At 61.0% G+C, this 228169-nt stretch carries 215 protein-coding genes, 3 tRNA genes, 1 pseudogene and 1 riboswitch (2 of these 220 running past the window's edge); of the genes and pseudogenes, 115 read left to right on the plus strand and 104 right to left on the minus strand.

What is annotated here, in order from left to right:
* From IFT66_RS15105 to IFT66_RS15155, 11 genes are all read right to left on the minus strand, one after another.
* A protein-coding gene (locus IFT66_RS15105; RefSeq protein ID WP_092663828.1) for a PaaI family thioesterase crosses the window boundary here: on the minus strand, window positions 1-316 show its 5' portion. Its footprint begins 134 nt before the window's first position; only the first 316 of its 450 coding nucleotides appear in the window; the start codon lies at window positions 314-316; the stop codon falls past the left edge of the window.
* Window positions 317-386: 70 nt separating this feature from the next.
* On the minus strand, window positions 387-839 hold the full coding sequence (locus tag IFT66_RS15110) for a TspO/MBR family protein (protein WP_192078117.1): 453 nt from the start codon (window positions 837-839) through the stop codon (window positions 387-389).
* A gap of 37 nt (window positions 840-876) precedes the next feature.
* Entirely contained in the window at window positions 877-1962 is a 1086-nt protein-coding gene (locus tag IFT66_RS15115; protein WP_192078118.1) for a DUF1513 domain-containing protein, read from the minus strand.
* Window positions 1963-1965: 3 nt separating this feature from the next.
* Window positions 1966-3072, minus strand: a complete 1107-nt coding sequence (locus IFT66_RS15120) for an imelysin family protein (RefSeq protein WP_192078119.1) — start codon at window positions 3070-3072, stop codon at window positions 1966-1968.
* Window positions 3072-4739 carry a di-heme oxidoreductase family protein gene (locus IFT66_RS15125; RefSeq protein ID WP_192078120.1) on the minus strand — a complete coding sequence of 556 codons (1668 nt, stop codon included), beginning with the start codon at window positions 4737-4739 and terminating at the stop codon, window positions 3072-3074. Before IFT66_RS15125 ends, IFT66_RS15120 begins: the two co-directional genes overlap by 1 nt.
* Window positions 4740-4768: 29 nt before the next feature.
* Window positions 4769-6040 (minus strand): imelysin family protein, encoded by a 1272-nt coding sequence (locus tag IFT66_RS15130; protein WP_192078121.1) that lies wholly within the window; start codon window positions 6038-6040, stop codon window positions 4769-4771.
* A gap of 126 nt (window positions 6041-6166) precedes the next feature.
* Window positions 6167-7456 (minus strand): RsmB/NOP family class I SAM-dependent RNA methyltransferase, encoded by a 1290-nt coding sequence (locus IFT66_RS15135; protein ID WP_192078122.1) that lies wholly within the window; start codon window positions 7454-7456, stop codon window positions 6167-6169.
* A gap of 99 nt (window positions 7457-7555) precedes the next feature.
* Window positions 7556-7972, minus strand: coding sequence for a septal ring lytic transglycosylase RlpA family protein (locus IFT66_RS15140; RefSeq protein ID WP_062454067.1), 417 nt, complete (start codon window positions 7970-7972; stop codon window positions 7556-7558).
* Window positions 7973-8353: 381 nt separating this feature from the next.
* On the minus strand, window positions 8354-9226 hold the full coding sequence (locus tag IFT66_RS15145) for an SDR family oxidoreductase (RefSeq protein ID WP_192078123.1): 873 nt from the start codon (window positions 9224-9226) through the stop codon (window positions 8354-8356).
* Complete coding sequence (queG, locus tag IFT66_RS15150; RefSeq protein WP_192078282.1) at window positions 9226-10404, minus strand: tRNA epoxyqueuosine(34) reductase QueG; 1179 nt, start codon at window positions 10402-10404, stop codon at window positions 9226-9228. Before queG ends, IFT66_RS15145 begins: the two co-directional genes overlap by 1 nt.
* A complete protein-coding gene (locus tag IFT66_RS15155; RefSeq protein WP_192078124.1) occupies window positions 10397-11089 on the minus strand; it encodes a glutathione S-transferase family protein in 693 nt (230 codons plus the stop codon). Before IFT66_RS15155 ends, queG begins: the two co-directional genes overlap by 8 nt.
* 162 nt (window positions 11090-11251) lie before the next feature.
* On the opposite strand from IFT66_RS15155, the gene IFT66_RS15160 reads away from it, so the two are divergent.
* Window positions 11252-12058: an undecaprenyl-diphosphate phosphatase gene (locus IFT66_RS15160; protein WP_192078125.1), complete on the plus strand. Its 807-nt coding sequence runs from the start codon at window positions 11252-11254 to the stop codon at window positions 12056-12058.
* Between the two features lie 73 nt (window positions 12059-12131).
* Here IFT66_RS15160 and IFT66_RS15165 read toward each other — a convergent pair whose 3' ends face one another.
* The 3 genes from IFT66_RS15165 to IFT66_RS15175 all read right to left on the minus strand — a co-directional run bounded on the left by IFT66_RS15165 (window position 12132) and on the right by IFT66_RS15175 (window position 13882).
* Complete coding sequence (locus IFT66_RS15165) at window positions 12132-12284, minus strand: hypothetical protein (RefSeq protein ID WP_092663810.1); 153 nt, start codon at window positions 12282-12284, stop codon at window positions 12132-12134.
* A 216-nt stretch (window positions 12285-12500) separates the two neighbouring features.
* On the minus strand, window positions 12501-13481 hold the full coding sequence (locus tag IFT66_RS15170) for a complex I NDUFA9 subunit family protein (RefSeq protein WP_192078126.1): 981 nt from the start codon (window positions 13479-13481) through the stop codon (window positions 12501-12503).
* A gap of 113 nt (window positions 13482-13594) precedes the next feature.
* Window positions 13595-13882, minus strand: coding sequence for a DUF1330 domain-containing protein (locus IFT66_RS15175; protein ID WP_192078127.1), 288 nt, complete (start codon window positions 13880-13882; stop codon window positions 13595-13597).
* Between the two features lie 57 nt (window positions 13883-13939).
* On the opposite strand from IFT66_RS15175, the gene IFT66_RS15180 reads away from it, so the two are divergent.
* Window positions 13940-15016, plus strand: coding sequence for a right-handed parallel beta-helix repeat-containing protein (locus IFT66_RS15180; protein ID WP_192078128.1), 1077 nt, complete (start codon window positions 13940-13942; stop codon window positions 15014-15016).
* A gap of 24 nt (window positions 15017-15040) precedes the next feature.
* On the opposite strand, the gene pyrF is transcribed toward IFT66_RS15180, so the two are convergent.
* The 4 genes from pyrF to dnaN form a co-directional block, all read right to left on the minus strand.
* Complete coding sequence (gene pyrF, locus IFT66_RS15185) at window positions 15041-15733, minus strand: orotidine-5'-phosphate decarboxylase (protein ID WP_192078129.1); 693 nt, start codon at window positions 15731-15733, stop codon at window positions 15041-15043.
* Between the two features lie 5 nt (window positions 15734-15738).
* Complete coding sequence (locus IFT66_RS15190) at window positions 15739-16326, minus strand: histidine phosphatase family protein (RefSeq protein WP_192078130.1); 588 nt, start codon at window positions 16324-16326, stop codon at window positions 15739-15741.
* A 19-nt stretch (window positions 16327-16345) separates the two neighbouring features.
* Window positions 16346-16939, minus strand: a complete 594-nt coding sequence (gene pmtA, locus IFT66_RS15195; protein ID WP_192078131.1) for a phospholipid N-methyltransferase PmtA — start codon at window positions 16937-16939, stop codon at window positions 16346-16348.
* A 123-nt stretch (window positions 16940-17062) separates the two neighbouring features.
* The gene (dnaN, locus tag IFT66_RS15200; RefSeq protein ID WP_062454057.1) at window positions 17063-18181 is read right to left on the minus strand and encodes a DNA polymerase III subunit beta; all 1119 of its coding nucleotides are present in this window, start codon (window positions 18179-18181) and stop codon (window positions 17063-17065) included.
* Window positions 18182-18443: 262 nt separating this feature from the next.
* Here dnaN and rsmI point away from each other — a divergent pair, with 262 nt between their 5' ends.
* The 4 genes from rsmI to IFT66_RS15220 all read left to right on the plus strand — a co-directional run bounded on the left by rsmI (window position 18444) and on the right by IFT66_RS15220 (window position 22532).
* A complete protein-coding gene (gene rsmI, locus IFT66_RS15205; RefSeq protein WP_092663802.1) occupies window positions 18444-19385 on the plus strand; it encodes a 16S rRNA (cytidine(1402)-2'-O)-methyltransferase in 942 nt (313 codons plus the stop codon).
* A 9-nt stretch (window positions 19386-19394) separates the two neighbouring features.
* Window positions 19395-19766 (plus strand): YraN family protein, encoded by a 372-nt coding sequence (locus IFT66_RS15210; RefSeq protein ID WP_062454055.1) that lies wholly within the window; start codon window positions 19395-19397, stop codon window positions 19764-19766.
* 111 nt (window positions 19767-19877) lie between these two features.
* Window positions 19878-20828, plus strand: coding sequence for a glutathione synthase (gene gshB / locus IFT66_RS15215; protein WP_192078132.1), 951 nt, complete (start codon window positions 19878-19880; stop codon window positions 20826-20828).
* Between the two features lie 171 nt (window positions 20829-20999).
* Window positions 21000-22532 carry a YifB family Mg chelatase-like AAA ATPase gene (locus IFT66_RS15220; RefSeq protein ID WP_192078133.1) on the plus strand — a complete coding sequence of 511 codons (1533 nt, stop codon included), beginning with the start codon at window positions 21000-21002 and terminating at the stop codon, window positions 22530-22532.
* Window positions 22533-22568: 36 nt separating this feature from the next.
* Here the strand turns inward: IFT66_RS15220 and dut are convergent, their stop codons facing one another.
* Window positions 22569-23039: a dUTP diphosphatase gene (dut, locus tag IFT66_RS15225; protein WP_184654187.1), complete on the minus strand. Its 471-nt coding sequence runs from the start codon at window positions 23037-23039 to the stop codon at window positions 22569-22571.
* A 90-nt stretch (window positions 23040-23129) separates the two neighbouring features.
* On the opposite strand from dut, the gene IFT66_RS15230 reads away from it, so the two are divergent.
* A complete protein-coding gene (locus IFT66_RS15230; protein WP_174195496.1) occupies window positions 23130-24710 on the plus strand; it encodes a peptide chain release factor 3 in 1581 nt (526 codons plus the stop codon).
* Between the two features lie 2 nt (window positions 24711-24712).
* Here IFT66_RS15230 and IFT66_RS15235 read toward each other — a convergent pair whose 3' ends face one another.
* The 4 genes from IFT66_RS15235 to otsB all read right to left on the minus strand — a co-directional run bounded on the left by IFT66_RS15235 (window position 24713) and on the right by otsB (window position 28651).
* The gene (locus IFT66_RS15235) at window positions 24713-25297 is read right to left on the minus strand and encodes an IMPACT family protein (RefSeq protein WP_192078134.1); all 585 of its coding nucleotides are present in this window, start codon (window positions 25295-25297) and stop codon (window positions 24713-24715) included.
* A 49-nt stretch (window positions 25298-25346) separates the two neighbouring features.
* Window positions 25347-26285 carry a threonine/serine dehydratase gene (locus IFT66_RS15240; RefSeq protein WP_192078135.1) on the minus strand — a complete coding sequence of 313 codons (939 nt, stop codon included), beginning with the start codon at window positions 26283-26285 and terminating at the stop codon, window positions 25347-25349.
* A gap of 153 nt (window positions 26286-26438) precedes the next feature.
* Window positions 26439-27818: an alpha,alpha-trehalose-phosphate synthase (UDP-forming) gene (gene otsA / locus IFT66_RS15245; RefSeq protein WP_062454049.1), complete on the minus strand. Its 1380-nt coding sequence runs from the start codon at window positions 27816-27818 to the stop codon at window positions 26439-26441.
* Window positions 27819-27853: 35 nt separating this feature from the next.
* Entirely contained in the window at window positions 27854-28651 is a 798-nt protein-coding gene (gene otsB / locus IFT66_RS15250; RefSeq protein ID WP_184654184.1) for a trehalose-phosphatase, read from the minus strand.
* 192 nt (window positions 28652-28843) lie between these two features.
* Between otsB and IFT66_RS15255 the strand changes: the two genes are divergently transcribed.
* A complete protein-coding gene (locus IFT66_RS15255; RefSeq protein WP_113166959.1) occupies window positions 28844-29662 on the plus strand; it encodes a class II glutamine amidotransferase in 819 nt (272 codons plus the stop codon).
* 3 nt (window positions 29663-29665) lie between these two features.
* On the opposite strand, the gene coaBC is transcribed toward IFT66_RS15255, so the two are convergent.
* A complete protein-coding gene (coaBC, locus tag IFT66_RS15260) occupies window positions 29666-30871 on the minus strand; it encodes a bifunctional phosphopantothenoylcysteine decarboxylase/phosphopantothenate--cysteine ligase CoaBC (RefSeq protein WP_192078283.1) in 1206 nt (401 codons plus the stop codon).
* Between the two features lie 146 nt (window positions 30872-31017).
* Here coaBC and IFT66_RS15265 point away from each other — a divergent pair.
* A pseudogene (locus IFT66_RS15265) lies at window positions 31018-31380 on the plus strand (glyoxalase superfamily protein); the annotation flags it as partial.
* Window positions 31381-31389: 9 nt separating this feature from the next.
* Here the strand turns inward: IFT66_RS15265 and IFT66_RS15270 are convergent.
* Window positions 31390-32262 (minus strand): LysR family transcriptional regulator, encoded by an 873-nt coding sequence (locus tag IFT66_RS15270; RefSeq protein WP_062578806.1) that lies wholly within the window; start codon window positions 32260-32262, stop codon window positions 31390-31392.
* 97 nt (window positions 32263-32359) lie between these two features.
* Between IFT66_RS15270 and IFT66_RS15275 the strand changes: the two genes are divergently transcribed.
* On the plus strand, window positions 32360-33628 hold the full coding sequence (locus IFT66_RS15275) for an MFS transporter (protein WP_192078136.1): 1269 nt from the start codon (window positions 32360-32362) through the stop codon (window positions 33626-33628).
* Here IFT66_RS15275 and IFT66_RS15280 read toward each other — a convergent pair.
* The 5 genes from IFT66_RS15280 to ubiE form a co-directional block, all read right to left on the minus strand.
* Window positions 33625-34410 carry an ATP-dependent Clp protease proteolytic subunit gene (locus IFT66_RS15280; RefSeq protein WP_062578808.1) on the minus strand — a complete coding sequence of 262 codons (786 nt, stop codon included), beginning with the start codon at window positions 34408-34410 and terminating at the stop codon, window positions 33625-33627. The genes IFT66_RS15275 and IFT66_RS15280 overlap by 4 nt on opposite strands.
* Entirely contained in the window at window positions 34397-35764 is a 1368-nt protein-coding gene (locus IFT66_RS15285) for a hypothetical protein (RefSeq protein WP_192078137.1), read from the minus strand. The genes IFT66_RS15280 and IFT66_RS15285 overlap by 14 nt, the downstream gene beginning before the upstream one ends.
* A gap of 95 nt (window positions 35765-35859) precedes the next feature.
* Window positions 35860-37446 (minus strand): aromatic amino acid lyase, encoded by a 1587-nt coding sequence (locus tag IFT66_RS15290; RefSeq protein WP_192078138.1) that lies wholly within the window; start codon window positions 37444-37446, stop codon window positions 35860-35862.
* An 87-nt stretch (window positions 37447-37533) separates the two neighbouring features.
* Entirely contained in the window at window positions 37534-39096 is a 1563-nt protein-coding gene (ubiB, locus tag IFT66_RS15295; protein ID WP_062454040.1) for a 2-polyprenylphenol 6-hydroxylase, read from the minus strand.
* A 4-nt stretch (window positions 39097-39100) separates the two neighbouring features.
* Window positions 39101-39877 carry a bifunctional demethylmenaquinone methyltransferase/2-methoxy-6-polyprenyl-1,4-benzoquinol methylase UbiE gene (gene ubiE, locus IFT66_RS15300; RefSeq protein ID WP_062454932.1) on the minus strand — a complete coding sequence of 259 codons (777 nt, stop codon included), beginning with the start codon at window positions 39875-39877 and terminating at the stop codon, window positions 39101-39103.
* A gap of 127 nt (window positions 39878-40004) precedes the next feature.
* On the opposite strand from ubiE, the gene mutM reads away from it, so the two are divergent.
* The 5 genes from mutM to IFT66_RS15325 all read left to right on the plus strand — a co-directional run bounded on the left by mutM (window position 40005) and on the right by IFT66_RS15325 (window position 45188).
* On the plus strand, window positions 40005-40883 hold the full coding sequence (mutM, locus tag IFT66_RS15305; RefSeq protein WP_092663778.1) for a bifunctional DNA-formamidopyrimidine glycosylase/DNA-(apurinic or apyrimidinic site) lyase: 879 nt from the start codon (window positions 40005-40007) through the stop codon (window positions 40881-40883).
* A gap of 280 nt (window positions 40884-41163) precedes the next feature.
* The gene (gene rpsT, locus IFT66_RS15310; protein WP_062454038.1) at window positions 41164-41430 is read left to right on the plus strand and encodes a 30S ribosomal protein S20; all 267 of its coding nucleotides are present in this window, start codon (window positions 41164-41166) and stop codon (window positions 41428-41430) included.
* A gap of 847 nt (window positions 41431-42277) precedes the next feature.
* Window positions 42278-43846: a chromosomal replication initiator protein DnaA gene (dnaA, locus tag IFT66_RS15315; RefSeq protein WP_062454037.1), complete on the plus strand. Its 1569-nt coding sequence runs from the start codon at window positions 42278-42280 to the stop codon at window positions 43844-43846.
* A gap of 125 nt (window positions 43847-43971) precedes the next feature.
* Window positions 43972-44589, plus strand: coding sequence for a LysE family translocator (locus IFT66_RS15320; protein ID WP_184654175.1), 618 nt, complete (start codon window positions 43972-43974; stop codon window positions 44587-44589).
* Between the two features lie 5 nt (window positions 44590-44594).
* Window positions 44595-45188 (plus strand): class I SAM-dependent methyltransferase, encoded by a 594-nt coding sequence (locus IFT66_RS15325; protein ID WP_192078139.1) that lies wholly within the window; start codon window positions 44595-44597, stop codon window positions 45186-45188.
* Here the strand turns inward: IFT66_RS15325 and hemW are convergent, their stop codons facing one another.
* The 4 genes from hemW to rph all read right to left on the minus strand — a co-directional run bounded on the left by hemW (window position 45189) and on the right by rph (window position 48289).
* Entirely contained in the window at window positions 45189-46352 is a 1164-nt protein-coding gene (hemW, locus tag IFT66_RS15330; protein ID WP_192078284.1) for a radical SAM family heme chaperone HemW, read from the minus strand. It lies immediately after the preceding gene.
* Between the two features lie 36 nt (window positions 46353-46388).
* Window positions 46389-47033: an RdgB/HAM1 family non-canonical purine NTP pyrophosphatase gene (gene rdgB, locus IFT66_RS15335; RefSeq protein ID WP_174195507.1), complete on the minus strand. Its 645-nt coding sequence runs from the start codon at window positions 47031-47033 to the stop codon at window positions 46389-46391.
* An 8-nt stretch (window positions 47034-47041) separates the two neighbouring features.
* Window positions 47042-47446 carry a VOC family protein gene (locus IFT66_RS15340; protein ID WP_062578823.1) on the minus strand — a complete coding sequence of 135 codons (405 nt, stop codon included), beginning with the start codon at window positions 47444-47446 and terminating at the stop codon, window positions 47042-47044.
* A 123-nt stretch (window positions 47447-47569) separates the two neighbouring features.
* Window positions 47570-48289, minus strand: a complete 720-nt coding sequence (gene rph / locus IFT66_RS15345) for a ribonuclease PH (protein ID WP_092663772.1) — start codon at window positions 48287-48289, stop codon at window positions 47570-47572.
* 133 nt (window positions 48290-48422) lie between these two features.
* On the opposite strand from rph, the gene hrcA reads away from it, so the two are divergent.
* Entirely contained in the window at window positions 48423-49502 is a 1080-nt protein-coding gene (gene hrcA / locus IFT66_RS15350) for a heat-inducible transcriptional repressor HrcA (protein ID WP_062454032.1), read from the plus strand.
* Between the two features lie 89 nt (window positions 49503-49591).
* Window positions 49592-50230, plus strand: coding sequence for a nucleotide exchange factor GrpE (gene grpE / locus IFT66_RS15355; RefSeq protein WP_192078140.1), 639 nt, complete (start codon window positions 49592-49594; stop codon window positions 50228-50230).
* Between the two features lie 72 nt (window positions 50231-50302).
* Here grpE and IFT66_RS15360 read toward each other — a convergent pair whose 3' ends face one another.
* The 7 genes from IFT66_RS15360 to lptC all read right to left on the minus strand — a co-directional run bounded on the left by IFT66_RS15360 (window position 50303) and on the right by lptC (window position 55814).
* On the minus strand, window positions 50303-50539 hold the full coding sequence (locus IFT66_RS15360; RefSeq protein ID WP_062454030.1) for a hypothetical protein: 237 nt from the start codon (window positions 50537-50539) through the stop codon (window positions 50303-50305).
* Window positions 50540-50678: 139 nt separating this feature from the next.
* A complete protein-coding gene (ptsN, locus tag IFT66_RS15365) occupies window positions 50679-51143 on the minus strand; it encodes a PTS IIA-like nitrogen regulatory protein PtsN (RefSeq protein ID WP_062454029.1) in 465 nt (154 codons plus the stop codon).
* Window positions 51144-51204: 61 nt separating this feature from the next.
* Window positions 51205-51777: a ribosome hibernation-promoting factor, HPF/YfiA family gene (gene hpf / locus IFT66_RS15370; protein WP_062454028.1), complete on the minus strand. Its 573-nt coding sequence runs from the start codon at window positions 51775-51777 to the stop codon at window positions 51205-51207.
* A gap of 228 nt (window positions 51778-52005) precedes the next feature.
* Complete coding sequence (gene rpoN / locus IFT66_RS15375; protein WP_192078141.1) at window positions 52006-53589, minus strand: RNA polymerase factor sigma-54; 1584 nt, start codon at window positions 53587-53589, stop codon at window positions 52006-52008.
* Between the two features lie 167 nt (window positions 53590-53756).
* Window positions 53757-54557, minus strand: a complete 801-nt coding sequence (gene lptB / locus IFT66_RS15380) for an LPS export ABC transporter ATP-binding protein (RefSeq protein WP_371816128.1) — start codon at window positions 54555-54557, stop codon at window positions 53757-53759.
* An 18-nt stretch (window positions 54558-54575) separates the two neighbouring features.
* Window positions 54576-55124, minus strand: a complete 549-nt coding sequence (locus IFT66_RS15385; protein WP_062454026.1) for an LptA/OstA family protein — start codon at window positions 55122-55124, stop codon at window positions 54576-54578.
* A gap of 12 nt (window positions 55125-55136) precedes the next feature.
* A complete protein-coding gene (gene lptC / locus IFT66_RS15390) occupies window positions 55137-55814 on the minus strand; it encodes an LPS export ABC transporter periplasmic protein LptC (protein ID WP_192078142.1) in 678 nt (225 codons plus the stop codon).
* A 213-nt stretch (window positions 55815-56027) separates the two neighbouring features.
* On the opposite strand from lptC, the gene sppA reads away from it, so the two are divergent.
* The 3 genes from sppA to IFT66_RS15405 all read left to right on the plus strand — a co-directional run bounded on the left by sppA (window position 56028) and on the right by IFT66_RS15405 (window position 57826).
* Window positions 56028-56984 carry a signal peptide peptidase SppA gene (gene sppA, locus IFT66_RS15395; protein WP_192078143.1) on the plus strand — a complete coding sequence of 319 codons (957 nt, stop codon included), beginning with the start codon at window positions 56028-56030 and terminating at the stop codon, window positions 56982-56984.
* A 47-nt stretch (window positions 56985-57031) separates the two neighbouring features.
* A complete protein-coding gene (locus IFT66_RS15400; protein WP_062454023.1) occupies window positions 57032-57331 on the plus strand; it encodes an integration host factor subunit beta in 300 nt (99 codons plus the stop codon).
* A gap of 117 nt (window positions 57332-57448) precedes the next feature.
* Entirely contained in the window at window positions 57449-57826 is a 378-nt protein-coding gene (locus IFT66_RS15405; protein WP_192078144.1) for a lipopolysaccharide assembly protein LapA domain-containing protein, read from the plus strand.
* A 10-nt stretch (window positions 57827-57836) separates the two neighbouring features.
* Here the strand turns inward: IFT66_RS15405 and IFT66_RS15410 are convergent, their stop codons facing one another.
* On the minus strand, window positions 57837-58307 hold the full coding sequence (locus IFT66_RS15410) for a CoxG family protein (protein ID WP_092663762.1): 471 nt from the start codon (window positions 58305-58307) through the stop codon (window positions 57837-57839).
* Window positions 58308-58440: 133 nt separating this feature from the next.
* Between IFT66_RS15410 and IFT66_RS15415 the strand changes: the two genes are divergently transcribed.
* The 5 genes from IFT66_RS15415 to IFT66_RS15435 all read left to right on the plus strand — a co-directional run bounded on the left by IFT66_RS15415 (window position 58441) and on the right by IFT66_RS15435 (window position 63826).
* On the plus strand, window positions 58441-59640 hold the full coding sequence (locus IFT66_RS15415) for a class I SAM-dependent methyltransferase (protein ID WP_446737918.1): 1200 nt from the start codon (window positions 58441-58443) through the stop codon (window positions 59638-59640).
* On the plus strand, window positions 59637-60497 hold the full coding sequence (locus tag IFT66_RS15420; RefSeq protein WP_192078146.1) for a TrmH family RNA methyltransferase: 861 nt from the start codon (window positions 59637-59639) through the stop codon (window positions 60495-60497). Before IFT66_RS15415 ends, IFT66_RS15420 begins: the two co-directional genes overlap by 4 nt.
* The gene (lspA, locus tag IFT66_RS15425) at window positions 60494-61000 is read left to right on the plus strand and encodes a signal peptidase II (RefSeq protein WP_192078147.1); all 507 of its coding nucleotides are present in this window, start codon (window positions 60494-60496) and stop codon (window positions 60998-61000) included. The genes IFT66_RS15420 and lspA overlap by 4 nt, the downstream gene beginning before the upstream one ends.
* Before the next feature lie 95 nt (window positions 61001-61095).
* Window positions 61096-62829, plus strand: coding sequence for a hybrid sensor histidine kinase/response regulator (locus IFT66_RS15430; RefSeq protein ID WP_192078148.1), 1734 nt, complete (start codon window positions 61096-61098; stop codon window positions 62827-62829).
* A gap of 112 nt (window positions 62830-62941) precedes the next feature.
* On the plus strand, window positions 62942-63826 hold the full coding sequence (locus IFT66_RS15435; protein ID WP_192078149.1) for a GNAT family N-acetyltransferase: 885 nt from the start codon (window positions 62942-62944) through the stop codon (window positions 63824-63826).
* Window positions 63827-63948: 122 nt separating this feature from the next.
* Here the strand turns inward: IFT66_RS15435 and IFT66_RS15440 are convergent, their stop codons facing one another.
* A complete protein-coding gene (locus IFT66_RS15440; protein ID WP_192078150.1) occupies window positions 63949-64212 on the minus strand; it encodes a type II toxin-antitoxin system Phd/YefM family antitoxin in 264 nt (87 codons plus the stop codon).
* 84 nt (window positions 64213-64296) lie between these two features.
* Window positions 64297-66594, minus strand: a complete 2298-nt coding sequence (locus IFT66_RS15445) for an NADP-dependent malic enzyme (RefSeq protein ID WP_192078151.1) — start codon at window positions 66592-66594, stop codon at window positions 64297-64299.
* A 213-nt stretch (window positions 66595-66807) separates the two neighbouring features.
* On the opposite strand from IFT66_RS15445, the gene mutS reads away from it, so the two are divergent.
* The 3 genes from mutS to IFT66_RS15460 all read left to right on the plus strand — a co-directional run bounded on the left by mutS (window position 66808) and on the right by IFT66_RS15460 (window position 71006).
* On the plus strand, window positions 66808-69456 hold the full coding sequence (gene mutS, locus IFT66_RS15450; RefSeq protein WP_192078285.1) for a DNA mismatch repair protein MutS: 2649 nt from the start codon (window positions 66808-66810) through the stop codon (window positions 69454-69456).
* A 30-nt stretch (window positions 69457-69486) separates the two neighbouring features.
* Window positions 69487-69969: a transcription elongation factor GreA gene (gene greA / locus IFT66_RS15455; protein WP_092663754.1), complete on the plus strand. Its 483-nt coding sequence runs from the start codon at window positions 69487-69489 to the stop codon at window positions 69967-69969.
* 92 nt (window positions 69970-70061) lie between these two features.
* A complete protein-coding gene (locus tag IFT66_RS15460; RefSeq protein WP_192078152.1) occupies window positions 70062-71006 on the plus strand; it encodes an MYG1 family protein in 945 nt (314 codons plus the stop codon).
* Between the two features lie 4 nt (window positions 71007-71010).
* On the opposite strand, the gene IFT66_RS15465 is transcribed toward IFT66_RS15460, so the two are convergent.
* Entirely contained in the window at window positions 71011-72063 is a 1053-nt protein-coding gene (locus IFT66_RS15465; RefSeq protein WP_162237959.1) for an alpha/beta hydrolase family protein, read from the minus strand.
* Window positions 72064-72189: 126 nt separating this feature from the next.
* Between IFT66_RS15465 and IFT66_RS23850 the strand changes: the two genes are divergently transcribed.
* The 3 genes from IFT66_RS23850 to murJ all read left to right on the plus strand — a co-directional run bounded on the left by IFT66_RS23850 (window position 72190) and on the right by murJ (window position 78061).
* A complete protein-coding gene (locus IFT66_RS23850; protein ID WP_192078153.1) occupies window positions 72190-73254 on the plus strand; it encodes a helix-turn-helix domain-containing protein in 1065 nt (354 codons plus the stop codon).
* A gap of 175 nt (window positions 73255-73429) precedes the next feature.
* Complete coding sequence (locus tag IFT66_RS15475; RefSeq protein ID WP_062454010.1) at window positions 73430-76300, plus strand: [protein-PII] uridylyltransferase; 2871 nt, start codon at window positions 73430-73432, stop codon at window positions 76298-76300.
* A gap of 171 nt (window positions 76301-76471) precedes the next feature.
* Complete coding sequence (murJ, locus tag IFT66_RS15480) at window positions 76472-78061, plus strand: murein biosynthesis integral membrane protein MurJ (protein WP_192078154.1); 1590 nt, start codon at window positions 76472-76474, stop codon at window positions 78059-78061.
* Window positions 78062-78063: 2 nt separating this feature from the next.
* On the opposite strand, the gene IFT66_RS15485 is transcribed toward murJ, so the two are convergent.
* Complete coding sequence (locus IFT66_RS15485) at window positions 78064-78555, minus strand: YcbK family protein (protein ID WP_062454008.1); 492 nt, start codon at window positions 78553-78555, stop codon at window positions 78064-78066.
* A gap of 225 nt (window positions 78556-78780) precedes the next feature.
* Between IFT66_RS15485 and IFT66_RS15490 the strand changes: the two genes are divergently transcribed.
* The 16 genes from IFT66_RS15490 to trmB all read left to right on the plus strand — a co-directional run bounded on the left by IFT66_RS15490 (window position 78781) and on the right by trmB (window position 92954).
* The gene (locus IFT66_RS15490; protein WP_192078155.1) at window positions 78781-79188 is read left to right on the plus strand and encodes a VOC family protein; all 408 of its coding nucleotides are present in this window, start codon (window positions 78781-78783) and stop codon (window positions 79186-79188) included.
* A gap of 138 nt (window positions 79189-79326) precedes the next feature.
* On the plus strand, window positions 79327-80391 hold the full coding sequence (trpS, locus tag IFT66_RS15495) for a tryptophan--tRNA ligase (RefSeq protein ID WP_092663740.1): 1065 nt from the start codon (window positions 79327-79329) through the stop codon (window positions 80389-80391).
* A 116-nt stretch (window positions 80392-80507) separates the two neighbouring features.
* Entirely contained in the window at window positions 80508-80999 is a 492-nt protein-coding gene (locus tag IFT66_RS15500) for a universal stress protein (protein ID WP_062454005.1), read from the plus strand.
* 123 nt (window positions 81000-81122) lie between these two features.
* Complete coding sequence (locus IFT66_RS15505; protein ID WP_092663738.1) at window positions 81123-81689, plus strand: NifU family protein; 567 nt, start codon at window positions 81123-81125, stop codon at window positions 81687-81689.
* A 21-nt stretch (window positions 81690-81710) separates the two neighbouring features.
* Complete coding sequence (gene tsaB / locus IFT66_RS15510) at window positions 81711-82364, plus strand: tRNA (adenosine(37)-N6)-threonylcarbamoyltransferase complex dimerization subunit type 1 TsaB (protein ID WP_192078156.1); 654 nt, start codon at window positions 81711-81713, stop codon at window positions 82362-82364.
* Window positions 82365-82403: 39 nt separating this feature from the next.
* A complete protein-coding gene (locus tag IFT66_RS15515) occupies window positions 82404-82898 on the plus strand; it encodes a GNAT family N-acetyltransferase (protein WP_192078157.1) in 495 nt (164 codons plus the stop codon).
* 38 nt (window positions 82899-82936) lie between these two features.
* Window positions 82937-83362, plus strand: coding sequence for a Fur family transcriptional regulator (locus tag IFT66_RS15520; RefSeq protein ID WP_062454001.1), 426 nt, complete (start codon window positions 82937-82939; stop codon window positions 83360-83362).
* Between the two features lie 39 nt (window positions 83363-83401).
* Window positions 83402-84205, plus strand: a complete 804-nt coding sequence (locus tag IFT66_RS15525; protein ID WP_446737912.1) for a lysophospholipid acyltransferase family protein — start codon at window positions 83402-83404, stop codon at window positions 84203-84205.
* Window positions 84206-84247: 42 nt separating this feature from the next.
* Entirely contained in the window at window positions 84248-85657 is a 1410-nt protein-coding gene (miaB, locus tag IFT66_RS15530; RefSeq protein ID WP_192078158.1) for a tRNA (N6-isopentenyl adenosine(37)-C2)-methylthiotransferase MiaB, read from the plus strand.
* 24 nt (window positions 85658-85681) lie between these two features.
* Window positions 85682-86737 carry a PhoH family protein gene (locus IFT66_RS15535; protein WP_062453998.1) on the plus strand — a complete coding sequence of 352 codons (1056 nt, stop codon included), beginning with the start codon at window positions 85682-85684 and terminating at the stop codon, window positions 86735-86737.
* Window positions 86738-86753: 16 nt separating this feature from the next.
* Window positions 86754-87263, plus strand: coding sequence for an rRNA maturation RNase YbeY (gene ybeY / locus IFT66_RS15540; protein ID WP_192078159.1), 510 nt, complete (start codon window positions 86754-86756; stop codon window positions 87261-87263).
* A 9-nt stretch (window positions 87264-87272) separates the two neighbouring features.
* A complete protein-coding gene (locus IFT66_RS15545; RefSeq protein WP_192078160.1) occupies window positions 87273-88469 on the plus strand; it encodes a transporter associated domain-containing protein in 1197 nt (398 codons plus the stop codon).
* A gap of 90 nt (window positions 88470-88559) precedes the next feature.
* Complete coding sequence (lnt, locus tag IFT66_RS15550; RefSeq protein ID WP_192078161.1) at window positions 88560-90161, plus strand: apolipoprotein N-acyltransferase; 1602 nt, start codon at window positions 88560-88562, stop codon at window positions 90159-90161.
* A gap of 149 nt (window positions 90162-90310) precedes the next feature.
* The gene (locus IFT66_RS15555; protein WP_062453994.1) at window positions 90311-90730 is read left to right on the plus strand and encodes a helix-turn-helix domain-containing protein; all 420 of its coding nucleotides are present in this window, start codon (window positions 90311-90313) and stop codon (window positions 90728-90730) included.
* A gap of 176 nt (window positions 90731-90906) precedes the next feature.
* Window positions 90907-92166 carry a methionine adenosyltransferase gene (gene metK / locus IFT66_RS15560; protein ID WP_192078162.1) on the plus strand — a complete coding sequence of 420 codons (1260 nt, stop codon included), beginning with the start codon at window positions 90907-90909 and terminating at the stop codon, window positions 92164-92166.
* Window positions 92167-92252: 86 nt separating this feature from the next.
* Entirely contained in the window at window positions 92253-92954 is a 702-nt protein-coding gene (gene trmB / locus IFT66_RS15565) for a tRNA (guanine(46)-N(7))-methyltransferase TrmB (RefSeq protein WP_192078163.1), read from the plus strand.
* Between the two features lie 12 nt (window positions 92955-92966).
* On the opposite strand, the gene IFT66_RS15570 is transcribed toward trmB, so the two are convergent.
* Both IFT66_RS15570 and IFT66_RS15575 read right to left on the minus strand, forming a co-directional pair.
* The gene (locus IFT66_RS15570) at window positions 92967-93224 is read right to left on the minus strand and encodes a BQ00720 family protein (protein ID WP_062453991.1); all 258 of its coding nucleotides are present in this window, start codon (window positions 93222-93224) and stop codon (window positions 92967-92969) included.
* A gap of 43 nt (window positions 93225-93267) precedes the next feature.
* Complete coding sequence (locus IFT66_RS15575) at window positions 93268-93711, minus strand: Hsp20 family protein (protein WP_062453990.1); 444 nt, start codon at window positions 93709-93711, stop codon at window positions 93268-93270.
* Between the two features lie 160 nt (window positions 93712-93871).
* Between IFT66_RS15575 and IFT66_RS15580 the strand changes: the two genes are divergently transcribed.
* Window positions 93872-94813 carry a nucleoside hydrolase gene (locus tag IFT66_RS15580; RefSeq protein ID WP_192078164.1) on the plus strand — a complete coding sequence of 314 codons (942 nt, stop codon included), beginning with the start codon at window positions 93872-93874 and terminating at the stop codon, window positions 94811-94813.
* 102 nt (window positions 94814-94915) lie between these two features.
* Here IFT66_RS15580 and IFT66_RS15585 read toward each other — a convergent pair whose 3' ends face one another.
* Entirely contained in the window at window positions 94916-95776 is an 861-nt protein-coding gene (locus IFT66_RS15585) for an LOG family protein (protein ID WP_062453988.1), read from the minus strand.
* Window positions 95777-95940: 164 nt separating this feature from the next.
* On the opposite strand from IFT66_RS15585, the gene dapD reads away from it, so the two are divergent.
* From dapD to IFT66_RS15605, 4 genes are read left to right on the plus strand one after another with little or no spacing between them, the layout of a single operon-like run.
* Complete coding sequence (gene dapD, locus IFT66_RS15590) at window positions 95941-96801, plus strand: 2,3,4,5-tetrahydropyridine-2,6-dicarboxylate N-succinyltransferase (protein ID WP_062578884.1); 861 nt, start codon at window positions 95941-95943, stop codon at window positions 96799-96801.
* Window positions 96802-96816: 15 nt separating this feature from the next.
* Window positions 96817-98013, plus strand: coding sequence for a succinyl-diaminopimelate desuccinylase (gene dapE, locus IFT66_RS15595; protein ID WP_192078165.1), 1197 nt, complete (start codon window positions 96817-96819; stop codon window positions 98011-98013).
* Entirely contained in the window at window positions 97997-98617 is a 621-nt protein-coding gene (locus IFT66_RS15600) for a hypothetical protein (protein ID WP_192078166.1), read from the plus strand. The genes dapE and IFT66_RS15600 overlap by 17 nt, the downstream gene beginning before the upstream one ends.
* 48 nt (window positions 98618-98665) lie before the next feature.
* Window positions 98666-99262, plus strand: a complete 597-nt coding sequence (locus tag IFT66_RS15605) for a hypothetical protein (protein ID WP_192078167.1) — start codon at window positions 98666-98668, stop codon at window positions 99260-99262.
* Here the strand turns inward: IFT66_RS15605 and truA are convergent.
* From truA to def, 3 genes are read right to left on the minus strand one after another with little or no spacing between them, the layout of a single operon-like run.
* Entirely contained in the window at window positions 99250-100014 is a 765-nt protein-coding gene (gene truA / locus IFT66_RS15610; RefSeq protein ID WP_192078168.1) for a tRNA pseudouridine(38-40) synthase TruA, read from the minus strand. The genes IFT66_RS15605 and truA overlap by 13 nt on opposite strands.
* Entirely contained in the window at window positions 100014-100949 is a 936-nt protein-coding gene (fmt, locus tag IFT66_RS15615) for a methionyl-tRNA formyltransferase (protein WP_192078169.1), read from the minus strand. The genes truA and fmt overlap by 1 nt, the downstream gene beginning before the upstream one ends.
* A gap of 58 nt (window positions 100950-101007) precedes the next feature.
* A complete protein-coding gene (gene def / locus IFT66_RS15620; protein WP_192078170.1) occupies window positions 101008-101523 on the minus strand; it encodes a peptide deformylase in 516 nt (171 codons plus the stop codon).
* Between the two features lie 163 nt (window positions 101524-101686).
* Here def and IFT66_RS15625 point away from each other — a divergent pair, with 163 nt between their 5' ends.
* Together IFT66_RS15625 and IFT66_RS15630 are read left to right on the plus strand one after the other, a co-directional pair.
* Window positions 101687-102841, plus strand: a complete 1155-nt coding sequence (locus tag IFT66_RS15625; protein WP_446737919.1) for a DNA recombination protein RmuC — start codon at window positions 101687-101689, stop codon at window positions 102839-102841.
* A 49-nt stretch (window positions 102842-102890) separates the two neighbouring features.
* Window positions 102891-103793, plus strand: a complete 903-nt coding sequence (locus IFT66_RS15630) for a ribokinase (protein WP_192078172.1) — start codon at window positions 102891-102893, stop codon at window positions 103791-103793.
* 94 nt (window positions 103794-103887) lie between these two features.
* Here the strand turns inward: IFT66_RS15630 and IFT66_RS15635 are convergent, their stop codons facing one another.
* Together IFT66_RS15635 and IFT66_RS15640 are read right to left on the minus strand one after the other, a co-directional pair.
* Window positions 103888-104616 carry an EF-hand domain-containing protein gene (locus IFT66_RS15635; protein WP_192078173.1) on the minus strand — a complete coding sequence of 243 codons (729 nt, stop codon included), beginning with the start codon at window positions 104614-104616 and terminating at the stop codon, window positions 103888-103890.
* A gap of 105 nt (window positions 104617-104721) precedes the next feature.
* On the minus strand, window positions 104722-105435 hold the full coding sequence (locus IFT66_RS15640) for a pyrimidine 5'-nucleotidase (protein ID WP_192078174.1): 714 nt from the start codon (window positions 105433-105435) through the stop codon (window positions 104722-104724).
* 106 nt (window positions 105436-105541) lie between these two features.
* Between IFT66_RS15640 and IFT66_RS15645 the strand changes: the two genes are divergently transcribed.
* Window positions 105542-106444: a DMT family transporter gene (locus IFT66_RS15645; protein WP_192078175.1), complete on the plus strand. Its 903-nt coding sequence runs from the start codon at window positions 105542-105544 to the stop codon at window positions 106442-106444.
* A gap of 21 nt (window positions 106445-106465) precedes the next feature.
* Here IFT66_RS15645 and argB read toward each other — a convergent pair whose 3' ends face one another.
* Window positions 106466-107353, minus strand: coding sequence for an acetylglutamate kinase (argB, locus tag IFT66_RS15650; protein ID WP_062578904.1), 888 nt, complete (start codon window positions 107351-107353; stop codon window positions 106466-106468).
* Window positions 107354-107495: 142 nt separating this feature from the next.
* Here argB and IFT66_RS15655 point away from each other — a divergent pair, with 142 nt between their 5' ends.
* The 3 genes from IFT66_RS15655 (at window position 107496) to IFT66_RS15665 (ending at window position 109500) form a co-directional block, all read left to right on the plus strand.
* Window positions 107496-108035 (plus strand): sigma-70 family RNA polymerase sigma factor, encoded by a 540-nt coding sequence (locus tag IFT66_RS15655; protein ID WP_062454914.1) that lies wholly within the window; start codon window positions 107496-107498, stop codon window positions 108033-108035.
* Complete coding sequence (locus tag IFT66_RS15660) at window positions 108032-108772, plus strand: anti-sigma factor (protein WP_092663698.1); 741 nt, start codon at window positions 108032-108034, stop codon at window positions 108770-108772. Before IFT66_RS15655 ends, IFT66_RS15660 begins: the two co-directional genes overlap by 4 nt.
* Window positions 108773-108942: 170 nt before the next feature.
* Window positions 108943-109500 carry a fasciclin domain-containing protein gene (locus IFT66_RS15665; protein ID WP_062453974.1) on the plus strand — a complete coding sequence of 186 codons (558 nt, stop codon included), beginning with the start codon at window positions 108943-108945 and terminating at the stop codon, window positions 109498-109500.
* 82 nt (window positions 109501-109582) lie between these two features.
* On the opposite strand, the gene yihA is transcribed toward IFT66_RS15665, so the two are convergent.
* The 5 genes from yihA to rpmH all read right to left on the minus strand — a co-directional run bounded on the left by yihA (window position 109583) and on the right by rpmH (window position 113805).
* Window positions 109583-110236 (minus strand): ribosome biogenesis GTP-binding protein YihA/YsxC, encoded by a 654-nt coding sequence (gene yihA, locus IFT66_RS15670; protein WP_113109416.1) that lies wholly within the window; start codon window positions 110234-110236, stop codon window positions 109583-109585.
* A gap of 58 nt (window positions 110237-110294) precedes the next feature.
* The gene (locus tag IFT66_RS15675; RefSeq protein ID WP_192078176.1) at window positions 110295-111251 is read right to left on the minus strand and encodes a DMT family transporter; all 957 of its coding nucleotides are present in this window, start codon (window positions 111249-111251) and stop codon (window positions 110295-110297) included.
* A gap of 193 nt (window positions 111252-111444) precedes the next feature.
* Window positions 111445-113253, minus strand: coding sequence for a membrane protein insertase YidC (yidC, locus tag IFT66_RS15680; protein WP_062453972.1), 1809 nt, complete (start codon window positions 113251-113253; stop codon window positions 111445-111447).
* Window positions 113253-113645 (minus strand): ribonuclease P protein component, encoded by a 393-nt coding sequence (gene rnpA, locus IFT66_RS15685; RefSeq protein WP_062453971.1) that lies wholly within the window; start codon window positions 113643-113645, stop codon window positions 113253-113255. Before rnpA ends, yidC begins: the two co-directional genes overlap by 1 nt.
* 25 nt (window positions 113646-113670) lie before the next feature.
* A complete protein-coding gene (gene rpmH, locus IFT66_RS15690) occupies window positions 113671-113805 on the minus strand; it encodes a 50S ribosomal protein L34 (RefSeq protein ID WP_062578914.1) in 135 nt (44 codons plus the stop codon).
* 484 nt (window positions 113806-114289) lie between these two features.
* Here rpmH and IFT66_RS15695 point away from each other — a divergent pair, with 484 nt between their 5' ends.
* The 5 genes from IFT66_RS15695 to IFT66_RS15715 all read left to right on the plus strand — a co-directional run bounded on the left by IFT66_RS15695 (window position 114290) and on the right by IFT66_RS15715 (window position 121013).
* Window positions 114290-116326 (plus strand): methyl-accepting chemotaxis protein, encoded by a 2037-nt coding sequence (locus tag IFT66_RS15695; RefSeq protein ID WP_192078177.1) that lies wholly within the window; start codon window positions 114290-114292, stop codon window positions 116324-116326.
* Between the two features lie 218 nt (window positions 116327-116544).
* Window positions 116545-118053 carry a sensor histidine kinase gene (locus IFT66_RS15700; protein WP_113109678.1) on the plus strand — a complete coding sequence of 503 codons (1509 nt, stop codon included), beginning with the start codon at window positions 116545-116547 and terminating at the stop codon, window positions 118051-118053.
* Window positions 118054-118189: 136 nt separating this feature from the next.
* Window positions 118190-118266 (plus strand) — tRNA-Arg (locus IFT66_RS15705).
* 113 nt (window positions 118267-118379) lie between these two features.
* Window positions 118380-119909, plus strand: coding sequence for a glycosyltransferase family 39 protein (locus IFT66_RS15710; RefSeq protein ID WP_249406462.1), 1530 nt, complete (start codon window positions 118380-118382; stop codon window positions 119907-119909).
* Window positions 119910-119975: 66 nt separating this feature from the next.
* The gene (locus IFT66_RS15715) at window positions 119976-121013 is read left to right on the plus strand and encodes a 4-hydroxyproline epimerase (RefSeq protein ID WP_192078178.1); all 1038 of its coding nucleotides are present in this window, start codon (window positions 119976-119978) and stop codon (window positions 121011-121013) included.
* A 38-nt stretch (window positions 121014-121051) separates the two neighbouring features.
* On the opposite strand, the gene IFT66_RS15720 is transcribed toward IFT66_RS15715, so the two are convergent.
* Complete coding sequence (locus IFT66_RS15720; RefSeq protein ID WP_184654141.1) at window positions 121052-121978, minus strand: tetratricopeptide repeat protein; 927 nt, start codon at window positions 121976-121978, stop codon at window positions 121052-121054.
* A gap of 253 nt (window positions 121979-122231) precedes the next feature.
* Here IFT66_RS15720 and pyrC point away from each other — a divergent pair, with 253 nt between their 5' ends.
* From pyrC to IFT66_RS15740, 4 genes are all read left to right on the plus strand, one after another.
* Window positions 122232-123275 carry a dihydroorotase gene (gene pyrC, locus IFT66_RS15725; protein ID WP_062578919.1) on the plus strand — a complete coding sequence of 348 codons (1044 nt, stop codon included), beginning with the start codon at window positions 122232-122234 and terminating at the stop codon, window positions 123273-123275.
* Window positions 123276-123388: 113 nt separating this feature from the next.
* On the plus strand, window positions 123389-124564 hold the full coding sequence (locus IFT66_RS15730; RefSeq protein WP_192078179.1) for a GGDEF domain-containing protein: 1176 nt from the start codon (window positions 123389-123391) through the stop codon (window positions 124562-124564).
* Between the two features lie 160 nt (window positions 124565-124724).
* Window positions 124725-125420, plus strand: coding sequence for an orotate phosphoribosyltransferase (locus tag IFT66_RS15735; RefSeq protein WP_062453965.1), 696 nt, complete (start codon window positions 124725-124727; stop codon window positions 125418-125420).
* A gap of 91 nt (window positions 125421-125511) precedes the next feature.
* Window positions 125512-126438 carry a carbohydrate kinase family protein gene (locus IFT66_RS15740; RefSeq protein WP_192078180.1) on the plus strand — a complete coding sequence of 309 codons (927 nt, stop codon included), beginning with the start codon at window positions 125512-125514 and terminating at the stop codon, window positions 126436-126438.
* Between the two features lie 60 nt (window positions 126439-126498).
* Here IFT66_RS15740 and IFT66_RS15745 read toward each other — a convergent pair whose 3' ends face one another.
* From IFT66_RS15745 to IFT66_RS15760, 4 genes are all read right to left on the minus strand, one after another.
* The gene (locus tag IFT66_RS15745) at window positions 126499-126663 is read right to left on the minus strand and encodes a DUF3096 domain-containing protein (RefSeq protein WP_082471821.1); all 165 of its coding nucleotides are present in this window, start codon (window positions 126661-126663) and stop codon (window positions 126499-126501) included.
* 176 nt (window positions 126664-126839) lie between these two features.
* A complete protein-coding gene (gene pgi, locus IFT66_RS15750; protein WP_192078181.1) occupies window positions 126840-128456 on the minus strand; it encodes a glucose-6-phosphate isomerase in 1617 nt (538 codons plus the stop codon).
* Between the two features lie 101 nt (window positions 128457-128557).
* Window positions 128558-129811 (minus strand): alpha/beta hydrolase, encoded by a 1254-nt coding sequence (locus IFT66_RS15755; protein ID WP_192078182.1) that lies wholly within the window; start codon window positions 129809-129811, stop codon window positions 128558-128560.
* Window positions 129812-129946: 135 nt separating this feature from the next.
* The gene (locus IFT66_RS15760; protein WP_192078183.1) at window positions 129947-131644 is read right to left on the minus strand and encodes a long-chain-fatty-acid--CoA ligase; all 1698 of its coding nucleotides are present in this window, start codon (window positions 131642-131644) and stop codon (window positions 129947-129949) included.
* Window positions 131645-131905: 261 nt separating this feature from the next.
* On the opposite strand from IFT66_RS15760, the gene IFT66_RS15765 reads away from it, so the two are divergent.
* On the plus strand, window positions 131906-132298 hold the full coding sequence (locus IFT66_RS15765) for a PRC-barrel domain-containing protein (RefSeq protein ID WP_062453961.1): 393 nt from the start codon (window positions 131906-131908) through the stop codon (window positions 132296-132298).
* 64 nt (window positions 132299-132362) lie between these two features.
* Here the strand turns inward: IFT66_RS15765 and IFT66_RS15770 are convergent, their stop codons facing one another.
* The 3 genes from IFT66_RS15770 to IFT66_RS15780 are packed head-to-tail and all read right to left on the minus strand — an operon-like array spanning window position 132363 to window position 134157.
* On the minus strand, window positions 132363-132722 hold the full coding sequence (locus tag IFT66_RS15770; protein WP_342344778.1) for a GNAT family N-acetyltransferase: 360 nt from the start codon (window positions 132720-132722) through the stop codon (window positions 132363-132365).
* Complete coding sequence (locus tag IFT66_RS15775; RefSeq protein ID WP_192078185.1) at window positions 132629-133177, minus strand: GNAT family N-acetyltransferase; 549 nt, start codon at window positions 133175-133177, stop codon at window positions 132629-132631. Before IFT66_RS15775 ends, IFT66_RS15770 begins: the two co-directional genes overlap by 94 nt.
* A gap of 29 nt (window positions 133178-133206) precedes the next feature.
* Entirely contained in the window at window positions 133207-134157 is a 951-nt protein-coding gene (locus IFT66_RS15780; RefSeq protein WP_213014980.1) for a D-2-hydroxyacid dehydrogenase, read from the minus strand.
* A gap of 85 nt (window positions 134158-134242) precedes the next feature.
* On the opposite strand from IFT66_RS15780, the gene IFT66_RS15785 reads away from it, so the two are divergent.
* The gene (locus IFT66_RS15785) at window positions 134243-135355 is read left to right on the plus strand and encodes an NAD(P)/FAD-dependent oxidoreductase (protein ID WP_199864851.1); all 1113 of its coding nucleotides are present in this window, start codon (window positions 134243-134245) and stop codon (window positions 135353-135355) included.
* 115 nt (window positions 135356-135470) lie between these two features.
* Window positions 135471-135725, plus strand: coding sequence for a DUF6074 family protein (locus IFT66_RS15790; protein ID WP_062453958.1), 255 nt, complete (start codon window positions 135471-135473; stop codon window positions 135723-135725).
* A gap of 171 nt (window positions 135726-135896) precedes the next feature.
* Here the strand turns inward: IFT66_RS15790 and IFT66_RS15795 are convergent, their stop codons facing one another.
* From IFT66_RS15795 to IFT66_RS15815, 5 genes are all read right to left on the minus strand, one after another.
* A complete protein-coding gene (locus tag IFT66_RS15795) occupies window positions 135897-136814 on the minus strand; it encodes an SMP-30/gluconolactonase/LRE family protein (RefSeq protein WP_192078187.1) in 918 nt (305 codons plus the stop codon).
* A 40-nt stretch (window positions 136815-136854) separates the two neighbouring features.
* Entirely contained in the window at window positions 136855-137802 is a 948-nt protein-coding gene (locus tag IFT66_RS15800; RefSeq protein ID WP_192078188.1) for an ABC transporter permease, read from the minus strand.
* Entirely contained in the window at window positions 137799-138740 is a 942-nt protein-coding gene (locus tag IFT66_RS15805) for an ABC transporter permease (protein WP_192078189.1), read from the minus strand. Before IFT66_RS15805 ends, IFT66_RS15800 begins: the two co-directional genes overlap by 4 nt.
* Window positions 138737-140215, minus strand: a complete 1479-nt coding sequence (locus tag IFT66_RS15810) for an ATP-binding cassette domain-containing protein (protein WP_192078190.1) — start codon at window positions 140213-140215, stop codon at window positions 138737-138739. Before IFT66_RS15810 ends, IFT66_RS15805 begins: the two co-directional genes overlap by 4 nt.
* A gap of 87 nt (window positions 140216-140302) precedes the next feature.
* A complete protein-coding gene (locus IFT66_RS15815; protein WP_062453953.1) occupies window positions 140303-141310 on the minus strand; it encodes a substrate-binding domain-containing protein in 1008 nt (335 codons plus the stop codon).
* Window positions 141311-141549: 239 nt separating this feature from the next.
* Between IFT66_RS15815 and IFT66_RS15820 the strand changes: the two genes are divergently transcribed.
* Together IFT66_RS15820 and IFT66_RS15825 are read left to right on the plus strand one after the other, a co-directional pair.
* Entirely contained in the window at window positions 141550-142782 is a 1233-nt protein-coding gene (locus IFT66_RS15820) for a GAF domain-containing sensor histidine kinase (RefSeq protein ID WP_184654130.1), read from the plus strand.
* A gap of 2 nt (window positions 142783-142784) precedes the next feature.
* Window positions 142785-143510, plus strand: a complete 726-nt coding sequence (locus IFT66_RS15825) for a response regulator transcription factor (RefSeq protein ID WP_192078289.1) — start codon at window positions 142785-142787, stop codon at window positions 143508-143510.
* Window positions 143511-143537: 27 nt separating this feature from the next.
* Here the strand turns inward: IFT66_RS15825 and IFT66_RS15830 are convergent.
* Window positions 143538-143613, minus strand: a tRNA-Thr gene (locus tag IFT66_RS15830).
* Window positions 143614-143729: 116 nt separating this feature from the next.
* Window positions 143730-144686 carry an NAD(P)H-dependent flavin oxidoreductase gene (locus IFT66_RS15835; protein WP_192078191.1) on the minus strand — a complete coding sequence of 319 codons (957 nt, stop codon included), beginning with the start codon at window positions 144684-144686 and terminating at the stop codon, window positions 143730-143732.
* A gap of 295 nt (window positions 144687-144981) precedes the next feature.
* Here IFT66_RS15835 and IFT66_RS15840 point away from each other — a divergent pair, with 295 nt between their 5' ends.
* Window positions 144982-146253 carry a hypothetical protein gene (locus IFT66_RS15840; protein WP_192078192.1) on the plus strand — a complete coding sequence of 424 codons (1272 nt, stop codon included), beginning with the start codon at window positions 144982-144984 and terminating at the stop codon, window positions 146251-146253.
* Between the two features lie 50 nt (window positions 146254-146303).
* Here the strand turns inward: IFT66_RS15840 and ppk2 are convergent, their stop codons facing one another.
* Window positions 146304-147182, minus strand: a complete 879-nt coding sequence (gene ppk2, locus IFT66_RS15845; RefSeq protein ID WP_062453936.1) for a polyphosphate kinase 2 — start codon at window positions 147180-147182, stop codon at window positions 146304-146306.
* A gap of 97 nt (window positions 147183-147279) precedes the next feature.
* On the opposite strand from ppk2, the gene phoR reads away from it, so the two are divergent.
* The 7 genes from phoR to phoB all read left to right on the plus strand — a co-directional run bounded on the left by phoR (window position 147280) and on the right by phoB (window position 155216).
* Window positions 147280-148596: a phosphate regulon sensor histidine kinase PhoR gene (gene phoR / locus IFT66_RS15850; RefSeq protein WP_082471822.1), complete on the plus strand. Its 1317-nt coding sequence runs from the start codon at window positions 147280-147282 to the stop codon at window positions 148594-148596.
* Window positions 148597-148791: 195 nt separating this feature from the next.
* Window positions 148792-149826, plus strand: coding sequence for a substrate-binding domain-containing protein (locus IFT66_RS15855; RefSeq protein ID WP_062453935.1), 1035 nt, complete (start codon window positions 148792-148794; stop codon window positions 149824-149826).
* Window positions 149827-150013: 187 nt separating this feature from the next.
* Window positions 150014-151498, plus strand: coding sequence for a phosphate ABC transporter permease subunit PstC (pstC, locus tag IFT66_RS15860; protein ID WP_062453934.1), 1485 nt, complete (start codon window positions 150014-150016; stop codon window positions 151496-151498).
* Window positions 151495-152811, plus strand: coding sequence for a phosphate ABC transporter permease PstA (gene pstA / locus IFT66_RS15865; protein ID WP_092663658.1), 1317 nt, complete (start codon window positions 151495-151497; stop codon window positions 152809-152811). Before pstC ends, pstA begins: the two co-directional genes overlap by 4 nt.
* Before the next feature lie 15 nt (window positions 152812-152826).
* On the plus strand, window positions 152827-153642 hold the full coding sequence (gene pstB, locus IFT66_RS15870) for a phosphate ABC transporter ATP-binding protein PstB (RefSeq protein WP_192078193.1): 816 nt from the start codon (window positions 152827-152829) through the stop codon (window positions 153640-153642).
* Between the two features lie 51 nt (window positions 153643-153693).
* Window positions 153694-154407 carry a phosphate signaling complex protein PhoU gene (gene phoU / locus IFT66_RS15875; RefSeq protein ID WP_062453931.1) on the plus strand — a complete coding sequence of 238 codons (714 nt, stop codon included), beginning with the start codon at window positions 153694-153696 and terminating at the stop codon, window positions 154405-154407.
* 125 nt (window positions 154408-154532) lie between these two features.
* Entirely contained in the window at window positions 154533-155216 is a 684-nt protein-coding gene (phoB, locus tag IFT66_RS15880) for a phosphate regulon transcriptional regulator PhoB (RefSeq protein WP_062453930.1), read from the plus strand.
* On the opposite strand, the gene IFT66_RS15885 is transcribed toward phoB, so the two are convergent.
* Window positions 155198-156112 carry a DMT family transporter gene (locus IFT66_RS15885; RefSeq protein WP_192078194.1) on the minus strand — a complete coding sequence of 305 codons (915 nt, stop codon included), beginning with the start codon at window positions 156110-156112 and terminating at the stop codon, window positions 155198-155200. The two genes, phoB and IFT66_RS15885, sit on opposite strands and share 19 nt — an antisense overlap.
* Window positions 156113-156236: 124 nt before the next feature.
* Here IFT66_RS15885 and IFT66_RS15890 point away from each other — a divergent pair, with 124 nt between their 5' ends.
* A complete protein-coding gene (locus IFT66_RS15890; protein WP_192078195.1) occupies window positions 156237-157025 on the plus strand; it encodes an ArsR/SmtB family transcription factor in 789 nt (262 codons plus the stop codon).
* Here IFT66_RS15890 and IFT66_RS15895 read toward each other — a convergent pair.
* Together IFT66_RS15895 and IFT66_RS15900 are read right to left on the minus strand one after the other, a co-directional pair.
* Window positions 156964-157398, minus strand: a complete 435-nt coding sequence (locus IFT66_RS15895; protein ID WP_062453928.1) for a PACE efflux transporter — start codon at window positions 157396-157398, stop codon at window positions 156964-156966. The genes IFT66_RS15890 and IFT66_RS15895 overlap by 62 nt on opposite strands.
* 196 nt (window positions 157399-157594) lie before the next feature.
* Complete coding sequence (locus tag IFT66_RS15900) at window positions 157595-158134, minus strand: GcrA family cell cycle regulator (RefSeq protein WP_062453927.1); 540 nt, start codon at window positions 158132-158134, stop codon at window positions 157595-157597.
* Between the two features lie 451 nt (window positions 158135-158585).
* On the opposite strand from IFT66_RS15900, the gene IFT66_RS15905 reads away from it, so the two are divergent.
* The 3 genes from IFT66_RS15905 (at window position 158586) to IFT66_RS15915 (ending at window position 161938) form a co-directional block, all read left to right on the plus strand.
* On the plus strand, window positions 158586-159782 hold the full coding sequence (locus IFT66_RS15905; RefSeq protein WP_092663652.1) for an aspartate aminotransferase family protein: 1197 nt from the start codon (window positions 158586-158588) through the stop codon (window positions 159780-159782).
* Between the two features lie 49 nt (window positions 159783-159831).
* Window positions 159832-160749 (plus strand): ornithine carbamoyltransferase, encoded by a 918-nt coding sequence (gene argF, locus IFT66_RS15910; RefSeq protein ID WP_062453925.1) that lies wholly within the window; start codon window positions 159832-159834, stop codon window positions 160747-160749.
* 199 nt (window positions 160750-160948) lie between these two features.
* Window positions 160949-161938 (plus strand): Hsp33 family molecular chaperone, encoded by a 990-nt coding sequence (locus tag IFT66_RS15915; protein WP_092663650.1) that lies wholly within the window; start codon window positions 160949-160951, stop codon window positions 161936-161938.
* Between the two features lie 13 nt (window positions 161939-161951).
* Here the strand turns inward: IFT66_RS15915 and apaG are convergent, their stop codons facing one another.
* Window positions 161952-162344, minus strand: a complete 393-nt coding sequence (gene apaG / locus IFT66_RS15920; protein WP_062453923.1) for a Co2+/Mg2+ efflux protein ApaG — start codon at window positions 162342-162344, stop codon at window positions 161952-161954.
* Window positions 162345-162510: 166 nt separating this feature from the next.
* On the minus strand, window positions 162511-163701 hold the full coding sequence (locus IFT66_RS15925) for an O-succinylhomoserine sulfhydrylase (RefSeq protein WP_192078196.1): 1191 nt from the start codon (window positions 163699-163701) through the stop codon (window positions 162511-162513).
* A gap of 46 nt (window positions 163702-163747) precedes the next feature.
* Window positions 163748-163826, minus strand: a riboswitch (SAM riboswitch).
* A 73-nt stretch (window positions 163827-163899) separates the two neighbouring features.
* Between IFT66_RS15925 and IFT66_RS15930 the strand changes: the two genes are divergently transcribed.
* Window positions 163900-164994: a 2'-deoxycytidine 5'-triphosphate deaminase gene (locus IFT66_RS15930; RefSeq protein WP_192078197.1), complete on the plus strand. Its 1095-nt coding sequence runs from the start codon at window positions 163900-163902 to the stop codon at window positions 164992-164994.
* Window positions 164995-165064: 70 nt separating this feature from the next.
* Window positions 165065-165138: transfer RNA gene (locus IFT66_RS15935), tRNA-Gly, on the plus strand.
* Between the two features lie 200 nt (window positions 165139-165338).
* Here IFT66_RS15935 and IFT66_RS15940 read toward each other — a convergent pair.
* Window positions 165339-166691, minus strand: coding sequence for a calcium-binding protein (locus IFT66_RS15940; protein WP_192078198.1), 1353 nt, complete (start codon window positions 166689-166691; stop codon window positions 165339-165341).
* A gap of 269 nt (window positions 166692-166960) precedes the next feature.
* On the minus strand, window positions 166961-168883 hold the full coding sequence (locus IFT66_RS15945) for a glycosyltransferase family 2 protein (RefSeq protein ID WP_192078199.1): 1923 nt from the start codon (window positions 168881-168883) through the stop codon (window positions 166961-166963).
* Window positions 168884-168986: 103 nt separating this feature from the next.
* Between IFT66_RS15945 and IFT66_RS15950 the strand changes: the two genes are divergently transcribed.
* Window positions 168987-169841 carry a transporter substrate-binding domain-containing protein gene (locus IFT66_RS15950; protein WP_192078200.1) on the plus strand — a complete coding sequence of 285 codons (855 nt, stop codon included), beginning with the start codon at window positions 168987-168989 and terminating at the stop codon, window positions 169839-169841.
* Window positions 169842-169884: 43 nt separating this feature from the next.
* Here IFT66_RS15950 and IFT66_RS15955 read toward each other — a convergent pair whose 3' ends face one another.
* The 3 genes from IFT66_RS15955 to IFT66_RS15965 form a co-directional block, all read right to left on the minus strand.
* Window positions 169885-170550, minus strand: coding sequence for a S24 family peptidase (locus tag IFT66_RS15955; protein ID WP_062453904.1), 666 nt, complete (start codon window positions 170548-170550; stop codon window positions 169885-169887).
* A gap of 211 nt (window positions 170551-170761) precedes the next feature.
* Window positions 170762-171409, minus strand: a complete 648-nt coding sequence (locus IFT66_RS15960; RefSeq protein ID WP_062453903.1) for a response regulator — start codon at window positions 171407-171409, stop codon at window positions 170762-170764.
* A 98-nt stretch (window positions 171410-171507) separates the two neighbouring features.
* Window positions 171508-171912: a hypothetical protein gene (locus IFT66_RS15965; protein ID WP_092663642.1), complete on the minus strand. Its 405-nt coding sequence runs from the start codon at window positions 171910-171912 to the stop codon at window positions 171508-171510.
* Between the two features lie 92 nt (window positions 171913-172004).
* Between IFT66_RS15965 and IFT66_RS15970 the strand changes: the two genes are divergently transcribed.
* Window positions 172005-172352, plus strand: a complete 348-nt coding sequence (locus IFT66_RS15970) for a DUF952 domain-containing protein (protein WP_062453901.1) — start codon at window positions 172005-172007, stop codon at window positions 172350-172352.
* An 11-nt stretch (window positions 172353-172363) separates the two neighbouring features.
* The gene (locus IFT66_RS15975) at window positions 172364-173452 is read left to right on the plus strand and encodes a quinone-dependent dihydroorotate dehydrogenase (RefSeq protein WP_192078290.1); all 1089 of its coding nucleotides are present in this window, start codon (window positions 172364-172366) and stop codon (window positions 173450-173452) included.
* 1 nt (window position 173453) lies between these two features.
* Here IFT66_RS15975 and IFT66_RS15980 read toward each other — a convergent pair whose 3' ends face one another.
* Both IFT66_RS15980 and IFT66_RS15985 read right to left on the minus strand, forming a co-directional pair.
* A complete protein-coding gene (locus IFT66_RS15980; protein WP_175487290.1) occupies window positions 173454-173939 on the minus strand; it encodes a CAP domain-containing protein in 486 nt (161 codons plus the stop codon).
* A complete protein-coding gene (locus tag IFT66_RS15985) occupies window positions 173940-174206 on the minus strand; it encodes a DUF6460 domain-containing protein (protein WP_062578966.1) in 267 nt (88 codons plus the stop codon).
* Between the two features lie 219 nt (window positions 174207-174425).
* Between IFT66_RS15985 and IFT66_RS15990 the strand changes: the two genes are divergently transcribed.
* The 5 genes from IFT66_RS15990 (at window position 174426) to pdeM (ending at window position 180165) form a co-directional block, all read left to right on the plus strand.
* Window positions 174426-175352, plus strand: a complete 927-nt coding sequence (locus IFT66_RS15990) for a class I SAM-dependent DNA methyltransferase (RefSeq protein ID WP_192078291.1) — start codon at window positions 174426-174428, stop codon at window positions 175350-175352.
* Between the two features lie 138 nt (window positions 175353-175490).
* Complete coding sequence (locus IFT66_RS15995; RefSeq protein ID WP_062453896.1) at window positions 175491-176108, plus strand: YitT family protein; 618 nt, start codon at window positions 175491-175493, stop codon at window positions 176106-176108.
* Window positions 176108-176770 carry a YitT family protein gene (locus tag IFT66_RS16000; protein ID WP_192078201.1) on the plus strand — a complete coding sequence of 221 codons (663 nt, stop codon included), beginning with the start codon at window positions 176108-176110 and terminating at the stop codon, window positions 176768-176770. Before IFT66_RS15995 ends, IFT66_RS16000 begins: the two co-directional genes overlap by 1 nt.
* A 39-nt stretch (window positions 176771-176809) precedes the next feature.
* Window positions 176810-179332 (plus strand): ligase-associated DNA damage response DEXH box helicase, encoded by a 2523-nt coding sequence (locus tag IFT66_RS16005; protein WP_192078202.1) that lies wholly within the window; start codon window positions 176810-176812, stop codon window positions 179330-179332.
* Between the two features lie 86 nt (window positions 179333-179418).
* Window positions 179419-180165, plus strand: a complete 747-nt coding sequence (gene pdeM / locus IFT66_RS16010; protein ID WP_430258186.1) for a ligase-associated DNA damage response endonuclease PdeM — start codon at window positions 179419-179421, stop codon at window positions 180163-180165.
* Here pdeM and IFT66_RS16015 read toward each other — a convergent pair.
* The 3 genes from IFT66_RS16015 to IFT66_RS16025 form a co-directional block, all read right to left on the minus strand.
* The gene (locus tag IFT66_RS16015; protein ID WP_192078203.1) at window positions 180144-181064 is read right to left on the minus strand and encodes an alpha/beta hydrolase family protein; all 921 of its coding nucleotides are present in this window, start codon (window positions 181062-181064) and stop codon (window positions 180144-180146) included. The genes pdeM and IFT66_RS16015 overlap by 22 nt on opposite strands.
* A gap of 82 nt (window positions 181065-181146) precedes the next feature.
* A complete protein-coding gene (locus tag IFT66_RS16020) occupies window positions 181147-181872 on the minus strand; it encodes an anti-sigma factor (protein WP_192078204.1) in 726 nt (241 codons plus the stop codon).
* Complete coding sequence (locus tag IFT66_RS16025) at window positions 181869-182420, minus strand: sigma-70 family RNA polymerase sigma factor (RefSeq protein ID WP_342344779.1); 552 nt, start codon at window positions 182418-182420, stop codon at window positions 181869-181871. The genes IFT66_RS16020 and IFT66_RS16025 overlap by 4 nt, the downstream gene beginning before the upstream one ends.
* Window positions 182421-182703: 283 nt before the next feature.
* Here IFT66_RS16025 and IFT66_RS16030 point away from each other — a divergent pair, with 283 nt between their 5' ends.
* Window positions 182704-183504, plus strand: a complete 801-nt coding sequence (locus IFT66_RS16030; protein WP_062578984.1) for a DUF4394 domain-containing protein — start codon at window positions 182704-182706, stop codon at window positions 183502-183504.
* Between the two features lie 60 nt (window positions 183505-183564).
* Here the strand turns inward: IFT66_RS16030 and IFT66_RS16035 are convergent, their stop codons facing one another.
* The 4 genes from IFT66_RS16035 to IFT66_RS16050 form a co-directional block, all read right to left on the minus strand.
* Window positions 183565-185367, minus strand: a complete 1803-nt coding sequence (locus IFT66_RS16035; protein ID WP_082476242.1) for a chloride channel protein — start codon at window positions 185365-185367, stop codon at window positions 183565-183567.
* Window positions 185368-185456: 89 nt separating this feature from the next.
* A complete protein-coding gene (locus IFT66_RS16040; RefSeq protein ID WP_062453889.1) occupies window positions 185457-186269 on the minus strand; it encodes a TIGR02186 family protein in 813 nt (270 codons plus the stop codon).
* Window positions 186269-187195 (minus strand): sulfite exporter TauE/SafE family protein, encoded by a 927-nt coding sequence (locus tag IFT66_RS16045; RefSeq protein ID WP_062453888.1) that lies wholly within the window; start codon window positions 187193-187195, stop codon window positions 186269-186271. The genes IFT66_RS16040 and IFT66_RS16045 overlap by 1 nt, the downstream gene beginning before the upstream one ends.
* Before the next feature lie 252 nt (window positions 187196-187447).
* Window positions 187448-191362, minus strand: a complete 3915-nt coding sequence (locus IFT66_RS16050) for a peptidoglycan-binding protein (RefSeq protein WP_192078205.1) — start codon at window positions 191360-191362, stop codon at window positions 187448-187450.
* A gap of 485 nt (window positions 191363-191847) precedes the next feature.
* Between IFT66_RS16050 and IFT66_RS16055 the strand changes: the two genes are divergently transcribed.
* The 4 genes from IFT66_RS16055 (at window position 191848) to IFT66_RS16070 (ending at window position 197662) form a co-directional block, all read left to right on the plus strand.
* Window positions 191848-193641 (plus strand): acyl-CoA dehydrogenase C-terminal domain-containing protein, encoded by a 1794-nt coding sequence (locus IFT66_RS16055; RefSeq protein ID WP_192078206.1) that lies wholly within the window; start codon window positions 191848-191850, stop codon window positions 193639-193641.
* A gap of 197 nt (window positions 193642-193838) precedes the next feature.
* On the plus strand, window positions 193839-195047 hold the full coding sequence (locus IFT66_RS16060; protein ID WP_192078207.1) for an acetyl-CoA C-acetyltransferase: 1209 nt from the start codon (window positions 193839-193841) through the stop codon (window positions 195045-195047).
* 2 nt (window positions 195048-195049) lie between these two features.
* Window positions 195050-195433, plus strand: coding sequence for a cupin domain-containing protein (locus IFT66_RS16065; protein ID WP_192078208.1), 384 nt, complete (start codon window positions 195050-195052; stop codon window positions 195431-195433).
* Window positions 195434-195448: 15 nt separating this feature from the next.
* Window positions 195449-197662, plus strand: a complete 2214-nt coding sequence (locus tag IFT66_RS16070; RefSeq protein WP_192078209.1) for a 3-hydroxyacyl-CoA dehydrogenase NAD-binding domain-containing protein — start codon at window positions 195449-195451, stop codon at window positions 197660-197662.
* A 71-nt stretch (window positions 197663-197733) separates the two neighbouring features.
* On the opposite strand, the gene IFT66_RS16075 is transcribed toward IFT66_RS16070, so the two are convergent.
* Together IFT66_RS16075 and IFT66_RS16080 are read right to left on the minus strand one after the other, a co-directional pair.
* Window positions 197734-198978, minus strand: coding sequence for an OpgC family protein (locus tag IFT66_RS16075; protein ID WP_192078210.1), 1245 nt, complete (start codon window positions 198976-198978; stop codon window positions 197734-197736).
* Between the two features lie 206 nt (window positions 198979-199184).
* Entirely contained in the window at window positions 199185-202706 is a 3522-nt protein-coding gene (locus IFT66_RS16080; RefSeq protein ID WP_192078211.1) for a PAS domain-containing hybrid sensor histidine kinase/response regulator, read from the minus strand.
* 187 nt (window positions 202707-202893) lie between these two features.
* Here IFT66_RS16080 and mscL point away from each other — a divergent pair, with 187 nt between their 5' ends.
* The 7 genes from mscL to IFT66_RS16115 all read left to right on the plus strand — a co-directional run bounded on the left by mscL (window position 202894) and on the right by IFT66_RS16115 (window position 209544).
* A complete protein-coding gene (gene mscL / locus IFT66_RS16085; RefSeq protein WP_062578996.1) occupies window positions 202894-203337 on the plus strand; it encodes a large conductance mechanosensitive channel protein MscL in 444 nt (147 codons plus the stop codon).
* A gap of 124 nt (window positions 203338-203461) precedes the next feature.
* On the plus strand, window positions 203462-204637 hold the full coding sequence (locus tag IFT66_RS16090; RefSeq protein ID WP_062453879.1) for a pyridoxal phosphate-dependent aminotransferase: 1176 nt from the start codon (window positions 203462-203464) through the stop codon (window positions 204635-204637).
* A 165-nt stretch (window positions 204638-204802) separates the two neighbouring features.
* Window positions 204803-205837, plus strand: a complete 1035-nt coding sequence (galE, locus tag IFT66_RS16095; protein WP_113109456.1) for a UDP-glucose 4-epimerase GalE — start codon at window positions 204803-204805, stop codon at window positions 205835-205837.
* A gap of 120 nt (window positions 205838-205957) precedes the next feature.
* Window positions 205958-206725: a polysaccharide deacetylase family protein gene (locus IFT66_RS16100; RefSeq protein WP_113109457.1), complete on the plus strand. Its 768-nt coding sequence runs from the start codon at window positions 205958-205960 to the stop codon at window positions 206723-206725.
* A 170-nt stretch (window positions 206726-206895) separates the two neighbouring features.
* The gene (locus tag IFT66_RS16105) at window positions 206896-207099 is read left to right on the plus strand and encodes a KTSC domain-containing protein (protein ID WP_062579001.1); all 204 of its coding nucleotides are present in this window, start codon (window positions 206896-206898) and stop codon (window positions 207097-207099) included.
* A 171-nt stretch (window positions 207100-207270) separates the two neighbouring features.
* On the plus strand, window positions 207271-209031 hold the full coding sequence (locus IFT66_RS16110) for a putative bifunctional diguanylate cyclase/phosphodiesterase (protein ID WP_162237961.1): 1761 nt from the start codon (window positions 207271-207273) through the stop codon (window positions 209029-209031).
* A gap of 117 nt (window positions 209032-209148) precedes the next feature.
* Window positions 209149-209544, plus strand: coding sequence for a Rid family hydrolase (locus tag IFT66_RS16115; protein WP_184654102.1), 396 nt, complete (start codon window positions 209149-209151; stop codon window positions 209542-209544).
* 18 nt (window positions 209545-209562) lie between these two features.
* Here the strand turns inward: IFT66_RS16115 and IFT66_RS16120 are convergent, their stop codons facing one another.
* The gene (locus IFT66_RS16120; protein ID WP_062579003.1) at window positions 209563-210426 is read right to left on the minus strand and encodes a MurR/RpiR family transcriptional regulator; all 864 of its coding nucleotides are present in this window, start codon (window positions 210424-210426) and stop codon (window positions 209563-209565) included.
* A gap of 136 nt (window positions 210427-210562) precedes the next feature.
* Between IFT66_RS16120 and IFT66_RS16125 the strand changes: the two genes are divergently transcribed.
* The 6 genes from IFT66_RS16125 to IFT66_RS16150 all read left to right on the plus strand — a co-directional run bounded on the left by IFT66_RS16125 (window position 210563) and on the right by IFT66_RS16150 (window position 218731).
* A complete protein-coding gene (locus tag IFT66_RS16125; RefSeq protein ID WP_192078212.1) occupies window positions 210563-211651 on the plus strand; it encodes a D-TA family PLP-dependent enzyme in 1089 nt (362 codons plus the stop codon).
* Between the two features lie 365 nt (window positions 211652-212016).
* On the plus strand, window positions 212017-213498 hold the full coding sequence (locus IFT66_RS16130; RefSeq protein ID WP_192078213.1) for a M81 family metallopeptidase: 1482 nt from the start codon (window positions 212017-212019) through the stop codon (window positions 213496-213498).
* A gap of 62 nt (window positions 213499-213560) precedes the next feature.
* Window positions 213561-215090, plus strand: coding sequence for an ABC transporter substrate-binding protein (locus IFT66_RS16135; RefSeq protein WP_192078214.1), 1530 nt, complete (start codon window positions 213561-213563; stop codon window positions 215088-215090).
* Between the two features lie 31 nt (window positions 215091-215121).
* Window positions 215122-216063, plus strand: a complete 942-nt coding sequence (locus IFT66_RS16140; RefSeq protein ID WP_162759435.1) for an ABC transporter permease — start codon at window positions 215122-215124, stop codon at window positions 216061-216063.
* 5 nt (window positions 216064-216068) lie between these two features.
* Window positions 216069-216923, plus strand: coding sequence for an ABC transporter permease (locus tag IFT66_RS16145; RefSeq protein WP_425503199.1), 855 nt, complete (start codon window positions 216069-216071; stop codon window positions 216921-216923).
* A 2-nt stretch (window positions 216924-216925) separates the two neighbouring features.
* Window positions 216926-218731 carry an ABC transporter ATP-binding protein gene (locus tag IFT66_RS16150; protein ID WP_192078215.1) on the plus strand — a complete coding sequence of 602 codons (1806 nt, stop codon included), beginning with the start codon at window positions 216926-216928 and terminating at the stop codon, window positions 218729-218731.
* A gap of 21 nt (window positions 218732-218752) precedes the next feature.
* On the opposite strand, the gene IFT66_RS16155 is transcribed toward IFT66_RS16150, so the two are convergent.
* Window positions 218753-219841, minus strand: a complete 1089-nt coding sequence (locus tag IFT66_RS16155) for a calcium-binding protein (RefSeq protein ID WP_192078216.1) — start codon at window positions 219839-219841, stop codon at window positions 218753-218755.
* Window positions 219842-220038: 197 nt separating this feature from the next.
* Here IFT66_RS16155 and IFT66_RS16160 point away from each other — a divergent pair, with 197 nt between their 5' ends.
* Together IFT66_RS16160 and IFT66_RS16165 are read left to right on the plus strand one after the other, a co-directional pair.
* Entirely contained in the window at window positions 220039-220473 is a 435-nt protein-coding gene (locus IFT66_RS16160; protein ID WP_192078217.1) for a BA14K family protein, read from the plus strand.
* Window positions 220474-220944: 471 nt separating this feature from the next.
* A complete protein-coding gene (locus IFT66_RS16165; protein ID WP_062454880.1) occupies window positions 220945-221463 on the plus strand; it encodes a transglutaminase-like cysteine peptidase in 519 nt (172 codons plus the stop codon).
* Window positions 221464-221610: 147 nt separating this feature from the next.
* On the opposite strand, the gene IFT66_RS16170 is transcribed toward IFT66_RS16165, so the two are convergent.
* The 5 genes from IFT66_RS16170 to IFT66_RS16190 are packed head-to-tail and all read right to left on the minus strand — an operon-like array spanning window position 221611 to window position 226992.
* Complete coding sequence (locus IFT66_RS16170; protein WP_192078218.1) at window positions 221611-223068, minus strand: oligosaccharide flippase family protein; 1458 nt, start codon at window positions 223066-223068, stop codon at window positions 221611-221613.
* Window positions 223069-223111: 43 nt separating this feature from the next.
* Entirely contained in the window at window positions 223112-224035 is a 924-nt protein-coding gene (locus IFT66_RS16175) for a glycosyltransferase (protein WP_192078219.1), read from the minus strand.
* A gap of 8 nt (window positions 224036-224043) precedes the next feature.
* Entirely contained in the window at window positions 224044-224823 is a 780-nt protein-coding gene (locus IFT66_RS16180) for a WecB/TagA/CpsF family glycosyltransferase (protein WP_192078220.1), read from the minus strand.
* Between the two features lie 5 nt (window positions 224824-224828).
* Window positions 224829-225932, minus strand: a complete 1104-nt coding sequence (locus tag IFT66_RS16185) for a glycosyltransferase family 4 protein (RefSeq protein ID WP_192078221.1) — start codon at window positions 225930-225932, stop codon at window positions 224829-224831.
* Window positions 225925-226992, minus strand: coding sequence for a glycosyltransferase (locus IFT66_RS16190; RefSeq protein WP_174195583.1), 1068 nt, complete (start codon window positions 226990-226992; stop codon window positions 225925-225927). The genes IFT66_RS16185 and IFT66_RS16190 overlap by 8 nt, the downstream gene beginning before the upstream one ends.
* 417 nt (window positions 226993-227409) lie before the next feature.
* Between IFT66_RS16190 and IFT66_RS16195 the strand changes: the two genes are divergently transcribed.
* Window positions 227410-228169 carry the 5' portion of a glycoside hydrolase family 5 protein gene (locus tag IFT66_RS16195; RefSeq protein WP_192078222.1) on the plus strand. The gene runs 125 nt beyond the window's last position, so only the first 760 of its 885 coding nucleotides appear in the window; the start codon lies at window positions 227410-227412; its stop codon lies off the right edge, out of view.

The following is a 228169-nucleotide window of genomic DNA, read 5'->3' on the forward strand; positions in this document are numbered from 1 at the left end:
TTTCGCCGCGAAACAGAAACCGCTCTCCACGTCCCGGCGACAACAGGTTCACCTTGAACTCGATGGTGAGGATCGAGGCGTCAGGCGCAATCGTCGTGTAGGCGGCATAGGTGCAGGCTGTGTCGAGGGCCGCGGAAATCACGCCGGCATGCAGAAAGCCATGCTGTTGGGTCAGCTTCTCGCTATAGGGCAGCTCGATCTCGATCATCGCCTGCTCGACCCGGGTCAGTTCCGCATCGAGCATTGCCATCGCGCCCTGCCGGTCAAAACTCTGGCGAATACGCTCGCGAAAATCGCCTGTTTCGAGAATGCTCATGCCTGCCCCTTTGATCGAGGCAACGTGCCATGCCGGGCCGGTATCGGCAAGCCGGTTTGGTCTCAGCTCGTCAGTTGAGCATGACGATCGAGAGGTTGAGCATCGTCGCAAACGCGACCCACAGCGCATAGGGCACGAACAGCAGCGCGGCCGTGCGGTTCGGCCGCCAGCTCATCGCAATGAACAGCAGGATGAAAGCGAGCATCGGAACGATGATGGTAAGACCCAGAACCGGATTCTGCATTCCGAAAAAGGCCGGAGACCAGAGAAGGTTCAACACGGCCTGAACCGCAAACACGACCAAGCGTCGAGTGTTGTTCTGGTCGTACCAGGTCGAGGCGAGAGCCGCGCCGATCATGCCGTAGAGAACCGTCCAGACCGGTCCGAAGATCCAGTTCGGCGGATTGAAGAACGGCTTGTTCAGCTGTTGGTACCATTCGCCGGGAATGTTGCTGACGCCGCTGATCACGCCGACGGCGACCGACGCGATGATGAAGAGACCGTAGACAATAGGTTTGCGCATGTACCCTCAGATAGAGCGGTTTGAGCGGCCGGAAAGATCATCCGATGCGAACGATGTGCTGGTCCCAGGCTATCCGGCTTTTGGTCTCGTTGAAACGCCCGTCATAGGTCGAGACCGCGATGCCGTGCGCAGCCGGTGCCACGCCCGCAGCCTCCCGCACCGTCTCTTCCCTCATCACCTTGCCGGTCCTTGCATCCAGCGTCACCGCCGCACCGCCAACCGGCGATGTCAGGCCGACCAAGCCCTCGCGACGATTGACGGCAATCGCACCCACATAGTTGCCAAGCCGGACCGTTGTCGGGTCGGGCAGGTCGAGGAATGCGATGTCCTCGCCTTTCGAAAACCAGCCGGCAAGCGGCGGCAATGCGTTGCGCGCACCTTCCCACTGGCAGGCAAACCAGATCCGGCCACTGTCGGCAATGTCGAGATGCCGTGTGGAAAGCTGGGATAGCGCCGGCGGCATCAGGTGTTTCTGGATCAGCGCGCCGGATCTTGCATCCAGCAGCACCAGCGATGGCTCCATCCGGTCGAGATTGAGCTTGGTGCGGCCGAAATCCGGATGCGTCTCGATACCGCCATTGGCAATGACCAGCATCGACCCGTCGTCGGAGACGGTCATGTCGTGGGTGCCGACACCATGGGCATCGAATTCGCCGATGCGGCGGAAGCCGTCGGTTCCGTCATAGACCCCGATCATGCCGCGATTGCCGTCGAAATCGTTCTCGCTCGCGTAAAGCCTGGTGCCGTCGGGTGAGAAATGCCCGTGCCCGTAGAAGTGCCGCCCCTCCGGCGCCGTGATCATGACAGGCTCTGCCCGGCGTGCTGCATCGAACACCATGGCGAACGTGCCCGGCCGTCTGGCAAAGGCGACGGTTCGACCGGTCGTAGCACTGAAGGCCATGCCATGCGCCCGCGCGGGAAGCGCCACACGGTCGATGATCTCGCCGCGCTCCGAGACGGTCGCAATGCCGAACGAACCGTCTGGCGCGCGAAAACCCGAGGCATAAACCGCGTCTGCCCGCTCCAGCGCCATCAGCGAGCGCGGTTGAAGGGCCGCGGTAAAGGCGATGCCGGCGGCCTTCAGGAAACAGCGTCGATCGATCGTTTCGCCGCGCCAGCTCATGGCCTAGTCGCCGTCTGCAAACGAGAAGCCGGAAGAAAGCCCGATCGCGCCGCCATAACCGTCGTTCAGCTTGGCGATCACGTCCTTGCCGCCGTTGAGAAGCGATTGAAGCTTCGCCTGTTCGCTGGGGTTTTCGACCGCCACTTCGATATTGGGCATGACGGTGCGGGCCGTGGCGATCATCGACTGCAATCTGGCCTGCGTTGCCGCGACGACCGGTCGGTCCTTTTCCTGCAGCAGCTCGACCATGCCCGACGTGGCGAGCAGCTTTGACAATCCATCAAGATTGCCGTGCAGGCTGTCCCAGGTGTTTTGCGAACGCCAGAATAGCGCCTGTTTCGGAAACGTCGCCTTGCCGGCACCTTTGTAGAATGTCTCGATCCGCTGGTCGCGCACGGCCTCCGCGCCATGGACCAGAATACCGAGCAATGCGGTTATCGCCTCGCCGCCTGTGCGAAAGGCTGGATTGTCGGGTCCCGGCTGTTCCCACGTCTTGGCGATGCCATCCGGCGCGTCCCAGATACCGGCCACTTCCTTTGCGACATTGGCAACGTTCTGCGCGGCTGCGGCGGCATATCGGCAGCGAAATGCATTCTCGGCCGCCAGCAGATCGCTATCGGCATTGGTGCCGTAAAGCAGATATTCGAGTGCGCCGAGACCCTGTGTTGCAACGCTTTTGGAGGCAAGCGTCGTCGGGTCCGTCGCCGTCTCGTCCTTCTTGGCAAGCACAGCCTGCACCTGCTTCAGACCGGTGCTCTTGCGGTCGGGATAAAACAGCACCCGCTCGAACCGGTTCTGCTCGATGATCGGTCCAGTGCGGACGATCTCGATCGACCCCCAGCTGACGACGAGCGCGCGGAATGCGGTCTTAACGACGTCGAGATTGGCGACCGAGGGGGCCTTGCAGAGTGCAGCACTCTTGTCGGCCACATCCTGCGCAGACGTCTCGAAGGCATCATAGCCCGGCCGGACAAAGCCGTTGACCGCCGCAGTCATCACCTTCGTGACGGTAGCTGCCGGAAGTTCGACTGCCGGAACGCTGTCGGCATCCTGCGCCTGCGCCGTTGTGGACAGCAGCAGAGCCAGGCCGGCCGCGAAGATCTTGCGCATCAGAGTGACTCCAGGAAGGTGAGAAGAGAAGCGCGATCATCTTTGGAAAGCGATGCAAAGGCATCACGTGCCTTCTCTGCCTCGCCGCCATGCCAGAGAATTGCCTCGGTCAGGTTTCGCGCCCGCCCGTCATGCAGGAAGAACGTGTGCCCATTGACGGTCTGCGTCAAGCCGAGACCCCAGAGCGGTTGAGTGCGCCATTCCTGCCCGTTCGCCACGCCCACCTGCTGGCCATCGGCAAGGCCTTCGCCCATGTCGTGCAGCAGGAAGTCGGAATAGGGCCAGATCAGCTGGAATGCATGCGCCTTGTTTCCCGCATCGCGGCGGGTCACGAATTTCGGCATGTGGCAGGAAGCACAGCCCGTCTGATAAAACAGCTGTTTGCCCTTCAGCACGCCGGCATCCCCGATATCGCGTCGGGCCGGCACGGCCAAGTTTTCCGAGTAGAACGTGACGAGCGGCAGCACCGGATCAGGCGCTTCCACCGGACCGAGCCTCGGCTGGACACCGGTCGGCAGGGCCAGACAGTCGCTTTGCGCCTTCCGGCAGTCGCCGTGATCGAACGGATCGTCCGGTGTCGAAATGCCGATATCGCCGACGAAAGCCGATGAGCTCTGGTCGCGGATGGACGCATTCTGCGCCTTGAAGCCGAAACGCCCGATCTTCAGCTCGCCGCTCTTGTGGTCGCGCACCAGCGCGGCCTTGCCCGAGATACCATCGCCATCGGTGTCGTCAGGATCGGCGTTATCTAGCAGGTCGGCCTCGTGGATCGCCTGGATGAGGCCCATGCCGATCATCGGCGGGGCGACACGCGGCGAAAGCGTGACGTCGCCCTCCATCGGGCCAAACCCCAGGTCGCTCACCGAATAGCTGGGCTTGCGCAGAGTGACCACCTCGCCATCGGCAAGTGTCACCGGCAGGTCCTGATAGGCAATCTGCAGTCGGCCTTCGGCCTGAAGGCCGGGGACTGCCAGATCCTGCAACTGCTCGCCATAGACCGCATCCGGAAAGTTGAGCTTGCGATAATCGGCGATTGCCGCGCGTTCGTCGTCGGTCCGGGCCGGGCGGGCCAGCCGCAGGAACATCGATGTCGCGTCTGCGGCACCTTCTGGCGGATGCCCGCGACCGTCCTTCAGGTGGCAGCTCTGGCAGGCCCGTGCGTTGAACAGCGGCCCCAACCCGTCGGAAGCCTGGGTCGACGAGGGAGAAGACACCCAGAGCTTGGTGAACAGCGCATTGCCGAGCTTGAAATCCTGCTCTTCCTCGAACGTGATGTTGGCGGAAAAATGCGAGAAGATATTGCCGTTGACGCTTGCCTTGGTGGTTGCCCCGCCGCCGGCCATCAGCTCGAACTGCTCAGGCTTGGAGAAGTCCGTCGTGGCACGCGTCACGCTCTCCACCCGCTTCTGGTCTTTCGGGTTGAGATCGGTGCGCGACGTCGGAAAAATGCTGTCGCCACCGGTGGCGACGATGGGGATCAGAAACAGAGCGCCTGAAAGCAGCGGCAAAACCAGACGATACCAGTAGCCGCTTTTCCCGGCTCCGTTCCCGCGATGGGGAAGGCAGCCACGCGCGAGCTCGTCGTCCAGCGGGTGCTGGGGACAAGCCGGGGAGTGGTTATGCCCCTCCCGCGTTCGGGGAGGGGTGGGGGAGGTGACGTTCTTCATCGCAATCGCTTGGCAACCGCTTCAGCGGCTTACTGGAACACCGCATCGGGATTGTCGAGGCTGTCGGAGCCCTCGAGCTCAACCTTGCCGAGATCGAGCGACGCTACGACGCGCTCGATCGTCTTGGTCTGGTCGATCAGGCCATCGATCGCTTTCTGGACGACGGCGTTCCCGTCGGCATTGTTCTCGCCGATCATCTGGTCATAGGCCTCGACCTTCTGGGCACGGTCGGCCATCGCGTTCATGGCCGCAAGCGTTGCATCCAGTTTGCCCTTCATCTCGTCGTCCAGCGCTTTGTCCTTGGCCAAGACGAGGTCCGAAAGAGAGGCTCCGGTCATTTTGGTCCCGTCGATACGGGTATATTCTCCCGTATAGGCCGACTTGATGCCGATCGCGTCGTTGAGGTGCGAGGCATAGGTGTTGTCGGAGAAGCAGTCATGCTCTTCTTCCGGATCATGCAGCAGCAGGCCAAGCTTCATCCGCTCGCCGGCAAGCTCGCCATAGGAGAGTGAGCCCATGCCGGTCAGAATGGCGCTCAGACCCTTCTTGCCATTGGCCTCGACAGTCCTGGTAGCCTTGCCCTTGGGGCCCCACGCCACGACCATGTCCTTCAGATCGGCAACCAGCAATGCGGTTGCCGCTTTCAGGTAGGCGGCGCGACGGTCGCAATTGCCGTTGGTGCATTCGGTCTTGCTGTAATCCGTATAGGGGCGCGTACCGGCGCCAGGCCCGGTGCCATTGGTATCTTGGCCCCACAGTAGAAACTCGATCGCATGGTACCCGGTCGCCACATTCGCCTCGATCTCGCCGGCCTCATGCAGGCTGCGAAGGGTCTTCGTGGTGATCTTGGTCGTGTCGAGCGTCTTGCCGTTCACCTTGATCTTGGGGTTGGCAATGATGTTGGCCGTATAGAGCGCGTTCTCGTCGCTTTCGGTGCCATAGGAGGGGTCGACGTAATCGATCAGGCCTTCATCCAGCGGCCAGGCGTTGACCTTGCCTTCCCAGTCGTCAACGGCAGAATTGCCGAAGCGATAGACTTCGGTCTGCTGGTAGGGAACACGCGCCGCGATCCAGGCTGCTTTCGCCGCCTTAAGCGTTTCCTCGCTTGGGCTTGCAATCAGCCCGTCGATGGCCTTTTCGAGGCTTTGCGCTGATATCAGCGAATCCTCGAACTTGGCATGCGCCAGCTCGGAATAATGCTTGAGCACGGCGGCCGGCTTCGTGTCGGCGCGCGCTGCCGTTAATGTAGTCGATGCGGCGAGAAGCGCCAGTGCGGCGCTGAAAGCGAATTTGCGGATCATGTCCCTCTCCATTGCGGCGTCGTTTGAAAACGAGGCTGCCTCAAAGGCTCATCGCGCAAATCTAAACTTGTGTCAAATGATCTGGTTTAGAATTCTTTCAGGGTAAATCCGCAATGCAAGTCCCGCTCAAACCTTGCGTTGCATGCGGCAGAAAAAGAATCCGTCCGTATCGGTACTTGCGGGAGACAGCGTGACCGTCGCTGCATCCTTGGCGCGAGGCGTGGCCGCGTCGTTGCCGAAAATCTTCGCCCACTGGTCGGCTGCCGGTACAATGGAGAACTCGGGGTTTTGCTCGCAGAACCGGACAGCCTGCTGGTCGTTTTCTTCCGGCAGGATCGAACAGGTCACATAAAGAAGCGCGCCGCCCGGCTTCACGAAAGCGGATGCTTCCAGAAGCGCATCCTGCTGCTGCGCAATGCGCTCGTCGAGGTTCTTCTGCGTCAGCCGCCATTTCGTGTCGGGGCGACGGCGCCATGTCCCGGTGCCGGTGCAGGGCGCGTCGACCAGAACCGCATCCAGCTTGTTCCGGAGACCTTCAAGCTGGCGCGCATCGTCGTGAACCTGGACGTTGCGGGTGCCGGCCCGACGCAGGCGCTCGATGATCGGCGCCAGCCGCTTGCGGTCGGTATCGTAGGCGTGAACCTGGCCTTTGTTGTTCATTGCAGCCGACATGGCCAGCGTCTTGCCGCCACCGCCGGCGCAATAGTCCAGCACCTGATGGTTCTCGGCAGGCTGAACGAGCTCGGCCACGATCTGCGAGCCCTCGTCCTGCACCTCGAACCAGCCCTTCTGGAAGGAAAGCTCGGCAGTGATATTCGGAAGCCGGGAAGCACCTTCGCCGGCAGCGATCCGGATGCCGTTGCGGGCAATGCGCGCAGGCTTGGCACCGGCGCGGTCCAGCGCCTTGACCACCTTGTCGCGCGACGCCTTCAGCGTGTTGGCGCGCAGATCAAGCGTCGGTCGGGTGGCAAGTGCCTTTGCCTCGGCCAGCCAGTCGTCGCCGAAATTTGCTTCGAAGGAAGGCTGAACCCAGTCCGGAATGTCGCCCTGGATGTGAAGCGGCGCGTCTTCCAGCTTGCGGGAGGAAAAGGCGGCGATATGCGCTTCGGTCAAAACCGGCGGCGCGAAACGGTCGTCGGCAAAATCGGCAGCCAGGGTTTCCGGAGAATATCCCCACTGGCGAAGGAGAACCGCATAGGCCAGTGCGACGGCACTATCGTCATCCATGATGAATGCGTGGCTGAGCCGCATACGCAATGCGTCGTAGACGATGTTTCCGATTGCGGCGCGGTCGCCGGATCCGGCAAAGCGGTGCGCGAGGCCCCAGTCCTTCAGCGCGTCGGCGACGGGGCGTCTGCGTGCCTCGATATCCGCCAGTACGTCGATTGCTCCGGCTACTCGTCCGCCCAGTCGCATGTCATTCTCCGTCTCGGTTGAACCCGTGTGGGGTGGGTCGTAACCGCGAACGGTCGAAAGGGCAAGTGCAGCACGTCAGGCGTTCAAAGCTCTGGTGCCTCAGCCGTCGACGTCCTTGATGCCCTTGCCGGAGATCTTCTGGCTGGAAGCGCGGGTGTCGGCAACGATCTGGTAGCAGACCTGCGCAGTGCCCGAAGAGACCATGCCGATATCCTTGGCTGCGGCTTTCGAAACGTCGATCACCCGGCCGCGAATGAACGGGCCGCGATCGTTGATGCGCACGACGACGCTTTTGCCGTTGCGCTTGTTGGTCACGAGAACCCTGGTGCCGAATGGCAGCGAGCGATGTGCGGCGGTCAGCTTGGCGGCGTTCATCCGCTCGCCGGAAGCGGTCTTTGATGAAAGAGCATACCAGGATGCATGGCCGCATCCGGGCGCAGCATTGGCCTGCGCGGTGCCGAGTAGTGCAAAAGCAGCAATGGCAACCGCGAGTGTCGAGCGTCGAATTGTTGTCAAGTCGGTCGTCCCCGTCCGTTTGTCCCTGCACGTTGCGTGCAGCCGGCTTAAGCGGGGCCAAAAATGGCGAAAAAGTGGGATTAGTTATCACGGAGTGTTACGCATTGTAACATTCGTGATTACATTGCGATCGATGTTGTTAATGCACCTGGCTAAGCTTTTTTGGAAGAAAAGCTTTAGAATCAGTCTCCAAGCGAAACGTCATTCCACTGTTCCCCACGGACGACTCGTGTTCACGAAAACAGGCAAAATTTTTTTCTCTTAAAGTCGGTCTGCTGTCTTATTTGGACCGGTTTTGGGGCGCCGCGCCCCAGGCATTAAGAATTTATGACCGGGATAATGGCTCAGGATGAAAATTCCCACCGATGAGTAGAGGAGATTTCATCCTCTCCAGCGGTCGGAAGACCACAATTCCGAGAGCGAAACGCGGTAATTCGGAAAGCGGAATTGGAAGCCGGCGGCCCTGATCTTCTCATTCGAGACGCGCTTGTTGGCGCCATAGAAGGACCGCGCCATCGGAGACATGTCTGCAGTGTCGAAATCCTGTTCCGGCGGCGGCTCGACGCCCATCATCCGGGCAGCCTCGACGATCACGTCCTGGGGCGGGCATGGCTCGTCGTCGGTGACATTATAGAGGCCACCCATCCGTCGGCTCCCGAGAAACAGCGAGGCGCCCCCGATATCCTCCACCCGGATCCGGTTGAACACTTGACCCTTCTTGATGATGCGTCGCGCGCTGCCGCGGGAAAGATTGATGAAGGCGTTGCGCCCGGGCCCGTAGATGCCGGAGAGACGCAGCACTGCGCATGGCACGCCAACGCTGGTCGCCTGCTCCGTCCAGGCATCCTCTGTATCGACCCGTTCGATCGAGCGGCCAAGGATGGGGCTTCCCGGCGTCTCTTCGGTCACCCAGTCACCGCCATGGTCACCATAGACACCGACTGTCGAGAGATAGCCGATCCATTCGAGCTTCGGAAACAAGGCCGAGAGCTTGCCGTCGATCAGCTTCAGGAGCGGATCGCCTTCATGACCGGGTGGGATGGACTGAACCAGATGCGTCACCTCGGCCATCTCGCCCGGCAGCGCTCCATCGAACTCGCTGCCGTCGAAGATGAAGGGCCGAATGCCCTTTGCGCGAAGAGCCACGGCCTTCTCCTCGCTGCGAACCGTGCCGGAAACCGTAGCGCCGTCGGCGATGAAGGCCTCTGCAATCGCCTGGCCGGAATAGCCGCATCCGAAGATCATCACCCGCATCAAACCACTCCTGCCATCGTCCATTCGTTTTCGACCTCGGCATCATCGTCCGGAGCCCGTGCCGCCGCAAACATAGCGAACTCCGCCTCCGACATCAGCCGCTTCAGCGCCCAGATCGCCATTCCGCGCACGGTAGGGGACGCATCCACTGATAACCTGCGACACTGATCGACGAAACTGCGGTCGCCGGAATTGCCGGCAGCGATCAGCACGTTGCGCACGAAACGGTCTCGGCCGATCCTTTTCACCGGCGATCCGCTGAAGAAGGTGCGAAACGCCGGATCGTCCAAGGTGAGAAGAAACGCAATCGACGGTTCCTTGAGGTCCTCGCGCGCCTTCAGCTTCATTTCAGACGCGCTGGCCGCGAACTTGTTCCATGGGCATGCCGCAAGGCAATCGTCGCAGCCATAGATACGGTTGCCGATCAGCGAACGGAATTCGGGCGCGATCGGTCCCTTGTGCTCAATCGTCAGGTAGGAGATGCAGCGCCGCGCATCCAGCCGGTAGGGCGCCGGAAACGCCGCCGTCGGGCAGGCGTCGAGACAGGCGCGGCAGGAGCCGCAATAGTCCCGCTCAGCCTCGTCGAAGGCCAGATCCGCTGTCGTGAACAGGCTGCCGAGAAAAAGCCAGGACCCGTGCGTGCGGCTGACCAGATTGGTGTGCTTGCCCTGCCATCCGATGCCGGCGGCTTCGCCAAGCGGCTTTTCCATCACCGGTGCCGTATCGACGAATACTTTGACATCCTCGCCGGCACGGGCGGCAAACCGTGTGGCGATCTCCTTCAGCCGACCCTTGATCACGTCGTGATAGTCGCGGTTGCGGGCATAGACGGAAATCGCGGCCTTGTCGGGCTTCTCCAGAATGCCGCGCGGATCCTCGTCCGGCCCGTAATTCATCGCAAACATCACGATCGACCTGACTTCGGACCAGAGCGCCTTGGGATCGCCGCGACGCTCGCGCGTCTCCGCCATCCAGTCCATCGTGCCGTGATGCTCGTCAGATAGAAATGTCGTTAGCCGTTCCGGTGCTTTCGGAATGCTGTCGGGCCTTGTGATGCGACAGAGATCGAAGCCCTGGGCTGCGGCTTCCTCGCGAATGAAGGCAGCCAGCTTCTGCCGACGCCGGTCGGCCCGAAGGTCGACCTTCTCCTGGCTCAGGTCGTGGTCCGGCTCAGAAATCAAGGTCCGCATAATGCGATACCGGAGTGAGGCCGCGGATGCGCTCGGACAGCAGCGGACGGAAAGAGGGGCGCGATTTGATCCGCTGGTACCAGTCCTTGGCGATCGGGATTTCCGACCAGTCGATTTCGCCCAGATAATCGAGCACGGAGATCGAGGCGGCGGCGGCAAGGTCGGCATAGCTCAGGCGCTCGCCGGCCAGCCACTGGCGCGAGCCGGCAAGCCAGGCGAGATATTTCATATGCTGGCGAATGTTGGCGCGGGATGTCCGCAGCACCTTTGAATCGGGTGCGCCACCGCCCTGTGCCGCGGTCATCTGCAGCTTGTAGACGCGCTCGCGCGTCAGCGGCCGGGTCACGTCCTGCTCCATCTTGATCAGGAACCATTCCGTCAGCCGACGGATTTCGGCCCGCTGCCACGGGTCTTCGGCAAGCAGCCGGCGGTCTCGCTTCAGCACGCCATGGGTCTCGTCGAGAAATTCCATCAGAACCGACGGGCCGCACAGAACGCGCATATTGTCGTCAACATAGACGGGCAGGGTCGCCGCCGGGTTGAGCGTGAGAAACTCGCGGCGCTTTTCCCAGGTCTGCTCCTCGACCAGATCCGTCTGGAAGCCGTATTCCGCGAGGATCAGACGGACGAAGCGTGAGGAAGACGACATAGGATGATGATATAGGGTGGGCATCGATTAGAAAACTTCAGTTATAATGTATAGGAAAGCGGCTGCTTCGGGCGCCCGCCTGACATATGCCAGCTATATGGATTTGGTAGGGCCAGTACAAGCAGGGGCCACAAACCGCTAAGAAACGATTAAAAACCACCTCTATCGCATAGCAAAGGACTAAGAATGGTGGATCAGCCCATTATCAGCGCCCTCGTACTCGGTATTATCGAGGGGCTCACGGAATTTCTGCCCGTTTCATCCACCGCACATGTGCTGCTTGCCGGCCATTTTCTCGGTTTCAATTCTCCCGGAAACACGTTTGCCGTCCTGATTCAGCTCGGCGCCATCCTGGCCATTCTCCTGGTCTATGCGCAGAGGCTGATTTCGATCGCCATCTCGCTGCCAACAAGTGTCCAGTCGCGCCGTTTCGTTCTGACCATTCTGGCGGGTTTTCTCCCGGCCGCCGTGATCGGCGCCATCGCGCATGATTTCATCAAGACGGTCCTGTTCGAAACGCCGATATTGATCTGCGTCATGCTGATCGTCGGTGGCTTCATCCTGCTTGCCGTCGATCGCATGAAGTTCGAACCGAAATATCATGACGTGATGGACTATCCGCTGTCGCTGGCGCTCAAGATCGGGTTCTGCCAGTGCCTCGCGATGATCCCCGGCACGTCGCGCTCCGGCGCCACCATCGTCGGCGCGCTCCTGCTTGGCGCGGACAAGCGGTCTGCGGCGGAGTTCTCGTTCTTCCTCGCCATGCCGACAATGGTCGGTGCCTTCACGCTCGATCTTGTCAAGAACCGTGCGCTGCTGTCCTTCGACGACAGTGCGGTCATCGTGGTCGGTTTTCTCTCGGCTTTCGTAACGGCCGTGTTTGTCGTGCGCTCACTTCTCAATTTCATCTCGAGCCGCGGCTACGCGCCTTTCGCCTACTGGCGGATCGCAGTCGGCGCCATCGGCCTCACGGCCCTGTTGCTCGGGGCCTGAAGGTCGGAACCGGAAAAAGCAAAAGGCGGCCACCGGCCGCCTTTGTCATAGGGAGAGGTAGATGCTCTCTGCTTCAGTAGCGGATGGAAGCAGTGCTGCAGGGATCGACACCATAAGCAGGCGCGCAATCGAGCTTGCCGGCAGCTCCGGTTTCAGGAGCCATGAACGATCCTGCAAGGATCACAAGTGCTGCACATACGAAAAAGAGGGCGATGGGTTTGCCCATGCAAATGCGCCTTTCAGAAGGGAAATATCTGTGTGTGGGTCTACGGGCCGTGTGGCTGATATTCAATAAACGTTTTTGCTAAACTGCCCGTTAACGCAAGACGGCCAATAACTGCGACCTTTGCGCCACAGAGCTTTCGGCACCTGCGCTCAAAAAAAACGACGCGCCCCGGAGAGCACGTCGTCAAGGATCCGGTAAGGATCTATGATATTGAAATCAGGCGGCCTTGCCGGAGCCCGTGTACTGGCCCTGCGGCCGGTAGCGCACGAGATAGGACGCAAGAACGGAGGTGGCCAGGGTCGGAGTGATGCCGATACCCGCAAGCGTGCGGCCGTCTTTTTCCGCAGCGTCCGAAACCACATTGTCCCGTTTCAGGAGTTCCACCTGGTCCGCCGTGACCGGCGGGGTGATCAGGGGCACCATCGAGGCAACGCTGCCGATCATGGAGGCCACGCCGAAAGGCAGAGAGAGAAGCGGCTTCTTGCGGGCGGTCACACGCATGACCGTTTCCATGCAGTCGCGCATCGTCATTACTTCGCCGCCACCCAGCTCGTAGATCTTGCCGGACGGAATGGAGCCGTCGACGGAGCGTCCCACGGTTTCCGCCACGTCTTCCACGAAGACCGGCTGCAGTTTCGTATGGCCACCACCAATCAGCGGTAGGAACGGGAACGTCCGTGCCATCGAGGCGAACCGGTTGAAGAAGCTGTCGTCAGCACCGAAAACCACGGAAGGACGCAGGATCACCGCATCCGGAAGTGCGGCCTGGATCGTCGCTTCGGCGCGGCCCTTGCTGCGTGCGTAGCTCGAAGCGGAATTGACATCGGCACCGATTGCCGAAACATGGGTCAGCTTCGCGCCGGCAGCCTTCACGGCTTCGACCAGCGTCTTCACGCCGATATCCTGCACGCCGTCGAACGTGTTGCGGCCGCTTTCGAACAGGATGCCGATGCAGTTGACCACATGCGCGGAGCCTTCGACGGCTCGCAGCACGGAATCGCGGTAGCGCAGGTTCGCCTGCACCAGCGAGATCTGGCCGACATAGCCGGCGGGCAGAAGAAAGCCGGCAAGATCCGGGCGACGCACCGCGACGCGAACACGGTAGCCGCGCTTGGCAAGCGTGCGAACCACCTGTCTGCCGACGAAGCCGGATCCCCCGAAGACGGTGACGAGAGGCGGTAGATTGTTGATGGTCATGATAAGCTCCGGGAGCCTGAAGAAGGGACGACGAAATATGGAATGCTGTTTAGCCGAATCCGGGCGGTGGTGGAAGTGTTTCCGCAAACGGTTGTCGCTGTCAGCGAGCGATATCAGACACCCTCAACCACAACCATTTCGGCATTGGCCGCTTCCTGGCGGATTTTAGCAGCGATCTGATATGCCGGCGAGTTGTAGCAATCGACTGCAGCCTGCATCGACGGGAACTCGATCACCACATTGCGGCCGCGGGCCGTGCCCTCCAGTTCGGTCATCGCGCCGCCGCGGGCAAGGAAATTGGCGCCGTATTCCTCAAATGCCGGTTTCGCCGCCGCGACGTAGTCCTTGTATCGCTCGGCGTCGCGAACATCGACCCGAGCAATCCAGTAACCTTTTGCCATAATAACCTCTCCTCGATTGGGCATATTCGATTCGAGCAAATCTGGCGGGGAGTCAACATGATAAAGACCGGACAACGCGGCCGGATTGCAGCGCGCAACGCCTGTTTGGCTCTGCCGTATCTCGTGCCGTTGCTGCTGGTCGCCTGCGGCCCCGCAAAGGCTGCAAGTTGTAGCCCGAAGATCATGGAAAAGTTGCGGGCACCGGCAAGTTCCGGTCTCAAGCCGGTGGAAATTAGCTGCGATGTATCGCTTGCTCAGAGCGACAACATCGTGCGGCCTGTCATATTCTCGGGTAGTCGTGCTTCCGGTGTTGTCTTTGACTGCAACGGCGCGACGATTGATGGCTCGGCTGCTAAAGGCAGAACCGTGTTGATCCGCTCACGCAAACTGCCGCAAGGCAAATGGGACGCGCCCACTGATATTACGATCCGCAATTGTCATATCCGGGGGGATCTGCGGATCCAGGGCCTCGGTGCCAACGGCCAAGCCGAGCAAGTCAAGGCCTCCTCGCAGCACCCGGGACATACCTTGCGGGCACAGGCGGCGGCCCCAAAACGTATTCTTCTCGACAATCTGACATTCTCTGGCAGTGCCGGGGTGCCGCTCTATCTTGCGCCGGGTGTGGCGGACGTTACGCTGCAGAATTCGCGATTCACTGGAAAAGCGGAATCGACCGTCGTTTACCTCGATGCGGAATCGGCACGAAACACCATTGTCGGAAATGTTTTCGCAGCCAATCCGAAATGGCGAGAGGTCTTGGCAGTCGATGGCTCGGCAAACAACCGGATCGAAAACAACAGGTTCGTCAATCCGTTGACCGGCGGCATATTTCTATATCGGAACTGCGGTGAGGGGGGCACCATTCGCCACCAGCCTCCGAAGGGCAACGTCGTTCGCGCCAATACCTTCGAGTACAAGCTGCCTGTCTCCCGCCCTGCAGTATGGATTGGAAGTCGCCAGGGCGTGAGCGTCTTCAACAGCTATTGCCTCGTTCAGCCCAAGATGTTGCTGGGAGGGCTCGATCACAAAGACGGCGCTGACGACAATACCGTTGTCGACAACAGCCTTCCCGGCGGTTCCCCAAACCTTATCGTCAACGACGGCGCTCGTAACCGATTGGCCAACAACCGCTGATCCGGATCAAGCGTCGTCTGCAGGTCAGAGCGCCGCCTGCATCTCCGCGAGGATAGCCTGCGCGGCCGCCTTCGGGTCGGCTGCCTTGACGATCGGGCGGGCAACGACAAGGTGGCTGGAGCCTGACTTCAGGGCATCGAAAGGTGTCACGACACGTTTCTGGTCGCCGGCATCGGAGCCGGTCGGACGGATGCCGGGGGTGACCACCGCCATGTCGGCTCCGACGATCGCCCTGACGGCGGCCGATTCCTCGGCCGAGCAGACGATGCCGCCCATACCGGCCGCACGCGCCTGTTCGGCGCGTCGTGCCACCAGCTCGCCCGGTGTCTGCGCATAGCCGGCTTCGATCATATCGGCCGCATCCATCGAGGTCAGCACGGTAACGCCGAGCAGGCAGAGATCGGAGCCCTTTGCTGCTTCGACCGCGGCGCGCATTGCCTTCGGATAGGCATGCAGCGTCAACATGGTCATGCCCATCTTGGCAATGTTCTCGACAGCTTTGGCGACCGTGTTGTCGATATCGAGCAGTTTCATGTCGAGAAAGATCTGCTTGCCATCCTCTGCAAGCTCGCGGGCAAACTCCAACCCACCGGCAAAGGCCAGCTGGTAGCCGATCTTGTAGAAAGAGACGGTGTCGCCAAGCGTTGCCACCATCTTTTCCGCTTCGGACACGGTCGGGATATCAAGGCCCACGATCAGCCTGTCACGCGCTTGCATGTCTGTCAGTCTCCCTTCCATGTTTCGATCGGGGTCCAGTCGCATGTGACGGCGCGATCCGCAAGGGTGAAGCGGAACAGATTGCCACCGCCACCCGGCTGGTCTTCCGCGCGGGATATGGCCGTTCGTTTCAGGTGACATTTCAGAAGCGTGCCGACGCCGCCATGACCGACAAAGGCGATCGGCACCGCGGGATCATGGCCCGCCAGAATGGATTCGACCACAGACACGATCCGCGCCTGCGCATCGACTGCGCGCTCCCAGCCTTTGAAGCTTTCGGTTGGGTGCGCGAAAAACCATCCGGCTGCCGCCTCGAAATCCGGCGGCGCCAGAAAGCCGGTCGCCGAGCGATCGTTCTCGTGCAGGCCATCGAGGATTTCGGTCTTGAGACTGACGGCCGCGGCCAGGATGTCGGCGGTCTCGATTGCCTTTGTCTCGTCGCTCGAGACGATGCGCCCGAGCTTGGATACCCAGCCGGATGTCGCCGCCTGTTCGGCGCGCAGACGACCCGTGTCGGACAGGCCCCATTGCGGCACCGGCACGTTGGGGTCGATCCGGACCTGCGGATGCGTGATGTAAATCCCAAATGTCATGTCGGAGAAGGTCCGGACGCTAAGCGCGCGTATATGTCCATAGCTGCGCCGGCGGAATGTTGCGCACCACGAAGTCATAGTGCTTGATCTTGTAGCGCTCTGGCTTGGCGATAATAGGCGAAACCGGGCTGTAGGTGATCTGCATCACCGGGCGTCCCGCCGGAACGCGGTCGAGAAGATCCTCCAGAAGCTCGATGCGGCGCTCCATCGGAAAGCTCAGCATCGGAATGGCGCAGATCACGCAGTCGAATTTCTGATGTTTCAGCGTGTCGAGTGTGCGATCCAGATCGAACGCGTCGCCATTGATGAAATGCACGCCTTCGAACGTCCGCATCAGATGCTGGTAGAAATCGGTCGAATACTCGATCGAAACGAGGTTCTGCGGCTCGATGCCGGTTTTCAGGATCGCCTTGGTGATAACGCCGGTGCCTGGTCCAAGCTCGAGAACCGGCAGGCCGGAACTTGTGTCGATGATGCTCGCCATCCGCTTGGCGGTGACTGAGGATGTGGGGATGATGGCTCCGACCTGTTTCGGACCGTCGATCCATCCTTTGAAGAAACGGATTTCCTCGTCAAATTTCCGGCCAAGCCGTTCCTTCAAACGCAGTTCCATCAGGTCGTCCCCTCCAGTTTCATCCAGTGTGAACCGTTTTGCCGCAAACACAAGATAAAATGTCGCAGGCGGAATACGGCACAAAAAAGGCGGCTGGGGTTAACCGAGCCGCCTGGTAAGATGCTATACGCGCATCGGCATCAGCACATAGAGCGCATCGTCGCCCGCCGTATCGCGCACCAGTGTCGGTGACCCCGCATCCGCCAGCATGAAGATCGCGTCGTCGCCGGAAAGCTGGGCGGTGATATCGAGCAGGTACTTGGCGTTGAAGCCGATTTCCATCGCGTCGTATTCGTAGCCGACAGCCACTTCTTCCGTGGCGCTGCCGGAATCCGGGTTGTTGACCGTCAGCATCAGCTGCCCTTCGGACAGCGACAGCTTCACGGCACGTCCGCGCTCGGAAGAGATCGTGGAGACGCGGTCCACAGCCTTGGTAAAGCTCTGGCAGTCGACGCGCATTTCCTTGTCGTTGCCGGTCGGGATAACGCGCTGGTAATCGGGGAATGTGCCGTCGATCAGCTTCGACGTCATGACGATGCCGCCGATCGAGAGGCGGATCTTGGCATCCGAGACTTCCACCGTCACGAAGGCTTCCGGATCGTCGACCAGCTTCTGCAGCTCGCCCACGGTCTTGCGCGGCACGATGATGCCCGGCATGCCTTCAGAGCCGGAAGGCGCCTTGAGATCTGCACGGGCAAGGCGATGGCCGTCGGTTGCAACAGCGCGCAGCTTCAGGTCGCCACCAGCCTCGATCGTGTGAAAGAAGATGCCGTTCAGATAATAGCGGGTCTCTTCTGTCGAGATCGCAAACTGGGTGCGGTCGATCAGCATCTTGAGATCGGTCGCCTTCATCTTGAACGTATGGCTGAAGCTGCCGGCCGTCAGATCCGGGAAATCCGTTTCCGGCAGGCACTGCAGCGAAAATTTCGAACGGCCGGACTGCACGGTCATGGTTGCGCCGTCGGCGCTGGTGGCGAGCAGCACTTCGGATCCGTCCGGCAGCTTGCGGACGATTTCATAGAGCAGATGCGCCGGCACGGTCGTGGCGCCGGACTGTTCCACCATGGCCGGTGTCGATTCCGTCACTTCCAGATCAAGGTCCGTCGCCTTCATGTCCAGGCTCGCGTCGGACGCGCGCAGCAGGATGTTGGACAGGATTGGAATCGTGTTGCGCCGTTCCACGACGCGGTGCACGTGATTCAGCGACTTCAAGAGATTGGAGCGCTCAAGAGTAATACGCATGGACACTATCGCTTTCGACCGTGGCGATCCGGCATGCCGGACCACCTGATATTCTCTGCCGGCCATTGCGCAGCCGGATCATGTGGACGGGCAAAATGGCAGACATTCGGATGCGAAAGCAAGAGCAGAACGGATCCCGCGCCACTTGAATTGCTTGTTCATACCGCACTTGCACACAGAAAACGCAACGCCGCGAAACCGGACGCGCAAAACATCGCCGGCCTCTGCTTGCCGAAGCCTGCGGCCTCGACCATAACAGGCGATGACCCTCGACCAATCTTCAGAGCAATCCACCGAAACCGCTGCCGAACCCGTCAAGGGACAGCGCGGTTACCGCGTCGGCAACACGTTTATCGCTTCCCGCCCCATCGAGCCGGCGCTCTATCTCGTCGCCACCCCGATCGGCAATCTCGGCGATATCACGCTGCGCGCGCTCGAAACCCTGTCCGGCGCCGATGTTTTGGCCTGCGAGGACACAAGGGTGACCCGCGTGCTGCTCGATCGTTACGGCATCGTCAATCGCCCTTATTCCTACCACGAGCACAATGCCAACGAAGCCGGGCCGAAGCTGATTGCGGCACTCGAAGCCGGCAAGTCTGTGGCGCTGGTCTCCGATGCCGGCACGCCGCTTGTGTCGGATCCCGGCTATCGCCTCGGCCAGATGGCGATCGATGCCGGTTATCGTGTCGTGCCGATCCCCGGCGCGTCCGCCCCGCTTGCGGCCCTCGTCGGTTCCGGCATGCCGTCGGATGCTTTCCTGTTCGTCGGTTTTCTGTCTTCCAAGGATAAAGCCCGCCGCGACCGGCTTGCGGAACTTTCAAAGATCCCGGCAACGCTGATCCTGTTTGAATCTCCCCATCGCATTGCCCACACGCTCGTTTCTGCAGCCGATGTGCTCGGCGGCAGCCGGCTTGCCTGCGTCTGCCGGGAACTCACCAAGACCTACGAGGAGTTTCGCCGGGGCACGCTGGCCGAGCTTGCCGCCCATTACGGTGACGGCCACAACGTCAAGGGCGAGATCGTCCTTCTGATCGAACCTCCAGCACCTGAAGAGGCGCCGGGCGAGGTGGAGGTCGATGCCATCCTGCAGGACCTTTCCAAAACGCATCCGACCGCAAAGGCTGCGACTGAAGCGGCAAGGATCACCGGCCTGCCGCGCAAGGATCTCTATCAGCGCCTGATCGCCATGAAGAACGGGACCTGATGGATCGCGATGGCACAACGGGATGAGATCGGCGCCAGACGTCGCAAGGCAGAGCGCCGCGGCCATGTCTCGGAATATGTCGCTGCTGCCTATCTCCTGCTGAAAGGCTATCGCATCCTCGCCCTTCGCCACCGCACGAAACTGGGCGAGATCGATCTCATCGCCCGCAAGCGCGATCTCGTGGTCTTTGTCGAGGTGAAGGCTAGACGATCCGAGATGCAGGCGCTCGACGCCGTCTCCTTCGCATCTCAGAAACGGATTCGGGCCGCGAGCGATCTCTGGCTGCAGAAACGCAAGGACGTATCCGGGTTATCGCAGCGATACGACATCATCGCCGTCTTGCCGGGAAGGTTTCCGCGCCATTTCCAGGATGCGTTCTAGGCCTCTGGCAGCGCAGGCCCCATCGTCGGTCCTGCTGATTATCCGGGCCAAGGTTGCCTTTCGGGGTTCGTCGTCCTACATCAGGCGGGCCAATCCTAGGGGGCTGAAGTCATGGCGAAAATTCGCAAGGTCGCATTTCAGATGGACCACATTTCCGGCATCAACATTGCCGGCGATTCCACATTCGCCATGGCGCTCGAAGCGCAATCGCGCGGTTACGAGCTGTTCCACTATACGCCCGACCGCCTGACGATGCGCGACGGACGCATCTTTGCAGCTCTCGAGCCGCTGCAGGTGCGCGACATCAAGGGCGATCACTTTACCCTTGGGGAAAAGCAGCCGACTGATCTGTCGACGATGGATGTCGTGCAGCTTCGCCAGGATCCGCCCTTCGACATGGGCTACATCACGTCCACCCATCTGCTGGAGCGCATTCATCCAAAGACGCTCGTGGTCAATGACCCGGCCTGGGTGCGCAACTCGCCGGAAAAGATCTTCGTCACCGAATTCGCCGACCTGATGCCGCCGACACTGATCTCCCGTGATCCGGAGGAGATCGCCAAGTTCCGCCATGAGCTCGGCGACATCATCCTGAAGCCGCTTTACGGCAATGGCGGCGCCGGCGTGTTTCATTCCGCCCGCGATGATCGCAACTTTACCTCGCTTCTGGAAATGTTCGGCCAGATGTATCGCGGCGAGCCCTATATCGCCCAGGCCTACCTGCCGGCGGTGCGCAAGGGCGACAAGCGCATTCTTCTCGTTGACGGCGAACCGGTCGGCGCGATCAACCGCGTGCCCTCGGAAACCGACAGCCGCTCCAACATGCATGTCGGCGGACGTGCCGAGGCGACCGATATCACGCCGCGCGAAAAGGAAATCTGCGCCCGTATCGGACCGGCTCTGCGCGAGCGCGGCTTCATCTTTGTCGGCATCGACGTGATCGGCGATTACATGACCGAGATCAACGTCACCTCTCCGACAGGCATCCGCGAGGTCAAGAAATTCGGCGGTGCAGACGTCGCGAGCCTGATGTGGGATGCAATCGACGCCAAGCAGAGCTGATAACCGTTCACATTTGTTCTCGTTATGCAACCTGATGCACGCTGTCCTCGTCTCATGCGCGAAATTGTTCACTACCTGTTCTTGAAATTCACCGTCAATCGTGCGAGCTTTCAACCTGTGGCACGGTAGGCGGGAATTTCCCCACCTTAGCTTGCAAGTGGGCGGGTCGGAATGGTCGCGCGTATCAGAACGGTAGCATTTCAGGGAATTGAAGGCATTCCGGTCGATGTGCAGGTCATGATCGGACCTGGAAAGATCGGCATGCATATCGTCGGCCTGCCCGATAAGGCGGTGGCCGAAAGCCGCGAGCGGGTCCAGGCAGCACTGCATGCCTCGGGTCTCGCCATGCCGCCGAAGAAGATCACGGTCAATCTCGCCCCGGCGGACCTGCCCAAGGAAGGCAGCCATTTCGACCTCGCGATCGCATTGGGCCTGATGGCGGCGCTCGGTGCTGTTCCAGGCGACATGCTGGCTGACTATGTGGTGATCGGCGAACTGAACCTCGATGGAACGCTTGCAGCCGTCGCCGGTGCGCTTCCGGCAGCCATCAGCGCCAACGCAATCGGAAGGGGCCTGATCTGCCCGGCAGAGAGTGGCGCTGAAGCGGCCTGGGCAGGCCCCGGCGTCGATATTCTTGCACCACGCAGCCTGATCGCGCTCGCCAACCATTTTCGCGGCACGCAGGTCATGTCGCGACCGCAGCCGGCCGTGCGCGCACCGCCCGCCAATCTGCCTGACCTTGTCGATATCAAGGGCCAGGAAAGCGCCAAACGCGCGCTCGAAGTGGCGGCTGCCGGCGGTCATAACCTCCTGATGGTCGGTCCACCCGGTTCGGGAAAATCCATGCTCGCAGCCCGCCTTCCGTCGATATTGCCGCCGCTTTCGGCAACCGAACTGCTCGAAGTCTCGATGATCCACTCGATCGCCGGCCAGCTTTCGGGCGGAAAGCTGTCGGACCGGAGGCCCTATCGCATGCCGCATCATTCCGCCACGATGGCGGCACTGGTCGGCGGCGGTCTGCGCGCCAGGCCCGGAGAAGCCTCGCTCGCGCATCACGGCATCCTTTTCCTGGATGAGTTTCCGGAATTCTCGCCCCAGGTTCTCGATGCGCTCCGCCAGCCGCTGGAGACTGGCGAATGTGTTATCGCCCGGGCCAACCACCGGGTCTCCTATCCGGCGAGCATCCAGCTCGTAGCCGCGATGAACCCGTGTCGCTGCGGCATGGCGGGACAACCGGGACATAGCTGCGCCCGTGGCCCGCGCTGTGCCTCGGATTATCAGGCACGTATCTCCGGCCCGCTGATGGACCGCATCGATATCCGTATCGATGTGCCAGCTGTCTCCGCAAGCGATCTGATCCGCCCGGCACCGGCAGAGCCAAGCGCCGGCGTGGCAAGGCGGGTGGCGGCCGCACGCGACAGGCAAAGAGAGCGCTTCGAAGGCGAGGGCCAGTACACGGTTCTCACCAACGCGCGCTGTTCCACCGCCATGATCGAGAAGTTCGCCGAGCTCGATGCGGGAGGGCTGCAATTGTTGCGCGACGCGGCGGAAAAGCTGAAATTCTCCGCCCGCGGCTATCATCGGGTCTTGCGGGTGGCGCGGACGCTGGCCGATCTCGACGAGAAGGATGGTATCGGGAGAATACACCTTGCCGAGGCGATCTCGTATCGGATGGCCGGGGAGCGCCCCACGGTATCCGCCTGATTGACCTAGATCGGTGTCACAGGATTCCGGCAGACGTCAGACGCCGGTGGATCCGAACCCGCCGGCGCCGCGTGCCGTCGCACTTGCCTCGGAAACTTCGACGACCTGCGCCTGGACAACGGGCGCGAACACCATCTGTGCGATCCGCATGCCGCGGGCAATGACGAAATCCTCGTCTCCCAGATTGATCAGCAAAACCTTCACTTCGCCGCGGTAGTCGCTGTCGATCGTGCCGGGCGTGTTGAGGCACGTGATGCCGTTCTTGAACGCAAGCCCCGAACGTGGGCGGATCTGCACCTCGAACCCGGCGGGGATTTCGAACACGAGGCCGGTCGGCACCAGGGCGCGCTTGCCGGGTGCGATGGTCAGCGGCTCGCCATCGGTCACGGCGGCACGCAGGTCCATGCCGGCAGCACCTGATGTCTCGTAGGCGGGCAGATCCAGGTCCTGGCCGTGCGGAAGACGCAGGACATTGAGGACGGGTGAGGAGGGGGCTTGAATGGTCATTGCCCATTACTTTGCGCCGCAGCGCGGCAGGTCAATTGCAATGGCGGGCTTTAGTCGCTAGATACCGCGGCAATTCACAGGATATAAAAGATGGCCGAAACCATTGCAGAGGCGGTCTCCCGCCGCCGCACATTCGCGATTATTGCGCATCCGGACGCGGGCAAGACAACGCTGACGGAAAAGCTGCTTCTGTTCGGGGGCGCCATCCAGCTCGCCGGTGAGGTCAAGGCCAAGAAGGATCGCATCCAGACGCGGTCCGACTGGATGAAGATCGAACGCGAACGCGGCATCTCGGTCGTGACGTCGGTGATGACGTTCGAATATGCCGACAAGGTCTTCAACATTCTCGATACACCCGGCCACGAAGACTTCGCGGACGATACCTATCGCACGCTGACGGCGGTCGATGCGGCGATCATGGTCATCGATGCCGCCAAGGGCATCGAGCCGCGCACGCTGAAGCTGTTCGAAGTCTGCCGCATGCGCGACATTCCGATCATCACCTTCATCAACAAGATGGACCGCGAAAGCCGCGACATTTTCGAAGTACTCGACGAGGTCGAGGAAAAGCTGGCGCTGGATACGGCTCCCATCACCTGGCCGATCGGTCGTTCCAAGAGCTTCTGCGGAACCTACCACCTGGCCGATAACCGGGTGCGTGGTCCAGACAGCGAGGACGCGATCTCGGTCAACGGACCCCAGGCCGTCGCCGACCGCCTGCCGGAAAACGAACGCGCGGCTTTCGTCGAGGAAGTCGAACTGGCGCGGGAAGCCTGCCGCCCGTTTGACAGAAAGGCCTTTCTCGAGGGTCACCTGACGCCGGTCTTCTTCGGCTCGGCGCTGCGCAATCTCGGCGTCCGGGATCTGATCACGGCACTGGCCGATTTCGCGCCGCCGCCGCGTGACCAGGTCGCCGATATCCGCACCGTGCATGCAAGCGAAGACAAGATGACGGCCTTCGTCTTCAAGATCCAGGCCAACATGGATCCGAACCACCGCGACCGTATCGCCTTTGCGCGCATCTGCTCGGGCAAGCTGGAGCGTGGCATGAAGGCAAGGCTTGCCCGCACCGGCAAGCAGATGGGCCTCACGGCGCCGCAGTTCTTCTTCGCCTCCCAGCGTCACATCGCCGATACCGCCTTTGCCGGCGATGTCGTCGGCATCCCCAACCACGGCACGCTTCGTATCGGCGACACGCTGACGGAAGGCGAAAATCTCGTCTTCCAAGGCGTCCCGAACTTCTCGCCGGAAATCCTGCGCCGCGTGCGTCTGGAAGATGCGATGAAGGCGAAGAAGCTGAAGGAAGCCCTGCAGCAGATGGCGGAAGAGGGCGTCGTGCAGCTGTTTTCCCCGGAAGACGGCTCGCCTGCCATCGTCGGCGTCGTCGGCGCGCTGCAGCTCGACGTTCTCAAAGAGCGGCTGTTGGGGGAATATACGCTGCCGGTCTCGTTCGAAATGTCGCGCTTCTCTGTCTGCCGCTGGATCTCGTCGGATCAGCCAGCCGAGCTCGACAAGTTCCTGACCGTCAAGCGCGGCGATATCGCCCGCGACCTCGATGGCGATCCGGTCTTCCTGGCGCAGGACTCGTTTTCGCTGCGCTACGAGTCCGAACGCTTCCCCGCCATCAAGATGGTGGCCATCAAGGAATATCACGTCGCCAAGGCGGCGTGATTTCAATCCAGCGATAGCTCCGACCTGCCGCTGGTAAGGTCGGAGATCAGCCTTGAAATGATGTTCTGCTCGGCTTCCGGTATCTGGATCCGCAGCTCGGCACCCGTATCCGTGAACACTTCCTCGGTGATCTTCACATCCTCGATCGACTGCAGCTTGGCCTTAGTTCTTGCGAGGTCGGAAAACTCGATGCTGACGCCACCCTGCACCGACGGCTTGAATTCGATGAGCGGGCCCGCTCTCAGGCAGGCGGCAGCCGTGCCGCCATAGGCGCGCACCAGACCACCGCTACCGAGCAGAATGCCGCCAAACCAGCGGGTCACGATGACGACAGCCTTGTCCAGCGACTGGCCGTCCATGGCGGCAAGGATCGGCTTGCCCGCCGTACCGCTCGGCTCGCCGTCATCGGAAAAGCGATAGGCTGATCCAATCCGCCAGGCCCAGCAGTTGTGAGTGGCATCGGCAACGCTATGCCCAGCAATGGCGTCTTTCGCTTCCCCCTCGCTTACCACGGGAAGCGCGATCGCCAGAAAGCGGCTTTTCTTGATGACCTGCTCGAATGTGGCCGGCTGTTCTAGCTGAAACATGGTCTCAGCATTATCGCTGCCGCATCCCGAAGGGAAGTGTGGCGCACGCTCAACCGAAATCGACGGCCGTCGTGTTCGATCCGCAGACCAGCACGCAGACGCGCTCACCCGGATGTGGACGGTATTTGCCGGACAAGACAGCCGCAAACGCCGCCGCACCACCCGGCTCGGTCACCAGCCGCGCGCCAGACCAGAGCACCTTCTGCGCGTTCAGAATGTCCTCGTCGGTCACCAGGACCGGCGGCTCGATGAATGCCTGGGCCACCGGAAACATGAGCTGCCCCACCTGCCGTGGCGCAAGCGAGTCGGCCGCGATACCGCCGGCCGGTGCATCCACGGGCCGGCCGGCCTTGAAGGCTTCGTAAAGCGTCGGCGCGCGGTCGGATTCCACGGCGACGATCTTCACCCGGCCGCGCATCCAGGATGCGATACCGCCGATCAGTCCGCCGCCGCCGACGGCCACCAGCAACGTCGTGATATGCGGCAGGTCTTCCTCGATTTCCTTGCCGAGCGTACCTTGTCCCGCCAGCGTTTCCGCCTGGTCGAAGGCATGCACGGCCATCGCCCCGGACTGCGCGACATAAGCCTCGCTGGCAGCGAGCGCATCCGCATAGCGGTCGCCGCCGATCACGAGCTCTGCCCCGTAGGAGCGGATGAGATCTATCTTCGCCTTGGAGGCGACGCTTGGCACAAAGATATGCGCGGGCACACCGAGCTTGTGGGCCGCATAGGCAACCGCTGCTCCGTGATTGCCGCCGGACGCCGCAACCACGCCTGCTGCCTGCACCTCGCGGCCAAGAAGATTGGTAAAGGCGCCGCGGACTTTGAACGAACCGGAATGCTGCAACTGCTCGAGCTTGAGATCGACTTGGCATGGTTCGGCCCCGAAATCCTGCATGTCCACCCGCATCGTCGGGGTTCGGCGGATATGCGGACGGATCAGGGTTTCGGCTTCGGCAATATGTTCGGCTGTGACTGCGACCGGCATGGAGACCTCAAAATGAATTGGCATCAATCCGCAGGCCGCGAAATGATGAAAAGGCAATGGGATCTATTCAGCGCATTGGCGGCGGCCGGTCAATCCGCCTCTCTCAATAGAGGCCGAAGCCGCCCGTCATTGCGGGGCGGCTCCAGCGGATACTCAGTCCTCGATAAGGTCCTTGAGGAAGTCGTCGCACCAGCGATTGATGTCGTAGGTCAGCAGGTGGTCCATCATCATCTGCCAGCGCTGCTTGCGCTCGTCGAGCGGCATGCTGAGCCCGCGCGCGATGGCATGCGCCGTTCCCTCGATGTCGTATGGATTGACCAGCAGCGCGCCGCGCAGCTCGCGGGCCGCTCCGGCAAAGCGCGAAAGCACCAGCACGCCCGGATCTTCCGGATCCTGTGCCGCCACATATTCCTTGGCGACAAGGTTCATGCCGTCGCGCAGCGGGGTCACGAGGCCGATCTTCGCCAGCCGGTAGAGACCTGCAAGTACCGGGCGTGGCACGGATCTGTTGATATAGCGGATTGGCACCCAGTCCACGGTGCCGATCGCCCCGTTCACGCGGCCAGCCTGTTCGGCGACCATGCGCTGCATCTGCTCGTACTCCGGCACTTCGGAGCGCGATTTCGGCGTGATCTGCAGATAGGTCACCTTGTTGTGGTGATCCGGGTTGGTTGCGACAAACTGCTCGAAGGCGTCGATACGCTGGGTAATGCCCTTGGAATAATCCAGGCGGTCGACGCCGATGATGAGGTCCTTGCCCTCGACGCTCTGGCGCGCCTTGCGCACCATCGCGTTCTTTTCGGCCTTGATCGCGAATTTGGAAAAGATCTCGGTCTCGATCGAAATCGAGTAAGCGCCGCCCTTGAAGGTGCGCCCGAAGGTCGAGAACTTCTTGCCGCCGTCGATCCGCTCGCCGATCCCTTCGCGCACCAGCCCGCCGCCGAAATTGTCCAGATCGAAATCCGTCTGGAAACCGACCAGGTCATACTGCGAAAGACCGCGCATGATCTGCTCGTGAACCGGCATGGTGAACAGCACGTCCGCCGGCGGCCACGGGATATGCAGGAAGAAGCCGATCTTGTTCTTGAAGCCCATCTGGCGAAGTTCGGCTGCCAGCGGGATCAGGTGGTAGTCATGCACCCAGATGATGTCGTCTTCCTTGAGAAGCGGCGCAAGCTTCTGCGCAAAGAAGCGGTTCACCCGGAAATAGCCGGCCATTTCCTTGCGACCGTATTCGGCCAAGTCCATCCGGTAGTGGCAGATCGGCCAGAGCACCCGGTTGGCAAAGCCGTGGTAATATTCCTCGACGTCGGTGTCGGTGAGATCGGTCAGCGCATAGGTGATCGCGCCATGCTCCTGCATCTCGAGCGGGCCGGGTTCCTCGTTGCCGCTGGAATTGCCAGACCAACCCATCCAGATGCCGCCGCGTTCCTCAAGGGCTGCCTGCAGGGCTACGGCAAGGCCGCCGGCAGGTGCCGCACCGGTCTTGTCCGGAACGGTGACGCGGTTCGATACGACCACTAGACGGCTCACGATATTTCCTTTCGAAAATGCATTCTCAAATCAGTTCAGGCGGCGGCAAGCTTGGCGATCAGCGCGCGCAGTTCGGCCGCCGATCCCAATGTTGCCGACGCGACGGTGTCGGCCGCGATATCGGAAATCCGGATCGAGTGGCCGCCCAGCTTGTTGGCAACCCTGAACATCGCTTCATCAGTTACATCGTCACCGATCGCGATCGGCAACCGGCCGGCAAATGGCTCTTCGCTGAGAAAAGCCCGTAGCGCATCGCCCTTGCTGGCGCGGGCAGGGCGGATTTCCACCACCATCTTCCCCCGCTGCAGAGTGAAGTCGGATCCTGCCCGCTCGCGATAGCGTTCCATCGCCGCCTCGACTTGCCCCTGGAATGTCGGCGCCTGTCGGTAGTGGGCAGCCACGGCGAGACCCTTGTCCTCGACAAGAACGCCCGGCCAGGCTGCTGCTTCCTCGGCAAGGCTTGCTTTCAGCGCCTCGAAATCAGGACCTGGCGTTACCCGCTCGATCGCTCCCGACATCGATCGTCTTTCCGCCCCGTGCAGGCCGGCAATCGGAAAGACATGCGGCTTGAAGAGCTGATCGGCGTAGGGCAGAGCCCGACCCGTCACCAGCGCCACGGCGCCGCTCAGTTTCGCGGAAAGCCGGGTCAGATTCTCGGCCAGATCGTCAGGCACGACGATACCATCAGGCGTATCCGCGATGTCGATCAGCGTGCCGTCGATATCGAAGAAAACTGCCCATTTCCCGGGCTGGTTCAGCACTTCGTGCAGAATGTCGGTGCCGTCAGATGTGCCGGCATGCGCGTCCGCGCTCGATTTTGTATCATCAACCATGCAGCTTCATTTAGGCTTTGAAGCCGCCGCGACAACAGGCTGAGGCAACATTGCGTTGCAAAACGTGATGGGGAAGGGGCCACAAAACTGTCATCTCGGCCGGTAATTCATGTTTCATTAACCCTATTTCGAGACGTTTGATTTTCGGCGGTTGTGTGCGTTGCAAGCAGACAGAGTGGAGCAGAAAGACAAATGTGTCGTTGGGCAGCTTATCGGGGCGAACCGCTTTATCTGGAAGAACTGGTCTCTTCGCCCGCCCATTCCCTGATCGAGCAATCCCACTGTGCGACACGCGCAAAGACCGCCACCAATGGCGACGGTTTCGGCATCGCTTGGTATGGCGACAGACCAGAGCCTGGCCGCTACCGGGACATCCTTCCGGCTTGGTCCGATTGCAATCTGCGCAGTATCGCACGGCAGATCCGCTCGCCACTGTTTCTTGCGCATGTTCGCGCCGCAACGACGGGCGCAACACGGCGCGACAACTGTCACCCCTTCGTGCATGGCCACTGGTCCTTCATGCACAACGGCCAGGTCGCGAGCTTCGAAGCGATCCGCCGGCCGCTCGAAAGCCTGTTATCGGACGAACTGTTCTCGGCCCGGACCGGATCGACAGATTCCGAGCTTCTCTTCCTGCTGGCGCTGCAGTTCGGCATGGATGCCGATCCCTTGGGCGCAATGGAAAAGGCGATCGCCGCCGTCGAAGACATCTCGATGGAACGGCTTGGCACGGCACTCGTGCGCTTCACCGCATGCTTTTCCAACGGCCGCCAGCTTTATGCGGTGCGATATGCCACGGATCACAAGCCACCGACACTTTATGCCGCACCGATGACAGGCAAGGGGTCGGATGCGGATGGATCAAAGACCGGTTACTGCCTGGTGTCGGAACCTTTGAACGACGAGGCCGATACCTGGGTGGAAATTCCAGATGGCAGCGCCGTCAAGGTCTGCCCGGATGGCATGCAGGCGTTGCTCTTCCAGCCGCAGGCGCTGTCGAAGGCCGCGTGATCCTCATGCGAGCCGGGCCGCTATCAGCTCGGCGAGCCGCATCGCAACCTCGTCCTTGCCGAGATCGGGCCACGCATCGATCGCGGTCTCGCTGATGATCTTCACCTGATTGCGCATGCCGCCCATGACGCCGGTCTCAGGCGAGACGTCGTTTGCAACAATCAGGTCTGCACCCTTGCGCTGAAGCTTCGATCGCCCGTTTTCGTCCACATTCTGCGTCTCGGCGGCGAAACCGACGACAAGTCTGGGGCGCTTGTCGTGATGCCCAACGGTCTTGAGGATGTCGGGGTTTTCGGTCAGCATCAGCGGAGCCGGTGCTTCGCCCGGCATTTTCTTGATCTTCTGGTCGGCGGAGGAAGCGACCCGCCAGTCGGCGACGGCCGCCACCATGACGGCGATATCGGCGGGGAGACGGCTTGTCACGGCCTCGAGCATCTCGGCCGCCGTTTCCACATGCAGCGTCGTGACGCCATCGGGATCGGGGATTGTCACCGGGCCTGAAACGAGTGTCACATCGGCACCGAGTTTCGCCAGCGCCGCAGCAATCGCATGGCCCTGACGGCCGGATGAGCGGTTGGCGATGTAGCGCACCGGATCGATCGGCTCATGGGTGGGGCCGGAGGTCACGATGGCGGTCTTGCCGGCCAGCGGTTTCGGCGAAGCATCAAGCAGCGCAATCGCCGCGGCAGCGATTTGCAACGGCTCTGCCATCCGGCCGGCGCCGGCCTCGTTGCTCTCAGCCATCTCGCCGACCATCGGGCCAATCATATGGATGCCATCAGCCTTCAGTGTCTCGGCATTGCGTTTCGTCGGAGGAGCCGACCACATTTTCGGGTTCATGGCAGGCGCCACCAGCACGGGCAGATCGGTCGCCAGAAGCACGGCGCTTGCCAGGTCGTCCGCCATTCCGTGGGCCATCTTTGCCATCAGGTCGGCACTTGCGGGTGCGACGATCACGAGGTCCGCGTCGCGCGCCAGCCGGATATGGCCGACATCCTGCTCGTCCTCGCGCGAAAAAATCTCCGTATAGACATGCCCGCCCGACAATGCCCCGACGGCAAGCGGCGTCACGAACTCCTGGGCGGCCCTGGTCATGACCGGCCGCACCGAGGCGCCGCGTTCGCGCAGCCGCCGGATCAGGTCGAGGCTCTTGTAAGCCGCGATCCCGCCGGAGATGATGAGAAGGATACGCTTGTCTTTGAGTTCCATAGCCCGCCCGCTTTCGAAGTGACCGGAAGCTAGGGTTTTGTTCTTGAACATGCAATCGTCCTGCAGCAAGAGTGGTGAAACTCCGATGAACGGCGGTCGCAATGAATGATTTCAAGTCGGTCGAACCTGCCTCAAACCAGACCCTGATCCAGCCGGCCATCCCGATCTTCCGCATTTTCGACGTCGGCAAGGCGATGGAGTTCTATTGCGGGTTCTTAAGCTTCACCGTCGACTGGGAGCATCGGTTCGCTCCCGACGCACCGCTCTATTGCCAGATATCGCGCAGCGGCATGCTGATGCATCTGTCCGAACATGCGGGCGATGCCTCGCCGGGTGCCCGCGTGTTTGTCCCCATCACCGGTGCTGCAGCGCTCCACGATGAACTCAATGCCAAGGACTATCCATATATGCGGCCGGGGCTGCATCAGGCGCCCTGGGGTCTGGAGGTGTCCGTGACGGATCCTTTCAGCAATCGCATCACCTTCTGCGAACGCGAGATCAAGGGCTAACCGGTCAGCCTAGACCAGTTCGAACAGGTTGAGCGCGATCGGGGAACGCTGTGCCTTCATCACGGCGATGCCCAGTCGCGCCACCGGTCCCGGCCCCTCGATCGGCCGGTACACGACGCCCTCGATGGCGATCTTCGTGATGGAGCCCGGGACGATCGAGACGCCCAGCCCTGCGGCAACCAGATTGACCACGGACGGGATCTGCGGCGCTTCCTGGGTGACGTTGAGCTCGAACCCCGCATCGCGGCAGGCGCTGAGGATATCGTCGAACAGGCTGAGACCCACCGTGCGCGGAAACAGCACGAAGGGCTCTCCTGCAAGCGCTGCGATCGGCACGGTCCGTAAGGTCGCCAGCTCATGGTTCGCCGGCAGTGCGATCAGCATCGGCTCGTCCGCCAGACGTTTCAGCCGCACCGCCTTCGGGTCTTCCAACCCTGGACGGATAAAGGCGGCGTCGATCTCGCCGCGTTCCAGTTTCTCGATCAGCCAGTTGCTGTTCATTTCCGCCAGCGACAGCGCAACGCCCGGCCACTCGCTCCGGAAACGCCGGATAGCGCCGGTTACGACCGGGTTGAAGGCTGCAGACGCGGTAAAGCCCAGTGCCAGCTTTCCTGTCTCGCCGCGCGCGGCACGCCGGGCAGAAAGTTTCGCAGCCTCTGCTGCCGCAAGCGAAGCCCGCGCTTCGGGCAGAAACGCTGCGCCGGCCGCAGTCAGTTCCGCACCATGCGGCACCCGGTGAAAAAGCGCTGCACCGATTTCGGTTTCGAGATCGCGGATCTGCTGGCTGAGCGGTGGCTGGCCGATACCAAGCCGTGCCGCAGCCCGCGTGAAATTCTGCTCCTCGGCGACGGCGAGGAAATAGCGGATATGCCTCAGTTCCATCAGTATCTGTAAAACCTATCAAGTACGCCTGCGCCATATATTGGATTAATGGGAACCGACTGGCTACCTTTGATGGACCTGAAAGGTCGAATTCCCCATGCCCGCCTCCGCATCCATCACTGCCGATCTGTCCGCGGCACCGAACGGTCAAGCTCTTGCAGAGGCGGGGGAGGGGGAGAAGCTCTATCTCGTCCGCGGCACGCCGGCCTACCGGAGGGCAAGTCTCGCCTTCTTCATGTCCGGCTTTTCAACCTTTGCGCTGCTCTACTGCGTCCAGCCGCTCATGCCGATCTTCGCGCGTGATTTCGGCGTCAGTCCGGCGGCAAGCTCGCTGTCCCTGTCGCTGTCGACGGGCTTTCTGGCGGTCGCCATCTTTTGCGCCGCCGCCGTTTCGGAGCGGTTCGGCCGCCGCAGCCTGATGTTCGTGTCCCTGCTCGGCGCCTCGATCTGCACCATCGCCTGCGCCGCCATGCCCAATTGGAACCTGCTTCTGATCATTCGTGCGCTGGAAGGCCTGTTGCTCGGCGGCGTTCCGGCGGTCGCGATGGCCTATCTGTCGGAGGAAGTCGATCCGAAAGGTCTTGGCGCCGCGATGGGTCTCTATATCGCCGGCAACGCCTTTGGCGGCATGGCTGGGCGTGTCGTCACCGGGGTTCTGGCCGAATATTTCTCCTGGCGTCTGGCGCTTGTCGGCATGGGCGCGCTCGGCATCGTCGCCGCCATCGGCTTTCTCGTTCTCCTGCCGCCATCGCGCAACTTCGTGCCGCGCAAATCCAACCTGCGCTATCATGTCGATGCCTGGCTCGGTCACCTGAACCATCCGGCACTGGCACTCCTGTTTGCCATCGGCTTCCTGCTGATGGGCGCGTTCGTCACCATCTACAATTACATCGGCTTCCGGCTTGTGGACGCACCCTACAGCCTCGACCAGACGGAGCTCGGGCTGATCTTCACGGTCTATCTGTTCGGCATCGTCGCTTCCTGGGCCGCCGGTCTCCTCGGAGATCGCTTCGGCCATTTCGCCGTCATGCTCACCGGCATCGTCCTGGCATTTACAGGCGTCGTCATCACACTCGCCACGCCGCTGCCGCTGATCATTCTCGGCATCGTCCTGCTCACCTCCGGCTTCTTCATCGCCCATTCGGTGGCAAGTGCTTTGGTCGGCCGCATGGCGAAAGGCACCAAGGGACACGCCTCCTCGCTCTATCTTCTGGGATATTATCTGGGCTCGAGCGTCGCCGGCTCGGTGGGCGGCCACTTCTGGAGCGCCGATGGCTGGTGGGCCGTATCGGCCTTTACCGGCACGATGCTGGCGCTCGCCCTCGCGGCAGCAGTGCTGTCGCGCCGCATGATGCGGCGAAGCTAGCTCTTCTTGGCGGACGCGTTGACGGCGGGAGCCGGCGAGGTCGTCAGTTTGAAATCCGTCATTTCCTTCGGCGTCAGATAGTACAGTCGGTCCGGCGGGGTCTCCAGTGCGTGCAGCCACAGGCCGGAGCCGATCCCCATTTCCTCCAGATGCCGCGAGACGCGCGCCGTGGTCGCCTGTGCGCCGGACATCGCCTCGTCGGCGCTCGGCCTGTTGCGGCCGCCGTTGAACACCTGGTGCACGCCGATCACCGCATCCTTTTGGGCCACCCGCGTGACACCACCGGCAAACACGATCGGGCAGGAGGAAGCACAGAGCCCCTTGGTCACCACAAGCGTGGCCAGCTTCTTCTCTCGGATCAGCTTCGACATGGCGATCGCGTCGCCCACCGAGCCGCCGGGGGAGTTGAGCGACACCGTCTTCACATATTCGCCGCGGGCTTCAATCTCGGTCGCAAAGCGCTCGGCAGCACCCGGCTCGATCGCTCCTTCAGCCTTCAGAATGCCACCCGTCGTCAGGTTGAAGGTCATCGCCTTGCGCAGCACGTCTGCCGGGCTTGAAGGCTCGACGGGCGGCGCTGCCGGTCGCCCCTCGGTCAGCGCCGGTGGCAGCACGGGATCCGTCTCGCGCATCGGATCGTACCCCGGGCTCTCGGGCTTTGCAGTCGCGATCTCGCGAATGTCGGTCACGAGGAAAATGCCGGAAATGCCGAGCATCAAATAAAACACGCCGCGCAGGATGACACCGTCGTCGAGCCGGCGGATTGCCTCACCGATCCTCATGGCTGCGGTCCCGGCGCGTTTTCGGATCGAGACTGGTGATATTGGTATTCTCGTCGGCCTTTGCTTCTTCGGCCTTCACCTCGTCCGCCTTCCGCTCGGCCAATCGGGCGTCCTCCTCGGATGTCACGGGCTTTTCCATGGCAGCGGTCGCCTGTTCCACGCTCATGCCGCTGGCGCTGACGGCGCGCTGGACTTCGAGCGCCTGCAAAAGCTCGGCAGCGGTAATGCGCTCGGCAAACGGAAGCGGGTCCTCCTGTCTCCGGATCGCGCCATGCACGACGGCCAGGATGAACACCATCACACCCGGCAGAAGGTCGATGGAGATCGCGCCGGCCCAGGCGGGAATAAAGTCGCCGGCATATTCCAGAACGGCGCCGGCCGGCGAAAGCGGCACGAAGCGCCGTTCTCCGACAGTCGGACGCGACAGGATCTCGTCGGCAGCCTTGGCCAGCGCCTTGGATTGCGCGCTCACCGAAGCCTTCACCGTCTCCATTACCTGGTTCTGGCGGTTGACGAGGTCGGGCGCGGCGCCATCCGGCACCGGCGCAATAAAGCCGATCGCCAGATCGTCTGCCGCACGACGGATCGACGGCGCGATCGAGGTCTGCGAGAGCGAGGACACGACCCCCGTCAGCGCCACGGCTTCGGTTGAGAACTGGTCGGCGCGAGGTCCGATATCGCCCGGCGCCGAGACCAGCCCGCGCATCGCCTCAAGCCGCTTCTGGCCCTGTTCGAAAAGATCGGCCACCTGTTCGCGCGACCCGTTGATATTGCCTTCCAGCGATTTCATCTGGGCCGACATCTGGGTGAGCAACTGCACCACGCTGCCGGAGCCGGTGGTGCCGGTCAGCGAGCCGGACTGGCGCTCGACACCGGCAAGCTGCGAGAACCGCTCACCGGCGCGCTGGATATCCGGCAGCAGGCTCTGCGCGGCGATCGCGTTCTGGTGCGCGCGGTCGAGATCGGCCGTATAGGCTTCCACGGTTTCGGAAAGGTGCTGTTCGACGGCGGACGAACCGGCAAGTGCCGCAGCGTTCAGCCAGCTCGACATCGCCATGATCATCACGGCACCTGCGGCCATCACTGCCAGCATTGCCGTGCGCCCGGTCCGCGATGTGACATGCGGATAGAACCGCGCCATGTAGGACCAGAAGGCATAGATGCCGACCGACACCGACACGGAATAGATGATCGCGGCAAAGAACACCGCCGTCGGCGACCCGTCGAGAATGGTGCGGGCACCGAGATAGGTATAGACGCCCGATGCCAGCGCCAGCACTGCCAGCGCAAATCGCGTCATCGTTTCGACGGCAACGACGCCGTCCTGCAGCCGTCGGGAAGCGCCAAGCGCCATGGGCAAACTCCAAATGGCCACCTGGGGGGCACGCGAAAGGACTATATTCCTTTAAGAAAGTCTGAAGAAACCGGCGGAATAAAGGCGTATTACGCTCACGGTTGCGTGGGCTGCACGCCCTGCATGCCGAAGCCACCAAGCGCGAAGAAACCGTCGATCGCATGGATCGGCGAGATGGCGATCAACTCCGTCAGGAAGGCCTCCGACGCGAGTTCCGCCTCGATCGCCTCAACCTCCGCCGAAAGCGGCCGATCGACCGTGTAGAAGGCTGCATGGCGGCGTACGGCATCGTAGATCAGCTTGACCGCACCGCCCGGCTCGTCGCCATGGATATCCATGGCCTGGGCTGCCAGCAACGCTTCCAGCGCTGCCAGTCGCTGCAGCGCCTGAACCTGTCGCTCGAACCGTTCGATCACCAGCGGCAGGAAGGCTGCCTCGTCTTCCATACCGCCGGCCACCACCAGCGACTGAGCCGAAACCGGGTTGGTCATCGACAGCACGCGTGAGAAGATTTCCCCGGCCAGCTTGATGATTGGGCCGAAGCCGGTCGCGATCACACCATGCGGAACCAGATTGACCGGCAGATCGCGGCGCTGGCCGTTTCCAAGAAGAACGCAGCGGTTGAAGGCATTGCGTGCCGCATGCGCCATCGTCAGCGATGCCGATTCCAGGAGCACCGTAACGTCGAGCGGCAGCGAACCGCCTGACGTCAGAACCCGGCCGTCGACGATCACGGGGTTGTCGTCGGAGCGGCCCGTCGCCGCCAGTATCTTGTGGCCGGCGGTCAGCACGCTTTCAAACACCGTGCCGAACACCTGCGCGATCATACGCAGGCTCAACGGGTCCTGGATTTGCGTTGCCTTCGGCCAGTCCCAGCCTTCGGACGCGTTGCACAGCCATTTGCCGATCATCGCCTCGCGTGGCGTGCCCACATGGGTGACGGCAATCCACGGGTCGCGGGATCCGCCCATCGCACCGGAAGCGGCCATGCCTGTGGCAAGCAGCGTTCGGATGGCGCAGGCGGCCGTGCGCGTCGCGCCGGCGGCGGCCGCAAAGCTGACGGAATTGACGCTGAGCGAGGCAAGGCTGTCGCGCGGCGCCATTTTCATCGGCGCGATGCCTGCCGCCGCAAAGGCTTCCGCTGCGGGCAGGCGGCGTCCCTCGAACATTGCCTCGCCGACGCCGGTCAGGACAGCACCGATCTGCCCCATCAGACCGATATCGGCGCAGCCGATCGAGCCGGTGCGCCGCACGACCGGAATGACGTCGGCCTGCAGCAGATCGAGATAGGCCTGAACCAGTTCGGTCGAGCAACCCACATAGCCCGTCAGCGCCGTGTTGACGCGCAACGCCATCGCATTGCGCACGACGCAGATCGGAAACGGTTCGCCGGTGCCGAAGTGATGGGCCCGGACGAGCCCGATATTGAAAGCGTCCAGCTCTTCCGGCGACCACGCGACGTCCTTCATCGCACCAACGCCGGTCGTCGCGCCATAGACGGGCGTGCCCTCGGCAATCGTGCTTTCCAGCACCAACCGCGCCGCAGCGACACGGGCAAGCCCTTCGGCACTGGCTGTCACGGTTACTTCGCCACGGCCGATCTTGATCAGCTCGGCAAAGCCGATCGGCTGGCCGGTGAGTTCGATTGTGATGCGGTCTGGGTTTTTGGGTGCGGCGGACATGGCATTCCTTTTTGCCCGCACACTAATTCATCCTGTCGTCCAAGGTATATCCCAGAACCTGGACATCTGATGTCGCAACGCGCCTTTTCAGACGACGGCGAAGGCGATGACGACGAGCGAGATCGCGATGATCCACAGTGCCCAGCGGCCGGAGCGGCTGTGCCGGGCTTCCGCCTTGCCGATCGCGTCTGCCGTTTCGGGATCGAAACGCAGGCCGTGTTCGCTCATGTGAACGAGTTCCCGGTGCAGGGTTTCCGTCTTGGCGGCAATCTCCGGCAAGGCTTCGGCGAGCTTCAGCCCTGCCTTCATCCCGTCCTTAAGGTCGGATGCGATGCGCTTGGGGCCAAGATTGTCGCGGATCCACTGGCCGACGACCGGCTCTGCGGCCTTCCACATGTTGAAACGCGGGTCGAGGATACGCGAAACGCCTTCGACGACGACCATGGTCTTCTGCAAGAGGATCAACTGCGGCTGGGTCTGCATCTCGAACAGGTCGGTCACTTCGAACAGCAGCGCCAGCAGCCGGGCCATGGAGATGGTTTCGGCGGGCTGACCGTGGATCGGCTCGCCGATCGCCCGGATCGCCTGCGCGAAGGCTGCAACGTCGTGATGGGCAGGCACATAGCCCGCTTCGAAATGCACCTCGGCGACACGCATATAGTCGCGGGTAATAAAGCCGTAGAGGATTTCGGCGAGGAAGCGTCGTTCCTTTTTGCCCAGCCGTCCGGTGATCCCCATGTCGACGGCGACGATCGTACCGTCCCGCTCGACGAAGAGGTTGCCGGGATGCATGTCGGCATGGAAGAAGCCGTCGCGAAGCGTGTGACGCAGGAAGGACTGGATCAGCACTTCTGCGAGCTTTTCCAGATCGTGGCCGGCAGCCCTCAGCGCCGGGACGTCGTTCATCTTGGCGCCGTCGATCCACTCCATGGTGATGACGTCGCGGCCGGTCCGTTCCCAGTCCACTTCAGGCACGCGGAAACCTGGGTCGTCCGCCGTGTTTTCGGCAATCTCGGAAAGGGCTGCAGCCTCCAGGCGCAGGTCCATTTCCATCTTGGTCGTCTGTTCCAGCGTCCGCGTCACCTCAATCGGGCGAAGCCGGCGGCTGGAGGGCATCAGGCGTTCCTGCATGCGGGCAACCACATACATGCCTTCGATGTCATTTGCGAAACGCTGGCGCACGCCGGGGCGCACCACTTTCACGGCCATCTTTTTGCCGTTCACTTCGGCCGGGTGCACCTGCGCGATCGAGGCGGCCGCAATCGGCTCTTCGAACGATGTGTAGAGATCACTGATCGGGCGGCCAAGCGAGGTCTCGACGGCGGTTTTGGCAGCATCCGTGGGGAAGAAGGCCATCCGGTCCTGCAGCATGGCAAGATCGACGGCCCAGTCGACGCCGACGACATCCGGGCGGGTGGCGAGAAATTGGCCGATCTTCACATAGGAAGGACCAAGCCTTCCCACGGCGCGGGTCAGCCTTTCGCTGCGGGGCTGCTTCTTCGCCCTGAAACGGGTGAGCGGCTCGAGCATGGACTTGAGAATACCGACGGCCGGCGGCAGGTCCTGTGTCGGCAGGGCCGAAACCACGCCTTCGCGGACAAGAACCCAGCCGACACGGGCGAGCCGGAAATAAGCGCCGATCGTGCTCATCGCTTCAGAGCTTCCAGCCGGAATGCAGCGCCGCGATCCCGCCGGTATAATTGGTGTAGCTCACGCGCGAAAAACCGGCGGTGCGGATCATCGCTGCGAAATTTTCCTGGTTGGGGAATTTGCGGATCGATTCCACCAGATACTGGTAGGGCTCGGAATCACCGGTGATCATCTTGCCGAAGCGCGGGATCGCCCGGAACGACCACTCGTCGTAAAACTTGTCGAGCAGCGGAAGTTCGACTTCCGAAAATTCCAGAACCAGCAACCGTCCGCCACGCTTCAGCACGCGAAAGGCTTCAGACAGCGCCACGTCGATGCGCGGAACGTTGCGGATCCCGAAGGCGACCGTATAGGCGTCGAAGGAATTGTCCTCGAAGGGCAGGGATTCTGCATTCGCCTCGATGAAATCGAGATTGCCGGACAGCTTTTTCTTCTGCGCCCGCTCGGCGCCCACGGCCAGCATCGAGCCATTGATATCGAGCACCGTCGTATGGGCCTTGAGGCCCGAGGCCTCGACGATGCGGAATGCGACGTCGCCGGTGCCGCCCGCCACATCCAGCGTCCGGTAGCTCGCATCCTTGCGCGGATTGAGCGCGGTAATCATCGCGTCCTTCCACACCCGGTGCATGCCCGCCGACATGACGTCGTTCATCACGTCATAGCGCTTGGCGACCTTGTGGAATACGTCGTTGACGAGGCCCTGCTTTTCCCCATCGGCCACCTGGCGGAAGCCATAGGAGGTTTCCATTCCGCCTTCGGCGCGGGTGCGGGCTTCGGTCATGGGCAGCTCCTCGGTGTCTCTATCCAGGCGGACCATAGCGAAACCGGTTTCCGGACGCTATGTGGTGGATTACCGCCCGGTCTATAGAGCACCGGCGGCATCGTTGAAACAGGAAGTTAGGTAGACCATGCCCGAATTGCCAGAGGTCGAAACCGTTCGTCGCGGCCTTTCTCCGGCCATGGAGGGAGCAAAGCTTGCAAGGCTGCAGCTGAACCGCACCGATCTGCGCTTTCCGTTCCCGGAAAATCTTGTCGCCGCAGTCGAAGGCCGGCAGATCATCGCTCTGGGAAGACGCGCCAAATACCTGCTGATCGACCTCGAAGACGATCTCACCATCATTGCCCATCTCGGCATGTCCGGCTCGTTCAGGGTCGAGGAAGAGGCGCTTGGCACATTTCATCATCCGCGCTCCAAGGACGAGAAGCATGACCACGTCGTCTTTCATCTGGAGCGTGGCAACGAGACATTGAAGGTCATCTATAATGATCCGCGCCGTTTCGGCTTCTTGCATCTGGCAAAGCGCAGCGAGCTCGATCTCTACCCTGCCTTCGCACAACTCGGGCCGGAGCCGACCGGCAACGCGCTCGATGCGGAGTATCTCGGCAAGCGGTTTTCCGGCAAGGCGCAGCCATTGAAGAGCACGCTGCTCGATCAGACCGTGATCGCCGGTCTCGGCAATATCTATGTCTGCGAAGCGCTGTGGCGCGCACACCTGTCGCCGAAGAGGGCAGCGGGCAGCATCGTCACGCCCACGGGCCGGCCGAAGAAGGAGCTGGTGCTGCTGACGGAAGCGATCCGCGCTGTCATTGCCGATGCGATTGCAGCCGGCGGCTCGTCTCTGCGCGACCATATCCAGACGGACGGCTCGCTTGGCTATTTCCAGCATTCCTTCTCTGTCTATGACCAGGAGGATAAGCCCTGCCGCACGCCGGGCTGCGGCGGCACCGTTTCTCGTATCACCCAAGCCGGCCGCTCCACCTTCTACTGCCCGCGCTGCCAGAAGTGATCAGCCGTTGCAGGCGATGTTTGAACACGCATCCCTGTAAGGAGAGTGGGAGGGGTTATGGTCGCGAAAAGGACGCGGGACTTCGCCAAACGGCAAATTCAGCGGCACCCTTCATGCGAATCCGCGTTGACGAGGCGCGCTATACCGGTTATATGCCCGCCCACAGTTGGGAAAGCCTGATCGACGGCTTCCTCTATTGCTCCCGAATTGCTGGATTGATGGTCGCAGGACCTACGCGGCAACGGCGGAGTTTTGGTTCGAATTCGTAGAGAGGCATGATATGGCCAATACAACTTCGGCGAAAAAAGCGACCCGCAAGATCGCTAGCCGTACCGCAGTCAACAAGTCCCGCCGCTCGCGCGTTCGTGGCTTTATCCGCAAGGTTGAAGAAGCGATCGCAACGGGTGACGTATCCGTCGCTGCTGCTGCTCTGAAGGCAGCTCAGCCGGAAATCGCACGCGCTGCAACGAAGGGCGTCCTTCACAGCAACACGGCGTCCCGCAAGGTCTCGCGCCTGGCAGCTCGCGTCAAGGCACTCTCCGCCTAATATCACCTTTAGCGTGCATGCATCAAAAGCCTGGTCGGTCGACCGGGCTTTTTGTGATTCTCGGTCCTTTGTACTTCGTTAACCGGCTCAGTAACGGTTACGTGTCAGGTGCGTGACAGATTTTCCCGATGAAATACAAAGGCTTATGAGAGGTCTGCCCAAGTCTGGCGGCAATTCCGCCAACCCGCCGCCTGCTTTTTGAGTCAAGGTTTTTTTTATTTTTTCTCTGAATCGTACCATCAGAAATAGATGGATTTTGAATCCCATTGATTCAACTGGGATTCTTCTCCGCAACCCTCCGGCCATTCAAATCGCGCCCAGAGAGTCAACGGTCGCGCTCGGATTTTGCGTAAAATTCATCATTGATCTTGCCATTTGATCCTGCCTAAATGGCTTTTAGCGAGAGGCATGGAGATCACTCCTAGAGCCTGCCGACAACCGCTCGACACCGAGCGGCCCGGGGACTTTAAGCAGCTTGCGGCGAGATGTTTTTCTCGTTTCCTTATTTAACCGATGGTTGCAAGCCGGAAATTGGCTTTTCCGGCAACAGCTGAACTTATGCGTGACGGGGCCGACTGGGGAGTCGGAAGAAGGCAGTGGGAAGTCAGCGGCTCTTCATAACGAGGATGGAGCGTGCGCTGAGTTGCGGGTTGGCTCCCGCAGGTCTGGATCAGACGAGGTGATCCGGATCGATCTTTGATGGTCCGGGCGGTTGGCCTGGAACTTTAATCGATGGGGAAGGGCAGTCATCGTTTCCTCGCGGAGACGGGCTGTCGGACGTAGTTAAAAAGAATATGTCCTGGCGGGAAACAGAACCGCCGGGCTCCTATGGAAAAGGCGGCGAATAATGCAAATGAATAACGTATCGGCTCGTGCAACCGGCAACGGGGGCAATGCACGACAGGCGTTTGATTCCGTTTGCGCACAGGCGGCAGGGGAAACACCAGTTATGAAGCATGATGCTCTTTTCGAGCGGTTCAGTGTGCGTCTTAAAGCACAGGTCGGCCAGGATGTTTACGCAAGCTGGTTTGCAAGACTTAAGCTTCACACCGTCTCGAAGAGTGTCGTCAGGCTCACGGTGCCCACGACGTTTCTGAAGTCTTGGATCAACAACCGTTATCTTGATCTGATCACGTCGATCTTCCAGGCGGAAGATGCCGAGATCCTCAAGGTGGAGATCCTGGTCCGCACGGCAACCCGCGCTGCAAAGCCGGTATCGGATGTCCAGGACGGCGTCATTGGCTCGGATGCTCCGGCACCTGTCGCGTCGCAACGCCCGTCTGCACCGCGTGAGATCGGCAAGATCGCCACGTTCCCGACTGCCGCGTCCACCCCGGTTCGCCAGTCCTCGCAGCCCGGCCCGTTGTTCGGTTCGCCACTCGACAGCCGTTATACGTTCGACACGTTCGTTGAAGGCGCCTCGAACCGCGTGGCGCTTGCCGCTGCCAAGACGATTGCGGAAGCCGGTGCCGGTGCCGTGCGTTTCAACCCGCTGTTTATTCATTCCGGTGTCGGTCTCGGCAAGACCCACCTTCTGCAGGCCATCGCCAACGCCGCCGTCGGCAGCCCCCGCATGCCGCGCGTGGTCTATCTCACCGCCGAATACTTCATGTGGCGTTTCGCAACCGCGATCCGCGACAATGATGCCCTGACGCTCAAGGACAGCCTGCGCCATATCGATCTGTTGATCATCGACGACATGCAGTTCCTGCAGGGCAAGATGATCCAGAACGAATTCTGCCATCTGCTCAACATGCTGCTCGACAGCGCCAAGCAGGTCGTGGTTGCTGCCGACCGCGCGCCCTGGGAGCTGGAATCGCTCGATCCGCGGGTTCGCTCGCGTCTGCAGGGCGGCGTGGCCATCGAGGTCGAGACGCCGGATTACGATATGCGCATGGAAATGCTCAAAGGTCGTCTCGCGGCTGCCCAGCAGGATGATCCATCGCTCGATATCCCGCACGAAATTCTCGATCACGTCGCACGCAGCGTCGTCAGCACCGGTCGCGAACTGGAAGGCGCGTTCAACCAGCTGCTGTTCCGTCGCTCGTTTGAGCCGAACCTCTCGATCGAGCGTGTCGACGAGCTTCTCGCCCATCTGGTCGGCGCCGGGGAAGCAAGGCGCGTCCGGATCGAGGATATCCAGCGCGTCGTGGCACGCCATTACAACGTCTCGCGGCAGGAACTGGTCTCCAACCGCCGCACCCGCGTCATCGTCAAGCCGCGCCAGGTCGCTATGTACCTCTCGAAAACCATGACGCCGCGCTCCTTCCCGGAAATCGGCCGTCGGTTTGGTGGCCGCGACCATACGACCGTGCTGCATGCGGTTCGCAAGATCGAGGACCTGATCTCGGGCGACAGCAAGCTCAGCCACGAGGTCGAGCTTCTGAAGCGCCTGATCAACGAAAACAATCTGTGATCATCGACTAACCGACCCAAGCCGGCTCTTATCCATCGGATGAGAGCCGGTTTTTGTTTGTCCGGGCGTTGACGGGATTTGGCTTCTGGCGCACACCAATTTTTCTGGTGTGCGAGGAGCGTGTCGTGTTTCTTTTATCCGTGGCGACCATCTGGGCTGTCGCCTGCATTACCCCCGGGCCAAATACGCTGCTGGTGATCCGCTATTGCCTCACAGCACCGCGCAGGGTTGCCATTACGGCAGCCATGGGAACGATTACCGGAACATGCCTGTGGGGCTTTGCGGGCTGGCTCGGGATCAATGCCCTGTTTCAGGCAGCCCCTTTCGCCTATGTCGCGCTGAAGATCGTCGGCGGTCTTTATCTCGTATGGCTCGGCCTGCGCGTCTTCATGGATGTCCGGAAGGCCCGGACAACACCCGAATTTGCCCCCACAGAACGCGAGATACCCTTGAGGAAGGCTTACCGACTGGGGCTTGCGACCAACCTCGCCAACCCGAAATCGGCTCTCTTCGTTGCCTCGCTGTTTGCCGCTACCATGCCGGCGGGCACGCCGTTTCTCTACGGGCTAGCGGCAATCGCTGTCATGGTCGCGGTTTCGGCCTGTTACTATACGTTTCTGGTCGGCCTGATCACCCATCCGCGGGTAGCGAGCGCCTATCTCAAGGCCAAGCAGAAGATCGACCTCGGCGTTGCCACCGTCTTCGTCGGCTTCGGCACCAAGCTTCTCCTGTCACAGAAGTAAGAGCCATGGCGGAACACGATCAGACCCTCCGCTTCTACGCCGACAATGCCGAAACCTATGCCGGTTATCGGGAGAAGGCGAACGAGATCAGGCTGGAAGCGTTTCTCAACCGTCTCTCGGCCGGTGCCCGGGTTCTCGAACTTGGCTGCGGAAATGGCCGCGACAGCGGTTTCATGATCGAACGCGGGTTTGACGTCACACCGACCGACGGCGTTCTGGAAATGGCGCGGGAAGCGTCACGCCGCCTGGGGCGCGAAGTCGAGGTCCTGCGCTTCGGAGATATTGAAGCAGCGAATGCCTACGATGGCATCTGGGCCAATGCCTGCCTTCTGCATACGCCGAGAAACGATCTTGCCGATGTCCTTGCCCGTATCCACCGGGCGCTGCGCCCCGCCGGCCTTTTCTACGCAAGCTACAAGACCGGCGGCGAAGAGATGACGGATACGATCGGACGCTATTACAACAATCCTTCGCGGCCGTGGCTTGAACAGCTCTACGTGTCCGTCGAATGGTCTTCGCTCGATATCACCGAGAATGAAGGCAGCGGCTACGATGACCGGCCGACCGAATGGCTGCATGTGACGGCGGTGAAGGCCTAGTCAGCAGGCGAGGTCGGCAACCACAGCATCGAGGATCAGCATGCCCGAGGGCGTGCAGCGCAGCCTGGAATTTCCCAGCCGCTCGATAAAGCCGTGCTCGAGAAGCCTCTCCTCCCGCACCGGATCCGGATCGCGGCCGGAAAGCTCCTGCCAGCGCGCCAGATCGACACCTTCGGTCAGGCGCAGTCCCATCAGAAGCAGTTCGTCCGCCTGTTCGTCGAAGCCCAGCAACTCCTGGTCGACCATGCCGTGACCGCTGAGCTCGACCTGTTCGAGCCAGGATTCCGGACGTCGCTCGGTGGCGGTGGCGATCTTGTCGCGTCCCCGCGTCAGGCGACCATGCGCACCAGGGCCGATGCCGGCATAGTCGCCATAGCGCCAGTAGGTCAGGTTGTGCCGGCTTTCAGCACCCGGCTTGGCGTGGTTGGAAACCTCGTAGGCCGGCATGCCATGCGCGGCCGTGATCTCCTGCGTCGCCTCGTAGAGCAGCGCCGACTGCTCATCATCTGGAACGATCAGCTTGCCGGCCTTGTGCAGGCCGTAGAACGGCGTGCCTTCCTCGATCGTCAGCTGATAGAGGGAAAGGTGATCGACGGCATAGGAAATGGCCTGCTTCAGCTCCGCTTCCCAGGCCTCCACCGTCTGCTTGGGACGGGCGTAGATCAGGTCGAACGACATGCGCGGAAAGATCTCGCGTGCCAGCTTGATCGCCTTCAGCGCGTCTGCCACGTCATGCAGGCGGCCGAGGAATTTGAGATCCGTATCGTTGAGCGCCTGCACGCCCATCGAGACCCGGTTGATGCCGGCAGCCCGGTAGCCGCGAAAGCGTTCCGCCTCGACGCTGGAAGGGTTGGCTTCCATCGTGATCTCGATCCCGTCAGGCACATGCCAGTGCTGCGCGATCCCGTTGAGGATCGCCCCGACGGTTGAAGGATCCATCAGCGAAGGCGTGCCGCCGCCCAGAAAGATGCTCGTGACCGTCTTCGGCCCGCTCATCTTCCGCATCGTTTCCATCTCTTTCAGAAACGCGGCGGTGTAGCGGAGCTGATCCACGGGTTGGTGGCGGACATGGCTGTTGAAATCGCAATAGGGGCATTTGGCCGCGCAAAACGGCCAGTGCACGTAAACGCCGAAGCCCGGCTCACCCGTGTCGGGTAGCAGCATGCCGGGAAAAAGGGGAGCGACGGCGTTCAATGGGGATCAGGCCTCCAGGCAGGTTTCAACGAACAGCTTGAACGCGCGCGCCCGGTGCGAAAGCGCATGTTCATCGCCGGGCTTCCAGCCGTGCTTTTCCTCGCTGGTCATTTCACCAAACGTGGTCTCGTGCCCTTCCGGCTGGAAGATCGGGTCGTAACCGAAACCGGCATCACCACGCGGCGGCCAGGCGACAACGCCTTCGACATCGCCGCGGAAGAGTTCGGTGTGGCCATCCGGCCAGGCAAGGCAGAGAACGCTCACAAAACGGCAGCTGCGCTTGTCGGGCTTGGTCGCACCCTTTTCCTGCAGCGCGTCTTCCACCTTCTGCATCGCCATCGCGAAATCACGGCTGCCATCCTCGCGCTCGGCCCAGTTGGCGGTATAGACACCGGGAGCACCGTCCAGCGCATCGATGACGATGCCGCTATCGTCGGAAAGGGCGGGCAGGCCGGACGCCTTGGCAGAGGCAAGCGCCTTGATTGCGGCGTTTTCCTCAAATGTCGTGCCGGTCTCGTCCGGTTCCTCGAACTTCAGTTCGGCTGCGGACTTTGCCGAGAAGCCGAACGGACCGATCAATTCGGCAATCTCGCGGATCTTGCCGGCATTGTGGCTGGCAACGACGATCGTTTTCGTCTCAAGCTTGCGCATGAAGGTTCCTATAGATTCCAGAGCCTCGGCTCTGCGCATTCCAGACTGTTGCCGGCCGGGTCGCGGAAATAGAGGGATCGAGCGCCGGTTGGCCAGCGAAAATCGCTTTCAATCACGATGCCCGCCTTGTTGAGCTTTTCTGCCATTCTGTCAATCGCCGGGCCTTCCATACGAAAGCACACATGCCCCGGGCCTGCCGTGCCGTGCGGCGGAACCGGCAGCGCATCATCAGGCGGCGGCTTCAGCGTCTCGGCGCGATTGAAGATCAACAGGATGCCGGGTCCGCATCGGTAAAACACGTGGCGATCGCCGGCCCGCAACACCCGTTCAAGCCCGAGCAGTTCACCGTAAAAGGCTTCCGCCGCATCGAGATCATCGACATAGAGCGCTGTTTCGAGAATGCTGTCGATCAAAACAGTGGCTCCCTTGTCTGATGCTGCCCCGCCATGAAGGCGGGGGAGGAGGTTCGATCGAGAGGTAGTCTCTCCGGAAAGGAAGACTGCCCCTCGCAACTCTTGGATCAGCCAGCGTTGAAATCAGCCGCCGATCGCCTGCTTCTGCAGAGCTACCAGTTCCCGGGTGCCGTCCTGTGCCAGCGATAGCAGGTTGAGGAATTCCTCCTGGCTGAAGGGAGCACCCTCGGCCGTGCCCTGAATCTCGACGATGCCGCCGCTACCCGTCATGACGAAATTCGCGTCTGTCTCGGCGGCCGAATCTTCGAGATAGTCGAGATCGATGACCGGCTGGCTTGCAAAGATGCCGCACGAGATCGCCGCGACATGGTCTTTCAGAACCTTGTCGAGCTTGATCATCGAGCGGGTGTCCATCCATTTCAGGCAATCGTACAGCGCCAGCCAGCCACCGGTGATGGCCGCCGTGCGGGTGCCGCCATCGGCCTGGATCACGTCGCAGTCGATGGTGATCTGCTTTTCACCAAGCGCGGAAAGGTCGACCACGGCGCGCAGCGAACGGCCGATCAGGCGCTGGATTTCCTGGGTACGGCCACCCTGCTTGCCGGTCGCAGCCTCGCGCTTCATCCGGTCGCCGGTGGCGCGCGGCAGCATTCCGTATTCGGCGGTGACCCAGCCCTTGCCGGAATTGCGCAGCCACGGCGGCGTCTTTTCTTCAAGGCTTGCGGTGCACAGAACATGGGTATCGCCGAACTTGACGAGACAGGAGCCCTCGGCATGCTTGGAGAAATTGCGCTCGAACGAGATCTTGCGCATCTGATTTGTCTGTCTGCCTGAAGGCCGCATCCGTCACTCCCTAAATTATTGTTTCCGCCTTCTAAAGCTCGGAGCCGTCATTTGCAAAGAATTTCCCTTTTGCGGATGCGCAAGTGAGCGACTATATCTGGGAGATGAGATCAGCAGCATGGTAAAGGGGCCAATGGTATTTCCGGGACTGACGGGTCGCGACAACGGCTCCGTGCTTGATGATCGTTCGCGGGAAATCTTTCGCCGCATCGTGGAAAGCTATCTGGAATCCGGCGAGCCGGTCGGTTCGCGCAATCTGTCGCGACTTCTGCCGATGTCGCTGTCACCGGCCTCGGTGCGCAACGTCATGAGCGATCTGGAAGAGCTCGGCCTCATCTACTCGCCGCATATCAGTGCAGGCCGCATGCCGACCCAGACAGGGCTGCGGTTCTTTGTCGATGCCTTCATGCAGGTCGGCAATCTCTCGGAAGAAGACCGCGCCAGCATCGACCGGCAGATCCGTCCGCCGGATCGCGATCAGACGCTCGAAAACCTGATGGCCGATGCAAGCCTGATGCTGTCTGGCGTCTCGCGCGGCGCCGGCATCGTCATCACCGCCAAGAACGATCCCGTCCTCAAACATGTCGAGTTCATCCGCCTGGAGCCCACCAAGGCGCTCGCCGTCCTCGTTGGCGATCATAACCAGGTGGAGAACCGCATCATCGATCTGCCGGCCGGCGTAACCTCGTCGCAGCTTGGCGAGGCCGCAAATTTCCTCAACGCGCATCTCGCCGGCCAGACGCTGCCGGAATTTCGCGGCCAGATGAAAATGCTGAAGGAACAGGTCGCAAGCGAGCTTCACACGCTGTCGCATGATCTGGTGGAGCGAGGTCTGGCTTTCTGGTCTGGTGATCAGGAGGACGGAAAGCCGGGCCAGCTTATCGTCCGCGGCCGGGCAAACCTCTTGGAAGGTCTGGCTGACGTCAGCGATCTCGATCGGCTGCGTCTGCTGTTTGATGATCTCGAAAAGAAGGACAGCCTGATCGAGATCCTCGATCTTGCCGAAAAGGGGCCGGGCGTGCGGATCTTCATCGGTTCGGAAAACAAATTGTTCTCCCTGTCCGGCTCCTCGCTCATCGTTGCGCCCTATCGTGACGGCGAGGAACGCATCGTCGGCGCGGTTGGCGTCATCGGCCCAACCCGGCTGAATTACTCGCGCATCGTGCCCATGGTGGATTACACGGCCCAGCTGCTTGCAAGGCTATCCCGCTAGGATGTTCCCAAGCCCTTGATTTTTTCGCCCCGAACCTCGATATCGGGCGCAACCACCCTTCCAGATTCCAATACGCACCGGAGACCGTCATGACCGACGAAACCAAGAAGAACGGACCTGACGCAGCTGCTGTCGAAAACACGGCGGAAGCCGTGGCATCCGCTCTCGAAGACGCCGCCGATCAGAGCGCAGGGGAAGCCTTCTTCGCGCAGGAGCCCGATCCGATCGATGTGCTCAAGGCTGAAAATTCCGATTTGCGCGACCGTTTCATGCGGCTTGCTGCAGAGATGGACAACCTTCGCCGCCGCACCGAGCGTGAAGTAAAGGATGCCAAGTCCTACGCCGTCTCGGGCTTTGCCCGCGACATGCTGGCCGTCTCGGACAATCTGCGCCGCGCGCTCGACACTGTTCCGGCAGACAAGCGTGCCGGAGCCGATGCGACGCTGACGAGCCTGCTTGAAGGCGTCGAAATGACCGAGCGTGGCATGCTGTCGACACTCGAGCGGCACGGCGTCAAGAAGATCGATGCCGAAGGCGAGAAGTTCGATCCGAACTTCCATCAGGCCATGTTCGAGATCCCGAATGCGGATGTACCCAACAACACTGTCATGCAGGTCGTCCAGGCCGGCTTCATTATTGGCGAACGCGTCTTGCGCCCGGCCATGGTCGGCGTCGCCAAGGGCGGCCCGAAGGTTGAAGCAGCGGCGGCTGAAGACAAGACGGACTGAGCTCCTCAGAGCCTTTCCAAGAAAAATGGGCGCCTCGGGCGCCCATTTGCGTTTGGCGACCGCGGGTAAGGATCAGTGCGTCGTATCCAGCGAAACATGCGCCAGGGAACGGATCAGGGCCAGTTCCGAATTGAGATGGGCTCGGGTCTTCTTGTCCGCATCGCCGATCAGTCCCTCCTGACCATCGGCAATTTTGAAGATTGCATCGAGCTCATCGAGAAGATGGGGATCCTTGATCGCCAGCAGGATGATGACCGCCTTGAGCAGTCTGTCATTCGCAGCGATCCTGGCACGTATGTCGTCATTCATGTCTATCTCCTTCAACGGGAAAGACATGTGGCGTATTTGACAAAAGGCAATTCTAAAGAGGGCTCGAAAACAAGATTAGCCGCTCCATTCGAGTGCGAGCGGTCGGCTTTACTCTATAGAAAAGGAGTATAGATCCGCCTCAGGCGGCGTGGTTTGCCTGTTCTGCATTCAGAAAGGCGTAGATTGCCGACGCGGAATCGGTCTTGCGAAGCTTGGCAACGAGATCCTGATCGCGCAATACGCGGGCAATACGCGAAAGCGCCTTCAGGTGGTCGGCGCCGGCGCCCTCTGGGGCGAGCAGCAGGAACACAAGATCGACCGGCTCGTCATCAAGCGCTTCGAAGTCGATCGGCGATTCCAGGCGGGCGAACACGCCCTTGATGGACGATATGCTGCTGAGCTTGCCATGTGGGATGGCAATGCCGTGGCCAACGCCCGTCGACCCCAGCCGCTCCCGTTGCAGGATGACGTCGAAGATCTCCCGCTCGGGAACACCCGTCAGCTTGGCCGCTTTCACAGCAAGTTCCTGAAGAAGCTGCTTCTTGGAGGTCACTTTAAGGGCAGGAACAATCGCATCTTGCTGCAGCAAATCCGCCAAAGCCATTCTTATCATCCTTTTGCCGCGAAGGGCGAAGAGAGCGCCAAAGGCGCTCTCCCGAGAGTTTTTAGTTCTTCATACCGGTGGAATCGATCCAACCGATATTTCCGTCATTGCGCCGGTACACGATGTTCAGCTCCTTTCCAGGGCTGCGGAACAACAGGACCGGTTCGTCCGTCATGTCGAGCGCCATCACGGCGGTCGCAACGGACATCGTCATCAACTGCTTCGTGCTTTCCGCAACGATGGTCGGTGCGAAATCGTCTGGCACGTCGTCTTCTTCATCCGGTACACGGTCCATGACCGTGTAAGCCACTTCGGAAAAACCGTTCGCGTGATTGCCGGCGTGATGGTCCTTCAGTCGACGCTTGTAGCGACGAAGGCGTTTTTCGATCCGCTCCGCTGCAGCATCGAAACTTGCCTGTGGATCATTCGCTTCTCCGGCCGCATGCAGGACGATCCCGGTATCGAGATGCACCTTGCAATCTGCCGAAAAACGCGAGCCGGACTTCTCGACGATCACCTGACCCGAATACCCCCCGTCGAAGTATTTGGTCACTGCACCGCCGATGTGGTCCTCGATCTTCTGTCGAAACGAGTCGCCGATTTCCATATGTTTACCGGATACACGCACACTCATGGAGTTACTCCTTATTGTCGTGACTTGCATGTTCCAGTCTACGCCAACCGGCCTCTTGATCCAAGCGGTTCACGAATGGCAGGGCCAAATTGGTTTGGGAATTGGTTTAGATCCCGTGTCGCCCGGTCAGGTTGCGGCGGGTCTCTAAACTGCCATTAACGGAATGTCAATCTGTGCGGCACGTGTGGCGAATACCGGGTCGCCTATGACTGCCCTCGATATGTGAGGCTAGAACGCTGCCAGTTTCGCGATGGCGCGCTTTTCCCGCCTGCGTTGCACCGATGACGGAATATTCATCGCCTCGCGATATTTCGCCACCGTCCGGCGCGCAAGTTCGACACCGCCCTGCTTGAGGCTGATGACAATGTCGTCATCCGACAGGACGGCACTCGGCAGCTCCTGAGAAATCAACAACCGGATGCGATGCCGCACCGATTCGGCCGAATGGGTGTCTCCACCTTCTTCCGCCGAGCCGATCGACACTGTGAAGAAGTATTTCAGTTCGAACAGGCCGCGTGGCGTCAGCACATACTTGTTGGAGGTGACGCGGCTGACGGTGGATTCGTGCATCTTGATGGCCTCTGCCACCGTCTTTAGGTTGAGCGGTCGCAGGTGATCGACGCCGTGCAGCAGGAAGGCATCCTGCTGGCGTACGATCTCGCTTGCCACTTTCATAATCGTCTTGGCGCGCTGGTCGAGGCTGCGGGCGAGCCAGTTCGCCGTCTGCATGCAGTCCGACAGAAAATTGTGATCTTCGCCGTTCTTCGGGCAGTGTTTGGAGACCGTGTTGAAATAGGTCTGGTTGACCAGAACGCGCGGCAGGGTATCGGGATTGAGTTCGACGTTCCATCCACCATCAAGCGATGGCCGGACCACGACATCGGGTGAGATAGACTGCGAGAACCCGCCCTCGAAGCCCGCACCCGGCTTCGGGTTGAGCTTGCGGATTTCAGCCATCATGTCGATCAGATCTTCGTCGTCCACGCCGCAGATCTTGCGCAGAGACGCAAAGTCACGCTTGGCGAGAAGATCGAGGTGATCGATCAGCGCTGCCATGGCCGGGTCCAGCCGGTCGTTCTGGCGCAACTGGATCGCCAGGCATTCGCTCAGGCTACGGCAAAATACCCCGGGTGGATCGAAGGTTTGCAGCTGAACGAGAACGGCCTCTACCGCCTCCGGCGCCTTGCCGAGACGGGCCGCGACCTCTTCTATGTCGCCCTGGAAATAGCCGGCATCGTCCAGCTGGTCGAGCAGGTCCTGGGCGATCAACCGGTCGCCCGGTGCGGTCACCACGAAAGGCAGCTGTTGTCCGAGATGGTCGCGCAGGGTCACCTGGCCCGCAACGAAATCGTCGAGGTCGTAATCGTCGCCGGCATCGCCGCCGGGCATCGATTTCCACTGGCCGAGAAGTTCGGGCGCGTCCGGCCGCTGTGCCGGTGCGTCGTCGGGAAACACGTTTTCAAGGCTGGCATCGAGGTGATCGCCAAGCTTGGCCGTGCCGTCGCGGGTTGCGCTCTCATACCAGTCGAGGGAGCCGACATCGGCTTGCGCCGCCGATTGGCCTTCGAACGGTCCGTCATCCTCGCGCGAACCGGAAAACTCCAGATCGCGGGGATCAAGCCCGCCTAAATCCGCATCACCATCGCCGTCGCCTGCCGCTATTTCGAGCAGCGGATTTTTCTCGACTTCCTGCGCGATGAACTGGTTGAGTTCAAAATGCGTCATCTGCAGCAGCTGAATGGACTGCATCAGCTGCGGTGTCATCACCAGCGATTGGCTCTGTCGCAGAAAAAGACTGGCAGATAACCCCATGGCGGACGCGAAACTCCCGTGATCTCCTTAAAATCATGCGGTCATCGCACGATAGTCGAGAGGAAGACACCGAGATTATCGGTGCCATCCTTCAACTGGCACAAGAATTGCTTTTTTGATAGATTTGGTCAAGCGGCACGAAGCGGGAAAGTAGATTCTTTCTGGCCTCAGAGGCTGAACTTGTCGCCAAGGTAAAGACGACGAACATCCGGATTGTTGACGATATCGTCGGCCCTGCCATGCGTCAGGACTTCGCCTGCGTGAATAATGTAGGCGCGATCGATAAGACCCAGCGTTTCACGGACATTGTGGTCCGTTATCAGTACCCCGATACCACGCGCCGTCAAGTGGCGAACGAGGTTCTGGATGTCGGACACCGAAATCGGGTCGACACCGGCAAACGGCTCGTCCAGCAGCATGAAGGCAGGGTCGGTCGCCAGCGCGCGGGCGATCTCGAGGCGACGCCGTTCGCCACCCGACAACGCGACAGCCGCGGACTTGCGCAACTGGCTGATGTGGAATTCCTCCAGCAGCTCGTCGAGCTTCGCTTCCCGCTTGTCGCGGTTCGGTTCGTGCACTTCGAGAACCGCCCGGATATTGTCTTCGACGGACAGTCCGCGAAAGATTGAGGCTTCCTGGGGCAGGTAGCCGACGCCGAGACGCGCGCGCCGATACATCGGCATATGCGTTACCTCGTTGCCATTGATGGCAATCATGCCCTCATCGACAGGCACAAGCCCGGTGATCATGTAGAAACACGTCGTCTTGCCGGCGCCGTTCGGTCCGAGCAGGCCGACAGCCTCGCCCTTGCGAACGACCAGCGATACGCCGTTCACCACGCGCCGCGTGTCATAGGTCTTGGAAAGACCATGCGCCACCAGCGTACCCTCATAGCGCGCCTTGTCGCGTGCAATGAAAGGTTCGGTCACGGGCGACCGGTCGGCGGACCGGTTGGAGAGGAAAGGTATTTTCAAGGGCTTGGATTTCTATTGCTTAGGTCGCGACTTCGGGTCGAGCATGATTTCCACGCGGCCACCGCAGGAATCGAGCTTCGCCTGTCCGGTCGCCATCTGCACGGTCAGCTTGCAGCCGCGAAACACGTTGGCGCCTTCGGAAAGCACGACTTGCTTGCCGGAAAGCACGAAGGTCTGCGAGGTCATGTCGAACTCGCCCTTTTCGGCGGTCGCCTGCTGAGTGCCCGAGGTGAGGAAAACGGTGTCGTCGAGAAAGATCTTGTCGATGTCGGTGCTGCCGGAGGTCACCGAAGCGCCTTCACCTTTGTAAAGCACGGTCATCTTGCCGGCCTTCATCGTGGTCGTACCCTGCACCACCTGCACATTGCCGGTGAAGAAGGCACGTTTTTCCTGATCCTTGATTTCCAGCTGGTCGCTCTGGATCTGGATCGGCGCATCGTTGGAAAGCTTCAAGCCTTCCATCTTGCTGCTGGTGGTCTGGGCGGTCGCGCTAAAGGCAAGGCCGAACACCAGTCCGGTGGCCATTACGGCGGAAGAGATACGAAAGAGTCGATTCGTCATTGCGGCCGTGCCCTATTTGCCTTGGTTGCGGATGCGGGCAGGGTCGAGGTCGACCTGAACCTTGCCGATCAGGGTGATTGTGTGTCCCTTATCCGTTATCTTCAGGGAGTTCGCAACAATGGAACCCGCGTCCATGGAGATTTTGACCGGGTCCGGCGTATCCATCAATCCACCCGGTATATCGAGGCGGGCGGATTGGAAGCGCGCAGTAATCCCGTTGGATAAATTAACGTCGAATGGTTTGGTCAGATCCAGCTTGTCGGCGCCACGATCGAAGTCGGCACCGGCGGCCGTTACACGCGCAACGACCTCGTCATTGATCGGCACGGCGGCCTTGACGTTTTCGAGGCTGATCATGTTCGGGTTCTGGATATCCTGCAATGCACGATTGGCAATCATCGAATAGCTGATGCCGTCGCTGTTGCGGCCGGAAATCGCAGGCCGTTCCATGACGATCTTGCCATTCTCGATGCGCGCGCTTTCGATCGACAGGTTTTCCGGCAGATAGGCGCGCACGATCGCCACCCCGATAAAGGCGGCAGAGATGATGGCTGCACTGATCGGCAGGAATATCTTGAGCTTGCGCACCCTTGCGGAATGGGCAAGTGCCGACTGATAGATATCGTCGGGCGACTGCCCGATCGAACGGGAAGCGCCGGCCAGGGCTGGGTTGCGGATATGCTGCAGCATTCTGCTCGTCCGGTCCTTTCCGGCAAGATTTGTCGTAAAGATGACTGGGCCGCCCGCGTTGAGATCGACGGAAGCGGCGCTAGTTGTTCACCTGCGGCCTCAATATGGTTTTTATCGTTCAACAAACAATAATGGACAACATAAAAACGTGATATGCCCGCTTGAAACAAAAAGCCGGACCCTATTTGGGCTGGCTCGCTATGAGGATTGAGAATGGATCAGATGGGGATTGCTGAACGGCGCCAGTTGCGTCGGAAACTGAGTTTCTGGCGGGTTGCGGCCCTCGTGTTTCTCGTCGGCATCGGTTTCGCGCTGTATCGGGTCACGGTCGGCGCCAGTGGCAACTCCGCGATCGCGCACGTCGCCCGCGTTGATATCTCAGGCATGATCCTCGACGACAGGGAATTGCTGGAGCGATTGGAGAAGATCGCCGATAGCAGCCAGGCAAAAGCGCTCATCGTCTCGATCAATTCTCCGGGCGGAACGACCTATGGCGGCGAGCGCATCTTCAAGGCCATCCGCCATATCGCGCAAACCAAGCCCGTCGTCTCGCAGGTCCGCACCCTTGCCGCATCCGCAGGCTACATGATTGCGTCTGCTGGCGATCATATCGTCGCCGGCGAAAGCTCCATCACCGGCTCGATCGGCGTCATCTTCCAGTATCCGCAGGTCGATGAAGCCCTGAAAAAGATCGGCGTGTCGCTGGAGGAGATCAAGTCCGCACCGCTCAAGGCCGAACCGTCGCCCTTCCATCCTGCCAGCGAAGAAGCCAAGACGATGATCCGCAACATGGTGATGGACAGCTACGCCTGGTTCGTCGACCTTGTCGCCGATCGCCGCAACATGCCGCGCGATGAGGTTCTCAAACTCGCTGACGGCACGATCTTCACCGGCCGTCAGGCGCTTGCCGTCAAGCTGGTCGATGAACTCGGCGGCGAAGACGAGGTCCGTGCCTATCTGGAGACCCGCGGCGTTGCCAAAAGCCTGCCCGAGGTCGAATGGAAGGACGGCAAGTCCTCGTCCTCATTCTGGTTCGCCAGTGCCGTGTCGCAGTTTTTCCGCATGACCGGACTGGGCGACCAGCTTTCCCCGGCAGCGCTTCGGATCTTCGGCTCCGACAAGTTGTTCCTTGACGGTCTGGTTTCCGTTTGGCAGGTTGGAAGCGACTGAAAGCCTAATTTTTTCAGGGGGCACCTAACTTTTTTCAGGGGGCAGAAGTGATCAAATCTGAACTGGTGCAGATCGTTGCAGCGCGCAATCCGCATCTCTACCATCGTGACGTCGAGAATATCGTCAATGCGGTCCTCGACGAGATCACTGATGCTCTCGCCGGCGGAAACCGGGTCGAGCTGCGTGGCTTCGGCGCGTTTTCGGTAAAGAACCGTCCGTCGCGTTCCGGCCGCAATCCGCGCACAGGCGAAAGCGTCTTTGTCGAGGAAAAATGGGTGCCGTTCTTCAAAACGGGCAAGGAATTGCGCGAGCGCCTCAACCCGGATTTGGCCGACGAGGACGATTGATCGCCTCGAAGGCAGGCGTCACACTTGAAAGCATGACGCCGCCCTCTATTCTGCACTGGACGCCGGCAGCGATGACCGGCGATCCATCGTTTGATTGTCACTTGCCGGGAGAAAACCATGACCAAGTTCAAGAGGATTGTGAGCCTCGTGATCTTTGTGCCCCTCGGCATCGTTTTGATCGTGCTGGCCGTCGCCAACCGTCAAAGCGTCACGCTCGCGCTCAATCCCTTCCGTCCGGAAGACAGCCTGTTGTCGCTGACGGCGCCGCTGTTTCTGCTGCTGTTCCTGGCCGTCCTGTTTGGCATGGCGCTTGGCTCATTCGTGACCTGGTGGAGCCAGGGCAAGCATCGCAGACAGGCCCGGATTGAAGCGCGCGAGGCCGTCCGTCTGCAAAAGGAGAACACTGCCGCGGTCAAGCCGTCGCCGTCAGTCGTTCCGGCCAACCAGGCCTTTGTTCCCGCGCCGACCAACAACGCCGCGCTTCCCGCCAGATAACGACCCGCGGTCAGAGCCCCTCGGTTCTGGCCTCCGCCGTCTTCGCCATCACCGTTGCGTTGAAGTCCGCAAAGAATTTCGCTGCCAGCTTTTCGGTTGTCGACCGCACGAGCTTGGAACCGAGCTGGGAAATCCGTCCTCCGGTTTGCGCACGTGCGATGTAATGCAGCACGGTCTCAGTGCCGTCTTCCTCAAGCCGCACATCGGCCGCCCCCTTGGCAAAGCCGGCAATGCTTCCCTGACCTTCGGCGGCGAGCGTGTAGCTTTCTCCCGCCTCAATGTTCGAAAGCGTGATCGTGCCGGCAAGGCCGAGCGAGATCAGGCTGAAGCGAACCTTGATGCTGGCGGCAAGTTCGTTGTCCGAAATCCACTCCAGACGCTCGCAACCGGGAATGCACTGGCGGATGGTTTCGGCATCGTTCAGCGCGCGCCACACGATATCCCGCGGCGCCGCGATCCGTTCCTGCCCTTCGATATCCATCTCGATCTCCCGTTTCGCTGATAAGATAGGCATGGAAGCGCGCGAAAACAGATCTGACGCTATTGCCGGCTTTGAAGAACGCGGCACAGATGCTATCTGCTGCGAAAGACAAGAACCCGAGCGGATGATCGCAGTGAAGAACAAGGAAAGGCGGCCGACCGGCAAGCGCCCGGAGAAGCCAGCAGCCAAGGGCGCGCCTAAGTCGCCTGCCAAAAGCCCGGACAAGCGCCGCAGCGAAGCGGGCAGCCGTCCGGCCGTTGCCGCAACCCGCACCAGGTCGACCGGCCCCCAGGCTGCGCGCTCGGAAGGTCGGGCCGAAGCCCAAACCACCCAGTCGCGCCGTCCTGACAGACCACAGGCACAACCGCACGTACCGGTCGAAACGCGTCCGCTTCTTGCCCGCAGCGGCGATCTGCCAGCCGAACGCGTGCCGATCATTCTGGAATCGTCCGGCGCCGGCGATTTCCACCTGATCGACACCGGCCGCGGCCTGAAGCTTGAGCAATACGGCGATTACCGCGTCGTGCGCCCGGAAGCCCAGGCCCTGTGGCAGCCGACGCTTGCCGACGACATCTGGGAAAATGCCGACGCGATCTTCACCGGCGACACGGATGAAGACGGCATGGGCCGTTGGCGCTTTCCGGCGCAGACGCTCGGCGAAACCTGGCCTCTCGCCCTTCTCGGCATCGATTTCCACGGCCGCTTCACTGCATTTCGCCATGTCGGCGTATTTCCGGAACAGATCGTCCACTGGGCGTGGATGAAGGATCGCGTCGAGGAAGCCGCCAAGGCCGGACGCACCCTGAAGGTGCTCAACCTGTTCGGCTATACCGGTGTCGCCTCGCTCGTGGCGGCCGCCGCCGGTGCCGAGGTCACCCATGTCGATGCGTCGAAAAAGGCGATCGGCTGGGGTCGCGAGAACCAGTCCTTGTCGCGTCTGGAAAAAGCACCGATCCGCTGGATCTGCGAAGACGCGATGAAGTTCATCCTGCGCGAGGAACGCCGCGGCAACACCTACGATATCATCCTCACCGATCCGCCGAAATTCGGCCGCGGTCCAAATGGCGAGGTCTGGCATCTGTTCGATCATTTGCCGCTGATGCTCGATGTCTGCCGACAGCTCCTGTCGCCCAAGGCCGTCGGCTTGGTGCTAACAGCCTATTCGATCCGCGCCAGCTTTTATTCCATCCATGAACTGATGCGCGAAACCATGCGCGGCGCAGATGGCGTGGTGGAATCGGGCGAACTCGTCATCCGGGAAGCGGGCCTTGACGGCAAAGTCCATGGCCGCGCACTTTCCACCTCTCTTTTCAGCCGTTGGGTACCCGCATGAGCGATAATTTTCACAGAAACGGGCCTCGGCGCGTCGGGCAGGTGAAGGAGGTCACCTCGCTCGCCAACCCCATCATCAAGGACATCAAGCTTCTCACCGACAAGAAGCACCGGGAAGAGGCCGGTGCCTTCTTGGCGGAAGGGCTGAAACTCGTCATCGATGCGCTGGAACTCGGCTGGACGATCCGCACGCTCGTCTATGCCAAGGCTGCCAAGGCCAAGCCGCTGGTCGAACAGGTCGCGGCAAAGACCGTGGCTGACGGCGGCTTGGTGCTCGAAGTCAGCGAAAAGGTTCTGTCGTCGATCACGCGCCGCGACAATCCGCAGATGGTGGTCGGCATTTTCGAGCAGCGCTGGGCGCGGCTATCGGACCTGAAACCTCAGGCTGACCAGACATTCGTCGCGCTCGACCGCGTCCGCGATCCCGGCAATCTCGGCACGATCATCCGCACGGCCGATGCCGCCGGCGCCTCCGCCGTGCTTCTGGTCGGGGAAAGCACCGACCCGTTCTCGCTGGAAACCGTGCGCGCCACGATGGGCTCGATTTTCGCAATGCCGGTCATCCGCTGCTCCTCGGAAGAATTCTTGAGCTGGCAAAAGGGAGCGGGCGTCAGCGTCGTCGCCACCCATCTGGCCGGCGCCGTCGATTATCGCACCGCGGACTATACCCGCAAACCGGTCGTTCTCCTGATGGGCAACGAGCAGTCCGGCCTGCCAGACAGCCTTGCCCGCGCCGCCGATCGCACAGTCAAAATTCCGCAGCAGGGCAGGGCGGACTCGCTCAATCTCGCGGTCGCGACGGCAGTCATGCTGTTTGAAGCCCGCCGCCATCTGCTGACGCTGGAGGATAAATTATGACCGCTCGCGTTGGTTTCCTGTCTCGACCGATCAGTGCGGTCATCTTCATCATCATTGCCGTGCTACTCGACCAGGCGATCAAGATCGCCGTCGAGAATTCGCTGCCGCTCGAGCAGATGGTGCCGGTCATTCCGTTTCTGGCGCTCTACCGCACCTATAATATGGGCGTTGCCTTCTCGCTTCTGTCCGGCATGGAGAGGGAGTTCATCATCGGCATGCGCCTCGTCATCGTCGCCTTCGTGCTGTGGCTCTGGCGCCGCACGCCCAAGGACCGGCCCTTTGCCCATCTCGGCTATGCGATGATCATCGCCGGTGCGATCGGCAATCTGATCGATGGCATCATTTACGGGCACGTGGTGGATTACATCCTGTTTCACACCGCCACCTGGTCGTTTGCCGTGTTCAATCTCGCGGACAGTTTTATCAGCGTCGGTGCAGGTCTCGTCATTGTCGACGAGCTGTTCGGTCCCAAAGCGGCGGCATCCGTAGACGAGCAGAAGTAATTTTGCTCGACGGATAATTGTGAAATCGAGCGATTGGCATAATTTTACCGGATTGATCTAAGACTTCGGAAGGAAACCTCGGGTAATATTTCCGTATGCGCGACATCGCCGAAATACAGAACCGTATCTCACAGGCCTTCACGTCGCTCGCGCCGAAGGACGGGTCTGACGACGCCGCATGGAATGGAGTGCCCCGCACGCCGGAGCAGCCGGTCGCGGCGAACGTCCAGAGACATCCAGGCGCTCTTCGCGCACTCTTCACGAAAATCCTCAAATGGCGCCGCCCACAGGCCATTGCTGCCGACGTCTCGGGCTCTCCGCAGATCGCCAACGTCGTCCATGAGCTACGAACGCCACTGAACGGCATTCTTGGGATGACCCACCTCTTGGGTCAGACGAAGCTGACGGCGGAGCAGCAGAATTACTTGAGCGGTATCCGCCAGTCCGGCTACGCCCTGGCTCAACTGGTCGAAGATCTGCTGGATCATTCCACGATGGAGGCCGGCCGGTTCCGTCTCAACAACCGTGCAGCGGATCTGCGCCAGCTGATCGAAGGTGTCGTGGAAATGCTCGCTCCCCGCGCCCATGGCAAACGGATCGAGATCGCCGCCACCGTATCCGCCGCCGTGCCGGAGCTTCTCGACTTCGATCCTGCCCGCATTCGCCAGGTTCTGTTCAACGTCATCGGCAACGCCGTCAAGTTCACGACCACAGGCGGCGTGCTGGTTCGAGCCTTCATCGAGAACGAGACCGTGGCGATTTCTGTTGCCGATACCGGCCCGGGCATGACCGAGGAAGAGCAGACCCGGATCTTCGGTGCGTTCGAACAGGCAGGATCAGCGGAAACGCGCAGCGGCGGCACAGGTCTCGGCCTCGGCATCGCCTCGCGCATCCTGGCCGAATTCGGCGGCTCGCTGTCGGTCTCCAGCCGCAAGGGCAATGGCAGCGTCTTCACCATCCGCTATCCCATGCGTCTTGCCGAGGATGCGCCGGCCGGTGCTGCCGTTCGCAACCGCTCGCTGTTTGGCTCTCGCGTGCTTCTGCTCGCGCCAGATGGTCCGGCCGCCTTTGCGACCGTTTCCAGCATCGAAACACTCGGCGGCCGTGGGAGGCATGTGTCCGATCCCGCCCAGGTGCAGCTGTTGATCGATCGGGCCAAAGCGACAGGCTCGCCCTATACCGATCTCATCGTCGATCACCGACTGGCCTCCGACTACGCGTGGGAACCGTCGCACGCGCCGCTGCACCGTATTCTGCTGGTCAATCCGGAGGAAAGGGCGTCGCAACCCCAGGAATATTTCGATGCCTGGCTGATCCGGCCGCTGCGCGAAAAATCGCTGGTCGATGTCCTGAGTGGCCGCATGCGTGGTTTTGGCGCCCGCGACCGCCCGGTAATGGACGTGCCGGCCCCTGAAAATTCAAACTCGGTCGATCGCAAGCGGGAAGCCGGCCCGGCCCTCGATATTCTTCTCGGAGAAGACGATCCCGTCAGTGCGCTTCTGGTCGCCGCGGTTCTGCGCAAGGCAGGGCACACGGTTCGTTCCGTGGAGGATTTCGGAAGTCTCATCGAAGCCCTTGGCGAAAGCCGTCCGGATGTCGTTCTCTGCGACATGCATATGCCCGGCGGCAACATCATGGATCTCATCTCTGCCGCCTCCAGAACCGCGCTGCAGCCGGTTCCCGTCATGGTTTTGACAGCCGAAAGCCGCGGCGAGGCGAGGCGCAAAGTCATCGATCAGGGCGCCTGCAAAGTGCTTCAGAAGCCGCTCGATCCGGTTGTTCTGATTGAGGAATTGCGTCTTTTTGCGCAGGCCTCCAGCAAGTCCTGACAGTCGCGTTGACGGGCCTTGCACCACTTCTTATTGTGACGATATCTGTCACGCTCTTGTTGCAGATGCATGTTTAAACGCGGGTGATCCAACCGGTACGGGAAGAATCACCATGGCTATCGAACTCCTGAACCGCACATTGACCTCTGAGACAAAGCAGGCCCCGGCTGCTGACCCGGCAAATAGCCGCGTTGGTAGCGATGTCTTCGGTCGCATCGGCACGCTCGAAACAAGGCTTGCCCGCAACCTGCGCGAAATCGATGCCGCCCAGGCCGTGCGCTACCGCGTCTTCGTCGAGGAGATGGGCGCCACGATCGAGCCCGAGGCGATGCGGCTTCGACGGGATATCGATAGCTACGATGCGATCTGCGATCATCTGCTTGTCGTCGACAACGCGATAGACGGTGAAATCGAAGACCAGATTGTCGGAACCTACCGTCTTCTGCGCCAGAGCGTCGCTGAGGCGAATGGCGGGTTTTATTCGACGTCCGAGTTCGATATCGCGCCACTTCTCACCCGCCATTCTGACAAGCAGTTCATGGAACTCGGCCGCTCCTGCGTGCTGCCCGAATACCGCACCAAACGCACCGTCGAACTGCTCTGGCAGGGCAACTGGGCCTATGCGCTGAAGCATGGTGTCAATGCCATGTTCGGCTGCGCCTCTTTCCCCGGCGTGCGTCCGGAAGAACACGCGCTGGCGCTGTCCTTCCTCCATCACAATGCGCTGGTGAAGGACGAGTGGATGGTCCACGCATTGCCTGATCTCAATCGCAACATGGATCTGATGCCGGCCGAGGCGATCAATCCGCGCCAGGCGCTTTCCGCCATGCCACCGCTGGTCAAGGGCTACCTTCGCCTCGGCGCCATGATCGGAATGGGAGCCGTCGTCGATCAGGCTTTCAACACCACGGATGTGCTGATCGTGCTACCGATCGCATCGATCTCCGGCCGCTACATCAACTACTTCGGCGCCGACGCCGGTCGCTTCGCGAACTAGAGCGCTCTAGATTTGGAGCCTGGTCGGTCCGCAGTAGCGACCCACCATGTCGTGCACCGAGGATGGCAAGCGTTCGGACGCGGCGACAAGCCAGATCAGAAGATGGGAATCCGGCAACAGCCTCAATCGCGAGCGCCGTAGAACAGATCCTCGATCGCTTTGTCTAGCGCCTTATCCATGTCTTCCGGAATGAAGAACTGACCTTTCAAAAAGCCGATCCGCCGTTTCCTGGGCCCGGTCACCTCCTGTGCGGCCGCCTCATCGACAGCAACCACCGTCACCAGCGGCTTGCCCGCCCTGGCGATCACGAACGGTTCCCCGTTCGCGGCTTCATCGACAAGCTGCGACAGGTTTTCTTCGGCTTCTTGAATGCTGACGGTCTTCATGAAACGGGAACTCCGATCGGACCAGATGAAACACCCTAATCCGATCGGCTGAAGCTTTCAACAAAAGCGTCGGCGCGGGGTCTCTCAGGACCCCGCGTTATAGGCCGCAATCGCCGCCATGTTGACGATTTCGGAGTCCTTGGCGCCCATCTGGGTGATCTGCACCGATTTGTCCAAGCCGACCAGAAGCGGTCCGATCAGCGTCGAGGCGCCGATTTCCTGCAGCATGCGGGTGGCGATCGACGCCGAATGAATGGCCGGCATGACAAGCACGTTGGCCGTGCCGGAGAGGCGGCAGAACGGATACTGCTCCATGCGGCTGGCATTGAGCGCCACGTCGGCCCCCATCTCGCCGTCATACTCGAAATCCACCCGGCGTCCGTCGAGGATCTTCACCGCCTCGCGGACCCGCTCGGAGCGCTCGCCGATCGGCTGGCCGAATGTGGAATAGGCAAGCAGCGCCACGCGCGGCTCGTAACCCATGCGCTTGGCGACGCGCGCGGCTTCCACGGCGATGTCGGCAATCTGCTCGGCAGTCGGCATGTCGTGGACGGCGGTATCCGCCACGAAGATCGTCCGGCCGCGGGCCACCACGATCGACACGCCGATCACCCTGTGTCCGGGCTTGTCGTCGATGCAGCGGCGCACGTCGGAAAGAGCGGTCGCATAATTGCGCGTCGTGCCGGTTACCATCGCATCCGCATCGCCCACGGCCACCATGGTCGCGGCAAAATGGTTGCGGTCGTGGTGGATCAGCCGCTGCACGTCACGCAGAAGAAGTCCCTGGCGCTGCAGGCGGGCGTAGAGGAAGTCGATATAGGTATCGACGCGCTTGGAAATGCGCGCGTTGATGATCTCGATGCCGGGCCGTTCGAGGTCGATGCCGGCCTTCTCCGCCGTCTCGCGGATCACATCGTCGCGGCCGAGCAGGATCGCAGTGCCGAGACCCTGGCTGCAGAAGGAGATCGCGGCACGCATGACCTGCTCTTCTTCGGCTTCGGCAAACACCACGCGCTTGGGGAAGCGGCGAACCCTGTCGTAGATCCCTTGCGTCGTTGCAGCGATCGGGTCGCGGCGGGCGGAAAGCTCGCGACCATAGGCGTCAAGGTCGGTGATGTCGCGGCGCGCTGCTCCGCTTTCCATCGCAGCTCTGGCGACAGCGACGGGAATGGCCGAGATCAGCCGCGGATCGAACGGCACGGGAATGATGTATTGCGGCCCGAAACGCGGGCGGTTGCCCTGGTAGGCGGCAGCCACGTCATCAGGCACGTCCTCGCGGGCTAGATCGGCCAGCGCCTGCGCGGCGGCAATCTTCATCGCATCGTTGATCTGGCGGGCTCGCACATCGAGCGCACCGCGGAAGATGTAGGGAAAGCCCAGCACGTTGTTGACCTGGTTCGGATAGTCCGAGCGGCCGGTCGCCATGATCGCGTCGTCGCGGATCCGCGCCACTTCTTCCGGCGTGATTTCCGGATCGGGATTGGCCATCGCGAAAATGATCGGCTTGTCCGCCATCGAGCGGATCATCGCTTCGGTAAACGCACCCTTCTGGGAAAGACCGAACACCACGTCGGCACCCTTCATGGCCTCTTCCAGCGCCCGGCTGTCGGACTTGACGGCGTGGGCGCTCTTCCACTGGTTCATACCCTCGGTGCGACCCTGGTAGATCACGCCCTTGGTGTCGCAGAGGATGATGTTGGCAGGGTTGAAGCCCATCGCCTTGATCAGCTCGATACAGGCGATCGCGGCAGCACCGGCGCCATTGCAAACCAGCTTCGTCGTCTTGAGGTCGCGGCCGGTGAGTTCCAGCGCGTTGATGAGACCGGCGGCGGCGATGATCGCCGTGCCGTGCTGGTCGTCATGGAAAACCGGGATGTCCATCAGCTCGCGCAGGCGGCTCTCGATGATGAAGCATTCCGGCGCCTTGATGTCCTCGAGATTGATGCCGCCGAAGGACGGGCCGAGATAGCGCACGCAATTGATGAATTCGTCTACGTTTTCTGTATCGACCTCGAGATCGATACTGTCCACATCGGCAAACCGCTTGAACAGGACGGACTTGCCTTCCATGACCGGCTTGGATGCCAGTGCACCGAGATTGCCGAGACCAAGGATTGCCGTGCCGTTGGAAATTACGGCCACCATGTTGCCGCGCGTCGTGTAGTCATAGGCCTTGGAAGGGTCGGCGGCGATCGCCAGAACCGGCACGGCGACACCCGGCGAATAGGCCAGCGAGAGGTCGCGCTGCGTCGCCATCGGCTTTGTCGGGGTGATCTCGAGCTTGCCGGGACGGCCCTGCGAGTGGAAATCAAGCGCTTCCTGCTCGGTCACCGACGCTCTGTTGCGCGTGTTCTTTTCCGGCGTCTTGTCGTTTGCGGGCATTGGCCTCTCCAGCTTTTTGTGGGCAGCGCCCCTCGAGGTCGCGGGGGATGTTGTAATTCAAGGGTCATCACCGATAGTGTCGCCTCTTTCCAGACGCAACAATAAATCTGCGCAACAAACATTGGTGCCGTGACCCATCTTCAAAGACCTACGCTCGATGCCCTGACGACCGACCAGCTGGCTTCGGAGGAAAGCCGCGCGTCGGCAACGCCGATGATGGAACAGTTCATCGAGATCAAGGCCAACAATCCCGGATCGCTGCTGTTCTATCGCATGGGCGATTTCTACGAGCTGTTCTTCGAGGATGCGATCGATGCCTCGCGGGCTCTCGGCATCACGCTTACGAGGCGCGGCCAGCATATGGGACAGGACATTCCGATGTGCGGCGTGCCCGTGCATGCAGCGGATGACTATCTGCAGCGGCTGATCATGCTCGGCTTTCGCGTTGCCGTCTGCGAACAGGTGGAAGACCCGGCGGAAGCGAAGAAACGCGGCTCCAAATCGGTCGTCAAACGCGATGTCGTGCGGCTCGTCACGCCCGGCACGATCACCGAAGAGAAACTGCTCGTCGCCTCGGAATCCAACTACCTGATGACGCTTGCCCGCATCAAGGGTGCTGCCGAACCGCTGATGGCGCTTGCCTGGATCGATATCTCCACCGGCGTATTCCGGTTGGCGGAAACCGAGCCGTCGCGCCTGCTCGCCGACATCCTGCGGATCGAGCCGCGCGAACTGATCATGCCGGATACGATGTTCCACGATGCGGAGCTGAAGCCGGTCTTCGACGTGCTTGGCCGCGTCGCTGTGCCGCAGCCTTCGGTCCTGTTCGACAGCGCCACGTCGGAAGGCCGCATCGCGCGCTATTTCGGCGTCGGCACGCTGGATGGCTTCGGCACGTTTTCGCGCGCTGAAATGGCAGCGGCCGCAGCTGCCATCGCCTATGTGGAAAAGACCCAGATGGCCGAGCGCCCGCCGCTCGGCCGACCGGAGCGCGAAAGCGGTGCCTCCACCCTGTTCATCGATCCAGCCACCCGCGGCAATCTGGAACTGACGAAAACCTTGTCAGGCGAGCGCGAAGGCACGCTCCTGAAGGCGATCGACCGAACCGTCACCGGCGGCGGTGCACGGCTTCTCGCCGAACGGCTGATGTCGCCGCTGACCGATCCCGACCGCATCAACCGAAGGCTCGATTCCGTCTCCTTCCTCGGGGACGAACCAGGCCTCTGTTCAGATCTGCGCTCCTCGCTGAAACACGTGCCGGATATGCCGCGCGCCCTGTCGCGTCTGGCGCTCGATCGCGGCGGCCCGCGGGATCTCGGCGCGATCCTTGCCGGTCTTGAAGCAGCGCGTGGCGTTGCAAGCTTCCTCAGTGGCGCCATGCTGCCGCAGGAACTGTCGGAGGCGCTCGATGATCTGAAGATGCTGCCGGGGGAACTCGAAACCCTGCTTGGCACCACGCTTGCGCAAGACCTTCCGCTCCTCAAGCGCGATGGAGGATTCCTCGCGGACGGTGCACGTGCCGAGCTGGACGAGGTCCGCGCGCTGCGGGATCAGTCGCGCAAGGTCATCGCCGGGCTGCAGCTGCAATATGCCGAAGAGACCGGTATCAAGTCGCTCAAGATCAAGCACAACAACGTGCTCGGCTATTTCATCGAGGTGACCGCCGGAAATGCCGGCCCGATGACCGATACACCGGAAGCCAAGGCGCGCTTCATCCACCGCCAGACCATGGCGAATGCGATGCGCTTCACCACGACCGAACTGGCCGATCTCGAAAGCCGCATCGCCAACGCCGCCGACCGGGCGCTGACGATCGAGCTCGAAGCCTTCCGTCTCATGGTCGAGGCCGTGACCGCCGAAGCCGAAGCCATCAAGGCCGGCGCCCGCGCGCTTGCCATCGTGGATGTTGCAGCCGGCCTTGCGATGCTTGCCGAGGAGTGGGACTACCGCCGCCCGGCGGTCGATGCGTCGCGCATGTTCGCGATCGAAGGCGGCCGCCATCCGGTCGTCGAGCAGGCCCTGCGCCGTCAGTCATCAGGCCCGTTCATCGCCAACGAATGCGATCTCTCGCCCGCCGGAACCGACGAGTTCGGTGCCCTCTGGCTTCTGACCGGCCCCAACATGGGCGGTAAATCGACGTTTCTGCGCCAGAACGCGCTGATTGCCATCCTCGCTCAGATGGGGTCCTTCGTTCCTGCCGCGTCCGCCCATATCGGCATCGTCGACCGCCTGTTTTCCCGCGTCGGAGCCTCCGACGATCTTGCCCGCGGCCGTTCCACCTTCATGGTCGAAATGGTCGAGACGGCAGCGATCCTCAACCAGGCGACGGACCGTTCGCTGGTCATCCTTGATGAGATCGGCCGCGGCACGGCAACCTTCGACGGCCTGTCGATTGCCTGGGCCGCAGTCGAGCACCTGCACGAAGGCAACCGCTGCCGTGGGCTGTTCGCCACCCATTTCCACGAACTCACCGTGCTCTCGGAAAAGCTCAACCGCCTTTCCAATGCCACGATGAAGGTCAAGGAATGGGACGGCGAGGTCATCTTCCTGCATGAAGTCGGACCCGGTGCTGCCGATCGCTCCTACGGTATCCAGGTCGCACGGCTTGCCGGCCTGCCCGACAGCGTTGTCGCCCGTGCCCGAGATGTGCTGACCAAGCTTGAGGACAGCGATCGCAAGAACCCCGCAAGCCAGCTCATCGACGATCTGCCGCTATTCCAGGTGGCGGTGAGAAAAGATGAGATGAAGCGCGGTCCGTCAAAGGTCGAGGAAGCGCTGAAAGCCATCAATCCGGACGAAATGAGCCCGCGCGATGCGCTCGACGCCCTATATGCGTTGAAGAAGCAACTTGCGGCCAAGTAAGGCCGCATCTCAGTTGAAAGGAACACGCACGTGAGCGTCGCCTTCGTGAAGGAAGAAAGTGCCGAAACGGCAGCGGAAACCCAGCTGCCGGACAGGCCCGTCTCGTCGCATCCCAACCTCGTCACCGAGGCCGGCCTGAAGGCGCTAGAGGCGCAGCTTCGTACCGCAAAGGAGGCTTTTGACGCGGCCAACACGGTTGAGGACGTCAACGAGCGCCGCCGCCAGGCCGCAGGTCCCGCGCGCGACCTCCGCTACTTCGCCGAGAGGCTGCACAGCGCTCAGCTAGTGCCTGCACCGGTTTCGACTGAAGTCGTCGCCTTCGGCAACACGGTGCGCTTCAGCCGTGACGACGGCCGCGAGCAGGCTTATCGCATCGTCGGCGAGGATGAGGCCGATCCGAAGGAAGGTTCGATCTCCTACGTTTCTCCCGTTGCAAGTGCGCTTCTGGGCAAGTCGGTCGGCGATGTCGTGACTGTAAACGGTCATGAACTCGAAATTACTGCAATTTCCTGACGCATTCTCCCGAAACCACACCTCAGCGCTTGAGAAGGCCCTCCGCTCCGGCTATCTGATTCTTTCCATTGAAAGAAAAGGCTGATCGCGGCATGACTCCAGATTATCTCGTCACCCATTCCGGTGGCTTCCATGCCGATGAACTCCTGTCCAGTGTCATCCTGACGCGGCTGTTCCCCGATGCACGCATCGTCCGAAGCCGGGCGCCCGAATGGATCACGCCGGGCGGCGACCGCATCATCTACGACGTCGGCGGCTCCTTCGACGCGCAGGCGCAGATTTTCGATCATCACCAGCGCGGTGCGCCCTTGCGCGATGACGGCGCGCCGTTCAGTTCCTTCGGCCTGATCTGGAAGCACTACGGCCGCGATTACCTGCTCGCCTTCGGCGTACCGGAAGCCCATGTCGAGGCGCTGCATGCAGCCTTCGACACCAAGTTCGTGCTGCCGATCGACCTGATGGATAATGGCGCGCTCAGCCCCTCGGTCGCAGGTCCGATGGCCGGCCTGACACTGCCGTCGCTTCTCGAAACCCTGAAGCCCGCCTTCGACGAAAAGGACGAAGGCGCCGATGATCGCGCCTTCCATGCAGCGCTCGTCATTGCCCGCGCCTTTGTCGAAGCCGGTATTTCGCAGCGCGCCGCAAAGCTGCGGGCAGAGACGCTGGTTCTGGACGCCATTGCCAAGGCCGGCGAGGGTCGCATCCTCGAATTGCCGATGGGCATGCCGTTCCGCCCCGCCATCCTGAAGGCTGGCGCCGATCAGCTTCTCTTCGTCGTCCACCCGCGCGACAAGGACTGGTGCGTCACCGGCATCCGCCGTGCCGATGACGGTTTCGAACTGCGCGCCGATCTCCCCGCCGCATGGGCCGGCCTCACCAATGCAGACCTGGAAGCCGCATCCGGCGTCGAAGGCGCTACCTTCTGCCACAACGGCCGCTTTATCGCCGCCGCCAGAACCCGTGAAGCAACGCTCGCCATGGCGGAACTCGCGGTGAAGGAGGCCCTGTCGGAAGGCCTCCGTCCTGCCGTCGGCTGAGCGCTTAGCGTTCCAGCAGCGTTCTGCGAAGAAAGACGGCAATATTGAAGAAGATCTGCTGATGCAGCTTTTCGCGTGGGATGTCGCTCACCTCATCGCAAACCGGATCATCCTCATACTGCTTCAGCAATTCTGCTCCATTCGCGTTGCAGATGCTGAGGAACGAGAAATGGTTTGCGCCGGGAACTAGCGCGTAGTTGGCCTCCGGAATATCGACCGCCAGCGACTGGGCGTTGGTGCCGGACATGATGCCGTCGCCTTCGCCGAGGTTGATGAAAAGCATTGGTCTATCGATGCCGGCAAGACTTTCGTTCTGGTAAGCCATGGCAAAACCCGGATCGACCGCAATCACCGCCGAAACGCGCTTGTCGCCATAACCACCTTCGAATGCCTCCCGATCGACTTGGGAAAAATCCACCCCGCCCTTCTGAAACCAGTTGCAGCCCGCATCCTTGCCGCCTGCCTCCGCGCAATGGGTTACAAAGGTCTGAAGCGACGCGCGGGCACCGGCGGTCAGCATCATCGTGGTGCCCCCAAGCGAAAAACCGATGCCGCCGATCCGATCCTTGTCGACAAGCGCGCTCCAGGTGGCGCTCGTCGTCAGTGTATCGATCAGGGCCGAAACATCCTGTGCCCGCTCCCAGATCTTGAAGCTTTCCACCGGAATGGAATCGCCTGAGGTCGAGTGGATATGATTGGGTGCCGCAACGATGAAGCCGTTGCGCGCGAGTTCTGTCGAAAGCCAGCCCAGCCCCGCTGCATTGCCGCCCGAGCCATGGCTCAAAATGACCAGCGGAAACTTCTCCTGCACCGGCGTGGCATTACGGCGAGCAGGCACGCCGACCCACAGAGCATCGGCACCCAGCGTATAGGGATCGCCGTCGGCCTTTGCCGGATAGGTGATCAGCACTCTCTCGGGTTGGGTTCGATGCGAAGGATTGATCTGGATCCACTGGGTTCCCGCCTCGAAGGCGAAGGCCGGCAAGGCGGTTGCGGAATACCCGAAACCGATCAGGGCAAGGGTTGCAAGGCGAAGGCGGGGTAGGGGCAGGGCCATGGAAATCTCCATCGGGGTTGTGAACGGCACCACCCTTGCGCCTGTATCTGCCTGCCTTTCGACCTCGATCGTGATATGGTCGGACCTCAAACATGTTTCAGGCCATTTACCGCCGGGGTCACTGCAGTGCTCTCTATCCCTTTGCCGTTTCTGGTCGGTATCGTCTTTGCCCTTGCGCTCTATCACAGCCTCAAAGGCGTCGACGTGCCGGGAAGCCGTCGCTACTTCATTGCATTTGTCGTTCTCTATGCGGCCCAGGGCTTGGTCGTCGGCCTTCATTTCGGCTACGGCATAACGGCGCTCGCACCGGTTCAGCCGGTCACGGCCTCCGTCATGCCGCCGCTTGCGTTTCTCGCCTTCCAGTCGCTTTCCGGCGGCGGCCGATCTGCGCCCTGGCGCCACCTCGCCGCACCGCTTTGCGTCGGCGCTTCCGTCCTTTTTGTACCGATCCTGGTCGATCCGCTCCTGCTGGTGATCTTTCTCTTTTACGGCGTCGCCCTCTGGCGGCTGATCCGTTCGGAAGGTTCCGATCTCATGGTCGAAGCCAGCCTTCAGCGAATGCGTCCCGCCCTACGGGCCGCCAGAATGACGGCCGCGCTGATGCTGTTTTTCGCAGTCAGCGATGCTGCCCTCTCGGTCTACACGACGTTCAACGGGAGGGACGACATTCCGCTTGTCCTGACGGCGATCAACATCGTCGTTCTCGTGGTAACCGGCATCTACTATTTTGCACCGGAAGCTGCAGAAAGCCCGCTGCCGAACGGGAAGGCACCGGAAGCCAATCCACAGGATGAGCGTCTCGTCCAGCGCGCGACAGAGGCTTTGGATCGGGACGGTCTCTACCGCGACGAAAACCTCAGTCTTGCGAAACTGGCCCGCAAGGCCGGCGTCCCTGCGCGGGATCTGTCGGTTGCCATCAATCGCGCAACCGGCCTCAACATCTCGCAGTTCGTCAACAGACGCCGGATCGCGGAAGCATGTCTGCTGCTTCGCGAAACCCGCCGGCCGGCGACGGTCATCATGTTCGATGTCGGGTTTTCCACCAAGTCGAACTTCAACCGCGAGTTTCGCCGCGTCACCGGCATGAGCCCGCGTCAGTGGCGCAGCGGATCGAAGTCTATCGCAGACCCGGGCAATATCGGGCTTGACGTTCCGGTCGCGAACAAACAACTTGGCGCCGTCAAGCCGTAACCGTGGTAAGCACGCTGCTCACATGCGGAGCGCTCTGCGGTAACGGCTGCGCAACAAAAATGAGCTAAAGCGTATGGGGCAGGGCAGCAGGGCCCTGGGAACGCTTTAGGGGAGGTGCCCGAAATCCGTCGTCGTCTCCATCGGGAATGGAGAGGGCGGGCACCGGCAGGAAGACATGGCCAAGCAAGCAACAAGACAAGATCATCGTCACGATATCGATTTCTCCGAACTGATGGACGTCGCCGGCCTGCAGACGAAATGCCGCGAGGCGCTCGGAACCAAGGATCGGCCGCTGCTGGAATCGCGGGCAGCTCTCCTGCCGATCCTGCGGCAGGCCAGTGTCGACGGTCGCGAAAAGGCACGCGAACTGCTGAGCCAGGATGGCAGCGGTCTTCGCTGCGCCCGCCGCATATCCTGGATCCAGGACCAGCTGATCTGCGTCCTCAATGAAACCATCACCGAGAGCCTCTATCCGGAAGGCCGCGAGATCGCCGTTGCCGCCACCGGCGGTTACGGCCGCGGCACGCTCGCGCCAGGGTCCGATATCGATCTTCTTTTCCTGCTGCCCGAAAAGAATTCCGATGCCATGCGCAAGGCGGTGGAATTCCTGCTCTATCTCCTGTGGGACATGGGCTTCAAGGTCGGCCATGCCACCCGCACGGTGGAGGAATGCATTCGCCTGTCGAAAACCGACATGACGATCCGCACCGCCATTCTCGAATGCCGCCCGATCTGCGGCAGCGGCGCGCTGGTCAATCAGCTGATGTCGCGCTTCGATCTGGAAGTCGTTGCCGGCACCGGTCCGGAATTCGTCGCCGCCAAACTTGCCGAGCGCGACCAGCGCCACAAGAAGGCGGGCGATACGCGCTATCTGGTCGAGCCCAACGTCAAGGAGGGCAAGGGTGGCCTGCGCGATCTGCACACGCTGTTCTGGATTGCCAAATACTACTACCGCGTTCGCGAAACGACTGAACTCGTCAAGCTCGGCGTCCTCTCGCGCGAGGAAGCAAGGTCCTTCGAAAAGGCCGATGACTTTCTCTGGGCGGTGCGCTGCCAGATGCATTTTCTGACGGGCAAGGCGGAGGAACGTCTGTCGTTCGATATCCAACGCGATATCGCGGCAAGCCTCGGCTACAATGCGCGGCCTGGCCTCTCCTCAGTCGAACGCTTCATGAAGCATTATTTCTTGGTCGCGAAGAACGTCGGCGACCTCACCCGCATTCTCTGCGCGGCCTTAGAGGATCAGCAGGCGAAGGCCGCACCCGGCCTCACCCAGCGCGTCATCTCGCGCTTTACCAAGCGGCTGCACAAGATTGCCGGATCTGTCGAATTCGTGGAAGACCGCGGTCGCATCACGCTCGCCGATCCCGGCGTCTTCAAGCGCGATCCGGTCAGCCTGATCCGCTTTTTCCACGTGGCGGACCTGACCGGGCTGGAACTTCATCCCGACGCGCTGAAAAGCATCACCCGATCGCTTTCGCTTATCGACAGTGCCCTGCGCGAAGACGACGAGGCGAACCGCCTCTTTCTCTCCATCCTCACCTCCAGGCGGGATCCCGGCCTCATGCTGCGGCGAATGAACGAGGCCGGCGTGCTCGGCCGCTTCATTCCCGAATTCGGCAAGGTCGTGGCGATGATGCAGTTCAACATGTATCACCACTATACGGTCGACGAGCACCTGATCCGCTCGGTCGATGCGCTGTCGGAGATCGATCACGGCCGAGCGGCGGACATGCATCCGCTCGCCAACAAGCTGATGCCGACGATCGAGGAGCGCGCGGCGCTCTACGTCGCAGTTCTGATCCACGACATCGCCAAGGGCCGCCAGGAGGATCATTCGATCGCCGGCGCCCGAATCGCGCGCAAACTCTGCCCGCGTCTCGGTCTCAACGCCAAGCAGACAGAACTCGTCGTATGGCTGGTGGAACAACACCTGATCATGTCGATGACGGCGCAGACCCGCGATCTGCATGATCGCAAGACCATTGCCGACTTTGCCGAAAAAGTCCGGTCGCTGGATCGCTTGAAGCTGCTGCTGGTGCTGACCATCTGCGATATCCGCGCCGTCGGCCCGGGTGTCTGGAACGGCTGGAAGGGCCAGCTTCTGCGCACCCTCTACTATGAAACGGAACTGCGTCTCTCCGGCGGCTTTTCCGAAGCATCCGGCAAGGAACGGGCAAAGGTGGCGGAGGAAGATCTCGCCAACGCCCTGTCCGACTGGAGTCAGCAGGACCGCGAGGCGCTGGTGAAGCTCCATTACCAGCCGTATCTCCTCTCAGTACCCGTCGAGGACCAGGTCCGCCACGCAAGCTTCATCCGCGAAACCGACAAGGCCGGCAAGCCGCTCGCCACCATGGTGCGCACCGACAGTTTCCGGGCGATCACCGAAATCACCGTTCTCGCCCCCGACCATCCGCGTCTTCTATCTATCATCGCAGGCGCCTGCGCGGCCGCCGGTGCCAATATCGCCGATGCGCAGATCTTCACCACCTCCGATGGCCGCGCGCTCGATACGATCCACATCAACCGGGAATTTGCGGTCGATGACGACGAGATGCGCCGTGGCGGCACGATCGGACGGATGATCGAGGATGTGCTTGCCGGCAAGAAGCGCCTGCCGGAAGTCATCGCCATCCGCGCGAAAGCCAAGAAGAACAAGAACAAGGCCTTCGATATCCCACCGTCCGCGATCATCTCCAACGGGCTTTCCAACAAGTTCACCGTCGTCGAGGTCGAATGCCTCGACCGCACCGGTCTCTTGGCAGAAATCACCGCGGCGCTTGCCGATCTCTCGCTGGATATCCAGTCGGCGCGGATCACCACGTTTGGTGAAAAGGTGATCGATACGTTCTACGTCACCGATCTCGTCGGCCACAAGGTGACCAATGAGAACCGCCAGGGCAATATCATCACCCGGCTGAAGGCGGTCATGGCGGAACAGGAAGACGAGCTTCAGGAAGCCATGCCGGATGGTATCGTCGCGCCCCAGCCGGCTGCCGCAGACGGAGCAAATGTCTTGCCGCGGAAGTCGAAAGTCGGTGTCTGAAACACGACACCGGTGCTATCCCTGCTGAACGGGTGCTTCGTTCGGTCCGATCTTTTGCGCCGCAGAAACTGTGGGGCAGGGCGCCGGCCGAACGACGCATGCCAACGCACAGGCAGAACATGAACAATCCCAGCTTCCCCAGCATGAGACCAAGCCGATGAGCCCAAACCGATGAGTCTTGCCAGAAAATTCGCAACCGTCGGCGGCGCGACGCTCGGCAGCCGCATCTTCGGTTTCGCCCGTGAAACCTTCATGGCGGCGGCCCTTGGCACCGGGCCGATGGCAGACGTGTTTTACGCGGCCTTCCGGTTTCCGAACCTGTTTCGCCGGCTGTTTGCCGAAGGCGCCTTCAACGCCGCTTTCGTTCCGCTGTTTTCCAAGGAAATCGAGGCGAATGGCGTCGACGGTGCCAAGCGGTTTTCCGAAGAGGTCTTCGGCGTCCTGTTTTCCGCGCTGCTGATCATCACCATCGCCATGCAGCTGGCCATGCCCTGGCTGGTGCGGTGGGTCATTGCCCCGGGCTTTGCCGATGACGCGGAAAAGACGGCGCTGACGGTGCGCATGGCCATCGTCATGTTCCCCTATCTCATGTGCATGTCGCTGACGGCGATGATGAGCGGCATGCTCAACTCGCTGCATCATTTCTTTGCCGCCGCGATCGCGCCGGTGTTCTTGAACGTGGTGATGATCGCAGCGCTTCTCTACGGCCTCTGGGTCGGCGCCGATCCGCGCGAAATCGCCTGGTATCTGTCCTGGAGCGTGCTGATTGCGGGCGTGTTGCAGCTTGGCGTCGTCTATGTGGGCGTGCGCCACGCGGGCATCAATATTGGCTTCCGCCGGCCGAAGATGACACCCAACGTCAAGCGCCTGCTCTGGCTCGCGGTGCCTGCCGCGATCACCGGCGGCATTACCCAGATCAACCAGATCATCGGCCAGGCGATCGCGTCGGGCAAGGAAGGCGCAATCGCTGCCCTGCAATATGCCGACCGCATCTACCAGCTGCCGCTCGGTGTCGTAGGCGTTGCGGTCGGTGTCGTGCTTCTTCCAGAATTGTCGCGGGCGCTGAAGGGCGGCCATGTCAAGGAAGCCGGCAACATCCAGAACCGCTCGATCGAATTCGTGCTGTTCCTGACGCTTCCTGCGGCTGCCGGTCTGTGGATGCTGTCGGATGCGATCATCCGCGTGCTTTACGAGCGCGGTGCGTTTTCGGCGGAAAACACCGCCGTCGTCGGCTCGATCCTTGCCATCTATGGCATCGGTCTTCCGGGTTTCGTGCTGATCAAGGCGCTGCAGCCGGGCTTTTATGCCCGCGAGGATACCAAAACGCCGATGCGCTTCACGATGGTGTCGGTCGTCATCAACTCCGGCCTCGCCATCACGCTGTTTCCGATGATTGCCGAACGCGGCATCGCGACGGCAGAGGCCGCGGCCGGATGGATCAACACGGTCTTGCTATTCTCGACGCTGGTCTGGCGGGGTGATCTCGTCTGGGAATGGGCGCTTGCCCGGCGTACCGCCTTGCTGCTTGTCGCGACAGGGGTGATGGCGGCGGCGCTCTTCTATGCGCTGCCCTATGCCAGCCCGTGGCTGCAGCCCGGCTCGCATCTTCTGACCCAGGTTCTGGCTCTGGCCTGCCTTCTGGGGATTGCAATGGTCGTCTATTTCGCCTGCGCGTTTGCAATCGGCGGTGCCGATCTCGGCATGATCAGGCGAAACATCAAGCGGAAGACGAAGTCTGCGGTTCCACCGGCGGAGTCCTGATCTCAGGACTTTCCGCGGCGCTTCAGGCTTGCAAGGCTGCCCTTGCCACCTTTTCCACCCTTGCCGCAATGCGCCCAGGCGCGCCGCGGGCCGACATCCACATGCACGATGCCGTTGCAGTAACGGCCGATGCCGCCGATTCCAGGCGCGCTTGCTGCTGCCGCAAGCACCCTCTTTTCGGCAACGCCGGGAACGCGAATGTCGGCGGCGTAGCAATGGCTGTGCTGTGATGTCCCAGAGCGCGGACGGTGGCCGGAGGTCACCATCGGCTTCTTGCCGGTTTCCTTGGCGATATGGGCAAGGATGGCACCCAGCTTCTCGGGAAAGCAGTTGGTCCGAACGCTGACGCGCTGGACAGTATAGTAAGCAGAGTAGTCGTGTTTGAAAGAACTGCTGCGGCGTTTCTCGCCTTTTTCGGCGGCTTGTGCGGTCGCGGATAGCGTTAGGCAGAGCGTCATGAAGCAGGACAGCGCGACGCGGTAAAAGATGCGCATACGGGTAAACCTCGGAAAATACTCACGACCGACTGGGGTCGACTTGGTGGGGGAGTATTTCTTTCCGAAAAGTGACCTCAGTATGGAGGAATTTGCCCCAAAGTGGGATTTGTCTGCCTCAGGGGTTAAACTGCGTTAACCTTGCGGTTGCTTCGGCGTTCTTGACAGGGCAGGCAGGAAGCGTCGAAGACCAATTCCCGCCACGTCAAAACAAGGTGTGCTTCAATGTCGATCCGTTCCCTTTTTCTGGTCACGCTGGTCGTTGACGACTACGATCGAGCGCTCGATTTTTACTGCGGAATCATGGGCTTTGACCTTGTCTCCGATACCCCTCTGGAAGCCACCAAGCGCTGGGTGGTGGTGCGCCCGCCGGGCAAAGAGGGGGCAGCACTCCTGCTGGCACGCGCCGACGGCGACGTCCAAACGGAGGCGATCGGCAACCAGACGGCGGGCAGGGTAAGTTTTTTCCTAAAAACCGAAGATTTTGCCGGGGATCACTCCCGTTTGTCGGCAAAGGGCGTCCGCTTCATCGAAGAACCGCGCCACGAACCCTATGGCACGGTCGCAGTGTTTGAAGATTGCTACGGCAACCTTTGGGATCTCATTCAGCACGCGGATGATACAGCCTCTTGATCCCTCGTGGCGGGGCGTGCATAAGCCCGGCCATCAGCTACATGGCCCGCGGGGCGCAGCAGCGGCAAGCACGCACACTTGTCAGGTTGCGCAAGTCCAACGGCCTGAGGCCTTCCATCAGCCTATCGAGGATCTAGAATGAACAGCTTCAAGCCGCTCGTCTTTTCCGGTGTCCAGCCCACCGGCAATCTCCATCTCGGCAATTATCTCGGCGCCATCCGCAAGTTCGTCGCCCTGCAGGAAAACAACGACTGCATCTACTGCGTCGTCGATCTGCACGCGATCACGGCCCAGCTCGTGCATGACGATCTGCGCGGCCAGATCCGCTCCATCGCGGCAGCGTTCATCGCCTCCGGCATCGACCCGAAGAAGCATATCGTCTTCAACCAGTCCGCCGTGCCGCAGCATGCCGAACTTGCCTGGATCTTCAACTGCGTCGCCCGCATCGGCTGGATGAACCGGATGACCCAGTTCAAGGACAAGGCCGGCAAGGACCGCGAGAACGCCTCGCTCGGACTGCTCGCCTATCCGAGCCTGATGGCCGCCGACATTCTCGTCTACCGCGCCACCCATGTGCCTGTCGGCGATGACCAGAAGCAGCACCTGGAGCTTGCCCGCGATATCGCCCAGAAATTCAACATCGATTTCCAGGACAAGATCCGTGCGACCGGCACCGGCGTCGACATGGTCGTCGGCGAAGAGCCGATCCACGGCTATTTCCCGCTCGTCGAGCCGCTGATCGATGGTCCGGCCCCGCGCGTCATGAGCTTGCGCGACGGCACCAAGAAGATGTCGAAATCCGATCCGTCGGATCTGTCGCGCATCAACCTGATGGACGATGCCGATGAGATCCTGAAGAAAATCCGCAAGGCGAAGACCGATCCGGAAGGCCTGCCGAGCGAACTCGAAGGCCTCGAAGGTCGCCCGGAAGCCGCCAATCTCGTGGGTATCTACGCGGCACTCGCCGATCGCACCAAGGCGGATGTGCTTGCCGAATTCGGCGGCCAGCAGTTCTCGGTGTTCAAGCCGGCTCTCGCCGACCTCGCCGTTCATGTCCTGGCGCCGATCTCGCTCGAAATGCGCCGCCTGCTGGACGACACGACCCATATCGATGCCATCCTGCGTGATGGGGGCGAGCGTGCCCGCGCCCGCGCCGAAAAGGTCATGGGCGAAGTCTTCGATATCGTCGGCTTCCTGCGCTAAGCGGGAACATCGGCGAAAATCTTGCACCCGTCACGGTCGCGTGGCGGGTTTTCATTTTCGCGGGTTCGTATAATTTCGCCACAACGACAACGTCCGACGGGAATTGAGGGGGCGGCATGGTTTCGAAACGGCTTTCCAGGCTTGAGGGACATCGGCGCAAGTTCATAGCGGTCATCGATGGCACCCCCGAATGCGAGCTTGCCGTGCACTATGCCGGCCGCCGCGCGAAGAATTCCAATGGCGGCCTGGTGCTGCTCTTCGTCATTCCCGATGGCGATTTCCAGCAATGGATCGGCGTCGAGCAGATCATGCGCGCCGAAGCCATGGAAGAAGCGGAATCGATCATGGCGAAGGCCGCCCAGAGGGTGCGCGAAACGATCGGGATCGATCCCGAAATCGTCATCCGCGAGGGAAGCGCGCCCGAGCAGATCAACATGCTGGTGGAGGAAGACCGCGATATCGCCGTTCTTGTTCTTGCCGCCGGTTCGACCAAGGAAGGGCCGGGCCCGCTGGTCTCGGCGGTTGCCGGCAGGGGTGCTGCTTTCCCCATTCCCGTCACCGTTCTGCCGGATACGCTGACCGACGAGGAAATCGACGCGCTCGCCTGACCTCTCTCTTGACCGGATTGGAAGAAAGGCGCACTTGAACCAAAAGCTGATCGCGACTATCTTCTTTGGAAGAGTTCTAAGTTTGCGGCGCCCGCTGGCGCGCACGGGTCAAGGAGACATATCATGTTCATTCAGACGGAAGCCACACCCAATCCGGCAACCCTGAAGTTCCTGCCCGGCAAGATCGTCATGGAAAAGGGCACTGCCGATTTCCGCAATGCGGGCGAGGCCGATGCTTCTCCGCTGGCAGCCAGACTGTTCGGGATCGACGGCGTCACCGGCGTATATTTCGGCTACGACTTCATCACCGTCTCCAAGGATAGCGCCGAATGGCAGCATCTGAAGCCGGCTATCCTCGGCTCGATCATGGAGCATTTCATGTCCGGTCAGCCGGTCATGGGCGGTACGTCTGCGCTTGCCGAAGATACCGATGAAGACGGCGAGTTCTACGAGGCCGACGACGAGACCCTGGTCGCGACCATCAAGGAACTGCTGGAAACCCGCGTTCGTCCGGCCGTTGCCCAGGATGGCGGCGATATCACCTTCAAGGGTTTCCGGGATGGCACTGTCTATCTCAACATGAAGGGCGCCTGCGCCGGTTGCCCGTCTTCCACGGCAACCCTGAAACACGGCGTTCAGAACCTGCTCAAGCACTTCGTGCCTGAAGTGCAGGCCGTCGAAGCCATCTGATTTCGAAAAACAGTTCCGCACATGCTCGTTCTGGCCATCGATACTGCCGGGGTTGATTGTTCTGCCGCGCTCTATGATGGCGCGTCCGGCAGACTTCTCTCGTCCGTCACTGAGACGATCGGCAAGGGTCATGCAGAGCGCCTGATGGCGATCGTCGACCAGGCGCTTGATGACGCCGGCCTGCCCCTCAAATCCGTCCAGCGCATCGCCGTCGGCATCGGCCCGGGCTCATTCACCGGTATCCGGGTTGGAGTCGCTGCCGCCCGCGGTCTGGCACTGGCACTCAATGTGGAATGCGTCGGCGTCACCACGCTCGAAACGCTGGCCGCCGCACATCTTGCAAAGCATCCCGGACGCCCCGTCGTGGCAGTCATGGATGCCAAGCGGGACGAGGTCTATGCCCAGGCCTTTTCAGCCGAAGGCTCCCCGCTCAGCGAACCCACGGCACTGTCTCCGGACGATGCCGCAGCACTCATTGCCCAGCTGTCGGCCGACGTGACCGGGTCATGGCGCCCGCACGAGGCGCCGGTCCTGCCTGACCATTTCGATATCGCCGTCATTGCAAAGCTTGCGGCTGCAAAGCCGAAAGGTTCGCAAAAGCCGAAACCGCTTTATCTTCGTGGACCGGATGCAAAACCGCAGACAGGCTTTGCGTTGGCGCGGCAGATCTCGTAACTCCGCGTCGTTCAATTCTTTCACGCGACCGAATGCCCGATGTTTGACGATTATCTCAGCTGGAAGCCGTTTTTCGAAGTCGTCCCGATGGAGAGTTCCGACTGCGTCGAAGTCTCCGAGCTTCATGGTGCGCGCTTCCCGCGCGGCTGGAACGATGGCGAATTCCAGAATCTTCTTCTTCAGAAAGGCGTGTTCGGCTTCGTCGCACGCCAGACCAACGCGTTCTTTTCAAAACCCTTCGGTGGCTTCGTGCTGGTGCGCGAAGCAGCCGGTGAGGCGGAAATTCTCACGATCGCCGTCCCCGAAAAGTTTGGCCGTCTTGGGCTCGGATGGAGGCTGATGCAGGCCGGCTTGCGCGAAGCGACATCGCGCGGCGCCGAAACAATGTTCCTTGAGGTCGAGGCCGAAAACAAGGCCGCTGTGACGCTCTATGGCAGGCTGGGTTTCAAAAAGGTCGGCGAACGCCCGGCCTATTATACCGGTGCCGATGGACGACGGTCCTCGGCGCTTGTCATGAGCCGCGTTCTTCGTTAGTTCGTGATGAAACGAGAGCATTTGAAGGCCAAAACGTCATGACGGATCTTTCCAAAAATCTGGAGGAACTGTGTGCCGAGAAGGGCATGCGCATGACGGATCAGCGCCGGGTGATCGCGCGTATCCTGCAGGACTCCGACGACCATCCCGATGTCGAGGAACTGTATCGTCGCTCCTCCAAGGTCGATCCACGGATCTCGATCTCGACCGTCTATCGCACCGTGAAACTGTTCGAGGACGAGGGCATTATCGAGCGCCACGATTTCCGTGACGGTCGCTCTCGCTACGAGACGGTGCCGGAAGAACATCACGATCACATGATCGATCTCAATGCCGGCACGGTGATCGAATTCCAATCTGCGGAGATCGAAGCGCTGCAGGAGCGCATTGCCCGCGAACTCGGCTTCCGGCTGGTCGGACACAGGCTGGAACTCTACGGCATCCCGCTCGACAAAGACGAATAGCCTGAACACGAACGGCGTGACGACAGCCAAGGATCGACAGTGATCACCTCAATCCGCATCGGGTTCATCGTCGTCTGTCTGCTGGTGGTCACGGCTGTGCTGTTGCCGTTTCAGCTGATCGGCCTCGCCTTCGATCTGAAGATGCGCCGTTATGTTCCGCGCCTCTGGCACCGCACCGCCTGCTTCCTGCTCGGCATCCGCATCCACGTCCACGGTCACCTGCAGCATCGGCGCCCCCTGATGCTCGCCTCCAACCACGTCTCGTGGAAGGATATCCTCGTGCTTGGTGCTATCGCGGATGTCGTCTTCATCGCCAAGTCGGAAGTCGCCAAATGGCCAATCTTCGGCACGCTCGCGAAATTGCAAAAGACGATCTTCGTCGTCCGCGAGGAAAAGCGCCGCACCGGCGACCAGATCAACGAGATTGCCGCACGCATGACGGCGGGCGAGATCGTCGTGCTTTTCCCGGAAGGCACGACGTCGGATGGCAACCGCCTGCTCGAGGTAAAGTCCTCGCTGTTTGGGGCAGCCGCTGCCGCCGTACCGCACACGCCCCACGGCGTCGTGTATGTCCAGCCTGTCTCGATCGCCTATACGCGGGTGCACGGCATGGCGATGGGTCGTTTCCACCGCCCGCTGGCGGCCTGGCCGGGTGATATCGAGCTCATGCCGCACCTGATGGGTGTGCTGAAGGAAGGCGCGATCGACGTGGATGTGGCGTTCGGCGAGACGGTCGATTTCCGCACGGGCGACAACCGCAAGCATCTCAGCCAGACCATTACCGCCCGGCTTCGCCGCATGCTGATCCGGCATCTTCGCCAAAGAGAGTACGACGCCGATTAGAACCGCTTCAAATCCGGTCCTTCTTGGAGTAAGGAGACGGCCATGAACGAACACGTCACCCTTTCGCCGGCAGAAGAGCCCGTCACCATCCCCAACACCCGCAAGGTCTTCATCAAGACCTACGGCTGTCAGATGAACGTCTACGATTCGACCCGCATGGGCGACGCGTTGGCGAGCGAAGGCTATGTCGCGACCGAAGAGATGGGCGAGGCGGATCTGATCCTCCTCAACACCTGTCATATCCGCGAGAAGGCCGCCGAGAAGGTCTATTCGGCGCTGGGGCGTCTGCGCGACATGAAGAAGGCGCGTGCTGCCGAAGGCCGCGAACTGATGATCGGCGTTGCCGGCTGCGTCGCCCAGGCGGAAGGCGAGGAAATCATCCGCCGCGCGCCATCGGTCGACGTGGTGATCGGCCCGCAGACCTATCACCGACTGCCGGATGCACTGCGCAAGGCCCGCGGCGGCAAGCCTGTGGTCGATACGGAATACGCGGTCGAGGACAAGTTCGACCATCTGCCGGCCACCGACCGCAAGCTTATCCGCGCCCGCGGCGTCACGGCTTTCCTCACCGTGCAGGAAGGCTGCGACAAGTTCTGCACCTTCTGCGTGGTGCCCTATACCCGTGGTTCGGAAGTGTCCCGCTCCATCAGCCAGATCGTCGACGAGGCCATCCGGCTGGTCGAAAGCGGCGTGCGCGAAATCACCCTGCTTGGCCAGAACGTCAATGCCTGGAGCGCTGAAGGCCCAACCGGTAACGACTGGGGTCTCGCCGACCTTCTCTATCGTCTTGCTGAAATCCCGGGCCTTGCCCGCCTGCGCTATACGACAAGCCATCCGCGCGACATGGATGACCGACTGATCGAGGCGCATCGCGACCTGCGCATCCTGATGCCCTATCTGCATCTGCCGGTTCAGTCGGGATCCGACCGCATCCTGAAGGCCATGAACCGTCGCCATACGGGCGCCGAATATCTGGCGCTGATCGACCGCATCCGCAATGCCCGTCCCGATATCGCCCTGTCGGGAGATTTCATCGTCGGTTTCCCGGGCGAGACCGATCAGGATTTCGAAGACACGTTGAAGATCGTCGAGGACGTCAACTACGCCTCCGCCTTCTCGTTCAAATATTCGACCCGGCCGGGAACGCCCGGCGCGGATCTTACCGATCAGGTCGCTGAAGAGGTAAAAGCCGAGCGTCTCGAACGATTGCAGGCTTTGCTCTTGAAACAGCAGGCCGATTTCGCCACATCCTGTGTTGGAAAGACGATCGATCTGCTTCTGGAAAAGCCGGGACGTATGCCCGGACAGGTGATCGGCCGTTCGCCCTGGCTCCAGTCTGTGAATGTTGATGCAAAAACATCGCAAATCGGTGAGATTATCCGTGTACGAATCATTGGTACCGGCCCGAACAGCTTGTTTGCCGAGCCGGCAGAGAGTTTAATGGGTGCCTGACCAGCAAGTGAGGAGCTTGTTTACTTGAGCGGACGAGAATCGGTTTCTTCGACAGCGCGCCACCCCAAATCAGCAGCGACCGACGCCAACCACTTTGTCCTGACGTTCGAGAACAATCGCTTCGCGAGCGAGCTGTTCGGTCAATTCGACCAGAATCTGAAACTTCTCGAACAGCGCCTCAATATTGATGCGCGGCCCCGCGGTAATTCCGTGGCCATTTCAGGCGATGTCCCAGCCACCAATCAGGCCCGTCGGGCTCTCGATACCCTCTATGAGCGAATCCAGAAGGGCGGCACCATCGAAACATCCGATGTCGAAGGAGCTATCCGCATGGCACAGGCTGCGGACGACCAGCTGCAACTGCCGACGCTCGAGAAAAAGGCCAGGCTTTCGATGAGCCAGATCTCCACCAAGAAAAAGACGATTGTCGCGCGTACCCCGACGCAGGACGCCTATATGCGGGCGCTCGATCGGGCGGAGATGGTGTTCGGCGTCGGTCCGGCCGGTACCGGCAAGACCTATCTGGCCGTGGCCCATGCCGCGCAGCTGCTGGAACGCGGTGCCGTCGACAAGATCATTCTTTCGCGTCCGGCCGTCGAGGCGGGCGAACGTCTGGGCTTCCTTCCTGGCGACATGAAGGAAAAGGTCGATCCCTATCTGCGGCCGCTCTATGACGCGCTCTACGACATGATCCCGGCCGACAAGGTCGAACGGGCAATCACGGCCGGGGTCATCGAAATCGCGCCGCTCGCCTTCATGCGCGGCCGCACGCTTGCCAATGCCGCGATCATCCTCGACGAGGCGCAGAACACGACATCGATGCAGATGAAGATGTTTCTCACCCGTCTTGGTGAAAACGCACGCATGATCATCACCGGCGACCCGAGCCAGGTGGATTTGCCGCGCGGCGTGAAATCCGGTCTGGTCGAAGCGCTGCAGATCCTCAACGGGGTCGAAGGCATCTCGGTCATCCGCTTCAAGGATACCGACGTCGTGCGCCATCCGCTGGTTGGCCGCATCGTCCGGGCCTATGACGCGCAATATGCCGTCCACGAGGAAAGCGAGGAGGCCGGACGCTAGTCCAGTTTCCAGTCCCATGCCCGAACTCGACATACAGATGAGCATTGAAGACGAAGGCTGGCCGGAAGAGCCGGCGCTTCTGGCGTTGACGCAACAGGTTTTCGCCGCGGCCGCCGATTATCTCGTCCGCGAAGAAGATCAACCGTTTCCGAAAATGCCGGCCGAAGTCTCTCTCGTCTTTACCGACGATGCTTCCATCCGGGCAATCAACGCCGAATGGCGCGGCATGGACAAACCGACCAACGTCTTGTCTTTCCCCGCTTTTCCGCTCGAACCCGGCGGCATGCCGGGTCCGATGTTGGGCGATATCGTCATCGCACGGCAGACCGTCGAACGCGAGGCGGTTGATCTCGACAAGAGTTTCGACGATCATCTGACCCATCTTCTGGTCCACGGCTTTCTCCATCTTTTCGGTTACGACCACATGGAAAAAGACGAGGCGGAGGAAATGGAAGCACTTGAGACTCGTATTTTAGCCGGTCTCGGCCTATCTGACCCCTATGCGGGGCAGGACCCGATAGTGTAGTTTGGACCAATGAACGATTATTCGAGCAATGTCGCCCGCGAGGGCAAGGACAGTTCGGACTCACCCTCGTCGGACGAGGGTAGTAGTTCGGGACGATCCGAGCATCACCCCAAATCCCACAATACATTCTGGTCTCGGGCGGTGCGCCTGTTGCGGCCGTCGCAGGGCGAACAGCTGCGCGAGGATCTCGCCGACGCGCTGATGACCGACACCAATGTCAGCAACGCCTTTTCTCCGGAAGAGCGGGCGATGCTGCACAATATCCTCCGCTTCCGCGAGGTACGCGTCGAGGATATCATGGTGCCGCGCGCCGATATCGAAGCCGTCGACATGAGCATGACGATCGGCGAGCTGATGATCCATTTCGAGGAGACCGGCCGCTCGCGCATGCCGGTCTACAGCGACAATCTGGATGATGCCCGCGGCTTCGTGCATATCCGCGACCTTCTGTCCTATCTGGCAAAGCAGGCCCGCAATAAGCGTCGGACCGGTACCCGTGCAACGGCAGCAGCAGCCGTCGTTGCCGGTGGAGCGGTCGAGAAGCCGGCCCGTACCGCCAAGGCGGCCTTCGATCTCAGCCGCGTCAATCTCGATCAGACCGTTGCCGAGGCAGGCCTGGTGCGCAAGCTTTTGTTTGTGCCGCCCTCGATGCTGGCATCCGAGCTGATGAGCACCATGCAGGCCGCCCGTACTCAGATGGCGCTCGTGATCGACGAATACGGCGGCACCGATGGTCTCGTGTCGCATGAGGATATCGTCGAGATGGTGATCGGCGATGTCGAGGACGAGCATGACGACGAAGAAGTGATGTTCTCGCGTGCCGGCGACGATATCTTCATTGCCGATGCCCGTATCGAGCTGATGGAAATCTCCAAGGCGATCGGCTCCGATTTCGACGTGCGGGACCGGCTGGACGACGTCGATACGCTGGGCGGATTGATCTTCTCAGCGCTCGGACGCATCCCGGTGCGCGGTGAAGTCGTGCAGGCTGTGCCAGGCTTCGAATTCCAGATCCTCGACGCCGATCCGCGCCGCATCAAGCGCGTCCGGATCATGCGCAAGCGCGCGCTCGTTCGCCGCAGGCAGCTCAAGGGCGAGGGCGAGCCCGTGGCCGAGACGCAGCAGAAGGCTATTACTGACAAGACGCCGACCGTGCTTCTGCCGGCACCCTCGTCCGACCGCAGCAATGATCATCCATCGGCCTGAGTTTCCAGGTGTTTTGAACAGCCGATAACAGGACAAGCCGCAGTTTTTCATGAAAGACTGCGGCTTCTGATTCGGGCGAAGGGGACATCGATGGAGCGACTGGCTGGCAGGGTCATGCTTCTATGGGGCTGGCCGCGTATCCTCCTTGCGTTTTTTGCCGGCGCTGTCGGCGCACTCGCCCTTCCCCCCTTCGGCTTCTTTGCTGCCCTGTTCGTGTCTTTCACGCTGTTCATCTGGCTGATGGACGGCACGACCGGCAATCCGGATGGTGGGCGCCTCAGCCGTCTGCGCTCTGCCTTCTTCCTGGGGTGGGTCTTCGGCTTCGGATACTTCGTCGCCAGCCTCTGGTGGCTCGGCAATGCGCTTCTCGTCGAGGCGGACGAGTTTGCCTGGGCAATACCGCTTGCAGTTCTGGGTCTGCCGGCTTTTCTGGCGCTGTTCTGGGGCTTTGCGGCGCTGGCGGCACGCATTCTCTGGTCCGATGGCTTGGGCCGGATTGCGGCTGCTGCGTTTGGCTTTGGCCTTGCGGAATGGCTGCGGGGCTTCATGCTGACGGGCTTTCCCTGGAACTCGATCGGCTACGGCGCCATGCCGATGCCGCTGATGATGCAGTCGGCCGCTCCGCTCGGCGTGACGGGTGTGACGGTGCTGGCTGTTTTCGTGTTCTCCGCACCGGCACTGATCGGGACCCGACGCGGCATGGGGCTTGGCCTCGCGCTCGCAGGTCTTCTCCTCTGCGCCCATCTAGGCTTCGGCGCTTGGCGGCTTGCGGGTGCCGACGCGGTGCTTTCAGCCACTGCCAAGGATCCGGTCGAGGTGCGCCTCGTCCAGCCGATGATCGACCAGTCGCGCAAACTCGACGATTCCGAGCGCGGTGCGATCTTCGAAGAACATCTGGCGATGACGGCGCTGCCCGCAAAGGATGGTGCAAAGCGTCCGGATATCATCGTCTGGCCGGAAACCTCGGTTCCGTTCATCTTGACCGATAATCCCGATGCCCTGTCGCGCATTGCCGATGTGCTGGAAGATGGTCAGGTTCTGGTGACCGGCGCCGTCCGCGCTGAAAATGCCGGGCCGGGCTTTGCGACCCGCTATTACAACTCCATCTACGTCATCGACAGCAACGGCCAGATCGTGTCGGCGTCGGACAAGGTGCATCTGGTCCCCTACGGCGAGTATGTGCCTTACGAGGACATGCTGCGGTCGCTCGGCATCCCCGATGCGATCGCCATGCCGGGCGGCTTTACCGCAGCACCGGGCCGCACCATGCTGACGCTGCCGGGCGGGCAAACCTTCTATCCGCTGATCTGCTACGAAGCGATCTTCCCGGATGAAATCGGTGCCGGCATTGAACGCTCGAGCGCGCTCTTGAACGTCACCAACGATGGATGGTTCGGTGAAACTCCCGGACCCTTCCAGCATTTCCAGCAGGCGCGTGTCCGGGCTGTCGAAAACGGCATGCCGTTGATTCGCGGTGCCAACACCGGTATTTCGGCTTTCGTCGATCCTTTTGGCAGGGTCGTACGCGGCCTGGATTACAATCAAAAGGGTGTGATTGACTCAACCATGTCGAGTGTCAAAGTCCCATTTTGGAACGCTTCCGAACGGCGTTTTTACTTCTGGTTGCTGATATGTCTCATGTTTGTGATTGCACTTATTTCCCGTACAAGTTTTAAATTCTGGAAGAATTGACCCAAAACCCCTAAAATTGCATAGTGGTTTGGCCTATCGTCTCGCCATACACCTTGCTTGCCGGATTTGTTGTGACCGGCGCCACCAAAGTGTATCTCCCACACGCGGACCGGGTTGAAGATTGACAGCAACTTCGTCAGGACGTCGTTATGATTGAAAACAAGAAGAAGCCGAACCCGATTGATATTCACGTCGGGAGCCGGATTCGTCTGCGCCGCACAATGCTGGGCATGAGCCAGGAAAAGCTGGGGGAGAGCCTTGGTATCACATTCCAGCAGATTCAGAAATACGAGAAGGGAACGAACCGCGTTGGCGCCAGCCGTCTGCAGAACATTTCGTCCATCTTGAACGTCCCGGTCTCCTTCTTCTTCGAAGATGCGCCAGGCGATCAGGCGGGTGGAGCGTCCGGCATGGCGGAAGCATCCAGCTCGAACTACGTGGTTGATTTCCTGTCGTCCTCTGAGGGGCTGCAGTTGAACCGCGCATTTGTGAAGATCGCCGATCCCAAGGTTCGCCGCCGTTTGGTGGATCTGGTCAAGGCGCTTGCCGCCGATGCCGAGACGGAATGACCGGTCTACCGGTCATTATTTGAAAGGCGGCCTCCGGGCCGCTTTTTTTATGCCGTGACCTCAAGGAATTGGTAATCGCTTGGACGCATAAAGATATATTTATGTCGTTGTACGCTTGTTTTCGGCGCATGAACTTACTAAACATTCGATGTCTGTTCTTTGAGGGGAATCCCGTTATGCGCGCCAGTTATCTGTTCACGAGTGAGTCCGTTGCAGAAGGTCATCCGGACAAGGTCTGCGATCGTATTTCCGATGAGATCGTCGATCTCGTCTACCGCGAAGCCGCAAAGACCGGGATTGATCCTTGGGGCGTCCGCATCGCTTGTGAAACGCTGGCGACGACAAACCGGGTGGTGATTGCGGGCGAAGTCCGCCTGCCGCCGAGCCTGATGAAGAAGGACAAGAACGGCAACGACGTGATCAACCCGTCGAAGTTCAAGTCCGCCGCGCGCCGGGCAATCCGCGACATCGGCTACGAACAGGATGGCTTCAATTGGAAGACCGTCAAGATCGACGTCCTCCTCCATTCGCAGTCCGCCGATATCGCGCAGGGCGTCGATAACGCCGCCGATCGTCAGGGCGACGAGGGTGCCGGCGACCAGGGCATCATGTTCGGTTACGCCTGCAAGGAAACGCCGGACCTGATGCCGGCGCCGATCTATTATTCGCACAAGATCCTTCAGCTGCTTGCCACGGCCCGCAAGAAGGGCGAGGGCGAAGCCGCCAAGCTCGGCCCCGATGCCAAGAGCCAGGTGACCGTCCGTTACGAAAACGGCAAGCCCGCCGCCGTCGACTCGATCGTGCTCTCTACCCAGCATATCGATCCCAGCTGGGACTCGAAGAAGGTACGCTCCGTCGTCGAACCATATATCCGCGAAGCGCTGGGCGAACTTCCGATCGCAGCCGACTGCAAGTGGTACATCAACCCCACCGGTAAGTTCGTGATCGGCGGTCCCGATGGCGATGCCGGCCTCACCGGCCGCAAGATCATCGTCGACACCTATGGCGGCGCAGCGCCCCATGGCGGCGGCGCTTTCTCCGGCAAGGACACGACCAAGGTCGACCGTTCCGCAGCCTATGCTGCCCGCTATCTTGCCAAGAATGTCGTGGCCGCCGGCTTTGCCGAACGCTGCACATTGCAGATTTCCTACGCGATCGGCATTTCCCAGCCGCTGTCGATCTATGTCGACCTGCATGGAACCGGCAAGAACGTGACGGAAGACCAGATCGAAGCGGCAATCCGCAAGACGATGGACCTCTCGCCGTCCGGCATTCGCCGCCACCTCGATCTCAACAAGCCGATCTATGCAAAGACGTCTGCTTACGGCCATTTCGGTCGCAAGGCCGGTCGCGACGGTTCCTTCTCCTGGGAAAAGACCGATCTCGTGAAGCCTTTGAAGGACGCTCTCAAGGGTGATCAGCTCGAAGCGGCCTGATCGCCCTTTACGAGCACGCCTGTAAGACAGTAAAGCGGGTGCCTTCTGCCGAAGGCGTCCGCTTTTACCGTGAGAGAATTCGACCCATGACCGACAAGCCGCATCCCAGCCGTTCCACGGAAGCCTTTTTCGGTCGCCGCAAGGGAAAGCCGTTGCGCGAGAAGCAGGCGGAAGGTCTGGCGACGCTCTTGCCGCAACTGAAGCTTGATCTGGCCAACCCTGCACCGAAGACGATCGAGAGCCTCTACGACTTCTCTGTTGAGCGGATGCGGCTGGAAATCGGTTTCGGTGGCGGCGAGCACCTGATCCACCGCGCCGCCGAAAATCCGTCGACCGGCTTTATCGGCGTCGAACCCTTCGTCAATTCCATGGCAAAGCTTCTGACCAGCGTGGAAGAGCAGGGCTTGCGCAACATCCGCCTTTACGATGACGATGCGACCCAGGTTCTGGACTGGCTGCCGGATGCGTCGATCGATCAGATCGACCTTCTCTATGCGGATCCCTGGCCAAAGCGGAAGCACTGGAAGCGCCGCTTCGTTTCGCAGGTCAACCTGGAGCGGTTCCACCGAGTGCTGAAGCCGGGCGCAACATTCTGCTTCGCCTCAGACATCGATACCTATGTGAACTGGACGCTGCTCCATTGCCGCGATCATGGCGGCTTCGCCTGGCAGGCAGAACAGGCTTCGGACTGGCTGACGCCCTATGCCGGCTGGCCGGGTACGCGATACGAGAACAAGGCCCGCCGGGAAGGGCGGTCATCCGCCTACCTGACATTCGTCAAGATCTGACGCTCATTCCGATCAGTGCAGGGTAACGGTCTTCAGCTCGTCCTCGGCAGCCTTGAAAAAGGTGCTGGAGCGGTTATCGGTGAGCAGGATCGGCGTACCGTCCGCACCGAACAGGGCCCAAAGGTCAAGGCTTGGATCGATGTCCGGAGCCTCGGGGAAACAGCGGGACACGTCGTCCGACTTCATCTTGCGAATGTAACCGACTTCGCCGTTTCCGAGATGCGCGAGTTCGGACTCCGTCAAGCTCGGATTCGCTTCTTTCATAAGCATTTCTGCCTCCACAGTGGGGACGCATCAGCGATTGCTGATTGATCTACTGTGAGACGGAAATGTTAATTTTTCGCACTACACGCTCCGGCTCGGGGCGGATCAGATCGATCGAAAGAAGACCATTTTTCAACGATGCGCCGGACACCTGCATACCGTCCGCCAGCACGAAGATCCGCTGGAATTGGCGGGCCGCAATACCGCGGTAGAGGTAGTCGCGCTCGTTCTGCTCGGCCTGTCTGCCGCGAATGATAAGCTGATTTTCTTCGGTCATGACCTCGAGCTCGGCCTCCGAAAAACCGGCCACCGCAAGCGTGATGCGCAGCAGGTCGCATTCGTCCTCGCGTGGTTCGTCACCCGCTGTCTTCTTGATGCGCTCGATATTGTAGGGCGGGTAGCCGTCGCTTCCCTTGCCCAATCGCTCGAGTGTCTTCTCCATCGCGTCGAAGCCCAGGAGGAGAGGGCTTGCGAAAGGTGTCATACGGCTCATCGGTCGTCCCAGCTTTTATCCAGCGACTGTGCCGGCGTCCATAAGGCCCGCCGACGGGTCAATATATGGGAATTTGCGGCAGTCAGCGCAAGACGCCGGCGAGCGCTTGACACGATCCGCAACCCGGCTCAAAAACCCGTAAAGTTCAAGGGGAAGAGACATGCAACGCAGAAAGATCATCATCGACACCGATCCCGGTCAGGACGACGCAGCGGCCATCATGCTGGCCTTTGCGAGCCCCGACGAGCTGGATGTGCTGGGTTTGACTGCCGTTGCCGGCAACGTGCCGCTGTCGTTTACCAGCCGCAATCTGAGGATCGTCTGCGAGCTCTGCGGCAGGCCCGATGCCAAGGTCTATGAAGGTGCATTGAAGCCATTGAACCGGCCGCAGGTGACCGCCGAACACGTCCACGGCAAGACTGGTCTCGACGGAGCGGAACTGCCTGAGCCGACCATGGTGGCGCAGGAGCAGAACGCCATCGATTTCATCATCGAGACGCTGCGCCGCGAGCCCGAGGGCACCGTGACGCTCTGCACGCTCGGTCCGCTCACCAACATCGCCATGGCGCTTACCAAGGCGCCGGACATTGCTTCGAGCGTCCAGGAACTGGTGATGATGGGTGGCGGCCTGTTTGAAGGCGGCAACATCACGCCGGCGGCGGAATTCAACATCTATGTGGATCCGGAAGCGGCCAAAATCGTATTCGGCGCCGGTATCCCTGTTGTCATGATGCCGCTCGATGTCACGCATCAGCTGCTGACCACCAAGGCACGGGTCGAAAAGATCGCCGCACTCGGCAACCGCCCGTCGCAGGTTCTCGTCGAATGGCTTGCCTTCTTCGAGCGCTTCGACATCGAGAAATACGGCTCCGACGGCGGCCCGCTGCATGACCCGTCGGTCATCGCCTATCTCTTGAAGCCGGAGCTCTTTACCGGCCGCCATTGCAATGTCGAGATCGAGACCGAATCGGAACTCACCGTCGGCATGACGGTCGCCGACTGGTGGGGCGTTACCGGCCGCACGGCCAATGCGACCTTCATGCGCCATGTCGACGCGGATGGTTTCTTCGAATTGCTGACGGAGCGCGTCGGCCGTCTCTAGGGCTCAAGCTCAACCGGCAAGCTGAATGGTCATTGCCCGATCAGGGCCTGTTTCCTCTCCCCGCGCACGGGGAGAGGGTAAGGAACCTGCACCGTACCACCATCAAAGCCCGTAGAAATCCGCGATGATCTTCCACGCCTGATCTGCGGTTTCCACAAAGCTGATCAGCTCAAGATCCTTCGGCGAGATCGTGCCGAAATCGGCAAGCGCTTCGAAGTTGACGATGCCGCGCCAGAACTTTTCTGAAAACAGGATGAGCGGGATTCGCTCCATGCGCTTGGTCTGGATCAGCGTCAGCGCCTCGAACATCTCATCGAGCGTGCCGAAGCCGCCCGGGAAGACGGCAACGGCCTTGGCGCGCATCAGGAAGTGCATCTTGCGAATCGCGAAATAGTGGAAGTTGAATGAGAGCTCCGGCGTCACGTAAGGATTGGGCGCCTGTTCGTGCGGCAGCATGATGTTGAGCCCGATGCTCGGTGCGCCAACCTCCGACGCGCCAAGGTTGCCGGCCTCCATCACGCCGGGTCCGCCACCGGTCACGACCACATATTCCTGATGGTCGTAGGCTGCCGAATGCACACCACAAAGCGTCGCGAACTTGCGGGCCTCTTCGTAGAAAACCGAGGCTGCGATCAGGTTATTGCGCTGGGTCTCGTTGTGAGCCGCCCAAGGCGCCTGGCCCGGTGCCGGAATGCGGGCACCGCCGAACAGCACGACCGTGGATTTGATCCCGGCCTCGGCGAGCATCATCTCGGCCTTCATGAGTTCCAGCTGCAGCCGCACCGGCCGCAATTCTTCGCGGCTCAGGAAATCCTCATCGGCAAAGGCAAGGCGATAGGTGGGCGACAGCGTCTGCGGTGTTTTCGGCTGAACTGCGGCGGCACTTTTGTCGGCCTTGTTGTCCTTCAGCGGATCCCAGACCCCGTCCTTCCGCCGTGGTCCGTCATTCTTCACCCGTGCCATCGCAATAACCCTTCCGGAGCCGTTCGCTTATATGCGTTGACGCCAATTCGCATTGACGCTTGAGTGCCGGTCGCTTAGAGCAATTGGCACCATTTGGCCAGCCACACGGCTGTGTCCCGGGCCTTTGCGGCCATCACGATATCGACGACGACGAAGGATTCTCCATGAGCAGCGCAGACCTCTCCTCCCTCGAAAAGACGATCGAAACCGCGTTCGACAGCCGCGACAGCGTGACGATCTCGACCAAGGGAGAGATCCGCGATGCCGTAGAGCAGTCGCTCAACCTTCTCGATGCCGGCGAGGCGCGTGTGGCCGTGCGCGGCGAGGATGGCAGCTGGACCGTCAACCAGTGGCTGAAGAAGGCGGTTCTTCTGTCCTTCCGCCTCAACGACATGGAAGTCGTCAAGGGCGGCCCCGGCGCCTCCACCTGGTGGGACAAGGTTCCTTCGAAGTTCGAAGGCTGGGGCGAGAACCAGTTCCGCTCGGCCGGTTTCCGCGCCGTGCCGAACGCCGTCGTGCGCCGCTCGGCCTATATCGGCAAGAACGTCGTGCTGATGCCGTCCTTCGTCAATCTCGGCGCCTATGTCGATGAAGGCACGATGGTCGATACCTGGGCAACCGTCGGTTCCTGCGCACAGATCGGCAAGAACGTGCACCTGTCGGGCGGCGTTGGCATTGGCGGCGTGCTGGAGCCGATGCAGGCCGGCCCGACCATCATCGAGGACAATTGCTTTATCGGCGCCCGCTCGGAAGTCGTCGAAGGCTGCATCATTCGCGAAGGCTCGGTCCTCGGAATGGGCGTCTACATCGGAAAGTCGACCAAGATCGTCAATCGCGCCACCGGCGAAGTCTCGTTCGGCGAAGTGCCGCCTTACTCGGTCGTCGTTGCCGGCTCGATGCCGTCAGGCAATGCCACGATGCCGAACGGCCTTGCCGCACCGCATCTCTATTGCGCCGTCATCGTCAAGACGGTCGATGAAAAGACCCGCTCCAAGACCGGTATCAACGAACTGCTGCGCGACTAACCGAAGGCAATCCCGATGTCCGCTGTCGATCCGATCGCAAACCTGCGGGACCTCATCCGCTGCCCGTCCGTCACGCCCGCCGAAGGCGGCGCATTGTCGGCGCTTGAGGCGATGCTTTCGCCGCTCGGCTTTACCGTCGAGCGGATGGTGGCGACCGAGCCCGGCATGCCCGACATCGAGAACCTCTACGCGCGGCTTGGAACGACCGGTCCGCATCTGATGTTTGCCGGCCACACGGATGTGGTGCCGGTCGGCGACGAGGCATCTTGGAGCCATCCGCCGTTTTCCGCCGAGATCGAAGGTGGAGAGATGTTCGGACGCGGCGCCGTCGATATGAAGGGTGGCATTGCCTGCTTTGCCGCAGCCGTTGCCCGTCATATCGAACAGCACGGCGCACCGCAGGGCTCGATCTCCTTCCTCATCACCGGCGACGAGGAAGGCCCGGCCGTCAACGGTACCGAGAAACTGCTGAAATGGGCAGCCGACAAGGGCGAGCGCTGGGATGCCTGCCTGGTCGGCGAACCGACCAATCCGGATGTGCTTGGCGACATGATCAAGATCGGCCGCCGCGGCTCCGTCTCCGGCAAGGTCACGGTCCATGGCGTTCAGGGCCACGCGGCCTATCCGCATCTCGCCGATAACGCTGTACGCGGGCTGCTGCCGCTGGCGCAGGCCCTGATGCATCCGCCCTTCGACGAAGGGACACCGGAATTCCCGGCCTCCAACCTCGAAGTCACCACGGTTGATATCGGCAACCCGGCAACCAATGTCGTGCCGGCCAAGGCGAGTTTCGCCTTCAACATCCGGTTCAACGACACTTGGACAGCCGAAACCGTCCAAGCCGAGATCCTGCGCCGTCTCGATGCGGCCGCAGGCGACCAGACGCTGCGCCCCGGGCGCGACAAGGTCCGCTACGAGATCGTCTGGGCCGAGCGACCGAGCCACGTCTTTTTGACCCGCAACAACGCTCTGATCAGTTCGCTTTCGGGCGCCGTCGAGGCGGTGACGTGCAGGGTGCCTGCGCTGTCGACCACCGGCGGCACATCCGATGCGCGTTTCATCAAGGATTACTGCCCGGTCGTCGAGTTCGGCCTCGTCGGCCAGACAATGCACATGGTGGACGAGCGGGTAGCGATCGCCGACCTCGAAACGCTGACGCAGATCTACGGAACCTTCCTCTCCCGCTGGTTCGGCGATGCTGCGGTTTCATGACCTCAGCCATCACCTGAGCGGCCTCTGGCTGCTGATCCGCGGCGATGCGCGCGGCCTCAGCGCCTTCGACATTTCCGACCAGGGCGTTGCCCGGTCCTTTCTCGCGATCCTGTGGTGCCTGCCCGCGATCGTCGCGGGATGGATGTTCAAGCGTGCCGAATATGCGCAGGCGCATCCCCGCGGCGGTGACGGTGTCATCGCATTCGCCGGAAAGATGCTTCTGGTGGAATTCGCGCAGTGGATCGTTCCGGTCCTGGCGATTTGCCTCGTCGCTGTCGCCTTCGGATTGCGACCGCTGCTGCGCACGCTGATCGTCACGCGCAACTGGTTCACGGTGCCGCTGGTCTATGCATCTTACGTGACGGCATTCCCGGTCAGCCTTGCGCTGGACAGCCTGTTCGGTGCGGGCCTCGTTTACCGATATGGATTGCTTGCCGTCATGCTCGCCGTTCTCGTCGGTGCAGTTCTTCTCTACTGGCGGCTCCTGACGACGGTTGTCGGCGGTTCCCCATGGTTGCGGGCTTCGCTGCTCGGGTTCACCGTGTCGACCGAACTGGTCGTCGTGTCCTGGCTGGAGACAAGCCTCGGAGTGACGGTCGCATGATTGCCCACCGCGGACATTCTTCCCGCATTCCCAATCCAAGAGGTGCCGATGCCCAGCTACGCTGAAGTCCGGTTTTACGTGTCCGGCATCTGGCTGCTGATCAAGGGCGATGAGCAAGGGTTCAAACAGCTCGATCTTACCGATCGCGGCCTGCTGCGCTCCTTCTGGGCCTTTGTCTGGTGCCTGCCGGCGATGTTCGTCACCTGGGCCTGGTGGCGGATGATGTTTCTGCAGGCAATGCCGCCGGGCACGAAGACCGGTGGCCTGTTCTTCTTCCGGCTCGGCATGCTGGAGGCGATCGACTGGATCCTGCCGCTCATTCTGGTGGGCATCGTCTGCGCGCTATTCGGGCTCGGCCAGAAATTCCCGACGATGGTGATCGTGGTCAACTGGCTGTCCGTGCCGTTTGCCTATGCCTACGCAGTTCTGGCGGCAGCCTTCATCCTGCCGATCGGCATGACCGGATTTCTGGCGCTTCTACATCTGTCGCTGCTGATCGCCGTCGTCGTCGCGCTGACGCGAGTGATGCGCATGCTTTGCGGCCCGCAGCCGCTGCTGGTGACGGCGCTGGTGATGGTGCTGATCGTGCCGGACATGCTTCTGTCCGAGGTGCTGCAGCGGTTCCTGGGCGTCTATCCGTCCTGACGGTCGTCAGGATAATCCACCTTCATGAAATAGAGGCCATCCGGCGGTGCCACCGGGCCGCAGCGCTTGCGGTCGCGTGCCTCGAGCGCGTCCCGCACGTCTTCGGGCGTAACCTTGCCCTGTCCGGCGATCTTCAGCGTACCGGCAAACGAGCGGATCTGGTTGTGCAGAAAGCTCTGGGCCGACGCGCGGATTTCGATCAGATCGCCTGAGCGGGTTACGTCCAGCCGGTCGAGCGTCCGGACCGGGCTTTTCGCCTGACAGTGGGTGGAGCGGAAGGTGGTAAAATCATGATGCCCGACCAGCATCTGGGCTGCGGCATGCATCGCCTCATGGTCGAGAGGCTTTGCCACCCACCACGCCCGGTTCGCCTCGAGCGCTAGGGGAGAAGGGCGGTTGAGGATGCGGTAGAGGTAATGCCGCTTGATGGCCGAGAACCGTGCATCGAAGGTCTCGTCGACGAGGCTGACATCGATGACCGAGACTTTTTCCGATGCCGTCATCAGATAGGCGTTGACGGCGTTGCGCAGCTTGTACGGCACCCACTCGCGGGAAAGATCCGTATGAACCGTCTGGCCCCAGGCATGCACGCCGGAATCGGTTCGCCCCGCGCCACGGACCGATACGGTCTCGCCGGTCAGCTTCAGGATCGCCTTCTGCAGCGCGGCCTGCACCGAATGACCGTTGTCCTGAATCTGCCAGCCCACATAGGACGTGCCGTCATATTCGACGATCATCTTGTAACGGGGCATCAGGCGACCCGCATTCCGGCCGTCATCGCCGTGCCGCGCAGGAAATCGGCAGCATCCAGCGGCTTGCCGCCGGCCTTCTGCAGCCGCGTCAGGCAAACGGCGCCATCACCGCAGGCGATCGTGAGGTGATCGTCCAGCACCGTGCCGGCGTCTCCCTGTCCGGTGCCTACGGCAGACGAGAGAACCTTGATCCGTTCCGGCTTTCCGTTGATCTCGGCCTCGAACCAGGCGCCGGGAAACGGGGAGAGCCCGCGAATATGGTTGTGAACGTCGCGCGCGGGCCTCGAGAAATCGATGCGGGTTTCACCCTTGTCGATCTTCGACGCGTAGAGCACGCCGTCCTCGGACTGCGGTGTCAGCGGCAGGTCGCCGGCTTCGAGCTTCTCCATCGCCTCGACCATGGCACGCGCGCCCGTCAGCATCAGCCGGTCGTGCAACTCGCCAGCGGTCATGGCCTCGCCGATCTCGACCTCTCGGGTGAGCGCAACCGGGCCGGTATCTAGGCCCTTTTCCATCTGCATCACCATCATTCCGGTCTTTGCATCGCCAGCCATGATGGCGCGCTGGATCGGGGCAGCACCGCGCCAGCGCGGCAGCAGCGAAGCATGGCCGTTGTAGCAGCCAAGCCGGGTGCCGGTGAGGATCGCCTCGGGCAGAAGCAGGCCGTAAGCAACGACCACGGCGACATCCGCCTTGAAGGACCTGAAGGTCTCGCGGTCTTCCTCGCTTTTGAAATTGAGCGGTGTCAGCACCGGAATGCCGAGCAGTTCCGCCGCCTGATGCACGGGCGACTTGACGAGATCGAGCCCGCGGCGCCCGCCGGGACGCGGCGGCTGGCTATAGACCGCGACGATCTCGTGACCGGCCTGCTTCAAGTTCTGCAGTGTCGGCACGGAAAATTCCGGCGTGCCCATGAAGATGATGCGAAGAGACATGGACCTTTCGCGCCCGCAAAGGACGCGCCTTCAAACCGAGATTGCCTGCACGCGATGGCTAGACGGCCTTCGCCTTGGCAGCCTTGGTGAACCTCTTGACCACCATTTCGCGTTTCAGCCGCGATATATGGTCGATGAACAGCACGCCGTCCAGATGGTCGATCTCGTGCTGAAGGCAGGTGGCGAGCAGGCCGTCGGCCTCGATCACGTGTTCCTTGCCGTCGCGACCGATATGCTTGACGGTCACGGAGGCCGGCCGCTCCACCTCGGCATAGTATTCCGGGATGGAAAGGCAGCCTTCCTCATACACCGATCGCTCGTCCGAAGAGCGGATAATTTCCGGATTGATCACGACGATCGGGTTCTTCTCGTCTTCCTCGCGCGACACGTCGACCACGAGGATGCGGCGCGGTACGCCGATCTGGATCCCGGCAAGGCCAATGCCCGGAGCGTCGTACATGGTTTCCAGCATGTCGTCCGCGAGCTTCAAAAGTGCGTCGTCCACCCGTTCGAAAGGCTTGGACACCTGACGCAGGAGCGGATCGGGGAGAATGATAAGCGGCTTGATCGTCATGGCGATCCCATAACCTATCTTTTTCGCCGATGGAACAGCCCCGGATCGCCGTTTTCGATCAATGTTCCCGTTTTGATCTTTCCAATCCGCGGTTTTCTGCTAGCTTGCCGCCATGAATGACCTGTTCCCCGAGATTTCCCGTTTTCTGGAGAGCCAGCACCCGATGGTGCTGATGGCCGCTTCCTGCGTCTTCGGCATGCTTCTCATGCTGTTTCTCATGCGCCTTTCCGGAGGCAGCGGCCGCCAGGCGGAAGACGCCGAGGCCCGCATGGGCGAGTTGATGCGGATGCAGGGGGAAATGCAGGGCAGGCTTTCGGCGATGGGCGAGACGCTCGCCGCCCGCCAGGTCGAGCTCAGCCAGGTCGTCGGCCAGCGGCTCGATGGCATGACCCACCGTATCGGCGCTACCATTACCGAACAGACCAGATCCACCCATGACAACCTGCGCCAGCTGCAGGAGCGTCTGGCCGTCATCGACGCTGCCCAGAACAACATTCAGAGCCTAGCCAAGGATGTCGTGGGACTGCAGGCGATCCTCTCCAACAAGCAGACGCGTGGCGCCTTTGGTCAGGGCCGGATGGAAGCGATCGTTTCCGACGGCCTGCCGATGGGTGCCTTCGAATTCCAGAAGACGCTGTCGAACGGTTCGAGACCGGATTGCGTGATCCGCATGCCGAACGGCTTGCCACCGCTCGTCATCGACGCAAAATTTCCGCTGGAGGCATGGAATGCCTTTCGCGAATCCGCCGCACCCGAGGCGCGCCGGGCCGCATCCCAGCAATTTCGCCGCGACATGGAAGTCCATATCCGCGATGTCTCGGAGAAATATCTGATTGCCGGAGAAACGCAGGACACCGCCTTTCTCTTCGTGCCGTCGGAATCGATTTTTGCCGAGATCCACGAGCATTTCGAGGGCGTGATCCAGAAGGCGCAGCGCGCGAGGATCGTCATCGTCTCGCCGTCGCTGCTGATGCTGTCAATCCAGGTCATCCAGGCCGTGCTGAAAGACCAGCGCATGCGCGAACAGGCGCATCTGATCCAGGGCGAGGTGGCCTTGCTGATGGAGGATCTCGGTCGCCTCGACGAGCGGACCCGTAAGCTGCAATCGCATTTCTTCGCAGCCCAGAAGGACGTCGAGCAGATCGTGACGTCGACCGAAAAGCTCGGCCGGCGCGGTGCAAGGATCGAAGCGCTCGAACTGGAAGCACCAGTGGCCGCCCCGATACCCCACGCTGGACCAACCCCCGCAGCTCCGGCATCCGGCGCAGTCGAGAGCCGCACCGGATCGCTGCGCCTGAGGGTAGTTGACGAGGACTGATCCTCTCGGGCAGTGTCAGCCCGCATTTCACAAAACAGGCAGGCACAGCATGATTACCGTCTTCGGCTCCATCAACATGGATCTTATCGCAACGACGGAGCGGTTGCCGGGGCCGGGCGAAACGGTTGTGGGGTCAACCTTTGCGACGGCCTCCGGCGGCAAGGGTGCGAACCAGGCACTGGCCGCCCGCCGCGCAGGCAGCGACGTGCGCATGGTCGGCGCTGTCGGAAACGACGGTTTTGCAGACCCGGCGCTGGCTTTGCTCCAGGCATCCGGAACTGACCTGTCAGCGGTCACGCGGACAAACATTTCAACCGGCACAGCACTGATACTGGTCGGCGATGACAGCGGCGAGAACATGATCGCCGTCGTGCCCGGTGCCAATGGCACGATCGGCGAGGCGCAGGCGCAGGGCGCGGTGGAGGCCATGTCTCCATCAGACACGTTGATGCTGCAGCTCGAGATCCCGCCGGCAGCCGTCGAGGCCGCACTCCGTGCAGCAAAGGCGAAGGGCATCCGGACGATGATCAACACTGCGCCGCTGACGGCCGATGCGGTGCGACTATCCGGCCTTGCCGATATCGTCGTCGCCAACGAGACCGAATTCGAGCTTCTCGCAGGTTGCACGATCATCGACGCCCAAGCGCGCGAAGAAGTTTTGCGCCGCCTTCACAGTGAGACCGGCCAGACGTTCGTGGTCACGCTCGGTGGCGAAGGGGTCGTTGCCATGCTTGATGGTGAAATCCTGTCGGCCAAGGGCCTGAAGATAGAGCCCGTCGACACGGTGGGTGCCGGCGATACGTTCTGCGGCTATCTGGCTGCAAGTCTCGATCAGGGGATAGGCTTTGCAGATGCCCTGCGGCGCGCAGCCGTTGCAGGCTCGCTCGCCTGCCTTGAGAGGGGCGCTCAGCCTTCTATCCCTGAGGTATCGGCCGTCGAGGCGCGGCTCTGACACGTTTTGGACAGTTGAAACGACTGGACCCGCCTCCCGGAAGGGAAGGCGGGTCCATCAGACGACTACCGGTCTAGTTCAGGGGGGCGTAGAACTAGAGGGGGCGGTCCGGCAGGTCGTCGATCGTGATTTGTCCGTCGTTGTTCGTGTCCATGCGGGCGAACAGCTTTTCGGTGGCGGCTGCGGCCTCTTCCTTGCTGATCTTGCGATCGCGGTTTTCGTCGATCATGCGGAACATGGCAGGACCCATCATGCCGCCGTCTGGTCCACCCCTTGGACCGCGGTCCCTGCGAGCTTCCCGGCGCTCATGCCGGTCGTGGTGGCGGTCACGGGCCTGTTCGCGGTCGGCACGTGGTCCGTCAGCCTTGGGGGCCTCAGCCTTAGGGCCTTCACCCTCGGGTCCTTCTGCCATCGGGCCGTCTGCATCCGGGCCTTCGTCCTCAGCCTCTTCAGGCGTCGGCGGCGGGTTGTTCTTGCGGAACTCGGCCATCTTGTTGTCACGGAAATCAACCATTTCACCGCGAGTGATGGACCCGTCCTTGTTGAGGTCGATCTCGGCGAAAAGCGCTTCCTGGCGAGCGGTCAGCTCTTCCTTGGAAATCTTGCCGTCCTTGTTCGTATCCGCCTGCTTGAGAAGGCGAACGAACATTACATCCTGCATCATCGCAGCGCGTGGACCGCCATGCGGGCCGCCGTCAGGGCCTCCGCGCCGACCTTCATGGTGGCGTGGTCCGTCAGGGCCTGGTGCAGCGAAGGCGGGGATGGCTGCGCCAGCGATAAGAGCAGCGCTCAGGCTTGCCAAAACTATCTTCTTCGCGATCATCGAGTGGTCCTTTCCGGTTGCTTCGATAGCCTGAAGATAGGATCGGCAACTGGTCAAAACCACTTAAACATCTGTAATGTAGATGAACTTTTGGTAAGGCGCGGCCTACGCGAATTTGAGGCCTGACAGGAATGCGGTGAGATCGTCGGTGACGTAATCGATGTGATCGTCCTCGTCTGAAAACTTTTCCCAACGCTCGATGACGACAGTATCGAGATTGCGCGGCACCAGCAGTACTGTGCGCATGCCGAGCGCTTTCGGCGCGATGAGATTGCGCGGCAGGTCCTCGAACATGACAGCGTTCTTCGTATCGACCGTGTGGAGGGCCGCGAACTTGTCGTAGGTCTCGCCAGCGGGCTTGGGCAGGTAACCGGCGGCGACGATATCGAAGATGTCGTCGAAATCGTCGAGAATGCCGAGAGCGCGGGCAGCCGCCTGCGCATGGGGCACGCTGCCATTGGTAAAGATGAACTTGCGGCCGGGAAGCGCCCGGATTGCCGCGCCCAGTTCCGGATGCGGCACCAGCGCCGAGTAGTCGATCGCATGCGCCTGTTCGAGAAACCCGTCCGGATCGATACCGTGGTTCAGCATCAGCCCCTGCAGCGTCGTGCCATGCTCGTGGTAATACTGCTTCTGCAGTCGCTTGGCCTCGTCATGCTCCAGCTGCAGCAATTCCTGCACATAGTCCGTCATGTTCTTGTCGATCTGCGAGAACAGATTGACGTGATGCGGGTAGAGCGTGTTGTCGAGATCGAAAACCCAGTCACGGATATTTGCGAAATCGGCGGCGTCGGGGGCAGTCTTCGGCGTCTTGTCCATAGCCGTGTTATGCCAGCGTTTGAACGGGAAGAAAATCCGCCCCTACGAACATTTACACGCCGCGCCGACCTTGGCCGGTCGTGACCCTGCGTGATACCGCCTTGGGATGGAACTTTGGATCCCCATCACCATCGCTGCCGCTTTTTGTCAGAATTTGCGGTCAGCGCTTCAGAAGCATCTGCAAGGCTCGCTCGGAACCCGCGGCGCAAGCTTCGTGCGCTTCGGCTACGGATTTCCGCTCGCCGTCATCTACGTGCTCGTTCTGCATTTCGGTGTGGGCTATGCATTGCCCAGCCCGGATCTTGAGTTCGTCTTCTGGGTCGTGCTCGGCGGGCTTGCGCAGATATTCGCGACCATGCTTCTGGTCTATCTGTTTTCGCTCAGGAATTTCGCGGTCGGCACCGCCTATTCGAAGACCGAGCCGGTGCAGGCGGCGATTTTCGGCTTTATCATTCTGGGCGACAAACTGACCACCGGCGGCATAGTGGCGATCATCGTCGGGGTGATCGGGGTGATGCTGATCTCGATGGCCAATCTACCGCTCTCGTGGCGCAATCTCGGCACCGCCATGGTCGGCAGGATCGCGCTGATCGGCATGGCCTCGGGCGGCCTCTTCGCCATCGCCTCGATTTCCTTCCGCTCCGCGTCGCTGTCGCTCAACGGACCCAATTCGATCATGCAGGCCGCCGTCACGCTGACATGCGTCACGATATTCCAGACCGTTTTCATGCTGATCTGGATGCTGTGGAAGGACAAACGCGAAATCGTCCAGGTGGTGCGCACCTGGCGCTCCTCGGCGCTGGTCGGGCTCGCTGGCGTGGTCGGCTCTGCCTGCTGGTTCACGGCCATGACGCTGCAGCAGGTGGCCTATGTGAAGGCGCTCGGCCAGATCGAGCTGATCTTCACCTTCGCCTCGTCCTATTTCCTGTTCCACGAGCGGTTGAACCGCATGGAACTGTCGGGCTGCCTGCTGATCGTCTGCGGCATTCTCGGCCTTCTGATGTCCTGAAGGCCGAGTTCTTGCTGCTGATCAGGGAACGATCAGCGTGCCCGCACCGTGTTCGGTAAAGATCTCGAGCAGCACCGAATGCGCGGTCTTGCCGTTCAGGATGACGACTCCCTGAACGCCTGCGCGGATCGCCTCGATGCAGGTTTCGACCTTGGGGATCATACCGCCGGAAATCGTGCCATCCTTGATCAGCGCCTGTGCCTGCGCGACGGTCAGTTCCTTGATCAGGTTCTTGTCGCGGTCGAGCACGCCTGGAACGTCCGTGAGGAACAAGAGGCGGGTGGCATGCAGCGCGCCGGCAATGGCACCCGCAAACGTGTCGGCATTGATGTTGTAGGTGGCGCCGTCGCGGCCGGGGGCCACGGGGGCGATGACGGGGATCATCTCGGACTTGGCAAGCAGGTCGAGCAGCGTCCGGTCAACTTCGACAACCTCGCCGACGAAGCCGAGGTCGAGCACGCGCTCGATGTGGCTATCAGGATCGATGATGGTCTTCTTGGCCTTTTCGGCAAACACCATGTTGCCGTCCTTGCCGCAGAGACCGATCGCCCATTCGCCGGTCTGATTGATCAGCGCGACGATTTCCTTGTTGATCGATCCGGCAAGGACCATCTCGACGATCTCGACCGTCTTTGCGTCGGTAACGCGAAGCCCGCCCTCAAATTTCGATTCGATGCCCATCTTGGTCAGCATCGCACCGATCTGCGGGCCGCCGCCATGAACGACGATCGGGTTGACGCCGGACTGCTTGAGAAGCGCGATATCGGCCGCGAAAGCCTTGCCCAGAGCCATATCGCCCATTGCATGGCCGCCGTATTTGACGACGATCGTCTTGTTCTCGTAGCGCTGCATATAGGGCAGCGCCTGTGCCAGAAGTTGTGCCTGAAGTTCGCTTTCCGAAGCCGTCATGGAAATACCTCTGGGGAAATGTGTGGGGCCTTTTAACGCATGTTTTTGACAGATCAAATAATTCATGAGCAAAATTACGGTCAGGCGTGTATGTGGCAGCGATGCATTGCGTCTTGTGCCGCACGGGGAGGCTTTGGTTTTGGTGAGTGATCGCGAGATTGCCGAATTGATCGGCCGCGTAGGACTGCGCGACCGGACGGCATTCACAAAGCTTTATTCCGGCGTTTCGCCGAAACTATTCGCAGTCTGCCTGCGTATCCTGAAGGATAGGGCCGAATCAGAAGATGCCCTGCAGGAGATTTTCGTGCGGATATGGCAGAGAGCCGATCGGTTTGCCCCTTCGGGAACAAGCGCAGCCGGTTGGCTCGTCGCAATCGCCCGAAACCATTCGATCGACCGCCTTCGCGCCCGCCGGCCCGTGACGGACGCTCTGGAAGACAGGACGGATATTGCCGACCTCGGTCCTGATCCGGAGGAGGCGTCGGTGATGCGCGGTGAAGGAAGGCGTATTGACAGCTGCATGCAGGAGCTCGATCCTGACCGCGCAGGGGCGGTCAAAAGCGCCTATGTCGAAGGCCTGACCTATCAGGAACTGGCGGAACGCCATGGCGTGCCGCTGAATACGATGCGAACCTGGCTGAGGCGCAGCCTTCTCAAGCTGAGGGAGTGCCTGGACCGATGACGACACCAGACCAAAGCGAAAACGATCGCTCCCGCGACCAGCTTCTGGCTGGCGAATATGTGCTCGGGGTCCTGCCGCTTGACCAGCGCCGCCGCGTCGAGGATCGCATCGTCCGTGATGCGGCCTTTGCGGCCATGGTGATGCGCTGGCAGGAAAACCTGTCTTCCGACCTCGATGCGGAATACGGCGAGGAACGTCCGCCGAAAGGCGTTTACGCCAGGATCGAAAAGCGCGTCTTCGCCCAGAACGGTTTCGGAAACGAGCTGGCACGCGGTGGATGGTGGAACTCGCTGCTTTTGTGGCGCGGCCTGTCATTCGCCTCGATTGCCCTTTTGGTGACATACGCGTCCTTGTCGACGGGCTGGATCGGCGGACCTGTGGGTGGCTCTGCGCCGGGCAAGCAACTGGTCGCCGAGATGAGCGGCGAGGGCAATGCGTTCGGCCTGAGGGCGCGGTATGACGGTGCCAGCGGTCGCTTGCAGCTGACGCCCGTTGCCGCAACGACGGCGGAACGCCGCTCGCTCGAACTGTGGCTTGTCCCCGGCAGCGGTGAAGAAGCAATTTCGCTCGGTATCCTGCCGGAAAGCGGCAGCGACACGATCGAAGTGCCGGCCGGGCATCGCAAGCGTGTCGAGAACGGCGCGTCCTTCGCCGTCAGCCTTGAACCATTGGGCGGCTCGCCGACCGGTCACCGGACCGGGCCGGTTCTCGCCGTCGGTAAAATCCGGGATCTTTAATTAAGGGATGCTAAATCAGAGGCATAGCGGATTTCTGTCTTCGCGTCGCCAGCCTTTGAAACTCTTCCCGCTTTCCTCTCGTCTCTAGCCATGTCCCCACAGAGGGAAAGCCGGACCTGGGAGGCGCCTTCAGCGCCGGGGTCGTTCAGGCTGTAGAGAGGAAGAGAACAATGTTTAAATCCGCAATCCGCCTTGCCGCATGCGCCGCAATCCTGTCCGCCTCCGTTGCCGGCGCCTACGCCGCAAACCCGAAGGTCGGTGGCGCTGCCATGTATGAAGACAAGAACATCGTCGAGAATGCCATGAACTCCAAGGATCACACGACGCTGGTCGCCGCCGTGAAGGCTGCGGGCCTCGTCGAGACCCTGCAGGGCAAAGGTCCGTTCACCGTGTTCGCGCCCACCAACGAAGCCTTCGCTGCGCTGCCGAAGGGCACTGTCGAAACCCTACTGAAGCCGGAAAACAAGGCGCAGCTGACCAAGATCCTTACCTGCCACGTCGTGGCCGCGAACGCCATGTCGACGGCGATCGAAAAGATGATCAAGGACGACAAGGGCACGCATGACGTCAAGACCGTCGGTGGCTGCGTTCTGAAGGCCAAGGAAAGCATGGGCAAGATCACGCTCACCGACGAAACCGGTGGTGTGGCCACTGTGACGATCGCCGACGTCAAGCAGTCGAACGGCGTCATTCACGTCATCGACAAGGTTCTGCTGCCGAAGATGTAACGGCTGACCCAAACAGGTCGAAGCCTCGCATAGAGATCCGGTCGCCTGTCGCAGGCGGCCGGATTTTTGCGTTTCGGGAGATTCACCGGCCGATGGTCTTCATGATCTCGGCGCGCAGCTCGTCCAGGCCGCGGCCTTTTTCAGACGATGTCGACAGCACTTCCGGATAGGCAGCGGGCCGCTTGCGGATCTTTTCGAGCGTCTCGGCAATCAGCCTCGGAACCGCAGGATCCTTGATCTTGTCCGTCTTGGTCAAGACGATCTGATAGGAGACGGCGGCCTTGTCGAGCAGGTCGAGCACGTCCTCGTCGTTCTTCTTGATGCCGTGGCGGCTGTCGATCAGCACATAGACGCGCTGCAGCGTGGCGCGGCCCCGCAGGTAATCGAACACAAGCTTCGTCCAGGCATCGACGTTTTCTTTCGGCGCCTGCGCATAGCCGTAGCCGGGCATGTCAACCAGCGCCATCGGCGGCAGGTCACCTGCCTGGCCGGAATAGCCGTCGGGCACGAAATAGTTCAGTTCCTGTGTGCGGCCCGGCGTGTTGGATGTGCGCGCCAGCCCCTTGTAGCCCACGAGCGCATTGATCAGCGAGGACTTGCCGACATTCGAGCGTCCGGCAAAGGCGATCTCAAGCGGTCCTTCCGGTGGCAGAAACTCCATCGAGGGCACGCCGCGGATAAAGATCCACGCGCTGCCGAACAGCGTCTTTTCCTCGGAATTATGGTCTGCGGCCATGGTCTCGTCGTCCTGTCTTCAATTCAAGGACATCGCTTCCGGGTTTTAACCCCATATGTCAAGCGTCCGACCGGTTCTGTCTCTTCTGGCGACGAAACTCGAATGTCAGATGGGTGATGAGCGCCGCAAGGATCAGCGCCCCGCCCGCGATCGTGCGCGGTGCCGGGATCTCGCCGTGGATCACGGCGACCCAGACGGGCCCGAGAACGGTTTCACCAGTGCCGAGCAGGGCAGCCAGCGCTGAGGGGATAAGCCGCGCACCGGTGACGAACAGTGCCATGCCGAGCCCGAGATTGAGCGCACCGAAGATTAAGAGAATACCGAGTTCGCCCGGGGTGACCGCGAGGTTCGAAGACATCGTCAGCGCGATCATGCCGGCTGCAAAGCATCCGAAGCAGGTGGCGGGTGTCATCCGCACATGCGGGTAACGGCGGGTGATGACGGTCGCCAGCGCAAACACCAGCGGAATGATCAGCGCCAGACCGTCTCCGAGCGGCGAGACCTTTCCGGTAAACGAGGACGATACCATGATGCCGACACCGACGATCACGGTGCCGATCGCAAGCCAGGTAACGCCCGATATGCGCTCGCCGTAAAACAGCCAGACCATCAGCGCCGCAAACAGCGGCACACCGGCACCGAGCAGCACCACATTGGCGACGGTCGTATACTGGATCGATATGATGAAGCAGGTGGACGCCACCATGAAGCAGAGGCCGACCGAAAGGCCCGGCCAGCCCATGCTGCGAAACAGCGCCACCGTGCCGCGCGGCCCGTCGCGCAGCAGCATGAAGGCGAGCAGGAACAGGGTGCCGAACAGGCTGCGCCAGAACACGATCGTCCAGCTGTCGGGGATATCGAGAAAGCGGGCGATCGCACCGCCGAAACTCCAGGCAAAAGCAGAGCCGAAGACGAGCAGGGCGCCGATACGGTATTCCGAGCCGGGAAGGCTCGCGGGGATCGTGCCGGCCAAGGGTGGACCCGGTGGGGTGGGCGGCGGGAAGGGCGCGGGCATGGGACTGTTCCGGTTGCTGGAGCAATTCCAGCGTCAGCATGTTCTACTCTGCTTGCGGAACTTGCCTCGGGCAACCTAGCGCCGGCCCAAAGGCGGGACTGATCCACCCACGTCAGCCAATGTCGCTTTCCGCTCGCTAGGCTCTCAATCGGCCAAAGAAAAACCCCGGCGAACCGGGGTTTCTGAAGAATAGCTATTTGGACGCCGCGGGCTTTCGTTTGAACAGCCCCTTCATGTTGTCGAACAGCTCGATCTTGGCGCCGTGGCGCTTCATGATCAGGGCCTGCTGCGACACCGAAAGCGTGTTGTTCCATGCCCAGTAGATCACGAGACCGGCCGGGAAGGACGCCAGCATGTAGGTGAAGACCAGCGGCATCCAGGTAAAGATCATCGCCTGTGTCGGATCCGGCGGCGTCGGGTTCATGCGCATCTGGATGAACATCGTGATGCCCATGATGATAGGCCAGACGCCGATCATCAAGAAATGCGGGACGTCGTAAGGCAGAAGACCGAACAGGTTGAACAGCGATGTCGGGTCCGGCGCGGAAAGGTCCTGGATCCAGCCGAAGAACGGCGCATGCCGCATTTCGATGGTGGTATAGATCACCTTGTAGAGCGCAAAGAAGACAGGGATCTGCAGCACCACAGGCCAGCAACCGGCGATCGGGTTGATCTTTTCTTCCTTGTAGAGCGCCATCATCGCCTGCTGAAGGGCCATGCGGTCATCACCGTGCTTGGCCTTCAGCTCTTCCATCCGCGGCTGCATGCGCTTCATGTTGGCCATGGAGGCATACTGCTTGCTCGCCAGCGGGAAGAAGAGCAGTTTGACGACGACGGTTGTCAAAAGGATTGCCACGCCGAAATTGCCCACGTGACGGAAGAAGAAGTCCATCAGTTTGAACATTGGCTTGGTGATGAAGTAGAACCAGCCCCAGTCGATCACCAGATCGAAATGCGGGATCTTGAGCTGCTCGACATACTGGTCGATCAGCGGAACTTCCTTGGCGCCGGCAAACACGAGGCTCTTCAGCTCTGTCGACTGGCCGGGAGCGATCGAAAGCGCGTCGCCCTTGTAATCCGCTTGGTAACGCGGCTGGCCGTCGGTGAAATGCGTGAAGCGGGATTCGAACGGCATCGCCTGTGGCGGCACGATCGTCGAGGCCCAGTATTTGTCGGTAATGCCGAGCCAGCCGCCGGTCGCCTTGGTGTTGGCGACAGCCTCTTCCTCGATATTGTGATAGGTATGTTCGCTGAGGCTGCCGTCTGCACCGAGAACGCCGATGAAGCCTTCGTGGATGACCCAGACGGACGGCGTTGCCGGCTTGTTGTAACGGGTCACGCGGCCATAGGAGGAGATCGAAACCGGCTCTTGGGTCGGGTTGTCGATCTTGTCGTTGACCGTGATCATGTAGTGTTCGTCGATCGCGATGGTGCGGTTGAAGACGATGCCCTTGTCGTTCGTGAACGACAGCGTCACCGGCGTTTCGCGCGTCAGCCGGTCGCCGCCAGCAAGGGTCCACCGCGTGCCGGAACCGGGTACGGTGCCGCTGGTGTCGCTGCCGATGTAGCCAAGCTCGGTGAAATAGCCGTCTCTGGTATCGGCCGGGGAGAATAGCGTGATGATCGGGCTCTTGTCGTCGACCGTCTCATGATATTCGCGAAGCTTCAGATCGTCGAAGCGAGCGCCGACCAGGTTGATGGAGCCGGAAACGGCCGCGGTCTCGATCGCAACGCGCGGAGACTTTGCAAGCGCCTCTTCGCGGGTAGCCGTCGCCTGCGCCTGGTTTGCGCCAGGAAGGTTGCCGGTCGAGGTTGCAGCGCCCGGGCTTTCCGGCGTGAAGTTCTGTCCGGCCTGCTCGGTTGTCTGCTGCTGCTGCGCAAGCCGTGCTTCGTCGGCGCGCTGCTGAGCTTCCATCCTCGGGTTCATATAGAGGAACTGCCAGGCAAGGACGATCATCACAGAAAGTGCGATCGCGATGAAGTAATTGCGGTTTTTTTCCATCATGCTTTCCTGGAAAGGGTCTCCTCGGACCGCTTCGATTTCGGCAGGCTTTCGATGCGCTCGATGAGCTGTGCCGTCATGTCTGCAAACGGGGTCTTGAGGACCTCCCTCCGCGCGACAATGACATAGTCGTGTCCGTTCTTCATTGCAAATGCGGCTGAGTGCCGAACCGCCTCTTTCAGGCGGCGGCGCATGCGGTTTCGTTCAACCGCGTTGCCATGCTTCTTGGTAACAGTAAATCCGACCCGCGGCGCTTCGTCCGGCTGATGTCGATCGAGGACTTCCAGAAGGAAAGTCCGGCCGCGTCGGGTTTCACCCTTTCGCACGGCAAGGAACTGCGGCCGGCTTTTCAGCCGCCCGGCAGTCTTCTTGTTCGTAGGTTCGGTCGTCATCGCCCGCTATCCGGGCATCCCGGCGTTAAGCCGAGAGACGAGCGCGGCCACGTGAGCGGCGAGCGGCAAGAACCTTCTGGCCACCCTTGGTTGCCATGCGGGCGCGGAAGCCGTGACGACGCTTGCGAACAAGCTTGGACGGCTGGTAGGTACGCTTCATTTTTTTAATACCGCGGTGTGCGGCCCTTCTTGAAGTTTGCTTCGTTAAAAGCAAGAGCGTTTAGGAAACGTTCGGGCGCCGGCCGCAGTGCGACTGGGAGCCTTGTGAACGTGCGCGGCTTATAAGGGGAAGAGGCGCGAAAAGTCAATCGCAGCACCGCGATTGCGCTCGGTTCCGGGCAAGTGTCTGACGAAGTTGGCTGGATTCTGGATGTCGCGTTAACGCTTGTGTCCACACGGGCTTTCCATGTCCTGTAAGCCTGACGGATGAAAACCGTGCTTTCCCGGAGTAGACCCCATGTATTTTCGTGGATTCGGGAGACTTCAGTCAGTTGCGAGGCAGCGCTAGACTAAGCAGGCGCTCACTAATTGAGCTTTTGATCATCAACAAATGTTAATCTCTCAGTGCTATTTCTCGCACCATCAAGATGTAGGGGTTTAGGGCCCTCCGCATTTTTCAATTTGTCGCTTCGGGGGAATGCATTGTGAAGATAAGAGCCAAGATCAACATGCTCGTTGGTGTGATGAGCGTTGTAACCTGTGTCATCGGTGGCATATCGCTCTTCGCAGTCCAGAAATACAATCAACAGACTAGAGACTATGCTGCTGTTGCGCAGCGTGTGTACCAGGGTGAGCATCTTAACCGCATGGTGACGGCCGTTGTTATGGATGCGCGGGGCGTCTATGCAGCCAAGGACGCAGCAAGCGCCAAGCCGTTCGGCGATGGTATCATGAAATCGCTTGCCGAAATCGAGAAGCTCATCGCCGCTTGGGGGCCGACCGTCCCGGCGGAGGAGAAGGAAATCTTCGACAAACTCGTCGCGCGCTTCCAGGAATTTAAGGCCTTCCGCTCCGAGACTGCGCGTCTCGGCCAGGCCGAAGGGCCACAGGCCGCCAACGTTCAGGGCAATAACGACGCCAATCGCGCCAACCGCAAGGCGTACCAGGAGCAGATCGACGCAATCGTCAAGATCGACCAGGCGGCGATGGACAAGCTCAGCGCCGAAATCGACGGCTTTGGCGACATGATCTTCTACAGCGTGCTCGGTGCTACCCTGCTGGGTGTGATGGGTGGTCTGGCATTCGGCATTTCGCTCGGTCGCAAGCAGATAAGCCAGCCGATTCTCGAGCTTACGTCTTCGATGAAGCGCCTGGCCACCGGCGACTACGCTGCAGCTGTGCCCTTTGCCGGCCGTGCCGACGAGATCGGAGACATGGCCGAGGCCGTCGGCGTGTTCAAGAAGAACGGCCTCGAGGTGGCGCGGATGAGCGGTGCCGAAGCTGAGATGCGATCGAAGAACGACGATCTCCAGGCGCGCATGGCCAACGTCGTCGGCGCAGCGGTCGAAGGTGATTTTTCGCGGCGCATCGACAAGCAGTGGGGCGATGAAAACCTCGACCGGTTCGCACGCAATGTCGATCAGCTTGTCTCAAGTGTCGATGCAGGCGTGGCGGAAACGCGCCGTGTCATCGGCAGCTTGGCGGAAGGCAAGTTCGACGACAGCATGGCCGGCCATTTCAAGGGCGCCTTTGCCGAACTGCAGCAGAACGTCAATGCGACGATGGACACGCTGCGTGGCACGATGCGCAACATCCGTGCCGGAACCGGCGCGATGAACGACGGGGCATCCGAACTCAGCTCCGCCGTCAACGATCTCTCCAAGCGCACCGAGCAGCAGGCAGCGGCTCTGGAAGAAACCTCGGCGGCACTCGACGAGATCACAGCTGTCGTGAAGACCTCGACAGAGCGCGCCACCGAGGCGACCGTGATGGTGAGCGAAGCCAAGACCAGTGCCGTGCAGTCCGGTGAGGTGGTGCGCAGCGCGGTCGACGCCATGGGCCGTATCGAGCAGGCATCGCGCGAGATTGCCCAGATTACCAACGTCATCGACGAGATTGCCTTCCAGACCAACCTCCTGGCGCTCAACGCCGGTGTCGAGGCAGCTCGTGCGGGCGAAGCCGGCAAGGGATTTGCCGTCGTCGCACAGGAAGTGCGCGAACTGGCGCAGCGGTCGGCCAGTGCGGCCAAGGATATCAAGGCGCTGATCGGCAAGTCCGGTGACGAAGTAGCGGCCGGCGTGCGTCTCGTCCAGAACACCGGCCATGCCCTGTCCGACATCGAATCCCGCGTCATCAGCATCAACGATCACATCAACTCGATCGCGGTTGCATCGCGCGAGCAGGCGACCGGCTTGGCGGAGATCAACAGCGCCATCAACCAGATGGATCAGGTGACGCAGCAAAATGCCGCGATGGTGGAAGAAACATCCGCCGCGACCTCGAGGCTTTCCGGTGAAGCGGACAATCTTTTCGCACTCGTATCCAAGTTCCGGATCGACGGAGAAGCGTCGGGTCATCGTGCGCCCGTCGCGGTCGCTTCCGGTTCTGCCTCCGCAAGAACACCGGCGCCCCGCGTGTCCCCGGTCAAGACCATGACCAAATCGATCGCCCGCGCCTTTGGCGGCGGATCCGCCGCTGCGGCAGCGGCGCCGTCGGCAAGCGCGGACTGGGAAGAGTTCTGAGCCGAACCAACCGTGCAAGCGAACAGGGGCCCAGGTGGTATCGTCCATCCGGGCCCTTTGTTTTTGTCGGTTCTGTCGTGCTTCAATCTAGCCCAGGAAACGCTCCAAGGCCGACTTCCGGTTGGGGGGTGGAAAAAATGCGCCAGAAAGCTAGAATATGCAGATGATTGCAGCCACCACCGAACGGCTGGACAGGCGAGATAACGATGACGAGCCACATGGATGATGCGGCCGAAACTCCAAAGCAGGAGCAATCGGCGCAGACCGGAACAGCCTCCAGGGCGTCTGCCGAGCAGATGCCGCAGCTTTTCCGTGGGCTCTCCGGTCGTCTTCTCTGGCTGACGATCGTCTTCGTGATGCTGGCCGAAATCCTGATCTTCATGCCGTCTGTTGCCGGGATGCGGATGAACTGGCTGCGTGACCGGCTGGATACTGCCGCTGCGGCCGGAATCGTCATCGACGGACTTCAGCCGGCGGAACTGCCCCGCGCCGTGCAGGACGACACGCTTCTTGCCACCGGAACCAAGGTGATTGCGCTGCGCAAGGACGGGACCTCGCGCCTGCTGGCAGCAGTCGATGTGCCGCCGCAGATCGACGAGCAGTATGATCTGACCGATACGCCGCTTCTGGTGACGATGCGCGACGCGCTGGACACGCTGTTTTTGGGCGGCGGACGCGTCATGCGCATCTACGGCCCGATCGGCGAAAGTGACATGATCATCGAACTGGTCATGACCGATGATGCTCTGCGCAAGGATATGCTCAAATACGCGAAGATGATGTTTCTCCTGTCGCTGCTGATTTCGATCATCACGGCAGTTCTTATCTTCCTCGCCATCAACCGCATGATGATCCTGCCGATCCGGCGCCTGACGAAAAGCATGCAGAAATTTTCCGAGCAGCCGGAAGATCCTGCGCGTGTGTTTACTGCCGACCGGTCTCGTGGCGAGCTCGCCGTCGCCGGCCGGCATTTGTCGGCCATGCAGACGGAGCTGCAGCGGACGCTGAAACAACAGCGCAACCTGGCCGATCTCGGTCTCGCCGTCTCCAAGATCAACCACGACATGCGCAACATCCTTGCGTCAGCGCAGCTGATGTCGGACCGCCTGACCGATGTCGAAGATCCGATGGTGCGCAGCTTCGCACCAAAACTGTTGCGCACGATCGACCGCGCCGTCGGCTACACGACCGAAGTGCTGGCTTACGGGCAGGCCTCGGAAGCCGCGCCGAAGCGGCGCCGGATTCTTCTCGCCGAACTTTTCCAGGAAGTGCGCGACATCCTTGCCATCGATCCTGATGCCGGCATCGAATTTCACGATCAGATCGCCGTCGATCTCGAGGTCGATTGCGACAGCGAACAGATTTTCCGGGTGATCCACAACCTTTGCCGCAACGCGCTGCAGGCGCTGGTGACGTTCGAGCCGGACGACAAGTCGATTGCGCGCCGCATCACGGTGTCAGCCCACAGGGTCGGCAGCGTCGTCAGCATCATGATCGACGACACCGGCCCCGGCATGCCCCGCAAGGCCCGCGAGAACCTGTTCTCGGCCTTCCGCGGTTCGGCCCGGTCCGGCGGCACCGGTCTTGGCCTGGTGATCGCGCGCGAGCTTGTCCTCGCCCATGGCGGCACGATTGCGCTGGTGGAAAAGCCGACCGAGGGTACTCAGTTCCGCATCGAAATTCCCGACCGTCCCGTATCGCTGGACGACTACCGCGCCCGCGCCTGATCGCAAAATCACGCAAATTCAGGGGCTTGCGAACTATTTGACATGAAAATGACAGCCGCTGACCGAAAATCGCTTGCAATCCTTTGCCGCAGCATTTAGAGGATCGCCACGCAAGCAAAACACACTGCTTGCAGACGCACCCGTAGCTCAGCTGGATAGAGCACCAGACTACGAATCTGGGGGTCAGGAGTTCGAATCTCTTCGGGTGCGCCATTCTCTTCTTCCCAAGAATGTTCTCTCAACTCTCGGTCCGCCGGCAATCATTTTTGTTGATTTGTCGATAGGGGATATGCGACCTGCTGTTCCGTCAATTCGGAGCGAGAACCATGCAGAACGCAAACATGCTGTCATCGAGAGACGGTGGCTCCGGCGCTAGTGGGGGCATCTCCGGCTTTCTTTCCGGCGGTGTGAAGCCGGTCGCGGTGTTGTTCGGCATCTACTTCATACTCAGCATCGCCATTCGCGTGTCGCTTCCCAATTCGTTGACGCTCGACGAGGCTGAGCAGTCGCTCAACTCGCAGTTCTGGCTGCTCGGCTACGGACCGCAGCCGCCTTTCTACAACTGGGTACAGAACCTGTTCGTTGGCGCGCTCGACATCTCGCTGCTGTCGCTGGCGCTGCCCCGGTTCGGAATGCTGTTCCTGGTCTATCTGTTCATGGGCCTTGCCGCGCGGGAACTGCAGGTCAGCCGCAGCTTTGCCGGCCTTGCCATGCTCAGCCTGACGCTGCTGCCGCAGGTTTCCTTCATGCCGCAGCAGGATCTTACCCACACGATCGCGCTCCTGATGGCGACCTCCCTGTTTCTCTACGGTCTTTGCCGCACGCTGGTGCGTCCTGACTGGCAGGGATATGCGATCATCGGCATTGCGATCGGGATCGGTACGATCTCGAAGTACAATTTCGTCATCCTTCCTGCCGCGACGATCGTGGCGGTTGCGCTCGATCGGGACTGGCGCGCGCGTCTTCTTGATCCGCGCATGCTGCTCGCCGCCGTCATCTGCATTGCCATCGTCCTGCCGCACGCGGTCTGGCTTCTCGGCAATCTCGATCTCGCAACGCGTGGCACGCTCGGCAAAATGGTTGAGTCGGATGCGCCGCAGGGTATTTTCCGCGTCACCAAGGCGCTCGGATCGCTCCTCGTCGCCTGCCTCGCCTTCGGCGCACTGGCTGTCGTCGTGCTGGCACTTGCATTCAAGTCGTCGGTCAAACGGGCGGTCAGGGCAGGGGATCGCTGGACCACGCTGTTTGGCCGCATCATGCTGTTCTCGCTGGTCGGCGTGGTTGCGGTCGTCCTCGTGGCTGGAACGACACGGATCACCGAGCGCTGGCTCGACCCTTATCTGCTGGCATTGCCGCTATATCTGCTGCTGAAATTCGATCGCGCCGGGGCCGACCTTGGTTTGGGTTTCAAACGGCTGGTCCCCGTGTTTCTGGTGATCATGGTGGTCGTGCTGGTACCTGGGCCGGCAAAGGTTCTTACGGCAGGCCTGCTTGGACCTCCGGGCCGTATCAATATGCCGTTTGCTGACCTGGCAAAGCAGATCCGCACCGAGGATCGCCCGGCAACCATCCTGGCACTCGGGATGCATCTTTCCGGCAATATCCGCATGCAGTTTCCCGATGTACCGGTGTTCGACATCGACAGTGCAGCGGGCAAGCGCGCGATGCGGGATCTCGCGCCGCCGGTCCTCGTGATCGAGGCGGATGGAGACGGTGCCGTTGTCGAGCCGAAACTCGATGCGGCAATGCTGGAAAGCGCGACCGGTCTTTCCGCCACCGATTTCCGGACAAGGCTCGTTCCGTATCATCGCGCGCCGGACCGAAACATGGGCTTCCGGTACCTCTGGCTTCGCTGAGGCCGGTTTCAAAGAGATCAGGCCGGTGAGATCCGGCAACAGGTTCAAGCGCGTCAGGGGCGAAACATGAGATGGAAACGTACGATCCAGTTGCTGGATGTTCATGCCGAAGGTGAGATCGGACGGGTCGCAATCGGTGGCGTCCCGAAGATCCCGGGCGATACGGTCGCAGCCCAGCTTGCTTGGCTGAATTCCGATCCCAAGGGCCACGAACTGCGCCGCTTCCTCTGCCTGGAGCCGCGTGGCGCCCCGATCGGTTCCGTCAACCTGCTGCTGCCGGCGAAGCATCCGGATGCGGATGCAGCCTTCGTGATTCTCCAGCCGGATCAGGCGCATGCCAGTTCCGGGTCCAACTCCATCTGCGCCACCACCGCGCTTCTGGAAGCTGGTATCGTCGAGATGAAGGAGCCCGAGACGGTTGTGACGCTGGAAACGGCTGCAGGCCTCGTCAGGGCCATTGCTACCTGTCGGGACGGACGGTGCGAGAAGGTGAAGCTCACCATGGTGCCGTCCTTTGTCCATCAGCTTGATGTGACGATCAGCACACCGCAATGGGGAGATGTCACGCTCGACCTGTCCTACGGCGGCATCTTCTATGCATTGGTTGATGTCGACCAGATCGGCCTGAAGATCGAGAAGGGCAATGCCGCGGAACTGGTCAAGGCCGGCATGATCCTGAAGGATCTGGTCAACCGGCAGGTCGAGGTCGTACACCCTGAAATTCCCGAAATTTCCGGCGTTGCTTATGTGATGTTTCGCGATACGGAAGTGGATGGCACGGTTAGAACCTGTACGACAATGTGGCCGGGCCGGGCAGACAGGTCGCCCTGCGGCACCGGCAACTCGGCCAATCTCGCAACGCTTCACGCGCGCGGCAAGGCAAAGGTCGGAGACAGCTTCATCTCGCGCTCCATCATCGGCACCCAGTTCGAAGTGGGATTGGCTGCCGAAACGACGGTAGCCGGCAAACCTGCGATCATTTCGACGATAGCGGGACGCGGTTTTACATTTGGTCTGCACCAGATCGCGCTTGATCCGTTCGACCCACTGGCCGATGGTTTCGCGATGACGGATGTCTGGGGTCCGTCAGCCGGAGAGATCTAAGCGGAGGCCGTCGGCGAGCCTGCGTTGTCTCGACGGACTTAGATATCTCTGCCGTTCTTGGCAGGAGTCTCAATGTCGCCCTGCTTCAGAACCAGCGTGTTCATACCCTCGTTCATGTCCTGCTTTGGCTGAGAGGGGATCATGCCGAGTTCCTGGAACTCCATGACCTTCTGGGCGCCGAACAGGTCGCCCTTCTCGGCAGCCTTGCGATAGAGGTCGACCGCCTTCTGCGCGTCGGCCGTAATGCCCTCGCCGCTTTCGTACATCAGGCCGAGGTTGATCATCGCATCGGTATTGCCGCGCTGTGCAGCCAGATCGTACCAGGCAATCGCCGTCTGATCGTCGGCCGGCAACATCGTGCCTTCGTCATAAATCGCGCCGATATTGAACGCAGCGGTATCGTCGCCTTCAGCAGCTGCCTTTTCAAACCAGGTGAGCGCCTTGGTAACGTCGACCTGAGTTCCCAGGCCATCGCGATAGGCGACGCCAAGATTGTAGGCTGCGAGCCGGTTACCGCCGTTTGCGGCTTCGGTATAGAGACGGAATTCCTGCTGCTCGTCACCGAGGCGGCCCATCAGCATGCCGAAGTTAACCTTGGCTGCAGGGTAGTTTGCTTCGGCAGCTACATTATAAGCCGTCATCGCCTGATCGGCCTGTTCGGAATTGTTGAGCGCGCGGCCCAGCTGATAGGCGAAACGCGGGTTGCCGGTCGCCTCGTAAGCGGTGCGGCACGCATCAACGGCCTTCACGTCGATGTTTGCGATATCGACCGGAGCAAATGAACCATTGCGCTGCTCGTCGAACGGGCTGCCGGCAAGCTGGTCGCACTCGGTCTGAAGAGCTACAGTCACGAGGAGGTTGGAACGCTCCTGGGCACTCAGGGAAACCGTCAATGCACAGAAAGCTGCGGCAGCGCCTGCTGCAATTGCCAATCCCCTGTTGACTTTCGAATTAAGGGATTTCATCTTCTCGCTCCGGCTGGTAGAACTGTTCGATTGGTGGACGAACGCCGGAAATGCGGACTGGTTCCTGCCGATCTTAAGCTTTCATTGATAAATGGTATCCAGCCTGTGCACATTTGCGTGTAATCGGGGCGTGTAGTGATGGGGTTCCACACTATCGTCCGCGTCAGTTTGTTGTCGCGGTGATTGTTTTGAGCGGAATGTTGATGCTAATGGGGATGAACTCTTCCAGCGCCAACAACCGCCCAGAGGCCCCATGAATACCATCAGTATCCGCCGCCCCGACGACTGGCATCTGCATTTGCGTGACGGCGCGGTTCTCGAAGGGGTGATCGGCGATACCAGCCGGCATTTCGCGCGCGCGATCATCATGCCCAATCTGGTCCCGCCGGTGGTCACGACCGCAGACGCAAGAGCGTACCGCGAACGGATCATGGCGGCGCTGCCTGTTGGAGACCGGTTCGAACCGCTGATGACGCTGTACCTGACGGAACAGACCGATCCCAATGATCTCGAAGACGGCAAGAACAGCGGCCTGATCACCGCAGTCAAACTCTACCCCGCCGGTGCCACCACCAACTCGCATGGCGGCGTGCGCGATTTCGACAAGGCGATGCCGGCGCTGGAGCGCATGGCAAAGATCGGCCTGCCGCTTTGCGTACACGGCGAAGTCACGACGCCGGACGTCGATATCTTCGACCGCGAAGCCGTCTTCATCGAGACCGTTCTCGATCCGCTGCGCAAGCGCCTGCCGGAACTGAAGGTGACGATGGAGCATGTGACCACGGCCGACGGCATCGACTATATCAAGTCGGCCGATTCCAATCTGGCCGGAACGATCACCACCCATCACCTGATCATCAACCGCAACGCGCTTTTGGTGGGCGGTATCCGCCCGCATTATTACTGCCTGCCGGTCGCCAAGCGCGAAAACCATCGCCTGGCACTGAGAGCCGCGGCGACTTCCGGCGATGCCCGCTTCTTCCTCGGCACCGATTCGGCGCCGCATGTGGATCCGCTGAAGGAATGCGGTTGCGGTTGCGCCGGCATCTATACCTCGCTCAACACCATGAGCTGCCTTGCCCATGTGTTCGAACAGGATAACGCGCTCGACAAGCTCGAAGCCTTCACCTCGCTGAACGGCCCTGCTTGGTATGGCCTGGCGCCCAACGAAGAAAGCATCTCGATGGTTCGCCAGGCTGATCCGGTTGCTTTCCCGGACAAGCGGGACACGGGGGCTGGCCTCATCACCGTGTTTGATCCGATGTTTCCGCTGCACTGGGAAGTCGTTGAAACCTAAGCGGCATTTGGCAGGAAATTTAAGCTTGACGGTTGCTTGGTAATAATTTGGAGACAAACGGGAGATAGTTTTCCGCCCGTTACCTGACTTCGATCACCGAAGAGTTTGCCGGCATGACGCTAGACTATAAATCTCTTCTGCTTGCACTCGGCGTTTCTGCCGCGTGCCTGATGGTGACCTTGTTCGGCACCTGGTTTTCAAGGCGGACCGATTCTTTCCTGCTGACGCTGGTCATCGCATTGAGCATGACGGTAACCGGCATCTTCGCCTATGGCTTCTACACGGCCGAAGCCGGTACCCTGACCGCATCCGTCGCATACGTGTTCATGATCTCCGGCCTCAGCGTGATATACGGTGCTTCCGTGCAGTTCCGCACCGGTGCAAGGCCCTGGCGGCTTGCCGCACTTTTGGCGCTTGCGGCGATCGCCCCGGGTCTGCCGCTGATGATCGGCGGTCTCGACGGGCTGGGCTTCATCCTGATGAACATTGCAGCAGCGCTGCTTCTTGGCGGTACGGCATGGCAATACTGGCTGGCGCGCAGCGAAGCGCCCGGTCCGCTGACCGGCATGGCCATCCTTTATGCGATGAGCGGATTTTCCTTCGTTCTGTGTGCATCCGTCCTCATTGCCAACCAGCAGTGGGTGCTGGGTCACGCCCCGAACAACTGGGCCGAGACGCTCAATATCGGCATCTGCATCGCCGGCATGACAGGCATCGGCGCGCTCTCGCTGGCGCTTCACCAGTGGCGCATGGCAGCGCTCCATCGGCGCGAGGCAATGACCGATGCGCTGACCGGACTGATGAACCGCCGCGCCATGTTCGAGCGCAACGGCGGTCGGATGCTGGGCACCTCCACCGCAGTCATCGTGTTCGACATCGACCGTTTCAAGACAATCAACGACCAGTACGGTCATGCGGTCGGCGATGAAGTGCTGAAGATCTTTGCCGAGGATCTGCTGGTGGAAACGCCGGGCCCCAACACCGCGCGACTGGGCGGCGAGGAATTCGCCGTCCTTCTCGACAATGTTCTGCCGGGGCGCGCCGAGCGGATCGCCAACGATATCCGCAATCGTTTCGGTGCCCGTGACATCACGGTCGGGGTTGACCGCGTGCGCTGCACGGTCAGCGCCGGAATCGCGGTGGGTTCCCAATCGGGCGTGCTTTTCGAAACTGTGCTTAGCCTCGCCGATGCGGCACTTTACGAAGCAAAGCGGGCCGGGCGTGACCGCGTCCAGGTCTCAGGCTACCTGCGGTCAGTGTCGTCGGGCGAAAATCGCACAAGCGCCTGAAAACGCCTGAATTCAGTAAATCGTACCCGCCTTGCGCTGGCGCGGTCTCCCGCTTGCTGATATTGCGGCGCGTGGTTTCTAGATGCAGTTCCGACGAGAATGTCATGCGGCCTTACCGCCGGGACTTGCGACACGATGAATCGAGCAAAGGAGCGGGCGCATGATTCAGACCACATTTCCGGACCGTAGCGTTATGGCCGAACTCATGGCCAAGATGCTGTGGGAAATCGGTGCGGTGCATTTCAATGCCGAAAAGCACTACAAGTTTGCCTCAGGCATGATGAGCCCGGTCTATATCGATTGCCGCAAGCTGCTGTCCTACCCGCGCATCCGCTCCACCATCATGGATTTCGCCGTGTCGACGCTTCTGCGTGACGCCGGCTTTGAAAAGTTCGATTGCATCGCAGGCGGCGAGACCGCCGGCATTCCTTTCGCGGCGCTCCTGGCAGACCGCCTGGCGCTGCCGATGATCTATGTCCGCAAGCAGCCCAAGGGGCATGGCCGCAACGCCCAGATCGAGGGTAACCTGCCGGAAGGTTCGCGAGTCCTCGTCATCGAGGATCTGACCACGGCCGGCGGTTCGATGTTCAAGTTCATCGATGCCATCCGTGCTGCCGGCGGCGTCGTCGATCATGGCATGGCCCTGTTCTACTACGGTATCTTTGACGAGGGCGCGCTGCGGTTTGCCGATGGCAAGGTGCAGTTCCACCACATCGCCACATGGCGCAACGTGCTTTCGGTCGCCCGCGACCAGAAGCTGTTCGACGAGAACACGCTGTCGGAAGTCGAGGCATTTCTGGATGCCCCGCTGGCATGGTCGGCCCGCAACGGCGGCATCAGCGAACTGCCCCGCTAAGCATTCGCGGAACGCGAGCTTTTGCTCTGGTCAACGGACAAAAGCTCGCTTATTCCTGTCGAAAACAGGCAAATTCCTTGGGAGGAAATCAATGATCCTGTGCTGCGGCGAAGCTCTTATCGACATGCTTCCGCGTGAAACGACGCTCGGCGAAAAGGGCTTTGCGCCCTATGCCGGTGGTGCGATTTTCAATACGGCCATCGCGCTCGGGCGCCTCGGCGTGGACACGGGCTTCTTCACGGGCCTTGCCGATGACATGATGGGGGATGTGCTGCGCGACACGCTGCGCGGCAGCAATGTCGATTTCAGCTACTGCGCCATCACCGCCCGCCCGTCCACCATCGCCTTCGTGAAGCTGGTGGATGGCCATGCTACCTACGCCTTCTACGACGAGGGAACGGCTGGCCGCATGATCACAGAGGCCGACCTGCCAGCGATCGGCGACGATTGCGAAGCCCTGCATTTCGGCGCGATCAGCCTCATTCCGGAACCCTGTGGCTCGACCTACGAAGCGCTGATGGCCCGCGAGCAGGGCAAGCGCGTCATCTCTCTCGATCCGAACATCCGTCCCGGCTTTATCAAGGACAAGGCCTCGCATCTCGCGCGCATCAACCGCATGGCGGCGATGTCTGATATCGTCAAGTTCTCCGACGAAGACCTCGCCTGGTTCGGATTGGAAGGCGATGAGGACACGCTTGCCCGCCACTGGCTGCATCACGGCGCAAAGCTCGTCGTCGTGACCCGCGGCGCCGATGGTGCAGTCGGCTACACCGCCAATCACAAGGTGACCGTGCCGAGCGAGAAGGTGACGGTGGTCGATACGGTCGGTGCCGGTGATACGTTCGACGCCGGTGTGCTGGCATCCCTGAAAATGCAGAACCTGCTCACCAAACCGCAGATCGCAAGCCTGTCCGAAGATCAGATTGCGGCCCTTCTGGCGCTCGGCGCCAAGGCTGCGGCAGTCACCGTCTCGCGAGCAGGGGCGAACCCGCCGTTTGCCCACGAGATCGGGCTCTGACAAGGACCGTGTCGCCTGCCAGCTGTCCTCGTTGAAGAACGAGGCAGCGGCAGGACAGGCTTAATTTGGCATCGGGATGTTTTGCATCACATTGGGCCAAAGGCCAGTAACGCCAATGAAGATCAGATAGAGCGCCACCACGTAATTCAGAATGCGCGGCATCAGAAGGATGACAATCCCCGCGATGAGCGCGACGAGCGGCTGTATGAAGACGATCGATTGCATTGTCTTGGCTCCTGGTCAGACTATGGGCGTTTCGCCAGCAACGGCAGAAGTGTCCGCGCCTTCACAAACTCGGTGAGGAGCTATTGGTTGCTCGGAGCGCCAATCACGACGAGTGCGGCATGCGCTTCCGTGGTATCAAGGATGAGCCGGGCGAACCCGGCTCATCCTAAGGCGTCTCAGGCAATCAATGCCTTCACCAGACCTTGCGTCGAGCCGTCCTGGTCGTCAGCGGCGGCCTTGCCCTGCACGACTGGCAAAAGACCGGTCGCCAGTTCCTTGCCAAGCTCCACGCCCCACTGGTCGAAGGAATTGATGCGGAACAGCACGCCTTCGACAAAGACCCGGTGCTCGTAGAGCGCGATCAGCCGGCCGAGCGCAAACGGCGTCAGCTTGTCGTAGACGAAGGTGATCGACGGGCGGTTGCCGGTGAAGACCCGATGCGGCGCGATGTGGCTGGCCTTCGCCTCGTCCATGCCGGCCTTTGCCAGCTGCGCCTTGGCCTCATCCAGTGTCCGGCCTTTCATCAGGGCCGCCGACTGCGCCAGGCAATTGGCGATCAGCAGATCGTGCTGATGGCGAAGCTCCGGCTCGAAGCCAGTCTTTGCAATCATGAACTCGGCCGGAATGGCGCTCGTGCCTTGGTGGATCAGCTGGTAGAAGGCATGCTGGCCGTTGGTGCCGGGTTCGCCCCAGACGACCGGGCCGGAATTGCCTTCGACCGGAGTTCCATCGATCGTCACACCCTTGCCGTTCGATTCCATGTCCAGCTGCTGCAGATAGGCCGGGAAGCGCAGCAGCCGCTGGTCATAGGGAAGGATCGCGCGGGTCGGGTAATCCAGCACGTTGCGGTGATAAAAGCCGACCAGGCCAAGCAGCATCGGCAGGTTCTGCGCGGTCGGCGCCGTGCGGAAATGGGTATCCATCGCATGCGCGCCATCGAGAAACTTGCCGAAATTCTCAGGACCGACGGCAAGCATCAGCGGCAGGCCGATCGCCGACCAGATCGAATAGCGACCGCCGACCCAGTCCCAGAAGCCGAACACCCGGTCCTGGTCGATGCCGAAGGCGGCAACCTTGTCGAGCGCCGTCGAGACCGCGCAGAAATGATGCTTCACCGCATCGTCGCCCAGCTTGTCGGCGATGAACTTGCGCGCCGTGGCGGCATTGGTCATCGTCTCGATCGTCGTGAAGGTCTTGGACGCCACGATGAAGAGCGTCGTTTCGGCGTCGAGATGCTTCAGCGTGTCGGCAATATGGGCGCCATCGACATTGGAAACGAAATGCGCGCGTGGGCCGTCATGGAAAGGCGCAAGTGCCAGCGTAGCCATGACCGGGCCGAGATCGGAGCCGCCGATGCCGATGTTGACGACGTCGGTGATCGCCTTGCCCGTTGCGCCCTTCAGGCTGCCGGAGCGGATGCCGTCTGCGAATTTGCCCATCGCCGCAAGCACGGCGTTGACATCAGGCATCACGTCCTTGCCATCGACCATCACCGGAGCGTTGGAACGGTTGCGCAAGGCGGTATGAAGAACGGCACGGTCTTCCGTGAAGTTGATGGCGACGCCCGAAAACATCTCGTCGCGCTTTTTCGCAACACCGGCAGCTTCGGCCAGCGTCTCGAACAAAGCGAGGATGTCGTCGTTCACCGCAGTCTTGGAATAATCCATGGTGAGGTCGTCGAAGCTGACGCTGAATTTCCCGAACCGGCCGGGATCAGCAGCAAAAGCCGCGCGGATATCCGTGGCATTTGTCTTCTCGGCAGTGGATTTCAGCTCGTTGACGATGGTCTGCATGGACGTTCCTCGCATTCGGATGGATGCGTGGGAACCTATTCGCTTTCGCGTTCAAATCAAGCGCTGCGCGCGATGTTCGCTGCGTGCCTTCACTTCTGGCCTTACGGAACGATGGCACTTTCGGCCGTGTTGCCGATGGCGCGGCCGAAGCGATCCACCTGTTCGGCGTAGTTGCGCCGCGTGCGCGGGTCGAAGATCGAGATCGGTGTTGAGACGGCAACGCTTGCCGCACTGCCGACCGTCTGTGCCGTGCCGAGCGCCACAGCACCCAGGCGCTCGCCAAGTCCGACATCGCTGTCGGTCACTTCCTGGCCGGCGATCAGCCGGTTGCCGATCAGCTTCACGACATCCGGGCTTGAGGCGAACTTGCCGTGGTTGAGCGGATCGTTCCCCTTCAGCGCCGTCAGATCGAGCACGGTAATACCGGCCTTCTCGAATTCGGTACGATAGGGTTCGACGGTCGGATCCACCTGCCCGAGCCGATCGATATTGCCCGAAATCCGTCGCGACAGATTGAGCGCACGGTCATCGCGCGAAACGAACAACGTGAATTTCGGATGCTTGGGGCCAAGCGCCGAGAACTGGTTGGTGAACACGTCGACATCGAGATCCGGCGAGGCAAGGATGACGTTGGTGATCTTCGGTGCCACGCGACCGTCGCGGATCGCCATCTGGCGCAGCGCCTCGACTGTCAGCCATGAGCCCATCGAATGCGCCATGATCGTCACTTCGCTGACCTGGGAATCCTTGGAAAGCCGGCTGAGCATGTCTTCCAGCGCGTCGCGGGAATAGTTGGTGCTTTCCTTGTCGTAGTTATAGGCAAAGATGCTGCCGCGCGACGGCCATGTGAAGAGGACCGGTGCCACATCGGTACCGCTGTCGTGGACGATCTGGGCAAATCGGTAGACGGCGTCGTCGTAGCGGTTGTTGAACCCGTGCACGAACACCATTACCCGTCGGCTTTTCGGCAGGTTGCCGCGCAGCCACTCATTGGCACGCTGCGGCGAGAGCGGCGTGACCGAAAGCGTCGCAAATTCCTTGGTCGGATCCGCCACGATCTTTTTCGGCCACTGGACCTCGCCGATCTTGCGGACGGAATCGGGTGGTATCGAGACGCTGATTTCGGTCACGCTCGGGGTCTTGTCGCGCTCTCCGGAAAACAGCACGCCCGGCGTCTCGGAGGGTCGGCGGGTGGTGGCGACGAGAACGTCTACCTTGGATATGCCCTTGGTTTCCGCAGCCCCTGCCGCGGCTGGAACGAGCACGCCTTCAGGCCGCCCGGCGCAGCCCGAAAGAGCGGCTGCCAAGAGCGCAGCAATGACGATGCAACGAAAGGGTCCAGCGCTTTTATCCAAGCGAACTCCACATGCCAAAAAGTTAATTATCCTTAACGGCTAACGGAGCAGGCGTCCAAGGTCCACCTCAAACGGGTGATCTCTCGTCGGACGGGGGCAGTTCGGCAGCGCTTGTCGCAGCAGCGCAACGAATGGCTATTGCCGAAGCTCGCGCCGCAGAATTTTTCCGACATTCGTTTTCGGCAGCGCGTCGCGGAACTCGATAAAGCGAGGGCGCTTGTAGTTTGTCAGGTTGGCAATGCAGTGCGCCTTGATATTGGCCTCGGTCAGTTCCGGATCCCGGCGCACGACGAACACCTTGACCGCCTCGCCGGAATGCTCGTCCTTGACACCGACTGCCGCGCATTCCAGCACGCCCGGATGGCTCGCCACGACTTCCTCAACCTCGTTCGGATAGACGTTGAAGCCGGAGACAAGGATCATGTCCTTCTTGCGATCGACGATCTTGATATAGCCGGCAGCGTCCATGTAGCCCATGTCGCCGGTGCGGAAGAATCCGTCCGGGGTCATCGCCTTCTCCGTCTCGTCCGGCCGGTTCCAGTATCCGGCCATCACCTGCGGGCCGTGGATGCAGATTTCGCCGACGCCGCCGAGTTCGACCTCCAGCCCGTCATCGTCGCGGATCGAGATGTCGGTAGACGAGATCGGCAAGCCGATCATGCCGGTGAATCCCTGGACATCCATCCGGTTGGCGGTGGCGACCGGCGACGTCTCGGACAGGCCGTAGCCTTCGGTGATCGGGCAACCGGTCATCTCAAGCCAGCGCTCGGCGACCGGCCGCTGCACCGACATTCCGCCGCCGAAGACGAGAAGCAGCGCCGAAAAGTCCAGCTTCTGGAAATCGGCATTGTTCATCAGCGCATTAAACAGCGTGTTGAGCCCGGGGAAGACGTGGATCTTGTATTTCTGCAAATCCTTGACGAAGGCCGGGATATCGCGCGGATTGGCAATCAGGATATTGTGGCTGCCGGTCGCAACCCCCATCAGCGAATTCACCGTCAGCGCGAAAATGTGGTAGAGGGGTAGCGCGCACAGGAACTTCAATTGCGGCGGACGCGGCTTTGTCAGGAAGGCGGTGTCCAGCCACAAGCCCATCTGCGATGCGTTGGACAGAAGATTGGCGTGAGTCAGGATCGCGCCCTTGGAAACACCCGTCGTGCCGCCGGTATATTGCAGAAACGCGATGTCCTGAGGTCCCACATCCTGCGGCGTCAGGGTTTGGCCCGATCCTTCGGAGAGCACCTGCTTGAAGCTTGTGGCCGAGGGTAACGACCAGTTTGGAACGAGCTTCTTGACCTTTCGCACGACGAGATTGACGATATGGCCCTTGAGGCCCAGCATGTCGCCCATCGTTGCTACGACCACATCCTTCACATCGGTGCCAGCAAGCGACTGTTCTACCGTATGGGCGAAGTTTTCCAGTACGAAGAGCGCCTTGGCACCCGAATCCTCCAGCTGGTATTGCAGCTCGCGCGGTGTGTAGAGCGGGTTGACGTTGACGACCGTATAGCCTGCCCGAAGGATGCCGTAGACAACGACAGGGTTCTGCAGGATGTTCGGCAGCATCACCGCCACCCGGTCTCCCTTTTGCAAGCCCGTCGATTGCAGCCAAGCGCCGATCTTGCGGCTCTCGGCTTCAAGCTCGCGAAAGGTGATGGCCTTACCCATGCTCGAAAAGGCCGGGCGATCGGCATAACGGGCGCAGCTATTTTCGAAGAGAGCGCCGAGCGAAGCATGTGCCAGGGGTGGGATTTCTGGGGGAACGCCGGGCGGGTAGCTGGCAAGCCAGATCTTTTCCCTCGCTGTGGCGGGCTGCTTGGACAATTCGCTCATCTGCGTCTCCTCCCATTTCGATCTGCGCGCATCAGGCGCAGCTGGCTGGCGGCTTCCTCCTCCGCCGGCCATCGTCGATGACTATGCCATGCGTCAGCCCCAACAGACCAGCGCAACCTATCGTGAATTGCTATCTAACTTTGACGTAAGCGTCAACGTGCCGAGACTTGATACTCGCAAGCTTTTGGACGCAAAGTGCGGAACCTCCACGGCCGCAAGCCGTTTTTCAGCCATAACGACACGACAAAAAGGAGTTGCGTTATGATGCATCATGAACCGCGTGCGGGGCAGGACCCCTATGTCAAAGATACCGTTTCGCTGATTGCCAGCGACAAGGTAGAAGGCACCGCAGTTTACGGCGCCGATGGCAAGCGGATCGGCTCGATTGCGCGAATTCTGCTGGAGAAAAAGGGTGGCCGCGTTGCTTACGCCGTCCTGAGCTTCGGTGGCTTCCTTGGCATTGGCGACGATTACTATCCGCTGCCGTGGGAGAAGCTTCACTACGACGAGGAGCTGGACGGTTACCGGATCGATCTCACCAAGGATCAGATCTCCGGCGCACCGCGCTACAAGGATATCGACGACGACAGCTTCTACAGCGCCAAGGACAAGTCGGTCTACGACTACTACGGCGTCCCGCCATACTGGATGTAGTCGCTCGATAAGCTACTTTTGATCGAAAGGCCTCGCCGCGTGCGAGGCCTTTTTGCGTTTCCGATCAATCCAGCCTCAGCACCATCTCGGACTGCGTCAGCCGGCTGCGTCGCCATCCGATGCGGCACATGAAGGGATCAAGCAACCCAGCTGCAATATTCTCCGCCGTATATAGCCTGCGACCAAGATAGCGCGCCGCGAGGCTGTCGGCCAAGGCGCGGCCGAGACCCTTGCGCCTTTCCGCCGGATCGACCGCGAAACCATAGATCCGCACGTCATCCTTCGTATCATCAAGCAAAGCGACAGCCTTCGTCCCGATCGAAAAACTTCTCAGCGGTGACCCGGGATGGTGAAAACAGTCCGGATCGGTCTGCCACGTCGGGTTTGCATCCGCAAACCGGGACAGCATCGCGGCCGCTTCCATATATTCGCATTCGGCCGCGGGCGGAACCTCCGGCACCGGTCGTGTCCGGCTGCGGCTGAAGCCGACAGATAAAGGTCACGAGCGCGGATATTGGAATCGATCACTTCGAGGATAAGGACGTCATCGCCCCGTGCCCTTGCAGCGGCAATCGCATCCGTCATGACGCGGGTCCCGAGGCCCTGACCGCGGATCGTCGGGCCGATGCCGAGCGCACTGACGCGCGACCGTCGCCCACGTCGCGCAATCAGCAGGGTCCCGGCGGGCTTGTCACCGTCGAAAAACACTTCGCTTGCTTCAGGGTCAACATCTTCACGCGCCATGCGCAAAGAGAACGCCTCAGGCGAAATCGTGAATTTCACCACATAGCCGCGAAATCCTTCGGTGAAGGCGGCGGCTGCATCCCCCATCGTTGTTTCCGCAAGGCTGCGACGCGTGACGGCTTCCGTTCGCTGCATTGATCAAGACCTCCACCCACCGACACTGTCTACAGAACGTTGGAGGGTGCGCCTTTCTCGAAATTCTCCACATGGTCGATGACCTGTGCCCAGAGCGATTGCATCGCCTCGTCGCTTGCCCAGGCGACATGCGGCGTGACGATCACGTTCGGCCGGTCGAGAACGGCAAGCAGCGGATTGTCCGGTGCCGGAGGCTCCTTCGTCAGCACGTCGAAGCCCGCCCCGCCGATCAAGCCCTCGTTCAGTGCCGTCACCAGGTCGGCCTCGTTCACCAGCCCGCCGCGCGCCGTGTTGATGACCAGCGGCTTGCGCTTCATCTGCCGGAACTCTTCGATGCCGATCATGTCACGGGTCTCGGGCGTCAGCGGCATATGAAATGTGATGATATCGGCGCGCTCGAGCACCTCATTGAACGCCGTATAGCCCGGCGCAACCTCCGTCGATCCCTTGCGATCGGCAAACAGCGGGCTCATGCCCAGCGCTTCGCCGATCCGTGCCACCGATTTGCCAAGCGTCCCGCCGCCGAAAATGCCGAGCGTCGAGCCGGCAAGATCCTTGATCGGATGGTTGAAGAAACAGAACTGGTTCGCCCGCTGCCATTCGCCGTCGATCACGTCCTGACGGAAGCCGATGATCGAGCGGCGCAGCCCAAAGATCAGCGCGAATGTATGCTCCGGAACCGTGTTGACCGCATAACCGCGCACGTTCGAAACGACGATGTCGCGCTCCTTTGCCGCTGCCAGATCGATCACGTCATAACCTGTGGCGGCGACCGCAATCATCTTCAGCCGCGATGCCTGAGCGATCGAGGCGCCACGCACCGGCGCCTTGTTGGTGATGACGATATCGGCATCGGCAATCCGCGCTGCCACCTGAGCTTCCGGCGTCTTGCCGTACTCGATCCACTCATGCGCAAACCCCGGCCTTGTGATCGTTACCGAAGGGCCGATCGTGTCGCGATCCAGGAATACGATCTTCAGCACTGGCTTTCCTCCTCTGGCCTCACCGGATTTCTCGTATAACATCCGTCATGCCGCGTGGAAGGCGGAAACTGCGAGAGTGGGCATGGCGGAAATACTGGAGCTCGATTGCGTCGTCATCGGCGGCGGTGTGGTGGGGCTGGCGATCGCGCGTCGCCTTGCGCTCTCCGGCCGCGAGGTGATCGTGCTCGAGGCCGAATCAGTGACCGGCAGCATTACCTCCGCCCGCAACAGCGAAGTCATCCATGCCGGACTCTATTACGCGACAGGCAGTCTCAAGGCGTCGCTGTCAGTCGCCGGCAGACACAGTCTCTACCAATACTGCGAGGAGCGCGGCATTCCCCACCGGCGCTGCGGCAAGCTCGTCGTTGCCGCGAGCGAGCCGGAGGTCGCCTATCTCGAGAAACTTCTGAAGCAGGCGACCGCCAATGGTGTCGAGGATTGCCGGCTGATCGACGGCGCGGAACTGGCGGCCATGGAGCCTGATATCCGCGGCTTCAAGGCACTGCTTTCGCCCTCAACCGGCATCATCGATAGCCACCGGCTGATGGAAGCCTATATCGCGGACATCGAGAACAACGGCGGCAGCATCGTCCTCAACTCTCCGGTTCTCGGCGGCGCCTTGCGGGATGATTCGGTGGGCCTGTCGGTCGGTGGAGCCGATCCCGTCGACGTCGACGCAAAGCTGGTCGTCAACGCGGCAGGCCTTGGCGCCTGGGGCATTTCCGCCGAAATCGGAGGCCTCGATCCTACGACCATTCCCGAACGCCACTATGCCAAGGGATCCTATTTCTCGCTGTCTGCCCGTGCGCCTTCGCAGCGGCTGATCTATCCGGTGCCAGAACCCGGCGGGCTCGGCGTGCATCTGACGCTGGATATGGCCGGCCAGGCTCGATTCGGCCCTGATGTCGAATGGGTGGATACGATCGACTATGACGTCGATCCCGATCGATCGCAGAAGTTCTATTCCGCCATCCGCCGTTACTGGCCGGATCTTGCCAATGGCACGCTTGTGCCCGCCTATTCCGGCATCCGCCCAAAGGTCGTCGGTCCCAAGGGAGGCGGCGGCGGTGATTTCATCATTCAGGGACCGACGCAAACGGGCCACCCGGGGTATGCGGCGCTCTACGGAATAGAGTCGCCCGGGCTGACATCGTCGATGGCAATCGCCGAATATCTAGAAAAACTAATATATTAACGATTTTGCGAGGTTTGGGAACGCACCTCTGCGAGCCTCGTTCAGCTTTTGTGAAGGAGTAAAGCTCATTGTTTCGCTCAGTACGGGCGATTCGCCCGGTATTTACGGAGTTGAAATGACGCTCTTACAGTTCCCGGCCGATCGACGCACTGGTGATGTCAGACGATGTGCTGAAACCCTGAGTGATCTTCATGGCCACGCCGCCAACCAGTTCTGGAGAACGGAAATGGCGGAATTTGCACGGTCCATGCGCCAGCGCGGCGCTGACGACCAGGAAATCTCAAGGCAGGCCGCACTGTTCATGCATGCCGTCCAGATGGAACTGCAGATGATGTTTGCAGAACAGGATGCGGACGTATCGGCTGGCTAATTTTTCGCGGTGCGCGTGACTGGTATCGCGTGACGCGTGAATGACGGGAGGACCGCCTACGGCGGGTAGCCAATCCTCCCGAGTGACGCTCCTTGGCGGTGAGCGACGGGTTGTTGAATAATAACCGAAGCTTGCCTCACCATGGATTGCGTTTGCTAATTTTACACTTGCTTAGCTAAGGCCAGCACCTGTCGTCGCAAGGAAGATTGCATAGAGCGATTTCGTTGCCGTGATGAACAACTGGTTGCGCCGCGGGCCGCCGAACGTGAGGTTCGCCGCCGTCTGCGGCAGCAGGATTTTCCCCAAAAGCTTGCCGTCGGGACCGAAGCAATGAACGCCGTCTCCGGCGCTCGTCCAGACATTGCCTGCTACATCGACGCGGAACCCGTCCGCCAGACCGTTGTCGATATCGCAGAATACCCGGCTGTTTTTAAGCTGCCTGCCGTCCACGACATCGAAGGCGCGGATATGACGCGGCGCAGACGGGTCGTGGCTGGAGGATGAGTCGGCCACATAGAGGATCTTTTCGTCCGGCGAAAAGGCAATTCCGTTGGGCTGGCCGAAATCCGTCACCACGGCGTCGATCTCGCCGGTTTCCGGATCCAGCCGATAGACGTTGCGGGTCGCCTGTTCAGGCTCTGCCCGAAAGCCCTCGTAATCGGATTTGATGCCGTAGGTCGGGTCGGTGAACCAGACGCTTCCATCCGAGTGCACCACCACGTCGTTGGGTGAATTCAGCCGCTTGCCCTCATAGCTTTCGGCAAGCACCGTGATCGAGCCGTCGATCTCGGTGCGGGTCACGCGACGACCACCATGCTCGCAGGAGACAAGCCGCCCCTGCCGGTCGCGGGTATTGCCGTTGGTGAAATTGGAGGGGGTGCGAAACACCGAAACGCCGCCATCTTTCACCCAGCGCAGCATCCGCTGGTTGGGAATGTCGCTCCAGATCAGGCATTGCAGATCGGAAAACCACACAGGCCCCTCCGCCCAGCGGCAGTCGGAATAGAGCTCCTCCAGGCCTGAACTCGGAACGATCAGGTGCCGGAAGCGGTCGTCGTGGATTTCGTAAGGTGAAGATGTCTGCGACATGGCATTGCGTCCGGTTAAAACTGTCTGAAGTCTTGATGAGCTAACGGCTCGATTGCCGACCGCCGGCCAGAAGGATGACGGCGATGATGATCGTGCCGGTGAGGATGAGGCGCACACCGGCGCCGAAGCCATAGGTGTTGAGCATCGACACCACCAGGAACATGAACAGAGAGGCGCCCCAGATGCCCGGTATGTTCGAATTTCCCCCCGCCACCGCCGTGCCGCCGATGACCACGACCGCAATCGACATCAGCAGGTATTCCGAGCCCATGTTGAGCGCAGCACCTCCGGAGAAGCTCGCCAGCAGATAACCGCAGACGGAAGCGAGAACCGCGCACAGCATATAAGTGACAAGCCGCGTGCCATCGACCGGGATACCGGTCATGCGGGCCGCAAACGTGCTCTGCCCGATCGCCGAGATCCAGCGTCCGTAGATCGACTTTTCCAGAAGCACCCAGGCGACGGCCGACAGGATCAATGCCACCAGCGCCACATTGGGAATGCCGAGCAGGCCGGATGTGGCAAATTCCGCCAGCGTTTCCGGCGGCTTGATGCGCAGGCCGCGATTGCTCCAGATCGCCACCGACTGGACGATGAAACTCATCGACAGCGTCGCGATGATCGGCGGAATGCGCAAGAGCTTGATCAGGATGTAATTGCCCAGCCCGACAACGAGGCCGATGCCAACAGAGGCAAGAAGACCGACGACGATCATGCCGTCCTGCACATCCATCAGCTTCAGGGCAAGCGTGCCTGACAGCGTCATCGTCGCCGGTACCGACAGATCGATATTGCCCGGCCCGAGTGTGATCACGAACATCTGGCCGATGCCGACGATGACCGAAAACGCGGCAAACGTCAGTGCTGCCTGCGAGAGGCCGAACGAGCTTGCCCCGCCGGTGAAGAGAACGGTGATGATCCAGACGATGGCGGTTGCTGCAAACGACCAGATCCATGGCTTGGCGACGAGAAGACGTTGCATGGTCATTGGCTCTTCTCCCGCTTTTCGAGGCGGTTGAGGGCAAGGCGAAGGGCGAGCACGACGATCAGGATCGCGCCTTGCGCGCCGATCTGCCAGTCCGGCGAGATCCGCATGAAGGAGAGGAAAGACCCGGCAAGCGTCAGCGTCAGCGCTCCGATGACGGCGCCGATCGGCGACACCTTGCCGCCGACGAACTCGCCGCCACCAAGGATGACGCCCGCGATCGACAACAGCGTGTAGCGCAGCGCGATATTGGCATCGGCAGAGGTGGTAAGCCCCACCAGCGCGATGCCGGCAAGCACGGCGAACAGCCCGGCCAGCGCATAGGTTCCGGCGCGAATGCCGATCACCGACCAGCCGGCCCGCTCAACCGAACGGTCGTTGCCGCCGACGCCCCGCATCAAAACGCCGAACGACGAGCGCATCACGATAGTATGGGTGACGGCGGCGATGAGGATGCTGGCAACGATCGCCATCGGCACGAGCGGCGGCTTGGCGGTCATGATCCATCGCGCAAAACCCGGTGCCGTACCGCCGGGCGAGGGTAGGATCAGCACCGCAAGCCCGCCCCAGACAAAACTCATCCCGAGCGTAACGACGATCGACGGGAGTTCGCGCAGATGGATGACGACGCCGATGACGGCATAGGTCGCGATCGCTCCGAGCAGGATCAGGATGCCGAGTGCCGGCGAGGTCTGCAAAAGCGTCGCAGCGACACAGGCGCAGAAACTCACAAACGTGCCCATCGACAGGTCGAGGTCGTTGACGGACATGATCAGCATCTGGGCGATGGTCGCAAGCGCGATCGGCACCGCCAGATTGAACAGCAGGTTGAGGCCGTTATAGCTCATGGCGCGCGGCTGCATATAGAAGACGGCCGCCAGCAGCAGCACCAGCGATGCGGCGGGAATGATCAGGCGAATGGTGAAGGACGAGATCTTCATGCCGCTTCTCCCTGCGAAAACGAGGCAGAAAGCACGCTCTTCTCGCTGATCTCCTCTCCGACAAGTTCGGCGACGATCGCGCCCTCGCGAAACACATAGACCCGGTCGCAGAGCCGGATTTCGTCCATCTCGGTCGAGTACCAGATGAATGTCCGGCCGTTGGCGGCCTCGGAACGAAGGATCTCGTAGACTTCCTGCTTGGTGCCGATATCGACGCCGCGCATCGGATCGTCCATCAGCACAATTTCGGCGGTGGTCGCGAGAGCCCGCGCGAACAGAACCTTCTGCTGGTTGCCGCCGGAAAGCGACAGGATGCGGTTGGCCATGTCGGGCGTGCGGATCTCGATCCGCTTTTTCCAGCCTTCGCCGAGCGCATTCTCTCGGTCACCGTCGATCATCCGCTTCGATGACAGCTGGTCGAGCGAAGCGATCGACAGGTTCTTGAGAATGCTCCAGAGCGGAAACGTGCCGTTCAGGCTGCGGTCACCGGCGACGAAGGCGATGTCGCGCTTTTTCGTCGGAAACCAGTTGCTGTTGCGCGCCAGATAGAGATCGAGCAGCGCCTGCGTCTGGCCATGGCCGCCGAGACCGGCAAGCCCGATCATCTCGCCGCGATAGGCTTCGAAGGGCAAAGCATTTCCCTGTCCATGCCCGCGCCCACGCCGCGCCGGCATCGAAAGCACCGGAGCGCCCGACTTCGCAACCGCGGGGCGGGAAAGCTCCTGTTCGCGCACCACATTGCCCATCGCCTCGACAAGGCTGCGGTTATTGAATTTTGAAGCGGCGCGATCTGCCACCACGCGGCCATCCTTCATCACGACGATGCGGTCGGAGGTGGTGAGGATTTCGCCGAGAATATGCGAGATCAGCAGCACCGACCCGCCGGCGGCAACGAACTTGCGGATATAGGCCATCAGTTGTGCGGCAAGTCCGGCATCGAGCGATGACGTCGGCTCATCCAGAATGACCAGCTTCGGCGGCGCCGAGATGCCGGCAAAGCTGATGGCGATCTCCACCATCTGCCGTTCGGCGATCGAGAGGTCGTCGACCGTGCTGTCGCAATCGATCGCATGGCCGGGAAAGATGTCCTTCAGCTGGGTTTCGACCAGCGAAAGCGCCCGGCCGCGCCAGTTCCATCCTTTCAGCTCCGCATGCATGATGCGGGCGTTTTCACCGACCGTCAGGTTTGGGCAGAGCGACAGTTCCTGGAATACGCAGCGCACGCCGTTGGCACGCGCAGCCGAAATGCCCCGCACATCGTTGCCGCTGTAGCGGAGCGAGCCTTCATGGGGAGATAAGCCGCCATTGATGACATTGACGATGGTGGATTTGCCGGCACCGTTATGGCCGACCAGCCCGACGCATTCGCCCGCGTGGATCACGAGGTCGGCGCCATCAAGCGCCTTCACGGCTCCGAAAGTCACACGGACGCCGCGCGCGGCCACAACCTCTTGTCGGTTCAAGGTTTCGCTCATGCAGATCGCAGTCTGTTTTTTGAATGGGAAATCATGCCGGGTCGCGAGAGGTCGAAGCCCTCGCGGCCCGGCACGCGGGAGGCGACGCTACTTGGCGTCGATCACCTTTTTGGCGTCTGCCAGCGAATATTCGACATTCGCCACGCCACCCTTCTGGGTGGTCTTCAGGCTTTCTTCGAGGCCCGCCTGGTCGATGCTGAGGAACGGCACGACGAGGTCTTTCTTGACCTCCTTGCCGTCGAGGATCTGCTGGGCCACCCAGAAGGCAAGCGTCGAGACGCCAGGCGCGATCGAGACCGACATGGTCTCGTAACCGTCCTTGTCCTTCTGCTGCTTCCACCAAACGAGTTCGTCTTCGCGGTTACCCATCACGATCGTCGGCGTCGGGCGCTTGGCGGCGGCAAATGCCTGTGCCGCACCATACCCGTCGCCGCCCTGTGTCACCACGCCAACTACGTCCGGAAGGCTCGGCAGGATGCCGGCAACCGCACGCTGGGCCACGTCCTGCGCCCAGTCGCCGTTGACAGAGCCGACCACCTTGAACTGGGTGTGCTTGGCAACGCCTGCCTGGATGCCTGCATGGATCTGGTCGTCCACGGAAACGCCGGCAAGGCCGCGGATTTCGAGAAGATTGCCGCCCTTCGGCAGCTTCTTCGCGAGATAGTCGACCTGGCTCTCGCCCATCTTCTTGAAGTCAACCGCGATGCGCCATGCGCAGGGTTCAGTCACGATACCGTCGAAGGACACGACGGTGATGCCGGCGTCGCAGGCTTCCTTGACGGCGCCGTTGAGTGCGGTCGGCGACGCGGCATTGATGACGATCGCATCATAACCCTGCAGGATCATGTTCTGGATCTGGGCGGCCTGTTCGGTCGCCTGGTTTTCGGCCGTGGTAAACGGATCAGCAGCTGCGACCACGCCATTGGAAACGGCTTCCTTGGTGATTTTGTCCCAGCTCGTCAGCATCGCCTGTCGCCAGGAATTGCCGGCATAATTGTTGGAAAGCGCGATCTTCTTGGATGAGGTATCGGCAAGCGCCGGACCACACAGGCACGCGACGGCAACGGATGCCGCAAGCATCGTTCTGATATTCATGATTTCCTCCCAAAAGCTCCCTCTATATCCCCGGGCCGCTCCTCAACGGGTGTCCGGAGATAATGATTGCCCTGAGCCCCTTTTGCTCAGTAAATCGAGAATGGAGGAGTTTTCTAATGTTGTACAGGCGCATCCAAGCACGCTTTCTGCGGGCATTCGCGCAAAGTCTGCGGGTTCCCGCAGGACGTGACTGAAAAGCTGGCGCTTAATGTCGCCAGGGCCTGGGAGGAGGCCTGATCATGCTCAATCCGGCGCGCAACTCGCTGTTCGACCGCTATCTCGGCATTTCGAGATTGCTGGCCGGCCAGCTCGATTTCGATGCGATCATCAAGGCCGTGGGCGAGGAGATCAGCCATATCATCCCGCACGACCATCTCGACGTCTGCATCAAGATGCTGGATGGCAAATACCATATCGCCTATGAAAGCGGCCTCGACACCGCCTGGAGCAAGGAGCCGCCGGCGCTCCTGACCGGCAGCCCGATCCGCACGCTGCTGGCCGGCGAGGTGGATTATCTTCTCTCGGGCAATGCCCTGACCGATCCGCGCTTTCATTTCGACGGCGCCTTTGCGAGCCCCATCATCGAGCTGTCGCTGAAAAGCCGTCTCCATGTTCCGCTGAAAGCCCAGGGCGACGTGATCGGCGCGCTCAGCTGTTCCAGCCGGCAGTATGACTGCTACACGATGGAGGATGTCGAGAACGCACGCGCGGTGGCCGACCTGCTCGCCCCCTATTTCTTCGCGCTGCGGGCGGCCGAACAGGCCAAGCGCTCGGCCGTGATCCAGACCGAAGCCAGCGCCCGCGAGGAGGGCTTGCGGCTGGGCGCCCTGAAGCTCACCGAGGCCCTGGAGGCGGAACGCCAGCGGATCGGCATGGATCTACACGACCAGACGCTCGCCGATCTCACCCGGCTGACGCGCCGCATGGAGAAGCTGACCGGTGTTGCGAGCGTGCCGGGCGATGCGCTGGAGCCGCTCTGCCGCGCCATGCAGCAATGCATGCACGATCTTCGCGAGATCATCGAGGAAGCCAAGCCCACCGTGCTGCAGCTGTTCGGCGTCGCCGAAGCGATCGAGAACCATCTGGAGCGGTCGGTGCGCGAAAGCGGCCAGACGATCGCCTGGGAGATGACCGACGAGACCGGCGGCACGCTTCGCGATCTCGATCCGACGGTCGCAATCGCCCTGTTCCGGATCGTCCAGGAAGCAGTCAACAACGCCATCCGCCACGGCCAGACGGACCGGATCGAGGTGGCGCTGACCCAGTCGGGCAGGGCTCTTTCGATCGAGGTGAAGGATGACGGCGGCGGCATCGGCGCGCCCGAAAACCGCGCCGGCCACGGCATCGACAACATGAAGACCCGCGCGCGGCTGATCTCCGCAAGGTTCGAGATCACCAGCGCGAAAGATCGCGGCACGCTCGTGCGGCTGACCCTTCCGATACAGCCGAAAAACGGGGCAGAGATAGGATGATGATGGATGTCCTGATTATCGAGGACGACGCGCTTCACCGCTCCTATCTCCACGAGGCGGTGCGTGCGGCCCTTCCCGAGTGCCGTAGCGTTGTGGAGGCCGAAAACGGCCTCATCGGCGAGGCGCAGGCGCGCTCCTCGCGCATCGAGCATGTGGTGATGGACCTGCAGATGAGCGAGCGCAACGGCATCGAAGCGGCGCGCACCATCTGGCGCGAACGTCCCGATACGAAAATACTGTTCTGGTCGAACTATTCCGACGAGGCCTATGTGCGCGGCGTCTCACGCATCGTGCCCGAGGGCGCGACCTACGGCTACGTGCTCAAATCCGCATCCGAAGACCGGCTGAAGCTGGCGCTGCGCAGCGTCTTCATGGAATCCCAGTGCGTCATCGACCGCGAAGTGCGCGGCATCCAGCAGAAAAGCCTCGGCAATTCGCTCGGCCTCAGCGATGTCGAATACGAAATCCTCATCGACGTCGCGCTCGGCCTCACCGACAAGGCGATCGCCCACCGCAAGCACCTGTCGCTCCGCAGCGTCCAGAACCGTCTGCAGCAGCTCTACGAAAAACTCGATGTCTACGAATCATGCGGCCGCAACCACGAAGGCAGCGAAGGCTGGTTCAACCTCCGCATGCGCGCCGTCGCGGTCGCCCTCCAGCGCAAAGTCCTCAACACGAGTGCGCTAGAACGCGCCGAACGCGATTTGCAGGCGACGGGGCGGATGTGAGGAGGGGTGGGAGACGTTTGGGAAAAATGGTGCCGCTTAGAGGACTCGAACCTCTGACCCCATCATTACGAATGATGTGCTCTACCACCTGAGCTAAAGCGGCCTGCGCAGCGCAAGGTGTTGCCTGCTGCGAGTGAAGGCGCTGATACAGGCAATGGGGCGTGATTTCAAGCCGGTTTTCGATCGGCGAGAAATTTTATCGCTGCGGTCCGTGGGCTGTCAGAGAGCAAGACGGGTGCGGGCCTGTGCATATTCGCGCTCCAGCCGGCCGACCAACTCCTCGACTGAGGTCACGGATTTGACGGCGCCGACGCCCTGGCCGGCGCCCCAGATGTCTTTCCAGGCCTTCGGGCCGCTCACTGCCGCGTCAAAATCCATCTTGGTCGGATCGGCGCTTGGAAGCGCATCCGGGTCGAGCCCCATCGCCGTCACCGAGCCCTTCAGGTAGTTGCCGTGGATGCCGGTAAAATAGTTGGAATAGACGATATCGGCGGCGGACGAATCGACGATCATCTGCTTGTAGCCGTCAACCGCGCGTGCTTCGTGCGTGGCGATGAAGGGTGAGCCGATATAGGCCATGTCGGCCCCCATCGCCTGTGCTGCCAGAATGCCGCCGCCGGTGGCGATCGAGCCGGCCAGCAGCAGCGGCCCGTCGAACCATTCGCGGATTTCCTGGACAAGCGCGAAGGGCGACAGCGTCCCTGCATGCCCGCCGGCACCGGTTGCGACAGCAATCAGCCCATCGGCACCCTTGCGGATCGCGGACTTCGCATGCCGGTTGTTGATGACGTCATGCAGCACGATGCCGCCATAGGAATGAACAGCGGCATTCACTTCCGGCACTGCGCCGAGCGAGGAGATGACGATCGGCACCTTGTATTTCACGCACATCGTCAGATCGTGTTCCAGCCGCCTGTTGGATGTATGGACGATCTGGTTGACGGCGAACGGTGCGGCCGGCCTATCGGGATTGGCTGCATTATAGGTGGCAAGATCCTCGGTCATCATGGCAAGCCATTCGTCCAGCTGGCTTTCCGGGCGAGCATTGAGGGCAGGGAAGGCGCCGATCACGCCGGCCTTGCACTGCGCCAAGGTCAGTGCCGGATGCGAGATGATGAACAGCGGCGACGCCACGACGGGAATTCGCAGTCCTTGTCTCAGCACGTCCGGAAGCATCGGCAATCTCCTTTTGGTTTACGTTTACGCACACGTAAGATCGGTTTTACCAGATGCATCCGGCTCGGGAAAGATGGCTCCGTCTGGCGAAGGTATGCGTGCCATGCGCACTGGCGGGTCGATAAGCGGCTGTTTCCGCGGCATTCTCAAGCCTAACCATATCTTCTCCCCAATCTTGGCGAAGGAAGGCCATTGACCACCGGCTTGCAGTTCGGCGACGGAGAGGTTACCGAAAATTAACGCCGTCTTTTCAGCAAGGCCGGCAGTCGGGTATGCACAACCGGAAGGATCCGCAGTGAGCGGTTTGGAAACAGCCATCAGGAATGCCCTTGATCGTTCCGATCGGACCGATGGCGACACGCGGGCACGGATTTATCAGTCGGCGCGACAGGCGCTGGAAGCAGGTCTGCAGCGCCAGGGCGTGACCGACAAGCTGATTGTCATGCAGCAGCAAAAGCGGCTGGAAGAAAAGATCCGCGAGATCGAGACGGAGGAAGTGGACCGGCTGGCCGGTCCCGCTAACGAGCCTGACGAGATCACTCATCCTGTCATCGACCCGGTCGTCGCACCTGCCGCCACGGCCAGAGCCGCAGCTCCAGATGTCGCAGCCCCGATCGTTGCGGATGAAAGGGTAGCCGCCCCCGATCCGGATACCGGTCTCGGCGGCGCAACACGCGCGCCATCGCCGGCAAATGACCAGAGGCAGCCCAACGATGTCCAGTCGGCCGGGGATCTCGGAAGTCTCGGCGCCGCGCGACCGGATTTCCGTCCGGCCTCATCCGAAGTGCCGCAGATGGACGGACTGACCTCGGTCGAGCCGGACCGCGTGCAACGTGGCCAACCGCCTGTTGCCAAGCCCGAGCGCGGCAGGAAGCGGCGCGGATCTCTCGACGCCGAGACGAACCCTGCAGCCAAGCCGCGCAAGAGCCGTCGTCAGCGGCTGATCTCCTGGCTGCTGAAATGGGTCATCTCGCTTGCAGTCGTCGGCGTCGCTTGCTGGTATTTCTATAATTCGGGCCTGGTCCAGTCGGTGATGGACGAGGCCCTGCAGGCCGCCAACCGGGCGTCGCAATCGCAGGCGGGTCCCAATGCGCGCTTTGATCCTCGCGGCGGCTTTTCCGATGAATGGGCGCAGGTCTTCGAACCGAAGCAGATCGATACGCTGCAGGTCGGTCGCGAGGCAAAGGCAGAGGCTGCAACCGGTTCGGAAGGTCCAGCCGTTCGGCTCCTGTCGGCAACCCCGCAAACCGGCGGTGATATCGCCGTCACGGTTCCGGCGGATGTATTGCAGCGCCTGGCAGGCGGGCCGGCCACCATCGCAGTCACCGTCCAGGCTGGCGGCAACCAAGGTGTCCAGATGTCGATACGCTGCGATTTCGGCAGCCTTGGAGGCTGCGCAAGACATCGGTTCACAGCAACCCAGGAGCGACTGGAAGCCCTGTTCAAGGTCAGCTTCGACCGGGCGATCGCGCCAAACGCGCCGGGCCGCATCCTGATCAATACCGGCCTCGACGGTTCCGACAGACCGGTCCTGCTCTACTCCGTCCGCATTTTGCCCGCAGGCTGAACCCTGAACGCCGGACGACAACGTCGTCCGGCTCGCTCACCTGTCTGTCTCTATTTCAGGAACTTGCTGCCAAATCCGAGGATCTTGTCGTCGATCTCACCGATCGCGTCCCTGTCTTTCCCTTCGTAATCGAGGGATCCAAGGATGTGGCGGATGACGTTCAGATGCGCACGCCGCTTGTCGTTTGCCAGCACCACCGTCCATGGCGCAAGCTTGCTGTGTGTTCGCTCCAGCATCTGGTCGCGCTTTGCGGTGTAGTCAGGCCATTTGTTCAGTGCCGCGATGTCCATCGGCGAAAGCTTCCAGATCTTCAACGGATCGTGGCGCCGGTCGTGAAACCGCTTCAGCTGCATTTCCTGGCCGATATCCAGCCAGAACTTGAACAGATGGATATCGTCGTCGACGATCATCTCCTCGAATTGCGGAACGTCCTTCATGAAGGCTTCGTATTGGCCCGGCTTGCAGAAGCCCATGACAGGCTCGACCACCGCGCGATTGTACCAGGAGCGGTCGAACAGCACGATCTCGCCCGACGTCGGGAAGTGCGACACGTAACGCTGGAAATACCACTGGCCCGCTTCGGTGGGCGAAGGTTTGCTCAACGCCACCACGCGTGCAGATCGCGGATTGATATAGGAGCGGATGGACATGATCGTACCGCCCTTGCCGGCAGCATCCCGCCCCTCGAACAGCGCAATCATCCGCTTGCCGGTATCCTGCAGCCAGTACTGCACCTTCACGAGCTCGATCTGCAGCTTCTCCAGCTGCTTGGCGTATTTCTCCTTGTCCAACTTGTGGTCATAGGGAAAGCCGCCGGATTCCAGCGCGTGATCATGCACCCAGCCGGGCAGTTTCGGATCGTCAATGTCGAAATGCCTCAGCTTGCCATCGATTTCCAGTTCCGCTGACCGGCTGCTTGTCTCTGCCATGATTGCTGTCCTTTTTCCTTCGGCGGCCGAAACGGCTGCGACTGCTTCAACGGTTTGCAGGGCTTGAGGTTTCCCTCAGGACCGATGCATATCTGTCATGCAAGCGTTATATGACCGCAAGTTCGACCAAACAAAAAGGGGTTCGCGCGTGGAAGCGTTGCCGAAGGAAGAGCGCGGGTTTGCGCAAGAGCTGGCACTTCGCTTCCGGCGCGAGTGGCTGCTGCTTCTGCTGCTCTCGACGATCGCGGTGATCGCTTTTGTTGCCGGCGCGAACGATCTTCTGGTCTTCGCGCTCTGGCTTCCCCTCGTCGTCGCCGTGCTGTCCCGGCCCTTGCCGGAGATACCTGTCGTACCGGTTGAAATGCCTGTTCCGGAGCCACCCGTCTTCGACCCGCTGCCGCTGATCTCTGCAACTCTCGGCACGCTGGACATGCCGGTCGTGGTGCTGGGTGGAGACATCACCGTTCTCTACCGCAACAAGGCGGCGGAGCGGGCCTTTGGCGATTTGCCGATCGGCACCCATCTGACGGCGCGGCTGCGGTCGCCCGGTATTCTCGACATGCTGCGCGAAACCATCGCGACCGGACAACCCAACCAGATCGAACATTCCGAGCGACTTCCGTCCGAACGGGTCTTCATCCTGCGCGTGGCGCCGATCGATATCGCCGACCTGGCACCTGGCATGGGAAACTATTACCTCCTGTCGTTCCGCGATGTCTCCGAACTGCGAAGCATCGACCGGATGCGATCCGATTTCGTCGCCAATGCAAGCCATGAGCTGAGAACGCCGCTTGCCTCGCTCAGAGGCTTCATCGAGACAATCCAGGGCCCGGCTCGCGGCGATCCGAAGGCGCAGGAACGCTTTCTCGGCATCATGCTCGACCAGGCGACCAGGATGAGCCGACTGGTGGACGACCTTCTCTCGCTGTCGCGGCTGGAACTGAAGTCGCATATTGCTCCGGACCAGACCGTGGACCTGAAGCCGCTGATCATCCATGTCAGCGACGCGCTCTTGCCTTTGGCTGAGGAACTGGGCGTCGAAATCCGCCTGCATCTTCCCGAAGGCAGGGTCGATGTGCTGGGCGATCGAGACGAACTGATCGAAGTGATCGAGAACCTCATCGAGAATGCCTGCAAGTATGGCCAGGAGGGCAAGTTCGTCGATGTCTTCCTGAAAGGCGGCGGCAGGCTGCCGGTCGAAGTCAATGTCATCGACAAGGGTCCGGGCATTCCCGCTGAGCACGTTCCCCGCCTGACCGAGCGTTTCTATCGCGTCAGCGTCGCCGACAGCCGCTCCAAGAAGGGCACCGGATTGGGGCTTGCCATCGTCAAGCATATCCTCACCAGGCACCGCGCCCGCCTGCTTGTGAAGTCGGAACTCGGCAAGGGGACGGAGTTTACCGTCCGTTTCTGACATAAAACCAACCCAGTTTTCCCGGTCTCTTCCAGAACGTCAATATTTTCAACAGCTTGAATTGTCACAAATGTTTCACCGAAGTGACATAAAAGCTAAGGCCAAGGGCGGCTATGACCAGCGGGCCGAGAGCCGGCAAATGTCTAAGAGGCCGGCATGACAAGATTTCTGGAAACCCATACCGGGAGAACTTCGATGAACATGTTCAAACTTTCCGCAGCAGCCCTCGTGGCCTCTGTTGCCTTTGCCGGCGTTGCATCCGCACGCGACCAGGTTCAGGTTGCCGGCTCCTCCACCGTTCTTCCCTATGCGAAGATCGTTGCCGAGACCTTTGCCGAGACCAACCCGAACTTCAAGGCACCGGTTGTTGAGTCCGGCGGCACGGGCGGCGGTCTGAAGGCATTCTGCTCCGGCGTCGGCGAAGGCACGATCGACGTTGCCAATGCTTCGCGCAAGATCAACAAGAGCGAAGCCGAAGCCTGCAAGGCTGCCGGTGTCACGGACGTTCAGGAAATCCGCATCGGTTACGACGGTATCGTATTCGCCGCCGACTCGTCGAACGGCGACATGAAGATAACCCCGAAGGATCTCTACAAGGCATTGGCCGCTGAAGTCGTCGTCGACGGCAAGCTCGTTGCCAACCCTTACAAGAACTGGTCGGAAGTCAATGCGACCCTGCCTAAGGGCCCGATCGCAGCTTACATCCCAGGCTCCAAGCACGGCACCCGCGAAGTCTTCGAAGAGAAGATCATGGCTGAAGGCTGCAAGGAAGCCGGCGCGACGGACGTCATCAAGGCTGCCATCACCGATGCCAAGCAGGCTGCTGCCAAGTGCGTTGCAGTCCGCAAGGACGGCGCAGCTGTCGACATCGACGGCGATTACACCGAAACGCTGGCTCGCATCTCGGCCAACAAGACCGGCCTCGGCGTTTTCGGCCTGGCCTTCTATGAAAACAACATGGACAAGCTGAAGGTCGCGACCGTTTCGGATGTCGTTGCTTCCACCGAAACCATTGCTTCGGGCAAGTACCCGGTGTCGCGCCCTCTGTTCTTCTACGTCAAGAAGGCTCACCTCGGCGTTATCCCAGGCCTCAAGGAATATGTTGAGTTCTTCATCTCCGACGAAATGATCGGCCCTGACAGCCCGCTTGCCGAATACGGCCTGGTTGCTGCTCCGGACGATCAGCGCGAACAGGTCCGCAAGGACTTCGAAGCCGGCAAGACCATGTAATCAAAGTTCCGGCGCCGCTTCCTGCGGCGCCGGTCTTCTTTCGGGCCAAGCGGCGACTTGTCCGTCGCGCGACAGAAGCAAAGCCTGGCGTCAGTCGCTGCGTTTTGGATGGCGAAACATATTGATTCCGATGGTGGGATTTGTGCGGTAATGGGTGCCGTCGATGGCGGTAGGCCGGGGGATTTTAATGAGCACACCATTGATTTTATTGATTCTGGCGATAATTGCGATCGCTTGTTACGTTGTCGGAACCAGGCACGCCCTGGCAATCGCCGGCGGCCGTTCCTCAAAGCTTCATTCACGTCCGGGCTACTACGGCACCTTCGTCGCACTCTGCGCCGTTCTGCCATCGGTTCTCATCCTGGCCGCGTGGCTGGTCGTCAGCCCGCTCTATATCAACTCCACTGTCCTCGATGGCTTTCCTGAAGACGTAAAGGCGCGTTCGCCGGCCGAACAGGGTCTCTCCTTCGGCATGGTAAGCTCGCTTGCGCGCGGCATGAACGTACTGAGCCTGGACGAGATCGAGCGCATCGGCGGAAATCCCGTCGAACTGCGCGCAGCGCTTGGCGCTAAGGGCGTCCCGCTTGCCGGCGACCCCGAACCATACATGGTCGAGTCCGCTGGCGATCTCAACGTAATGACCAAGATCAGCAACTGGGTTATGACCGCGGTAGTCCTTCTGGCAGCCCTGATCGGCGCCGGCTTTTCCTACACGCGCATCGCGCCGCGGTTTCGGGCTCGCAACCGTGTCGAGAAGGTGATCCTCGCCAGCCTCGTCGTCGCATCCTCGATCGCGATCCTGACCACGGTCGGCATCGTTGCCTCGATGCTGACGGAAGCAACGCACTTCTTCACCAGCATCCCGCCGTGGGAGTTCTTCTTCGGCACCGTCTGGGATCCGCGCTTTGCGGCCGCCGGCGCCACGGACTCGGCTGGTCAGTTCGGCCTTATCCCGCTGCTTCTCGGCACACTCTATATCGGCTTCGTCGCCATGCTCGTCGCCGTCCCGAGCGGCCTGTTCTCCGCGATCTACATGTCGGAATACGCCTCCCGCGGTGTCCGCTCCGTGGCAAAGCCTCTGCTCGAAGTTCTTGCCGGCATTCCCACCATCGTCTACGGCTTCTTTGCCCTGACAACGGTCGGCCCGTTCCTGCGCGACCTGTCTTCGCAGCTGAATGGCCTCGTAACCGGCGATTATGCAAATTTTATCCAGGCGCAGAGCGTTCTCACCGCCGGCTTCGTCATGGGCATCATGCTGATCCCTTACGTCTCGTCGCTGTCGGACGACATTATCACCGCCGTGCCGGGAACGCTTCGTGACGGCTCGCTCGGTCTCGGTGCCACCCAGTCCGAAACCATCAAGAAGGTCGTCCTGCCGGCAGCACTGCCGGGCATCGTCGGCGCACTTCTGATGACTGCCTCACGCGCCATCGGCGAAACCATGATCGTGGTGCTTGCAGCAGGCGTCGCCGCCCGCATGCAGCTCAACCCGTTCGAGCCGATGACGACGGTGACCGTCAAGATCGTCAGCCAGCTGACGGGCGACCTTGAATTCACCTCGCCGCAGACGCTTGTCGCCTTCGCACTCGGCATCACGCTGTTTGCGATCACGCTTTGCCTCAACATCTACGCGCTCTACATCGTGCGCAAATACCGGGAGCAGTACGAATGACCGACGTGGTTTCCTCCACCGCCGGCGTCTTGGCCAAGCCTGCCCGTCGCGATATCGGTATCAAACGCCGCTACGCCGCCGAGCGCCGCTTCCGCGCCTATGGCATCGCTGCTCTCTCGTTCGGCATCCTGTTCCTGATGCTCCTTCTGTGGTCGGTCGTCTCGAAGGGCTATACCGCCTTTCAGCAGACGATGATCACCATCCCTGTGGAGTTCTCGCAGCAGATAATCGACAAGGATAATGTGCGGGCTACGGATCCGGCCAAGCTGATGACGGCCAACTACCCGATCGTCGCCCGCAATGCGCTGGCGAAGGTTCTGGGCGTCGCCGAAAACGATCGCCAGGGTCTGCGTGCCGTCAACCAGATGATTTCGGACGGCGTTCGTGGCCAGCTGCGCGATATGGTCGTTTCCGATCCTGAGATCATCGGCACGACCCAGACGGTTTCGCTTCTGGCAGCCGGCGATATCGACAGCGCCGTGAAAGGCCAGATCAATCTCGACGTGGCGGAAACCAGCCGCAAGGTGTCCGACCAGCAGGTCGGATGGATGAAGCAGCTGGCCGACAGCGGTGCGCTCGCCAAGGAATTCAACACCGGCATTTTCTTCAACGGCGCGTCCAGCCGTCCGGAAGCAGCCGGCGTCGGCGTCGCTCTGATCGGCTCCTTCTATATGATGCTGATCGTGCTCGTCCTGTCCCTGCCGATCGGCGTCGCAGCCTCGATCTATCTTGAAGAGTTTGCCCCGAAGAACCGGTTCACGGACCTGATCGAGGTCAACATCAACAATCTCGCAGCGGTCCCGTCGATCGTCTACGGTCTGTTGGGTCTCGCGGTCTTCATCAACTTCATGGGCCTGCCGCGCTCGGCCTCGCTCGTCGGCGGCCTGGTGCTGACGCTGATGACGCTGCCGACCATTATCATCGCCACCCGCGCGGCACTGAAAGCAGTACCACCGTCGATCCGTGCTGCAGCGCTCGGGCTCGGTGCCTCGAAGATGCAGACGATTTTCCACCATGTCCTGCCGCTTGCCATGCCCGGTATCCTGACCGGTACGATCATCGGCCTCGCGCACGCCCTCGGCGAAACCGCGCCGCTTCTTTTGATCGGCATGGTCGCCTTCGTGGCAAACTATCCGACCACGCCGATGGATCCGTCGACAGCGCTGCCGGTACAGATCTACATGTGGGCTAACGAGGCGGAACGCGCCTTCGTTGAACGAACCTCGGGAGCGATCATGATCCTGCTCCTGTTCCTGATCTTGATGAATGTTGGCGCAATTCTCTTGCGACGCCGCTTCGAACGGCGTTGGTAGAGGAAGGGGGAAGCAATGAACATGATGTCAGAAGCTGCAGCTGAGAAGGCGCTGGACAAGAAAATGAACGACGTTGCATATAAGATGATCGGCAAGGATGTCTCCGTTTATTACGGTGACAAGCGCGCTCTTTATGACGTGAACCTGAATGTCCGCCAAAATACCGTCACTGCTTTGATCGGTCCGTCTGGCTGCGGCAAGTCCACCTTCCTGCGCACGATGAACCGCATGAACGACACGATCGAGGGTTGCCGCGTCACCGGCAAGATCACGCTCGACGGCGACGATATCTACGACAAGGAAATCGACGTCGTGGAGCTGCGTGCCCGGGTCGGCATGGTGTTCCAAAAGCCGAACCCGTTCCCGAAGTCGATCTACGAGAACATTGCCTACGGTCCCCGCATCCACGGTCTTGCCCGCGGCAAGACGGAAATGGACGCGATCGTCGAGGCAAGCCTGCAGCGCGCCGGCCTCTGGGCAGAAGTCAAGGATCGCCTGCATGAAGGCGGTACCGGCCTTTCCGGCGGTCAGCAGCAGCGCCTTTGCATCGCCCGTGCGATCGCCGTTTCGCCTGAAGTCATTCTGATGGACGAGCCGTGCTCGGCACTCGACCCCATCGCCACGGCCAAGGTCGAGGAACTGATCCACGAACTGCGCGCCAACTACACGATCGTGATCGTCACCCACTCGATGCAGCAGGCGGCCCGCGTTTCGCAGCGCACGGCGATGTTCCATCTCGGCCACCTGGTCGAGGAAAACGATACCGACAAGATGTTCACCAATCCGGATGACCAGCGCACCCAGGATTACATCATGGGCCGCTTCGGCTGATGCGAGCGCAGAACCCGTCAGCCGCAACTGCAGACATCAAGGATCAGACACATGGTTTCGACCCATATTCTCTCGGCCTATGACGAGGAACTGAAATACCTGAACCGCCGGATTTCCGAAATGGGCGGTCTGGCGGAGCAGATGTGCGGTGATGCCGTGCGTGCGCTCGTCAACTCCGACTCGGCGCTGGCCCAGAAGGTCATCTCGGACGACGTCATTCTCGACCACGCCGAGCGCGATATCCAGGACAAGGCGATCGTCACCATCGCCAAGCGTCAGCCGATGGCGGCCGACCTTCGCGAGATCATCGGCACGCTGCGCATTGCAGCTGACCTGGAACGCGTCGGCGACCTTGGTAAGAACACCGCCAAGCGCGTGCTCGCCGTGCAGGGAACAGGCGTCCCGCGCAAGCTCGCCCGTGGTCTGGAGCATCTTTCCGAACTGGCGCTGGTGCAGCTCAAGGACGTTCTTGATGTCTTCGCCAACCGCTCCGCGGAAAAAGCCGAAATCATCCGCCAGCGCGATGAAGAGATTGACGCGATGTACACCTCGCTGTTCCGCGAACTCCTCACCTACATGATGGAGGATCCGCGCAACATCACCACCTGCACCCATCTCCTGTTCTGCGCCAAGAACATCGAGCGCATCGGCGACCACGCGACGAATATCGCCGAGACCATCTACTACATCGCGACCGGCGCACAGCCGGAGGGCGAACGTCCGAAGGACGATACGTCCAACATGCTCGGCTCCGCCGGGACATGATGCAGCTCTCCCGAAATCGCCTGCCGGTTTCGGGACGATAACTGCCAAAACCAATGACCTGAAGCAGCGCGAGCGGATCTGGCGGATCTAAGTGCGGTTCGGGACGAGTGACGGAGCAAGTCGGAATGCAGCCGAAGATCGCAGTCGTGGAAGACGAAGAGGCCCTCAGCGTCCTCCTTCGGTATAACCTGGAGGCCGAGGGTTACGAGGTCGATACCGTGCTTCGCGGTGACGAAGCGGAAATCAGGCTTCAGGAGCGCGTTCCGGATCTTCTCATTCTCGACTGGATGCTGCCGGGCGTTTCAGGCATCGAACTCTGCCGTCGCCTGCGTATGCGGCCGGAGACGGAACGCCTGCCGATCATCATGCTGACGGCGCGCGGCGAAGAAAGCGAGCGCGTTCGTGGGCTTGCCACCGGCGCAGACGACTATGTGGTCAAGCCTTTCTCGACGCCGGAACTGATGGCCCGCGTCAAGGCGATGCTGCGCCGTGCCCGACCCGAAGTGCTGTCGAGCGTCCTCAAATGCGGCGACATCGAACTCGACCGCGAAACCCACCGCGTTCACCGCAAGAGCCGCGAAGTTCGCCTCGGGCCGACAGAGTTTAGACTTCTGGAATTCCTGATGGCGTCGCCCAGCCGCGTCTTTTCGCGCTCGCAGCTGCTCGACGGCGTCTGGGGCCATGACATCTATGTCGACGAGCGTACCGTCGACGTGCATGTAGGGCGCCTCCGGAAGGCGCTCAACTTTTCCAACATGCAGGACGTCATCCGCACGGTCCGCGGTGCCGGCTACTCGATGGAAGCCTGAGCACCGCGTCTCCTAGCCGGCAGCGTCATGGCAATCACGCCGGTCACGACGCAGGCGAGACCGAGCCAGGCTGTCGAGGCAAGCGTTTCGCCGAGAAACACGACGCCGATGCCAACGCCGATCGGCACCCGCAGATAGGCCTGCGCCGTCGTGCCGACGGAGCCGAGCGTCTGGACCAGCCGGAAATAGATGACGAAGGCCAGCGCCGTCGAAAATACCGCCAGCGCCAACAGGGCGAGCATGGAATCGGCGCTGGGCGTCAGCGTCCAGGGCCGATCGACCACGAGGCTCACGGGAATGAGGATGGCCGCCCCTGCAATCAGCGATCCCGCGGCGGGCATCATCGGGTCCAATCCTTTAAAATTCTTGCCGAAGATGGCAGCCGCCGCATAGCAGATCGTCGCCGCCACGATGGCGAGTTGCGCCCAGAGGCTCTCGCCCGAGCCGGCAAGCGCCTCCATGCCGACGATCAGGCATATGCCGACAATGCCTGCGGCAACTCCAAACAGCTTGGCCGCAGAGACGCTTTCATGGCGGGTGATCAGCGCCGTCAACAGAAAGGCGAAGATCGGCGTCGTTGAACTCAAGATGGTGGCAAGGCCCGCATCGGTCGTCTGTTCGGCCCAGGCGATGAGGGTGAAGGGGACCGCGCTGTTGAGGCAGGCCTGAACCGTGAAAAGCTTCCAGGTCTGCCGGTCGGTCGGCAGCTTCAATCCGCGAAGGCGTAGTGCCGCAGCGAGAATGAGCCCGGCGACCAGTGTTCTGACGGCAATAAAGGTGACAGGCGAAATCGTCTCCACACCGACTTTGATCAGCGTGTAGGACGCGCCCCAAAGCGTCGCGAGCGTGAGGAGCAGCAACAGATCCGTTGCCATGCTTGTTTTGGTGTCCGCCATTCCAGTTCCTGTCCCCATGAATGCAATCTCCGCCCCTCTTAGCGGAACCAGGAAAAGAAATGCTTCGACGACGGCCGAACCGTTGACCGCTGACGGCAAAGTTTTCCGGTGCTAGAACTGGATCATGCCCAATATGGTTTCAGGAAATACGATTGCGGAAGTTGCAAGCCTGATCGGCGATGCTGCACGCGCCAACATGCTGTCCGCGCTGATGGGCGGACAGGCGCTGACGGCGGGCGAACTGGCACGCCACGCCGGCGTCACCGCGCAGACCACCAGCGGCCATCTCGGCAAACTGGCGCAGGCTCGCCTGATCGAGGTCGAGAAGCAGGGCAGGCACCGCTATTACCGACTTGCCTCTCCGGAAGTCGCGCACGCGATCCACGCGTTGATGGCAGTCGCCGCGGATGGGCCGAAGCGCCATCATCCTGTCGGCCCGAAAGACGAAGCGTTACGGCTTGCCCGCACCTGTTACGATCACATGGCCGGCCGTCTCGCCATCGCGCTCGCCGATGCCCTAACAGGAAGCGGCTACATGCTGCTCGGCGATGGAGCCGGCCTGATCACCGACGAGGGCAGACGGTTCTTTTGTGATTTCGGGATCGATCTCGAACAGCTGACCCGTTCGAAACGCCCGCTCTGCCGGACATGCCTCGATTGGAGCGAGCGACGGCCGCATCTGGCGGGACAAATGGGTGCGGCGCTGCTGGACCGCGCTCTTGGCGTCGGCTGGATCGGCCGCCGAGAGGAAACCCGGGCTCTGCGGATCACGCGCGCCGGAGAGATCGGGTTTGCCGAGACATTCAGGCTTCCATCGGACTGGCGTATTGCACCGTCCGAAACTCTGATGGTCAGGCGGCTTCCTGGGTCTTCCATTCCGGCAGCGGGAACAGCTTGTCGTAGCCAAGATTGAAGAGATAGGCATAGACCACGTAGAACAGCGCGATCGCGATATCCATTGTCAGCGCATGGAGAAGGGTAATCTGCAGATACCACGCGATAAACGGCATCAGCACGACCAGCAGACCGATTTCGAACAGCACCGCATGAGCAATGCGCAAGGCAGGCGTCTTCAGCGTCGTACCCCGTCGCGCCTGCAGAAAGCGGTCGAAACCCAGATTGTAGAGGTAGTTCCAGCCGGTCGCGACCGTCGCAGACACGACGCCGACAATGCCCATATGTTCGGCCGGCATGTCGAAGACGAAAGCGCCGAGCGGCACCATCATCAGAAGCCCGATGATTTCAAAGCTGATGGCGTGGCGAATACGGTCTCTTATCGAGCGCATGATCTTCCCCTTTAGGTGCGGTTCATGCCGGGTCGTCCCGGCGTTATGCCCATTCAGGGGGAGGTCGTCCTCTCTCGAGGCCGAAATAGGAGCCCAGGGAGTGCGAGGCAAGTTTTTTCAGCGCAAGTCAGCCATGCCGAAAACGCAAAAGGCGGGCCAGAGCCCGCCTTCGATCTTGTTTCCGCAGCCGCCTGACTCAGGACGCGCGGGCAGCCGGACGACGGCGCTCGTGCACTGGCTGGTAGGCAAGCTTCGCGTGATATTTGCAATAGGGCGACGCATCCTGCGCATCGCAACCGCAGAAATGGAAGTCGTCCGTCAGCGGATCGCCGACCGGCCACTTGCATGTGCGCTCGGTGAGATCCGTCAGCGACAGACGGCGCGAGATCGGCACGACGACGCTGCCGGAAGCGGTGTATTTCACCGGCTCCGCGACGTTGACGTCCTGATCTTCCTTGAGGGCGTTTGCACCCACCGTCCGTGCTGCGGGACGGGCTGTGTCGCGTCCGGCAAAGCTCGGCGCGCGCGGAGCTGCGGGCGCTGGGCGCTTGGATGCCGGGCGATTGGCCGACGCCGAACCGCCTGCTTTGGCGCGACCCGGAAGGTTGAGACGGTGCACTTTGCCGATCACGGCATTGCGGCTTACGCCTCCAAGTTGGGCTGCAATCTGGCTGGCGCTGAGACCTTCCGACCATAGTTTTTTAAGTCGCTCGACGCGCTCATCAGTCCAGTTCATGCCGTTCTCCGCCTTTGAACGTTGCTGGCAGACAGAATCCGTTCACCTCTGCGGCGAAATAAATCCGCCGCACCCACGCAATCTATGCTTCGAGGTGACTAGTTCCGCCGCATGCGTTCTAGTAATTGAGGATTAACCTAGTGTGTGGCTGACTCCGTGGCAAGAGTCGCTCGAATCGCCGCGAATCGATTTCGCGGTTTTCCCCAACTTGCTGCCCTCAAGAGTCATTTTTGTCACAGACCGAAATGCCGCAACACAGCATCAGGTTGCATCGCGGCGTATGCCCCGAAAGCCCTATAAAACACCAAGTTTTGTTGACATGGAGGCACTTAGCCATGATAGTGCCCGCGCCGCCCGGTGGGCGGCATTTTTGATTTTTCAGGCCGCATTCCCGGTCTCCGGAGAGGTCTGGAGAGGGGGGTCGGAACCTACCCAGAGGAGTGATGTCGCCATGGCTGAAGCCGCACTTTACGACACGTTTGCCCGGGCACCTTTGCGCTTTGATCGAGGCGAGGGCGTATGGCTTGTGACGGAAGGTGGCGAGCGATATCTGGATTTCGGGGCAGGCGTTGCCGTCACCTCCTGCGGTCATTCCAATCCGCATCTGGTAAACGCGCTGAAGTCGCAGGCCGAGAAGGTCTGGCACCTTTCCAACCTCTACGAGATCCCGGAGCAGGAGCGTCTGGCCCGCCGTCTGGTGGATGCCACCTTCGCGGACAAGGTGTTCTTTACCAATTCCGGCGCCGAAGCGCTTGAGACCGCCATCAAGACGGCGCGTCGCTATCATTTCTCCAAGGGTCATCCGGAGAAATTCCACATCATCACCTTCGAAGGTGCCTTCCACGGCCGGACCATCGCGACGATTGCCGCCGGTGGTCAGGAAAAATACATGGAAGGCTTCGGCCCGAAGGCGCCAGGGTTCGATCAGGTGCCGTTCGGTGATCTCGACGCCCTCAATGCTGCGATCAACGAAAACACCGGCGCGCTGCTGATCGAGCCGATCCAGGGCGAGGGCGGCGTGCGCGTCGTGGACAAGGAATTCCTGCGCGAGCTGCGTCGCATCTGCGACGACCGGGGTCTGCTGCTGATCCTCGACGAAGTGCAGAGCGGGGTTGGCCGCACCGGCCGCTTCTTCGCCCACGAACTGACAGGCATCACGCCTGATATCATGGCTGTTGCCAAGGGCATCGGCGGCGGCTTCCCGTTCGGCGCCTGCCTTGCGACCGCAGAGGCTGCTTCCGGCATGAAGCCCGGCATTCACGGCACGACCTATGGCGGCAATCCGCTCGGCATGGCCTGCGGCAACGCGGTGCTCGACGTCGTGCTGGCCGATGGCTTCCTTGAAAATGTCCGCGATGTCGCGCTCGTGTTCCGCCAGGGACTGGCAAGCCTGAAGGACCGTTTCCCTGACGTGATCGAAGATATCAGAGGCGAAGGCCTGATGCTCGGCATCAAGGCAAGGGTGCCTGCTGGCGATCTGGTCGTTGCAATGCGCGATGAGAAAATGCTGTCAGTACCTGCTGGCGATAACGTCGTGCGCCTTCTGCCGCCGTTGACGATCACGGCGGAGGAAGCCCGCGAGGGGCTCGCACGGATCGAACGGGCAGCGGAAAAGCTGACCGAGGCAGAACTCAAGAAAACAGCCTGAGCGCGATGAGGGGTGCCGGTGACGGTTCCCCTCGATAGGGGACGATAGCATGGCATCACCAAAGCATTTCCTGGATCTTTCGGCGGTTTCGCCGGAGGATCTTCGCACCATTCTCGACGACGCGAAAAGCCGCAAGCAGGCCTTCAAGGCCGGCAAGGGAGACCAGCCGCTCGCCGGCAAGATGTTGGCGATGATTTTCGAAAAGCCGTCCACCCGCACCCGCGTCTCCTTCGATGTCGGCATGCGCCAGCTCGGCGGCGAGACGCTCTTCCTGTCCGGCACGGAAATGCAGCTCGGCCGCGCCGAGACGATCGGCGATACGGCACGTGTCCTGTCGCGCTATGTCGATGCGATCATGATCCGCACCACCGATCACAACCGCATGCGGGAAATGGCCGAGCACGCCACCGTGCCTGTTATCAACGCGCTGACCGACGATACCCATCCCTGCCAGATCATGGCCGACCTGATGACCTTCGAGGAGCATCGCGGTCCTGTCAAAGGCAAGACCATCGCCTGGACGGGTGACGGCAACAACGTGCTGCACTCGCTCGTCGAAGGCTCGGCGCGGTTCGGCTACAAGATGAACATGGCCGTGCCGATGGGCTCCGAGCCGCATGACAAGTTCCTGAACTGGGCGCGCAACAATGGCGGCGAGATCATGCTCTGCCACGACGCCGAACGGGCGGTCACCGGCGCTGATGTCGTCGTCACCGATACGTGGGTGTCGATGAACCAGGAGCACAAGGCGCGTGGCCACAACATCTTCCAGCCCTATCAGGTCAACAAGGCGCTGATGGATCAGGCAAACAAGGACGCGCTCTTCATGCACTGCCTGCCGGCGCATCGCGGCGAGGAAGTCACCGACGAGGTCATCGACGGACCACAGTCGGTGGTGTTCGACGAGGCGGAAAACCGTCTTCACGCGCAGAAGTCGATCCTTGCCTGGTGCTTCGGCATCGTCTGAGGATCGAAAGCGCTTCCGACTTGAATTCGATGAGAGCCGCCACCATCTGACGGCTTTCAAAGCGCGCCGCCGAACGAGTGCGGCGCTTCAACACGATATCGTCAACGTTCTCAAATCCCCGGCCGGCGGTTCCGCTGCGGCTGGCGCTTGTGTAAAAGCGTTCGAGGAACTGAGAGCGCCGGCGCGAAGGAGTTAACTCATGGCGGAAGCGACTGTTGAACTGAACGAACTCGATTTTGCCGGCGACGACCGCGTCGTGCCCTTCCAGGTGGATGGCCTCGATGTGCGCGGCCGTGCGGTCCAGCTCGGGCCACTCCTCAACGCGATCCTCGGACGGCACGATTATCCGGCACCTGTCGCACGGCTGCTGGCGGAAGCCGTCGTGCTCACTGCACTGCTGGGCACTTCGCTGAAATTCGAAGGCAAGTTCACCATGCAGACCAAGGGTGACGGCCCGGTCGACCTGCTTGTTGCCGATTTCTCCACGCCGGATGCATTGCGCGCCTATGCCCGCTACGACGAGGATGCACTGGCCGAAGCCGTCGAGAACGGCAAGATCTCGCCTGCCGAACTGCTCGGCCATGGCTTTCTTGCGCTGACGATCGATCAGGGCCGCGGCATGCAGCCCTATCAGGGCATCGTTCCGATGGACGGCTCGTCGCTTGAAGAAATGGCCGGCGTCTACTTCCGCCAGTCCGAACAGATCCCGACCAGGGTTCGCCTCGCCGTCGCCGAACTCATCGACCGCGACGAGGACGGCAACCCGCGCCACAACTGGCGCGCTGGCGGACTTGTCGCCCAGTTCCTTCCACAGGCGCCTGAGCGCATGCGCCAGCCCGACCTGCATGGCGGCGACGGTGACGAACGCGATGCCGTCGAAGTCGAGGACGATGCCTGGTTAGAGGCGAGCACGCTGGTCGGCACCATCGATACGGACGAGCTGACCGATCCGCAGGTGGCGATCGAACGGCTGCTGTTCCGGCTGTTCCACGAGCGCGGCGTGCGGGTCTATGATCCGCAGACGGTGTTCGACCGCTGCAGCTGCTCGCGCGACAAGATCAAGGGCGTGCTGGACGGGTTCTCTGCGGAAGAAATCCACGCGAGTGTGGAAGATGGAGAAATCGCGGTAACCTGCGAGTTCTGCTCGACCACCTACAAGTTCGTGACGGAAGAATTCGAAAGCGCCTGATCCGCTTTGCGGGTCAGTTCAGAACGCGCACGACGCCTGGTGAATCCAGCGAGAAGGCGGGAATGTCGACTTTGAAAGTCTCGCCTTCGTCCGTCTTCATATCGTAGGTGCCGAACATGACGCCGGATGGCGTGTCGAGCGGGCACCCGGACGAATATTCGTAGCTGTCGCCGGGCTCCAGTCGCGGCTGGTCGCCAACGACGCCTGGTCCGTCGACCTCGTCGACGATCCCGTTTTCGTCCGTGATGTTCCAGTAGCGATGCACGAGCGTAACGCTGATCGAGGACTTGTTCTCGATCACGATCCGGTATCCCCAGACATAACGACTGTCCTCGGGGCTCGACTGCTCCTCGAGATAATAGGGCTCGACGGCGACGTCTATGTCTCTGGTGCGGGCGCGGTACATTGGCACCTCAAGATTGCTCATCGTGCCGATATCGTACAGTGGGGGAGAAAGGTCAAGAATTCTCGCGGCTTGCATCTGAGGCAATGTCGCGTTCTTGATGATAGGGATAACTGATATGGTAAACCCGGAGCGTTCCGGGTCTACCCATCGTTCGGCGTAAAGTCGATCAGATCTGCTTCAGCGCCTGCGCGAAATCTTCCAGCAGGTCGTCCGCATCCTCGATGCCGGCCGAAAAGCGCACGGTGCCGGGCGAAATTCCCAGTTCCGTACGGGCTTCGTCGCTGAGGTTTTTGTGCGTCGTCGTTGCCGGATGCGTGATGATCGAGCGGGTGTCGCCGAGATTGTTGGAGATGGTGACCACCTCCATGGCATTCTGCAGCTTGAAGGCCGCTTCCTTGCCGCCCTTCAGCTCGAAACAGACCAGCGTCGATCCGCCCGTCATCTGCTTGGTGATGATATCGGCCTGCGGATGGTCTTTGCGACCGGGATAGATCACTTTCGCGACCTTGCTCTGCTCGGCCAGGAAATCGGCGATCTTCGCCGCATTCGACGTCTGCTGGGCAACACGGATCGGCAGCGTTTCCAGCCCCTTGATCAGTGTCCATGCGGTGAACGGCGACATCGCCGGACCGGTATGGCGATAATAGTCCTGCAGGTGCTCCAGAACCCATTCGCGGTCCGAAAGGATGACGCCGGCAAGGCTCCGGCCCTGGCCGTCGATATGCTTGGTGGCGGAATAGACGACCACATGGGCGCCGAGTTCCAGCGGCCGCTGGAAGAGCGGCGTTGCGAACACGTTGTCGACCACCAGACGGGCGCCGACCTGATTGGCAAGCTTGGCAACGCCGGCAATGTCGATCACTTCCAGCGTCGGGTTTGTCGGGCTTTCCAGGAAAAACACCTTGGTGTTGGGCTTGATCGCCGCTTCCCAGTTGGCAAGGTCGCGACCGTCGACCAGCGTGCATTCGATGCCGTAGCGCGGGGCGAGCGTTTCGACAACCCAGCGGCAGGAACCGAACAGGGCCCGCGCGGCAACGATATGGTCGCCGGCGCGAAGCTGGCACATGAGCGCTGCCGTGATGGCGGCCATGCCGGAGGCGGTGGCGCGGGCTTCTTCTGCACCTTCCAGCGCACACATGCGCTTTTCGAACATGTCGTTGGTAGGGCTGCCGTAGCGGGCATAGATATAGCCGTCGGCCTCGCCCTTGAAACGGGCCTCGGCGGCTTCTGAACTGTCGTAGGCGAAGCCCTGCGTCAGGTAGATGGCTTCCGACATCTCGCCATATTGCGAGCGCAGCGTGCCGCCATGGACGAGCGTGGTGGCAGGGCGCCAGTTCTTGTTCGGGGATTTGCTCATGTGTTCATCACCTTCGTGATACAAAAAAACCGGCCGCAATCGCAGACCGGTTTTCAACCCGGTCTTTTTAGCCACTTGTTTAACGTGGCTGCAAGCCGACCGGCCAAATCACCACGGGATAAAGCTGCCTTACGCCTCGCTTCCGCTTGCGTCAATGGTCCGCATTTGGTTTTGTCGGCCCCAAAATCTGAAAGAGACATGATGGCTCGCGAAACGGGAATTCTGGCGGACCGCGCAATTGCGGCGCTCTTCGAACAAGGACGGCTGAAGTCCGAGAGGGCGCTTGATCAGGACCAGATCCAGCCGGCGAGCCTTGATCTGCGCTTGGGGCAGAAGGCGTTTCGCGTGCGCGCCTCGTTCATGCCGGGGCCGATGAGCCTCGTGTCCGACAAGCTCAAGCGCCTCAGCCTGCACGTCATCGATCTCTCCGAAAGCGCCGTCCTCGAAACCGGCTGCGTCTATATCGTGCCGCTGATGGAAAGCCTCGATCTGCCGGCCGAGATGTCGGCTTCGGCCAATCCGAAAAGCTCCACCGGCCGCCTCGATATCTTTACCCGCGTCATCACCGATCGCGCCCAGGAGTTCGACAAGATCCCTTCAGGCTATCGCGGTCCGCTCTATCTCGAAATTTCCCCGCGCACATTTCCGATCGTCGTGCGCCAGGGCTCGCGCCTGTCGCAGATCCGCTTCCGCGTCGGCAACGCCCTTCTGCAGGAGCCGGAGCTGTTGGCGCTGCATGGAGCCGAAACGCTGGTCGCCGCCGCGCAGCCGAACATTTCCGGCGGCGGCATAGCGCTATCGATCGACCTTGCCGGCGACAACGATGGCCTGATCGGCTACCGCGGCAAGCACCACACGGCCGTCGTCGATGTCGACAAGAAGGCCCAGCATGATCTGTTCGATTTCTGGGAGCCGATCCACAGCCGCGGCCGCAACGAACTGATTCTGGATCCGGATGAATTCTACATCCTCGTCTCGCGCGAGGCCGTCCATGTGCCACCGCTCTACGCGGCCGAAATGACACCGTTCGACCCGCTGGTCGGCGAATTCCGCGTCCATTACGCCGGCTTCTTCGACCCCGGCTTCGGCCACGAGGCCGCCGGCGGCCGCGGCAGCCGCGCAGTCCTAGAGGTGCGCAGCCACGAGGTCCCGTTCATCCTCGAAGACGGCCAGATCGTCGGTCGCCTCGTCTACGAACACATGCTGGAAGAACCCCAGGGCCTCTACGGCTCCGGCCTCGGCTCGAACTATCAGGCGCAGGGCCTCAAACTCTCCAAGCATTTCCGCAGCTAGGACATCCCCGGACGCTTCCACCCCGGCGACCTTGACAGACAAGGCCCATTGTTGGAAACCTTCCCCCGACGCGGGTGTAGCTCAATGGTAGAGCAGCAGCTTCCCAAGCTGAATACGAGGGTTCGATTCCCTTCACCCGCTCCAGCGGATTTAATACCTCAAAGGCAATGGCGTTTCACTGTTATCTGCCGTTGCAGTGGCCCGCTTCGCGGTTCGTGCTCCGGCTATCCTCCGCTGCTGCTGACACGTTCATTGTTTGCGATTATGCAATCGACACCTGCCTTAGTCACAAATGGAGGTGAACGCCGAGCATGTCTCGACGTCCACAATTTTGAGTGAGCGCCTCAGATAACGAAGAAATCCGCGTTGGTGATCGCTAGGCCTGCCGCCAGCTTCGCAAATTGGATGCCGGCAAATGCGCCGCCGTTTCCATCCTGATCGTAAAACACCTTGCCGGTATCGGTTTCATAAATGATTCGATCGGAGGCATCCGCTGCCACGCCCGACGCGCTTTTGACAAAGGCAGTAGCGTTCAGAACGCCGGTAGCGTTGAAGGCCGTGAACACTGCATTCTGTAGTTGCATCGTATCAGCGACAACATTGAAGTCGGTGATGGTGTCGACATTAGTCGCCGCGTTAAGGGCAGTATCGAAGATGAATGTGTCGTTGCCTGAACTACCAGTTAGCCTATCCAATCCGCCGTAACCGTTGATGATGTCATTACCAGCACCCCCATTGATACTGTTTGCTGCTGCGTTGCCGTGAAGGGTGTCTTTAAAATTTGAGCCCGTTAGATTTTCAATCGAGCTGTAGGTGTCGCCCTTGGCTTCTCCGGCGTTGATGGACGAAGTGAGTAAACTGGCAACCACGCCTGACGTTGCCGACGAGTAGGAGGCCCGGTCGGTTCCCGCGCCGCCGCTGAGTGTATCGGCGCCTTCACCGCCATTCAGCGTATCATCGCCATCATCTCCAGATAGCTTGTCGTCTCCACCGTAGCCGTTGAGGATATCCTCGTCGGCGCCTCCATTAAGGGTGTCGGCAAGAGCGCTGCCGTAGAGCTTGTCGCTGCCTCCGCCCGCATCGACTGTGCCGGAGAGGGTTCCGAACTTCGTGTCGAAAATGTCGGCTCCGTCATTCAGGGATACCGTGCCTATGATCTTGCCAGTGTTGACAATCTGATCGATCCCCTCTGAACCTAAATAAGCTTGAGAGAGCGATTTGATCGTTCCGCTATTTTGTACGACCAGCGTTTCGTTGCCGGCATGAAAGAGGCCGGTAAATCTCCCATCGATCATGCCGGTATTGATTACGGTCGATTGTGTGGCCGCGTTAGAGGCCGAAATTACCACTCCACGATAGTTGCTCCAAATCGTACCGCTATTCTCTACGGTAGAGTTGTAACCCCTGATCCAGGCGCCATAACCAGTGTCGCTAAATTGGGCCATATAAGCACTGCTTCCGACGATCAGGTGTAGATCATGGTCGACCGTGCCTTCATCGCCGAGTACGACAGTGTCATAGTTACCAATTAATGTGCCTTGTACGTTGACGTCATGATAACTCCCAGTACCCCTGATCGCGGTTCCGTCAGTAGAACCGACAGTAACGCCCGAAGCGATGAAGGCGTCGTCAAGTGTGGTGAGGTCGGCACGAATACCGGCGCCAACGGAATTAGTTGCGAATATCTGTAAAGCCATTGTTCCAATCCCCCATTAGAATACAACAATACACTTCAACATACATGAAATGACCTCTTTGCTGCATGGGTAAAATATCGTCGGTGTAAAAAATATTTGCGTGCCTCCAGCTGCCCGTCCCAAAAATGCTACAGATAACCCGTCGCCTACAGACCAGCGCGATATGTGCCCAACGAAGCGTTCAATTGGGTCTCCTGCGTCTTCCCGAAGTTTCCCCAGCTGAAGACGAGGTTCAGCTTCCCTTCGCCTGCTCCAATCCCCTCTCCCGATCAGCTCTCCTTCCGGCGCGGCATGTGGGGTGTCTTGCTCCAGTGGAAGGGCTTTGTCCTGAGTTCCCGTAGCGCCTTCCAGGCGGCGAAGGATGTCATCATCCAGTAGAGCGGCACGGCAACCCAGCGGCGGCCGACGAGGCGCTTTTCGTGGTCGGTCATCGATCCGATGCCGAGGCCGAGGAAGATGAGATAGCTGCCGAGGATATTGGTGAAGTCGATCGCGAACAGGCCGACGACCTCAAGCGGCAGCGTGTCGATCGGCGCCCGCAGCATTGCCGAGAAGCCGACGCCGAGAAAGACGAGGATCAGCGGATGCAGCAGCGATGACAAAAGCATGCCGCCCACCAGCAATTGGATTACGCAGAAAGGCTTGATGCCGATTTCGCCGATCAGCCGCGCCGGGTCGCGCATCAGCACCAGCCAGGTTTGCAGCCAGCCCTTGAACCAGCGGCTTCTCTGCGACGTCCACACCTTGATCGATAAAGGCGCGTCCTCCAGCGTCTGGTGCCGCATCACGTCGGCGGTAAAGCCGAGCCGGTAGAGCCGCATGCCAAGATCGGCGTCTTCCGTCACGTTGTACGGATCCCATCCGCCGGCTGCGATCAGCGCGCTGGTGCGGAAATGGTTGGACGTGCCGCCGAGTGGAAGCGGCATGTTCATTCTCCCGAGCATCGGCAAAAGGCCGCGAAACAGCGCTGCATATTCGAGCGAAAACAACGCGCTCAACCAGCTTTCCCGGGCGTTGTTGATGATCAGTGGTGCCTGCAGGCAGGCAAGTTCGGATGGTGCCGCGCGAAACCGCCGGTACGCCTCGCGGAGTTGTAGCGGGTGCGGCCTGTCCTCGGCGTCGTAGATTGCCGTGAATTCGCCGCGCGCACCTTTCAGCGCATAGGTGAGAGCCTTTGGCTTCGTCCGCGGACCATAGGCCGGTACCTCGACGATCTCGAACTGCGGGCCAGGCTCAAGCGCCTTCAAGGCTTCGATCGTCTGCCGGTCGTCGATTTCGCATACGAACTTGATGTCGAGCAGAGATGCGGGCCAGTCCAGCCGCTTGAGGCTTGCGACCAACTGCTCGGCCATGGCCTCTTCGCGGTAGAGCGCGACGAGAATGGTGTAGTGCGGCAGCGGCCCGAACGGTGGAGCGACTGGCACGCGTTCAGGTGCCACCAACGTTTGCCGGATCATCGCCGAAAGCCGCAGACAGAGCGTCGAGAAATAGGTGAGCGACAGGACGATATGCAGCGCAAGCAGCGTATCGATCGGTGCAATCAGCAGGAGACAGGCAAGGGTCGTCAGAAACGACCCACCGTAAAAGCCCTGGTGGCCTGCGAGCACAACGCGGGCCGACAGCAGGGGTCTCTGCTCGAACAGGGTATTCGTGGTCTCGCGGATGCGGCGCGCTGCATCGGCTTTCCAGACGGATTCGCGAATGGCGCTCGGCGTGGTGATGACGAGATCGCGGCCCACAAGAGGCAGGGTCGCAAGCGTTGCCGCAATCTGCGAAAGTCGCGCCGCCTCCGGCACGATGGCGATTTCCTGCGCCTTGTTGCGATGGGCGATCCTCACCATGGTCGGGCGTGTCAGCTGGGCGTCGGTCGAGGGCAGGATAACGACAAGCGCGGGATCGAGCGACGAGACGAAGGGAAGTCGCAGCAGACGGGCGATGGCACCGTAATAGGCGTCTTCCCTCACGTCGCCGCATGCCAGAAGCTCGGCCTCGACCGTCGTCCCGTTTTGCCTGGAGAGGCCAGCCAGCTTGGCGATCAACGGTTTCGAGAAACCGAGGGCCGCAAGCGCTGTCAGCTCGACCTGGATGCCGGGACGAAAGTCGAGCAATTGCCCGGACTCGATCTCGTCGGTCGGCGGCGCCCCCGTTTCGTCGTGATAGGTCGGCTGCGAAGCATGTTCCTCTGAGCGCATGTTGCTGCTACACCGTCCGCAGACGAACCCCTATTGCCCCACACGGATCATAAAGATGCGATACCTGATTACATCCCTAAAAAGCAGTGGTGTTTTCAAGTTTATGCAGCTCTTGGTGGTGGTGATATACGGACTTCTGTCCGCAACGCAGGCACTTGCGGCCTCCACCGCTCCGCCTTCTACCCCGGCGACCCAGCTTCCGCTGATGTTTGACGCACGAGAACGCGTGGAGCGCCAGGATCTGTCGACAATCCTGCGCGTGCGCATCCTGACGACTGTCGATTTCCCCCCTTTCAATTTCGCAGATCAATCTGGCCGGCTGTCAGGCTTCAACATCGATCTCGCCCGCGAGATTTGCACGGTCCTGAAGATCGAGGCAAAGTGCCAGATTCAGGCCATGCCCTTCGCGGATCTCGAAAAGACCCTGGAAGACGGGGGCGGGGAGGCCGTGATGGCAGCGGTCGCTGCAACTCCGTCGCTGCGGCAGCGCTTTCTTTTTTCCAGGCCCTATCTCGGTATCCCGGCAAGGTTTGCCCGCAACAACGCGGCGACACTGGCTGCGACCACGGTATCGGACCTCAGCGATCGTCCGGTCGGTGTCGTCAAGGGAACGGCGCATGATGCGATGCTAAGAGCGTTCTTCCCGAAGCTCACGCAAAAGTCGTTCGACAGTTACGAGGACATGCTGGAAGCTCTGAAGGAGAGACAAGTGGATGCCGTCTTTGCCGATGGCCTTCGCCTGCCGTTCTGGGTCGCAAGCGAGGCATCGGAGACCTGTTGCAGCCTGTTCGACGGCCCCTACCTGTCGCAGAAATTTCTAGGCGAGGGCCTGACCATCATGGTCCGCAGAAACGATCCGACCCTTGCCGCCGCCTTTGATCAGGCGCTGGCCGAATTGTCGCGCAACGGCCGCCTGCAGGAACTCTACCTGCGCTATTTCCCGAACGGCCTCTATTGAGACCAAGGAATTTTTTCTCAAGATACGTTGAATGCAACGCGGCTTACTGGCTCGCCCAGATGATCCGTGCCATCCATTCCACATCGGCCGTGTCGAAGGAACGGTTCGCGTGTTCGGGGTTGAGCGACAGAAGCTCGATCAGGCGCGCACTCTGGCGCGCCAGAACTTTCGCCATCACTTCGCCCTCGCGGGTTTTCAACACCACGCGGTCGCCACGCCGAACCTGTGCGCCGGGCTCGACGATCAGCACGTCGCCGTCCCGATAGAGCGGCATCATGGAATCGCCCTGGACCTCGAGCGCGTAGACACCGGCTTTTCGAGCAGGATCGACGGGAAACTCCACCACATCCCAGCCCTGTCCGGCAGGAAAACCGCCATCGTCGAAAAAGCCGCCGGAGCCGGCCTGGGCAAAGCCGAGCAGCGGGATCGTGCCGTTCTGGGAGGGAAAATTGCCGTCGGGAAGTTGCGACCTGCCCATCGCATGCGGCAGATAGCTCATGAACTGATCGACCGTTGCGCCGGTCGCTTCCAGAACTTTGGCAATCGATTCCGTCGAGGGCCATCGCAGTCGTCCGTCGGGGCCAAGCCGTTTCGACTTGTTGAACGAGGTCGGATCCAGTCCTGCGCGTCGGGCAAGCCCAGACGGCGACAGCTGATGACGCTCAGCCAGCGTGTCGATCGCGATCCATATCGTCTCATGTGACAGCATCGTCGTCCCTGCCCCCGGCGCAAGAGGAAACAGCCGTTGCCGCCTTCCGCCTGCCATTGCCGATCAGTCCCGTTGGATGCAAGCGTCAAGGATACCGGCCCTCAAGGCGCCGCCGCCCGGAGATGGGCGATCTCCGCTTGCTCGTCGCAGAATTTAGCCCAGCAGGGGGATTTCGTAAAGCAGAAAAGGAATAAAATCCTTTGCTGCTATCCTACGCCACCATGGCCATGTTGAGCCGGCCGAGCTTGATGACGGCCTGGGTGCGACTATCGACGTTCAGCTTCAAAAGAATAGCCGAGACATGCGCCTTGATGGTCGCCTCAGAGACGCCCAGCTCGTAGGCGATCTGCTTGTTGAGCAGGCCTTCGCCAAGCATCGACAGAACCCGGTGCTGCTGGGGCGTCAGCGTCCGCAGACGGTCGAGAATGTCTGATCTTGCGGCGTCTTCCTCGCTCTGCGATGTCTCGCCTTTCGGCACCCAGATATCGCCTTCCAGCACGGCCTGTATTCCGGCCCTGATATCGTCAAGCCCGCAGGATTTGGAAATGAAGCCGGAAGCGCCCAGATCGAGCGCCCGCCTGATCGTGCTGCGATCGTCCGTGGCTGAAACGATGATCACCGGTAGCGCCGGAAAGGCCGACCTGAGCGACGTCAGGCCCGCAAATCCGCTCACGCCCGGCATGGCAAGGTCGAGCAGCATGAGATCGGTTTCGGGATTGTCTTGCGCCGCTGTTCTCGCCGCATCGAAGTCGCCCGCTTCGATGATGACAATTTCGTCGGCAACGCCTTGTATCGCCTGTTTCAGCGCACCGCGGAAAAGCGGATGGTCGTCGGCGATGATGATGTTGAGTGTCTGCATGTCCACGCCCCCTCCCAAAGGCATAGTCGTGCTTTCCCTGTAATACCTAATGTGTAGCGCCGAGTGTGGCGCGACACAAGTCTGCAAAATAGCATGAATCAGGTCCTGTCCGGTTGCGGCTCACCGCCAAATTCCCGCACCATCGACATGACGCCGCGCATGAACCGCTCGATGATCGAGAGCGACCGGTCGACAGCATCGTCATCAGGAAAGGTCTTGGGGCGATCGGCAAGACGCTGTTCCAGCGCGGTCACGCGTTTTTCGAGCAGATCCAGTTCCTTTTCATAGGCGGCCCGCTCGTCCGGTGCCATGCGGCAGACCAGTTCTCCGTCGGTGTCGTTGCACAGCGACATCGCGCCGGTTTGCGTATCCAGCCGCACGATGCCCTGTTCGGTCCGCTCCAGCTGGAACCGCCGGTCGTCTTGCGCTTGAGCCGGCAGCGAAAGCACCTGCGTCGAGAGCGCAACGGTTACAAAGACTCGTGTCGCAGTGATCCTTTTCATGATCCTTCCTCCTCATTGCACCATGGACAATCAACGCCCTTTGCGGCAAACGGTGCCGATCATAGATCAGAGCCGGACTATGGGAGTTCGTGATGCCCGATATCGTCTACAAGATCGTACCCGATTCACTTTGGCGCAAGGCTAAGGAGACCGGCCGCTTCGAAGGTGCGGAAATCGACCTGCGTGATGGCTATATCCATTTCTCCACCGGGTCCCAGGCGCGCGAAACGGCCAAGCGGCATTTCGCCGGCCTGACGGGCCTGATGCTGGTCGCCGTCAACACGCTGGTTCTGGGCGATGCCCTTAAATTCGAACCCTCTCGCGGTGGCGATCTTTTCCCCCACCTTTACGGCTTCCTGCCGTTTTCGGCCGTGCTCTGGGAAATGCCGCTTTTGATCGGCGTTGACGGCCAGCATGCCTTTCCGGAGAAAATGCCATGATCGGAACAGTGATGCGGCCCTTTTCGGCGTTCGCGTCGCGCAGTCTGTTCGTCTTCGATCCGGAAAAAGCCCACGGCCTGTCGGTCGCGGCGCTGAAAAGCGGTGTCGTGCCGGCCTGCAGCCTGAAAGCCGATCCGCGGCTTGCCCAGACGATCGCCGGCATCCGCTTTGAAAACCCGATCGGGCTTGCCGCCGGCTACGACAAGAATGCCGAAGTGCCGGATGCGGTCCTGAAGCTCGGCTTCGGATTTACCGAGGTCGGTACCGTGACGCCGAAGCCGCAGGCTGGCAACGACAAGCCGCGCATCTTCCGGCTGGTGGAAGACCGCGGCATCATCAACCGGCTCGGCTTCAACAACGAGGGCCACGAGGCGGCTTTCCAGCGCCTGTCGGCCCGTAGAGGCGCAAGCGGCATCGTCGGTGTCAATATCGGCGCCAACAAGGACGCACAGGACCGTATCGCCGATTACACCGCCGGTATCCGCAAATTCTACGGCCTTGCCACCTATTTCACAGCCAATATCTCGTCGCCCAACACGCCCGGCCTGCGCGACCTGCAGGTGCGCGACAGTCTGAAGGCACTGCTCGAGGCAATCCTGTCCGTGCGTGACGAAGAGGCGACCCGCCATGGCCGTTCCGTGCCGATCTTCCTGAAAATCGCGCCGGATCTGACCGAAGAGGGAATGGACGACGTCGCGGCAGAAGCTACGTCCCATGCTTTGGATGGTCTGATCGTCTCCAACACGACACTGGCGCGTGACGGTCTGCGCAACCAGACCCAGGCGAAAGAAGCGGGCGGCCTTTCCGGCGCGCCGCTGTTTTCACGCTCCACGACCGTGCTTGCCAAGATGCGCCAGCGGGTCGGCAAGGATCTGCCGATCATCGGCGTCGGCGGTGTGGGAAGTGCGGCGCAAGCGCTCGAAAAGATCCGCGCCGGAGCCGATCTCGTTCAGGTCTATTCCTGCATGGTCTATGAAGGACCGGGCCTGCCATCCGCGATCGTCCGCGGCCTGTCATCTCTGCTTGACCAGGAAAAGGCCACATCGATCCGCGAACTGCGCGACACGCATCTCGACCAGTGGGCGGCCAAAAGCCTCTAGATCAGTTGGAAAGTACCATCGCCCAGTAAAGCCGTCCGTCGCTTGCGCGGGCGGCGGCAACGCCGAGGCTCTTGTAGCTGCCCAGCATGTTGCGCAGGTGTTTCGGCGAATCGATCCAGGCCTGAACAGCTTCGCCGACAGTGTGCTGTCCGGTCGCGATGTTTTCGGCGGCTGGCAGCGCCACCTCGCTCTTTCGCATCCGGTCGCCGAAATCGTCGCCGAAGCCGATCAGGTGCTTCATCTCTTTCGCCTTCGCCATTCTGACGGCCTGCCGTCCGGCTGCTTGCTGGGCCGGCCTGTCGAGGCCAAGCGGCGAAAGGCCCTGGGCCTGGCGCAGCTTGTTGACGAGCGGAAGCGCTGCTTCCGTCTCGTCGACAGAACCAGGCGTCGGCGTCATGACAGATGTGGTGGAGCAGCCGGCAAGCAGAAGGCCGGTGCCGGCGAGCACCAGAAACGTGCGGCGGGAGGGGAGAGACACCATCGACATTCAGCGGCGAATGCTCAGAAGGCGCAGCACGATGAAAACGGGCACGACGATGATCGCGCCGAGCAGAAGATAGTCGCCGACGCGTCCCAGTGCCTGGAAACCGTTGTACCAGAGGTCGAGGAAATAGTAGCGGATGGTGTCGACGATATTGTCCGGCGTGAAGCCGAAAAACGCCAGCACGAAGCCGACGATCAGGCAGACGACGATCAGCTTGACGATCGTGCGGCCGATCGAATCGCCGAGGAACCTGTTCACGCCATCCGCCATCGTCGATCGTCTCCACCGTTGGAAAATTGGTTTGGGATTGCCATAGCCTTGCGGGAACAGTCCCGCAACCTGTCACATAGGCACTCTTCACTAGCCTCTCAAATACAACTTGAGTTTTTTTGTGGCCCGGGTGACAGGAGGGGCAAGGGGAATGGCGAGATGACGCAACTCCACCGTCGCCGTAATGCCCGCCGTAACTCCAGTGAAAGCCGTCACGCCATGAGCGCGATCCAGTTCTCTTCCGGTGACGTCATTGCCGACCGCCGCGCGGATTATGCCCGCATGCTGGCCGAGGGACAGGATTTTCCCGCCGCCGCAGAACTGATGGAGCAGGCACTGGAACTCGTGCCCACCTGGGCCGCCGGATGGTTCAGGCTCGGCGAATACCGCGACAAGGCGGCACTCGCGAATGCAGCCGACGCCTATCGCCGCGCGCTCGAACTGCAGCCGGACGATATCTTCGGCGCCAGCCTGCGGCTCGCGCTGATCGGCGCCGGCGATGTCCCGGACCAGCCGCCCAGCCGCTATGTGGAGGGCCTGTTCGATGATTATGCCGACAGGTTCGATACGTCACTGGTGGAAAAGCTCAACTACTCGGTCCCGCAAAAGCTTGGCACGCTGGTCGCGCCACATGGGCCGTTTGCGACCGTGGTCGATCTCGGCTGCGGCACCGGCCTGTTCGGGGCCGAGATCCGCGACCGGGCAGGGCGCCTGGAAGGGTTCGACCTGTCAGCCAACATGCTGGCCAAGGCTGCGGAAAAACACCTCTACGATCACCTAGGGCAATCGGACCTCAGCCTTGAGGCAGCACAGTCCGGCCTGTTCGACACGCTTCCGCCCCACCGCGCCGACCTCGTCTCGGCAGCCGATGTGCTGATGTATCTCGGCTCGCTCGAAACCGTCTTTCCGCTCGTGACCGAGCTTCTGGCATCGGCGGGTCTGTTCGCCTTCTCGGTGGAAGATGCGGGCGAGGACGAGACGTTTGTGCTCAAGGATTCGCTCCGTTACGCCCATTCGGAAGTCTATATCGGCGGCCTGCTCGCGCATTACGGCTTCGATCTCATCGCCGTCGAGCGGACGACTATTCGCATGGATGCCGGCAAACCCATCCACGGCATACTGTTTCTGTCGCGAAAGACCGGATAAGCCTTTACTTTGTTGTTATTTCGAAAGGCCGTCGGCGGGCGCAGCGATGTCGCTTGATGAAGCTGCTATCGCGGTGCACAATCGCCGAAAATCAAGGGGAATAGCGTGGCCGATGAACAGGTTGCAGCAAGGCGCCGTATGGGTTTCTACAGCCTTGATCCGGCACGCCACACGATGCTGGAAGATGCGCAGGGCCTGTTCATCAGCGCCATGGTCGCAGCCCTAGGTCTCTACCTGCTGAACCAGGTCGGGCTCCTCACCAGCGGCACGGCCGGCGTCGCCTTCCTGTTGCATTATGCGTTCGACATTCCCTTCGGCGTCCTGTTCTTCGTCGTCAATCTGCCGTTCTACTACCTGTCCTTCAAGCGCCTCGGCCTCGGCTTCTCGGTCAAGACCTTCATCGCCATTGCCGGCGTTTCCGTCATTGCCGAGCTGGAGAAGCGCTTTCTGGTGATCCAGTATCTCGATCCGTTCTGGGCAGCGCTGCTCGGCGGCATCCTGATCGGCTTCGGGCTCTTGGGCCTGTACCGGCACCGCGCCTCGCTTGGCGGCATCGGCATTCTCGCGATCTATATCCAGGACCGTTTCAAGATCCCGGCAGGCCTCGTCCAGCTGGGTTTCGATCTCTGCGTCATGGCCGCTGCCTTTTTCGTCGTCAGCCCGATGACCGTGGTCTGGTCGCTGCTGAGTGCCGTCGTGCTCAACCTGCTCTTGACCGTCAACCATCGCTCCGACCGCTATATTGCGGTGCGCTGATGGGAAAGGCGATCGACAAGACTAGCGTCGCAGACAAAAAGAGCCCCGTCGGCCTTTGGGCTTCCAGCTCGGAAAAACACTCGCTCATCGAAGATGTGCAGGCGATCCTTGCCGGTTCCATGCTGGCAGCGCTGGGCGTCGTGCTGCTGCAGGCCGCAAACCTTCTGATCGGCGGCACGGCAGGTATCGGCTTCCTGCTGCGCTACTCGGTCGATATCAGTTTCGGTGCCGCATTCTTCCTGATCAACCTGCCCTTCTACTGGCTTGCCTACAAGCGGCTCGGTCCGGTGTTCACGGTTAAGACCTTCTCCGCCGTTGCGGTCACGTCGGTGCTGACAGGCGTTCTGCCGAAGCTGATCACCATCAGCGCGATCGATCCTGTTATCGCCGCCCTGTTCGGCGGTCTCCTGATAGGTTGCGGCATGCTGATCTTGTTTCGCCATCGCGCCTCTCTCGGCGGTTTCGGGATCCTCGCGCTCTACCTGCAGGACCGTCTCGGCTGGCGGGCCGGCTTCGTCCAGCTCGGGCTTGATTGCGTCGTGCTGGTCCTGTCCTTCCTCGTTGCCAGCCCCTTCGTCATCCTCTGCTCGGTCATCGCCGCGGTGACGCTGAACCTGACGCTTGCGATCAACCACCGCACCGATAGATATATCGTTCGGTAATGCTCTTCATTTTCGCCAGGTTCGTCTTACCTTAACGACGTGGATCTCGTCGAAAACCCAACGCCCGGCTCTGATGCTGTCGCTCTGCCCCGCCCGTTCCTCAAATGGTTCGCGGAAAAGGGCTGGTCTCCGCGCGCCCACCAGCTGGAACTTCTCGCCCGCGCCCAGGCCGGCGAAAACATGCTGCTGATCGCCCCGACCGGTGCCGGCAAGACGCTTGCGGGCTTCATGCCGTCGCTGACCGATCTGGTCATGCGTGGCAAGATCCCACCCGGCTCGGCCTTTACCGGTATCCACACGCTCTACATCTCGCCGCTCAAGGCGCTGACGGTCGATATTGAGCGAAACCTGATGAAGCCCGTCACCGAAATGGGGCTTGCCGTCACCGTCGAGAACCGCACCGGCGACACGCCGCAGTCGAAGCGACAGCGCCAGAAGCTCAATCCGCCCGATATTCTGCTGACCACGCCCGAACAGGTGTCGCTGCTGCTCGCCAACAAGGAGGCGGAGCGGTTCTTCAAGGACCTGAAATACGTCGTCCTTGATGAGCTGCATTCTCTGGTCACCTCCAAGCGCGGCCACCTCCTGTCGCTCGCCCTCGGGCGCCTGCGCCGCCTCGCACCGGGCATGCAGACGATCGGGCTGTCGGCCACCGTGGCCGATCCGATGGATCTCCAGCGCTGGCTGGTGCCGCAGGGCGAAAACCCGGCCCCACCCGCGGGCCTCGTTCATGTTACCGGGGGTGCTGCCCCTGACATCACCATTCTCGACACGGAAAACCGCATCCCCTGGGGCGGCCATGTTTCGGCCTATGCCATCCCGGACGTCTACCGCGAGATCAAGCGGCATGCGACGACGCTGATCTTCGTCAACACCCGCTTCCAGGCGGAATTCCTGTTCCAGGCGCTGTGGACCATCAACGACGACAATCTTCCGATCGCCCTTCACCACGGCTCGCTCGATGCCGGCCAGCGTCGCAAGGTGGAAGCGGCGATGGCCGAAAACAAGCTGCGCGCCGTCGTTGCCACCTCGACGCTCGACATGGGGATCGACTGGGGCGATATCGATCTCGTCCTCCATATCGGCGCGCCCAAGGGGGCCTCGCGTCTTGCCCAGCGTATCGGCCGCGCCAATCACCGCATGGACGAACCCTCGAAGGCGATCCTTGTGCCCGGCAACCGGTTCGAGGTGATGGAATGCCAGGCGGCGCTCGATGCCAATTACTTGGGCGCCCAGGATACGCCGCCGGTCGGCGAAGGTGCGCTCGATGTTCTCGCCCAGCACGTCCTCGGCATGGCCTGCGCCGAGCCGTTCGATCCGCTCGAGCTCTATGACGAGATCATCTCGGCCTCGCCCTATGCCGGCCTTTCGTGGGAAATGTTCGAACGGATCGTCGATTTCGTCGCGACCGGCGGCTATGCCCTGCGCGCCTACGAGCGTTACGCCAAGATCCGCAAGACGGAGCAGGGCCTCTGGCGGGTGTCGAATGCGCAGGTGGCGCAGCAATACCGCCTCAACCTCGGCACCATCGTCGAGGCGACCGAGCTCAGTGTCCGCCTCGTCAAGCGCAACGCCAAGGGTGCCGTCGGCCGCGGCGGCATGACGCTCGGCAAGGTGGAGGAGCAGTTCCTGGAACAGCTCGTGCCCGGCGATACGTTTCTGTTTGCCGGCAAGGTGCTGCGGTTTGAAACCATCCGCGAGAACGAATGTCTGGTGTCGAACACCTATTCGACCGATCCGATGATCCCGACCTATGCGGGCGCAAAGTTTCCGCTCACCACCTATCTCGCCGATCAGGTGCGCGCCATGCTGGCGGATCCGGAACGCTGGAAGGTTCTACCGGATCAGGTGCGCGACTGGCTGGCGATCCAGAAGGAACGCTCCATCCTGCCGCGCCGCGACGAGCTGCTAATCGAGACCTTTCCACGCGGCAAACGCTTCTTCATGATCGCCTACTGCTTCGAAGGGCGGCTCGCCCACCAGACGCTTGGCATGCTTCTCACACGCCGGCTGGAGCGCGCAGGCGGCAGGCCGCTCGGCTTCGTCGCCACCGATTATTCACTTGCCGTCTATGGCCTCAACGACATGGGGGGCATGATCGCGGACGGCAGCCTCAGCCTTTCCGATCTGTTCGACGAGGACATGCTGGGCGATGATCTCGAAACCTGGCTCGCCGAAAGCTATCTGCTGAAACGGACTTTCCGCAATTGCGCCGTGATTTCCGGATTGATCGAGCGGCGTCATCCGGGCAAGGAAAAGACCGGCCGGCAGGTCACGGTCTCGACCGATCTGATCTACGACGTGCTGCGCAGCCACGAGCCCGATCACGTTCTTTTGGAGGCGACACGCCGCGATGCGGCAACGGGGCTTTTGGATATTGGCCGGCTAGGAGATATGCTGGCACGAATCAAAGGGCATATCACCCACCGCGCCCTTGATCGCGTTTCGCCGCTGGCGGTACCGATCATGCTGGAAATCGGCCGGGAAACGGTGCCGGGCGAAGCGCAGGACGTGGTGTTGGCCGAGGCCGCAGACGAATTGATCGCCGAGGCGATGGGGTAAGGCTTTATTCGCGACGCTAGCCCGGACAAAGGCCCGGCGCGGGGATAAAAGGCTTTGCACCGCAAGACAGGAAAGACCGAAAGACATTGCTGCACCGCCTGCGCCTCGCCGCTCAATCCAGCACGATGACCCCGGCCGCTACCGGCGCGGAAGAGATCGTTGTCCATGGCGTCGCGGCTGTCTGCGATCCGCTCGGCGGCCTCTATCTGCCGGCAACCGGCATGCTCGTCGTGTCCGACCTGCATCTGGAAAAAGGCGCTGCCTTTGCAAGGCGCGGCATGATGCTGCCGCCCTACGATACGATCGCCACTCTCAACATCCTCGCCGCCGTCATTGCCCGCTACGATCCGAAAGTGGTCGTGTCGCTCGGCGACAATTTCCATGATCGCCGCGGCTCGGAATACCTGCCGGCAAACCTGCGCACGATGATCGCAGACATGGCGCGCGGCCGCGACTGGATCTGGATCAACGGCAACCACGATCCTGATGGAACGATCGACCTGCCGGGCACCTGCTCCGACGAACTCGTCTATGGCGACCTCGTCTTCCGCCATGAACCGAGCCTCGCTGCCGGCCCGAACGGCGTCAAGGGTGAGGTCGCAGGCCATCTCCACCCGTCCGCCACGGTCCGCCGCCGCGAAAAATCCGTCCGCCGTCCGTGCTTTGCCAGTGACGGCCACCGCCTCCTCATGCCCGCCTTCGGTGTTCTCGCCGGCGGCCTCGACCTCAATCACAAGGCGATGCACGGCATATTCGACCGCGAAACCCTGGTCGCCCACCTCCTCGGGCGCGATCGCATCTATTCCGTCCGCTACGGCAATTTGCTGGGCTGATCGCCCCAGGGATCAATCCCCTCCTTCAGCCAACGCAGTGTGTCGGTCCAGAACTCCTCACTGTGGCGCGCGTGGAACAGGCCGAAATGCCCGATCCGTGAGTGCCCGTAGACCGCGGGCTCCAGCAGAACCTCCGTCCGTTCGGCGCCGGTATAATAGGCAAGGCTGCGGCGAATAGCTGCCACGCTGCCGATGTCGTCGTCCGCAACGGCAATGGCCAGGATGGGTGCCGTGACCGCCGCAAACCGGCGCAGAACCTCGTCGCGCTCGCCGACCGGATGGGTCATCTCCATCCGGGCCCCGCGAAAGCTCCACTCGTTGGCAACGCCTGCCGGCAGGTCTTCGAGCCAGCCGAGCCGCTTGCCCGGGAAATAGCCGAATGCGGCGGTAAGCACCGGCATCACGACATGCCACTTGAAAAACAGCCGGGCGCGGTGCCCCGGCGCATAATCGCGCCAGTAGGCGTATTGCGCGCCCACCGTCAGCATCCGGTCGATCCGTGCCCCGTTCGGAGATAGGCCGGGCAGATAGCCGCCGATACTGTGGCCAACCACCTGCAGCGGTTGATCCGGCCGCCTGCCGTGCATGAACCGAAGCGCTGCGTCGAAATCCTGCTCGCCCCAGTCCCGCCAGCGATAGCCGCAGCCCTTAAGGCTCGCCGGTCGCGACAGTCCGATGCCGCGATAATCGTAGGTCAGCACATCGAAGCCGTGCCTCGTTAGAAACTCTGCATAATAGTGATAGTAGCGGGCAAGGACGCCGGTTGCCGGGTTGATGACGACACTGGCAAGCGGCGGCCCCGTTGCCGGCCAGATGTGACCGCCGAGCACCACCCCGTCCTGGCAGGTGATCGTCATCGGTTCACCTGTCGGACGAGGTGTGTCCTGCGTCAGCGTCATCCCATTCTCCCTTCGGCGAAGGGAGAATACAGCCCGGTTTTTGGTGCGCAATTGGCCGAAAGGCCAAGGCGGTTGCGCGCCTCTACCGCGCCAGCTTGGCAAACCCTTTGGCGAGGATCGGGCCGGTCGGCCGTCCGGTTGGCGAACCGCCCGCCTGTTCCAACGTGATCTCGTAGAGCTGCGTTTCCTGTGGTCGCGGCAGAGTGGAGCCGCTGAGTGTCGCCGAATGCGGTTGTTCGAGAAGACCGAGCGACATCGGCCCCATGTCACGCGAGGGCAGCGTCCAGACCTGCATCGTCTTGTCTTGCGGCACCGTAAAGTCGCTGAGCAGTCTCACGCTTGCCGTGTCGTTGCCGAAGTCTTCGACCACGGCCTGGATTTCGCCGGCCTCGTTGAGGAGCACGGCCACCACCAGCGGCTCGTTTACCCGGGTGACGCTCCAGACGAGACCGCCCGCAAGGATCAGCGAGGCGGCGATCGCGGAGATGGCGGTTGCCCGCCAGCCGGAACGGCTGTTGTCGTTGCCGGCGAGAGGCAGTCTCGGCGACACCGAAGCGAGAGACGGGGCCGCGGCACCAGGTTGCTGCGGCAGACTTGAGGAGATCGCGTCCCACAGAGCTGATGACACCGGAGCCGGCTCGACGCTGGTATCGAGCGGCAGGAACCGTTCGCGTGCCTTGGCCACGGCATCAGCGAGAGCCGCATCGCGCTCGATGGCTGCCTCGACCTCGGCAGCCTCAGCCGCATCGAGAAGACCCAGAACATAGTCGTCGGCGATGGCCGGAAAGTCTCTTTCCTCGATCCTCATGCCATGCACTCCCGCAACGAGGAAAGTCCGCGCCGGATCCACGATTTTGCCGTTCCAAGCGGAAGCTTGAGGCGTCCGGCGATCTCGCCATGCGTGTAGCCGCCGACATAGGCCATCAGGATGCCGCGTCGCTTGATCTCGTCGAGGGAACCGAGGCACTCGTGCAGGCGGCTGTTGCGGTCGAGCCTGTGGAAAGAGGCCATGATCTGGTCCAGCTGCTCGCCGTCCTGCAGCGTCTCGAGCCTATCTTCGCCGACCAGATCCTCGCGCTTGCCATCGCGCAACAGATTGAGCGCGCGGTTGCGCACGATCGCGTAGATCCAGCCGCGCGCCGATCCGCGGTCGGGGGAATATTGGTGCGCATGGGTCCAGATGCGGATGAAGGCTTCCTGCACCACTTCTTCCGCCAGTTCCCGCCGCCGCACGATCCGCTGCGCAACAGCCACCAGCCGGCCGGCCTCGTCGTCGAAGATGCGGCGCAAGCCCTGACGGTCGCCCGCAGCGCAGGCGGCAAGCGCCCTTTCGAGATCGTGTGTTTGGTCGGTCACCAGGGCCAAGCCGCTCTCTCCCCATGCGCGTTCGCAGGAACGCGAATATCGTCTCTGTGCTGTTGCCACGGCGGGCATGGGCTCGTCCAGTCTCGAAAGGTTTACCGGCTGCAAAGTCGCCTTCGAACTTAAGGACACGCCAAACCGGAAACTGGATGCAGCGAAAAATATTTTCGTCTGCTGCATCCAAACGTATCCTCCCGTGTGTCTCCCTTCTGAGAGCATAGGAAAGGCCATGCGCCGACATGCTCTCGTCAAAGGTTTCAACGGGAGAACAGACACCATGAAGACCCTTCGCCACGCTCTGATCGCATCCTCGATCCTCGCAGCTTCAGCCGTCACGGGCGCAGTTGCCGCCTCCGCCGCCCCGGTCCTCGGTCTTACCGGCGACAAGACGCTGGTGATGTTCGACACGGCAAAGCCTGAAGTCACCAAGACGATGGAAGTCACCGGCGTCACCAAGCTGGTTGGCATTGATTTCCGTCCGGGCAACAAGACCGTGATCGGCGTCACGCCGGAACACGCGATCGTCTCGATCAATCTCGAAACCGGTGCCGCCACCGAAGTCGCCAAGATGGACAAGATGCTGACCATGTCGGACGCTCCTGTTGTGGTCGATTTCAACCCGATGGCGGACCGCCTGCGCTTCATGACCGGCACCACCAACCACCGCGTCCATCCGGATACGGGCGCCGTCACGGTCGATGGGACGCTCGCCTTCGAAGAGGGCGACATGCACAAGGGCGAGGCCCCGAACATCGTCGCCGCGGCCTATACCAATTCGATCGGCAAGCCCGAGAAGACCGCGATGTACAACATCGATGCCACGATCGGCGCACTGATCCAGCAGACCAAGCCGAACGACGGTACCCTGAAGGCAATCGGCAAGCTCGGTCTCAAGGACAAGCCTGCGACCTACGCCTTCGATATTCAGGGTGAAGACGGCGGCAAGAACACAGCCTATCTCGCAGCCGGAAAGATGCTCTACACGGTCAACCTGGAAACGGGCGCTGCGACTGAAGTCGGTACGATCTCCGGCGTCGAGACCGATGTACGTGACATCGCGGTTCTGCCTGCTATGTAATGCCACCGGCGGGGCGGACCACAGCGGTTCCGCCCCGCCGACTCAAACGATGCGTGCCGCCTAGATCTCGCCCGAGATCTCCCGCCGCCTGCGGTCCAGCTCTTCCGTGTAGCGCCGCAGCGTATGGCTTTCCGAAAGCTGGCCGATCACCTTGCGCTCGATCTGGTTGTTGACCACGGCCAGCGCTTCCGTCTCCGTCTTGTCGAACATCGCCGCCGCCTGCTTGGCATTCATGCTGCGCAGAAGAACGTCGTTCTTGAAGCGGATGAAATCGGCAAGCTGCGGCTTTTCCTCGCCGCCTTCGGTCGCCGCCGAATAGATTTCCGGCGTCAGCACCATGCCGATATATTTTTCGTCTTCGCCGACCATGATCACGCGCTGGGTTGATCCAAGCGGAAACTCCTTGCGAAAATCCTCGAGCGTCATGGATGCCGGTGCCGTCTTCACGTCGGCGCGCATCAGCTTGTCGACGGTAAGGTTGCGGATCCACCCGACGTCATGGGCGCTGCGGATGCTTTCACCACGCAGGTGAAAACGCCATGTCGCAAACGAGTAGCCGAATGTGGTGCGCACCACGACGGACGAGGTGATGACCGCGGCAAGCGCCAGCGCCGTGATCGGAAAGTCACCGGTCACTTCGAGCGCCAGGAAGGTCATGGTCAGCGGTCCGCCGATCACGGCAACGGCCATCGCGCTCATTCCGACCACGGCATAGATGACTGGCGTCAGCGTCGCATTGGCGAAGATGTAGGGTGTCGAATAGGCAAACAGCTTGCCGATCAGCGCACCGAGAAACAGCGAGGCAAAGAACAAGCCGCCACGGAAACCGGCGCCGATGGTAATGGCCGAAGCGACGGATTTCAGCAGCAGCAGGCCCAGCACCGCGCCAATCGCCATATTCTGGTTGAGGCTGGCATGAAGCGCGCCGTGACCGGCCGAAAGCACCTGCGTATCGATCAGCGCCAGCAGGCCCACCGCAAGTCCGCCGATCGCCGGCCGGAAGGCGGACGAGATGGAACTGGCGCGCGCCAGTTCCTCGACCTTGGTCACGCCCTGCATGAGCAGGATGCCGCCGCCGGCACAGACGATGCCCAGCACCACCGCCGGCAGGTAATCGGCGGGCACGACGGTGCCGATCTTGCCGATATCGATCATGAAGGCATCGCCGACGAAAAGCCGGGTGACGAAGGTTGCCGCAAGCGCCGCAACGACGACGGGCGCGAGGCTCACGATCGTGTAGGTGCCGATGATCAGCTCGAACGCGTAGAAGGCGCCGGTCAGCGGTGCGTTGAAGGCGGATGCGATGGCACCGGCAGCACCGCAGCCAACCAGCACGCGCAGATCCGTTCGCCGCAACTGCACCAATGACCCGATCTTCGACGCAATGCCGGAGGACAGCTGCGTATAGCCGGCCTCAAGCCCGATCGAGGTGCCGAAGCCGTTGGAGATCAGGTTCTGCACCGCGACGATGATGCTGTCGGTCAGTGACAGGCGACCGCCATGCAGCGCATTGGCCTCAATCGGGTCGACCATCGGCTTTTTACGCCACTTGCGCAGGATCAGGTACAGCAGGCCCATAACGACACCGCCGGCAACCGGCGCCAAAAGCACCGTCGTCGGCTCGAGAAACGCTGCCGAGCTTAAGCGCTCGGTGCTGCCTATCTTGAAGATCAGGACATGCAGCGCGTGCGAGATAAAACTCATCGCGGCGACCGCGAGGCCGGCGAGAACCCCGACAACGCCTGCGATCAGGATCAGGCCGAATTCGCTGCGCCTGATGACTGCGCGCAGTTCGGATGGCCGAAGCAGCGGACGGAGGAGGGACAGGGAAGCCAAAAGGCGTGCGGCGATCCGGCGGAACATGCTGACGCTTTGCATTGGAACTGTATGTTGCGCCCTAACTAGGGCGTGAGGAGAGGATTGGAAACCGTTCCGGCGAATTTGTTAGACGATCAGTCCTTGCGGAAGATGATGCTGGCGCCCCATCCGGTCACGACAGCGATCAGCACGCAGAACAGACCGTAGGCGATCGGACGCTCGTGGGCTGCATCGGTGATCGCCTGCTCCAGGCCGGTCTTGACCACGCGCAACGGCATTTCCCGCTGAAAGATCAGGTCGCCGCTCTTGAACAGATAGGCGTGGACCATGTGCACGCCATCGGGCACGTTGGCTGGAAGCCGCAACGAGGCTCGGAACAGGCTGGACGAGACGAAGCGCACGCCGCTCGTGTCGCGCTGGTAAAGCCCGCTGTTGAGCTTCTGCCGGCGATAGGCCTCGCGGAAATCGCTGATCAGACCGGAATTCGGAATGTAGCCGGTGGGGTTGAGAGGCAGGTGTTCGATGCCGACCCCGATATTGTTGAAGGACGGCGCCTGGTGATCGAGGTCGTTCAGCTGGCGTGTGCTGGCGATCGAATAGCTCTCCGGCACCTGTTCGAACGTCATCGCCTGGGTGTTCATCCAGATCCCGAGCACGCGTTCCTTGCGCCGCACGGTGGCATAGTCGCGCGGACCTTCAAGCGTCACGACGATATCGTACTGACCGATCGCGAGCAGCAGCTCGTCCGGATTGGTAATGGCCCCGAAGATCGTGAGGTCGGCGCCGCGGAAATCCGAGGTGATGGCAATCTCGCTCGACGATGCTCCGATCTCCAGCCCTTCCTTGATCGGCGAGGCCGTGTCGAACGGCGTCTGGGCCGCGACCTGCGTTGCCAGCGACAATCCGAATGAGAGAAGAAGAAGGAGGGAGAGGATCAGCCTGCGCATCAGTAGGACAGTCCTCCGACGGCCACCGAATAGACGTCGCTCGGCGTTGCGATCAGGCCGATCGCAAGACGGATGCCGACGGCGAGAACCAGCAGCGCCAAAAGCGCGCGCAGCTGTTCGCCGCGCAGCTTCTGGCCGACGCGCACGCCGTACTGGGCGCCGATCACGCCGGCAATCATCAGGATCGTCGCAAGCACGATATCAACGGAGTAGTTCGTCGCCGCCTGAACCATCGTCGTATAGGCGGTGGTGAAGATGATCTGGAACAGAGAGGTACCGACCACGACATTGGTTGGAATGCGCAGGAGATAGATCATCGCCGGCACCATGATGAAGCCGCCGCCGACGCCCATGATGGAGGTGAGGACGCCGATGACGAAGCCGAGCACCAGGATCGGAATGGCGGAGAGATAGATCTTCGACTTCTTGAACCGCATCTTGAAGGGCAGGCGGTGCACCCAGTTGTGCTGGCCCGGGCGTTTCAGCGGTAGCTGCTGGTTGTTCTTTGCCCGCCGCATAGCTCTGAGGCTCTCCTGCAGCATCAGCGCGCCGATCGTCGACAAAAGCACGACATAGAGAAGCGAGATGAACAGGTCGAGCTGGCCGATGCGGCGTAGCCAGGAGAAGATCCACACACCGACCGTCGCGCCGACAAGGCCCCCGGCAAGCAGTACCGTGCCCAGTTTCATATCCAGCGACCCGCGCCGGAAATGGGTGATCGCGCCCGAGATCGAGGAGGCAACGACCTGGTTGGCGCCGGTTGCCACGGCAACGACGGGCGGGATGTTATAGAAGATCAAAAGCGGCGTGATCAGGAAGCCACCGCCGACGCCGAACATGCCGGACAGAAACCCGACAGCTGCACCCATGCCAAGGATGATGAAGATGTTCACCGAAAGCTCTGCAATCGGCAGGTAGACAGTCACGGCTGAACCTCGACACGTCGAAAAAGACAACGCCGTTGCAGGCGGCACGCATTCAAGATGGCCGTCGCTCTGGCTTTGGGGAACCCTTTCACAGACGCGATGAACCGCGCATGAAGGACACCCCGTCATGCGCTTGGCCTGCCGGGGTGTCAATTCGTGAATCCGCGGGGAAAACAGCAGCTTCAGCGTTTTCCAATGGGCGTGGCCGATAGTCCCCAGCCCGACCGGATTGGTCGTCTTACGGGTTGCTGGCTACTTGTTGCGTGCCAGCAATTCCCGAACCAGTGCGTCGTTGATGCGGCCGGAAGGCTCCTGGCCGATCGAGGACTGGAACGACTTGATTGCGCTTACCGTCTTGGCGCCAAGCTTGCCGTCCGGCCGTCCGGCTTCAAAGCCGTTCTTGTTGAGGATCGCCTGGATGTTGCGGACGGCCTTTTCCATGTCAACAGATGCGGTGGTAAGACGCTTGCCGGCAGCCCATTCATCCGGAACAACAACGGCATTTGCCCGCGGCTCGGGTGTCATCACCTTCCAGAGGTCGACCTTGGCGCGGGCGCTTTCCAGCTGTTCCTTGCGCATGGCATTCGCCACTTCGTCGCGCTTCTGGGCGGCGTCGTTGTCGCCTGCCTTTGCCGCAACGGCAAACCACTTGTAGCTCTCTTCCAGATCCTGCTTCACGCCGTTGCCGCGGGCAAACAGGATGGCAAGGTTGAACTGGCTGTCGGCGACACCGTGGTCGGCGGCCTGGGTGAACCACTTGACGGCCTGGCTGTAGTCGGGCTGGCCCGTGGCACCGGACGCGTAGAGAACGGCGAGGTTGTGCATGGCGCTGGCATTGCCGGCTTCGGCAGCCAGCTGATAGTAGCGAACGGCTTCGCCGAGGTTGCGCTCTACGCCCGTTCCCTTTTCGAACATGTTCGCCATGCGGTACTGGGCAGGCGCAAGACCACGGTCGGCGGCAAGCTTGTACCAGGTTGCGGCCTCTGCAAGATCGGTCTTGACGCCGCGTCCCTCGGTAAAGCGGGTGGCAATCTCGAACAGCGCGTTGGCATCGCCCGACGATGCGGCGTCGGCAAGCGATTTCGGCTCCAGGCCGACAGGCACGACGATCGGAGCCGGTGCCTCGATTTCAGCGGCAGCCGGCGCTTGTGCCGTGAAGCCGGCGTCTTCTGAAGGTGCCGGAGCAGCTTCGGCGGCCGGACGCATTGAAGCGAGATCTCCGGCTGCGGGAACCGGATCGATCAGGTGGTTTGTCGCGGCGTCGGGCGCGACCGGAGGCGGCGTCGCTGCCACATCCTGTCCGTCACCATCGCTGGCTGCAGGGCTTTCGGCCGGGGCCTGAGCGGTGTCGACAGGAGCGGGAGCTTCGACTGGTGCGCTCGGAGCCTGCGCAGTCTCTTCCGGCACGGAGACCGGAGCCGGGGCTTCGAGGGCAGCCTGTTCGGGCGCGCTGTCGCGGCTTCCGGTCACGTTCTTGACCACCTGCATCGACATCATCACCAGCAGCACGGCGCCGACGGCCATCAGGATGGGGCGGCGATGCTGCGAAAACTTGGCAAACATGCCGGTCTTTTCGGACGGCGTGCCGGCAACCGACGTGGTCTGCGACTTGGTGGCGGAGCGAACGCTCTTGACCGCGTTGACCTGTGAAGGATCCGTCTCCTGTGCTGCGGCCTTGGCTGCACGACGGGCAGCGGCGATATAGTCAGCGCGGTCCGATTTGTCGGCCGTTCCGGGTTTCTCGCCACTGAAATCGCCGGCGGCCTGGCTGGCACGCACGCGCTCGAGGATCTTTTTGACGTCGGGAGCGCCCGAGCCCGGCTCCAGCAGGTCGTTTTCACGGCCGGCTGGGAGAATGTCGGCTGGATCGATCGAAGGCGTTGGCTCTATGACGGTGCGGGCCGGCTTTTCGCCTGCATCGCGGGTGCCCGACTTGAAACGCTTCGAGAGGCCGGCCAGCAGACCGGGCTTGGCCGGCTCTTCCCGCGCGGCTGCAGGGGGCACGACGACCTCGTCGGTTTCGACGGGCGCATCTGCCAAAGCAACATGGCGGTCCTCGGCGCCGGCAAATTCCATCGCTGGAACGGACAGTTGCGCTGTGGCCGGCATCTTGGGATGGCGAAGCGGCTGGTCGGTCTGGGCTTCGCGATTGGCCGGCGCATCGCGATAGGCGGGCTCGAAACGGGCCGTGGAAATGCTGTCTTCCAGCGTGTCCAGACGATTGGCGATCTGCACCAGCGTTCCGTGCAAGGCCTCGAACGTCTGATGGCTGCGCGTTTCCGTGCCACGGGTCAGCTCTTCAAGATGGCGAAGATCGTCGGCGAGGGCTGAAAGGGCTGCCATGTCGCCGGACGCGACGGCCATGCCGCCGGCGCCGGTATTGCGCGAATAGGCCTCGACGACGGCTTCTGCGGCCTGCCGTGCGGCTTCCAGAATGTACTCGTCGTTGGTCGACATGTAGCTTTCGATTGCCGAGAACCGATGCTCGAAACCATCAGGTAGCGCAGTGACCGAAGATGTCTGCGGCTCGCTGATCAGGCTCGAAAGATGCGCAATCTGGTCTTCCAGGCTACGCAGGGCGTTTTCGTCGCCGCGCGGTGCGCTGGCTGCTTCGTCCAGTCGCATGGCGATGTCGGTCAGCCGGGTTTCCAACCGGTCGAAGGCCCGCTCGTCGGTGGCAGGCGCCGGGCGATATTCGATCTCGTCGATACGACGGGCGAGATCATCCAGCCGCTCGCCCAGCATGTCGTTGATCGAGTTGTGATCAAGACCATCGATCTTGCGCGAGATATCGGCGAGGTGGTCGGAAAGCTCGGTCTGATAGGCGGGCTTCTGCGCCTGCGTCAGCATGACCGAAAGCTGGTCGAGCCGCTCTTCCAGCCGCATGGCGGCCTGTTCGTCGGAGAGTTCCTCGATCCGCGCGGTCAGCGCTTCGATCCGTCCGGACAGCATCTCGCTCGGATCGGCAGCAGCCTGGCTGATCTGATCGACCTGCTCTGCGATAGCGACGATCCGGCCGTCGAGCTTCTGCATGAAAGCCTGGTCGAGCGTGGCTGCAGCCGAAGCACGGCTGCCGGCGGCAACGGCGCGAGTGATTTCGTCGAGACGCTCGTCGAGAATGGTGAACTGCTCGGCAAGCAGTTCGTCGGATGGCTGCATGCGGCTGCCGAGTTGCTCCATCGCGGTCGCGATCGCAATCAGCTTCTGCTCCAGCGCGCGCAGCGCGGGGCTGTCGTTCATGCCGCCAAGCTGGGTCTTGATGTCGTCGATCCGGTAGGCGAGCTGCGAAACCTCGTCGCGCAGAAGCTCTGGCTCAAGCCCGTGGATTCGCTCTTCCAGCCCTTGCCAGCGGCTTTCCATGCGCTGCACGGAATCTTCGCGTGCCACGCCATCCATGACCTGGGCCATGACATTGCGCAGTTCCTCGAACTCGGCGCGCAGGGCCTCCGCATCGGGAGAATTGCTGTAGCCCAGCTGACTAATGCTGTCGGCAAGACGGGAGAAATCGCCGCGCAGGTCTTCGGTGCCGCGATGATCTTCGGCAATCGAGCGGATCGAGCGGATTTCGGTTTGCAGTGCGCCCATCTCGCGGGCGACGCCTTCGGCGATGTCCTGCTTCAGTTCATGACGCAAGCCGACCAGCGCTTCGGCGATTTCGCGCATGGAGGCGCCATCGGTCGCCTGCTGGCGGGTTTCCCGCATTTGCATATCGCGGCTGGCGACGGCCCGTTCGAAGCGGCTCGCAGAAACTTCGGTGGCAGTTGCCGCAACCGGTGCAGCCGGACGGCGCTCCTGGCTGGGACGATAGGCTTCCGGCGGCGTGATCTTTTCGCGGAGTGGTGATTGGACGGGTTGGCGGACCGGTTCGGCCGCATGCGACTGCTGTGCGCTTGCCATGCGCTCGCGGGCCGATCCCAGCATGCGCTGTCGCTCGCGGATTTCCGCCAGCGGGTCGGCAAAGCGAGGCGCCGCTGGCCTCTGCATCTGCGGGGGCTGCACGGACGCCTGCTTTTCGAGCCGCGGGTCGGAAGCGGGCTGGCGGCGTTCGCGCCCGGCGCCCGACATCAGATCCTCGATTCGGGCCTCCAGGCCCTCGATCGTACGGTTCAGGGCGTCAAGAGAGGAGCGTTCGCCCGGGCGGTTGGGATTCGATCGTGATCCGTTCATGTGCTCGCTCGCTTCCGCGTTTTACCTGCCGACGCTCGGTTTCAGCCTCATCCGCCGCCTATTGGCACCGGTGAATCACATCCATATTAGACATTTCTTACGCAAGGCTTGCCTTATGAAAGAACGACTCATTCGTTGGATGGATTTGACTGACCTCCCGTAGTCCCCACTATTTCCAGAAACGTAGTAAATAAATCGTTAATGTTCGTTAAGATCTTAACCTTTTTGCCACGATTCCGCATGTTTGCCCGGATGACACGGGTTTCGACGATGCTATCACTGTGATGCAGCGCGGCGGGCGCGACTTTCTCGGCAGTGCAGGCGAAAGCACCTATTAGGTGATGCTAACGCCGGGTCAAAATCGGCTCGCGATATGAGCCTCCAACTGTTTGACGTTTACGCGAACGTCAATTAAGTAAGTGCAGGAGACGACGGGCTGTAATGCCCGGGAGGAAGCGTCAGGCTAATCTGGAGGATGGATAACGATGCCCGTCTATAAGGCACCGGTAAACGATACACTTTTCGTTCTGAATGATGTGCTCGGCTTGGAGCGTTACGGCAACCTGCAGGGTTTTGCCGATGCGACGCCCGACATGATCGAGGCGATCATCGGCGAAGCGGCGAGAGTGGCCGAAGAGGCGCTGTTCCCGATCAACCTTTCCGGCGACCGGGAAGGCTGCACCCGCAACGACGACGGCACTGTTTTGGTGCCCAACGGCTTCAAGCAGGCCTATGACCAGTATGTCCAGGGCGGCTGGATCGGCCTGGCCGTACCGGAAGAGTTCGGCGGCCAGGGCCTGCCCTACACACTGCATGCCGCCGTCGGCGAATATATGTCGTCGGCCAACATGTCGCTGATGATGTATCCCGGCCTGACGCAAGGGGCGATCGCCGCCATCCTCGTCCACGGCACGGACGAGCAGAAGGCCACCTATCTGCCCAACATGGTCGGCGGTAGTTGGTCGGGCACCATGAACCTCACCGAGCCCCATTGCGGCACGGATCTCGGTCTGCTGCGCACCAAGGCGGTGCCGCAGGATGATGGCTCCTACAAAATCTCCGGTCAGAAGATCTTTATCTCCGCCGGTGAACACTCGATGACCGACAATATCGTGCATCTGGTTCTCGCGCGGATCGAGGGCGCGCCTGAAGGCACCAAGGGCATCTCGCTGTTCATCGTGCCGAAGTTCATGGTGGGCGATGACGGTTCGCTCGGAGCCCGCAACGGCGTCAGCTGCGGTGCGCTCGAAGAGAAGATGGGCATCCACGGCAACTCCACCTGCGTCATGAACTATGACGATGCCACGGGCTATCTGATCGGTGCCGAGAACAAGGGTCTCTCGGCCATGTTCGTGATGATGAACGAAGCCCGCCTCGGTGTTGGCCTCCAGGGCCTGTCGATCGCGGAAACCGCCTATCAGAACGCCGTCGCCTATGCCAACGAGCGTATCCAGGGCCGTTCGCTTTCGGGCGCGAAAGCGCCGGATAAGAAGGCTGACCCTATCATCGTCCATCCGGATATCCGCCGCTCGCTGATGACCATTAAGGCCTTCAACGAGGCAGGCCGCGCCTTCGTTTTGTGGACGGCGCTGAAATCCGATATCGCCCATCGCTCGCAGGACGAAGCGGAACGCCAGAACGCGGACGATCTCCTCGGGCTTGCCACGCCGATCCTCAAGGGCGTGCTGACCGACAAGGGCTTTGATCACGCGGTCATGGCCCAGCAGGTCTTCGGCGGCCACGGCTATATCGAAGAGTGGGGCATGAGCCAGTATGTCCGCGATGCCCGCATCGCGATGATCTACGAAGGCGCCAACGGCATTCAGGCGCTCGATCTGGTTGGCCGCAAGCTGGCGCTTAACGGCGGCCGCGCCGTCATGGCCATGTTCAAGGAAATCGGTGATTTCTGCGAGGAAAACCGCGGCGACGAGGCGATGGTTCTCTACACCAAGGGCCTCAAGAAGGGTCTGAACGACCTGCAGGCCTCGACAATGTGGTTCATGCAGAACGCCATGGCCAAGCCCGACAATGCCGGTGCCGGCTCGACCGACTACATGCACCTGTTCGGCCTCGTCACGCTCGGTTACATGTGGGCGAAGATGGCAAAGGCAGCTCAAACCGCATTGGCCGCCGGGGACCCGCGCGAAGAGTACCTGAAAGCAAAGCTCGTCACGGCGAAGTTCTATATGGAGCGTATCATGCCGGAAACCGCGCTGCGCAAGGTGCGCATCGAGGCCGGCGCAGACACCATGATGGAACTGGCCGCCGAGGCGTTCTGAGGCGTTGGCTACCCCCTCTGGCCTGCCGGCCATCTCCCCCTCAAAGGGGGAGAAAATGTGTGGCGACTGCTCGTCCCGATTGAACATCGGCGGCGCGGCGGGATAAACCCTCCCTCTTGCGGGGAGGGTTTGGGAGGGGTCTTCTCTCCCGCAGTGAAACAAAGGCAATGTAATTTGCCACCAAGGGAGATGACACCATGACCGAAGTCTTCATTTACGATCACGTGCGCACGCCGCGCGGTCGCGGCAAGAAGGACGGCTCGCTGCACGAAGTGCCGGCTGTCCGTCTCGCGGCAAAGACCCTCGAAGCCATCCGTGATCGCAACGGGCTCGACACGGACACCGTCGACGACATCATCATGGGTTGCGTCGATCCTGTCATGGACAGCGGCGCCGTCATCCCTAAGGCTGCGGCCTTCGAAGCGGGATATTCGACCCGGGCACCCGGCATGCAGATCTCCCGTTTCTGCGCATCGGGCCTTGATGCCGTCAATTTCGGCGCCGGCAAGATCGCAGCCGGATCCGACGACATCGTCATTGCCGGCGGTGTCGAGTCGATGTCGCGCGTCGGCATGGGCATGTCCGGCGGCGCCTGGTACATGGACCCTTCGGTCAATTTCCCGTCCTACTTCATGCCGCAGGGCGTCTCGGCCGATCTGATCGCGACGAAATACGGGTTCTCCCGTGATGACGTCGATGCCTATGCCGTCGAAAGCCAGAAGCGCGCCGGAAAAGCCTGGGATGCCGGCTACTTCAAGAACTCGGTGATCCCGGTCAAGGATCAGAACGGCCTGACCATTCTCGACCGCGACGAGCATATGCGGCCGTCCACCGACATGCAGGCGCTTGCCTCGCTCAATGCCTCGTTCCAGATGCCCGGCGAAATGGGCGGCTTCGAAGCTGTTGGCATTCAGGCGCATCCGGAAATCGAAAAGATCAATTACGTCCACCACGCCGGCAATTCGTCTGGCATCGTCGATGGCGCTGCCGCCGTCCTGATCGGCTCCAAGGCCGGCGGCGAAAGCATGGGCATCAAGCCGCGTGCCCGTATCCGTGCCTTTGCAAACATCGGCTCCGATCCGGCGCTGATGCTGACCGGCCCTGTCGACGTCACCGAAAAGCTGCTGGCCCGCACCGGCATGACGATTGCCGATATCGACCTGTTCGAACTCAACGAAGCCTTTGCCGCCGTCGTGCTGCGCTACATGCAGGCGTTCGACATTTCCCACGACATCATCAACGTCAATGGTGGGGCGATTGCCATGGGCCACCCGCTCGGTGCCACCGGCGCGATGATCCTCGGCACCGTCCTCGACGAACTGGAACGCCGCGATCTCAACACCGCAATGGTCACGCTCTGCATCGGTGCCGGCATGGGTACTGCTACCGTGATCGAGAGGGTCTGACCGTGAGCTTCAATACCGGTACAGTCGAAGACGAATTTGCGCATGTTGACGACCACTGGTCGCCACGCGTCATTGCCGATCTCAACGGACAGAGCGTGAAGGTCGCCAAGGTCAAGGATCATCTGACCTGGCATTCGCATCGCGACGAGGACGAACTGTTCCTCATCTGGAAGGGCGAACTCACCATCGAATATCGGGACCGGCCGCATGTCCATATGAAGGCAGGCGACTTCCATGTCGTTCCAAAGGGCGTCGAGCACAATCCGGTCGCGGCCGATGAGTGCTGGATACTCGTGTTCGAACCGTCCGAGACGAAGCACACCGGCGATGTCGTGGTCGAAAAGACCAGGACGTTGGAAACCCAGCGCAGCCATTTGTCGGCCTGATAGGGGAGGAACCCAATGACCTACACCAACTTCACCATCGAAACCGACGCGGACGGCATTGCTGTCGTCACCTGGGATATGCCGGGCAAGTCGATGAACGTCTTTACCGCCGAGGTGTTGGAAGAACTCGACGCGATCCTGAAGGCAACCGTCGCGGATGCCGCCATCAAGGGCGTTGTCTTTACCAGCGGCAAATCCTCGTTTTCCGGCGGTGCCGACCTCACCATGATCCGCAGCATGTTCTCCATGCTGCAGGAAGCGACCGCACAGGACCCGGTTACCGCCAAGCAGAAGCTGTTCGAGGTTGCAGGGCAAATGACCTGGCTGTTCCGCGCCATCGAAACCAACGGCAAGCCCTGGGTATCGGCCATCAACGGCACCTGCATGGGCGGCGCTCTCGAGCTGTCGCTGGCATGCCACGGTCGCGTCGTCGCGAATTCCAAGTCGGTCAAGCTTGCGCTGCCTGAAGTCAAGGTCGGCATCTTTCCGGGCGCCGGCGGCACGCAGCGTGTCTCGCGCCTCACCGATGCCCAGTCCGCCCTGCAAATGATGACGACCGGTCAGACGCTGACGCCGCAACGCGCCAAGGCGATGGGTCTCGTGCATCAGGTCGTCGAGCCCGATCAGCTCGTGACCGCTGCAAAGCAGATGATCAAGGATGGTTTGAAGCCCGTCGCTCCGTGGGACGAAAAGGGATTCAAGGCACCCGGCGGCGGGGTCTGGACGCCACAGGCTGCCCAGCTTTTCCCGGCGGCCCCCGCCATCCTGCGCCGTGAGACGGCAGGCAATTATCCGGGCGCGCTCGCCATCCTCAAATGCGTCTACGAGGGACTTCAGCTGCCCTTCGATACGGCGCTCAAGGTCGAGCAGCGCTATTTCACGCAGATCCTCGGCACCACCGAAGCCTTCTCGATGATCCGTTCGCTGTTCATCTCGATGCAGGAACTGGGCAAGGGCGCCCGTCGTCCGGCAGGCGTTCCAAAAAGCGAATTCAAGAAGGTCGGCGTGGTCGGCGCGGGCTTCATGGGTGCCTCGATTGCCTATGTGACGGCTGCCGCCGGCATTCCCGTCGTGCTGATCGACCAGAGCCAGGAAGCAGCCGACAAGGGCAAGGCCGTCTCCGAAAAGCTGGTATCCGACAGCGTCGCCAAGGGTCGCCTGACGAAGGAGGAGGGCGAAAAGCTCCTCTCGCTCGTCACCGCCACGCCGGACTATTCGACACTTGCAGATGCCGATCTCGTCATCGAGGCGGTGTTCGAAGACCGCAAGGTCAAGAAGGCCGTGATCGAAGCGGTCGAAGCCGTCATTCCGGAAACCACGATCTTCGCGTCGAACACCTCCACCCTTCCGATCTCGGGCCTCGCGGAAAACTCCAAGCGTCCGGACCAGTTCGTCGGCGTGCATTTCTTCTCGCCGGTCGAAAAGATGATGCTGACCGAAGTCATCCTGGGCGAAAAGACGGGCGACAGGGCGCTCGCCGTTGCGCTGGATTTTGTCGGCAAGATCAAGAAGACGCCGATCGTCGTAAACGACACGAGAGGCTTCTTCGTCAACCGCTGCGTCTTCCGCTATATCAACGAAGCCTATGACATGCTGGCCGAAGGCGTGCCGGCAGCCATGATCGAGAATGCCGCCAAGATGGCCGGCATGCCGGTCGGCCCGCTGTCTCTTAACGATGAAGTGGCTGTCGATCTCAGCCAGAAGATCATGAAGGCCTCGATCGCCGATCTCGGCCCCAACTCGGTCAAGCCGGAACACATGGCGCTGATCGACAACATGGTCGATGTGCTCGATCGCCGCGGCCGCAAGAACGGCAAGGGCTTCTACGACTACCCCGCCAAGCCCGCGAAAAAATCGCTCTGGCCCGGCCTCAAGGATCTCTATCCGCAAAAGCCGGCCCGAGATGTCGACGTTACCGTGCTGAAGCAGCGCTTCCTCGTGACGATCGCACTGGAAGCCGCCCGCACCGTCGAGGAAGGCATCGTCACCGATCCGCGCGAAGCCGATGTCGGCTCCATCCTCGGCTTCGGCTTTGCCCCCTATACGGGTGGCACGCTGTCCTACATCGACGGCATGGGTGTGAAGACCTTTGTCGAACTCGCCGAAAAGCTGGCCGCGCAATATGGCAGCCATTTCAAGCCGACACCGCTGCTCATGGACATGGCGGCGAAGGGCGAGACCTTCTACGGTCGGTTCGACCCCTATGCGAAAGTCAGCCAGGCGGCCTGACGTCGCCAGCATCTGATCATGAAAAAGGGCGCCTCGTGGGCGCCCTTTTTGTATCGAAACGATAGTGGCTGCTACCGGATGATCATCTGCTGTGGAACGCTCTGGGCAGCCGGTGTCGGCGTCTTGAGCGTCTTCGCAGGCGCCGGTTCCGCAGTGCCGAGCAGCTTGTCGCGCTCGCGCCACAGAGCCGGGATCGACAGGAGGGCGACGGCGGTCAGCGCAATCGCGGTTTTTGTCCACTCGCCAAGCTCCGGCGTACGACCGTCGAAATAGTAGACAAAGTAGACGATCGCGACGTGCCACACATAGACATAGAGAGAGTGGCGGCCGAGCAGGCGCAGGTACCGCAGGGTGAACACCCAGGTCACGGCAGACGCGATGTTGCGCACCCAGTTTGCCTTGTGCTGCGGACCGGCAACGAGCAGCCAGGTGACGAGAAGACCCATCGCGGCGAAGTTCAGGAGATAGACCGGACCGAAATCGGCACGGATTTCCATCGATGCAAACTTGCCGATCATGTAGGCCGGCATCAGCTCGTTGGCGGTAATCAGGCGCAGCGGCAGGAAGAACATCACCAGCACCAGCGCCACCTTGGGGATGAACGTGTTGTCGGGCGACAGGATCTTGGCCCAGTTGATCTTGCCGGACGAGGTCAGCGCACCGAGAACGAGGCCCGAGAAGAACACGATCTGCCAGCCAAACAGGTTGAACGAGACGCGGATGCCCTGATCGTCCGAACCCATGATCAGCTCATTGATCGGGATCGTTGCGATCTGATGCAGACCCAGCTGTCCGGCCATCCACATCATGATCGAGGCGGCGACCACGTAGTGCCACTTGTCATCAAGCACCAGCTTGATGAGCATCGGTGCAAACAGCATGTAGACGATATACTGCGGCAGAATGTCCATGAAGGTCGGCTGGTAGAGGAAGGTGGCGATCGCAGCGAGACGCAGCGGATCGTCGAAATTGGTGTAGCCCAGCCAGTTGAACCAGACCGAATAGGCCCCCGGCAGCAGCATCTGCGCCACCAGCACGGCGATCACGATGCCCATCGCATAGCGATAGAGCTCGAAGGCACGGCTGTAGATCGCAGTGCGACCGGCGGCATATCCGCCTTTCATCATCTTGCGGGCATAGACCATGCCGATCATCAGGCCGGACAGGAACACGAAGCCCTGCGCATCCTCGACAAAAGCAAGCTGGTTGTGGTTGATTTTGACCAGGAAGTAGCCACCGGCAAATATCAGGTGGTTGAGAACCATAAATACAAGGAAATATCCCCGCATCCCGTCAATGATCTCGAATCGTTTCATCGGTCGCGGTCTCCGTCTCTACCGGTTCCGATGGCCTCGTGCCTTTCGGTCCGTAAGGCCTCTTCGGGCCGGGAAGTCACGCGCCTAAACGTCGCGACGCGCCGGAGAGTTCCGAGCGACACTCGCTTTGTATCTGACGTTCAGACATTTCAACCGTAAACAGTCTGTGATGACTATTCGATGAACAGCTTTTTAAGCAGTTTGCGTCATTCCGCCGCGAGACGCCGCAGACCGGCGATCTGGGTGAGGTAAGCGCGCAGCGCCGCCGGTCGCACCGGCTTGTGCTGCAGTGAAATGCCGTGTTTCTCAGCCTCGTTGCGCACATCCGCGGACCGATCGGCGGTGATGAGCAGGGCCGGAACATCGGCCTCGTAAGCGGCACGCAGCGACTGGATCGCCGCGATCCCGTCGCCGTCATCGAGATGATAATCGGCGATAATGATATCCGGCGCCGGCTCACCCGAACGGGTGATTTCGTCCAGCACCGTGATGGACTGCGCTTCCCTGACCGTGCAACCCCAACCCGTAATCAACAGCGCCATCCCCTCCAGAATCTTCGGCTCGTTGTCGATGCACAGAACCCTCAGCCCGGTCAGCGGCTGCGAGCGTTTGCGCCGTTCAGGCCGCTCGGAGGCTTTCGCTGGTCGCGCGACCGATGCGTCGAGCGGCAGATCCACCCTGAAGATGGTTCCGCGACCGGGCCTCGATGCAAGCTGCACGGGGTGGTCGAGCACACGCGAAATACGGTCGACGATGGAAAGACCGAGGCCGAGACCGGTTGCGGTTTTCGCCCCTTCGTCGAGCCTTGCGAATTCCTTGAACACGGTCTCGAACTGGGCTGCCGGAATGCCGATGCCGGAGTCGTGCACTTCGATCGATACTCGCCCGCCATGCCGCCGCGCGCCGACCAGAACCTTGCCGCTGATTGTGTATTTGATCGCGTTGGACACCAGATTCTGCACCAGCCGGCGCAGGAGATTGGCGTCGGAGCGAACCCTGAGTGAGGTCGGCATCACCACGAAAGTCAGGTTCTTCTCGCGCGCCATCGGCTCATAGTCGGTCGCGATCCGGCGCAACAGGTCGTCGAGGGCGATGGTTTCGAGCTGCGGCTTCATTGCGCCGGTGTCGAGCCGCGAAATATCCAGTACCGCCCCAAGGATCGCCTCGACCGATTCGAGAGCGGAATCGATGTTGCGCACCAGCGGACCGTTGCGGTCGGCAGGCGTCATGCGCTCGACCAGTGCGGATGAGTACAGCCGCGCGGCATTGAGCGGTTGCAGGATATCGTGGCCGGCAGCGGCAAAGAAACGTGTCTTGCCGATATTGGCTTCCTCGGCCTCGGCACGCGCCTGGCCCAGTGCATGGTTGACGCGGGTCAGCTCTGAGGTGCGCTGTGTCACCCGCTGTTCGAGCGTTTCATTCGCCTGTTTCAGCGCCTTTGCCGCCGCAACACGGTCGGAAATGTCGGTGAAGGTTGCAACGATGCCGCTATCCGGCATCGGGTTGGTGCGCACTTCGATGATCCGCTCGCCGCTTGCAACGACAAGCGAGAACGACGCATCCAGCGTCTTGAACCGGTTGACCACATCCGCCTGTTCGTCTGCAGGAATGTCACCCCGGTCCGAAAGCATCGCCACGATTTCTGAGAGCGGAAATCCGACCTGTCCGACCTGGTCGGGAAGGTCGAGAAGATGGCGAAAACGTCGGTTCCAGATCGTCAGCCGGTCGGCACTGTCGAACACGGCAATTCCCTGGTCCATCTGCGAAAGCGCCGTCTGCAGCATGTCCTGGTTATACTGCAGGGCTTCGCTCGCCTGATCGAGCAGGAAGGCGGTGTCGGCGCTGGCATCCTCGGCCTTCTGCAGGATCAGCGACAAGACAAGCCGTGCCGAAGAAGAACCGATCGCGCTTCCCAGCAGCTGTTCGGAAAAATGCACCAGTGCCATGTCGGCCGGCTGGTCGTCCTCGAACCGGCGTCCCGCGGTGCGCTCATAATGGGAAAACGAACGCTGCATGCGCTCCTCGCCGAGATAGCGGGCTATCGTCGCCTTGAGGTCTCCCACGCTGACACGGGTCTTCCAGCCGCGGGTCGCAAACTCCGAGCGCAGATGCCGCTTGACGAAAATCCCGGCCTGCAAACGCTCCACCGGTCGCGGATTGCGTGACAGAGAGCCGAGCACGAAGGCCAGCATGTTGAGCGCCAGACTGAAGATCGTCGCGTTGACGAGCGGATCGGTTTCGGGACCGGAGAATATGCCGGTGCCGGGGATCAGGAAATTCAGCACGGCCGCGGCGATGTGGGAATTGTCCGGTCCGCCGAGGCTCGGCACGAACAACAGATAGGCCCAGGCCGCAAACCCGAGGCACATGCCAAGGATTGCGCCTCGGGCATTGGCCCTCCGCCAGATCAGCCCGCCGAACAGCGCGGGTGCCACCTGCGCGATCGCCGCAAACGCCAGAAGGCCGATCGAGGCAAGACCCGACTGGGTGTCCGCCATCCGGTAATAGCCGTAGCCGAGAAGCAGCACGGCGAAGATCGCGAGCCGTCGGATATTGAGAAGTGCACGGGTGAAATCGGCACGACCCCCATGCGCCGAGCGTGCCGCCATCAGTTTGCGGCGCAGGAAGACAGGAATGATGATGTCGTTCGACACCATGATCGACAGTGCGACGGATTCGACGATCACCATCGCGGTTGCGGCGGAAAAGCCGCCGATGAAGGTGATCAGCGTCACGACCGGCAGATTGCCGTGGAGCGGAAGCGTGAGAATGTAGAGGTCGGCATTGCCGGTTCCACCGAACGTGACCAGTCCGGCAATCGCCACCGGCAGCACGAACAGGTTGATCGCGACGAGATAGATCGGCAGCAGAAACGAAGCGACCTTGCGTTCCCGGTCCGTGCGGTTTTCCACGACCGTCACATGGAACTGCCGAGGCAGAAGCAGGATGGCGAAGGCCGAGAGAAGTATCAAAATCAGCCAGCGGCTGAGGGGCGTTTCGTAGGACAGTGCCGAGGTGATCAGGAGGTTGTCGGCAGCCTTGGCCATCAGGTCTGCAGGACCGTCGAACAGCACGAACAGCACCGTCAGCCCAACGGTTGCAAAAGCAAAGACCTTGACGACGGATTCCATCGCCACCGCCAGGATCAGACCGTCCTGATGCTCCGTCGCATCCGTATGGCGTGTGCCGAACATGACGGCGAAACCGGCCATCAGCAGTGTCACGATCAGGGCCAGATCGATGAAATGCAGGTTGCCGCTGCCAATCCCGTAGTCGGAAGGATTGACCATCACGGCGACCGAACTCGACACGGCTTTGAGTTGCAACGCGATATAGGGCACGGAGGCCACCAGCGCGATGATGGCGACGATCATCGCCACGGTCGAGTTCTTGCCATAGCGGGCAGCGACGAAGTCGGCGACGGAGGTCAGTTTCTCGGCTTTCGCGAGTTCGACGATGCGTCGGATCAGCGGCATGCCCAATGTCAGCATCAGGATCGGGCCGATATAGATGCCGAGGAATTCAATCCCGCGACGGGAAGCCAGACCCACGCCACCGAAATAGGTCCACGAGGTGCAGTAGATCGCCAGGCTGAGCGCATAGACCACGGGCCGGCCGATCTTCGGCACGCCCACGACGCGACTTCTCCGGTCGCCATAACTTGCGACCGCAAACAGCAGCAGAATATAGGCGAAAGCGGCGACGATGATCACCCAGCCCGAAAGCATGTCTCCTCCCCGCAATGCCGCGACGCGGATGAGATTAGGTCAAAAGCAAGGGTTTGCAAATCGCCGCGGCATTGGCAAAAAGTCCAATGCCTGGTCATCTTTAAGTCTCTGTCTTTTTCACCTTTTCAGCAAGTGGTGATGCACTATGTTGGGGCGGATCAACAACCCGAGCAGCAGGGGTAATGCTATGTCCGTTGTTTCCGAATTCCGTTCCTTTATCGCCAAGGGCAATGTCGTCGATCTCGCCGTCGGCATCATCATCGGCGGCGCCTTTACCGGCATCGTCACATCACTGGTCAACGATCTCGTCATGCCGGTCGTAGGTGCCGTGACAGGCGGTGGCTTCGACTTTTCCAACTACTTCGTGGCGCTGTCGAGCGCGGTCACAGCGCCCTCGCTGGAAGAAGCCCGCAAGCAGGGCGCGGTCTTCGCCTATGGCAGCTTCATCACGGTCGCGATCAACTTTCTCATCCTCGCCTTCATCATCTTCCTCATGGTCAAGGGCGTGAACAAGCTCCGCGCCATGGAAGAAAAGAAGCCTGCGGACGCCACACCGGCCCCGCCGCCGGCCGATATCCAGTTGCTTTCGGAAATCCGCGATCTTCTGAAGACGGGTAACCCGATCCGGTAATCCAACCGCGTCAACAGATCGGCGATCCATCAAGAAAAACGATCGCCGATCCACGGATTGTCATGGGATTTTCCGAGTTCTCTGCGCTAAACAGAATGAAAGCATAGGGAAATGTTCAGGAACCATGTCGATCATTGCAAGTCTCAGCCCGCGCGCCGTCTCCACTCCCGAAAGCGGTATTGTCGAGATCATCAATCACGCCCGCGCCGGTGGCCGCCGCGACCTGATCCCGCTCTGGGCAGGCGAGGGCGACCTGCCGAGCCCGGATTTCATCAATCAGGCGGCATCGAGCGCGCTTCTGGGCGGTGAGACCTTCTATACCTGGCAGCGCGGGATTCCCGAACTGCGACAGGCACTGTCAGACTATTACACGCGGCATTTCTCAAAGACGCTGTCGTCAGAGCATTTCTATGTCACCGGCTCCGGCATGCACGCGATCATGATGGCCGTGCAGGCGATCGCCTCGCCGGGCGATGAACTGATCTACCTCTCGCCGACCTGGCCGAACATCATCTCCGCGATCGAGATTTCCGGCGCTTCCGCCATCGGCCTGCCGCTTGCCTTTACCGGTGGCGGCTGGTCGCTCGATCTCGACACGCTGGACGCTGCGATCACGCCCAAGACACGTGGCCTTTTCATCAATACGCCCGCCAACCCGACCGGCTGGACGGCAACGCTTGATGATCTCCGAGACATTCTGACGCTCGCCCGCAAACATGGGATCTGGATCATCGCCGACGAGATCTATGCCCGTTACTACTACGGTGGTGCGGCAAGGGCTCCGTCCTTCCTCGACATCATGGAAGAGGGCGATCGGATCATCTTCGCAAATTCCTTCTCCAAGAATTGGTCGATGACCGGCTGGCGCATGGGCTGGCTGGTGGCTCCGCCGGAAATGGGGCAGGTGATCGAAAACCTCATCCAGTATTCCAACTCGGGCGTCGCCCAGTTCATGCAGCGCGGCGCGGTGGTGGCGCTCAACGAAGGCGATGCCTTCGTCAACGAGAACGTGGCCCGCGCCGTGGCCGGTCGCGATATCCTCTGCGATGCGCTGATCGCCACCAACCGCGTGCAGACGCTGAAACCCGATGGTGCGATCTACGCCTTCCTCAAGGTGGATGGCGTAACCGACAGCCGCCTGACGGCAATGGACATCGTCGACAAGATCGGCGTGGCGCTGGCGCCCGGTTCTGCCTTCGGAGAGGGTGGCGAACTGTTTCTGCGGGCCTGCTTCCTGCGCAATTCGGCCCATGTCGAAGAAGCCGCCGGTCGGTTGGCGGACTATATCAAGCGCCTCTAACCCCGCTCCATCACCGCAAAGAGGGCGGTCTGTAAAATTTTATCGATCGCCTGAACGCCGTGTTTTCCGTGTTCCGCGTTAAACCCGGCGGCCCCGCCCGGTGGTAAGGTTTGCTGAAGAACGGCCGTGTTTCTCTCTGCGAAAGAAAAAAGCAGGGGCGAGAAAATGGCTGTTCTGGTCACGGGTGGTGCAGGGTATATCGGAAGTCACATGGTCTGGGCGCTGCTCGACGCTGGCGAGGATGTCGTCGTGCTCGACCGGCTGTCGACAGGCTTTCGCTGGGCGGTTCCGGACGAGGCGCGCTTCTATCTGGGTGATGTCGGCGATTCCATCATCCTCAAGCAGATCTTTGCTGAAAATGACATCGACGCCATCCTGCATTTCGCAGGCTCGATCGTCGTGCCACAATCGGTCGCGCATCCGCTGGATTATTACGAGAACAATACCGGCAAGACCCGCTTCCTGGCGGCAGCCGCCGTCGAAGCGGGCATCAAGCATTTTGTCTTCTCTTCCACCGCCGCCGTCTACGGCGATCAGAAGGATGACACGCCGGTTCTGGAAAGCGCGCCGACGCTGCCGAAAAACCCCTACGGTCAGTCCAAGCTGATGTCCGAACTGATGCTGCGCGATGCGGCTGCAGCCCATGATTTCCGCTTCGTCGCGCTGCGCTACTTCAACGTCGCCGGTGCTGATCCGCTTGGGCGCACCGGTCTTTCCACGGAAGGTGCGACGCATCTCATCAAGATTGCCTGCGAGGCGGCTCTTGGCAAGCGCCGCGGCGTCGATGTCTATGGCACCGATTATCCGACAGCCGATGGTACCGGTGTGCGCGACTACATACATGTGACCGATCTGGTCGAAGCGCACTTGAAGGCACTGAGCTATCTGCGTCGTGGCGGCGAACCTCTGATCGCCAATTGCGGTTATGGGCGCGGCTATTCGGTGCTGGAAGTGCTCGAAGCGGTCAAGAAAGCCGGAGCCCGCGGGTTCGACATCAACTACGGCCCGCGTCGCCCGGGCGATGCAGCGAGCGTCGTCGCCAATGCGACGCTCGCCCGGCGCCTTCTTGAATGGATCCCGCGCCACGACGATCTCGACCTGATCGTCGAAACCGCAATCCGCTGGGAACGGGAACTGGGCGATCGCCGTCCGGAAAGCATCCGTGCGATCCGCACCCGGCTCGCGTCGGCGAGCTTCTGAGCGCAAGCATGATGCAGTGATGCGGCCGCATTGCTGATACGTGAGAATGCGCATGGTCGAATGGCGTGCAGGGGATTAAAAGCGGGATTCTGGAACAACCCGATCCTGCGGAAACTGACCATGCGCCTCTTGTCCACCGCCGCTATCCTCCTTTGCTGTCTTGCGCCTTTGGCGAAGGCAGACACTCTGGCGGTTCAGAAACTGGTCGAGCCGCGTCTGACGGTGGCGCCTGCGGGAAATGCGAAACACATCCGTGTTGCCCTTACCTTCGATGCCTGCATGGGCAAGGCCGACGAGCGTATTCTGACGACGCTGGTTCGTGAAAGAATTCCCGCAACGATCTTCGTCACGTCACGTTGGCTGAAGCACAATCCGGAAACCGTCGCTGTTCTGCGTGAAAACAGCGATCTCTTCGAGCTGGAAAATCACGGCGAGAATCACATTCCCGCAGTCGATATTCCGATCGCGATCTATGGCATACCGGCCGCAGGCTCGCCTGAAGCTGTCGGCCGCGAGGTGGGGAGAGGAGCCGACGCCATGCTTGCAGCCGGTCTTCCGAGACCGCACTGGTTTCGCGGCGCGACGGCAAAATATGATCTCTCGGCCATCCGGGAGATCCGGGCCATGGGTTTCAAGATCGCCGGCTATTCGCTGAACGGCGATGATGGCTCGCTCCTCGGCGCCGCGGCTGCCGAAAAACGGATTGCTGCTGCCAAGGATGGCGATGTGGTGATTTCACACATCAACCAGCCGACTCATGCCGCCGGCGAGGGGGTCGCTCGTGCACTGGTTGATCTGAAAAACAGAGGCGCAGAATTCGTTCGCCTCTCTGATTTCGAGGCCTCAGGCGACCATGAGACGACCGCCAAGCTGCCTGGATTGTTTTGAGGTGGATCGGGATCAGCCTCAAAAGTAGGGCTCGGAAATTGCTAGTTCCTCCGAATTTCATGTGAAAGCAACGAAGAGAGCGTGAGCATCTCGATTACTTAATTAAGCTTAAATTTTCTTGCAATTTTTATGCTGCACTGCATTATTGTCTCCGTTCAAGGAGTGCGATTATGCAAGCAGAGCTAAACTCATCTCTCTTCGATGCTGCTGCTTATGATGAAGGTGCAGAGCGTCTCCGGCTGTTCATGAAAAACGGGCAAATTCGCGAATTCGAGACGGTACCCGTGCAGGTGTTCCAGCAATTGGCAGGGTCCCGGTCGCCAGGACAGTATTACATCGAAAACATACGGTCCAAGTTCCCGATGTTCGGTTGATCGCCGAAACGGCGTCGCGCGGCGGTCGCGAACGGCCTGAGCTATCTCGCTGACGCGGATCGCCGGTGTTTAAAGGGTAGAGCTCCCTCATAATAACACGTGCACATTGTTTTAGTATTCGCTAAGTAATGGCTGTTATTGTCGTCGCCACTGATGTCGGCAGAGCAAGCCATGGAAAACAAACGCATCTGGACGAACAACGAACTGGACGACCTCCTGCGCCAGTTGAATGTTGCTTTGGAGGCTTCCGGCATCGGCATCTGGCAGCACAATCTGCGCAAGAACCAGACCCGCTGGGATGAGCAGCTACAGGAGCTCTACGGTGTCCCGAAGGGACCGACGGATGTGGTGTGGCTCGAATGCGTCCACCCAGACGACCGAGATGCCGCCAATGCGCACTTCGAAAAGGCAATCGAAAACCGCGAAGACTATGCGTCACAGTTCAGGATCATCCGCCAGGATGGCTCCATTCGCCACCTTCGCTCACGCGCAAAGTTCTTCATCGACGGGAATGGCGAGCCATGCTTCGTCGGCGCGGAATGGGATGTCACCGACGATGTGATGCGAAGCCATCAACTGGCGGAAGAGCGGGAAGCCGCAGACCAGAGCCGCGCCGAAGCGCGCTATGCTGCTGACCACGACCACCTGACCGGACTTCTCAACCGCCGCAGCTTCGACGCGATATGTGCCAGCCTTGCAAAACGCGGTGAGCTGGACTTCGTGTCGCTGTGCCATCTCGACGTCGATAACTTCAAGGAAATCAATGACCGATATGGCCACGCCTGTGGAGATGTGGTCATCGCCCATGTCGCGTCGATCCTGAAGCAGGCAAGCCGCCCGGGAGATATCGTGGCGCGGCTGGGGGGTGACGAATTCGCCATCGTTTCGATGGACCGCGGCCTCAACGCGATGGAGAAGATCGTCGCCGAAATCCGCGCCGAGCTACAGTCACCCGTTCTTCTCAACGGCAAGAATGTCGTTGTCACCTGTTCGATGGGCGTGGCGCAAACCTCGGCGTCGGATGTCACCGGACTGCTCGCCTGTTCCGATCTCGCGCTCTATGAGGCCAAGAGAAACGGACGCAACCGCGCCGAATGGTTCTCGCCCGCCATGGCAGCCGCATCGATCGCCGAAAAACACATCCTCTACGAGCTGCGCAGCGCCATCACCAACGGCAATTTCGTGCCGTTCTACCAGGTACAGGTCGATGCCCGGACCCGCGCGATCAAGGGCCTCGAAGCGCTGGTGCGGTGGAAACATGGAGAAGAGCTGAAACCACCCGGCGCATTTTTGCCGACTGCGGTGACGAACGGGTTGATTGACGAAATCGACGAAATCATGCTGCGCCTCGTCCTTGCCGACTTGAGGCGATGGCAAGCCGAGGGATTTGCTCTGCCGCGCGTGTCCGTCAACATGTCGGCCTCCCGCCTCTCCGATCCTGATTTGGAGGAAAAGCTCAAGCGTCTCGATATCCCGGCAGGCCAGGTGAGTTTCGAACTGGTCGAGACGATCTTCCTCGATGAGCTCACACCGGAGATCAGAGCCAATATCGATGCCATCCGGTCGCTTGGGATTGAAATCGAGATCGACGATCTCGGTTCGGGCCATGCCTCACTGCTCGGGTTGATCAAGCTTCGCCCGGACCGCGTCAAGATCGATCGGCAGCTCATCCTGCCCATGCTGGATGGCCTGCCCCAGCAGCGCCTGGTCGCCGCACTGGTCGATATCGCCCGGACGCTGGACATGGAAGTCGTCGCCGAGGGCGTCGAAACGCTCGGCCATGCGGACGTGTTGGCAAGTCTTGGCGTTGACCTGTTGCAAGGTTTTGCCTTTGGCCGGCCGGAGCCGGCACATGTCGTCGAGAAGCGCTTGGAGAAGCGCCATACGACGGCGCCGACCGGTTCGCGCGCGTCGTCGGCAAGGCGTCGCTGATATCCGAGCCGTTTTAACTACCGTAAATAATTTTCTCGTATTCCCCCGAGGTGCTGGAAATTCGCATCCAGGCAGTGCTAGATTCACGGTCGGTGAAAATAAATTACGGAGAGCATCGTGGGTCACAAGAAAATCGAACGTCTCGCTGCGGCCGACGCACAGGCGGGCGGCCAGCGACGTCCATTCGCCAAGGCCGTGCGCGCCGGCGATTTCGTCTATGTGTCCGGCCAGGTGCCGACGGTGGATGGCGAAGTGGTGACCGGTGGCATCGTGGCCCAGACCGAACAGGTCGTTGCGAACATCAAGGAAGTGCTTGCGCTTGCGGGCTGCACGCTGGCCGATGTCGTGAAGGTCAATGTCTGGCTCGACGATGCCCGTGACTTCTCCAGCTTTAACGCCGTGTTCCAGAAGCATTTCATCGATCATCCACCGGCACGCTCGACGGTACAGTCGCCGCTGATGGTCGATGCCAAGGTCGAGATGGACGTGATCGCCTACAAGCCGATCGACTGATTGTGTCAATGACGACCGTCAGTCTCCGAGAAGCTGGCGGTCGTCGCCGTCGCGGTTGCGCACCAGTTCTTCCTTGATGCTGCGCAGCGCCTTGAGCGCAATGTTGCGGTCGGCATAGGCGACCATGTTGGCGAGGATGTCGATCGCAGCGAGATAGGCAAAGCGGGTCGAGGTGGGGCGGAAGATGTTCTTGCCCTCCTGCATGTCGATGGCGATCGTCAGGTCGGCCGCATCGGAAACAGGCGAGCCCCGCTGCGTCATCACGATGGTGGGAATGCCGTGTTGACGCAGCAGCTTGAGGCATTGCACGAGACCCATGTCGCGGCCGGTATAGGACGATCCGAACACGACCGTGCCGGGCTGGGCTGCTGCCGAGATCATCAGGTTCATGTTGTGGTCGTTGGACGCGTTGATGCGGCAGCCGAGACGAAAGAGGCGATTGTGCAGCTCGTTGACGACCATCGCGGAATTGCCGCTGGCACCGAAGGCCTGGATGAAGTCGGCGCCGCGCAGCATCTGCGCCGCCTTCTCGATCGCGCCGAGATCGAGCTGCCGGTGCAGGTCGAACAGCGCGTTCTGGGCTTTCGAGATAATGTCCTGGGCCACCTCTTCCACCGTCGCGGTCGGCGCTTCCGGTTTCAGGTAGCGCAGGCCGACATAGGCCATCTTGGCCAGTTGTACCTTGAAATCGGAATAGCCCTGGCACCCCAGCCGACGGCAGAACCGGGTCACGGTAGGCGGCGAGACCCCGGCGCGCTCGGCCAGATCGCTGATCGAGGAATTGACCACGAAATCGACATTGGCGAGCGCAAACTGCGCCAGTTTGGTCTCCAGGCTCGAGAGCCTGCCGTCTTCGTCGGAAAGCGCGTGAAACAGATCCATCAGGTACTTTCCTCGAAAATTGGCGCAGACACGAAGCACGTCACGATCGTGAAAATGAATTTCACCAGTTCTTGCCCTGATAGCACAAAGCGGGCAAGCATCAACGAAACCAGCCACGCCCACAGAGGTTTACATCATGAACTATCCCTGGCCTGAAACCGGCACGCCGCTCGATCAGATCGCAACGCCGATGCCTGTGATCGACGAGGATCGGCTTGCCGCCAATATTGCGCGGGTGCAGGGTTACTGCGATGCGCAGGGCAAGGCGTTCCGACCGCATATCAAGACCCACAAGATCGCAGCCGTCGCCCGCCAGCAGATCGAAGCCGGCGCCGTCGGCCTCAATTGCCAGAAGGTCACCGAAGCCGAAGTGTTCGCCGATGCCGGTTTCGACGACATCCTGATCACCTACAATATCCTCGGACCGGTGAAACTTGCGCGGCTGAAGGCGCTGAATGCGCGCGTGTCAAAGCTTGCCGTCGTCGCAGATAGTGAAACGACCGTGTCGGGCCTGTCTGCAGCGTTCGATGCCGATCGCCCGCTGACCGTCCTGATCGAATGCGATACGGGCGCAAAACGCTGCGGCGTGCAGACGCCGGAACAGGCGGTGGCTCTCGCTGAGAAGATTGCGGCGGCGCCCGGCCTGCGCTTCGGTGGCATCATGACCTACCCGGCCATCGGTGGCGCAGAGGCCGTCGAGGAGTTCATGGCGACCACCATGTCGCTTCTGTCGGAAAAGGGCATCGAATGCCCGGTGCGGTCCAGCGGCGGTTCGCCGGATCTCTTTTCGGCACATCTGGTGCCCTCCGCCACCGAACATCGGGCGGGAACCTATGTCTATAACGACCGCAGCATGGTGCGCGCCGGTCACTGCACGCCCGATGATCTCGCCATGCATATCCTGGCAACGGTCGTTTCGAAGCCGGCGCCCGACCGGGCGGTGCTCGATTGCGGCTCGAAGGCACTGACATCCGATTTGCTCGGGTTTTCCGACTACGGCTCACTCGTCGGCTTCGAGGGCGCGCGGATCGTATCGCTGTCCGAAGAACATGCGGTGGTCGATCTCTCGGGCTGTGCAGTGCCGTTTGCGGAGATCGGCCAGATCGTGAAGGTCGTGCCGAACCACACCTGCGTCGTCACCAACCTGTTCGACCGGATGGTGTTTCACCGGAACGGCATCGTGACGAGGGTCGAAAACATCGATGCACGCGGCACCGTCTGGTAGCTGACGGTTCGATTTCCCCTGATGGAATGAAAATAGGGCGCCTGTTTTGGGCGCCCTTTTTCATGTTCGGAGCGCGAAAGACCGTCGCGCTGAAAATTTTACCCGATTAAGGCTCGTAGAAAATAAATTACACAAAGTGGTGCTTATTTTGGAAAATCGTTGACTTGAGCCGGTTTTGACGCATTATGAAGAAAATAAATTACACCAAAATGGTGAGCGGGCGAACTGAACGAGAAATGGGACCTAGGTTTTCCGGGGCATGGCGTGCCTGTTCCGGCAAGCAATAAAACTCACACAATTTGGGGACTGACGCTCGGCGACCGCGATGGGAGCCTGATGCCGTCGGACCTATCCGGATAAGACACATGCGCATCTTCACCGCCTCGCTGGCGACCGAGACCAACACATTTTCTCCCGTTCCGACGGATATGAACGCCTTCAAGGCGGCGTTCTTCGCCGGGCCCGGAGAGCATCCGGATACGCCGACGCTGTGCTCGTCCGTCGTGCCGATCCTGCGCCGCCGCGGCAGGGCAGAAGGTTTTACCGTGATCGAGGGCACGTCCTGCTGGGCAGAGCCCGCCGGCCTGATCCAGCGCCAGACCTATGAGGCGCTGCGCGACCTGATCCTCTCCGAACTGACGGAAGCGCTTCCCGTCGATGGCGTCGTGCTCGGTCTTCACGGTGCAATGGCCGCGCAGGGCTATGACGATCCCGAAGGCGATTTTCTGGCCCGTGTCCGGCAGATTGTCGGCCCGGATGTTCTGGTTGCCGCCGAATTCGATCCGCACAGTCACCTGACGGCGCTGCGTGTCGCCAATCTCGATATCATGGCTGCCTTCCTCGAATTCCCCCATACGGATTTCGAACAGCGCGGCGAACACGTGATCGAGCTGGCGCTGCAGGCCTTGAAGGGCAAGATCAAGCCGGTCATCTCCACATTCGACTGCCGGATGATCACGATTTTCCCGACCAGCCGCGAGCCGATGCGCTCCTTCGTCGACCGCATGCAGGCGCTGGAAGGCAAGGACGGCATCCTGTCGGCCTCTGTCATCCACGGCTTCATGGCCGGCGACCTGCCCGACATGGGCACCCGCATCGTCGTCGTGACGGACAACGACAAGGCCAAGGGCGATGCGCTTGCGGCCTCTCTCGGTCGCGAGCTCTACAGCCTGCGCCGGCAGACTGCGATGCCCATGCTCGATACCGAAGCGGGCCTCGACAAGGCCGTGTCGATCCGCTCCTCGCATCCCGGGGTGCCGGTAACGATTGCCGATGTCTGGGACAATCCCGGCGGCGGCGTGGCGGGTGATGCGACCTTCATCCTGCGCCGGATGATGGAGCGCGGCATGGATGATTTCGCCGTTGCGACCATCTGGGATCCGATTGCCGTCACCTTCTGCCAGGCGGCAGGAGAGGGCGCGGAACTCAGCCTGCGCATTGGTGGAAAATCCGGTCCGGAAGGCGGTGAACCGCTCGATCTGCGCGTCACGGTGCAAAGCGTGTTCGATGCGGGCTGGCAGAGCTTTCGCAACAGCCGCGTCACGCTCGGCAGCACCGCCGTCGTGCGCCCGGTCGGTACCCATATCGATATCGTGCTGATCACCAGCCGCACCCAGACCTACGAGCCCGACATCTTTGCCAATCAGGGCATCGATTTCGCGGCCAAATCCTATCTGCTCGTCAAGTCGACCAACCATTTTCACGCGGGCTTCCAGCCGGTCTCGTCTGAGATCGTCTATATCGCCGCGCCGACCTGTTACCCGACCAATCCCGCAACGACGCCGTATCGCAAAGCGAGCCTCGAAATATGGCCGCGCGTCGCCGATCCGCTGGGACTGGATGCCTGAATTTTCGACCGGACAGGAAAGCCGGCCGGGATTTGACCACTGAAGACAACAAGGGGATGACAATGAAAAAGAGTGCACTTGTTCTCATGACGCTGGCGGCATTGGCCGGCACCAGCAGCCTGGCGCTGACACAGGCGAACGCCCAGGCAGGCGACGGCGTGCTGACGGTTGCGACGATCGGCGAGCCTCCGTCGCTCGACGTGATGCAGACGCCGACCGATATCGTGCTGACGATCGACCAGCACATTTTCGAAACGCTCTACACCTATGACGCCGAGTGGAAGTCCGTGCCGCTTCTGGCCGCCGCCATGCCGACGCTGTCGGAAGATGGTCTCACCTACAAGATCCCGCTGCGCGAAGGCGTGAAGTTTCACGATGGCAGCGACTTCGATGCCAAGGACGTCACGGCTTCGCTGAAGCGCTGGATGACGATCAATTCCAAGGGCAAGCAGGTTGCCGGCGTCGTCGAAAGCATCGCGGAAGATGGCGACCATGCCATCGTCATCAAGCTGAAGTCGCGCTATGCGCCGCTGCTCGCAACCCTCTCCCAGGCGTCGGTCATCCTGCCATCCGAAAAGATCGCCGATACGCTGACCGAATTCGTCGGCACGGGTCCTTATTCGCTGAAGGAACGCAAGCCCGACCAGTACACCCAGCTCGTCCGTTTCGATGGCTACAAGTCGCCCGAGGGCACGCCGAGCAACTATGCCGGCAAGCGCGAGGCGATCGCCAAGGAAATCCGCTTCGTGCCGGTTCCAGACGCCAATACACGCGTCGAAGGCCTGATTTCCGGCCAGTTCGATTTCGCCGACTCGCTACCGGTCAGCGCCTATGAGCGCGTCGAAAAGAGCAGCAATGCCAAGCCTGTCATCTTCAAGAATGCCGGCTGGGCGTCGATGAACATGAACATGAAGGAAGGCCTTCTGGTTAAGAAGGAACTCCGTCAGGCCGTTCAGGCAGCGCTCAACGCATCGGATATGATGCTCGCGGCTTTCTCCGACGACCGCTTCTTCAGCGTCGATGCCTCGATCTTCCCGGAAGGCTCCTTCTGGCACACCGAAGCGGGCGTTGCCCGCTATGGCGAAGGCGATCCGGAAGCAGCTGCAAAGCTTTTGAAGGCTGCCGGTTACGATGGCCAGCCGCTGCGCCTAATGACCAGCCGCCAGTACGAATTCCACTACAAGATCGGCGAAGTCGCCAAGGCCTATCTCGAAGCTGCAGGCTTCAAGGTCGATCTGCAGGTGGTCGACTGGGCAACGCTCACGACCCGTCGTGCCGACGCCAAGCAGTGGGACATCTTCATCACCCACTCCAACTTCCCGGGCGATCCGACGACGATCAACACGATCACCGACACCTATCCGGGCTGGTACGTCTCCGACCAGAAGACCAAGGCCGTTGCGACCTACATGGACGCCACCACCGACGATGCCAAGAAGACCGCATGGGACGCGATCCAGACCGTCATCTACGACGATGCGCCGCTCTACAAGGTCGGCAACTTCAATGGGGTTTCGGGTCTCGCCAACGGTGTTTCCGGTTATGAGCCGACCTACTGGCCGCATTTCTGGAACGTGAGCCCGAAGAAGTAAGCTGGATAACTAGGGACTGGCTATGGCAAGGATCGCACAGGCACTTTTGAAACGGCTGGGGGGCATGGCTATCGTGCTCGCCCTCGTCGTGACGGTGGTCTTCATCATCGTTCGCGTGACGCCTGGCGATCCTGCCGCTGTCATGCTGGGGTCGGATGCGACCCCGGAAGACATCGCGCAGCTGCGCACCCGCATGGGCCTCGATGCGCCCATGCTCGTCCAGTACGGCCAGTTCGTACTGGGCATTCTGAAAGGCGATCTCGGTCAGTCCATCTTCTTGAACCAGCCGGTAACGACTGCCCTTGCCGCCCGTGCTGAGCCGACCTTCTTCCTCACCCTGTTCTCGATCCTGATCGCGGTCGCCATCGCGCTTCCCGTCGGCATTCTCTCCGCCGTCAAGCGCGGCACGATCTTCGACCAGATCGTCGTGACGCTGACCATGGTTGCAGCAAGCGTGCCGAGCTTCTGGCTCGGCCTGATGCTGATCCAGATCTTCGCGGTCGGGCAGGGCTGGTTCCCGGCCTCCGGCTACGGCGGTCCGGGCACGCCGTTTTTCGAGCGGCTGCATCACCTCGTCCTGCCGGCCGTGGCACTCGGCGTCGTCAACTCGGCGCTGATCACCCGCTTCACCCGCGCCGCAATGCTCGATGTGCTCGGCGACGATTATGTGCGCACCGCGCGCGCCAAGGGAGCGGGCGAAGGCCGCGTTATCCTCAAGCACGCCTTGAAGAACGCGCTGATCCCGATCATCACCGTCATCGGTCTGTCGGTCGCCATGCTGGTCGCGGGTGCCGTTGTGACGGAAACCGTGTTCGGCCTTCCCGGCGTCGGCAACCTTGTCGTGTCAGCCGTGTTGCGGCGTGATTATCCGGTCATCCAGGGCGCGCTGCTCGTCGTTGCCGCCATCTACGTTCTCATCAACTTCATCGTCGACATGCTCTACATCATCGTTGATCCGCGGGTGCGCCTATGAACACCATGGCCTCCCTCTCCATGCCCTTCGCGTCAAGCCTTCGCCGCCTGTTCGGAAACCGCGCGATGCTGGCCGGCGCCATCATTCTCGTGGTCGTTGTCGCGGCAGCTTTGCTTGCGCCCTGGGTCGCCCCTTACGCGCCAAACAAGCTGTCGATCGTCAACAAGCTGAAGCCGCCGTCGATGTCGAACTTCTTCGGCACCGACGAATTCGGCCGCGACATCTTTTCACGCGCCATCTTCGCCGGCCGGATCTCGCTGATGGTCAGCCTCGGCGTGGTCGCCATTTCCACGGTTCTCGGGGTCATTCTGGGTGTCGCTGCCGGCTTCTTCCGCAAGCTCGACGCGCCGATTTCGCGCCTCCTCGATGCGATGATGTCGTTTCCCGATATCCTGCTCGCGATCGCGCTCGTCGCGGCACTCGGTCCGTCGCTCACGACCGTCATCCTGGCGCTCGGCATCACCTACGCGCCGCGTCTTGCCCGCATCATCCGCGGCTCGACGCTGGTGTTGCGCGAACTGCCCTATATCGAGGCAGCTGTGGCCATGGGTCTGCCCACATGGCAGATCCTGCTCCGCCACGTTCTCCTCAACCTCGCATCGCCCATCCTCGTGCAGGCAACTTTCGTCTTCGCCTCGGCGATGCTGGCGGAAGCGAGCCTCTCTTTCCTCGGCGTCGGTGTTTCCACTGACATGCCGACCTGGGGCACGATGCTGGCTTCGGGGCGCGAATACATGAACAACGCTCCGTGGCTGATGGTCTTTCCGGGCCTTGCCATCGTGTTTTCGGTTCTCTCCCTGCAGTTGCTGGGGGATGGCCTGCGCGATCTTGTCGATCCACGGCTGGCGAAGGAGAGCTGATCATGACCGCCACAGTAAAAACGACCCCGCCTGTTCTGTCGGTCGAAAACCTGACGACCTCCTTCAAGACGCCGGAAGGATGGAAGGCCGTCATCCGCAACATCAGCCTGTCCGTCGATGCCGGTGAGACGGTGGCGATCGTCGGCGAGAGCGGTTCTGGCAAAAGCGTCACAGCGCTCTCCACCATGCGGCTCCTGCCGCCGGGACGCTCGCGCACCGAGGGCCGAATCCTGCTCGACGGTAAGGACCTGCTGGCCGCAAGCGAATCCGAAATGCGGAAGGTCCGCGGCGGGTCGATCGGCATGATCTTCCAGGAGCCGATGACCTCGCTCAATCCGGTCTTCACGATCGGCAACCAGATTGCCGAAGCGCTGGTCCTGCATCGCGGCCTGTCGTGGAGAGAAGCTGAGGCCGAAACCGTGCGGCTGATGGAGCGGGTCCGCATCCCCGCCGCCAAGGCGCGGCTGCACGAATATCCGCACAAGTTCTCCGGCGGCATGCGCCAGCGTGTGATGATTGCCATGGCGCTTGCCTGCCGTCCGAAACTGCTGATCGCCGACGAACCGACGACGGCACTCGATGTGACCATCCAGGCCGAGATCCTCCACCTGCTGCGCGAATTGCAACGCGAGGAAAACATGGGCGTGCTGTTCATCACCCACGACATGGGCGTGGTGGCCGAGATCGCCGACCGCACCGTCGTGATGTTCCGCGGCGACATGATCGAGACCGGTCCGACCACCGAGATCTTTGCAAGCCCGAAGGCGATCTACACGAAGTCGCTGCTCGCCTCGATCCCGCGCCTCGGCGCGATGGGCGCGTGCCTGGCGCCCAAGCGTTTTCCCGAAGTCGATCCTGCGACGGGCGTGGCGACCGACGGCCGCGAAATGAAACCGGTTTCCCAGTCCGTCGCACCAATCCTCAAGGTTGAGAATCTTGCGGTCCGTTTCGACCTGCCCAATGGTCGCGTCCATGCCGTGGAAGACGTATCCTTCGATCTGCGCTCCGGTGAAACACTGTCGCTGGTCGGTGAATCCGGTTGCGGCAAGTCGACGACCGGACGCGCAATCATTCGTCTGCTCAATCCATCCGCCGGCTCGATCGTCATCGACGGCCAGGATGTGACCAAGGCCGGCACGCGCGATCTGCGAACCATGCGTCGCAATTCGCAGATGATCTTCCAGGATCCGTTTGCCTCGCTCAATCCGCGCATCACCGTCGGTTCGGCCATTGCCGAACCTATCCTTGCGCATAAAATGATGGGCAAGCGCGAGGCAAAGGCGCGTGTTTCAGAACTGCTGGAACAGGTCGGGCTTTCGGCGGCAATGGCCGATCGCCATCCGCATGAGTTTTCCGGCGGTCAGCGCCAGCGCATCTCGATCGCGCGTGCTCTGGCACTGGAGCCGAAATTCATCGTCGCCGACGAAGCCGTCTCGGCCCTCGACGTCACGGTCAAGGCGCAGGTCTCCAACCTGCTGCTCGAGCTTCAGGAAAAGCACGGTCTGGCCTATCTGTTCATCTCCCACGACATGGCGGTCGTGGAGCGCATGAGCCACCGGGTCGCTGTCATGTTCCTTGGAGAGATCGTGGAGATCGGGCCGCGTGCGGCGATTTTCGACAATCCGCAGCACGCCTATACCCGCAGGCTGATCTCGGCCGTGCCGGTTCCCGACCCCTCACGCCGCGGTGAGACGCCGCCGCCACTGTCCGAAGAGATTAAGAGCCCCGTGAGGCCGCTCGATTACGTGGCGCCGAAGCGCACCTATCTCGAGGTCTCGCCGGGCCATTTCGTCCAGCAGGCGGCGTAAGCACCCTCGTGCCGGATACGGTCAGGCGATGATGTCGAAGTCTGCTGCGGTGATGTTGAGGCCCTTGTCGACGATGGCAAACAGCATCTGCCCGTATTTCCCGGTTCCATCGGCGTCGTAGTAGAGACGACCGGTCGCCTTGTCGTAGATGATCCGGTCGGATGCGTCGCTGGCCGCGGTGCCGCTATGGAATGCATCCGATGCGAGATCCCCAACCGTGCCGGCCTTTGTGAATATATCCGTGTCGAGCCAGATCGTGTCATCCGCGACGGAGAAATCCGTGATCGTATCCACATTGCCCTTCTTGTTCAGTCGCGTGTCGAACACGAAACTGTCCGCGCCTTCGCCGCCTGTCAGGCGATCGTTCGAAAGGCCGCCGGAAAGGACGTTCGCGCCCTGGTCGCCCGTCAGCACATCGCGATACTGCGAACCGATGAGGTTTTCGATCGAGGTATAGGTATCGCCCTTGGCATTGTTCGTATTGCCCTCCGGCGCGGCGAGGCTGGCAACCACTGCGGTTGTGGCATTGGCGTAGGAAACGGTATCGGTTCCGGCACCACCGTCCATCTTGTCGGCGCCGGCGCTGCTCATCAGCTTGTCGTCGCCCTTGCCGCCGGACATGATGTCTGCGTAACGCGATCCGTTCAGCACGTCGTTGCCGTCACCCCCGATCTTGGGTTCATTGAAGGTCACGGACACTGTGATGTACGACGTCGGACCCGCCTTGATGCCGGTAAAGTCGATCGCAATCTTGTTGTAGTCGAACGAAACGTCCCGGCTGTCGAGGCCGGCAATATTGCTCTTGATCGAGACGCCGACGATCGGAGAAAGGTTGTTGTTGATATCGGTAAACACCGGCCCGTTGAAGTGCACAGCGCTGGCGGTGTCGCTTGAGGTCGGCTTGTAGCCGGAGGTCCACAAGGCATACTGGGTAAACTCGAAGCGGATCGAGTTGTCCTGCAGTTTCAGCTGGAACAGCGACTTTGTATTGACGGTAAGCGCGGCAACCGCGGTGGTGTCAACCACGCTGACGACGTCCTTGTCCAGGGACGGCGTAAGCCTGTTTGGGAACTGATACTCGTAGCCGAAGGGGTTGCCGTAAAAGCCCATGGGATGCTCCGCACGCTCTGAACAATCAGAAATAGCGGAGAATGCTTATTTAAGATTTAAACGATGTATTGGCCGCTGTTCCCGTTGTCGCGCTCGCTCAAGGTTGGAAACACCTGTAACGCGGGCCTCACTCTCGCGTGATGAGGGAACTCCCTGTTGCGTCAATGTGTTGTCTCTCCATAACACGGAGAACTAATATGAATATTGTTACGAAGTTTCTGACCGCGTCGTCGCTTGCGGTGGCACTGGGCCTCACCTCGCTTGTCCCGGCGACTGCCGCACCCCTGCCGATGGTGAAGTCGCCTCAGGTATCCGATGTCGAACATGTCCAGTACCGTCGTGACATGCGCGAACGCCGGGAAATGCGTGATCGTCGGGGCTGGCACCAGGGCCACCGTGGATACCGTGATCGCCGTCCGGGCTATCGCCGCCATTCCGATGGTTTCTGGTATCCCCTCGCAGCATTCGGCGCAGGCGCAATCATCGGCGGTGCCGTGACAAGTCGCCCGGCCCGCGCAGGTACCCGTGCTCACGTCCAGTGGTGTGCCGACCGCTACCGCAGCTACCGTGCATCGGATAACAGCTACGTGCCACGTGCCGGCGTTCGCGCACAGTGCAACTCGCCTTACTGAGGGCGTCTAGCCTTTTGAGGTGATGAGGGGCAGCGCATTGAGCTGCTGCCCCCATTTTTGATCCCGATTTCCTGTTGAAAATCTGGATCGAGTTACCATATCGTGGCTACAACATTGTTTTCGTCGGCGACCACGGATGTACTGGCGCAGTGGCTGAGAGCGATGCAGGAGGTCGGTGCGTGTATTCGCTCCGGCCTTTTTTGTTGCCCTGATGGGAGCAGTTCCTTGAACCATCAGCAAATCGATGTTTGCAGTAGTTCTTAAACAGAAAAATTTAATCTGCACGACGATTAAAATCTTACACTTTCTCAAAACGTGATATACAACGAATGCAGGTAAATTACTCTCCATTCCACATGGAGACGTGCCATGAAACTGCATTCGATAGTCATGACTCTGGCGTTTTTCGCAGTTCCATCGGTAACGATGGCGGCTGGCCCTGTCGGCATTCTGCGGGATGTGAGAGGCTCAATGCAGCGCATCCAGGAAAGTGGTTTTGCGCTTGCACCTTACGCTTTTGCGAAATTCTGCCGTAGCAATCAGGAACAGTGCGCCGATACCGGCGGCGACGGCATCGTCGAACTGACTGATGATCGCAAGGCGCAACTGCTTTCGGTGAATTCAGGCATCAATCGCACCGTCCGTCCCGTCAATGATGCCGACGGCTCCGACGAGTGGAGCATTGATGTGGCGTCAGGCGATTGCGAAGATTACGCGCTCACGAAGCGCAAACACCTCATCTCCCTAGGCTGGCCTTCCGGATCGCTGAGAATGGCTGTGGCAAGAACGCGGTCCGGAGAGGGACATGCGGTGCTGGTTGCAAAGACATCCGCCGGCGACCTGGTGCTGGACAACCGGTTCTCTGAAATCAAGCCGTGGAAGAAGACTGACCTGACCTGGATCATGATGCAATCGCAGAACAGCCCTAGGATCTGGGTCAAGATCGGGCCATCCGACGACCGCCCGACCTTTGTTGCTAACCAATGGTAAACTAGGGTCGCACTCGTCAGCCACCGGCGTGATGTCCTGATCGATCAGGTCGGACGCCCCGACGGTTACGATGATACCGTATCAGACCACCAACCTTCCCCAGGACCTCGAGACGAAGGCCAGCCTGCGAGACAGCCGGGCTTTAGATCAGGCAGCAGTCGGCGCACGAACGCGCCGCGCCTTCCAGATCTCAAGAAGTGGCCGGATACGATCGTGAAATACGAACGCGCATATCAATGCGTATGCCAGAGAGGCCGTAACGCTAAATGATACAGCGACTGATAAGTGTTTGAGATCGAGCTGCCATAGCCATAGAAACCCGGTCAGGGTTGATACGATCGCAATCGCGACAAGCGCCGGAAATGTTGTTTTGATCCCATCAAACGCGTTGATCTCACTGAATCGTTTCTGCACGGCCAGGAGAATAAACAACGCTGTCAGAGAGAATCTCAGGCTGAACATTGCTGCTGCCCAAAAAATCCCGAAATATGCTCCGACTGCAATCATCGCGACATCAGCAAGTGCCTGGTAAACATTGTTCAGGAATGCCAAGCTTGGGTGTCCTGTTGCAACCAGGAAGGTTTGCACGGGCACGACAACCGCAATGAACGGTAGCGCCACCAGCATCAGTGTTATCGTTTCGGGCAGTTGTGGCCACCTGTCTCCAAAAAACATAAATGCGACATAGGGCGCTGAAAACGCGGAAGCGACAAAAGGTATCGCGGCAACAAGGCCTGTTACCGCGCATGACCTCCACATCGTGCTTATCATCCGGTCACGATCCTCACCCATCCTCGAAAAGATTGGGAGCAGGATGTTGTTGATCGGATTGAGAAACAGGCTTGATGCGAGATCAAGCACCGTGCGTGATAGCCGAAAAACACCCGTCGCTGTCGGTGTCGCGACCAAACCGACCACCACATCGGCAGAGCGCACGTTGATCTGCGTGACTGCCGACATTCCGATTACGGCGAACGAGAAATTCAGCGTCGACCGCATCGAGATCAGCGTCGGCATGGCCGTTGGCTTCCAGCGCGCCGCCACAACACTGACCATCGCCGCAACGATCGGCGTTATCACGACGACTGCAACGATGCTCCAGGCGCCGAACCCCGAAAACGCAAGCGCGCAGCAGACAATCCCGCCCACAAGCAACCCGGCCGACTTTCGGACCGCCAGTACCTTGTAGGCGAAATCTCGCGCGAGCAGTCCTTCCGGCACGACCGCGAGCGCTGAGACAAGGGGAGCGATCGACGTCACGGCAACCATGGCACTGAGGCCGGAGAAGGTTTCCAGGTGGCGGAGAAGGGCGCTCGCTATCAACAGTAGCGCCGAGCCGCAAAGGCCAAGCAGAAGGAAGAGACCGAAGACCGAACTGACGAAGTCATCGTCGAGCAGTCGCCGCTGTATCACGACCTGGCTTCCGGACTGCAGGGTGGACGCGATGATCACGGCCGGCGCGGTCGTAAGCGCTGCGACACCAAACTCATGCGGCCCGAGCAGGGCTGCCGCAATCAGAAACACCACGGTCTGCGTCAGCCGCTCGACGAGCACCTGCGCAAGCGACCAGCTCGTACCCTTGATTGCCAGTTTCAAATAGGACATGTGAAGCCGATCGGTGAGATTTCGGTCGCGTCAAGCGAATGGTCTAGGCTGTGGCCCGGTCGATCCGAGGTTCCACCCCAGGGAACGGGCGGATTTCACCGTCGATCAGGTCCTTCGCCAACTGGTTTGGAATGATCTTCGGAACGCCGCGCGGGATCGCCGGCCCGATCAGCAGGCAGGCAAGCCGCAGCAGGGCAAGCTTCGCCTCGCTCCACCTGTTGAGACATGGATAGAGCACCGTCTTTGCGACCTGCTTGAAGAGTTGCTTTGCATAGGCCTTGTGGAACCCTCTGGCGACCAGGGAGCTGCCGTTGCCAAGCGAGTAGTAGAACGTGCGCTGGACATCGAATTCGGAGTTCAACGGCAAAGGCGGATGGTCGATTTCCAGGCCGGCCAACCGCTTGCCCTTCAGGCCGGCATCGACCAAACGTGCCCCGAGATCGAAGCCCTCTCCCGATCCATGAATGGCGCCGATACCCAGCGTGGCATCGAACTGGAATTTTAAAAACGTCTTGCGGCGAAGCGTCAGCCCCGGTTCCCACATGTTGCCGATGATGGTTTGCCTGTTGATTTGGACATCGCTTTCGATCCGGCTTGCAGCCAGCCGCTTGCCGTTCGAGACGATGTTGCAGGTGACGAAATCGACCGCGCCGACATCGAGAATGGTTTTCACCCTGCGGTAGAAATCGCTCGCGGCAGGGAATGTGTCGTCATCCAGAAACGAGATGAGATCGGCCGTCGCGTGACAGGCGCCGACATTTCGGGAATGCGACGAGCTGAACACGCGCGAAAATATGGTTTTCACACCGTCGATGCCGATCGTTTCGGTCTCGTCGAACCCCTGCATCACGATGATGATTTCAAGCGCGATCGCCCTCTGCTCCTGCAATCGCCGCACCACTTCGCGCGTGCGCGCCAGACGACTGCTCTTTGATACGACTGGAATGATCACGGAGACATCATACATCGGGCCACCTACGAGCTTATTCTGGATTGGTTCAGATCGGCGACAACGGCTGAGAAAAAGCCCCAGGAACTGATGAAGTACCGTTTGAACAAGCGACGGGGCTCGGTGGCCACTCGCCAAAACCATTCCATTCCAACCAGACGGAAAACCTTTGGCGCTCGAGTCTTGGTGCCGGCTGTGAATTCGAGAGCCGCGCCGAAGCAGAAGGCGTAAAGGTGCCCAAGCGCGGATCTGTTCTGATTCACCCAAATCTCGGATTTGGGCGCGCCGATACCCATGAACAGATGCGTTGTGCGGTTGTCGCGGATCGCGCTCAGCAGGTCGCGCGTATGAGAGGGTTGTTTTTCAAAACCAAACGGCGGTATCGCGTAGCCGAAGCCGGCCTCCGTGAAGCCACGTGCCGTCATCTGGACTGCCAGCCCGTCCGCCGTCGCCTGGCTCGAGCAGACGAAGAACGGCCGATGGTTCTTGTCTGTCAGGGCATCGAGCAGCTTGGGAAAGAGATCGGCGCCTGGTATCCGCTGCTTGACGGCCGCGCCGCACAGTTTCGCATAGAGAAAGACGGGCATGCCATCGATCGTGACTGACCACGCACTGTCGTAAGCACGTCTGAATTCAGCATTTTTGTACAGGTTGGAGACGTGATCCGTATTCGCAGTGACGACCAGTTTTACCCCGTCCGTCTCGGAAAGGGGAGAAACAGCCTGTTCTACGAGAGCGTCGTCGGAATATTCGTAAAAGGATAAACCGAATATTTTATCTCTGGACCCAAGTCGGTCTTCGGTCATTGCATTTATCTCTTTAAGTGTGTGACGGCTAAAACTTGCTCTGCAATCGCTTCCCAGGAAAAATTCTGATCGACATGGGCGGTCTGCCACCGCAGGATTTCCGCCCGCTCCGCCTCGTCTGAAAGTTTGGTCAGCAGTGCCTTGGCCTGCTCGATATTGCCTGCCTCGAAGGTCTGGCTGGCGCCGATCACCATCGGAATGCCGCCGACATGGGACCCGACAGCCGGCGTCCCGCAATAGATCGCCTCGATGCAGACACGGCCGAACTGTTCCCGCCAGTTCTTCGTCGAGAGGCTCGGCAGAATGAAGAGATCGAGCGCGCTGTAAAAGGTCCGCAGATCTTCCTTCTGAAGACTGGGAAGAACCGTTACCCCTGCCGCAACGAGTGTATCGACAAGATAATCATCTGCGACCGGCCCGCAGGCGAGGATCGTGACCGGGAGCTCCTGTGCAAGCTGCGCCAGGATCTCTATCCCTTTCGGCTGCCAGATCCGCCCGGCATAGCCGAGAACGAGACCGCCCTTCTTGAATGCATCGGAGACCTGCGGATACTTTTGCGCAAGCGCAGAACGTGCCGCCGACTTATCGACGATCGAAAACGACGACTTTGAAACGCCGTTACCGATGGGGCTTGAGATCTTGCTCCGGGGAGCCCCCCGTCTGTGAAGGACATCGGCGACCTCATGGTTCTTGGGAATGATCTTGGTCGCTGTTTTATAGACGAACCGCTCGAGGACATTCCATCCGGAGAGGTTTCCCTTGAGATTGATGGCCGAGCTTTCGATGTACATCGGCCGCCCGAGACGCAGGGTGGCGCTTAGGAACGCGACAAGCGAGTGCGGTTCCTCATGAACGTAGAGAATGTCCGCCCGTCGCGCTTCCCGGTAGAAAGCGATGGTGCTCGGAATGAATGTCAGCCAGTGCGACGACAAGACGGAATTAAACAGCTTCACCGGAAAGCGGAATTTCTCAGGGTCGAACGTTGTGCCTTGAAAGGTTTTTGGCCCCATGACCGTGAGATTGGCGACCTTCGAAAGCTCGACAAATCGGTCATGGTAGTGCGAGTTTCCGGCTTCATGCCAGAGCATGGTCAACTGGTGCTCAGGCATGGGACCGTGCTCCGGTGCGTCTTTGGGCCTGGATTTTCGAAAGCAGGTTGGCCGCGATAAAATCCCAGGAATACCGGGCTCTGTAGGCAAGATACGCGCTCTCAGTCGCTCGCGGAGCCGTCATGATCTCAGTCGCGATCTCATCAGCGGGGGTGCCCGGCGAGACCAGCCGTCCCCATGGCGGAGAAACAGTCCGGTGGATGGCGATGTCGGACGCGACAATGCTGCAGCCCAGCGACCCTGCCTCGACGAGCGGCATATTGAACCCCTCGTCATGCGACAAAGACAGGAACGACCGGCAGTTTGCGTAAAGCCACCGCAACTGGCTGTCGGATATGTCCTTCATCCATCGGATGTTGCTCGTTGGGTCGTTGCTCGCCCGGTCGAGATCGGTGGCGATATTTCCCCAACCGCTGCGACCAACAACGACCGACAGGACATTGTGCGGTTGAAGCGCTGCCGCGACGTCGATGATCTTTTCGTAATTCTTTCGGGGCTCCACCGTCCCCACGCTCAGGACGAAGTCTTTGCCCCGCAGTTCCGCGATCTCGGACAATTCGCCGTTGAACGGCAGCGCGGGGGCGTTGCCGATCTCGCTCACATCATGGGAGGGAAAGATCGGACGAAGCTTTGCCGCCGAGTAGCCGGTTGGCGCAAAGATGGCGCGGTATCGGGATGAAACGGCGCGCTCCACATCCCGAAACAGAAGGCGCCCCTTGATCGGCATCTCCTGTCCCCTTGTCCAGGGGAAGTCGTCGTGAATGATGCGATAGAGGGGCAGTCTGGATGATATGGAGAGCGGACTTGCCGGCATGCTCGGAAAGACGGCCGCATCGTAACTGGAAGATGCCAGTCTGAACGGCAAAGTGAGCCAGGCCATCAAAGGATGCTGGCAGAGGACCAGGTTGTCGTCGCTCGAAAAAAACGACGTCGACATGACATAGGCCGTGCTGCCAGGGCAAATTTTCCGGAATGCCTCGAATAGATTGATCCCGTAACGTTCGACACCGGTAATCTCCGGCTTGCGCGTGGCAAGCGTCAGATCGAATATCACTCGCATTCCCACTCCTGCTGTCGCCGGACACCCGCGCATGCCGTCTATCACCGCTGCTAATCAGTGAAATGTCGAGTAGCACGACATCGAATCGTGGTTACAGCATGGATATGCTCTTGCTGAGTCCTCATTAAACAAAACTAATCGCTAGGTTAATCGTATAATGGAATTCAATATGGGTGTTGTAGTGTGAATTCGCTGAGGTGTTGCACAAAAATCCGTAAGTTGTTGATTGTTTAGTGCATCAATATTATAATAAAATCTTTATTACAGGCGTCTTACATGAATGAATGCTCAAGAAGATCTTTGTTGTTCGGCGCTGGCGCCTTTGCGGCGTCGGTTGTGTCGTCAGGTCCTTCCGTAGGTGCCCGAACGGGAACGTGCCCGCTGATCGGGGTTAACCTGGCCGGTGCTGAGTTCGAGATGATTGGCGGCCGTTGGAAGTGGCCTCACCTGGAGAACCTGAATTATTACCTCTCGCTGGGCGTGAAAGTGTTTCGGATCCCCTTCAAGTGGAACCGCCTGCAGCCCGATATTGCAAAACCGCTTGAGCCGGCGGCACTTGAGGGCCTCGATCGTCTGGTCGGCCGGGCAGTGGGCGAGGGTGCGGTTGTCCTCCTGGATATGCATGACTACGGAAGGCGCGATAAGATCGTCATCGGAGACGGCACGTCAGCTGCAACGCTCGAAAGCTACGCGGCGTTCTGGGGCGAGCTGGCACAGCGTTACGGGAAAAACAGCCTTGTCTGGTACGGGCTGATGAACGAGCCGCATGACCAGGATCCCATTCTCAACCTCAACACCCAGAACGCCGCATGCGCCGAAATCAGGCGGCGTGGCGCAACGGGAACCGTGCTGTTTTCCGGCATCGCCTGGACGGGCGCCCATTCCTGGACGAAGACCTCGAACGGCACCGTGATGTTGCAGGCATTCGATCCCGCCGACAATTGCGGCTTCGACATGCACCAGTATCTCGACAAGGGATTTGGCGGCTCCAACCCGATCGTCACCGAAGGCATCGGAAAACGGATCCTGAAAAGCGCCACAGACTGGGCGACCCAACATCGAAAACGCATCTTCATCGGCGAATTCGCCACCGGCCGAACCGAAGGCTCTCTACGGGAACTGCGCGACCTGCTCGATGCCATGATGGCCCGCCCCGACATCTTCCTCGGCGCCACCT

It is taken from the genome of Rhizobium sp. CFBP 13726, from assembly GCF_014841925.1.
In the GTDB taxonomy this organism is placed as follows: domain Bacteria; phylum Pseudomonadota; class Alphaproteobacteria; order Rhizobiales; family Rhizobiaceae; genus Neorhizobium; species Neorhizobium soli.

Coding starts and splice junctions, on each gene's coding strand:
- IFT66_RS15110 (WP_192078117.1), bottom strand. CDS start 839: ATGCGCAAACCTATTGTCTACGGTCTCTTCATCATCGCGTCGGTCGCC.
- IFT66_RS15115 (WP_192078118.1), bottom strand. CDS start 1,962: ATGAGCTGGCGCGGCGAAACGATCGATCGACGCTGTTTCCTGAAGGCC.
- IFT66_RS15120 (WP_192078119.1), bottom strand. CDS start 3,072: ATGCGCAAGATCTTCGCGGCCGGCCTGGCTCTGCTGCTGTCCACAACG.
- IFT66_RS15125 (WP_192078120.1), bottom strand. CDS start 4,739: ATGAAGAACGTCACCTCCCCCACCCCTCCCCGAACGCGGGAGGGGCAT.
- IFT66_RS15130 (WP_192078121.1), bottom strand. CDS start 6,040: ATGATCCGCAAATTCGCTTTCAGCGCCGCACTGGCGCTTCTCGCCGCA.
- IFT66_RS15135 (WP_192078122.1), bottom strand. CDS start 7,456: ATGCGACTGGGCGGACGAGTAGCCGGAGCAATCGACGTACTGGCGGAT.
- IFT66_RS15145 (WP_192078123.1), bottom strand. CDS start 9,226: ATGCGGGTGATGATCTTCGGATGCGGCTATTCCGGCCAGGCGATTGCA.
- IFT66_RS15155 (WP_192078124.1), bottom strand. CDS start 11,089: ATGCCCACCCTATATCATCATCCTATGTCGTCTTCCTCACGCTTCGTC.
- IFT66_RS15160 (WP_192078125.1), top strand. CDS start 11,252: ATGGTGGATCAGCCCATTATCAGCGCCCTCGTACTCGGTATTATCGAG.
- IFT66_RS15165 (WP_092663810.1), bottom strand. CDS start 12,284: ATGGGCAAACCCATCGCCCTCTTTTTCGTATGTGCAGCACTTGTGATC.
- IFT66_RS15170 (WP_192078126.1), bottom strand. CDS start 13,481: ATGACCATCAACAATCTACCGCCTCTCGTCACCGTCTTCGGGGGATCC.
- IFT66_RS15175 (WP_192078127.1), bottom strand. CDS start 13,882: ATGGCAAAAGGTTACTGGATTGCTCGGGTCGATGTTCGCGACGCCGAG.
- IFT66_RS15180 (WP_192078128.1), top strand. CDS start 13,940: ATGATAAAGACCGGACAACGCGGCCGGATTGCAGCGCGCAACGCCTGT.
- pyrF (WP_192078129.1), bottom strand. CDS start 15,733: ATGCAAGCGCGTGACAGGCTGATCGTGGGCCTTGATATCCCGACCGTG.
- IFT66_RS15190 (WP_192078130.1), bottom strand. CDS start 16,326: ATGACATTTGGGATTTACATCACGCATCCGCAGGTCCGGATCGACCCC.
- pmtA (WP_192078131.1), bottom strand. CDS start 16,939: ATGGAACTGCGTTTGAAGGAACGGCTTGGCCGGAAATTTGACGAGGAA.
- dnaN (WP_062454057.1), bottom strand. CDS start 18,181: ATGCGTATTACTCTTGAGCGCTCCAATCTCTTGAAGTCGCTGAATCAC.
- rsmI (WP_092663802.1), top strand. CDS start 18,444: ATGACCCTCGACCAATCTTCAGAGCAATCCACCGAAACCGCTGCCGAA.
- IFT66_RS15210 (WP_062454055.1), top strand. CDS start 19,395: ATGGCACAACGGGATGAGATCGGCGCCAGACGTCGCAAGGCAGAGCGC.
- gshB (WP_192078132.1), top strand. CDS start 19,878: ATGGCGAAAATTCGCAAGGTCGCATTTCAGATGGACCACATTTCCGGC.
- IFT66_RS15220 (WP_192078133.1), top strand. CDS start 21,000: ATGGTCGCGCGTATCAGAACGGTAGCATTTCAGGGAATTGAAGGCATT.
- dut (WP_184654187.1), bottom strand. CDS start 23,039: ATGACCATTCAAGCCCCCTCCTCACCCGTCCTCAATGTCCTGCGTCTT.
- IFT66_RS15230 (WP_174195496.1), top strand. CDS start 23,130: ATGGCCGAAACCATTGCAGAGGCGGTCTCCCGCCGCCGCACATTCGCG.
- IFT66_RS15235 (WP_192078134.1), bottom strand. CDS start 25,297: ATGTTTCAGCTAGAACAGCCGGCCACATTCGAGCAGGTCATCAAGAAA.
- IFT66_RS15240 (WP_192078135.1), bottom strand. CDS start 26,285: ATGCCGGTCGCAGTCACAGCCGAACATATTGCCGAAGCCGAAACCCTG.
- otsB (WP_184654184.1), bottom strand. CDS start 28,651: ATGGTTGATGATACAAAATCGAGCGCGGACGCGCATGCCGGCACATCT.
- IFT66_RS15255 (WP_113166959.1), top strand. CDS start 28,844: ATGTGTCGTTGGGCAGCTTATCGGGGCGAACCGCTTTATCTGGAAGAA.
- coaBC (WP_192078283.1), bottom strand. CDS start 30,871: ATGGAACTCAAAGACAAGCGTATCCTTCTCATCATCTCCGGCGGGATC.
- IFT66_RS15270 (WP_062578806.1), bottom strand. CDS start 32,262: ATGGAACTGAGGCATATCCGCTATTTCCTCGCCGTCGCCGAGGAGCAG.
- IFT66_RS15275 (WP_192078136.1), top strand. CDS start 32,360: ATGCCCGCCTCCGCATCCATCACTGCCGATCTGTCCGCGGCACCGAAC.
- IFT66_RS15280 (WP_062578808.1), bottom strand. CDS start 34,410: ATGAGGATCGGTGAGGCAATCCGCCGGCTCGACGACGGTGTCATCCTG.
- IFT66_RS15285 (WP_192078137.1), bottom strand. CDS start 35,764: ATGGCGCTTGGCGCTTCCCGACGGCTGCAGGACGGCGTCGTTGCCGTC.
- IFT66_RS15290 (WP_192078138.1), bottom strand. CDS start 37,446: ATGTCCGCCGCACCCAAAAACCCAGACCGCATCACAATCGAACTCACC.
- ubiB (WP_062454040.1), bottom strand. CDS start 39,096: ATGAGCACGATCGGCGCTTATTTCCGGCTCGCCCGTGTCGGCTGGGTT.
- ubiE (WP_062454932.1), bottom strand. CDS start 39,877: ATGACCGAAGCCCGCACCCGCGCCGAAGGCGGAATGGAAACCTCCTAT.
- mutM (WP_092663778.1), top strand. CDS start 40,005: ATGCCCGAATTGCCAGAGGTCGAAACCGTTCGTCGCGGCCTTTCTCCG.
- rpsT (WP_062454038.1), top strand. CDS start 41,164: ATGGCCAATACAACTTCGGCGAAAAAAGCGACCCGCAAGATCGCTAGC.
- dnaA (WP_062454037.1), top strand. CDS start 42,278: ATGCAAATGAATAACGTATCGGCTCGTGCAACCGGCAACGGGGGCAAT.
- IFT66_RS15325 (WP_192078139.1), top strand. CDS start 44,595: ATGGCGGAACACGATCAGACCCTCCGCTTCTACGCCGACAATGCCGAA.
- hemW (WP_192078284.1), bottom strand. CDS start 46,352: ATGCTGCTACCCGACACGGGTGAGCCGGGCTTCGGCGTTTACGTGCAC.
- rdgB (WP_174195507.1), bottom strand. CDS start 47,033: ATGCGCAAGCTTGAGACGAAAACGATCGTCGTTGCCAGCCACAATGCC.
- rph (WP_092663772.1), bottom strand. CDS start 48,289: ATGCGGCCTTCAGGCAGACAGACAAATCAGATGCGCAAGATCTCGTTC.
- hrcA (WP_062454032.1), top strand. CDS start 48,423: ATGGTATTTCCGGGACTGACGGGTCGCGACAACGGCTCCGTGCTTGAT.
- grpE (WP_192078140.1), top strand. CDS start 49,592: ATGACCGACGAAACCAAGAAGAACGGACCTGACGCAGCTGCTGTCGAA.
- IFT66_RS15360 (WP_062454030.1), bottom strand. CDS start 50,539: ATGAATGACGACATACGTGCCAGGATCGCTGCGAATGACAGACTGCTC.
- ptsN (WP_062454029.1), bottom strand. CDS start 51,143: ATGGCTTTGGCGGATTTGCTGCAGCAAGATGCGATTGTTCCTGCCCTT.
- hpf (WP_062454028.1), bottom strand. CDS start 51,777: ATGAGTGTGCGTGTATCCGGTAAACATATGGAAATCGGCGACTCGTTT.
- rpoN (WP_192078141.1), bottom strand. CDS start 53,589: ATGGGGTTATCTGCCAGTCTTTTTCTGCGACAGAGCCAATCGCTGGTG.
- IFT66_RS15385 (WP_062454026.1), bottom strand. CDS start 55,124: ATGACGAATCGACTCTTTCGTATCTCTTCCGCCGTAATGGCCACCGGA.
- lptC (WP_192078142.1), bottom strand. CDS start 55,814: ATGCTGCAGCATATCCGCAACCCAGCCCTGGCCGGCGCTTCCCGTTCG.
- sppA (WP_192078143.1), top strand. CDS start 56,028: ATGGATCAGATGGGGATTGCTGAACGGCGCCAGTTGCGTCGGAAACTG.
- IFT66_RS15405 (WP_192078144.1), top strand. CDS start 57,449: ATGACCAAGTTCAAGAGGATTGTGAGCCTCGTGATCTTTGTGCCCCTC.
- IFT66_RS15410 (WP_092663762.1), bottom strand. CDS start 58,307: ATGGATATCGAAGGGCAGGAACGGATCGCGGCGCCGCGGGATATCGTG.
- IFT66_RS15420 (WP_192078146.1), top strand. CDS start 59,637: ATGAGCGATAATTTTCACAGAAACGGGCCTCGGCGCGTCGGGCAGGTG.
- lspA (WP_192078147.1), top strand. CDS start 60,494: ATGACCGCTCGCGTTGGTTTCCTGTCTCGACCGATCAGTGCGGTCATC.
- IFT66_RS15430 (WP_192078148.1), top strand. CDS start 61,096: ATGCGCGACATCGCCGAAATACAGAACCGTATCTCACAGGCCTTCACG.
- IFT66_RS15435 (WP_192078149.1), top strand. CDS start 62,942: ATGGCTATCGAACTCCTGAACCGCACATTGACCTCTGAGACAAAGCAG.
- IFT66_RS15440 (WP_192078150.1), bottom strand. CDS start 64,212: ATGAAGACCGTCAGCATTCAAGAAGCCGAAGAAAACCTGTCGCAGCTT.
- IFT66_RS15445 (WP_192078151.1), bottom strand. CDS start 66,594: ATGCCCGCAAACGACAAGACGCCGGAAAAGAACACGCGCAACAGAGCG.
- mutS (WP_192078285.1), top strand. CDS start 66,808: ATGATGGAACAGTTCATCGAGATCAAGGCCAACAATCCCGGATCGCTG.
- IFT66_RS15460 (WP_192078152.1), top strand. CDS start 70,062: ATGACTCCAGATTATCTCGTCACCCATTCCGGTGGCTTCCATGCCGAT.
- IFT66_RS15465 (WP_162237959.1), bottom strand. CDS start 72,063: ATGGCCCTGCCCCTACCCCGCCTTCGCCTTGCAACCCTTGCCCTGATC.
- IFT66_RS15475 (WP_062454010.1), top strand. CDS start 73,430: ATGGCCAAGCAAGCAACAAGACAAGATCATCGTCACGATATCGATTTC.
- murJ (WP_192078154.1), top strand. CDS start 76,472: ATGAGTCTTGCCAGAAAATTCGCAACCGTCGGCGGCGCGACGCTCGGC.
- IFT66_RS15485 (WP_062454008.1), bottom strand. CDS start 78,555: ATGCGCATCTTTTACCGCGTCGCGCTGTCCTGCTTCATGACGCTCTGC.
- IFT66_RS15490 (WP_192078155.1), top strand. CDS start 78,781: ATGTCGATCCGTTCCCTTTTTCTGGTCACGCTGGTCGTTGACGACTAC.
- trpS (WP_092663740.1), top strand. CDS start 79,327: ATGAACAGCTTCAAGCCGCTCGTCTTTTCCGGTGTCCAGCCCACCGGC.
- IFT66_RS15500 (WP_062454005.1), top strand. CDS start 80,508: ATGGTTTCGAAACGGCTTTCCAGGCTTGAGGGACATCGGCGCAAGTTC.
- IFT66_RS15505 (WP_092663738.1), top strand. CDS start 81,123: ATGTTCATTCAGACGGAAGCCACACCCAATCCGGCAACCCTGAAGTTC.
- tsaB (WP_192078156.1), top strand. CDS start 81,711: ATGCTCGTTCTGGCCATCGATACTGCCGGGGTTGATTGTTCTGCCGCG.
- IFT66_RS15515 (WP_192078157.1), top strand. CDS start 82,404: ATGTTTGACGATTATCTCAGCTGGAAGCCGTTTTTCGAAGTCGTCCCG.
- IFT66_RS15520 (WP_062454001.1), top strand. CDS start 82,937: ATGACGGATCTTTCCAAAAATCTGGAGGAACTGTGTGCCGAGAAGGGC.
- miaB (WP_192078158.1), top strand. CDS start 84,248: ATGAACGAACACGTCACCCTTTCGCCGGCAGAAGAGCCCGTCACCATC.
- ybeY (WP_192078159.1), top strand. CDS start 86,754: ATGCCCGAACTCGACATACAGATGAGCATTGAAGACGAAGGCTGGCCG.
- IFT66_RS15545 (WP_192078160.1), top strand. CDS start 87,273: ATGAACGATTATTCGAGCAATGTCGCCCGCGAGGGCAAGGACAGTTCG.
- lnt (WP_192078161.1), top strand. CDS start 88,560: ATGGAGCGACTGGCTGGCAGGGTCATGCTTCTATGGGGCTGGCCGCGT.
- IFT66_RS15555 (WP_062453994.1), top strand. CDS start 90,311: ATGATTGAAAACAAGAAGAAGCCGAACCCGATTGATATTCACGTCGGG.
- metK (WP_192078162.1), top strand. CDS start 90,907: ATGCGCGCCAGTTATCTGTTCACGAGTGAGTCCGTTGCAGAAGGTCAT.
- trmB (WP_192078163.1), top strand. CDS start 92,253: ATGACCGACAAGCCGCATCCCAGCCGTTCCACGGAAGCCTTTTTCGGT.
- IFT66_RS15570 (WP_062453991.1), bottom strand. CDS start 93,224: ATGCTTATGAAAGAAGCGAATCCGAGCTTGACGGAGTCCGAACTCGCG.
- IFT66_RS15575 (WP_062453990.1), bottom strand. CDS start 93,711: ATGAGCCGTATGACACCTTTCGCAAGCCCTCTCCTCCTGGGCTTCGAC.
- IFT66_RS15580 (WP_192078164.1), top strand. CDS start 93,872: ATGCAACGCAGAAAGATCATCATCGACACCGATCCCGGTCAGGACGAC.
- IFT66_RS15585 (WP_062453988.1), bottom strand. CDS start 95,776: ATGGCACGGGTGAAGAATGACGGACCACGGCGGAAGGACGGGGTCTGG.
- dapD (WP_062578884.1), top strand. CDS start 95,941: ATGAGCAGCGCAGACCTCTCCTCCCTCGAAAAGACGATCGAAACCGCG.
- dapE (WP_192078165.1), top strand. CDS start 96,817: ATGTCCGCTGTCGATCCGATCGCAAACCTGCGGGACCTCATCCGCTGC.
- IFT66_RS15600 (WP_192078166.1), top strand. CDS start 97,997: ATGCTGCGGTTTCATGACCTCAGCCATCACCTGAGCGGCCTCTGGCTG.
- IFT66_RS15605 (WP_192078167.1), top strand. CDS start 98,666: ATGCCCAGCTACGCTGAAGTCCGGTTTTACGTGTCCGGCATCTGGCTG.
- truA (WP_192078168.1), bottom strand. CDS start 100,014: ATGCCCCGTTACAAGATGATCGTCGAATATGACGGCACGTCCTATGTG.
- fmt (WP_192078169.1), bottom strand. CDS start 100,949: ATGTCTCTTCGCATCATCTTCATGGGCACGCCGGAATTTTCCGTGCCG.
- def (WP_192078170.1), bottom strand. CDS start 101,523: ATGACGATCAAGCCGCTTATCATTCTCCCCGATCCGCTCCTGCGTCAG.
- IFT66_RS15625 (WP_446737919.1), top strand. CDS start 101,687: ATGGTGCTGATGGCCGCTTCCTGCGTCTTCGGCATGCTTCTCATGCTG.
- IFT66_RS15630 (WP_192078172.1), top strand. CDS start 102,891: ATGATTACCGTCTTCGGCTCCATCAACATGGATCTTATCGCAACGACG.
- IFT66_RS15635 (WP_192078173.1), bottom strand. CDS start 104,616: ATGATCGCGAAGAAGATAGTTTTGGCAAGCCTGAGCGCTGCTCTTATC.
- IFT66_RS15640 (WP_192078174.1), bottom strand. CDS start 105,435: ATGGACAAGACGCCGAAGACTGCCCCCGACGCCGCCGATTTCGCAAAT.
- IFT66_RS15645 (WP_192078175.1), top strand. CDS start 105,542: ATGGAACTTTGGATCCCCATCACCATCGCTGCCGCTTTTTGTCAGAAT.
- argB (WP_062578904.1), bottom strand. CDS start 107,353: ATGACGGCTTCGGAAAGCGAACTTCAGGCACAACTTCTGGCACAGGCG.
- IFT66_RS15660 (WP_092663698.1), top strand. CDS start 108,032: ATGACGACACCAGACCAAAGCGAAAACGATCGCTCCCGCGACCAGCTT.
- IFT66_RS15665 (WP_062453974.1), top strand. CDS start 108,943: ATGTTTAAATCCGCAATCCGCCTTGCCGCATGCGCCGCAATCCTGTCC.
- yihA (WP_113109416.1), bottom strand. CDS start 110,236: ATGGCCGCAGACCATAATTCCGAGGAAAAGACGCTGTTCGGCAGCGCG.
- IFT66_RS15675 (WP_192078176.1), bottom strand. CDS start 111,251: ATGCCCGCGCCCTTCCCGCCGCCCACCCCACCGGGTCCACCCTTGGCC.
- yidC (WP_062453972.1), bottom strand. CDS start 113,253: ATGGAAAAAAACCGCAATTACTTCATCGCGATCGCACTTTCTGTGATG.
- rnpA (WP_062453971.1), bottom strand. CDS start 113,645: ATGACGACCGAACCTACGAACAAGAAGACTGCCGGGCGGCTGAAAAGC.
- rpmH (WP_062578914.1), bottom strand. CDS start 113,805: ATGAAGCGTACCTACCAGCCGTCCAAGCTTGTTCGCAAGCGTCGTCAC.
- IFT66_RS15700 (WP_113109678.1), top strand. CDS start 116,545: ATGGATGATGCGGCCGAAACTCCAAAGCAGGAGCAATCGGCGCAGACC.
- IFT66_RS15710 (WP_249406462.1), top strand. CDS start 118,380: ATGCAGAACGCAAACATGCTGTCATCGAGAGACGGTGGCTCCGGCGCT.
- IFT66_RS15715 (WP_192078178.1), top strand. CDS start 119,976: ATGAGATGGAAACGTACGATCCAGTTGCTGGATGTTCATGCCGAAGGT.
- IFT66_RS15720 (WP_184654141.1), bottom strand. CDS start 121,978: ATGAAATCCCTTAATTCGAAAGTCAACAGGGGATTGGCAATTGCAGCA.
- pyrC (WP_062578919.1), top strand. CDS start 122,232: ATGAATACCATCAGTATCCGCCGCCCCGACGACTGGCATCTGCATTTG.
- IFT66_RS15730 (WP_192078179.1), top strand. CDS start 123,389: ATGACGCTAGACTATAAATCTCTTCTGCTTGCACTCGGCGTTTCTGCC.
- IFT66_RS15735 (WP_062453965.1), top strand. CDS start 124,725: ATGATTCAGACCACATTTCCGGACCGTAGCGTTATGGCCGAACTCATG.
- IFT66_RS15740 (WP_192078180.1), top strand. CDS start 125,512: ATGATCCTGTGCTGCGGCGAAGCTCTTATCGACATGCTTCCGCGTGAA.
- IFT66_RS15745 (WP_082471821.1), bottom strand. CDS start 126,663: ATGCAATCGATCGTCTTCATACAGCCGCTCGTCGCGCTCATCGCGGGG.
- pgi (WP_192078181.1), bottom strand. CDS start 128,456: ATGCAGACCATCGTCAACGAGCTGAAATCCACTGCCGAGAAGACAAAT.
- IFT66_RS15760 (WP_192078183.1), bottom strand. CDS start 131,644: ATGAGCGAATTGTCCAAGCAGCCCGCCACAGCGAGGGAAAAGATCTGG.
- IFT66_RS15765 (WP_062453961.1), top strand. CDS start 131,906: ATGATGCATCATGAACCGCGTGCGGGGCAGGACCCCTATGTCAAAGAT.
- IFT66_RS15770 (WP_342344778.1), bottom strand. CDS start 132,722: ATGGAAGCGGCCGCGATGCTGTCCCGGTTTGCGGATGCAAACCCGACG.
- IFT66_RS15775 (WP_192078185.1), bottom strand. CDS start 133,177: ATGCAGCGAACGGAAGCCGTCACGCGTCGCAGCCTTGCGGAAACAACG.
- IFT66_RS15785 (WP_199864851.1), top strand. CDS start 134,243: ATGGCGGAAATACTGGAGCTCGATTGCGTCGTCATCGGCGGCGGTGTG.
- IFT66_RS15790 (WP_062453958.1), top strand. CDS start 135,471: ATGACGCTCTTACAGTTCCCGGCCGATCGACGCACTGGTGATGTCAGA.
- IFT66_RS15795 (WP_192078187.1), bottom strand. CDS start 136,814: ATGTCGCAGACATCTTCACCTTACGAAATCCACGACGACCGCTTCCGG.
- IFT66_RS15800 (WP_192078188.1), bottom strand. CDS start 137,802: ATGACCATGCAACGTCTTCTCGTCGCCAAGCCATGGATCTGGTCGTTT.
- IFT66_RS15805 (WP_192078189.1), bottom strand. CDS start 138,740: ATGAAGATCTCGTCCTTCACCATTCGCCTGATCATTCCCGCCGCATCG.
- IFT66_RS15810 (WP_192078190.1), bottom strand. CDS start 140,215: ATGAGCGAAACCTTGAACCGACAAGAGGTTGTGGCCGCGCGCGGCGTC.
- IFT66_RS15815 (WP_062453953.1), bottom strand. CDS start 141,310: ATGAATATCAGAACGATGCTTGCGGCATCCGTTGCCGTCGCGTGCCTG.
- IFT66_RS15820 (WP_184654130.1), top strand. CDS start 141,550: ATGCTCAATCCGGCGCGCAACTCGCTGTTCGACCGCTATCTCGGCATT.
- IFT66_RS15825 (WP_192078289.1), top strand. CDS start 142,785: ATGGATGTCCTGATTATCGAGGACGACGCGCTTCACCGCTCCTATCTC.
- IFT66_RS15835 (WP_192078191.1), bottom strand. CDS start 144,686: ATGCTTCCGGACGTGCTGAGACAAGGACTGCGAATTCCCGTCGTGGCG.
- ppk2 (WP_062453936.1), bottom strand. CDS start 147,182: ATGGCAGAGACAAGCAGCCGGTCAGCGGAACTGGAAATCGATGGCAAG.
- phoR (WP_082471822.1), top strand. CDS start 147,280: ATGCAAGCGTTATATGACCGCAAGTTCGACCAAACAAAAAGGGGTTCG.
- IFT66_RS15855 (WP_062453935.1), top strand. CDS start 148,792: ATGAACATGTTCAAACTTTCCGCAGCAGCCCTCGTGGCCTCTGTTGCC.
- pstC (WP_062453934.1), top strand. CDS start 150,014: ATGAGCACACCATTGATTTTATTGATTCTGGCGATAATTGCGATCGCT.
- pstA (WP_092663658.1), top strand. CDS start 151,495: ATGACCGACGTGGTTTCCTCCACCGCCGGCGTCTTGGCCAAGCCTGCC.
- pstB (WP_192078193.1), top strand. CDS start 152,827: ATGAACATGATGTCAGAAGCTGCAGCTGAGAAGGCGCTGGACAAGAAA.
- phoU (WP_062453931.1), top strand. CDS start 153,694: ATGGTTTCGACCCATATTCTCTCGGCCTATGACGAGGAACTGAAATAC.
- phoB (WP_062453930.1), top strand. CDS start 154,533: ATGCAGCCGAAGATCGCAGTCGTGGAAGACGAAGAGGCCCTCAGCGTC.
- IFT66_RS15885 (WP_192078194.1), bottom strand. CDS start 156,112: ATGGCGGACACCAAAACAAGCATGGCAACGGATCTGTTGCTGCTCCTC.
- IFT66_RS15890 (WP_192078195.1), top strand. CDS start 156,237: ATGCCCAATATGGTTTCAGGAAATACGATTGCGGAAGTTGCAAGCCTG.
- IFT66_RS15895 (WP_062453928.1), bottom strand. CDS start 157,398: ATGCGCTCGATAAGAGACCGTATTCGCCACGCCATCAGCTTTGAAATC.
- IFT66_RS15900 (WP_062453927.1), bottom strand. CDS start 158,134: ATGAACTGGACTGATGAGCGCGTCGAGCGACTTAAAAAACTATGGTCG.
- IFT66_RS15905 (WP_092663652.1), top strand. CDS start 158,586: ATGGCTGAAGCCGCACTTTACGACACGTTTGCCCGGGCACCTTTGCGC.
- argF (WP_062453925.1), top strand. CDS start 159,832: ATGGCATCACCAAAGCATTTCCTGGATCTTTCGGCGGTTTCGCCGGAG.
- IFT66_RS15915 (WP_092663650.1), top strand. CDS start 160,949: ATGGCGGAAGCGACTGTTGAACTGAACGAACTCGATTTTGCCGGCGAC.
- apaG (WP_062453923.1), bottom strand. CDS start 162,344: ATGTACCGCGCCCGCACCAGAGACATAGACGTCGCCGTCGAGCCCTAT.
- IFT66_RS15925 (WP_192078196.1), bottom strand. CDS start 163,701: ATGAGCAAATCCCCGAACAAGAACTGGCGCCCTGCCACCACGCTCGTC.
- IFT66_RS15930 (WP_192078197.1), top strand. CDS start 163,900: ATGATGGCTCGCGAAACGGGAATTCTGGCGGACCGCGCAATTGCGGCG.
- IFT66_RS15940 (WP_192078198.1), bottom strand. CDS start 166,691: ATGGCTTTACAGATATTCGCAACTAATTCCGTTGGCGCCGGTATTCGT.
- IFT66_RS15945 (WP_192078199.1), bottom strand. CDS start 168,883: ATGCGCTCAGAGGAACATGCTTCGCAGCCGACCTATCACGACGAAACG.
- IFT66_RS15950 (WP_192078200.1), top strand. CDS start 168,987: ATGCAGCTCTTGGTGGTGGTGATATACGGACTTCTGTCCGCAACGCAG.
- IFT66_RS15955 (WP_062453904.1), bottom strand. CDS start 170,550: ATGCTGTCACATGAGACGATATGGATCGCGATCGACACGCTGGCTGAG.
- IFT66_RS15960 (WP_062453903.1), bottom strand. CDS start 171,409: ATGCAGACACTCAACATCATCATCGCCGACGACCATCCGCTTTTCCGC.
- IFT66_RS15965 (WP_092663642.1), bottom strand. CDS start 171,912: ATGAAAAGGATCACTGCGACACGAGTCTTTGTAACCGTTGCGCTCTCG.
- IFT66_RS15970 (WP_062453901.1), top strand. CDS start 172,005: ATGCCCGATATCGTCTACAAGATCGTACCCGATTCACTTTGGCGCAAG.
- IFT66_RS15975 (WP_192078290.1), top strand. CDS start 172,364: ATGCGGCCCTTTTCGGCGTTCGCGTCGCGCAGTCTGTTCGTCTTCGAT.
- IFT66_RS15980 (WP_175487290.1), bottom strand. CDS start 173,939: ATGTCGATGGTGTCTCTCCCCTCCCGCCGCACGTTTCTGGTGCTCGCC.
- IFT66_RS15985 (WP_062578966.1), bottom strand. CDS start 174,206: ATGGCGGATGGCGTGAACAGGTTCCTCGGCGATTCGATCGGCCGCACG.
- IFT66_RS15990 (WP_192078291.1), top strand. CDS start 174,426: ATGAGCGCGATCCAGTTCTCTTCCGGTGACGTCATTGCCGACCGCCGC.
- IFT66_RS15995 (WP_062453896.1), top strand. CDS start 175,491: ATGGGTTTCTACAGCCTTGATCCGGCACGCCACACGATGCTGGAAGAT.
- IFT66_RS16000 (WP_192078201.1), top strand. CDS start 176,108: ATGGGAAAGGCGATCGACAAGACTAGCGTCGCAGACAAAAAGAGCCCC.
- IFT66_RS16015 (WP_192078203.1), bottom strand. CDS start 181,064: ATGACGCTGACGCAGGACACACCTCGTCCGACAGGTGAACCGATGACG.
- IFT66_RS16020 (WP_192078204.1), bottom strand. CDS start 181,872: ATGAGGATCGAGGAAAGAGACTTTCCGGCCATCGCCGACGACTATGTT.
- IFT66_RS16030 (WP_062578984.1), top strand. CDS start 182,704: ATGAAGACCCTTCGCCACGCTCTGATCGCATCCTCGATCCTCGCAGCT.
- IFT66_RS16035 (WP_082476242.1), bottom strand. CDS start 185,367: ATGTTCCGCCGGATCGCCGCACGCCTTTTGGCTTCCCTGTCCCTCCTC.
- IFT66_RS16040 (WP_062453889.1), bottom strand. CDS start 186,269: ATGCGCAGGCTGATCCTCTCCCTCCTTCTTCTTCTCTCATTCGGATTG.
- IFT66_RS16050 (WP_192078205.1), bottom strand. CDS start 191,362: ATGAACGGATCACGATCGAATCCCAACCGCCCGGGCGAACGCTCCTCT.
- IFT66_RS16055 (WP_192078206.1), top strand. CDS start 191,848: ATGCCCGTCTATAAGGCACCGGTAAACGATACACTTTTCGTTCTGAAT.
- IFT66_RS16060 (WP_192078207.1), top strand. CDS start 193,839: ATGACCGAAGTCTTCATTTACGATCACGTGCGCACGCCGCGCGGTCGC.
- IFT66_RS16070 (WP_192078209.1), top strand. CDS start 195,449: ATGACCTACACCAACTTCACCATCGAAACCGACGCGGACGGCATTGCT.
- IFT66_RS16075 (WP_192078210.1), bottom strand. CDS start 198,978: ATGAAACGATTCGAGATCATTGACGGGATGCGGGGATATTTCCTTGTA.
- IFT66_RS16080 (WP_192078211.1), bottom strand. CDS start 202,706: ATGCTTTCGGGCTGGGTGATCATCGTCGCCGCTTTCGCCTATATTCTG.
- mscL (WP_062578996.1), top strand. CDS start 202,894: ATGTCCGTTGTTTCCGAATTCCGTTCCTTTATCGCCAAGGGCAATGTC.
- IFT66_RS16090 (WP_062453879.1), top strand. CDS start 203,462: ATGTCGATCATTGCAAGTCTCAGCCCGCGCGCCGTCTCCACTCCCGAA.
- galE (WP_113109456.1), top strand. CDS start 204,803: ATGGCTGTTCTGGTCACGGGTGGTGCAGGGTATATCGGAAGTCACATG.
- IFT66_RS16100 (WP_113109457.1), top strand. CDS start 205,958: ATGCGCCTCTTGTCCACCGCCGCTATCCTCCTTTGCTGTCTTGCGCCT.
- IFT66_RS16105 (WP_062579001.1), top strand. CDS start 206,896: ATGCAAGCAGAGCTAAACTCATCTCTCTTCGATGCTGCTGCTTATGAT.
- IFT66_RS16110 (WP_162237961.1), top strand. CDS start 207,271: ATGGAAAACAAACGCATCTGGACGAACAACGAACTGGACGACCTCCTG.
- IFT66_RS16120 (WP_062579003.1), bottom strand. CDS start 210,426: ATGGATCTGTTTCACGCGCTTTCCGACGAAGACGGCAGGCTCTCGAGC.
- IFT66_RS16125 (WP_192078212.1), top strand. CDS start 210,563: ATGAACTATCCCTGGCCTGAAACCGGCACGCCGCTCGATCAGATCGCA.
- IFT66_RS16130 (WP_192078213.1), top strand. CDS start 212,017: ATGCGCATCTTCACCGCCTCGCTGGCGACCGAGACCAACACATTTTCT.
- IFT66_RS16135 (WP_192078214.1), top strand. CDS start 213,561: ATGAAAAAGAGTGCACTTGTTCTCATGACGCTGGCGGCATTGGCCGGC.
- IFT66_RS16145 (WP_425503199.1), top strand. CDS start 216,069: ATGGCCTCCCTCTCCATGCCCTTCGCGTCAAGCCTTCGCCGCCTGTTC.
- IFT66_RS16150 (WP_192078215.1), top strand. CDS start 216,926: ATGACCGCCACAGTAAAAACGACCCCGCCTGTTCTGTCGGTCGAAAAC.
- IFT66_RS16155 (WP_192078216.1), bottom strand. CDS start 219,841: ATGGGCTTTTACGGCAACCCCTTCGGCTACGAGTATCAGTTCCCAAAC.
- IFT66_RS16160 (WP_192078217.1), top strand. CDS start 220,039: ATGAATATTGTTACGAAGTTTCTGACCGCGTCGTCGCTTGCGGTGGCA.
- IFT66_RS16165 (WP_062454880.1), top strand. CDS start 220,945: ATGCAGCGCATCCAGGAAAGTGGTTTTGCGCTTGCACCTTACGCTTTT.
- IFT66_RS16170 (WP_192078218.1), bottom strand. CDS start 223,068: ATGTCCTATTTGAAACTGGCAATCAAGGGTACGAGCTGGTCGCTTGCG.
- IFT66_RS16175 (WP_192078219.1), bottom strand. CDS start 224,035: ATGTATGATGTCTCCGTGATCATTCCAGTCGTATCAAAGAGCAGTCGT.
- IFT66_RS16180 (WP_192078220.1), bottom strand. CDS start 224,823: ATGACCGAAGACCGACTTGGGTCCAGAGATAAAATATTCGGTTTATCC.
- IFT66_RS16185 (WP_192078221.1), bottom strand. CDS start 225,932: ATGCCTGAGCACCAGTTGACCATGCTCTGGCATGAAGCCGGAAACTCG.
- IFT66_RS16190 (WP_174195583.1), bottom strand. CDS start 226,992: ATGCGAGTGATATTCGATCTGACGCTTGCCACGCGCAAGCCGGAGATT.